The organism is Nocardioides sp. SR21, from assembly GCF_022761125.1.
Taxonomy (GTDB): domain Bacteria; phylum Actinomycetota; class Actinomycetes; order Propionibacteriales; family Nocardioidaceae; genus Nocardioides.
Map to the genome: position 1 here is coordinate 1 of NZ_JAKWJR010000008.1, position 224,336 is coordinate 224,336.

A 224,336-nucleotide genomic window follows, 5' to 3' on the forward strand; every position below is an offset into this window, starting at 1 on the left:
CCGGAGGTTCTCTTCACGTCAACGGCCAGAACCGCTACCAACGTCCTGGCCGGGTACAACTAGGACTGCTTGGACGGGCACTTCGGGTTCGGGCAGTGGTCGGTCGCCACCGGGACGTCCAGCTGCTCGTCGCCGCCCGGGAAGACGTCCATCACGACGGACACGAGCTCGTGCCCGCAGTGCTCGCAGCGTCGTTGCCAGACCGGCTCGTCCATCGGTTCGTCGCTCATGTACGGGACGGTACTCGCCGGCCGGCGCTCCGGACTCGGCCTCAGTGGGCCGACACCTCCCGGTCACGGTCGGCGGCCAGCCAGTCGCGGTTCATACGAAGGGCGTCGTTCATGCCACAGCGCACGGCCAGACGGATGACCCAGAACACTGCCCAGACGGACAGCAGGGCGAAGACAGCGAAGAACGCGATGGCAAGCACGTCGAAAATCGTAGGTCGACAACGTCGACATCTCTTCATCGGCACGAGCGCACGGGCGTCGCCGCGAGCGGCACGACGGCGGATGTGATGATCGGAGAGTGGCCGACTTCGACGCCGAGACAGCGATGGCCCTGGGCGGCTGGGACCGCCGGTATGCCCGAGTGCTGGACGTGGGGGTCCAGGGCGACGTCGCCGCCGCGTTGGTCGATGTCCAGGGGGACGGCCGTGAGCTCAACGTAGACGTCTACACGCGCCAGCTGGACGGAGGGTGGGAGTGCTTCGCGAGCGGCAACGGTTCCATGGGCATTCCTGGAGGGTTCGCCGTTCACACCGCCGACGACCGGATCCACTTCTCACGCGATCCTGACGACGAGCACGAGAGCACCGGCAGGCCCGACGCGCGCTGATCGGCAGATCCGGCCGGGCACGGCTAGACCTCGATCCGGAGCCGCACCCCCACGACCATCCCGAGCTCGATGCCCTCGGCCCGCCGCACCGTGTCCTTGAGCGGCACGAGGTAGCTGCCGTCCTTCGGCCACAGCGACGTCGTCCAGGTGGTGTCGCCGATGGCGACGGTGACCGGGACCATCCCCCAGCCGTAGGTCACCGCGGCCGCGGTCTCCTGGATCTGCTCGGCCTCGTCCTCGGGCACCCGGACGAAGTGGTACGGCGCGGGCCCGCGCCACTCCCGGACCTCGCCGCTGAACTCGAGCTCCACGACCGCGACGTTAGTGCCGGGTGAGGAACCCACGCACCCGCGGAGCGCCGTGGCGCCAGTGCAGGTGCATCGCGTACATGACCCGCCGGCCGCCGGCCCAGCCGTGGAAGAACACCAGCGGGTGCTTCAGCCCGCCGCGCACGACGTCCGCGCCGCCCGGGCCGCAGATCCCGGTGTTCGCGCGCCGCAGCAGCGAGTGCGCGTGCGCCGTCCGCAGGTGGTGCAGGGTGCGGGACCGGCGCCAGGTCGTGCGGTACTGGCAGTCGCCGAAGTGACCCTCGGACGTCAGCAGCACCAGGCTCTTGCCGCGCTGGAGGAGCACCGGGTTCTCGACCACGTGCCGGCTCCGCAGCAGCATCCGAGACCGGGCGTGGCGCGCCCGGTGCCGGCCGTCGCGGGTGAGGGGGAGGAGCCGGATCGTGCTCGGCAGCCCCTGCGTCTTGAACAGCAGGTAGTGCCTCCCGCGCCGGCTCGTGAACGCCGACGGGTCGATCGCGCCGCGCGGCGGGCAGACCAGCGGCCGCCGGCCGAGCGGGCGGAACTGGTCGAGCGCCGTGGGCGCGGTCGCGACGCCGATGCAGCGCCGCAGCCCGTGGCCGACCAGGGCGGAGTAGTACAGCCGCCAGCCGCCGGCGCGGGTCTGCACCAGGTCGGCCGCCCAGATCGCCTGGTCCTTCGACCGGGCCCAGCGCGGCAGGTGCGGCAGCGCCGGACGGATCCGGTGCCACGGTCCCTGCGGGGTCCGGGAGATCGCACGCTGGACGTGGCGACCCGTCGAGATCGCCAGGTAGCCGCCGTCGTACCGCACCACCGACGGGTCGGCGAACCCGCCGGTGCGGAACACCGGGGCCGCCTTGGCCGCCGACTCCGCCTGCTGGGCCTGGGCCGGAGCCCCGCCCAGCTCGATCACCAACGCCACCATCAGGGCAGCGACCAGCGCCACCCGAGATCCCCACCGCATTGCCACGCCCCACTGCTCGCACCCGAATGTGAGGCGTCAGGATCACCCGGCGACGGGGCCTACGGCGGGTAAACGCGCCAACCGTTCCGAATTGCAACAATGGCCCCATGGGCCACGACCACTCCCACGCGTCGGGCCGGGCCGAGGACCGATCCCGGCTGCGGCTGGTCCTCGCCGTGACCGCCGCGGTGCTGGTGCTCGAGCTGGTCGGTGCCTGGCTCACCGGATCGCTGGCGCTGCTCGCCGACGCGGGCCACATGGCCACCGACGTCGCCGCGATCGTGCTCGCGCTCGGGGCGTCGTACGTCGCCGCGCGCGGAGGCGGGCCGCGCTCGACGTTCGGCCTCCACCGGGCCGAGATCCTCGCCGCGCTGCTCAACGCCGTGGTGCTGCTGGTCGTGTGCGGCTACCTCGCGTACGCCGGGGTCACCCGGCTGGTCGACCCGCAGCCGGTCGAGTCCGGCCCGATGGTGCTGTTCGCGCTGGTCGGCCTGCTCGCGAACGCGGTCTCGCTGTGGATCCTCAACCGCTCGCACACCGACTCGCTGAACATGCGCGGCGCCGTCAACGAGGTGCTCGCCGACCTGCTCGGCTCGGTGCTCGCCGTGGTCGCCGGCCTGGTCATGCTGCTCTGGGGCTTCGAGCGCGCGGACTCCCTGGCGTCGCTGCTGATCGCGGCGCTGATCCTGCCGCGGTCGCTGGTGCTGCTGCGCGACTCCGCCGCGGTGCTGCTCGAGGTGGCGCCGAAGGGCCTCGACCTCGACGACGTGCGTGAGCACCTGCTCGAGATGCCCGGCGTCGTGGACGTCCACGACCTGCACGCGTGGACGATCACCAGCGGGATGCCCAGCCTGTCCGCGCACGTGACCGTCACCCAGGAGGCGCTGGACGCCGAGGGTGTCGGGCGGATCCTGGACCGGCTCAGCGAGTGCACCGCCGAGCACTTCGACGTACGCCACTCGACGTTCCAGGTCGAGCCGGTCACCCACCAGGACCACGAGGACCTGGGGGAGGTCCACTGACCTGGCGCGACGTCAGCCGAGCGTGCTCGACTCGAGGCGGAGCCGGATGCCGGCGGCGAACCGGGACTTCACGCCCAGCTGGGTGAGGACGGACGCGATGTCGCTGCGGACCGTGCGGACGCTGACGCCCAGCGCCTCCGCGATCGCCTCGTCCCCGAGGTCGTCGGCGAGCATCACGACCACCTGACGCTGCCGTGCGGTCAGCGCGCCGAGACCCGGCTCGACCTCGGCGGCCGGGAGTGCGGTGGCGAGCACGGCGTCCCAGTACTGCCACGCGGCCTCGAAGCAGGGCCCGGCCGTGACCCCCATGATCGACGGGGCGCCGTCGACCTCCGGGCCCGGGAGCAGCACCACCCGCCGGTCCACGATCTTCAGCTGCAGCGGGGCGAAGCCGAAGCGGTAGTCGCTGTCCGTCTCGTTGGCGAGCAGCATCCGGGCGTCGAGGTCCATGCCCTCGTAGTTGAAGACGCTGATCATGGTCTTCCGCGGCGGACCGGCCAGGAAGTCGCGGTTGAGCCGCAGGTTGACCCGCAGCTCCTGCGCCGTCACGGACGGGCGGATCGAGAGCAGGTCGGCCCATTCGTGCGCCCACTGGTGCAGGAACGGGTTCATCCCGTCGCCCACGGCCAGCACCTCCGCGTCCGGGGAGGCGGCGAGCTCGCTGCGGCGCAGCTGCAGCACGGCGGCTGCGTCCAGCACCGGCTGCTTGACCAGCTCCGGGGTGGCGATCCGGCCGCCGTCGCCGTCGGGCAGCAGCCAGTGGTCCTCACTCGTCACGGGGCTCGTCCTCCAGGCTCGAGCGAGGAGACTACGACAGCGCACCTGTCCGCGGAGCCAGTTTCGGGAGGACCGGATTGGCGGGTCCGACGATGCCCCCGGTAGGTTGTGGAGGCACGATTGTGTTCCGGGTCACAGGGCCGCACCACCCCCGCGAGCCCGCGTCCGGTTCTCGATCACATGGCAGAACTCGGCATGCGGAGACCCCGTCCAGCCGGCGACCTCGAAGGAGTGCACGTGACCCAGCAGCAAGCGGGTGAGACACCCGGCTTCGGCCCCGACCTGGTGGAGGTCTTCGGTCCTTCCCAGCAGGACGGCGGCCCCGAGCTCGTCCAGCTCCTGACGCCCGAGGGTGAGCGCGTCCACCACCCCGAGTTCGACCTCGACTTCTCCGAGGACCAGCTGCGCGGCTTCTACCGCGACATGGTCCTGACGCGGCGCATCGACACCGAGGCCACCGCGCTCCAGCGCCACGGCGAGCTCGGCATCTGGGCCCAGCTGCTCGGCCAGGAGGCCGCTCAGATCGGCGCCGGCCGCGCCCTGCGCCCGCAGGACTACGTCTTCCCGACCTACCGCGAGCACGGCGTGGCCTACTGCCGCGGCGTCAACCCGCTCGACCTGCTCGGCCTGTTCCGCGGCGTCGACCAGGGCTCGTGGGACCCGTCGGAGAACAACTTCGGCCTCTACACGATCGTCATCGGCGCGCAGACGCTGCACGCGACCGGCTACGCGATGGGCATGCAGCGCGACGGCGTCGTCGGCACCGGCGACCCCGACCGCGACGCGGCCGTGATCGCGCACTTCGGTGACGGCGCCTCGTCGCAGGGCGACGTGAACGAGTCGTTCATCTTCGCCGCGTCGTACAACGCCCCGGTCGTGTTCTTCTGCCAGAACAACCAGTGGGCGATCTCCGAGCCGATCGAGCGCCAGACCCGGATCCCGCTCTACCAGCGGGCTCTCGGCTTCGGCTTCCCCGGCGTCCGCGTCGACGGCAACGACGTCCTGGCGACGTACGCCGTCACGCAGGCCGCGCTGCAGCGGGCCCGTGAGGGCCAGGGCCCGACGTTCGTCGAGGCGTACACCTACCGCATGGGCGCGCACACCACGACCGACGACCCGACCCGCTACCGGCTCTCCGACGACCTCGAGCGCTGGAAGCTCAAGGACCCGATCGCGCGCGTGGAGGTCTACCTGCGCCGCAACGGTCTCGCCGACGACGACTTCTTCGAGGCCGTCCAGCAGGAGGCCAACGATCTCGGCCACACGCTGCGCGAGGGCTGCAAGGCGCTGCCCGACCCGCAGCCGCTGAGCATCTTCGACCACGTCTTCACCGAGATGACCGAGGAGCTCGAGCAGCAGCGCGAGGGCTTCGATGCCTACCTCGCCAGCTTCGAGGGGGCGCACCGATGAGCAAGATCACGCTGGCCAAGGGCCTGAACATGGGCCTGCGCAAGGCCATGGAGGACGACCCCAAGGTCCTGCTCATGGGCGAGGACGTCGGCAAGCTCGGCGGCGTCTTCCGGATCACCGACGGCCTGCAGAAGGACTTCGGCGAGGACCGTGTCATCGACAGCCCGCTCGCGGAGTCCGGCATCGTCGGCACCGCGGTCGGCCTCGCGCTGCGCGGCTACCGCCCGGTGGTCGAGATCCAGTTCGACGGCTTCGTCTACCCGGCGTACGACCAGATCGTCTGCCAGGTCGCGAAGATGACGTTCCGAAGCCAGGGCAAGATCAAGATGCCGATGGTCATCCGGATCCCGTTCGGTGGCGGCATCGGCGCGGTCGAGCACCACAGCGAGTCGCCGGAGGCGCAGTTCGCGCACACCCCTGGCCTCAAGGTGGTCGCCTGCTCGAACCCGGTCGACGGCTACTGGATGATCCAGCAGGCGATCGCGTGCGATGACCCGGTGATCTTCCTCGAGCCCAAGCGGCAGTACCACGCCGACAAGGCCGAGCTCGACGAGAGCGCGACCCCGGCGCCGCTGTTCACCTCGCGCGTGGTCCGCGGCGGCACCGACGTCACGGTGCTGGCCTACGGCCCGACGGTGAAGACCGCGCTGTCCGCCGCCGAGGCGGCCGCCGGCGAGGGCAAGTCGATCGAGGTCATCGACCTGCGCACGCTGTCGCCGCTCGACATGGCGCCGGTCTACGACTCCGTACGCCGCACCGGCCGCGTGGTCGTCACGCACGAGGCGCACGTGAACCTCGGCATGGGCGCCGAGCTGGCCGCCCGGATCACCGAGAACTGCTTCTACTCGCTCGAGGCCCCGGTGCTGCGGGTCGGCGCGTTCGACACGCCCTACCCGCCGTCGCGGATCGAGGAGGACTACCTCCCCGACCTGGACCGGGTGCTGGACGCCGTCGACCGCTCGCTGGAGTTCTGATGCCTGAGTACAAGCTGCCCGACGTGGGCGAGGGCCTCGTCGAGGCCGAGATCGTCAGCTGGAAGGTCAAGGTCGGCGACGTCGTCCAGATCAACGACATCGTCGTCGAGATCGAGACCGCGAAGTCGATCGTGGAGCTCCCGACGCCGTACGCCGGCGCGGTGACCGCGATCCACGTCGCCGAGGGCGAGATGGTCTCCGTCGGCACGCCGATCATCGCGATCGGTGAGTCGGTCGACGAGCCCGTCGAGACCCCGGCGGCGCCTGCGGACCTCGGCGAGATGGACCTCTCGAACCCGGCCGCCTCCGGCGGTGGCGAGGGCGAGTCCCTCGTCGGCCGCAACAAGGCCGACCGTGGCCCGGTCCGCCGCGCCCGCAAGGTCGCGACCGGTGCCGCTGCCGCGCACTGGCAGACCCAGGCGGCGTTCGAGTCCGGGGCGTCCCCGATGGTCGAGGCCGAGGAGGCGCCGGAGCCGGTGCCGTCCGCCCCGGCCGCCGTCGGCGCCGCGCCTGCCGTGCACGTGCTGGCGAAGCCGCCGGTGCGCAAGCTGGCCAAGGACCTCGGCGTCGACATCACCACGTGCCGCGCGTCGGGCCCGAACGGCACGGTGTCGCGAGAGGACGTCGAGGCCGCTGCCGGTGCGCCGGCTGCCGCGGTCTCGACGGTCTCGGCGAGCTCGACCAGCGGTGAGCGCGAGCGTCGAGAGCCGATCAAGGGCGTGCGCAAGATGATGGCGCAGGCGATGAGCCAGTCGGCCTTCACCAGCCCGCACGTCACCGAGTGGATCACCGTCGACGCCACCCGCACGATGGAGCTCGTCGAGCGGCTCAAGGCGCGCCGCGAGTTCCGCGACGTCAAGGTCAGCCCGATGCTGGTGCTGGCGCGGGCGTGCATCCTCGCGATGCGTCGCACGCCCGAGATCAACTCGTGGTGGGACGAGGCCGCCCAGGAGGTCGTCTACAAGAGCTACGTGAACCTCGGCATCGCCGCGGCCACGCCGCGAGGCCTCGTCGTCCCGAACATCAAGGACGCCGAGTGCCTGTCGCTGCTCGAGCTCGCCGACGCGCTCGGCGCCCTGGTCGACACGGCGCGGTCGGGCAAGACGCAGCCGGCCGAGATGAGCGGCGGCACGTTCACGATCACCAACGTCGGCGTGTTCGGCGTCGACGCCGGTACGCCCATCATCAACCCGGGCGAGTCCGCGATCCTGTGCTTCGGTGCGATCAACAAGCGGCCGTGGGTCGACGAGGTCACCGGCGAGATCGTCGTCCGAGACGTCACCACGCTGGCGCTGTCGTTCGACCACCGCCACATCGACGGCGAGAAGGGCTCGCGGTTCCTCGCCGACGTGGCCGGGATCCTCGAGGACCCGGCTTCGGCGCTGTTGTTCTGACGGTGGCGACGGTGGTGAGGGGGTCCGGGCGTGCCTGCTGACCAGCCCACCATCGTCGCGACCAGCATCGGGTTCTCCTCGATGGACCTCGGGGAGTGGGACTGGCGCCTCGGGCCGGTCTACCGCTATGCGGCGGACCTTGCCCAGGCCGGCCCGTCCCCCAAGGTCTGCATCCTGGCCACCGCTCTCGGCGACGACCCGACCTGGTTGACCGCCTGCTACGCGGCGTTCGGACGCGCCGGCTTCCGGGTCACGCACCTCGCGCTGTTCCCGCGGCCGAACACGGACGACGTCCGGCGCCTGCTGCTGGAGCAGGACCTGATCTGGGTCGCCGGAGGCAGCGTCGCGAACCTGCTCGCCCTGTGGCGGACGCACGGGCTCGAGCCGATCCTGCGCGAGTGCTGGGAGAAGGGCGTCGTGCTCACCGGTGTCTCGGCCGGGTCGGTGTGCTGGTTCACGGGTGGAACGACGGACTCGTTCGGCCTGCCGTTGCGGCCCGTGACCGACGGGCTCGGGTTCCTTCCGTACAGCAACAGCCCGCACCACGACGCCGAGGAGCAGCGCCGCCCCGCCATCACCCGGCTCCTGGCAGAGGAGCGGCTGCCGGAGTGCTACGCCACCGACAACGGCGCCGCACTGACGTTCTTCGGGACCGACCTGCACGAGGCCGTCAGCGACACCGACGGTGCCCACGCCTGGCACCTGGTCAGGTCGGCCGACGGCGCTGTCGTCGAGCGGCAGCTGCCCACGCGGCGCCTGTAGCGGCAACCAGCCGAGCCCTCGGTGAGAATGCCTCCGTGCGTGAGCTGACCTCTCCGATCGACCTCTGCCTGCCGGACGGCCGTCTCCATGAAGCAGCCGTCGGCTGGTCGCGCCGACCGTTGGTGCGTCCCAACCTCCGCGGCTGGGGCCGCGCGAAGCGCTGGGAGTACTGGGGCGTCGTCACCGAGCGCTTCTGCCTCGGCCTGGTCGTGTCATCGCTCGACTACGCGGGCGTCTGCTCGCTGTGGCTGCTCGACCGCGAGACCGGGCAGACCTGGGAGAGCGAGGCGGTGCCGCCGCTCGGTCGCGGCGTGACGATGCCGGCGTACGGCGAGGTCGCGTCGGTCGTGTCGAAGGACCTCCGCATCGAGGTGTCCGACCGGGCGCTGCGGGCGGCGGCGCCCGGGGTGTCCGTGGACCTCGCGGTCGCGCCGGGCGCCGAGGTGCTCGGCGCGGTGGTGCCGTGGAGCGCCCGCCGGTTCCAGTACACGGTCAAGGACGTCTCGCGGCCGGTCTCCGGGTCGATCGCTGTCGACGGCACGTCGTACGACGTCGAGGGCTGGGGCGTGCTCGACCACGGTCGCGGCAAGTGGCCGTACTCGATCACGTGGAACTGGGCGGCCGGCTCGGGCCCCGGTCGCGGCCTCACGCTCGGCGGGAAGTGGACCGACGGCACCGGCGTCACCGAGAACGGGCTGTTCGTCGACGGGCGACTGCACAAGATCCAGGCGGACCTGGTGTGGGAGTACGACACCGCGGACTGGATGCGACCGTGGCGGATCCACGGCGAGGGCGTCGACGCGACGTTCACGCCGTTCCACGAGAAGGTCTCGCGCACCGACCTCGTCGTGCTCTCGAACGAGACGCACCAGTGCTTCGGGCACTGGTCGGGCTGGGCCGCGACGGACGACGGCGAGCGGGTCGACCTCGACGGCCTGGTCGGCTGGGCCGAAGAGGCGCGCAACCGCTGGTGATCAGCGCCGTTCGTAGGCGCCGACGTCGACCCGGCCGACCACTGGCCGGCGATCCTTCCCGGAGGGGTGGGCGTACTCCCACCGCGGGCGCCACTGCTTCGGCACGGTTGCGCCGCGGTTGATCGCCGACGACGCGGCGCGCAGGCGGTAGTCGTCGTGCGCCGGGTCGACGAACGAGCGCAGGCCGACGCGGAGGTTCGCCCGCGCCGACACGTCGTCGCGCGAGGCGAGGTCCCCGGGCCCGACGAGCAGGTTGTTGCGCAGGGTGGCGTCGCTGCCGGTGGTGAGGTTGACGAAGGTGCCCGACGATCGCTGGTTCACGAACGTGTTGCCGACGACCCAGAGCCGGCTTGACCCGGTGAGCCCCTCGGCGCCGTACGAGACCAACGCGGAGTTCTCCGAGCTCGGCCCCTGGACGACCACGTTGCCCGCGACGAGCGAGCGGCCGCCGTTCGGCAGGTCGATGGAGTAGCTCGCGGTGGCGTCGCGGTCGGTGATCAGGTTGGCGACGACGGTGTTGCGCGCGGCGCGGGACTTCAGCTCGTGGCCGGTGTCGGCGCCCCAGAGGTAGCTGCCGGTGACGGTCAGCGAGCGGACGGCGCCGACGTAGATGTTGTGCGTCTGGCCGTCGCCCGCGCCGTTGCGGAAGAACCGCGAGCCCGTGATGACGATGTCGCTTGCGGAGTCCGCGCCGGTGAGGATGCCGTTCTGGTTGTGGTGGAACCAGCTCCGCGTGATCGTGAGGTCGGTGCCCTCCTGACGGATGCCGGCCCCGTTGCCGTCCGGGACGGTCGTCCCGCTGAACTCGATCCGGTCGACGGTCGTGCGATCGCCGGCGATCACCCAGATCGCCTTGCCCTGAGCGTGCTCGCCGTCCGCGCGCAGGTGCGCCCGGCCGCCGACGCCGCGCAGCGTCAGGTCGTCCTGGGTCCACGTCGCGACGTCACCGGCGTAGCTGCCGGCGTCGATCAGCACCGTGTCGCCGTCGCCCGCGACCGCTGCGGCGGCGCTGGGCGTGCGGAGCTCGCGGTCCGGGCCGACCCGCCAGGTGCGTGGTCCGCCGGCGTCGGCCGGGACGAGGGCTGCGGTGCTGAGGAGGCACCCGAGGATCACCGAGAGGGTTCGCCGCATGCCTTCATTCTGCGGGTCAGCGACAGGTGCGCAGGAGTGCGAGCACCAGGCTCTCGGTGACCGCGACGAGCTCGTCGACCGGGACGGCCTCCTCGGGCCCGTGCGCGAGCCGCACGTCGCCAGGTCCGTAGTGCAGCGTCGGCATCCCGGCACCGGCGTACAACCGCAGGTCGCTGCCGTACGGCGCTCCGCGCTCGCGCGGGCGCGGTCCCTGGGTGACGTCGGCATGGGCGGCGGCGACCAGGTCGTAGAGCGCGCGGTCGGCCTGGGCGTACTCACCGCTGGCGAACTGCCCGCCGGTCCAGGCGACGGTCGGCGCGTGGTCGCGCAGCCACGGGTCGGCGGCCGCGGCGTCCGCGATCGCCTCCTCGAGCTCGGTCCGGGCCGCGGCCGGGTCCTCGCCGAGCGCGACGCCGTAGCGGCCCTCGGCGACGAGCAGGTCGGGGACGCTGCTCGCCCAGTCGCCGCACGAGACCTTGCCGATCGAGAGCGGGTAGGCGACGGGGTACTCCGCCATCAGCGGGTGCACGTCGCGGTTGCGGCGCTCCTCGAGGGCGGCCAGCGCGGCGTGCAGCGGGAGGAACTTCTCGAGCGCGCTGACCCCGGCGTACGACGTGCTCCCGTGGCTGGCCACGCCGGGCACCCGCAGCTCGAACGTGAGCGCGCCGGCGTTGGCGGTCGTGATCGTGCCGCTGGTCGGCTCGGTGATGATGCAGGCCTTGCCGCGGTGGCCGCGGTCGAGGGTGGCGAACGCGCCGAGGCCACCGTCCTCCTCGCCGACGACGAGCTGGACGGCGTACGGCTTCGAGAGCTGGATGCCGGAGGAGCGGATCGCGCGGACGGCGGCGAGGTTGGCGACCACGCCGGCCTTCATGTCGCAGGTGCCGCGGCCGCGGACGTCGCGCCCGTCGACGGTCGCGGTGAACGGGTCGGTGCGCCACTGGCCGAGGTCGCCGCTGGGGACGACATCGACGTGCCCCTGCAGGACCAGCTCGGGCTCGCCCTCGCCGCTGCTCGCGACCAGGCCCCACGCCTCGCTGCGGGTGGCCTCCCAGCCGGGGAACGCCGGGTCGCTGGTCAGGCGGGGCAGGTCGAGCGACCAGAGGTCGGTGTCGAGGTCGAGCTCGGTGAGCTGCTTGGCGAGCACGTGCTGGACGTCGGACTCCGCGTCGGAGCCGCTCACGGACGGGATCGCGATCAGGTTGACGAGGTCGCGCACGAGCTCGCGCTCGTCGACGAAGGCGAGAGCGCGCAGCTCGAGGTCGGACAGATCACGGTGGGACACACAGAAAACGGTAAGGGGCGTCAGGGGGTTATGTCCGTGACTTCCCAACCTTGGGGCGAGATCGGGTGGAGCATCGCGTCGGTGCCGCCGTCGACGAAGAGAACGGCGCCCACGATGTTCTCGGCCGACAGCAGGAACCCGATCGCCGAGGCGATCTCGTCGGGTCGCGTGGTCCGGCCGGTCGCGGTCGGGTACGAGTCGATCGCCGGCCCGAACACCGGGTCCGCGCGCATCCGCTCGACCATCGGCGTCTCGGTGGCGCCGGGCGCCACGGAGTTGAGCCGGATGCCGGCGCCGGCCCACTCCGCCTTCACGCCTTCACGCCGCGCCCACCAGGCCAGCGCCGCCTTGGTCGACGGGTAGACCATCACCGACTCGACCTTCGCCGCCTCGGCCCGCGCGGTCGCCTCGTCGTCGCGCAGGCAGGCCTGGGCCACCGGCGCGTTCCAGCCGGGCATGCCGGTGATCGAGTTCGAGGCGAGCAGGACCACGCCCGCGCCGTTCGCGTTCGTCAGCTCCGCCTGCAGGCCGGTGACCAGCGCGATCGCGCCGAAGTAGTTGACCGACACCACCAGCTGCGAGTCCACGCCGGTCTGCCCGGCGATCCCCGCGGCCGGCACCAGGCCGTGCACCACGTCGGTCAGTCGTCGTACGCCGGCGACGGCCTCGGCCCGCCCCTCGGCCGTCCCGAGGTCGGCGGTGACGTCCGCGTCCCGCAGGTCCACGCCGATCACCCGGTGCCCCTGCTCCCGCAGCAGCCCGGCCGTCGCCGCCCCGATCCCCGACGCGGCCCCACTCACGACGTACGTCTTCACGCCCGCGACTGTAACGCGTTCTAGTTCCTACCGCTCCCGCCGGTTGTAACGCGGGGTTATGGGCTCTGGTGACCTCGAAATAACGGGGTGCCTAGTTGCCATAACCCCGCGTTACAAGTAGCGGCGGGCGCGGTCGGCGGGACTGCCTGGCCCGGCATCGAGCAGCGCGGCGAGCTCGTGCTCGAGCACCGCGCCGACGCGCTGGCAGAACTGCTCGGGCTCGTCGGCGGCGTCGGGCAGCTCGGCGACGACGCGGTCGACGATGCCGCGCTCCAGGAGGTCGAGGGCGCGCACCTGCTGCGCGCGGGCCATCTCAGGAGCATGGTCGAGGTCGCGGTGCACGATCGCGCTGGCGCCCTCGGGAGGCAGCGGAGAGAGCCAGGCGTGCTGGGCCGCGATCACCCGGTCGGCGGGCAGGAACGCGAGCGCCCCGCCGCCGTTGCCCTCGCCGAGCATCAGGCACAGCGTCGGCGCGTCCAGCGTCACCAGGTCCGACAGGCAGCGCGCGATCTCGCCGGCCAGCCCGCCGTTCTCGGCCTCCGCCGACAGCGCGGCGCCCTGGGTGTCGATCACGGTGACGAGCGGCAGCCCGAGCTCGGACGCCAGCCGCATCCCGCGCCGCGCCTCGCGCAGCGCCTCGGGCCCCATCGGGTGCTCGGTCGTCTGCCCGCGCCGGTCTTGGCCGAGGAACACGCACGGCGCGTTGCCGAAGCTCACCAGCGCCAGCAGCAGCCCGGGGTCGTGCTCGCCCTGCCCGGTCCCGTTCAGGGGTACGACGTCGCTGGCGGCGTACTTGAGCAGCCGGCGGACGCCGGGCCGGTCCGGACGCCGCGAGCGCGTGACGGCGTCCCAGGTGTCGACCTCGGGGAGCGGGGTGAGCGGGATCGGCGCGGGCACCGGCCGGACGCCGTGCCTCGGCGCGAGCAGGATCGTCAGCGCCCGGTCGAGGATCTCGGCGATCTCCTCGGGCGGCATCACCGCGTCGATGATCCCGCGGGTGTAGAGGTTCTCGGCCGTCTGCACGTCCGGCGGGAACGGCTTGCCGTACAGCGCCTCGTAGACGCGCGGCCCGAGGAACCCGACCAGCGCGCCGGTCTCGGCGACGGTCATGTGCCCCAGCGAGCCCCACGACGCCATCACGCCGCCGGTCGTGGGGTGGCGCAGGTAGACGAGGTACGGCAGGCCCGCGGCCTTGTGCGCCGCGACGGCCTCGGTGATCCGCACCATCTGCACGAACGCCGGTGTCCCCTCCTGCATCCGCGTCCCGCCGCTGACCGGGCCCGCGAGCAGCGGCAGTCCCTCGGCGGTGGCGCGGTTGATCGCCGCGATCAGGCGGTCCGCGGAGGCGCGGCCGATCGACCCGGCGAGGAACGCGAACTCGCCCATCACCACCGCCACCCGGCGGCCCTTCATCAGGCCCTCGCCGGTGAGCACCGACTCGTCGCAGCCGCTCTTCTCCTGGGCGGCGACGAGCTCGGCGAGGTACTCCGGGGACACACCGGTGCGGTCCGGCGCGACGTCCCAGGACGTCCAGGAGCCCTCGTCGAGGACGAGGTCGATGAGCTCGGCGGCGGAGAGTCGCGTCACTCCCGCAGGCTATGCCAGGCCGCGAGCACCGCGGCCTCCCGATCGCGTGACATTCCGCTCACGACCGCGTCCGGCGCGGCCCGCTGCCACGCCAGCGTGTCCCGCGCGGTGTCCGCGATCGAGCGCAGCACCAGCCCCGCGTCGTACGACGGTGCAGGGTCGTGCGACCCGAGCCCGTCGTACTCCGGGCGCGGCAGCCACAGCGGCAGCGCCTCCGGACCCATCCACGGCTCGACGCCCTGCTCGGCGAGGAACTCCTGCGGGACCCACGTGAACGTCGCGGACGACCCGACGCCGTCGGCGACCTCGGCGAGCATCCGCGAGATCGGCATGACCTCGCCGACGCCGTCGTAGTCGCCGCCGGTGCGCTGCTCCGCGCACGTCACGATCCACGCCGCCAGGTCGCGCGCGTCGATCACCTGCATCAGGTCCTCGGGCTTCCCACCGGCCAGCGCCTCGCCGCCGTCGGCCAGCCGCACCGGCCAGTACGTGAACCGACCGGTCGGGTCCTCGGGGCCGACGATCAGCCCCGGCCGGATCACCGTCCACGAGGCCGCGCCGTCGCGCACGATCTGCTCACACGCGACCTTCATCGGCCCGTACGTCTCGGGGTCGGTCTTCAGGTCGGCGTCCTCGGGGTGCGGGTCGCGCAGCGGCACCGTTCCTGGCCGGCCGTTCGGGATCGAGTCGTCGGCATAGACGTTGACCGTCGACACGAACACCCAGTGCGCGTCCGGCCACGCCGCGACGCCCTTGCGCACCCAGGACGGGATCCGGCCGACGTCCACCACCGCGTCGTACGTCGCGTCCGCGAGCTCGGCCGGGACGTCGTCGTACCGGTCCCACTGGGCGAACGCCGCTCCGTCGGGCACGGCGCCGGAGGTGCCGCGCGTCGCGCAGGTCACCTCGTGCCCGCGCGCGAGGGCGTCGACCGCGACCGCCTTGGACAGGAACACCGAACCGCCGAGCACCAGGATCTTCACGAGCTCCACGCTGTCGCGATCAGCCGCGTCGGGCAAGTGATTCAGCTGTCAGCAGCAGGTGTCGTCTCCGACAGCAGCCACGTGTCGAAGAACGCTGAGAGGTCTTCGCCGGTCTGCTCCGACCACCACGCGGTGATGTCGTCGTACCCCGCGTTGCCGTACGCGTTCGCCTGCGGCCACTCGCGCACCAGTCGCCAGAACTCGTCGTCGCCGATGCGCTGGCGCAGCTCGTCCCACATCACGGCAGGGATGTAGTAGACGTTCGCGGCGCCGAAGTCCTCGGGGTCGTAGTCGGCCGGCGGTCCGGAGTCGCCGCGCAGCGTCGAGTCGTACGTCGCCCACTCGTCCATGAGGGCCTCGAGGGACGGCCCGCGGTGCTCGGCGGTCCAGACGCCCTGGAGGTACATCGCCATGCCCTCGTTCATCCACACGTCACGCCAGTCGCGCGGCGTCACCAGGTCGCCGTACCACTGGTGCGCGGCCTCGTGGACGAGCACCTCCGGCGACGTGGCGTACCTGGTGTCGCCGAGCGTGATCATCGTCTGCGTCTCCATGCCGCTGGAGGAGTCGACGACGAGGTAGCCGAGGCTGTCGAACGGGAACGGCCCGAGCCTCTCCTCCAGCCAGTCGACCGCGGCCGGCGCCTCGCGCATCCGGTCGATCAGCTCGGGCCGGTCGGCGGGCGTCCAGTACGACATCGGCAGCCCGGAGGCCGACTCGTCCTCGGTCATCGTGAACTCGCCGATGGCGACGGTGACGAGGTACGACGACGCCGGCGAGTCCAGCTCCCAGGCCGTGATGGTCCGCCCGTCGCGCTCACGCCGCGAGACCAGCTCGCCGTTGGCCACGCCGACCGCCGGGGACGGGGCGCTGATGCGGAAGGAGTACGTCGCCTTGTCGGACGGCTGGTCGTTGACGGCGTACCACGTGTAGGCGCCGAACGGCTCCTGCATCGTCCACACCTGGCCGGAGGGCGCGACCGTCCAGCCGACGCTGGCGATGTCGGTGCGCTCGGTCGGCGACGGCACCGCAGCGGGCGTGCCGGAGTAGTCGATGTGCACCAGGTAGCGCCGGTTCGGCAGCACCCGCTGGTGGATGACCAGGTCCTTGCCGTCATGGTCGAACGTCGCGCGCACCCCGCCGACGTCCACGTCGGTGACCTCGAGCGGCTCGCCGAGGTCGAGCTGGATCTGCGACGCCCGCGCCGTCGCGCGGATCCGCAGCGTCTCGGCCCCGGTCAGGGTCTGCGTCGCGGGGTCCCAGTCCAGGTCGAGGTGGTAGCTGAGCACGTCGACGCCGGGGTCGCCGACGTCGGGGTAGACGCGGTCCTCGACCGGCTCGTCGACCCGCGCGGCGGCCGCCTCGGTCGGCGACGTCTCCTCGGTGGGCTCGGTGCCGCCGTCGCCCGAGGTGCAGCCGGTGAGCAGCAGCGCCGCGGCCGCGAGGCCGGCGGCGGCTCTCCTCACTCCGTGCTCCGGAGCAGGGGCCGGGCGAGCTTCCGCCCGTGGTGGATCTGGGCCTTGACCGTGCCGAGCGGAGCGCCGACCAGCTGGGCGATCTCCTCGTACGGCAACCCGTAGACGTCGCGCAGCAGCAGCGGCTCCACGAACTGCGGGTGGTCGCGCTCGATGATCTCCATCGCCTCGAGCAGGTCGAGGCGGGTGCCGGCGATGACGCTGGTGGTGCGCGGGTCGGGGCGGTCCAGCGGCCCGAAGTCCTGCGGGTCCGCGGAGATCGCCTGGTTCTTCATCCGGCGGTACGTCGTCCGCGCGCTGTTGACCGCGACGACGTGCATCCAGGTCGTGAACCGGCCGCGGCCGCCCCAGCTGCCGATCTTGTTCGCGATGTTGATCAACGCCTCCTGGCAGGCGTCCTCCGCGTCGGGCAGGTGCGGCAGCACCCCCCGGCACACGTTGAGCGCGCGCGGACGGATCGCCGCGAGCAGCGCCTCCAGCGCGTCCCGATCACCTGCCCGAGCCCGCCGTGCGAGCTCGTCGAGCTCGTCCGGACTCAGCGCTTCCTCCGACATGCATGCACCCTTCCCCGTCGTCCTGACAGTAGTCCGACGACGGGGAAGGGAGATGGTTCCGTTACTTGACCTCGGACCTCAGGACCGACCAGACGCCGATGGTCAGCGGGATCACCAGCCAGAACAGGCCGGTCACCCCGAGCTGGGCCCACTGCTCCCCGGAGACGTCGCCGTCGAAGAGCGCGCCCTGGGCGTAGTTGAAGTCCACCCACGGCTGCTTGTCGGCGAACCACTGCTGGGTCTCGGCGAGCACCGTGGTGATCGTCGGCAGCAGCAGGCTGTAGACGAAGTACCCGACGATCGCGCCGGGGGAGTTGCGGATCAGCACGCCGAGCATGAAGCCGACCGCCATGCCGAGGATGTTCGCCAGGATGATGTAGGAGAACTCGACGACCGACACGTTCCAGACGGCGTCCACGCCGAGGATCGCGGAGCCGAGCAGGTTGCCGACCGCGCCGATCGCGGCGGCCGCGAGCATCGACGTCACGCCGACGATGAGCGCCACGATCGCCTTGCCGGTGATGACCCGGCCCCGGTGCGGCACCAGCGTGAACGACGTCAGGCCGGTGCGCTGGCTCCACTCGCTGGTGACCGACAGGATCGCGATCATCGGCAGGATCACCGCCATCGGGAACCCGAACGCCGTCGCGAAGGTCTCGTACGTGATCTCGCTGTCGGGCGCGAACAGGATCACCGCGCCGGTGGCGATGACCGACACGATCCCGATGCTGGCCAGCAGCCAGAAGCCCGAGCGGGTGTCGAACGACTTGCGCAGCTCGACGCCGACGATCCGCGACATCGGGATCCGACGGGGTGCGGGCTTCGTGGCCCGGACGACCTCACGGTCCAGTACGGCGGTGCTCATGCTGCTGCTCCTTCACGCTGGGTCTCTGCGGTGAGCTCGAGGAACATCTCCTCGAGGCCGGCGCCGTCGGCGGCGCGCAGCTCGGTGAGCGCAACACCCGCGGTGAGCGCCACCTGGCCGACCACGTCCGGGTCGGCGTCGACGCGCAGGGCGTCGGTGATCTCGCTGAAGTGCAGGCCGGCCGTGACCAGCGCCTGCGAGAGCGCGGGTACGTCGCGGGTGCGGACCAGGGTGCCCGCCGCGGCGAGCAGCTCGGCCTTGGTGCCCTGCGCCACGATCCGGCCCTGCCCGATGACGACCAGGTCGTCGGCGATGACCTCGATCTCGTGCAGCAGGTGGCTGCTGAGCAGCACGGTGCCGCCCTGGTCGGCGTACCCGCGGAGCAGGTCGCGCATCCAGCGGATGCCCGCCGGGTCGAGACCGTTCGCGGGCTCGTCGAGGATCAGCACGCCCGGGTCGCCGAGCAGTGCGGTCGCGATGCCGAGCCGCTGGCGCATGCCGAGCGAGTAGTTGCGGACCCGCCGGCCGGCCTCGGTCGGGGTCAGGCTGACCCGCTCGAGCATCTCGTCGACGCGGCCCTTCGGCAGGCCCATCGTCTGCGCGGCGATCGTGAGGATCTCGCGGCCGGTGCGGCCCGCGTGCTGGGCGGAGGCGTCGAGGAGGACGCCGACCTCGAGGCCGGGGTTCGGGAGGTCGGCGTACCGCCGGCCGTCGATCGTGGCGACGCCTGACCCGGCCGGCGTGAGGCCGACCATGATCCGCATCGTCGTGGACTTGCCTGCGCCGTTGGGTCCGAGGAATCCGGTGACCCGGCCCGGACGCGCGGCGAAGCTGACGTCGTCGACGGCCTTGAAGCCGCCGTAGCTCTTGGAGAGGGACTCGACCTTGATCATGTCCCCTACCCTCGCGGCGGCGGGGTGCCGCGCACATCGGGGAAGGACGGCGTCGCTCCCCTGACCCGACCCCGAGGGTTCTCAGGGTCGGACCCCTGCCCTGACATGATGCAGGCGTGTCCATGCCCTCTCGCCTCGGTCGCTACGCCGTGCGCCGGAGGATCGGCTCGGGCGCGTTCGCGACCGTCTGGCTCGCGTACGACGAGCAGCTGGACTCGCCGGTCGCGATCAAGGTGCTGGCCGAGAACTGGACCGAGGACCAGCAGGTGCGGCAGCGGTTCCTCGAGGAGGGCCGGTTCCTGCGCAAGGTCGAGTCGCCGTACGTCGTCTCGGTGTACGACGCGGGCGAGCTCGACGACGGGCGGCCGTACCTCGTGATGTCGTACGCCGACCAGGGCACCCTCGCCGACCGGCTCGAGGTCGAGGGGCTGACCCAGGCGCAGGCGCTCGAGGTGGTGCGTCAGATCGGCGCGGGCCTGCAGGCGCTGCACGAGCGCGGCGTGCTGCACCGTGACGTGAAGCCGGCCAACGTGCTGTTCCGCACCGTCGACGACCCGGTCAACGGCACCGTGCGCGCGATGGTCGCGGACCTCGGGCTCGGCAAGGCGCTGGACGTGTCGTCGCGGCTGACGATGATCGCGGGGACGCCGTCGTTCGTGGCCCCCGAGCAGGCGCAGGGCGAGCCGCTCGACCCGCGCGCCGACCAGTACTCCCTCGCCGCGCTCTCGTTCCTGCTGCTGAACGGCCGAGCGCCGTACGCCCACGCCTCGCTGTCCGCCGCCGCCGCCCCCGGACCGCCGCCGGCTCTGGGGCTCTCGGACGAGATCGAGGCGGTCGTGCACCGGGGCCTCGCCGTGGACCGCGAGGACCGGTGGCCGGACGTCGCGACGTACGTCGACGCGCTCGCCGACGCTCTCGGTCCGGGCGCCGCCACCGGCGCCGGGCCGTGGCTGCCGCGCGACCCGCAGCTCACCCAGCCGGGGGCGCGGCCGACCGCGCTGCCGTCCGAGGACCCGTTGCCGCCGGTGGGGCGGCCGCGCCGGAGCCGGAAGCGGATCGCCGCCGCGGTGGCCGGTCTGCTCGTGCTCGCGGCCGCCGCGGTCACGGTGGGCTACGCCGTCTCGGACCGCGATCCCAGCGAGCTCACCCTCGACGACGAGACCGGCACGCTGAGCGTGACCGTTCCGTACGACTGGGGGCGGACGGTCGCCGACGGCTGGCGACCGCCGAACCAGGAGAGCGACGTGCCCGCGATCGCGGTCGGCACGTCGGAGGACTGGCAGAGCGACGAGGACGGGGAGGGGGTGTTCGTCGGGCTGCTGACCGCCACCGACCTGCCCGACCAGGTGCCGCAGCACCCCGAGTGCGCGCGGGCCGACGAGCCGATCACCAGCACCGACGCCGAGACCGTGATCTTCCGCGACTGCCCGGTGGGCGTGATCGTCGAGCGCGTCGTCCAGCTCACCACGAACCGGTTGCTCTGGGTGCAGGTGCGCAGCGCCGACACCGCGACGGCCAACCGGGTCCTCGACGACGTCGAGGCGCACGGGTTCAGCTGAGGCTGACGCCGTTCGTGATCCGGGGGAACAGCTCGGCCATCCCCTCACGGTCGGACATCCGGCCGATCAGCGCGATCCAGACCATGGCGGTGCCGTCGGGTGCGGGCAGGACGCGTTCCATGTTCAGGCGGCGGTGCTTGTCCGACACGTACGTCGCGGTGAACGAGTCGGCGGTCTGCGACTCGATGTCGAGGTCCTTGACCGACTCGGCGCCCTCGAGGGCGGCGATCCGCTGCGAGAGCACCGTCGGGATCGGTTGGTGGGGTCCGATCGATCCCACCCGCAGGAAGTAGGTGTTGTACTCGAAGTCGTCGGCGGGGTACCACTTCCACTCGTTGAGGGCCGAGTTGCTGCGGACCCAGTGGTTGGGGATCGGGACCCGCAGCGCGAACGGCTCGCTGCCGACCGTCTCCAGGTGGGTCTTGACCCCGGTCGCGAGTGCCGGGAACGGCGAGTCCGGGAGCACCTCCGCCGGCTCCGCCGGCCAGGACGGGTCGACGGCCGCGATCGGGTGCGCGGCGCCGACGTCGCGCGGGCCCTCGTCCGACTCGTGCCCGTACGCGTAGCCGGCCGCTGATCCGAGCAGCACGAGGGCGAGCGCCAGCCCGATCCAACGCACCCTCACGGGGCGAGGGTAGCCCGCCTGACCATGTGACAGTTCTGTGCAAGAGTGTCGTGCACTGTCACAATCTGGGAGCCGAGCCGATGACCGAGACCCTGCTGGACCGCCACCGCGACCGACTCGACGCCGCCGTCGCCGCGTGCGCGAGCCGTGAGTACTACTCCGCGTTCGACGAGTCGCCGTCGCCGCGCGTGTACGGCGAGAGCGCCGCGGCCGACGGCAAGGCGGCCTACGAGGCCTGGCTGGGCGGTGCCTTCCCGCTGACGACCCCGGGCGCCGAGGGCACCGTGTCGACCGAGCGGTCGCCGTACGGCTTCGACCTGGACGTGTCCTACCCGCGGGCTGTGGATGCCGACGCGCTGCTGTCGGCGGCGGGTGCCGGCATGAAGGCGTGGCGGGATGCCGGACCCGACGGACGAACGGGGGTGTGCCTGGAGATCCTGTCCCAGCTCCACGCGCGCATCTTCGAGCTGGCCAACGCGGTCCAGCACACGAGCGGGCAGGCGTTCGTGATGGCGTTCCAGGCGGGCGGCGCGCACGCGCTGGACCGCGCGCTGGAGGCGATCGCCTATGCGTGGACCGAGATGACCCGGACGCCGGCGACGGCGCTCTGGGAGAAGCCGGCCCGCGGTGAGCCGCTCCGGATGGAGAAGACCTTCACGGTCGTGCCGCGCGGCGTCGCGCTGGTGATCGGCTGCAACACCTTCCCGACCTGGAACTCGTGGCCGGGGCTGTTCGCGTCGCTGGTGACCGGCAACCCGGTCGTGGTGAAGCCGCACCCGGCCGCGGTGCTGCCGCTCGCGATCACCGTGCAGGTCTGCCAGCAGGTGCTGAGCGAGGCCGGCTTCGACCCGAACCTGGTCACGCTCGCGGCCGAGGAGGCCGACGACCACCTGGCGGCGACCCTCGCGGTCCGGCCCGAGGTGCGGCTGATCGACTTCACCGGCGGCAACGCGTTCGGCGACTGGCTCGAGGAGCACGCGCGCCAGGCCGTGGTGTTCACCGAGAAGGCCGGGGTGAACACGGTCGTGATCGACTCGACGTCGGACTTCGGCGCGATGTGCCAGAACCTCGCGTTCTCGTTCTCGCTGTACTCCGGTCAGATGTGCACCGCGCCGCAGAACGTCTACCTGCCGGCCGCCGGCGTGGCGACCGAGGACGGCGTGAGGTCGCCGGCCGAGGTCGCGGCCGGGATCGACGCAGCGCTGAGCCGGCTGCTCGGCGACGACGCCCGCGCGGTCGAGCTGCTCGGCGGCATCGTCAGCGACGGCGTGCTGACCCGGCTCGAGGACGCGACCGCCCGTGGTGACGTGCTGGTCGCCTCGCGCACGGTGACGCACCCGGCGTACGCCGCCGCGACGGTCCGCACGCCCACCCTGCTGCGGCTGACCGCGGAGGACTCCGACGTCTACGAGTCGGAGTGCTTCGGCCCGGTCGGCTACCTCATCGAGACGTCCGGCACCGACGAGTCGATCGCACTGTTCCGCGACACGGTGCAGGCGCACGGCGCGATGACCGCCGCCGTGTACTCGACGTCCGACGACGTCGTCGGCGACATGCGCGAGGCCGCACTCGACGCGGGCGTCGCGCTGTCGGAGAACCTGCTGGGCGGCGTCTTCGTCAACCAGTCGGCGGCGTACTCCGACTTCCACGGCACCGGCGCCAACCCGGCCGCGAACGCGTCGTACACCGACGGCGCGTACGTCGCCTCGCGCTTCCGGGTGGTGCAGTCGCGTCGCCACGTCTAGCGGAGACGCGTCAGCGGATCCGCTGATGGTGGTCGAGCGTGTCGAGACCCGGAGAGCTGAGCGAGGTGGTCGAGCGGGACACCGGGCCGCGGTCGTCCTTCGGTGTCTCGACAAGCTCGACCAGCGCTGAGCGATGAATCAGAAAGTTTCGGCAGGTCTGTCGAAATCGTAGGTCCCCATTCGTGGAGGTGGTGAGACCACTTCCACTCGAGGAGACGACGATGACCGACCTGAAGAGCCGCTGGCTCGCGTTGTACGTGCTCTGCCTCGGCGATCTGATGATCGTCCTCGACCAGAGCATCGTGAACGTCGCGCTGCCGTCGATCCAGGAGGATCTGGGCTTCTCCCAGTCCGCCCTGGCGTGGGTGGTGAACGCGTACCTCCTGACCTTCGGCGGCTTCCTGCTGCTGTCGGGCCGCCTCGGCGACCTGCTCGGCAACCGCCGGGTCTTCCTCGGCGGCGTCACGTTCTTCACGATCGCGTCGGTCGCGTGCGGCCTGGCGCCGACCGCGGAGTTCCTCGTGGTCGGCCGCGCGGTCCAGGGCCTCGGCGGCGCCGCGGTCTCGGCGGTCGCGCTCGCGCTGATCATGGGGCTGTTCTCGGACCCGGGGGAGCGGGCCAAGGCGATGGGCGTCTTCGGCTTCGTGATGTCCGGCGGCGGGGCCGTCGGCGTGCTGCTCGGCGGCGTGCTGACCGGCCTGTTCTCGTGGCACTGGATCTTCCTGGTGAACGTCCCGATCGGTCTGGCCGTCTGGTTCGCCGCCCGCCGGGCGCTGCCCGAGGACGCTGCGATCGAGCAGCGCGGCCGCATCGACGTCCTCGGCGCCGTGCTCGTGACCGGTGCGCTGATGCTGTCGGTGTACGGCATCGTCTCCAGCACCTGGTGGCTGCTCGCCGTCAGCGCCGTCCTGGTCGCCGCGTTCGTCCTCTGGGAGTCGCGCACCGCCGAGCCGCTCGTCCCGCTGCGGCTGTTCCGTCTCCGCAACCTCGTCGTCGCCCAGGGTGTCGGCGTCCTCTGGGCTGCCGCGATGTTCGCGTGGTTCTTCCTCGCCGCGCTCTACCTCCAGCAGGTCCTGGGGTACGGCGCCCTCGAGGTCGGGCTCGCGTTCCTGCCGACCAGCGTGGTCATGGCCTACTGCTCCCTGCAGGTCTCCGACCGCCTGGTGATGCGCTTCGGCATCCGCCCGCCGCTCGTGGTCGGCCTCGGCCTCGCCGCCGCCAGCCTCGCGCTGTTCTCCCGCGCTCCCGTCGACGGCAACTTCTGGCTCGACGTACTGCCCTCGATGCTGCTGCTCGGCGTCGGCGCGGGCATCGCGTTCAACCCGGTCCTGCTCGCGGCCATGGGTGACGTCGAGCCGCACGAGGCCGGTCTCGCCTCCGGCGTCGTGAACACGTCGTTCATGATGGGCGGTGCCCTCGGCCTGGCCGTCCTGGTCAGCCTCTCGACCTGGCGCACCGAGTCCCTCGCCGACTCCGGCAGCTCCACCCTCGAGGCGCTCAACGGCGGCTTCCAGCTCGCCTTCGCCGCCGGCGCGATCGCCGCCCTGCTCGCCGCGGTCGCCGGCGGCGTGCTGCTCCGCCCCAAGCCCATGGTCGCTCCCGAGCCGGTCGCGGCCGAGGAGTCCTGCGCGGCCTGATCTCCCGTTTCCGGTGCCTCGACGATCCCGGCGCAGCCGGGCCCGGTTAACCTGCGCGGCGTGAGGAGCATGCTGATCCGCAACGCCCGGCTGGTCCCGATCAGCGCCGGCGAGCAGGCGCCGGACCACCCCGTCGACGTGACCGTCGAGCACGGCGCGGTCACAGCCGTCGGCGAGGGACTGGAGCGGCCGGCGAACGCCGACGAGGTGGACGCGGGCGGGCGCTGGCTGATCCCCGGGCTCTGGGACCAGCACACGCACCTCGCGCAGTGGACGCTCACCTCGCAGCGGCTCGACCTCGCCGGCGCGCGGTCCGTGCAGGACGCGACCCGCGCGGTCGCCGCGAGGCTGGCCGAGACGCCCGGCGTACCGGTCGTCGGCTGGGGCCACCGCTCCTCGACCTGGGACCCGCAGCCGACGGTGTCGGAGCTGGACGCGCTCTCCGGCGACACCCCGGTCGTGCTGATCAGCGGGGACGGGCACCACGCCTGGCTGAACACGACCGCGCTGCTGCACTTCGCGATGCCGGTGCGCGACTCGGTGGTGAGCGAGAACGAGTGGTTCGCGGCGTACCCCCGCCTGGTCACGCTCGCCGGCAACGACGGCACCTCGCCGGACGCCTACCGCCGGATGCTCGAGACCGCCGCGGCCCAGGGCGTCACCGGCCTGGTCGACCTCGAGTTCGGCGGCGGCCGCGAGGGCTGGATCGAGCGGTGGTCGGCGGGCTGCGACCTGCTGCGCATCCGCTGGGGCGTGTACGCCGACGGCCTCGACGACGTGATCGCCGCGGGTCTGCGCACCGGGGACTCGCTCCCGGGCTGCGACCACCGCGCCACGATGGGCCCGCTGAAGATCATCAGCGACGGCTCGCTCAACACCCGCACCGCCTGGTGCTGCGAGCCGTACGCCGACGCGCACCTGCTCGACCACCCCGCGGGGCTGCCGAACCTCTCCGGCGCCGAGCTCCGCGACCTGCACGCCCGCGCGCACGCGGCCGGGCTCGAGATCGCCACCCACGCGATCGGCGACGCCGCCGTGCAGGAAGCCTTGGACGCGTACGCCGCCACCGGCGCACGCGGCTCCATCGAGCACGCCCAGATGTGCCGGCGCGAGGACATCCGGCGGATGGCCGAGCTCGGGATCCGCGCCAGCGTGCAGCCCGCGCACCTCCTCGACGACCGCGACCTCAGCGAGCTGGTCTGGCCGGGGCGTGGTGACCGCGCGTTCGCGATGCGCTGGATGCTGGACGACGGCGTCGAGCTGGTCCTCGGCTCGGACGCGCCGGTCTCCCCGCTCGACCCGTGGCTGGCGATGGCCGCCGCGGTGCACCGCAGCGACGACGACCGCGGCCCGTGGCACGGCGAGCAGGCGATCACCGTGGGTGAGGCGCTGGCCGCCTCCGTCGACGGCCAGCCGATGGTCCGGCCCGGCTCCCGCGCCGACCTGGTGCTGCTGGACCGGGACCCGCTGCTGCGCGAGCTCGACCAGGCCGACACCGCCGGTCTCGGTACGGCGCTGCGCGCGATGTCGTCGGCGTACACGATGGTCGCCGGACGAGCGGTGCACGACCAGACGGGGTAGGAAGAGGCCATGGCGGAGGAGAGCGGCAGCGAGTCCCTGTTCACCGTCGTGGTCGCGCTCGTCGCGAACGGGCTGCTCGCGATCGCCAAGTCCGTGGCGGCCACCGCCACCGGCTCCGCCGCGATGGTCGCCGAGGCGGCGCACTCGTGGGCGGACACCGGCAACGAGGTCTTCCTGCTGATCGCCGAGCGCAAGGGCAGCCGCCCGCGCGACGACGCGCACCCGCGCGGCTACGGTCGAGCGACGTACGCCTGGTCGATGATCGCCGCGTTCGGCCTCTTCACCGCGGGTGCCGTGGTGTCGATCTGGCACGGGATCTCGCAGCTCTCCAGCGAGTCCGAGGAGACCGACTACCTCGTCAACTACATCGTGCTGGGCATCGCGTTCGTCCTCGAAGGCACCTCGTTCCTGCAGGCGAGCCGCCAGGTGCACGGGGCGTCGCAGCGCATCGGCATGCACCCGCTGCGCTACGTCACCCAGACCTCGAGCCCGACCCTGCGCGCGGTGTTCTTCGAGGACTTCGCCGCCCTGCTCGGCATCCTCATCGCGGCCGCCGGCATCGGGCTGCACCAGCTGACCGGCGACGCGATCTTCGACGCCCTCGGCTCGATCGCGATCGGCATCCTGCTCGCGTTCGTCGCGGTCTTCCTGATCCGCCGCAACATGGACTACCTGCTCGGGGAGGCCCCGACCGCGGCGTCCCGGTCACGGGTGATCGCCGGGATCCTCGAGCACCCGCAGGTCGAGCGGCTGACCTACCTGCACCTCGAGTTCGTCGGTCCGCAGCGGCTGTTCGTGGTCGCCGCGGTCGACCTGGTCGGCGACGACACCGAGTCCAGCCTCGCCGTCCGGCTGCGCGCGGTCGAGCACGACATCGAGAAGCACCCGCTGGTCGAGGACGCCGTGCTCACGCTGTCGCAGCCCGGCGATGCGGGCCTGGGCCCCTGACCTCGACAGCCAAATCTCGGGGAAACGCTTGACGAGGAATAAGTAAGTGCGCTGAACTAACAAACGTGACCACGACCTCACCGGTGGGCCGACCGCTCCGGCCCCGCGGCAAGCGCCTCCAGGAGGACACCCGCCGCCACCACCGGTCGCTGCTGCTCCAGCAGCTGTTCCGGGAGGGCCCGGCCAGCCGCGCGGACCTGGCCCGGACCACCGGCCTGACCCGGGTCACGGTCTCGGACCTGGTCGGTGAGCTGGTCGGCGACGGCCTCGTCGAGGAGCTCGGCGCCCCGGCCGAGACCCGCGTCGGGAAGCCGCCGACGCTGGTCGGCCTGGCCGCGGACTCCGCCCACATCGTCGGCATCGACCTGTCGGCCGAGGACCGGATGACCGGGGCGGTCCTCAACCTGCTCGGCCAGGTCCAGCACCGCCACGAGGTCGAGATCGCCGGCGCCAAGGGTGCCGACGCGGTCGCGCTCGTCCACCGCCTCGCCGCCGAGCTGATCGCGATGACGGACCGGCCGGTGCTGGGCATCGGCGTCGGCAGCCCCGGTGTCGTGGACGCCGGCGGCACCGTGATCGACGCGCCCAACCTCGGCTGGACCGACACCCCGTTGTCGGCGAGCCTCGCCGAGAAGTTCGAGCTCCCCGTCGTGGTCGCGAACGACGCCAACACCGCGGTCCTCGGTGAGCACACGTTCGGCGAGACCGGCGACGGCGGCCTGATGGTGCTCCGGGTCGGGACCGGTGTCGGTGCGGGCCTGGTGCTCGAGGGCGCGCTGCTGCACGGCCACCTCGGCGCCGCGGGCGAGATCGGCCACGTCGTCGTCGACCCCGACGGCGAGCGCTGCGCCTGCTCGCGCACCGGCTGCCTGGAGACGGTCCTCGCCGTCCCGCACCTGCGCCGCCGCCTCGCGGACGCCGAGAACGCGCCGAGCCGGACCGCCGTCCTCACCACCGCCGGCGAGCAGCTGGGCGTCACGCTGGCGCCCGTCGTCGGCACCCTGAACATCCACGAGCTGGTGCTCAGCGGCCCCAACGAGCTCCTGGACGGCCCGCTGCGCGAGGCCGTCGACCGGACCATCCGCGACCGGACCATGCCGGTCAGCTCCGCGGGCCTGGTGGTCCGCACCTCCAACCTCGGCGAGGACGTGGTCCTCGTGGGCGCCTCGGTGCTCGTTCTCGCCGGTCAGCTGGGCGTCTCATGACGGCCCGGCCCAGTCGTACGACGAGCCGCCGGGGCGCGTCGTCAGCCTGTACCCACCCGGGTACGCAAGAGAGGAACACTGCGGTGCGTATCAAGAAGACACTCGCCGGCGCGGCCCTGGCCACCCTGGCCCTCACGTCACTCGCCGCCTGCGGCAGCGACAGCGACAGCGACGGTGACAACTCGGGCGACGCCCCCAAGGCCGCGGACATCCGCGTCTGGCTCAACGGCACGGACACGCCGCAGGAGGCGCGGGACTGGCTGAAGACGACCTTCGAGGAGCAGAACCCCGGCTCCACGCTCACGATCGAGGAGCAGGAGTGGGACGGCCTCGTGGAGCGCCTGACCACCGCCCTGTCCAGCGACTCGGAGACGCCCGACGTCGTCGAGATCGGCAACACGCAGGCCCCGACGTTCACCTCGGCCGGCGCGTTCTCGCCGCTGACCGACGAGCTCGAGGCCCTCGGCGGCGACGACCTGCTCCAGGGCTTCGTCGACGGCGCGACCGTCGACGGCGAGACCTACGCGGTGCCCTACTACGCGGGCTCGAAGTACATCTTCTACCGCAAGGACCTGCTCGAGAAGGCCGGCCTCGAGGTGCCGACCACGATGGACGAGTTCGTCGACGCGGCCGTCGCCCTCAAGCAGGACAACCCGAAGCCGGCGAACTTCTCCGGCTTCTGGTTCCCGGGCCAGGACTGGCGCAACGGCGCCACGTTCATCTGGGACGCGGGCGGCGACCTGGCCGTCGAGTCCGACGGTGAGTGGAGCGGCTCGCTCTCCTCGGCGGAGTCGGTGGCGGGCCTCGAGCGCGCGCAGCAGCTGTTCGTCGAGGCGTCGGGTGCGCCGAAGGACGGCAACGAGGCCGACCCGTGGACCCCGTTCTGCGCCGGTGAGGTCGGCATGATGTCGACCCCGGGCTGGGTCAAGGGCCTGATCGAGGACCCGGAGACCGGCTGCCCCGACACCTTCGCCAAGGAGATCGGCGTCTTCGCGCTGCCGGGCTCGGACGGCTCGCCCGCCCCGGTGCTGCTCGGTGGCTCGGACATCGCGATCGCCGCGAAGTCGGCCAACCAGGAGCTCGCCCAGAAGGCGGTCGCGCTGATGCTGAGCGAGGACTACCAGACGATCCTCGCCGAGAACGGCCTCACCCCGGCCCTCAACTCGCTCGCCCCGCTCCTCGGTGACGACGAGTACGCCCAGGCCACGATCGCCGCCGCGTCGAACGCCAAGCTCACCCCGGCCGCGCCGGGCTGGGCGACCGTCGAGGGCTCCCGCGTCCTCGAGGACCTGTTCAGCGCCCTCGCCCAGGGCGGCGACCCGGCCGACCTGGCCGCCGACGCCGACGAGCAGATGAACGGTCAGCTCAACGGCTGATCCGAGCACCAGCAGGGACATCACGGCCGGGGCGGTGTGATCCGCCGCCCCGGCCGTGCCATGCCCACCATCATCATGAGATCCGGAAGGAGGACCCCCCATGAGTGACCCCGTGGCCAGCACCTCGACCGGCGCCCAGACCGGCGCCCAGACCGGCACCCAGACCGGCACCGCCCCGCGCCCGCGACGTTCGCCGCTGCCGTACGCGCTCCTCGTGCCGGCGGTCGCCGCCCTCCTCCTCGCGCTCGGCTACCCGCTCGTGCGCCAGGTGGTCCTGTCCTTCCAGGACTTCGGCCTCGCCCAGCAGTTCGGGAAGCCGCCGGAGTGGGTCGGCCTCGACAACTACACGTCCCTCATCACCGACGACTACCTGTGGCTCGTCACGCTGCGGTCGATCGTCTTCTGCCTCGTCAACGCCGTCCTCACGATGGTGATCGGCGTCGGGCTCGCGCTGCTGATGCGGCACATGTCCCGCGGCATCCGGATCCTCCTGCAGACCGGTCTGCTGCTCGCCTGGGCGATGCCGATCGTCGCCTCGCTCACCGTGTGGCAGTGGCTCTTCGACACCAACTACGGCGTCATCAACTACCTGCTGACGCAGATCGGCTTCGACTTCGAGGGCCACTCCTGGCTGCTCCGGCCGCTCTCGTTCTTCTTCGTCGCCACCGTGATCATCGTCTGGATGAGCGTCCCGTTCGTGGCGTTCACCGTGTACGCCGCGCTCACGCAGGTCTCCGAGGAGCTGATCGAGGCCGCGGAGATCGACGGGGCCGGACCGGCCGCGCGGCTGCGCCACATCATCTTCCCGACGATCAAGCCGGTGCTGATGGTCGTCGGCATCCTGCAGGTGATCTGGGACCTCCGCGTCTTCAGCCAGATCTACATCCTCCAGAAGGCAGGCGGGTCGACGCACGACACGAACCTGCTCGGCACCTACATCTACCGGCTCGGCATCGGCACCGGTGAGTTCGGCATGGCCGCTGCGGTCGCGATCTTCATGCTCGTGCTGACGGTCGCCCTCACCTCGCCGTACCTCCGCGTGATGCTCAAGCAGGAGAAGGAGGCCTGATGTCTCGCCCGGCCGCGCGCCCGCTCCGGATCACCGCGAACGTCATCGGCGTCCTCGCCTTCGTCGTCGCGATCTTCCCGGTCTACTGGATGGTCAACAGCTCGTTCCTGCCGCGGAACAAGATCCGCAACCCCGTGCCCACCTGGGTGCCCTTCGGGGGCGACCTCGACAACTACCGCACGGTGTTCGAGGGCGACCAGTTCCTCAACGCGATGAAGATGAGCCTGATCGTCACGCTCTGCACCGTGCTGGTCGCGCTGGTGTTCGCGTTCGTCGCGGCGGTGGCGCTGTCGCGCTTCCGCTTCCGCGGCCGGATGTCGTTCATCGTGACGCTGCTGGTGATCCAGATGATCCCGGTCGAGGGACTGTTCATCTCCCAGTACAAGATGCTCGAGGCGATGGACCTGCTCAACACCGTGATCGGCCTGACCCTGCTGTACGTCGCGCTGGTCCTGCCCTTCACGGTCTGGACCCTGCGCGGGTTCGTCTCCGGCGTGCCGTACGAGCTGGAGGAGGCCGCGATGATGGACGGCTGCTCCCGCATGCAGGCGTTCTTCCGGGTGACGTTCCCCCTGCTCGCGCCCGGCCTCGTGGCCACCGGTGTCTTCGGGTTCATCCAGGCCTGGAACGAGTTCACGCTCGCGCTGGTCGTGATGACCAAGGAGGACAAGGAGACGCTGCCGCTCTGGCTGACGACCTTCGCCGACGTCAACCGCGGCACCGACTGGGGCGGGATCATGGCCGGCTCGACCCTCATCGCGGTCCCGGTGATCATCTTCTTCCTCGTCGTCCAGGGCCGGATGGTCGGCGGTCTCACCTCCGGGGCGGTGAAGGGATGAGCGACCTCGATCGGCTCGCACTGCAGGTGCTGCTGCCCGCGTTCCCCGGCACGACGCTGCCCGACGACTGGGCCGAGCTGTTCGCCGAGGGCCTCGGCGGCGTCTGCCTCTTCGGCAGCAACACCGCCGACGGTCCTGCCGCGATCGCAGACCTCACCGCGTCGATCCGCGCCATCGCGCCGGACGCCGTCATCGCCGTCGACGAGGAGGGGGGCGACGTCACCCGCCTGCACGCGCTGACCGGCAGCCCGGTGCTCGGCCCGGCCGCGCTCGGTGCCGCCGACGACCTCGCCCTCACCCGCGAGACCGGCCGCGTGATCGGCTCCGAGCTCGCCGCGGTCGGCATCGACCTGGACCTCGGTCCGATCGCCGACGTGAACAGCAACCCCGACAACCCGGTCATCGGCACCCGCAGCTTCGGCCCGGACGCCGACCACGTCGCCCGGCACGTCGTGGCCTGGACGACCGGCCTCCAGGAGGCGGGGGTCGCCGCGTGCGCCAAGCACTTCCCGGGCCACGGCGACACCGCTCAGGACAGCCACCTCGAGCTGCCGACCGTCGACGCCGACCTCGAGACCCTGACGGCGCGCGAGCTCGCGCCGTTCGCAGCGGCCGTCGAGGCCGGGGTCGCGTCGATCATGACCTCGCACATCGTCGTACCGGCCCTCGACCCCGACCTGCCCGCGACCCTGAGCCCCACGGTGCTCGGGCTGCTGCGCGACCGGATGGGGTACGACGGCGTCATCGTCAGCGACGCCCTCGACATGGCCGGGGCGAGCGCGGGCCGCGGCATCCCCGAGGCCGCGGTGCTGTCGTTGGACGCCGGCGCCGACCTGCTCTGCATCGGCGCCGACCTGGAGTCGTCGCTGGTGCGCGACATCCAGGAGGCGATCGTCGCCGCCGTCCGCTCCGGCCGGCTGGCCGAGTCGCGCCTGGTCGACGCCGCTGCGCGGCTCGCGCAGTTGCGCCGGAACCGCGACGTGGAGGCCCCAGTGGCTGCGGAAACGGCGCAGTTGCGCGGGGCGCGCGCCGCCGTCTACGTCGAGGGCGAGCTGCCCGACCTGTGCGGCGCCGAGGTCGTCAGCGTCGCGACCGCCGCGAACATCGCGATCGGCGAGGTGCCGTGGGGACTGACTCCCGACCGGTCCATCGCGCCGGGTGGGAGCGTGACCGGCGACCGGCCTGTCATCCTGCAGGTGCGGGACGCGCACCGCCGGCCGGAGATCGTGGTCGACGGGGCCGCGGTCGTGGTCGAGTGGGGCTGGCCGGGACCGTACGACGGTGCCGCGCCGAGGATCTGCACACGTGGGTACTCCCGCCCGGCTCGGGCCGCCGTGGAAGAGCTGCTGAGGAAGGCGGGATGGGACCGGTGAACGTCGGGCTGGACATCGGCGCGACCAAGACCCTCGGGTTGGTCGTCGACGACGCGGGCGTGATCCAGGCGGAGGTGCGCGAAGCCACCGAGCCCGGCGCCGAGGGCGTGATCGGCACCGCGGCGCGGGTGTTCGAAGCGCTGCGCGCCGCGACCGGGGCGGAGCTGACCGGCACCGTCGGCGTCGGCATCCCGGGCCTCGTCGACCCCGAGCGCGGCGCGGTCAAGCACGCGGTGAACCTCGGGGTGAACGGCGACTGGCTGCACCTCGGTGACCACCTCGCCGAGCGTCTCGGCGTGCCGGTCGTGGTCGAGAACGACGTCAACGCCGCCACCCGTGGCGCGGTCGCGATGAGCGGCGAGGACGACCTCGTCTACCTGAGCATCGGCACCGGCCTGGCCGCCGGCCTGGTGCTCGAGGGCCGGCTGCGGCGCGGCGACCACGGCGCGGCCGGCGAGGTCGGCCACATCCCGGTCGACCCGAACGGCGTGCAGTGCGAGTGCGGCCAGCGTGGCTGCCTCGAGACGATCGCGTCCGGCTCCGCGCTCGCCGCCGCCTGGCCCTCGGGCGACGTACCGCCCGCGCAGGCGCTGTTCGCCGCGGCCCAGTCCGGTGACGTGAATGCGATCGCCGCGCGCGACCGGTTCGCCGCCGGCGTCGCGAGCGCGGTGCGGGTGCTGGCGCTGGCCGTCGACCCGCGCACGATCGTGCTCGGCGGCGGGGTCGCCCACCTGGGCGAGCCGCTGCGGGTCGTCGTCGCCGACGCGCTGCTGCAGCAGGCCGCCTCCTCGCCGTTCCTCGCGTCGCTGGACCTCGCGGGCCGGCTGCGCGTGGTGCCCTCGGACTACCCGGTCGCCGCCGTCGGCGCGGCCATGCTCGGTCGATGATGGGGAGTCGATGATCGTCTCGGGCCTGGTCGACGCGCAGGTCAACGGCGCTGCCGGCATCGACCTCACCGCGGAGCCGACCCGGCTCTGGGAGGTCGCGTCGGCGCTGCCGGCGTACGGCGTCGTCGCGTTCGTCCCCACCGTCATCACCTCCGACCCGGAGGCGCGCGCAGCGGCGCTGGCGACCCTCGCAGCCGGACCGCCCTCCGGCTGGGAGGGCGCCGAGCCGCTCGGTCTGCACTTCGAGGGGCCGATGATCGCGCCGGCCCGCAAGGGTGCGCACCCGGAGCACTGGCTGCGGCCGCCGTCGCTCGACCTGGTCGACGGCTGGTCGCGCGAGAACGGCGTCGTCATGGCGACGATCGCCCCCGAGCTGCCCGGCGCACTCGAGGTCATCGAGACCCTGGTGTCGCGCGGCGTGGTCGTCTCGGTCGGCCACACGGCGGCCTCGACGGCGGACGTCGCCGCGGCGGTCGAGGCCGGCGCCCGCCTCGTCACGCACCTCGGCAACGCGATGCCGCCGATGCTGCCGCGCGACCCGGGCCCGGTCGGTACGGCGCTCGGCGGCTCGGACCTCGTCGCCGGGGTCATCGTCGACGGCCACCACCTCGACCCGCACTTCGTGCGCGCCGCCTGGCGGGCACTCGGCCCGTCGCGCTTCCTCTCCGTCTCCGACACCACCGCCGCGCTCGGGCTGCCCGACGGACCGACCCGCCTGGGCGACCAGGACGTCGTGGTCTCGGCCGGGACGGTCCGGTTGCACGACGGCACGCTCGCCGGCTCGGCCGCGTCGCTGCTCGACTGCCTGCGCGTCCTCATCGCCCAGACCGGTTGCTCGGTCGAGGACGCCGTCGCCACGGCGACCACGGTGCCGCTCACCCTCCTCGGCCTGCCGCCGCGCGAGGAGACCATCGAGGTCGATCTCTGATGGAGGTCGTGATCACCCCGTCGGCCGCGGTCCTCGCGGCCGACGCCGTCGAGGCACTGGTCCGCGCGAACCCGGCGGCGGTCCTCGGGCTGGCGACCGGCTCCAGCCCGCTGCCGACGTACCAGGAGCTGATCCGGCGGCACGAGTCCGGCACCGGTCCGTCGTACGACGGCGTCCGCTGCTTCACGCTGGACGAGTACATCGGGCTCCCGGCCGGCCACCCGGAGACCTACCGGGAGACGATCTTCCGTGAGCTGACCGACGGCCTCGGCATCGCGCGGGAGCGGGTGGCGAGCCCCGACGCGTCGGACCCGCGGACTGCGGGCGCGCGGTACGAGGAGGCGATCGTCGCCGCCGGCGGCGTCGACCTGCAGGTGCTCGGCATCGGCTCTGACGGGCACCTCGCGTTCAACGAGCCCGGCTCGTCGCTGGCGTCGACCACGCGGATCAAGACGCTGACCGCGCGGACCCGCGAGGACAACGCCCGCTTCTTCGGCTCGGCCGACGAGGTGCCGCAGCACGTGCTGACCCAGGGGCTCGGCACGATCCTCCGCGCCCGGCACCTGGTGCTGCTCGCGTCCGGCGCCGGCAAGGCGGCTGCGATCGCCGCCGCCGTCGAGGGGCCGCTCTCCGCGACCTGCCCGGCGTCGGTGCTGCAGCTCCACCCGCACGCGACCGTGCTGATCGACGACGCGGCCGCCGCCGAGCTCGCACGGGCGGACTACTACCGCGAGGTGTACGCCGGGAAGCCGGACTGGCAGAGCATCTAGCGGTGCAGGTTTCCCCGGCCCACCGGGGAAACCTGACGTTCTCGGCCGAAACTTCCCCCGATAACGACAGGGATTCGCCGAGAAGTCCGTCAGCGGCCGGTCGTCTCGTCGATCTGCTCGCGCAGGATGTCCAGGTGCCCCAGGTGGCGGGCGGTCTCGGCGGTCATGTGCGCGAGCACCCAGCGCAGCGTCTTCGGCCCGTCGTCGCCCACCGGCAGTTGGGTCTTCGTGTCCGGCGAGCCGGCCGCGGCGATGTGCCGGTCCGACTCCGCGATCGCCGCCCGGTAGTCGGCTACGACCTCGTCGGCCGACACCTCGTCGGGCACGACCAGCGAGAAGTCGGTGTCGGCGTACGCCGGGTCCCCGCCCACGTGGTGCGCGAACCACCACCGCTCTCCGTCCGCGAGGTGCTTCACCAGACCCAGCAGCGTCGTGTCGGACACGACCAGCCGGCGCCGCAGCTGCTCCTCGTCGAGGCCCTCGATCTTCTTGAACACGCACGCCCGCTGGAAGCCCAGGAACGCCAGCGCGGTGTCCAGCTCGCCGCCGTCGTTGCCGGGGACGCGCTCCCGCTGTGTCTCGAGCATGGGCCCGACGCTAGCCTCGGGCCGGTGACCGACGACTTCCGCACCGACCGCGTCGGCAGCGCCCTGGCCGGCACCAACCCCACGGTCCTGCGACGGATGCGCGCCTCGTTCGCGGTGATCGGCGACGTGCAGCACCTGCCCGGCTACTGCGTGCTGCTCACCGACGACCCGAACGCCGACCAGCTCACCGACCTCACGCCCGAGCAGCAGCTGGTGTACCTGGAGGACGCCGCGATGCTGGCCCGCGCGGTGTCGACCGTCTGCGCGCGACGCGACCCGGAGTTCCGCCGGATCAACCTGGAGATCCAGGGCAACACCGACCACTTCCTGCACGCGCACGTCACGCCGCGCTACGAGTGGGAGCCGGAGGACATCGTCGGCTGGCCGGCCGCCTTCCACCACTGGACGAAGCGGGTCACCCCGGAGCACGCGCTCGGCCCGCAGCACGACGACCTGCGCGCGGAGATCCTCGCCGAGCTCGACCTACAGCTCGGCTAGCCGCTTCCCCAGGGCGCGTACGGCGGCGAGCAGCTCGGGCGAGTCGACGACCCGGAACGTCACCGGGATCGCGGCGAGCTGCCGGGCGTACCAGTCCGGGTCCTCGGTCGAGGCGAGCATCCGGGTGCGGTCGCCGGGCAGCTCCTCCAGCCGCGCCAGGCTCGGTGCCACCCAGCGCCGCACCCACTGCGGCGGCGCGTCGACGTGCACCTCGACGGCGTACCGCCACCCCTGCGAGAAGTGCTCCTCGATCACCGCCGGCGCGTCGAGGTCCGAGGGCGGCGCGAACGTCTCCGGGAGTACGACGAGGTCGGCGACGCGGTCGACGCGCAGCACCCGCTGGGCGGACCGGCTGCGCGACCAGCACAGCAGGTACCAGTGGCTGTGCCGGAGCACGACGGCCCACGGCTCGACCTCCATCTCGGAGAGTCGGGGCCCGTACGCCAGCCGCAGCACGCGCGCGTCGGCGCACGCGGCGAGCAGCCGGTCGAGGTGCTCGTGGCGAGCGACGTCCCCGGACGCAGCGGGCACCGCCGGCACCACCCGCTCCGGCAGCGAGCGGAGGATCTTCGCCAGCGCGCCACCCACGACGTCGGCCGGGTCGGCGGCGCCGCGGTGCCCCTCGAGCGTCGCCATCACCAGGCCGGCCGCCTCGGCGGCGGTGAACATCAGCGGCGGCAGCCGCAGGCCGCGCCCGACGCGGTAGCCGCCGTACGGCCCGCTCACCGACTCGATCGGCAGCTCGGCCTCGCGCAGGATCGCGACGTACCGGCGCGCCGCCCGCCCGGTGACGCCGAGCGCGGCGCCGAGGTCGTCGGCGGTGATGCCCGGGCGCGCGGAGATCAGCTCGAGGGCCTGCAGGGCTCGAGAAGTCGGGGAAGTAGATCGTCCGGGAATGCCTCTAGTGTGCCGGACATGGACGTCACCATCGGATCCGAACCCCCACTCGCCGGCACGGAGGTCGAGGCGCTGCTCGGCGAGCTCGAACGGCTGCGCGGCTACCTGCTGTGGAAGTGCGGCGGCCTCGACGGCGACGGCATCCGCGCCACGCTCGGCCCCTCGACGCTCACCCTCGGCGGCCTGCTCAAGCACCTCGCCGCCGTCGAGGCGACGACGTTCGCCTGGAAGCTGCACGGTCGCCGGCCGTTCCCGCCGTTCGACACGTGGAACTGGGACGACCCGGAGTCGCACCTGCGGGTCGAGGACGACGACACCCCGGAGTCGCTCGAGCGGCTCTTCACGGAGTCCGCCGCCCGGGGCCGCGAGCTGGTCGCCGAGGCGATCGCCGCCGGTGGGCTCGGGGGCGAGGCCGACCTCAGCGACGACGACGGCAACCACGCGAACGTACGGCGCCTCGTGCTCGACATGATCGAGGAGTACGGCCGTCACGTCGGCCACGCGGACCTGATCCGCGAGTCCGTCGACGGCTTGGTGGGGGAGGACCCGCCCCGTTAGGCAGGCCCTCCGCCACCACTCAGCCGGTCAGACGTCGAGCGGGAGCAAGACCCGGTCGATGACGTGCCCGATCTGCGGGTTGCCCTTGTTGATGTCGACCTTGACGACCCGCGGGTCGCGGAGGTCGGGGTCGGCGTCGACGAGGGCGATGAACTTCTTGGTCACGTTGACCGTGACCGTCCCGCCCTGGGCGGTCGTCAGCTCGGCGCCGTCGGACTTGGCCACCTTGCCGCTGTTGAGCGTCGCGCCCGGGACCACGTGGTAGAGCAGGACGGTCTCGATGACGTCGATGCCGGCGGCCTTGGCGAGCGCGTTGAACGTCGCCTTCTCGCTCCTCGGCGCGGAGCCGGTCAGGTCCTTCGCGAGCTGGCGGAACGCGCGGTCGGTGGGCAGGAACGCCGTGAGCTTCGCCTTCTTCTTGGCCAGGATGCCGACCGCGCTGTCCGGCTTCGCGTCGAGCACCGCCATCACGGCGGCGTCGAGGATGTCGAGGTCGCCCCACTTCTTGTCGAACTTGTGGCCGTCGGCCGCGAGCACCTGAGCCAGGCTGGTCGTGCGGCCGCGGTCCTCCGCCTGGGCGGCCGGGGCGGCAGCGAGCGCACCGGTCAAGGCAACGGCGGACGTGGCGATGGTGGCGGTGAGGCCACGCATGGAGATGGTCATGAGACTTTCCCTCCGAGGTCGTCTCTCGCGCACACGCGAGAGTCGTCTGTCATGGACGACAGTGCTTCGGAGCGGCGCCGGGATCGGATGGGGGTGCTATCCGAGAGCGACCGTGAGAGCGAGCACGGTCTCCGGGTCGTCGAGCCGGTCGCCGTACCTCTCGCGCAGCTGGCCCATGCGGTAACGCACCGTCTGCGGGTGCACGAACAGCGCCGCGGCCACGTCGTCGCGCCGACCCTGGTGCAGCAGCCAGGCGCGCAGCGTGTCGGCGAGCTTCTCGGCGGTGCCGGGGCGCAGGTCGGCAAGCGGCGCGAGCAGCTTCGCGCGCAGGTCGTCGCGCGCGGCCCGGTCCGCGTCGAGGACCAGCTCGACCAGGTGCGCCTCGGTGTCGGTCTCGAGCCCGGCGGCGCGCGCCCGCAGCGCCCGTTCGTACGACGCCTGCACCTCCAGCCAGGGTCGCGCGGGGCCGGCGAGGGCGTCGTGGTCGGCGAGCACCCGCAGCAGCGCGGCCCGGCGGTGGCCGTGCGCGTCGGGCACCAGCAGCAGCACGCCCTCGTCGAGCTCGGGCGGGTCGACGACCGTGAGCGTGGCCGGGGAGATCGCGGCGAGCACCTGTCGCGCCTGCGACTCCGGGAGCAGCACGGCGGTCAGGGTCGTCGGTGGGGTCCACGCAGCGCGCTCGGCGGCGGCGACGACCTGGTCGACCGGCGCGTCCCGGAGCAGGTGGTGGGCGACCCGCTCGAGCAGCCGCTGCCGCACGCGCCCGGTGGTGGCGAGCTCGTCGGTGTGGCCCGCGACCGCGGCCGCGGACTGCTCGTCGATGTAGGCGAAGACCAGCTCGGCGAAGTCGGCGAGCACCTCGGCTCCGAGCCCGTGCGCCACCGCCGTGGTGGAGAGCTCGCGCCACGCCACGCGGGCGCCGATGCGGTACGCCGACAGCAGCGCGTCGGTCGTGCGCCCGCTGCGGGCCTCACCACGGCCGAGCTGGTAGGACCCCTCGACCGCCGGTGCGGCGCTCAGGTCCGCGGTCCGGCCGCGGCCGGCCAGCGTGAGGAAGCCGCCGAGGGCGAGCTCCACGGCGGACGAGATCGTCTCGCCCATCGGGCCGGAGAACGCGTCGCGGTAGCTCGGCACCTCGTCGACGATCGCGGCCACCACGTCGTCGGCCAGGGTCGGGAGCTGGGCGCGCATCGCCTCCAGCGCGGCCGACAGATCTACCGCCATTTTGTCTCCTGAGAACAAATGTGACCTGAGTCTTCACATCGGGCGGTCATGATATTACGCGCTGAGAGCAGCACACTGGGTCTATGAGCATCACCGTTCCGTCTGGCGCCACCCGGTCCGCATCCGGCTGGTCGCTACGGACGAGCCTGCGGAAGGTCGCCGAGGCCGCGGTCACCCCGCTCACGCTCGACGACGTGCTGGACCACTTCCACCCGCTGCGTGGCGGCACCGACCTGCGCGGCCGGATCGTCGAGGTCCGCCCCGAGACCACCGAGTCCGCCACGCTGATCATCAAGCCGGGCCGCGACTGGAACGGTCACCTCCCGGGGCAGTACGTCCGCGTCGGCGCCGAGGTCGACGGGGTCCGCCTGTGGCGCACCTACTCCCTCACCCACGGCCCGCGGGCCGACAAGTGCATCAGCATCACCGTGAAGGCGATCCCGGACGGCGTGGTCTCCAACCACCTGGTCCACCACGCCAAGCCCGGCGACATGCTGCAGCTCGCGCAGGCGCAGGGCGAGTTCGTCCTCCCGCTCCCGATCCCGCCGAAGCTGCTGCTGGTCACCGCCGGCTCCGGCATCACCCCGGTCATCGGGATGCTCCGCAACCTCTTCTCGCGCACCGAGCCGTACGCCGGCGACATCGTGCTGCTGCACTCCGCGCTGACCCGCGACGCGGTGATCTTCGGTCCCGAGCTCCGGGGGTACGCCGCCCGCGGGCTGATCCACCTCGTCGAGCTGCACACCGACGTCGACGGCATGCTCGACGTCGCCGACCTCGACACGATCGTGCCCGACCTGGCCGAGCGGACGTCGTACGCCTGCGGTCCCGCCGGCCTGCTCGACGCGCTCGAGGAGCACTACGACGCGCGCGACCTGACGCTGAACGTCGAGCGCTTCCGCCCGACCACCGTCGTCGCCGGCGAGGGTGGCACCGTGTCGTTCGCGAGCGGCGTCACCATCGAGGCCGATGGCGCGACCCCGATCCTCGACGCCGCGGAGAACGCCGGCGTCATCATGCCCAGCGGCTGCCGGATGGGCATCTGCATGGGCTGCGTCATCCCGTTGAAGGAGGGTGCCGTGCGCGACCTGCGCAACGGCGCGCTCACCGTCGCCGTCCCCGGGGAGACCGGGCCGGGCGGCGTACCGATCCAGACCTGCATCAGCGCGGCCGCTGGTGCCTGCCACATCGACGAAGGAGCCCGCTCCCGATGACTGCCATCACGAAGAAGCCCGTGAACCCGACCGCGCACCTCACCCCCGAGGACTTCGAGCAGATCGGCATCGAGCTCGACGCGATCCGCCAGGACGTCCTCGACGCCCGTGGCGCGACGGATGCGGCGTACATCCACAAGGTCGTCGACGTGCAGCGCCGCCTCGAGCTGGCCTCGCGCGCCGTGCTGCTGTTCTCGTCGCTGCCGCCGGCGTGGATCGTCGGCACCATCGGTCTCTCGGTCGCCAAGATCCTGGAGAACATGGAGATCGGCCACAACGTCATGCACGGCCAGTGGGACTGGATGCGTGACCCGAAGATCCACTCGACCACCTGGGAGTGGGACAACGCGTCGACCGCCGACGGGTGGAAGCACGCGCACAACGAGATCCACCACAACTTCACCAACATCGTCGGCAAGGACAACGACCTCGGCTACGGCATCATGCGCGTCGACGAGGACCAGCGCTGGCACCCGATGTACCTCGCGCAGCCGCTGTGGAACTTCATCAACGCCTGCTTCTTCGAGTACGGCATCGCGGCGTACGACCTCGAGCTCGGCCGCAACCTGCGGATCCCGAAGGAGAAGCGCAGCGAGCAGTTCAAGACGAACCTCTCGAAGACGCTGAAGAAGATCCGCAAGCAGGCCACCAAGGACTACGTCGTGCACCCGGCGCTGTCGATCCCGACCGGCTCGTTCCTCCCGACGCTGGCCGCGAACTTCACCGCGAACCTCGTGCGCAACATCTGGTCGCACTCGGTGATCATGTGCGGCCACTTCCCCGAGGGCGTCGAGACCTTCGAGAAGAAGGCGATCCCGGCGAACGAGACCCGCGGCGAGTGGTACGTCCGGCAGATGCTCGGCTCCGCCAACATCTCCGGCTCCAAGGCCATGCACATCATGACCGGCAACCTGTCGCACCAGATCGAGCACCACCTGTTCCCGGACCTACCGTCGAACCGGTACGCCGAGGTCGCGCCCAGGGTGCAGGCGCTGTTCGAGAAGTACGACCTGAACTACCACGAGGCGCCGCTGCCGCAGCAGGTCTACAGCGCCTGGCACAAGGTCGTCCGGCTCTCGCTGCCCAACGGCTGGCTGGCCACCACCAACCTCAAGAACCTCCCCGAGCAGACCAAGCTGCTCTGGGCGATGACGACCAAGGGCCCGAAGATCCGCCGTGCTGCGGCCGCCCGGCTGCAGCAGCAGGCGCGCCGCGTCGAGCAGGCCAAGGCCGCCTGAGTCCGCACCGCGGTGGTTGAGGAAGGCGCGCTGGCGCCTGTCTCGAAACCACCCGGCATGCTTGCCCCATGAGGTTCACCGAGCACGAGCTGACGCTCGCCCTGACGGGCGTCGCCAAGAACGTGCTGGCCGTGCAGGACAAGCAGGTCCGCAAGGGCCGGCGTACGGCGGACGAGCTGTGGGAGTCCCTCGGGCGCTACGAGCGGTTCAAGGTGCTGGACGGGCTCGGCGACCAGCTGCTGCCGGTGCTCGTCGCGCTGCCCGACGTGGAGGTCGAGGCCGGGACCCGGCCGTCGTTCACCGATGAGCAGATCACGGCGACCGTCGAGGAGAAGCTCGGTGGCGAGAAGGGGCTGCGCCGCAAGGCGCTGCTCACCGCCCGGGTCGCGCTGGTGAAGCTGGCGCTCGAGTGCCTGCCGCCGCGGCAGGACCCGGACGCGCTGATCGTGCCCGACCATCTCTGACCCGGTGTAACGCCGGCGCGGCCTCGCGACAGGTGGGTGATGTCTGCATCCCCATGTACTCGGGAGGAACCATGAACATCGTCCGCACCACCGCTGCCGGCTTCGCCGCCACCCTGATGATCGGTGGCCTCGGCGCTGTCGCTCCGGCGCACGCCGACGAGACCGCGCCGGAGCCGTGCTCGCACCAGCAGGCGCAGTACGACCGGGCCAGCGCCAAGCTCGCCAAGCTCACGGAGAAGTGGCAGGCCAACCCCTCGTCGGAGACCAAGAAGGCCAAGAAGGCCCAGGTCCAGCGGGTCGCCAAGGCGCAGGCGCGTCTGGAGAAGTGCCAGGCCGCTCAGGCCTGATGGTCGGATAGTCCCTGACGTTTCCGGGCCAATCGGGCGCGCTCGACCCCGGAAACGTCAGGGACTACCGCCCACGACGACCTGTCAGTCGACGTTCCGGAACAGGTAGACCCCGACCGTCACGCCGGAGACCGCGGTCTCCTGGCCGGTGAGGAACATCCGCTCGGTGCTGCTCTGCCCGGTCACCATGAAGAAGTAGCTGGCGTGCTCGAGCCGCCAGCCGACCTTCTCGATCTGGCCGAGGATGGCCGCGGAGCTGGCGGTCTTCCGCTCGCCGGTCGTCATCCCCCACGACGCCTGGCCGAGGTGGCCGCCGACCTGCAGCTGGATCTCGAGGAACCGCTCCTCGGCCTCCTTGGCCGCGGTCGCCGCGCCGACCGGGGAGCGCAGCCACGCCTCGTGCTTGCGCGCCTCCTCCGCCTGGCGGGCGTCCTCGGCCGCGCGCGCCTCCTCGGCCTCGCGCTCGCGGCGCTCGGCCTCCTTCTCCTCCGCGCTCTTGAACATCGTCACCTAGCTTCCGAGGGCCGAGCCGACGACGGCCCGCGCCTCCTCCTGCACCTGAGCCAGGTGCTCGGGGCCGCGGAACGACTCGGCGTAGATCTTGTAGACGTCCTCTGTCCCGGACGGCCGCGCCGCAAACCACGCGGACTCGGTGACCACCTTGAGCCCGCCGATCTTCGCGCCGTTGCCGGGCGCCTCGGTGAGCTTCGCGGTGATCTCCTCACCGGCCAGCGACGTGGCGCTCACGTCGGACGGCGACAGCGCCGCGAGGGCCGCCTTCTGCTCGCGGTTCGCCGGCGCGTCGATCCGGGCGTACGCCGGCTCGCCGTGAGCCGCGACGAGCGCGGCGTACTGGGCCGACGGCGACGTACCCGTGGCCGCGAGGATCTCGGAGGCCAGCAGCGCCAGGATGAGGCCGTCCTTGTCGGTCGTCCACGCGGAGCCGTCGCGGCGCAGGAACGACGCGCCCGCCGACTCCTCGCCGCCGAAGCCGAACGACCCGTCGATCAGCCCGGGCACGAACCACTTGAAGCCGACCGGCACCTCGACCAGCTCCTTGCCGATCGCCGCCGCGACCCGGTCGATCATCGACGACGACACCAGCGTCTTCCCGATCCGCGCGCCGGCCGGCCAGTCGGGCCGCGCCCCGCCGAACAGGTAGCCGATCGCCACCGCCAGGAAGTGGTTCGGGTTCATCAGCCCGGCGTCCGGCGTCACGATGCCGTGCCGGTCGGAGTCCGCGTCGTTGCCGGTCGCGATGTCGTACTCCGACCTCCGCGAGATCAGCGACGCCATCGCCGACGGGGATGAGCAGTCCATCCGGATCTTGCCGTCCCAGTCGAGCGTCATGAACCGCCACGTCGGGTCGACCAGCGGGTTCACCACGGTCAGGTCGAGCTTGTGCCGCTCGGCGATCTCGCCCCAGTACGCCACCGACGCCCCACCGAGCGGGTCCGCGCCGATCCGCACGCCCGCCGACCGGATCGCGTCGAGGTCGACGACGTTCGGCAGGTCGTCGACGTACGTCCCCAGGAAGTCGTACGGCGCCGCCGCCGCGCGGGCCCGTGCGAAGGGCACTCTCCGCACATCACGGAGCCCGCCCCGGATCAGCTCGTTCGCGCGCGCCGCGATCACCGACGTGGCGTCGGTGTCGGCGGGTCCGCCGTGCGGCGGGTTGTACTTGAAGCCGCCGTCCGACGGCGGGTTGTGCGACGGCGTGACCACGATCCCGTCGGCGGTGCCGCCACCGAGGTTGGCGCGGATGATCGCGTGCGAGACCGCCGGCGTCGGCGTGTACCCGTCGCGGTCGTCGACCAGCACGGTCACGTCGTTCGCGACCAGCACCTCGAGCGCGGAGGCCCACGCCGGCTCGGACAGCCCGTGGGTGTCGCGGCCGATGAACAGCGGGCCGTCGTACCCCTGCGACTTGCGGTAGTCGCAGATCGCCTGCGTGGTCGCGAGGATGTGCGTCTCGTTGAACGCGGTCCGCAGCGACGACCCCCGGTGCCCGCTGGTGCCGAACGCGACCTGCTGGTCGACGTCGTCCGGGTCGGGGACGCCGGTGTAGTACGACGTCACGAGGTGCGCGACGTCGACCAGGTCCGAAGGGGCGGCGAGCTGTCCTGCGCGAGGGTCGGCCATGCGCCCCAGTATTCCCCCCAGAATCCGGGGAGGGCTGTGCCAGACTCGCGCCATGAGCGAGGCGATCGAGCTGCGGAAGGGCCAGGCGCTCGCCCTGGTCCGGCCCAACGGCGGCCCCCTGACCCGGATCACGATCGGCCTCGGCTGGGACCGCGAGCGCACGGCCGGCTTCATCGGCACCGGGGCGCCGGACATCGACCTCGACGCCTCGGCGGTGCAGTTCACCGGCACCGAGCTGTTCGACCTGGCGTTCTACAACAACCTGGCCACCCGCGACGGGTCCGTCGCCCACCAGGGCGACAACCTCACGGGCGCCGGCGAGGGCGACGACGAGGTCATCGCGGTCGACCTGAGCAAGGTCTACGCGAAGGTCGACACCATCGCGATCCTGATCTCGAGCTACCAGGGCCACTCGCTCGAGTGGGTGGGCAACGCCTACTGCCGGGTGCTCGACGACGAGGACCACGAGCTCGGCCGGTTCGTCCTGCTCGGCGGCGCGCCCGAGACCGGCCTCGTGATGGCCACGCTGACCCGCTCCGGGGACGGCTGGCAGCTCAACCCCATCGGGGACGGCATCGCGGTGAAGATGCCGACCGAGTCGGTGAAGGCACTGCAGAAGTACCTCTGACGCGCTCAGGTCCTCCGGGGCCGCGCCGATGTGACCCCTACGTCATTCAAACGTTGGGTCCTCGATGTCTGTCACCGCGCTCGCCCTCCCGGCACCGATCGCACCGGTCGCTCGCCCGCACCTGTGCCTGGGCACCGTCGCACGCCGCGCCGGGGTGAACCTCAGCATCGGCTGCCTGGTGCCCGCGGCGGTCTTCTACACGCTGTTCGCCGTCGCCGGCGTGTGGTTCGCGATCCTGACCACCCTCGCCTGGTCGTACGGCACCCTCGCGTGGCGCGCGCTCACCGGACGTCGTACGTCGGCGCTGCTGGTGCTCACCACCGCGGTGCTGACCGGACGCACCGCCGTCGCGGTGGCGACCGCCAACCCGTTCGTGTACTTCCTGCAGCCGATCATCTCCGACGGCGTCCTCGCGGCCGCCTTCCTGGCCTCGCTCGCCCTCGGCCGCCCGCTGGCCGGCAAGATCGCGGGCGACTTCTACCCGGTCGACGACGAGCTCGCCGCGCGCGCCCGGATCGCCCGGCTGTTCCGCGGCCTCACCCTCCTGTGGGCCACGCTGTGGCTGCTCAAGGCCACACTCGGGCTCTGGCTGCTGCTCACGCTGCCGCTCGAGACCTACGTCCCGCTCAAGGCCGGGCTCGCCCTCGGCATCAACATCGCCTCCGGTGTGATCACCCTCGCCGCGGTCGCGTATGTCGCGCGCCGGGAACGCCTGCTCGCCGCTTAGGCTTCTCCCCGAGATGAGGTTCGCGCGCACGATCGCCCTGGTGGGCGTGGGTCTCCTGTGGCTGGCGTTCGGCCCGTTGGTGCTGCTGCTCGCCGCCGGCTCCCTCTACTTCCGCCGGGTCCGCACCTGGCTGCGGCCCACCCGCCGCGCCGTGGCCGGTTGGGTGCTCGCGGTGCTCGCGGTCGCCGGCCTCGCGGTCGTCGTGCCGGACGGCTGGGTGCCGATCCCGCCGGGCGCCGGCGTCCTCGCCAGCCCCGCGTACGTCGGCCGGCCGGTCAGCGGCTTCGACGGTGTGCCCGGTGGCCCGCTCGGCGAGTCACCGCAGGTGCGGACGCGCTCGTACGGCCTCGACGGGTGCCGTCGGATCGAGCTCGACTCGCACGACCGGCTGGTGTCGCTCTGCGGCACCGACGACGCCCCGGTCCTCCGGCTCATCGACCGCGGGAACCTGCACCAGCTCGCCTCGAAGGAGCTGCCGACCAGCAAGGACGCCGCCTGCTCGGGCGCCTTCTACGTGGACCGCGATCGCGCGGTCGTCGCGACGCACGACCAGCGGCTGCTGGTGGTCACCACCGCCGACGCCGACGACGACCCTGACCTCACCACCCGCGACACCGTCGCCCTCGACATCCCCGCCGACGACTGCGTCCTCGGCCTCGCCCAGGACGCCCGGGGCCGCAGCTGGTTCGTCACCGACGGCGGCCGGGTCGGCGTCGTCGACGGTGACAGGTCCCAGGTGCTCGACCTCGCCGAGGAGGTCAGCCACCCGCTGGCCGTCGTCGGCGAGGCGGCGTACGTCGTCACCGCGGAGTCGGCGTACAAGATCGGCCCGGGGCCGCGCGTCGTCTGGCGCACCGACCAGGAGAACAGCGCCACCCCGGCCGCGCTCCCCGGTGACCTCGTCGCGACCACCGACGACGCCGCGTCGCGGCTCGACGTCGTGGTCCGCTCGGGCACGGACGGTGCCGAGGTGTGCCGGGCGGCCGTCTTCGACGAGAACGAAGGCGCCGCCGAACGGCTGGTCGCCGACGGCGTCGGCGTCGTGGTGCAGAACGTCCACGGGTACGGCGGCACCCGCTCCACCACCCTCGGTCGCACGACCGCCGGTGGCGTGGCCCGCGTCGTCGCCCGCGACGGTGAGTGCGAGGTCGCCTGGACCGCCGACGTCGACGCCCCGAGCGGTGCGCCCGCCGTCGCCGCCGAGCCCGGTCTCGTCTACGCCTACACCAAGCGGCACAGCTGGCTCGGCGTGAACGCGTGGTACCTCACCGCGCTCGACCTGGAGACCGGACGCGCCGTCTACTCCGTCCGCACCGGCCTCGGTGTCCTCCGCGACAACCACCACGGCGAGGTCGCGATCGGCCCCGAGGCCACGGCGTACGTCCCGGTCCTCGGCGGCGTGGTCCGGGTTCACGACCGCGACTGATCGTCGCCCTCGCGCCTCTCGTCCTGCCGGCGCCGCCGGTTGATCTCCGCCCGCGCCAGCACGAACGCGAGCACGACCGGCCAGACGTACTTCGAGTGCTCGAGCACCCAGCGCACCTGCTCCGGGAGGCTGACGTCCGGCAGGTCCGGCAGGGGTGGTGACGGCAGGTCCGGCACGGGCAGCGACGGCAGGTCGGGCCGGGGCAGGTCGAGGTCCAGGCGGAGGTGCGGCAGCGTGAACCGGGCGAGCAGCACGGTGGCGACGATCGGGACCACGACCTTCGCCACCCCGACGACGGTCGCGATCGCGGCGTACCGGGTCGGGTGGGCGCGGACCTTCTCCTCGTGCACGGCGGCCGACGACCCGGGTTCGGGCACGAGGTCGAGGTCGTCGTCGAGCAGCGTCGCCCGCCGCGGCTGGCCGAGGGCGGAGAACCGCACTTCCAGGTGACCGGCCTCGGCCTCGAGCCGGATCTTCTCGTCGGCGGAGGTCCGCTCCGCGACCAGCTCGTCGTCGACGAACCACCGGATGGTGCGCCGGAACCCGAGGTCGGCCTCGACGCGGTGACCGGGTGATCGCCAGACCTGCATGACCGCCATGCAACCGGACGCGCGGCGGCCCCACATCGGCCCCGGGTCTGCGCTGCCGAGACTTAGGTCTACGGGTAGGTGATACCCGTGACGTCCTGGCTGAGCTGCCACAGCCGCCGCTGCGCGGTCTCGTCGTACGACAGCTTGTTGCTGGTCGTCACCTGCGGCGGCCCGCTCCACTCCGCGATCCCGCGCGGCCCGCAGTACGTCGCCCCGGGCAGGTCGGCGGTCGCGGCCATCAGCGTCGGCCACGCGCCCTGGGCCGCGGTGTTGGGCGAGAACGCCTTGATCGCGGCGTCCAGGATCGAGGCGCGGCCGCCGGTGGAGCGGCCGTACTGCCCGTTCGCCGCGAGATGCGTCGACGCGAAGCCCGGGTGGGCGGCGAGAGCCTTCACCGGCAGCTCGGCGCGCCGCAGCCGCCGGTCGAGCTCGTAGGTGAACAGCAGGTTGGCGAGCTTGCTGCCGCCGTACACGGGCCAGCGCTGGTAGCGGCCCTCCTGCACGTGCGGGTCGCCGAGCGGCGCGGTGCGGGCGATCCGGTGCATCTGGGACGACACGGTCACGACCCGCGCGGCGGCGCTCGCGGCGAGCTGCGGCAGCAGCAGCCCGGTGAGGAGGAACGGGCCGAAGTGGTTGGTCGCCATCTGGAGCTCGAGGCCGTCGGCGGTGCGGTGGTACGGCGTCCCCATCACGCCCGCGTTGTTGACCAGCACGTCGATCGCGCCGAGGCCGGCGACCTCGGCGGCTGCGCGGCGGACCGACGACAGGGCGGACAGGTCGAGCTCCACGGTCTCGAGGGATGCCGACGGCGCCTCGGCACCGATCACGCGCACGGTCTCGTCGAGCTTGGCCCGGGATCGTCCCGCCAGCACGATGCGCGCACCGCGCCGGGCCAGCTCGAGCGCCGTGAAGTGCCCGAGCCCGCCGACGGTCGGTCCGGTGACCAGGACGGTGCGGCCCGACTGGTCGGGGATGTCGGCCGGCGTCCAGGTGTCGACAGCCGTCACGGAGTCGTCGCCATGGCGTCGAGGATCCGCTGCCCGAGGTCCTGGTCCCCGTCGACCGCGAGGGTGCCGGGCTCGGCCTCGCAGCGCCCGCCGGCCAGCCGGATGAACGCCTCCCGGGTCATCCGCAACCGCACGGTCGGCTCGGCCGGCAGGTCGGCGAGCCGCTCACCGCGGCCCGCGTCGTTGACCGTGAACGCGTACGGCGCGCTGCCCTCCATCTCCAGCACGGCGGTGGTGCCCGGCGCGGCCCCGACCCGCTTGGCGAGCACGTAGCCGAGGCTCTCGGCGAGGTACTCCGCGGTGTGCCGGGCGGCGGGGGAGTCCATGCCTCCGGGGCGGCCGACCGCGCGGCGCACGTCCTGCTCGTGCATCCACACGTCGAGCGGCCGGTTGCGCAGCAGCGTGCGCCAGTCCCACGGGACGCCGCCGAAGATCGGTGACGGCTTGGCGCTGCCGTCGGTCGGCGGGTCGGCGAGCAGCGCGGTGTGCCGGGTGGTCGCGGCCGACCGGATCTCGTTGATGATCGCGTCGGGGCTGGCCTCGCGGCGGTTCACGACGCCGATCTCGGTGTACATGCCCATCAGTCCGGTGACGTGGGCGGGCTCGCCGAGCTCGGCGGTCTCCTCCGGGCTGCCCGCGAGGATGCCTTCCAGGTGGGCGATGTGCGCGGCGACGGCCCGCACGTCCCAGCCGGCCAGGTCGGTCGGCGTCGACCACTCCTCCTCCGGGAGCTCCTCGAGGAGGCCGGTGAAGTCGTTGATCGCCTGCCACCACACGTCGACGTACCCGGCCAGCACCTGTTGGTCGCTCATGCCTCGACCCTAGGACACCGCCAGGCTCACGGCGATCGCCAGCATGGTCAGGCCGATCAGCACGTCCAGCACCTGCCACGCGCGCGGCTTCGACAACCACCGGCTCGCGTACCGCGCGCCGAAGCCGAGCCCCGAGAACCACACGACGCTGGCCACGCACGCGCCGACAGCGAACCACCAGCGCCCGGGAGACCCGTGCTGGTTGGCGATCGTGCCGAGCAGCAGCACGGTGTCGAGGTACACGTGCGGGTTGAGCCAGGTCAGCGCCAGCGCCCGTACGGCGACACCGCGGCGCCGTCCGTTGGCCGAGCCGGTCGAGCCCGCGGCGGCGTGCAGCGACTCCGGCTTGCGGGCGCGCAGCAACGAGCTCACGCCGTACCAGGTCAGGAACGCGACGCCGAGCCAGCGCACCACGTCGATCGCCCACGGCGCCTGCTCGACGACCCGGCCGATGCCGGCCACTCCGGCGGCGATCAGGACGACGTCGGAGAGCGCGCAGATCGCCACCACCAGGCCGACGTGCTCGCGCGCCAGGCCCTGTCGCAGCACATAGGCGTTCTGCGCGCCGATGGCGACGATCAGGGAGAGGCCGGTCAGCATTCCGGCGACGGTGGAGTCGAGCACACGGCAACGCTAGGCGCGGGGTCGGTCTGTAGGCCAGCGAATGATTCTGCAGGTACATTAGGGTTGCTTCATGGAGCTCGTGCCCGCCCAGCTGGAGGCGCTGGCCGCGATCGCCGACCACGGGACGTTCGACGCAGCGGCGCGTCACCTGAACGTCACGCCGTCGGCGATCAGCCAGCGGATCCGGGCGCTCGAGTCGGAGGTCGGCCAGGTCGTGGTGCAGCGGACCACGCCCTGCCGGCCCACTCCGGCGGGTGAGGTGCTGGTGCGGCTGGCACGGCAGACCCGGCTGCTGCACGACGAGGTCCGCGATGCGCTCGCGCACAGCCATCTCGGCATCGTCGACCTGCCGGTCGCGATCAACGCGGACTCGCTGGCCACGTGGTTCCGCGACGTGCTGGAGGAGGTCGGGACCTGGTCGGACGTGTCGTTGCGCCTGCACGTGGAGGACCAGGCGTACTCCGCCGACCAGCTGCGCAGCGGCGGCGTCCTGGCCGCGGTGACGTCGGAACCGGTTGCCGTGCAGGGCTGCTCGGTCGAGCCGCTCGGTCTGCTGCGCTACGTGCCGTCCGCCAGCGCCGACTTCGCCGAGCGCTGGCGCCGCGGTCGCGGCCCGGACTGGGCGGCGATGCCGGTGGTGGTGTTCAACGAGAAGGACACGCTCCAGCACGACCTGCTCGCGGCCCGCGGCATCGGCGAGCCACCGGTCGTGCACCGGGTGCCGACCTCGGCCGACTTCCGGGAGGCGGTCGCGCGCGGCCTGGGCTGGGGGATGATCCCGGTGCCGCAGCTCGACGACCGGTTCGTCCCGCTGGGCAGCCGGCTGCACGTGGACGTGCCGCTGTACTGGCAGCGCTGGCGGCTGGACTCCCCGACGCTCGACCGGTTCAGCGACGTCGTACGACGCACCGCCGGCGCCGCGCTCAGGAGATGAGCGGCAGCTCGAGGAATGCCTCCTGCTGCGGCCCCCACGCGAGCGTGCAGCGGCCGCGCGGCCCGGGCGGGTACCACGCCGGGAACTGGCCGGTCAGCGGGTTGCGCGGCCACAGCCAGCGCCCGGCGACCACGAGCCGCAGGTGGTCTCCGGCACGAAGCCGGGTCGCCGACGGGCCGAGCTCGACGTCCACCTCGCGAGCGCCGGACGGGACCCGGAGCCACCCGGTCGTGACCCGGTCGCGCCCGAAGCCGTACGACCCCTCGAACGGCACGTAGCGCCCGTCGCGCCACAGCTCGACGCCGGCGAACAGCGTCAGGTCGCGGGTCGTCTCGAGCGGGAGGTGCAGGAGCATCGGCCCGACCACCTCGACGTCCTCGGGCACCGTCCAGCCGATCCGGAAGCCGCCGCGCCGGGTGTCGAACGCGTGCGCGCCCGGCTCCGTGGCCGGCTCGGGCGAGAGGCCGGTGCCGGTCAGGTGCAGCCGGGTCGGTACGGCGTCCGCCGGCGGCCACTGCGCCTCGGAGCGGACGCCGGCCCCGGCCACCTCGAGCCGCACCGCCGGCAGCGGCGGGTCGTCACTGTCGTCGAGATGGCGGCGCAGGAACGCGCGCTGGTCGCGCCGTGCCTCCGCGCCGTAGAACGTCGCCCACTTGCCGCCCCGGTGGGTCCAGAGGTGCCGCTCGGTCGAGCCGAGCCGCTCGAAGCCGCGGATCGACCCGCGTGAGTGCAGGTTGTTGTCGGAGAAGCTGCCGCACACCAGCGCGGGCACCTCGATCCGCTCGACCGCCGGCACGAGCGCGGCCCAGAAGTCGTCGTACTCGGGCCGGGAGCGGTTCTCCTCGGCGAGGTCGTAGGTGAGCCGGGTGCCGCGCAGCCCCGCGGACCAGATCTTGAGGAAGCCGTCCTCGCGGACGCCGCCCGGTCGCAGCAGGTCCCGGTAGGCGTCGGTGAACCCCTCCCACACGACGATCGCGCGCAGCCCGCGCGGCCGCAGCGCGGCGGCGCGCCACTGGGTGATCGCGAGGTAGGAGACGCCCATCATCGCAACACGCCCGTTGCACCACGGCTGCTGCGCGGCCCACTCGACCAGGTCCGCGACGTCCTCGCCCTCCTGCGCGGAGAGCAGGCTGCCGGTGCCGTCGGAGGTGCCGGCGCCGCGCAGGTCGGCGTTGACCGCGACCCAGCCGTTCTCGACGCACCAGGCCGGATCCGGCGCCTCCCAGCTCGTCAGGTTCGAGAAACGCCACCGGCGCCGGCTGTCGCAGCATCCGGTAGGTGCGCGGGACGCCGTCCGGCAGGTTGTCCTTGCCGTACGGGTGGGCGCAGAGCACCACCGGTCGCGGCACGCCGTCCGTCGGCCGGTGCACGTTGGCGCGGAGCACCGTGCCGTCACGCGTGGGACGGGCACGTCGCGGTCGACGACCAGCAGCCCGTCCGGCACGGCGGTGACGGTGACGGGTGGCCGCCGGATCCCGCGCAGCCGCCGCTTCGCGTAGGCCCGGGCGCCGGGCCGCTTCCAGGGCCGGTCGTCGCCCGGGGCGTCGTTCATGCCCCGAGGCTAGAGCCTCGGCGCGTCAGCGGAGCGGGTCGACGCGACGCTCCTGGACGTAGGTCGCCTTCTGTCGCAGCTGGTTCATGATCAGCGCGAGCGCGATCGCCACGATGCCCACGATGAGGAAGATCCAGCCGAGCGTGTCGGTCGCGATGTTGTCCTGGATCGCGGCAGGAAGAGTGACGGCTCCGGTGACACCGATGAGACCGAGAACGATGAGGAAGATGCCGATTCCGATTCCCATGCCGGCAGCGTTCCCAGCGTCCGACGGACGAAAACGCCATCACATGAGGAGGACCCGCCCGGACGACTCCGGGCGGGTCCTGGTGTTCCCCAAGGAAACCGGTTGCGAGACGTGTCGCGCGTCCCCGCATCGCGGGTTCGCGCCGACGCTCCTCGACCTTCGCGCCTGATCCTGGCGCGCTCGATCAGAAGGCAGCCTCGTCGAGGTCCATCAGTGCGAGGTCCGTGGACTCGGCGATGGCCCGCTCGGACGCGATCTTCGGCAGCACCTCGCGAGCGAAGAACTGCGCGGCAGCGACCTTGCCTTCGTAGAAGGCCTGGTCCTTGCTCCCCACAGATCCGGCGTCGGTGCCGCCCAGCTTCTCCAGGGCGACCTCGGCCTGGCGCAGCAGCAGCCACGAGCAGACGACGTCCCCGAGCACCATCAGCAGGCGGGTGGTGTTGAGCCCGACCTTGTAGATGTTGCGGTTGTCCTCCTGCGAGGACATCAGGTCGTTGATCATGTGGCCGACGATCGCCTGGGCGTCGTCGAGGGCGGTGGCGAGCAGCTCGCGCTCGACCTTCAGGCGGCCGTTGCCGGCCTCGCTCGCGAGGAACGCCTGGATCTCGTTGGCGATGTGGCCCAGCGCCGTGCCCTGGTCCTTGACGATCTTGCGGAAGAAGAAGTCCTGGCCCTGGATCGCGGTGGTGCCCTCGTAGAGGGTGTCGATCTTCGCGTCGCGGACGTACTGCTCGATCGGGTACTCGGTGAGGAAGCCCGACCCACCGAACGTCTGCAGCGACTCGGTGCCGAGCAGCGTCCACGAGCGCTCCGAGCCGTAGCCCTTCACGATCGGGAGCAGCAGGTCGTTGATCTTCTCGGCCAGCTCGTTCCGCTCGCCGTTGTGCTCGGCGATCATCACGTCGTCCTGGAACGACGCGGTGTAGAGCACGAGGGCGCGCATCGCCTCGGCGTACGCCTTCTGCGTCATCAGCGAGCGACGGACGTCCGGGTGGTGCGTGATGGTCACGCGCGGCGCGGTCTTGTCGGCGGACTGGGCCAGGTCGGCGCCCTGGACGCGCTCCTTGGCGAACTCCAGTGCGTTGAGGTAGCCGGTCGACAGCGTCGCGATGGCCTTGGTGCCGACCATCATGCGAGCGTTCTCGATGACCTGGAACATCTGCGCGATGCCGTTGTGGACCTCGCCGAGCAGGTAGCCGACGGCCGGCTCGCCGCCGCCGACGCCCGGGTCGCCGAACGTGAGCTCGCAGGTGTTGGACACCTTGATGCCCATCTTGTGCTCGACGTTGGTGACGTACGCGCCGTTGCGGGCGCCGAGCTCACCGGTCTCGAGGTCGAAGTGGTACTTCGGCACGATGAAGAGGCTGAGGCCCTTGGTGCCGGGGCCGCCGGCGCCCTCGACGCCGACCGGGCGGGCCAGCACCATGTGGATGACCTGCTCGGTGAGGTCGCTCTCGGCGGAGGTGATGAAGCGCTTGACGCCCTCGATGTTCCAGGTGCCGTCGTCGTTCTGCGTCGCCTTGGCGCGACCGGCGCCGACGTCGGAGCCGGCGTCCGGCTCGGTCAGCACCATGGTGGTGATCCAGCCCTGGTCGACGACGTGCTGGGCGATCTTGCGGTCGCGGTCGTTGCCGTTGCGGTGGAGGACACCCGCGAACATCGGGCCGGCGCCGTACATCCAGATCGCGGGGTTCGCACCGAGCACGAGCTCGCCCATCGCCCAGTTGATCGTGGACGGGGCCGGGGTGCCGCCGAGCTCGGCGAACGCGGTGAGGCGCCAGTACTCGGCGTCCATCCACGCGTGGTAGCTCTTCTTGAACGACTCCGGCAGCGGCGCGGTGTTGGTCTTGGGGTCGAAGACCGGCGGGTTGCGGTCCGCGTCGACGAAGGACGCGGCGAGGTCCTCACGGGCCAGCCGGTCGACCTCGGCGAGGATCGAGCGGGCGGTCTCGGTGTCCACGTCCGCGAACGGACCGGTGCCGAGGACCTTGTCGCGGCCCAGGACCTCGAAGAGGTTGAACTCGATGTCGCGGATGTTGCTCTTGTAGTGGCTCACGTGCCCCCACCTTCGTGTTGATACTCGTCGGTAACTTCATCATACGTACCCACCGGTAACACGGCAAACATCGGCCGAGCATCGGGGAATCTGAGCCGTGGCGAGTTGACATCAGTTATCCACTAATCTGTACTGAACCGGTCAAATAACGTTATGCAGTGTCTTTGACTGGGCAACCGGTCGACGGCGGTGGTGCAGCCGCCGGTGGTGAACGCAAGGGTGCAAACATGCGGAAGCTCATCGTCCTGGCCGTGGTCGGCCTGGTGGCGCAGTTGATCGACGGCTCGCTCGGGATGGCGTACGGCGTCACCTCCTCGACGCTGCTGCTCGCTGCGGGAGTGGCCCCGGCGGCCGCGTCCGCGGCGGTCCACTTCTCCGAGATCGGGACCTCGCTGGTCTCCGGCTTCTCGCACCACAAGCTCGGCAACGTCGACTGGCGGACCGTCTCGATCCTCGCGGTGCCCGGCTTCCTCGGCGCGTTCGCGGGTGCGACGTTCCTCGCCAACATCGACGGGGCGACCGCCAAGCCCTGGGTGGCCGGCATCCTGCTCGGGCTCGGCGTCTACGTGATCTGGCGCTTCCTGGTCCTCGGCGGTCGGCGCCCGACCTTCAAGGCGCGCCCGTCGGCCGCCTTCCTCGCGCCGATGGGCGTCGTCGGTGGCGCGCTCGACGCGATCGGCGGCGGCGGCTGGGGACCGGTCGGCACCACCACGCTGCTGTCGTCGGGCCGGCTCGAGCCGCGCAAGGTGATCGGCTCGATCGACACCTCGGAGTTCGTGGTCGCCGTCGGTGGCTCGCTCGGCTTCATCCTCGCGCTCGGTTCGCAGGGCATCGAGTGGGGGTACGCCGCGGCGCTGCTCGCCGGTGGCGTGATCGCCGCGCCGATCGCCGCGTGGCTGGTCAAGAAGCTCGCGGCCCGGGTGCTCGGTGTCGCGGCCGGTGGCCTGATCGTGCTCACCAACACCAAGACCATCGCGGAGGCGCTCGGCGCCTCCGGCGCACAGGTCATCGCCCTCGCGTCGGTGCTGTTCGTGCTCTGGGTGACCGGCATCGTCTGGGCGGTCAAGCAGGAGCGTCGCTCCCGCGCCGCCGAGGCGACCACCCCCGTCGACGACGGCGACCTGGTCGCGATCTAGGCCATGCGCAAGCTCATCCTGCTCGCCCTCGTCGGACTGGCTGCCCAGCTGGTCGACGGGTCGCTCGGGATGGGCTACGGCGTCACCTCCGCCACGCTGCTGGTGGCCGGCGGGCTCGGCCCCGCCGCCGCCTCGGCCGCCGTGCACTTCTCGGAGATCGGGACCTCGCTGGTCTCGGGGATCTCCCACCAGGCGCTCGGCAACGTCGACTGGCGCACGGTCGGCATCCTGGCCGCGCCCGGCTTCGTCGGCGCGTTCGCGGGGGCGACGTTCCTGGTCAGCCTCGACGGCGAGATCGCGCGCGTGCTGGTGGCGTCGATCCTGCTGGTGCTGGGTGGCTACGTCACCTGGCGCTTCCTCGTCCCGCAGCGGCTGCAGTTCAAGGGCCGTCCGTCCGCCCGGTTCCTCGCTCCGGTGGGCCTCCTCGGTGGCGCGCTCGACGCGGTCGGCGGTGGCGGCTGGGGCCCGATCGGCACCACCTCGATGCTCTCGTCGGGGCGGCTCGAGCCGCGCAAGGTCGTCGGCTCGGTCGACACCGCGGAGTTCGTGGTGACCGTCGGCGCGTCCCTCGGCTTCCTCGCCGCGCTCGGCAGCCAGGGCATCGACTGGCGCGTCGCGGGCGCCCTGCTCGTCGGCGGCGTCATCGCCGCCCCGATCGCCGCGGTGCTGGTCCGGCTGCTCCCGGCCCGGATCCTCGGCGTCACCGCCGGCGGCCTGATCGTGCTCACGAACATGCGGACGCTGGGGCTCGAGCTCGGCGTACCGGGCCTCACGATCGCCCTCCTCGCCTCGGTGGTGTTCACCGTCTGGGTGCTCTGGATCTCGTGGGCGATCAAGCTCGACCGGGCCGAGCGCGAGGGGGGCACCGACCGACCCGGCGACGTCGTAGCCGCCAAGGTCAACTGAACAAGTCAACACATCTGACACACTTGACCCATGCGAGTTTCCGCCAAGTCCGACTACGCCCTGCGTGCGCTGATCGAGATGGCGTCGCGGCAGGACGGCCGCGCCATCAGCGCGGAGGAGCTCGGCCGACTGCAGGAGATCCCGCACGGCTTCCTGCAGGCGATCCTCGCCGACCTCCGCCGCGCCGGCATCGTGATGTCGCAGCGCGGCCAGTCCGGGGGTTGGCGGATGGGTCGCGAGGCCGCCGCGGTGTCGGTGGCCGACGTGATCCGCGCCGTCGACGGCCCGCTGGTCTCCGTCTACGGTCTGCGCCCGGAGGCGGTCACCTACAACGACACCGCCGACGTGCTCCAGCACGTGTGGATCGCCGCCCGCCGCTCGCTGCGCGACGTGTTCGAGTCCGTCTCGATCCAGCAGCTCGCCGACGGCAAGCTCCCCGACGCCGTCACGTCGCGGACCAACGACGAGGACGCCTGGCAGCCGCACTAGCGAGAACGCGTCAGCGGATCCGCTGATGGTGGTGAGCGAGCCGCGCGACTGCGGGACGACGTCGCGACCGGCGTGTCGAGACCCACTGAGCGCTGGGGATCATCCGACGGCCGCGAGCTTCTTCTTCAGCTTCTTCCTCTTGCGCTCGAGCTTCGCGTTGCGCTCGGCCAGTGCCTGGTTGTGCGCGCGTAGCCGGGTGACCTCGGCGACCACGTCGGCCACCGCCCCGGCGCTGATCACCTCGAGCAGCTCGGCCTGAGGGCGGCCGGTCATCGGTCGGGTGGCCCTCCAGCCCGCGTCCAGCGGGAGCTCGGTCGCGTCGAAGCCGACGAGTTCGCCGAAGGCCGTCCACACCGCCTGCTCCGCGTCGACGTCGGGAACGACGACCGCGTGCCAGCGCTCCGGGCCGATCGCGTGCTTCCACGCGTCGAGCACGTCGCCCCGCTCGCGCGCGGTGACGACGACGTGCACCTCGAAGCCGGCCAGCCCGTCGAGCAGCAGGTCGACCTGCGCCGCCGTACACGTGGCGAGCAGCTCCTGGCTGAACACCACGTCGGCCGCGCCCTTGCGGGCGCGGCGGCAGATCTCCGCCCAGGCGCCCTCGACCTCGCGGCGCTGGTAGCCCCATGCCCGGTGGTCGCGGGTCATCTCGATCGCGGCGCGGAACATCTCCTCCGCCGAGATCGCCGGGTGCCGCACGCCGGTGGCCGCCTCGATCTCGTCGGCGTGCTCGGTCAGGGCGGAGTCGAGGAAGCCGCCGCCGGTCCGGGGCGGTCCGATGTGCAGGTACGCCTTGCGCTTGGCCATGCCCGAACCGTGGCAGGCGCGTGCGGACGGACGGTGAAATCGGGGTGACCCCCGCTCATCGGTTGTCGACGTGCTCTTCGGTCGTCGAGCCTGTCGAGACATAGAACCTGTTCTAGAATGCGGCGCATGATCACGTCGGACGCCATCACCTGGACCGCCCCCAACGACGACCACCCGGCACGCGCCGCGTCCCAGCGCTCCTACTCGGCGGTGGCGAAGGGCGACCTGGCCGAGTGGCTGACGGTGTACGCCGAGGACGCCGTGCTCGAGGACCCGGTCGGCCCGTCGATGTTCGACCCCGAGGGCAAGGGGCACCGCGGCCACGAGGGGATCGCGGCGTTCTGGGAGAAGGCGATCGCGCCGATCGCGACGTTCGAGTTCGAGATCTACGAGTCGTTCGCGAACCCGGGCAGCAACACCTGCGCGAACATCGGCCGGATCAAGACGTCGTTCCCCGACGGCAGCCACACCACGACCGAGCTGATCATGGTCTACGTCGTCCACGACGACGGCCGGGTCGCCTCGATGAAGGCGTTCTGGGAGCCGGAGCGGACGATGGCGAGCTTCACGCCCGCCTCCTGACGCCTAGGTGCGGACGTGGTCGGCGACCCAGTCGACCAGCGGGCGCAGCGCGCGCCAGTCGTCGCGCACCAGGTCGAGCAGCTCGGGGGTGTGGATCACCGGCTCGAAGCCGAGCGGGTGACCGACGGTCAGTGACCGGTGCCGGAGCAGCTCGATGCGCGGGTGTCCGGCGTCGTAGCCGCGCGGCGTGGTCTTGAGCCGGTCGCCGCCGATCTCGAAGCCCTTCTTCTCCAGCGTGCGCAGGATCCTCTCCAGCTCGGGGCCGAACCGGTCGTGCGCGACCGACTCACGGAACGCCGCGAGCCGCGGAGCGCTGGCCTCGTAGAACCCGGCACCCGTCCGCACGCCGCGGGGCGAGACCTCGACGTACCACCCGGTGGCCTCGCCGACGCGCACGAACGCGCCCTGGTGGGTCTTGTACGGCGTCTTGTCCTTCGCGAACCGGACGTCGCGGTACGGGCGGAAGATCTTCGCGGTGCCGAACTCCGGCTCGAGCGCGGCGCACAGTGCGGTCATCGGCGCCTTGACGCTCGCGTCGTAGACCGCCTTGTTCTTCTCCCAGAACGCCTTGGTGTTGTCGACCTCGAGGTCGTCGTAGAAGTCGAGCGCGGCGCTCGGGAAGCCTTCGAACTCACTCACCGCGCCAGCGTAGGACCCGGCCGGTGGCTCGGACGTGACGAGGTGGCGACGCCCGCTGCAGCACCGCCACCTCGCGTTGCGTGTCGCGCCCCCGCAACCGACACACCAGGTCCAACGTGAGGACCGGCGGGAGGTGACGGGTGCAGCGGAATCTCACCCTCTGGGGTGGGCTCTGCGTCGTCGAGACACCTGAATCGGCCCTTATCCGGGCGGAAACGGGGCCATCTCGGGTGTCTCGACGGCAAATGGCCGGGTTGAGCAGGGTGTCGCGACCGGGGGGGCGCGATCGGGGGGCGCGACCGGGGGGCGGTGAGGAGCGGATGACGAGACTCGAACTCACGACGTCGACGTCGAGCGGAGTGTCGCGCTCGTGGGCGCGACCTCGGACCGGTGTTGGAGCGGTGTTGCGTGCGGTGAGGAGCGGATGACGAGACTCGAACTCGCGTCGTCGACGTTGAGCAGAGTGTCGCGCTCGTGGGCGCGACCTTGGGGCGCGACCTTGGGGCGGTGTTGGAGCGGATGACGAGACTCGAACTCGCGACATCGACCTTGGGAAGGTCGCGCTCTACCAACTGAGCTACATCCGCCTGACCCCGGAGGGTCGCGGGAATCCTAGTCGATCGGCAGGAGGGTGGAGCGCTTCGGGTCGAGGCCGTCGCCCGACGAGCGCCCGGTGAGCCGGCGGTGCACCCACGGGATCGCCATGGTGCGCATCCAGTCGAGGTTCTCGCGGCGCTGCTCGGCGCGGGTGAGGGCCGGCGCGTCGACGAGGGGGAGCGCCTCGAGGGCGTGGGGTACGTCGAGGGTGTCGAGCACCTCGATCGCCATCCGCTGGTGGCCGGCCGGCCCCAGGTGCATCCGGTCGGCGTCCCAGTAGCGCCAGTCGCGGTACTCGCGCATCCGCCAGAAGTCGACGAGGTCGGCGCCGACGCGGCGGGCGCTGTCGCGCACGAACTCGTTGTACAGCGCGAACCGCCCGCGCAGCGGCCGGTAGATCGCGGAGCCGCCGGGGTCGAACGCGGTGAACACCACGAGCCGGGCACCGGTCGCGGCGAGCCGGCCGAGCGCGTCGTCGTACCGCTCCGCCAGGGCGTCGATGTCGACCTTGGGCCGGAGGATGTCGTTGGCGCCGGCGTAGATCGTGACCAGGTCGGGGCCGAGGGCGATGGCGGGCTCGAGCTGCTCGTCGAGGATCGCGGGGAGCTTGCGGCCGCGGATCGCGAGGTTGGCGTACCCGAAGTCGGGGTTCTCGCGGGACAGGACCTCGGCGACGCGGTCGGCCCAGCCGCGCAGCCCGTTGGGCCGGGTCGGGTCGGGATCGCCGACACCCTCGGTGAACGAGTCGCCGAGGGCGACGTAGCGCTGGAAGCTCACCGTCCCATTGTCGGACTCGGCGGGCACGACCACCGAAGCGGGGTCCGCCGGTAGGGTGCGACCGTGCTGCTGTCTGACCGCGACATCCTGGCCCAGATCGACCAAGGCCGGATCGCCATGGATCCGTGGGATCCCGCCATGCTGCAACCGTCGTCGATCGACGTCCGGCTGGACCGGTTCTTCCGGGTGTTCGAGAACCACCGGTACCCGCACATCGACCCGGCCGCCGACCAGTCGGACCTGACCCGCGAGGTCGAGCCCGAGGGCGACGAGCCGTTCATCCTGCACCCGGGCGAGTTCGTGCTGGGGTCGACGTACGAGGTCGTGTCGCTGCCCGACGACATCGCGGCCCGCGTCGAGGGCAAGTCCTCGCTCGGCCGCCTGGGGCTGCTGACCCACGCGACCGCCGGCTTCGTGGACCCGGGCTTCTCCGGCCACGTGACGCTGGAGCTGGCGAACGTCGCAACGCTGCCGATCAAGCTCTACCCGGGCATGAAGATCGGCCAGTTCTGCTTCTTCCAGCTCACCTCGGCGTCCGACCACCCGTACGGCTCGGCGAAGTACGGGTCGCGCTATCAGGGCCAGCGGGGCCCGACGCCGTCGCGGTCGTTCCAGAACTTCCACCGGACCCAGATCTGAGAACCCGTGAGGTTAGGCTACCCTAACCTCATGACCACGACCCAGGACCGGCTGCCGATGATCCTCGACGAGGTCGAGGTGGTCCGCGTGGAGCGGCTGTCTCCCGCGTTCGTCCGCGTCGAGCTGGGCGGCGCCTGCCTCGCCGAGTTCGGTGTCGACGGACCGCTCTACGACCAGCGGATCAAGCTCGTGTTCCCGGGGGTGCCCGGCGGGCCGCCCCCGTCGTTCGAGGGCGCCGACGACTCGTGGTGGGACACCTGGCTGTCGCGCCCCGAGGAGGAGCGCGGCCACATGCGCACCTACACCGTGCGCGACGTGCGCGGCGAGGGCGAGGACACCCGCCTGGTCGTCGACATCGTCGTGCACGCCGACGCCCACGGCGACGTGGGCCCGGGCTGCGCGTGGGCCGAGCGAGCCGCGGTCGGCGACCGCCTCGTGGTGATCTGCCCGCGCCGCGGCGAGCAGTACGGCGGCATCGAATTCGTGCCGGGTACGGCGGCGCGGCTGCTGCTGGTCGGCGACGAGACCGCGGTCCCCGCGGTGTGCGCGATCCTGAGTCAGCTGCCGTGGGACGCGAAGGGCGCGGCGTTCCTCGAGGTCCCCACCGAGGCCGACATCCAGACCGTCCAGCACCCCGAGGGGGTCGAGGTGGTCTGGCTGGCTCGCGAGGACGGCGCCCACGGTGCCGGCCTGCACGCCGCGGTGCTGGAGCACCTCGGCGCCGGCGGCGCGGTGGTCGAGGTGGAGCCCGAGGACGTGGACCCCGACCTGTGGGAGACCCCGACGTACTCCTCGTCCGGCGAGGACGTCGAGGCGGTGCTGACCCCGGTCGGCCACGACCTCGGCGACCTCTACGCCTGGATCGCCGGCGAGTCCGCGCTGGTCACCGGCCTGCGCCGCGCGCTGGTCAAGGACCTCGGCATGGACCGGCGCCAGGTCGCCTTCATGGGCTACTGGCGCCGCGGCGTGAGCATGAAGTCCTAGCGCACCGATCGCACGCGCCTGGCGGCGTTGTCGTCGCTCGACGTCCCGTTTCGCTTGAAGGGCGCTTCGCCAGGAGGACGCCTTCGCTCCTCCGCCGTGCCCGGCACGCGCGCTCGGCGCGCTGGTGGTGGTCAGTTGTCGATCTTGTCGGCGATCCGGTGCAGCCGCTGGGCGAGCAGGTGCCGGTGTGCGGTGGCGGGCAGCTTCGGGGTGCCCGCGCGGGCGATGCGCTCGGCGAGCTGGTGGCGGTTCGCCTCGGCTTCGAGGGCGATGTTCGTGTGCTCCATGACGTTCTCCTCTGTTCCTGATGGCGGGTGGGACGGGGTGCTCAGACCTCGGTCAGGACGATGTCGCCACTGACGGTCCGGGCGCGCAGCTCGAGGTGCTCGGCGCCGTCGGCGGGCTCACCGGCGCCCTGCAGGCTGGAGCGGATCTCGCCGCTGACGGTGGAGATCTCGGTCCAGACGGGGATGCCGGCCGTGACGCCGATGTGGACGTCCCCGGAGGCGCACTTGGCGGAGAGCTTGCCGCGTCGGGCGGTCTTCACGACCAGGTCGCCCGAGCCGGTGCTGAAGCTCAGGTCGTTGCCGGCGTCGCTGACCTTCAGGTCGCCTGAGCCGGTCTTCACGACCGCCGGGCCGTGGAGGGTCCACAGCTGGACGTCGCCGGAGCCGGTGGAGACCATCGTCGAGCCCGAGGCCTCGACGACGAGGACGTCGCCCGAGCCGCTCTTGGCCTTGAGGCCGGAGCTCGCCTGCTCGACGCGGACGTCGCCCGAGCCGGTCTCCACGACCAGGGGCCCGTCCGCGGCGTCGACCTCCACGTCGCCGGAGCCGCTCTTGAGCTGGCCGGTCGAGACGCTGCCGGTCACGGTGATGTCGGCGCTGCCGGTGCGGACCGCGACCTCGCTGGACGTCGGCAGCGTGATCAGCACGTCGAGCCGGTCGCTGTTGCCGAAGCTCACCAGGGAGCGCTGCTTGGGCCCGACCACGCTGATCTGGCTGCCCTCCTGGCGCACCAGCACCTGGTCGGCGTCACGGCCGGTGATCTGCACGTGGGTCTCGGCGGTCTCGGTCGCCACGACCTTCACCGAGCCCTTGCCGATCTCGGTGAACAGGCGGACGGGCTGGGGGGTCTCGAAGTGGTGCTCGGTCATCAGAGTCTCCTGAGGGTGTGTTCGTCCACGGGGCCGGCGTACGCCGGTCCCGGAGGGTGGTTGGTCTGGTGGGCCTACGTGCTGGGTCTCGACACGTCGGCCGCGACGTCATGCCTCAGTCGCGGGCCTCGCTCGACCATCGGCGGATCCGCTGGCGCGTCTCCGCTAGACCCAGCCCGACATGCGCTTGTTGCTGCCGCGCTTGCCGGTGAAGGGGTCGTTGCCGCTGAGGAACGGGATGCTGGACAGGTCGATGTCGACGTTGATCGCGTTGTCGCGGTTGGTGGCGGCGCGGACGACGTTCACCAGCCAGGTGTTGAGCGAGTGGCCGGAGCGGTTCGCCATCTCCTCGGCCTTGGCCTTGACCGACTCGGGGATGCGGAGCGTGACGCGGGCGACCGCGCCCTCGTCCTCGAGGTCGTCCTCCACGGCCGGCGCGGGGGCGCTGGTCGGGGCGGACGGCGCCTGGTGGACGAGGAAGGCGAGGTCGCGGCCGTCGAGGCGGACGTCGACGCCGCCCTCGGGCATCTCCGCGGTGATCTCGGCGGCGGCCTGGGAGACCGCCTCCATGAGCGCGAGGCGGGCCGCGGGGTCGAGCGCGAAGCTCAGCCGCTCGGCCGCCGCCCGGGCGTCGGGCCCGGCCGCCTCGGCCGCCGCGAGCAGGTCGCGGCGGAGGTTCTCGACGTACGGCGTGATGTCCATGTGCACCACCATGACATCACCATGACGTCACGTCAACCCCTGAGTGACGTCATCCTGGTGCGAACCTGGTGTCGTGTTTGGCGCACCGCCGCTCCGGGAACCCAGCCGGGGTGATTGTCATGGCGAGCGACACGATCATCTCCGCGGCTCCCGTCGACTACCTGATCGTGCTGCTGTACTTCGCGGTCGTCCTCGGCATCGGTGCGCTGGCCCGTCGGCAGGTCTCCGACTCCATCGACTTCTTCCTCTCGGGCCGTTCGCTGCCCGCGTGGGTGACCGGGCTGGCGTTCATCTCCGCCAACCTCGGTGCGGTCGAGATCATGGGCATGTCGGCCTCGGGCGCACAGTTCGGGCTGCCGACGGTGCACTACTTCTGGGTCGGCGCGATCCCCGCGATGCTGTTCCTCGGCGTCGTGATGATGCCGTTCTACTACGGCTCGAAGGTCCGCTCGGTGCCGGAGTTCATGCGCCGCCGGTTCGGTACCGGAGCCCACCTGGTCAACGCGATCTCGTTCGCGGTCGCCCAGCTGCTCATCGCCGGCATCAACCTGTTCCTGCTCGGCACGATCATCCGCGCGATGCTCGGCTGGAACCTGTACGTCGCCCTGATCGTCGCCGCCGTGATCGTGCTGTCGTACATCACGCTCGGCGGGCTGAGCGCGGCGATCTACAACGAGGTGCTGCAGTTCTTCGTGATCGTCGCGTCGCTGCTGCCGCTCACCCTGCTCGGCCTGCACCGCGTCGGTGGCTGGGACGGCCTCACGGACGGCATCACCAAGGCCGCCGAGGCGAACCCGGACACCATCCCGCCCGCCGACCAGCAGCTGAACTCGTGGCCCGGGCTGCCGCTGACCGGCTTCGACTCCGAGCTGTGGTCGGTCGTCGGCATCGTGTTCGGCCTCGGCTTCGTGCTCTCCTTCGGCTACTGGACGACGAACTTCGTCGAGGTGCAGCGTGCGCTGGCCTCCGACTCGATCTCCTCGGCGCGCAAGACGCCGATCATCGGGTCGTTCCCGAAGATGTTCATCCCGTTCATCACGATCCTGCCCGGCATGATCGCCGCGGTGCTCGTCACCCAGATCTCCGACCTGAAGGCGGGCGAGACGCCACCTGGCGGAGCGTCGGGGGAGGGCGTCAGCTACAACGACTCGCTGCTCTACCTGATGCGCGAGGTGCTGCCGAACGGCCTGCTGGGCCTGGCGATCGCGGGCCTGCTCGCGGCGTTCATGGCCGGCATGGCGGCGAACATCTCGGCGTTCAACACCGTGCTCAGCTACGACCTCTGGCAGCAGTACGTCGTCAAGGACCGCTCGGACGGCTACTACCTGACGGTCGGCCGCGTGGCGACGGTCGCGGCCACCGCGATCGCGATCTTCACCGCCACCCTGGCCAGCAACTTCTCGAACATCATGGACTACCTGCAGGTGCTGTTCGGGTTCTTCAACGCTCCGCTGTTCGCCACGTTCATCCTCGGCATGTTCTGGAAGCGGATGACCCCGACGGCCGGATGGGTCGGCCTCGTCGCCGGCACCGTCTCGGCGGTCGCGATCGCTTTCCTCAGCGAGGACGCCTTCGGGTCCTGGAGCACCGGGGTCATCCCGCTCGGCGGTCAGGGCGCGGCGTTCGTCGCCGCGGGCGTCGCGTTCGCGGTCGACATCGTGCTGTCGATCGTGGTCTCGCTGGTCACCAAGCCGAAGGCGGACTCCGAGCTGCGCGGACTGGTCTACTCGGAGACACCTCGGGCCGACCTGGTCGACCCCAAGGAGGCGTCGTACCCGTGGTACCGCCGCACGTTGCCGCTGGCCGGCATCTCGCTCGTCCTCGTCGTCATCCTGAACATCATCTTCTGAGGAGCCCGCCATGTCCGACTCGACCACGGCGCCCAAGCGGCACGCTGCTGGACTGCTCGACATCCGCAACATCATCGGCGGGCTGCTGTTCGTGTACGGCGTGATCCTCACGCTGATGGGGATCTTCGGCGACAAGGAGCTCGAGAAGACCGGCGACGTGAACGCGAACCTGTGGGCCGGGCTCGCCCTCCTCGTCGCGGGTGCCGGCTTCATGCTCTGGGCGCGGCTGCGCCCGCTGCAGGTGCCCGAGCATCACGAGGACGACGGCGAGGCGTAGAGCCTCACATCCCCGATCTCGCCGTCCTCGCGGACGACCTCGACCTCGACGCCCCGGCCGATGCCGCCCGCCGGCCGGACCAGCAGGTGGAACGAGTCGGCGTGGCCGGTGTCGGTGGGGGTGACCCGGATGGCCGGCAGCGAGTAGGTCAGTGGTCGCTCGTCGACCAGCGCGACCTGTGCCGAGGCGTCGCGCAGCGCCTCGAGCACGTCGGGGGCGACCGCGGACGTCGGGTCGGCGAGCTCCGGCGCGGGGCCGCGTCCGTTGGCGAAGTCGAGCAGTCGCCAGGCGGTCTCGCGGTCCGTGTAGTTGCTCAAGCAGTCTACGTCTGCGGGTAGAGAGGTGTAGACGACGATATCGTCGCCCGATTCGTACGGCGCTCCCGCGGGCGGGATGCTCCCGAGCACCCGGTCGAGCACCTCGCAGGCACGTCGCGGCTTCAGCGTCACCCGGAGGCCTCGGTCCTCGAGGAGCTGCTGGGCCGTGGCGCCGTCGTACCCGAACAGGGACGGCACCTGGTCGTCGTGGAGCCGGTCGTCGGGCGGCGGGTCGGGCCGGGTGAGCGCGACCCCGGCTCCGACCGCGACCAGGGAGGCCGCGAGGGCCAGCGCGCGGGGGAGGCGACGGCCGTGAGGCGCGGCGGGCGGCGCTCCGAGGACCTCGTCGCGCAGCGCCTCGTGGACGAGCGGGTCGGGGTCCTCGGCGCGCCGGATCCGGCGCTCGTTGCGGGCGAGCACCCGCTGCACGAGGGCCGGCGCGTCCTCCTCGGGCACGCTCAGGTCGACCGCGGCGCGGACCAGCGCGTGCCAGCGGGCGTCGAGGTACTCCCGGGGGTCCACGGACCTACCCTGCGCCTAGGAGGGTGGAGACGGCTACCAGCTGGCCCTCGTCGTTCGCGAACAGCTGGACCGCGAAGTCGTCGGCGCAACCGCCGACCGAGCGCTTCGCCGGGACGACGACGACCCGGTCGAGCGTGCGCAGGGGCTTCGGGATCGGGCCGTAGGTCTGCAGGCAGTCGCTCTCCACGGCCTCGGTGTAGTCGAGCTTGCGGTGCTGCTTCAGCACCCGGACCGGCGAGATCGGGCACGACCGCCCGGCGTACTCGCCGACCTCGGTGCACGTGGCCCAGGCCGGCAGGTCGGCCGCCAGTCCGGGCGTGACGACCCCGGTGAGCGCGTTGCCCAGGTAGAGGGCGACCTGGCGCTCCATCGGCGGGACGGGGCCGCCCCGGACGAAGTCCACGAACGAGGTGCCGACGTCGGGGGTGGGCTCGGGCTCGGGTTCGGGCTCGGGTTCATGCTCGGGCTCCGCTGGGGTGGCGGACTCCGTCGGCTCCGATGCCTCTGGCGCCGTCTCCCCACCGCATCCGGTGAGGAGGGCCGCGCTGAGTGCGAGGGCGAGGATCGATCGGATCGGCATGAGGATCCCCTACCCCGTTGGCGAGCCCCCGACGCGTTCACGCAGTCCGACCGCCTCGATGAGCCAGTCGGCGTTGCGGTGCACGCTGACGACGAACTCCTGCGTGCAGAAGACGCCGTCGGTCGGCAGCTGTACCCCGATCTGTGCATCGGGAGCGCCGAATCCGCGGACGCCGGTCTCGAACGTGCACGCCGGGTCGGGTACGGCCGTCAGCATCGGAGACTGGTGGTGGGTAGTGCCTGCCGCCCCGATCGGGTAGGGCCGGTGGGCCGCTGCGACGAGCTCGTCGAGGATCGAGATGCAGGATTCGTCGGCCGCGCACACCCGCCACCGGTTCGCATCCGCAGCCTGGTCGGCCGTGAGGGCCACCTGGTTGCCGGATCCGTCGTACAACGTGACGATCTGCGCGAGCCGGGGCACGGGACCGCGGCCGTCGGCGAACGCCAGCAGTCCCAGCATCGCGTCCTCGTCAGCGATGCAGAAGCCAGGCCCGGGCGTTGCGTGCCGGACCACGACCTCGCTCCCCGGGGCGACGGGCGTGCCGGCGGCGGGCTCGGTGCCCAGGACGTAGTTCCGCTTGCACATCGGGGTGCTCTCCACGCGCGTCGTAACGCCGGCGTCGAGCAGCGCTCGCTCCGCCGCATCGAGGCCGTAGCCGAGGACGGACGGGATCGACACCTTCTCGGGCGCCGGCGCCGGCTCCGGGTTGCTGCTCGCTCGGTCGGCGACCACGGCGAGCGCGGCAATCAGCACGACTGCGGCCGCCGCGGCCAGTGCGGGCCACGCGTGCCGACGGGGCGGTACGTCGATGAGCGGGGGCGCCGGGTCGACCTCGATGGACTGGCCGGCACGGTGCAGGAGAAGCCGCGCGTCGTCGTCGGTCAGCATCGGCTGCCCCTCACGTTCTGGTCGGCGGCCAGCGCGGCGAGCGCGCGGGCGGTCCGGCTCTTGACGGTGCCGGGTGGGAGGCCGAGCACGTCGGCGATGTCGCGCTCGGGGAGGTCGGCGTAGTAGCGGAGCACCAGCACCTCGCGGTGCTCCGGGCTCATCGCGGCCAGAGCTCGTCGGACAGCGAGCCCGGTGGCGAGGTCGGCGTCGTCGGCGGGACGCTCGGGCAGGGTGTCGGTCGGGAGCTCGCCGTTCCACCGGCGGGCGCGGGCGTCGTGGAGGACGTTCACCAGGACCCGGTAGACGTACGCCTCGGGCTGGCCAGCGCTCACCACGCGACGCCAGGACCGGAAGCAGCGCAGGAGCGTGATCTGCACGACGTCCTCGGCCTCAGCCTGCGGGCAGCCGAGCAGCACCGCGGTGCGTACCAGCGTCGGTCGCCGCGCGGCGACGTACTCGCTGAACTCCATGGGTCCTCCCGGCTCTGTCCACCGTATGACCGGTGAGGGGTGCGGTTCGGTTCCCGGAAATGACGATCGGGCCGTGCGCCCGGAGGCACACGACCCGATCGGTCGCGACTCAGAGGTCGAAGAGCGAACCCGTCTCGTTGATGTCGACGTCGGTCTTCGGCTGGTGGGCCTCGCCGCTGGCCTTCGGCTTCGTCTTCTCCTCGGCCTTCGCCGGCTCGGGCTCCGGCTCGGGCTCCGGCTCTGCCGCCTTGGTGGGCGCGGGCGCCGCCGGCTCCGGTGCCGCGATGTCGAAGAGCGACCCACTCTCGGGGATCGTCGACGTCGGCTCGGGCGCTGCCTCGGCTGCGGGGGTCTCGACGGTCTCGGCCTGCGGGGCCTTGTCGGCCTTGGGGGCCTCGTCCTTCGGCTCCGGCGCCTTCTCGGGCTCGGGGGCCGCGATGTCGAACAGCGAACCGCTGGAGGGGATCTCCGCAGCCGGCTCGGCCTTGGGTGCCTCGGCCTTGGGTGCCTCGGCCTTGGGCGCCTCCGCCTTGGCGGCCGGTGCGGGGGTCTCGACAGGCTCGACCGCCGGGGTGGCCGCGGGCTCGGGAGCCGCGATGTCGAAGAGCGAGCCACCCGAGGGGACCTCGGCCGCGGGCTCCGCGGCCTTCGCCGGCTCGGCCTTCGGGGCCTCGGCCTTCGGAGCCTCCGGCTCGTCGGCGGCGATGTCGAACAGTGAGCCACCGCTCGGCGCGGCCGGCTTCTCGGCCGGCTTCTCGGCAGCCTTCTCGGCGGGCGCCGCCGGCTCGTCGTCGCCACCGAGGTCGAACAGCGAGCCACCCCCGGAGGCCTTGGCGGCGGGCGCCTCGGGCTCGGGGTCGGCCGGGGTGTCGAACAGGGAGCCGCCGCTGGCCGGGGTCTCGACAGGCTCGACCTCCGCCGGTGCAGCCTTCGCCTCGGCCTGGGTCTTCGCCTCGGCCGGAGCAGCGGCGGCGGCCTCGCCGCCGGAGCCCGGGAGGTACCGGGTGGCCTGCTCGCCCTTGACCGACGCGAGCAGCATCTGCGCCACGTCGAGGACCTCGACCTCCGGGCGGGCGTCACCGCTGGCCTGCTGGGCGGTGAGACCGTCGGAGAGCATCACGCGGCAGAACGGGCAGCCGACCGCGATCTGGTCCGCGCCGGTGCCGACGGCCTCGGCGGTGCGGTTCTCGTTGATCCGCGAGCCGATCGTCTCCTCCATCCACATGCGGGCGCCGCCGGCGCCGCAGCAGAAGGACCGCTCGTTGGCGCGCTCCATCTCGACGTACTCGGCGCCCGGGAGCACCTGGAGCAGCTCGCGCGGCGGCGTGTAGACGCCGTTGTGGCGACCGATGTAGCAGGGGTCGTGGTAGGTGATCGAGCGCTTGTGGGCGCCGGCGCCCTCCTTGACCGGGGTCAGCTTGCCCTCGCGCACGAGCCGGTTCAGCAGCTGCGTGTGGTGCGTGACCTCGAGCTCGATCCCGAACTCCTTGTACTCGTTCTTGAGCGTGTTGAAGCAGTGCGCACAGGTCGAGACGACCTTCTTGACCTTGTACTCCTTGAAGGTCTCGATGTTCTGCTGCGCGAGGCCCTGGAACACGAACTCGTTGCCGGCCCGGCGCGCGGAGTCACCGGTGCAGGTCTCGCCGTTGCCGAGGACGCCGAAGCTCACGCCGGCGATGTCGAGCAGCTCGGCGACCGCGCGGGTGGTCTTCTTGGCGCGGTCCTCGTACGCACCGGCGCAGCCGACCCAGAACAGCCACTCGACCTCGTCGAGCGACTCGATGTCGTCGCCGACGACCTTGACGTCGAAGGGGAGGTCCTTGGCCCAGTCCATGCGCGCCGTCGGCGACATGTTCCACGGGTTGCCCTTGTTCTCCATGCCCTTGAAGAGCTGGTTGAGCTCGGCCGGGAAGTTCGACTCGACGAGGACCTGGTAGCGGCGCATGTCGACGATGTGGTCGACGTGCTCGATGTCGACCGGGCACTGGTTCACGCACGCGCCACAGGTGACGCAGGACCACAGGACGTCGGGGTCGATGACCCCGGAGCCGTCCTCCGGCATGTAGAACCAGTCGTCGCCGGTGTCGCCGACCATCGGGCGCTCGGCCTCGCGGGTGAGGGTGTCCGAGCCCTCCAGGAGCTTCGCGCGCTTCTCGTCCGTGTCGGCCAGCATCAGCGGGCCCTTGGCCATGGCGTGGTCGCGCATCGCCATGATCAGCAGCTTCGGCGACAGCGGCTTCTCGGTGTTCCAGGCGGGGCACTGGGACTGGCAGCGGCCGCACTCGGTGCAGGTCGAGAAGTCCAGCAGGCCCTTCCAGCTGTAGTCCTCGATCTTCCCCACGCCGAGCACGGTGTCCTCGTCGAGGTCGTCGACGTCGTCGAGCGTGATCGGCTTGCCCTGGCTGATGAGCGGCTTGACGGCGCCGAGCGCGACCGGCTGACGCTTGAACAGCACGTTGAGCGGCGCCAGGAAGATGTGCAGGTGCTTCGAGTGCACGACGTCGATGAGGAAGACCAGCATCACGCCGATGTGCAGGATCAGGCCGAGGCCCTCGAGCACCTCGAGCGTGTCGTGCGACAGGCCGTCGAGCAGGTCGCCGATCCAGATCGAGACGAAGGCGCCGTTGTCGTACGGCAGGTTCCCGGTCGCGGCGGACGCGCCGCGGAACAGGAACATCGTCCAGAGGACGTTGAAGATCATGAACAGCACGAGCCAGGCGCCACCGGTGTGGGAGCCGTCGAACCGGGACTGGCGGCCGAGCTTCAGCGGCGACTGCTTCAGCCGGATCATCGCGAACGTGATGATGCCGAGCAGGCACATGACCGCGATGAAGTCCTGGAGGAACCCGAGGATCTCCCAGTGCCCGATGATCGGGATCGCCCAGCCCTCGGGGAACGTGAAGAGCGAGCCGTACGCCTCGACGTACACGCTGCCCAGGATGATGAATGCCCACATGACGAAGGCGTGGGCGGCGCCGGGGATCGTCCACTTCAGCAGCTTGCGCTGGGCGAGGACCTCGACGATGAGCGTCGAGATGGCCTTGCCGATCCGGCCGGTCACGCCGACGACGCGGTCCGGCGCCGGCTGACCGGCGGTGATCACCCGGTACAGGTAGGCCACCCGTCGGGCCACGATCGGCAGGGCGATCACATTGATCAAGATCCCCACGATGAGCACTGCACTCACTGGTAACTCCCTGTTCGGCTGCTGGACGGCGCGGCTACGAAGCCTATTGCCCGGCGGCAGGCGCGTCAGTCCTCGGAGACGTGAGAAGGATCCTACCCGCTGGTAACTTCTGCGGCCTTCCCGGCCCGGGAGAACCGCACCGTGACCATGACCTTCGGCTTCGACGCCGAGCGGGCGCAGAACCGGTACGTCGAGCCGAGCCGCTCGTAGGGCTGTCCGACGGCCCGCATCACCGCGCGCGTGGTCAGGCCGGGCCGCACGAGCGACGTCACGGCGCGGATGCTCCGGCGGAGCTCCGGGTTGCGGCACGAGTCCGGGGCGATGCCCTCGGCGCGCTCCCACATCTGGAGGTACGCCTCGGCGCCCCGGGCCATGTCGTCCTGGATCTTCGCGCCGTCGCCGGACCTCTGGGAGTCCGCGACCTTGCCGAGGTCCTCGATCCAGTCGGGGTAGAGGCCGTACTGCGCGACGCCGTCGACGTTGATGTCATAGACCCGCTCGCCGGCGTGCTGCTGCTCGACGGTCACGCCGGCGAGGCCCTCGAAGGGGTAGGTGACCGGGTTCGGGACGTCGGCGCCGCGCGGGTCGCCCTGCGCGCCGAGACCGTTCATGTCGGCGCCGTAGCCGAGGCCCCAGTAGTAGCGCGGGTCCGCCCAGCCGACGTGGGTGCGCCACTTCTCGACGAAGCCGGTGGAGTCGCCGGCGTACGGCGCGATGAAGCCGCCCTGCTCGTAGATCCGCGGGTACGCGTCCGGGGTCGACCACGAGTGGCTCGAGAGCACGCCGTGGTAGCCGAGCTCGTCGATGGTGTCGAGCGCCGCGACGCGCGCCTTCACGCTCATGTGGTCGGGGTCGAAGAGCATGTGCTCCTCGGCCATCCGCCTGATCGTGTACTCACCGAGCGTGGTGAGCCCGCGGCTGTTGCAGTGGTCGGGACGCGGATAGAGCGGCAGCGCGGGCAGGCCGCCGGGGCCGAACAGCCCGGCGATGGCGCCGAACAGTGCGTCCTGCTGCTCCGGCACGATGTCCGGCAGGCCGGTCTGGTTGTGGTCGTGCGCCCCCGGGTGCTCGGGCTCGCAGTGCTCCATGTCCCAGAACGAGCCGGTCTCCAGGAAGTTCGCGGTGTTGACCAGCACGCCCACGGCGCCGTTGTCGCCGGCGATCCCGGACAGCGCGTTGTCGAACTTGTTGACCAGCTCCATCTGGCGCACGCCGAGCTTCTTCACCTCGGCGAGCTGGGCGTCGATGTCGTCGATGTCGCAGGCAGGTACGTCGCCGCCGGGCAGCGCCTTGAACGTGCAGCCGAACGGCACGCTGGTCTCGATGCCCATCACCACGGCCATCTTCCCGGCGTTGATCACCGTGCGCGCCTGCCAGGGCGACGTCACGATCCGGTAGAAGCCGCGGCCCGGGCCGCCGAACTGCGCGTCGATGTAGTCCTGCATGTCGTACATGTCCTGCGCCTGCAGGCGGATGGAGTCCATGTCGTCGCAGGAGTTGTGCTTGATCGGGTAGAGCTGGCAGAGCTGGTTGTTCTCGACCAGCAGGTTCACGAAGATCCGCTGCCCGCCGCGCCACGATCGCTCGAGCCAGCGGTAGTAGGTGCCCTCGTGCGTCAGCGACTCGGGCGCCGGCCAGTCCTTGAACGTCGGCCAGCCGACCGGGTCGTGGTGCGGCTCCCCGGACAGCGCCGACTCGAGGACGCCGCCGTACCCGCCGGTGGCGGTGTGGTCGAGGCAGTCGACCAGCGCGTACGGCGCGCCGTACTGGTCCCACGGCTTGCCGCAGTGCGCGTCGCCGCCGAGGAACTCGAACGCCATGCCGTGGGTGTGCGCGTCGACGTACCCGCGCACCTCCTGGTACGCCGTCACGCCCGCGTGCGGGTCGCCCGAGACGTCGATCTGCGACTCGGGGTACGCCGCGCACCCGCCGGTCCGCGTCAGGGTGAACGACTGCTCGCCGTCGATCTCCAGGGCGCCGCCCTCGTTGGTGAACGCGAACCGCGAGCCCTTCCTGGTCGCGGTCCACACCGTCGCGGCGCTCGGGGCACCCGCACGCTCGCCGCCAGCGGTGACGAACCGCCGGTCGGCGTCGTAGAGCAGGTAGTCGCCGAGGTCGGTCGGCTTGAAGTAGACCGGGTCGCCGGCGAGGTCGTAGCAGCCGTTGGCCATCGCGTAGCGGTCCTGCGGGTGGAGCGCGCGCGGACGCATCACGGGTGCCGTGGTCAGCGGCGGGTCGGGAAGGCTGCGCTCGCGGGCGACGTACGACGCGCTCGCGGCCCGCTCGGCCGCGGTCGTCGGGTCCTGGGTCTCCTTGCCGAGCTCGCCGGCGCGGGAGATCGCGTTCTTGTCGTGCTGCATCGCCTGGCCGGCGTTCTGGGCGGCGGTGTACCGCTCGCCGAGGCCTCCCGGGCGCAGCCCGGCTGCACCCCCCAGCGTCAGGGCGGTGGCGACCACGGTCACCCCGGCGGCGATGGCCCAGCCGAGGCGGCGGGCGGAGCTCTTCTCGATCACGGGTTTCCAACGACACGCCGCGACGGAAGTCACCGAAACTGGAACACGTTCCAGAAATCTGATCCAGACTGCGAGCACCATCACCGAATCACGGAGGTCTCGCAGTGCCCCGTCGCTCCCGCCTCGTCGCGGTGGCCATCGCCGCCGTCGCCGCTCTCGTCGCCACCCTGCTGGTCAGCACCGCTGGCTCCAGCTCGGCCAAGCCGCCCGCCAACGTCGCGGGCCTCAAGATCATGCTGACCAACGACGACTCGGTGCAGGGGGTGAAGGCCGACGGCTCCGACGGCGCGGGCCTCTACGAGCTGCGCAAGGCGCTCTGCGCCGCCGGCGCCGACGTGATCGTCGTCGGTCCGTGGGGCCAGCAGAGCGGTCAGGGCGGCCGGATCACCACCGACCGGGCCACCGGCCTGACGGTGTCCCCGGTGACCCCGCCGGAGGCGTACGCCGGTGACTGCGCCGAGGCCGCGTCCGGTGGCCACGTGTACGGCGTCTGCAACAGCAACACCGCCTGCGAGGCGGGCTCGCCGAGCGCGTCGCCCGCGGACACCGTGCGGATCGGCACCCAGAACTTCCTGCCCGCGACCTTCTGGCCCGAGGGCCCGGACCTCGTGCTCGCCGGCATCAACTGGGGCCAGAACGTCGGCACGGTCGTCTCCCACAGCGGTACGACGAACGCCGCGGTCACCGCGCACGAGCTCGGCTACCCGGCGATCGCGCTGAGCGAGGAGTTCGACCTCATCCCCTGCGCGGTCCAGGGCGTCAACTGCCCGACGTACGCCCCGGGCGCGGCCTTCACCGTGAAGCTGATCGGCAAGCTGCGGGCCGCGAGCCTGCTGAAGCCGGCCACGCTGCTCAACGTGAACTTCCCGTTCATCGGTGCCGGCGAGAAGCTCGGCAAGGCCTCGCTCAACGTCCTGGGCAACGGCGACATGGTCGAGATCGCGTGGGCCGGCGCCGCGACCGAGGCCGGTGGCACCTACAAGCTCGGCTACCCGGCCGACCGGAAGTCGACGAACAAGAACGCCGACACCGAGGCGCTCCGGGCGAACAAGATCTCGATCGTCCCGATGGACGGCGACTGGAGCATCAAGTCGCCCTCCAAGCAGCTGACCGCCCTGGTCAAGGCGCTGGGCTGACGTCCAACGTGGTGGCCGGCTTCCTCCCGAGGCCGGCCACCGCGGCCAGGATCAGCGCGCCGCCGAGCAGCCCGGCGAGCCCGAGCCGCTCGTCGAGCAGCACGGCCGCCAGCACGGCGGCGGTCAGCGGCTCGAGCAGGGTCGCGATCGCCGCGGAGCTCCCGGGCGCCGTCCGCAGCCCGGCGTAGAACAGCAGGTAGGCGAGCCCCATCGTGAGCACGCCCAGGTAGACCAGCGTCAGGCCGACTGTCGGGTCACCGAGCGCGTCGGTCCCGACGCCGGTGACGAGCGCCAGCGGCGCCAGCGCGATCGCGCCGACCGTGGTGCTCGCGGTCGCCAGGCTCAGCGGCGGCGTCTCCTGCGCGAGGCTGTGGCCGACGATCGTCGTGAGGGCGTACGCCGTGCCCGAGCCGACCGAGGCGAGCACGCCGAGCATCGGGTGCGGACCGCCGGCCGACCCGGCCGAGACGCTCACCAGGACCAGCCCGACCAGGGCGGCCGCGAGCACCAGCAGGTCGACCGATCCGGGGGCGCGGCGCCGCCGTACGCTCTCGACGACTGTCACGATCACCGGCGCGAGGCCGAGGCTCACCACGGTCGAGACGGTCACGCCGACCGCGACCACGGCCGCGAAGTACAGCGCCTGGTACGTCGCCGTCGCGACGCCGACGAACGCCACCCGCCACGGGTGCCGGCGGGCCAGCGACCGCAGCTCGCCGAGCTGGCGCACGGCAGCGACGGCGACGAGCAGGAACAGCGCGCCGATCAGCATCCGCCACGCGCTGATCGTCACGACCGACAGGGGCTCGACGTCGCGGATGACGTGCACCGCGAGCCCACCGGTGCCCCAGAGGACACCGGCCAGGCAGATCTGGGCCAGGCCGACGCGAGGGCTCACCGGATGCCGCTGATCCTGCTGGTGAGCTGGGTGGCCGTGGCGGTGACCGCCTCGGCGAGCGTCGCGTCGGCGGCGTCCTCGGGATAGGTCACCGCGACCGCGGCGACCGGGTGCTGGTTGTGGTCGAGCACCGCGACCGCGACGCTCGCGAGCCCGTCGGTGACCTCGCCGTCCTCGGTGGCGTAGCCGCGCTGGCGGGTGTCGGAGAGGACGGTGCGCAGCGCGCTCAGGCTGCGCGGCCCGCGCCCGGTGCGGTCCACGAAGTCGCCGGCGGTGGAGTACAGCGCGCGCACCTGGCTGCTCGGCAGCCCGGCCAGGATCGCGCGTCCGCTCGCGGTCAGGTGGGCGGGCAGCCGCACGCCCACGTCGGTCACCAGCGGCGGCCGGCCGGAGGCGCGGTCCTCCAGGACGTAGAGCACCTCGCGGCCGTGGAGGACCGCGAGGTGCGCGGAGTGGCCCACCGTGTCGACGAGGGTGGCGAGCGGCCGGCGAGCGAGCCGCTGGAGCGGCTCCTGGCGCGCGTAGCCGCTGCCGATCTCGAACGCCGCGAGCCCGAGCCCGTAGCGGTGCTCGTCGGTCAGGTGGACGACGAAGCCCTCCTCGATCATCGCGTTCAGGAGGTGGTACGTCGTGCTCCGCGGCAGCTCGCACGCGCGCATGATCCGGTCGAGCGGCACCGGGTCGGGCTGGCCGGCCAGGAACCGCAGGACCCGCAGCGTGCGGGTCGCTGCGGGCACCTGGCTCATGCCGGAAGGTTAGTGCGCGGTGCTCCCCGGTGCGCCCGGTCGGTAGCCGTCAGCGCGGTGGTCGACATCGGGGTCGACGGTGTCGGCGGTGCGCAGGACGTCCTCCTGCCGGGCCTCCTCGACGTGCAGGTCGCGCTCGGCCTCGGCCGCACGCATCTCGGCCTGCTCGGCCTCGGCGCGGGCTGCATCGGCGCGGGCCTGCTCGGCGGCGGCCTCGCGCTGCGCCGCGTCGATGGCGCCGGCCTGGGCGCTCGCCTTGGACCGGATCTGGTCGGCGCGGTGGCGGCGCTGCTCGTTGCGGCGGCGCGCGGCTGCCAGGGCGACCGCGGCCACCACGGCGATCACCACGAGCACGATGACGATGATGACCACTGTCTTCATCTGTTCCTCCCCTTGCTGAGTCGTCCCCGCACGGGACGTACCCAGTGCGGGCGCGACCTATGAGAGCTCGCGCTCCTCGCGCACGGGCACCAGCGGAGCGGCGATCGCCGGGAGCGCCGCCGCGAGCGCGAAGGTGGCGGCGTACCCGACGTGGGTCACCGCGAGACCGGCGAGCGGTACGACGGCCGAGCCGGAGAGGAACTGCGCCGTGTTCTGCGCTCCGAGGGCCCTGCCGGACCAGAACGGGCCGGCCCGCTCGGCGATCGCGGTGAACGCCAGGCCGTTGTCGGCGACGGTCACGACGGTCGCGGCCACGACCAGGAGCCCGGCCAGCGCGAGGTCGAAGGCGGCGGTCAGCGCGAGCAGCGCCAGCGTCGCGGTCGCGGCCGCCGCGACCCAGCGCAGCGGCCGCAGCCGCGAGCCGACCAGGTCCGAGAGGTGACCGACGCCCAACCGGCCCAGGGCGCCGGCGATCTGGGCGGAGGCGATCAGGGTGCCCGCGGCGGCCGGGGACCAGTCGCGCTCCTGGACCAGCCAGACCAGCGCGAACGACCACACCAGGAACTGCGGGGCGACCAGCAGCACCGAGACGCCGTGGATCCGGGCGAGGTAGGAGTCCTGGCGGTACGGGTTCGCCGTGGCCTCGGGGGTCCGCGCATCGGGGCGCGGCGGGTCGATCACCACGGCCGCGACCAGGAGGGCGGCGAGGACGCACGCGACGACCGGGACCCACAGTGCGGCGTGCGCGCCGGCGGAGTCGGCCACGACGGCGACCGAGACCGCGGCGACCCCGACGCCGATCGGCTGCGACATCTGCCGGATCCCCATGGCCAGCCCGCGCCGCGCGGGCGGGAACCAGCCGACGACCACGCGACCGCTCGCGGCGTTGGTGCTGGCCGCGGCGGCGCCCGCGAGGAACAGCGTGACCACCAGCAGCGGCGTACCTCCGGAGACGGCGCCGGCGACGCCGGCCACGACGGTGGCGGACAGGCCGGTGAGCAGCACGAATCGCTCACCGCGCCGGTCGGTGACCCATCCCCACGCGACGAGCGCGACCATGACCCCGACCGTCGACGCGGCGGCGACCACCCCGGCCTCGCCGAGGCTCATGCCCTGCGCGTGCAGGGCCGGGATGAGGAACGCCGGCCCGTGGATCATCACGGCCGCGGCGGCCTGGGCGAGCGTGCTCGCGGCGAGCATCGCCCACCGCCGAGCGGCGCCGACGTCGTACGCCGGGGCGAGGGTCTGGGTCACAGCTCCCAGTCAAGGCCCCGGGGTACGACGTACGGCGCCGCGTCTCGTCCCGTGGTGTGTGAGAAACCAGTCAGGTCAGCCGCGGATGGCCGCCTGGGCGATGCCCAGGTCGATGACCGCGCCTGTGCCGTCGAGCAGGGTGATCCGCAGGGCGACCACGGAGATGCCCCACCTGGTCTTCTCGATGACCTTCGGCTCGATCTTCGCGAGGCCCGGGATCTCGATCGGGTCGTTCAGCGGGAGCTCCTGCGGCTCGCCGTTGACGGTGATCGAGCCGACCGTCGTGCCCTTGGCGTTGGACGTGACCTTGCCGCGGGCGGTCCGGGTGACGTTCGCCTGGCCGGCGACCGCGTCGACCACGAGGGCGCCGCCACCGAGGTTCAGGCTGGCGATCGAGCCGCGCTCCATCGCGACGCTCTTCTTCGCGAGCTGGGTGCCCTGCTGCGAGCTGCGCAGGCCCTCGACCACGATCTGCCCGGCGAGGTCGACGCCGGCGAGCTCCTTGGTCTGCACCTCGCCGTCGGTGCCCTGGCAGGGCATCAGGCTCAGCGGGTTGCGGTTGCTCGAGAGGTTGTCGTCGAGCGCCTTGACCTGGGTCCCGGCCGACGAGCCGCGGAAGGTGCCGTGCTTGATGCCGTCGAGGACGCGGGCGGTGGTGTGGCCGACGGTGACGACGGTGCCGCTCGGGATCAGCTTGACGTGCAGGACGTTCGCGTTGGCGATACCCGCGTGGTCGTTGACGATCTTCGAGGTGCCGCCGATGGAGATCACGGCGACGCCGGGGATCTCGATCGGCTGGCCCGGGGTCGGGATGTCGAGCTCCTGCGGCGCACCCACGGGCGGCACGAAGAGGAGCTTCGCGACGCTCACGGACGTCTCCGCGTGGAAGCCCTTCTCGTCGTGCCACGCGTGCGACAGCGACTTGAGCGCGGAGATCTCGATGCTGCCGAGCGGGCTCTCGGAGAGCACGACGTTGGCCGTGGTGTTCTGTGCGTACGAGTGGATCGCGCCGCCGGTCTTCGTGGTCCAGAGCTTGGTGGTGATGCCCGAGACCGTGCCGGCACCGGGGAGCTGGGCGCCGGCGACGTGGTTCTCGCGCTGCTGGCCGGTGCGCGTCGCGCAGCTCAGGGAGATGTACGCCGTCTCGTCGGACCCGCCGGGGATCTGTCCGCCCTTGACCTGCGTGCCGAAGCCGCCGGCCTTGAGGGCGAGGCCGGCGTCGGCCTTCGTGGTGGTGCCGCGCTCGAGGGCACCGGTCTGGGCGTGCGCGGTCCCGGGCGCGAGGCCCAGGAGCCCGATGGTGAGGACGGAGGCGCCGGCTGCGGCCAGCGCGCGAGTGACTGCACTTCTCATGACGTTTGCTCCCTGGTGTTGCGTCCCCACGATGTCTGTCGCGGTGTTTCCCGGATCGAACGGCGGATAAACGACCTGGCGCGACGGCGGGTTACGTCGGTGTGGCGCGTGTCTCGGATGTCAGACGTCTGCGAACCCTCGGCACTGGTCGAGACCGCCGTGCCCCAGGAGGATGGCGAGCATGAGTGACGTAGTGGTGGTGGGCACCGGGCCGGTGTCGTTCGAGGAGCTCGTGTCGGTCGCGCGGGGCGGTGCTCCGGTCGTGCTCGGCGACGACGCGGTCGACGCGATCGGCCGGGCCCGCGCGGTCGTCGAGGACCTGGCCGCGGCGGCGACCCCGTCGTACGGCATCTCGACGGGGTTCGGCGCTCTCGCCACCCGGCACATCCCGACCGAGATGCGCGCGCAGCTGCAACGCTCGCTGGTCCGCTCGCACGCGGCGGGGTCCGGGCCCGAGGTCGAGCGCGAGGTGGTGCGTGCGCTGATGCTGCTGCGGCTGTCGACGCTCGCGACCGGCCACACCGGCATCCGGGTCGAGACCGCCCAGCTGCTCGCCGGCCTGCTCGCGCACGGGATCACCCCGGTGGTGCGGGAGTACGGCTCGCTCGGCTGCTCCGGCGACCTCGCGCCGCTCTCGCACTGCGCGCTCGCGCTGATGGGCGAGGGCGAGGTCCGCGACGCCGCCGGCACCCTGGTGCCGGCCGCCGAGGCACTCGCCGCGGCCGGCCTGACGCCGGTCGAGCTCGCCGCCAAGGAGGGCCTCGCGCTCATCAACGGCACCGACGGCATGCTCGGCATGCTGGTGATGGCGATCGCCGACCTGCGGATGCTGCTGCGCACCGCCGACGTCGCGGCCGCGATGTCGGTCGAGGGCCAGCTCGGCACCGACCGGGTCTTCGCCCCCGAGCTCCAGGCGATCCGGCCGCACCCCGGCCAGGCGCTGTCGGCCGCCAACCTGATCGCGCTGCTCGCCGACTCCGGCGTCGTCGCCTCGCACCGCGGCCCGGACTGCAACCGGGTGCAGGACGCGTACTCGCTGCGCTGCTCGCCGCAGGTGCACGGCGCGGCCCGCGACACCGTCGAGTACGCCGCCACCGTGGCCGGCCGCGAGCTCGCGTCGGCTGTCGACAACCCCGTCGTCCTGCCCGCGGAGGGCCGGGTGGAGTCGAACGGCAACTTCCACGGCGCGCCGGTGGCCTACGTGCTCGACTTCCTCGCGATCGTCGCGGCGGACGTCGCCTCCATCTCGGAGCGGCGTACCGACCGGTTCCTGGACAAGGCGCGCAGCCACGGGCTGCCGCCGTTCCTCGCCGACGACCCGGGCGTCGACAGCGGCCACATGATCGCGCAGTACACGCAGGCCGCGATCGTCTCCGAGCTGAAGCGACTCGCGGTCCCCGCGTCGGTCGACTCGATCCCGTCGAGCGCGATGCAGGAGGACCACGTGTCGATGGGCTGGTCCGCCGCGCGCAAGCTGCGCCGGGCCGTCGACGGGCTCACCCGCGTCATCGCGATCGAGGTGCTCACGGCCGCACGGGCGCTGGACCTCCGAGCTCCGCTCGAGCCGTCGCCGGCGACCGGCGCGGTCGTCGCGCTGCTCCGCTCGTCGGGCATCGAGGGCCCCGGACCCGACCGGCACCTCTCGCCCGAGATCGAGGCCGCCGTCGCGCTGGTCGCGTCGGGCGCGGTGCTGGCCTCATCCGAAGGGGTGGTCGGCCCCCTGGGCTGAGGAAACTCGCTCAGGTCGCGCTGGGAGCGGCCGAACCTAAGACCACGCGGACCGAGGGTCGGTCCGGTGTGGAGGTTCTCGTCTTGTCCAGGTCGTCCCTGTCTTCGCTGTCCTTGCGGACGCGGCTGCTCGCCGCCTTCCTGCTGGTCTCGCTGTTCGGTGTCGCCGTCGCCGGCTTCGCCCTGACGCGGATGAGCACGATCAGCGACCGCGCCGAGGCCGTCTACGACGAGGGCACCGTCAACCTCGACGCCACGCGCAACCTGCAGGTGCTGTGGTGGGAGTACGAGACCCACGACGCGCGCCTCGCGATCACGGACCTGCCTCCCGAGACGCTCGCGGCCGAGTCGAAGGCGCAGGCCGAGACGCTCGAGAAGCTCAACGCCAGCCTCGAAGAGATCTCCGGGGACCTCACCGGTGAGGCCGCGACCCAGGTCGCTGCCTTCGGCCAGGCCATCCAGAGCACCATCGCCGCCGTGGACGAGCTGAAGTCCGGCGAGCTCTCCGACGCCGAGTTCGGTGGCGTCCTCCAGGAGATGAGCGCCCTCGCCCTCGACGCCCAGAAGGCGATCGACGCCGCCAACGCCGCCGAGCAGACGGCGGCCGCGGCGCAGGCGCAGTCGGCGCGCGACGCCTTCGAGTCCGCCCGCGTCCTCACGATCGGGATCATCGTCGTCGGCCTCGCCGCCAGCGTCGGTCTCGGCTTCCTCTGTGCGCGCAGCGTCTCCCGGCCGATCGCCGCGACCCGCGACGTGCTCGCCCGGGTCGCCGACGGCGACCTGACCGTGCGCGTCGACGAGACCGGCGCGCGTGAGATCAGCGCGATGAACAAGTCGCTCAACGCCACCCTCGAGGCCTTCGGCAGCGTGATGGTGATGGTGCGCGACTCCGCCCAGCGCCTCGCCGGCTCGTCCGCCGACCTCAACGGCACCGCCGGTGCCATCGCGGTCAACGTCGAGGGTGTCGCCCAGCAGGCCGAGCTCGTGTCCGCCTCGGCGTCCGACGTCTCGTCCAACGTCGGCACCGTCGCCTCCGGCTCCGAGCAGATGCAGTCGGCGATCCGCGAGATCGCCCAGAGTGCCAACGCCGCCGCGCAGGTGGCCGGCAACGCCGTCGGTGTCGCCGCGAGCACCACCGAGACCGTCGGCAAGCTCGGCGCGTCGTCGCAGGAGATCGCCTCGGTGGTCAAGGTGATCACCTCGATCGCCGAGCAGACCAACCTGCTGGCGCTCAACGCGACCATCGAGGCCGCGCGTGCCGGTGAGGCCGGCAAGGGCTTCGCGGTCGTCGCCGGCGAGGTCAAGGAGCTCGCCCAGGAGACCGCGCGTGCGACCGAGGACATCGCCCGCCGCGTCGAGATGATCCAGGCCGACACCAACGGCGCGGTCGAGGCCATCGGCCAGATCAGCGCCGTCATCGCGGAGATCAACGACTTCCAGATGACGATCGCCTCGGCGGTGGAGGAGCAGACCGCCACCACCAACGAGATGAACCGCAACGTGCTCGAGGCCGCCAACGGCTCCGAGGGCATCGCGTCCAACGTGTCCGGCATCGCCGACGCCGCCGCCCAGACGCTGGCCGGGGTCACCGACGCCCAGCGCTCGGCCGGCGAGCTCGCCGACATGGGCGCGCAGCTCGAGGAGGCGGTCGGCCGCTTCCGCGTCTAGCGAGGTCGCGACCGGCGTGTCGAGACCCAGTAAGCCTGAGCAGGGCGGCGATCGGACTGATCACCGCCCTGCTTCGTGTCGGGGTCTCGACAAGCTCGACCACCGGTGACGTCGCTCCAGGTCGTCTCGCATCCGAGACGGACGGCCCGGTCCCGCTCTGGCGGGTACCGGGCCGTTCGCCGTTCACTGGAGGCATGACCAACCCTCGCCTGCCGATCCATGCCGCCACCGGCACCGAGCTGACCGCGAAGTCGTGGCAGACCGAGGCGCCGCTGCGGATGCTGATGAACAACCTCGACCCCGAGAACGCCGAGCGTCCCGAGGACCTCGTCGTGTACGGCGGCACCGGCAAGGCCGCGCGGAACTGGGAGTCGTACGACGCCCTCGTGCGCACGCTCACGACGCTCGAGGACGACGAGACGATGCTCGTGCAGTCCGGCAAGCCGGTCGGTGTGATGCGGACCCACACCTGGGCGCCGCGGGTGCTGATCGCGAACTCCAACCTGGTCGGCGACTGGGCGAACTGGGAGGAGTTCCGTCGGCTCGAGGACCTCGGCCTCACGATGTACGGCCAGATGACCGCGGGCTCGTGGATCTACATCGGCACCCAGGGGATCCTGCAGGGCACGTTCGAGACGTTCGCCGCCGTCGCCGACAAGAAGTTCTCGGGAACCCTGGCCGGGACCATCACCGTGACCGCGGGCCTCGGCGGCATGGGTGGCGCGCAGCCGCTTGCGGTCACCATGAACGACGGCGTCGTGATCTGCATCGAGTGCGACCAGTCGCGCATCCAGCGCCGGATCGACCACCGCTACCTCGACGTGCAGGCGTCGTCGCTGGCGGAGGCCGTCGAGATGGCCGTGCAGGCGCGCGACGAGCGCCGGCCGCTGTCGATCGGCGTGCTCGGCAACGCCGCCGCGATGCTGCCGGAGCTGCTGGAGACGGACGCCCCGATCGACATCGTCACCGACCAGACCTCGGCCCACGACCCGCTGTTCTACCTGCCGGTCGGCGTGCCGTTCGAGGAGTGGGAGTCGCGCCGGACCGCCGCCCCGGAGGGCTTCACCAAGGAGGCCCAGGCGTCGATGGCCGCCCACGTCCGCGCGATGGTGGAGTTCCAGGACCGCGGCGCCGAGGTCTTCGACTACGGCAACTCGATCCGCGACGAGGCCCGCAAGGGCGGCTACGACCGGGCGTTCGAGTTCTCGGGCTTCGTGCCGGCGTACATCCGACCGCTGTTCTGCGAGGGCAAGGGCCCCTTCCGCTGGGCCGCGCTGTCCGGCGACCCGGCCGACATCGCCGCGACCGACAAGGCGATCCTCGAGCTGTTCCCCGAGAACGAGCGGCTGCGGAAGTGGATCACGATGGCCGGCGAGCGCGTGCACTTCCAGGGCCTGCCGGCGCGGATCTGCTGGCTCGGGTACGGCGAGCGCCACCTGGCGGGGCTGAAGTTCAACGAGATGGTGGCGTCCGGCGAGCTCAAGGCGCCGGTCGTGATCGGTCGCGACCACCTCGACTGCGGCTCGGTCGCCTCGCCGTACCGCGAGACCGAGGCGATGCTCGACGGCTCGGACGCCATCGCCGACTGGGCGCTGCTCAACGCGCTGGTCAACACCGCGTCGGGCGCCACCTGGGTGTCGATCCACCACGGTGGCGGCGTCGGCATGGGGCGGTCCATCCACGCCGGCCAGGTCTGCGTCGCGGACGGCACCGCGCTCGCGGCCGAGAAGATCGAGCGGGTGCTGACCAACGACCCCGGCATGGGCGTGATCCGGCACGTCGACGCAGGCTACGACCGCGCCGCCGAGGTCGCGGCCGAGCGCGGCGTCCTGGTGCCCATGCTCGAAGGCTGAGACACGGCGAGCCGCTGTCTTAATGCTCATAGTCGAGTGACATACTCGACTATGTGAAGACCTTCCCCTCTTCCGTCGGCCCCGTCGTCGACTGCCACCAGCACCTGTGGCCCGCCGCGTTCGTCGACGCGCTGCGACGACGCACTCACGGCCCACGGCTGGAGGGCTGGACGCTGCACCTCGACGGCGAGCCGCCGTACGACGTCGACCCGGCCGACCACGACCTGGTCCTGCGGCGGAAGACCGACGTGGCCGACGGCATCGACCTCGCGCTGCTGTCGCTCTCCAGCCCGCTCGGCATCGAGACCCTGGATGCCGACGAGTCCGCGCCGTTGCTGGACGCCTGGCACTCGCTGGCCGACGACCTCGAGCGTGACGCCGTCGACGGCTACGGCATCTGGGCGTCGGTCAACGTCGCCGAGCCGGGCCTCGACGACCTCGCGGCGCTGCTGCGGCACCCGCGCGTGCACGGCCTCCAGGTGCCGGCGACCGCGCTGGCCGACCCGGCCGCGCTCGAGCGGCTCGCCCCCGTCCTCGCCGTCGTCGAGGCCGCCGACCTGCCCGTCCTCGTCCATCCCGGGCCGGCCGACGCGAGCCCGGGCGTGCCCGGCTGGTGGCCCGCGCTGACGTCGTACACCGCCCAGCTGACCGCCGCGTGGTTCGCCTGGCACGTCGCCGGCCGCCCGCTGCTGCCCCGCCTGCGCATCGCCTTCGTCGGGCTGGCCGGCCTGGCGCCGCTGCACCACGAGCGGCTGGCCCAGCGCGGCGGCACGCTCGGCGCGATCGACCCGCTCGTGCACTACGAGACGTCGTCGTACGGCATGCGCGCGATCGACGCGATGGTCCGCGTGGTCGGCATCGATCCCCTCGTGCACGGCTCGGACCGTCCGTACGCCCAGCCCACCGACCCCGGTCTCGGTGACGCCTTCACCCAGTCCCTCTTCGTCACCAACCCCGCGCACCTGCTGAACGGAGCACCCCGATGACCATCGCCCCCGAGAAGCCGGCCGCCCCGTCCGCGGGCGCGCTGACCGCCGACCAGCTGCCGCCCCTCCCGGGCCGGGTGCTGGAGCCCGCCGAGCTGCTCGCCTGGGTGCGCGAGCTGGCCGCCGACCCCGAGCGCTGGGCGGCGCACGTCCGGCACGACACCGACGGGCGGCACTTCGTCTCGCTCTACCGTGACGCCGACATCGACGTCTGGCTGCTGTGCTGGAACACCGTCGACGACACCGGCTGGCACGACCACGACACCTCCGCGGGCGCGGTCGCGGTCACGCGCGGCGCGGTCGTCGAGAACCGGCCGCGCCTCGGCGGTGAGCCGGTCACCACGACCGTCGAGGCCGGGCGGGCGTTCGCCTTCGGTCCCGACCACATCCACCGGATGGCCGGCGCCGTCGACGGATCGGTGTCCATCCACGCCTACTCGCCCCCGCTGTGGCGGATGGGGCAGTACTCCATCAGCTCCTCGGGGGTCATGCGGCGCTACTCCGTGTCGTACGCCGACGAGCTGCGCCCCCTGGTCGGCGACTAGGGGCGCGCCCTCTCGCGAGTGCGGCGCCGTAGCAGGCCATCGACTTGCGAGACACACCCTGGGGGCTCCTGTCACAGTTGCCGGGTGACCAACGAGCCGATTCGTTCTCGCGCCACTCTCACCGGCATCAGCTCCCGCGCCTGGGAGCACCCCGCCGACCGGGGCGCCCTCGTCGCGCTGCGCAAGCTCAAGGGCTTCGACACCCTGCTCAAGGCGCTGTCGGGCCTGTTCAACGAGCGCGCCGTACGCCTGGTGTTCCTGGGCTCCGCGGTGCGTGTCGACGACCGCCAGTTCGCGCGGCTGAACCGGCTGCTCGGCGAGGTCGGGCGCACGCTCGACGCACCGGAGCTGCCCGAGATGTACGTCGTCACGAACCCGATGCCCGGCGCGCTGACGATCGGTATGAACAAGCCGTTCATCGTGCTCAACTCCGCTCTCGTCGACCTGCTCGACGAGGAGGAGCTGCGCTTCGTGATCGCCCACGAGCTCGGGCACGCGATGAGCGGGCACGCGGTCTACCAGACGATGCTGCAGCGGATGATCATGCTGACCGGCGTGCTCTCGCACGTTCCCGGCGGCGCGCTCGGCGCTCGCGCGATCATGGCCGCGCTCTACGAGTGGTCGCGCAAGTCCGAGCTGTCCGCCGACCGCGCCGGCCTGCTCGCGACCCAGGACCCGGCGACGGCGTTCCGCGTGCACATGAAGCTCGCCAGCGGCGGCCACATCGACGACCTCGACCCGACGTCGTTCTTCGCGCAGGGGCAGGAGTACGACGACGCCGACCTGCGCGACTCGGTGCTCAAGCTGCTGCTCATCGAGAACCGCACGCACCCGTTCCTCGTCGTACGCGCGACCGAGCTGCGGCGCTGGGTCGACTCCGGCGACTACACCGCGGTGCTCGGTGGCGACTACCCGCGCCGCGAGGACGACGACTCCGCGAAGGTGTCCGCGGCCGCGGCCGAGGCGGCGCGCAGCTACAGCGAGACCTTCAAGCAGAGCCAGGACGCGCTGGGCAAGATGGTCCACGACGTGGCGGGCGTGCTCGGCAGCATGAAGCTCTGGCTGGACGAGCAGCTGCGCCGCGACTGAGTACCCGCGCTCATGACCGGCGGTGTCTCCGCCGCCACGCTCGGAGCATGAGAGATCTCCGCAGGCTGGTCGCCGCCGTCGTCATCGTCTCCTTCTCCCTCGCCGCTCTCCTCGGCATCGCCGTGCTCGTCGGCGCCGGCGAGTTCGGCGACACCGAGGCTCAGGTCCTCCTCACGACCGTCATCGTCGGCTTCGAGTCGGTCGCCGCGCTCTGCTACCTCGCGCTGGCCGGCCACCGTCTCGCCCTCGTCGGGGTCGCCGGCGGCGTGGTCTCGCTGGTCGCCACCGCGCTCGCGCTCTGGCTGACCTGGATCGAGGGGTACGGCGACGCACAGGTGTGGCAGGCGTTCGGGGTGGCCGTCACGATCGCCGCGTCGCTGGCGCAGGTCTCGCTGCTGCTCGCCCTCGTCGGCCGTCGTACCAGTCCGGTGCTGCTCGGCGGCACCCTGCTCGCCGTCACCGTGGTCGCCGGCATGGTCGTGCTGCCGATCGTCACCGAGGACGTGTTCAGCAGCGGCTACTGGCGGGTCTTCGGGGTCGTCGCGATCCTCGACGTCCTCGGCACGGTGGTCCTCATGGCGCTGGGCGTCTTCGGAGGCCGGGCGGAACAGCGCGAGGCGCGCCCCGAGTCGCGGCTCCTGTCAGCCGCGGTCGAGGCGCGCCTCGTCGAGACCGCACACCAGCGGGGTACGTCGCCGAGCCAGCTGGTCAGCGACGCGCTGGACGCGTACGTCGTTCGCTAGAACACCCGGCGGCGGGTGCCTCCGATCGGCACCAGGTTCAGGATCAGGCCGACGATGGCGAGGATCGCGCCGATCGCGGTCAGGATCGGGATGTCCGCGAGCAGGCCGATGAGCAGCAGGATGACGCCGAGAATGATCATTGCCGTGTTTCCTCCCTGTGGTGTCCCCGCGAAGCGGTACCCCCAGGCGGACCTGCCGCAAACCTTCCGGCTCAGGCCTGCAACGACCGGATGGCCTCGTCGATCGACAGCGTGCGGCGGGCGGACTCCACGTGGAGGTTCTCCACCATCCGGCCGTTGTAGGTGACCACGCCCGAGCCCTGGCCGTCCTCGAACGCCTGGATCAGCCCGCGGGCGTCCGCGACCGCCTGCTCGGACGGCGCGAACGCGGCGTTCGCCCCCTCGACCTGGCCGGGGTGGATCAAGGTCTTGCCGTCGAAGCCCATCTCGCGGCCCTGCTGGCACTCGGCCAGGAAGCCCTCGGTGTTCTTCACGTCGTTGTAGACGCCGTCGAGGATCGCGATGCCGGCCGCGCGGGCGGCGAGCAGCGCGGTGTGCAGGGACGGCAGGATCGGGGCGCGGCCGGGCACGTGCTCGGCGTACAGCTCCTTGACCAGGTCATTGGTGCCCATCACGAAGCAGCTCAGCCGCTCGCTCGCGCGGGCGATGCTCAGCACGTCGAGGATCGCGATCGGCGTCTCGATCATCGCCCACAGCCTGGTGTGGTCCGGGGCGCCGGCCTTCTCGAGCGCGGCCACCAGCTGCTGCACCTCGGCGGCGCTGTTGACCTTGGGCACGACGACCGCGTCCGGGCCCGCCGCGGCCGCGGCCGCGATGTCGGCGTCGTGCCACTCGGTGCCGAGCCCGTTGACCCGGATCGTCAGCGTGCGCCGGCCGTACTCGCCGGAGCCCACGGCCGCGGCAGCGGCCTCGCGAGCGTCGGGCTTGGCGTCGGGGGCGACGGCGTCCTCGAGGTCGAAGATGACGGCGTCGATCGGCAGGGTCTTGGCCTTCTCCAGCGCCTTGGCGTTGGAGCTGGGCATGTAGAGGACGCTGCGCAGCGGGGTGAACTCGCTCATGCCCCGACCTCGATCGCGTCGTACTGCGCCTTGAGCTCCGGGTCGATCGCGGCCAGCTGCTCCGCGAGCTCGACCATCACCAGGCACTGCTTGAGGGAGGCGTCGTCCTCCATCTTGCCGTCGAGCATCACCGCGCCGGTGCCGTCGCCCATGGCCGCGGCGACCCGGCGGGCGTGCGCGACGTCCTCGACGCTCGGGCTGAAGACCCGGTTGGCGATCGCGATCTGCTTGGGGTGCAGGCTCCAGGTGCCCACGCAGCCGAGCAGGAACGCGTTGCGGAACTGGTCCTCGCACGCGACCTCGTCGGCGATGTCGCCGAACGGGCCGTAGTAGGGGTAGATGCCGTTCATCGCACAGGCGTCGACCATCCGCGCGATCGTGTAGTGCCAGAGGTCCTGCTGGTACGTCGTACGCGTCGCGTTGATGTCGGCGACGCCGAGCTCGTTCTTCGGCGGGTCCTGGCGGACCAGGTAGCCGGGGTGACCGCCACCGACCCGCGTGGTCTTCATCCGGCGGTCGGCGGCGAGGTCGGCCGGGCCGAGCGAGAGGCCCTGCATGCGCGGGCTCGCGGCGCAGATCTCCTCGACGTTGGCGACGCCGCGCGCGGTCTCGAGGATCGCGTGGATGAGGATCGGGCGGCCCAGCCCGGCCTTCGCCTCGAGCTGGGCGAGCAGCCGGTCGACGTAGTGGATGTCCTCGGCGCCCTGGACCTTCGGCACCATGATCACGTCGAGCTTGTCGCCGATCGCGGGGACCAGCGTGGTCAGGTCGTCGAGCACCCAGGGGCTGTCGAGGGAGTTGATCCGGGTCCACAGCTGCGTGGGGCCGAAGTCCGTCTCCTGGGCGATCGTCACCAGGCCCTCGCGGGCGGCCGTCTTGTTGTCGGCCTTGATCGCGTCCTCGAGGTTGCCGAGCAGCACGTCGACCTTGCCGACCATGTCGGGGATCTTCGCCGCCATCTTCGGGTTGCTCGGGTCGAAGAAGTGGATCGCCCGGCTGGGCCGGGCCGGGATCTCCGTCAGGGGAGCCGGCGCCCCCACGGCGAGGGGTCGGAAGAAGTCCTTGGCGCTGCGCGATCCGCTCATGCGGCGGAACGTAGCAGCGGATGCTTACTCGCGGGTATGACCGATCTGACATCTGTCGGAATCACCGGTGCACCGGTGAAACTGGCACTTCTCGGCCGTTGCAACGCCTGAGAAGTGCCGGAATCACCGGTGCACCGGTGAAACCGCGGGCTCGCCAGCTCAGCTGTACGTGTAGAACCCGCGGCCGGTCTTGCGACCGAGGAGACCCGCGTCGACCATCCGCTGCAGCAGCGGCGGGGCGGCGTACAGCGGCTCCTTGAACTCCTCGTAGAGCGACTCGGCCACGGCCTTGGTGGTGTCCAGGCCGATCAGGTCGGCCAGCGCCAGCGGGCCCTGCGGGTGGGCGGCGCCGAGCACCAGGCCGCGGTCGATGTCCTCGGCCGAGGCGAAGCCCGACTCGTACATGCGGATCGCCGACAGGATGAACGGGATCAGCAGCGAGTTCACGACGAACCCGGCGCGGTCCTGGCAGTCGATCGCCTGCTTGCTCAGGCCCTCCTCGACCCAGGCGCGCGAGCGCGAGGTGGTCTCGGGCGAGGTGAGCAGCGACGGCACGAGCTCGACGAGCTGCAGCACCGGCACCGGGTTGAAGAAGTGGATGCCGATCACCTGGGTCGGGCGCGAGGTGACCACGCCGAGCTTCATGATCGGGATCGACGACGTGTTCGACGCGAGGATCGCGTCGGGGGCGGTCACGATCGTGTCGAGCCGCTTGAACAGGTCGACCTTCGCGGACTCGTCCTCGACGATCGCCTCGACGACGACCTCGCGGTCGGCGAGCGCGCCGAGGTCGGTGACGACCTGGATCCGCGCGAGCACGGCGTCCGCCGAGTCGATCTTGCCCTTGCTCTCGGCGCGCTGCAGCGACTTCTCCAGCCGACCGAGCGCCGCCTTGGCGGCGTCGTCGCTCGACTCGACGACGATGACGTCCTGTCCGGCTCGCGCGCTGACCTCGGCGATGCCCGAGCCCATCAGGCCGCCGCCGACCACTCCCACGTTCAACATGTGCTCCCCATCGACCTAGCGTCTGTTACGACGATTCCACCAGTGTCGCCGCGGGGTCTTCGCACCGGGCTCGATCCGTGGGACGGCGCGGAAGGCGGCGTACCGCTCCCGCCAGGCCGCGACGGTCGCCTCGACGTCGCGCGGCATCGTCGTCAGCGGCGGTCCCTGCGGGAGGGAGTAGCGGGCCTGGATGACCCGCTCGTTGAAGTCCTCGATGTGCTCGCGCACCTCGGACTCGACGGTCATCGTGTCGAGTACGTCGTCGAGCTCGTCGTTCTCCCTGCGCAGCGCGAGGCTCGGCGGCAGGATCGCGATCTGCTCGCGGTCGACCAGCTTCTTGACCCACCAGTCGGGGTCGTGCGTCTCGCCGAGACCCTCGATCGGCTTGCCCGCGCCGGGGAGGTTGTCGAACTCGCCGCGGCGCATCGCGCGGGCGATCTGGAGGTCGACCCACGTCGACTGCTGGGCCATCCGGGCCGCGGCCGCCGCCTTCTCCGCGGCCTCGCGGCTCAGCTTCTGCTCCTCCGGGGAATCGGGCACCTCCCGAGAATACGTCTAGGGCAACACCGGGACGGCTTCGTCGGCGACGTGACGCGGGAGCATCAGCAGCGCCACGGCGGCCAGCAGCGCCGCCACCGCGCAGACCGCCCACACGGTCAGGTAGCCGGACAGCGCGGCGTGCCCTTCCTCGGGTACGTCGAGCGAGCCGGTGGACGACAGCGCGATCGCGAAGACCGCGGAGGCGATCGCGCCGCCGATCGTCTTGGTGCCGTTGGTCATGCCGGTGGCGAAGCCGGTCCGCTCGGGCGGTGCGGCCGCGGCGGCGGTGGCCGGCAGCGCGGCGACCAGGGCGCCCGAGCCGAGCCCGGCGACCGCCATGTTCAGCAGCGCCTGCCAGGTCTCGTCGTGGAACACCAGCCACATGCCGTACCCGACCGCGACCAGGACCGCGGACGCGACGAGGGCACCGCGCGGGCCGAGCGCGCGGGTCGTGAGCGGCAGCGTGAACGCTCCGATCGCCAGGAAGATCACGTAGACGCCGATCAGCGTCGAGACGAAACCGGCGTCCGCGCCGAGGCCGTAGCCCGCGACGTCGGGGTCGGTGCGGGCGAACGTCGACAGCGGGATCTGCGCTCCGAGCACGGACATGCCGAACAGGAACGCGGTCAGCTGCACCGGCCACTGCCCGGGTGCGCTCAGCAGGCGGACGTCGACGATCGGCTCGTCCTGCGCCAGCTCGTACTTCGTGAACGGCAGCAGCACGGCCAGGCCGATCACGATCAACGCCCAGGCGGCCACGCTGCCGACGCCGTCGAGGCGGATCACGACGAGGCCGGCCATCACCAAGGTGAGCGCGGCAGTGAGGAGGCCGAGCCCGACCAGGTCGAAGCCGCCCCCGGACGTGCCCGGCGCGTCCTCGACGCCGAACCAGATCACGAAGAACACGGCGGTCACGACGATCGCCGGGAGCGCGAGCAGGAACGTCATCGAGGTCGCCTCGACGAGCGCGCCACTGGTCAGCGCGCCGATGATCACGGCCAGCTCGAGCGCGCCGACGAGCACGCCGGCGGCGCGGCGGGTCAGCAGGTTCTGCCGGCCGGTGCCGGCCGTACGCCGATAGATGATCGCGACCTCGAGCGGCAGCCAGACGACGTACGCGCCCTGGAGCGCGGCGCCGATGAGGAACGTCGTGAAGCCCGGCGCGAACGCCATGACCCACGAGCCGAGAGCCGTGACCGCGGTCGAGAGCAGCAGCACCTTCTTGTGGCCGACCATGTCGCCGAGCCGGGCGAGCGGCGGGATCACCAGCGCCGAGACGATCAGCTGGGCGGCCTCGAACCAGTTGACGTCGGCGTCACTGATGCCGAGGTGGTCGGCGATGTCGCTGAAGATCGGCGTGTAGTAGCCCTGCAGGACACCGCTGGCGAGCTCGACGCAGACCAGGAACCCGACGACGGCGGCGAGGCCGCGCACCCGCGGGTCGCTGGTGACTGTCATGCGGGGAGCCTCTCGATCAGGCGCTGGTACCAGCGCACGCCGTCGACCAGCGCGTCCACCCCGAGGTGCTCGTCGTACGTGTGGATCGACCCACGCTGCTCCTTCGTCATCCGGAACGGCGCGAACCGGTAGACGCGGGGGCAGATCTTCGTGAAGTGCCGCGAGTCGGTGGCGGCCATCATGACGTACGGCGCGGGCACGGCGTCGGGGAACACGTCGACGATCGTGGCCTCGATCAGCTCGAACGCCTCGTCCATCGGCGACACCGGGCACGGGTCGTTGCCCTCGAGCAGGGTCACCTGTACCTGGTCGTCGTCCACGGTCCTGCGGACGTGCTCGAGGACCGAGGCGACCGTGTCGCCGACGGTGATCCGGATGTTCACGCCGGCCTTGGCGGTGCTCGCGATGACGTTGAGGGCCGGGGACCCGGAGAGGGTGGTCATCGCGAACGTCGTCCGTGCGGTCGCCGCGGTCTCGGGTCCGAGCGCGACCAGGGCCTTGGTGACCAGGGGCTTGATCCGGCCGGCGTTCTGCATCACCGGGCGCAGCGCCGCGGGCGCGTGCGGGGCGAGCCGGCGGAACAGCTCGAGTGTCGGCTCGGGGACGTGAGCAGGCATCTGGTGGCGGTCGAGGCGCTGGAGGGCGCGGGCGATGCGCACTGTGGGGGCGTTGCGGGCCGGGGTGGAGGCGTGGCCGCCGGCGCCGTCGACGCGCAGCTCGAGCGACGTCACGCCCTTCTCGGTGACGCCGACGACGCCGATCGGCACGTCGATGCCGGGGAACGCCTCGGTCGCGACGGCGCCGCCCTCGTCGATCACCATCCAGGGGCGTACGCCGCGGCGGGTCAGCTCCTCGACCGCCAGCCGGGCCGCCGAGCCCGAGACCTCCTCGTTGCACCCGAACGACAGCCACACGTCCTGCGCCGGGGTGAAGTCCTCCGCGAGCAGGGTCTCCACTGCTTCGCAGATCGCGACGAGCTCGCCCTTGTCGTCGAGGGTGCCGCGGCCCCAGATCGCGCCGTCGTGGATCTCGGCGCCGAACGGCGGGTGCTGCCAGACGGCGTCACCGTCCACCGGGACGACGTCGAGGTGCGCCATCAGCACGAGCGGACGCTCGGCGCTGCGGCCGGCCCAGTGGAACAGCAGGCCGTGGGTGTCGACGCGGGTCAGGCCGAGCCGCTCGTGCACCAGCGGGAACTGGGCGGCGAGCTCCACGAGGAACGCGTCGAACGCCGCGACGTCGACCCGGTCCCAGTCGGGGTACGAGACCGTGGGGATACGGACCAGGGTCTGGAGCTTGCCGACGACGCGATGGTTGCTGCTCACGGGCCGAGGCTAAGCGTCTCGGATGTGAGACTCGGACCGGACGGCGGTCGTTGACCCGGCCCGTCCGTGCCGATGGACTGGGCTAGTGCCCCCAACGCCCGCGATGCACCAGGTCCTCCACGGGCTTCCGGGCGCGCCGGCTCGGCGAGCCGGCGGCGCCCTCGTCCTGGACCGGGTGACCGATCGTCACGACGCCGACCGGGTCGAAGTCCTCGTGGATCCCGAACGCCTCGCGCACCGCGTCCTGCCGCGGCGTCGGCACGCCGATGAAGCACGACGCCAGGCCGTGGTCGGTCGCGGTCTGCAGGATCAGCAGCGCGGCCATCGCGGTGTCCATGTCCCAGAACGGCTTCGGCCAGCGCGCCTCGTCCTGGTCGGTCCAGCCCTTGTCGGACTCCGCGTACCGGCGGAGGTACGCCGCCTTGCTGGAGCACGGCAGGATCACCACCGGCGCCTTCATCATGCCGGCGAGCCACTCGTCCGGCTCGTCGACGTTCTCGGCTGTCGCCTCCCAGTAGCGACGTACGTCCTCGGGGGTGTCGAGGACCAGGAACGCCCACCCCTGGCTGAAGCCCGCGTTGGGTGCGCGGGTGGCATTGCGCAGCGCGAGGTCGACGATCGCCGGGTCCACCGGGTCGGTCGAGTAGTTGCGGACCATCTTGCGGTGACGTACGACGTCCTGGAACTCCATGGGGGGAATGGTGCCTGACGACTTCGAACGGATGTGGGCCGACCTGGCCCCGGTCGGGCGATCGGCCCGGTCGGGTGGCTACTTCCGGCAGCCGTTCACGACCCCCGAGCGCGAGCTGAGCGCGTGGTTCGTCGAGCAGCTCGAGGCACGCCGGCTGCGCATCGAGACCGACGTCTTCGGCAACGTCGTGGGCTGGTGGGACGCCGGCGAGGGCCCGGCCGTGCTGACCGGCTCCCACCTGGACTCCGTGCTCGACGGCGGTGCGTACGACGGCCCGCTCGGAGTGGTCTCGGCGCTGGCCGCGATCGACCTGATGCGCGCGCGGGGCGTCGTACCGGCGCGGCCCATCGGGGTCTCGGTGTTCGTCGAGGAGGAGGGCTCACGCTTCGGGCTGGCCTGCCTCGGCTCGCGGCTGGCCACCGGCGCGACGTCGTGGGAGACCGCGCGGGCGCTGCAGGACCGCGACGGCGTCGCGCTGGGCGACGTCGTGGAGGGCGGCACCTCCTCGCTGCTCCAGGACGTCGGGACGTTCGTGGAGCTGCACGTCGAGCAGGGCCGCGACCTCGTCGACCGGGGTGCCGCGGTGGGGGTGGCGAGCGAGATCTGGCCGCACGGGAGGTACCGCTTCGACTTCACCGGCTCGGCGAACCATGCCGGGACGACCCGCATGGAGGACCGGCAGGACCCGATGCTGACCTATGCGATGACCGCGCTCGCGGCGAACAAGCAGGCGCGGCTCGCGGGCCAGCGCGCGACGTTCGGCCGGGTCTCGGTCGAGCCGAACGGGACCAACGCGGTGCCGTCGAAGGTCACCGCCTGGCTGGACGCGCGGTGCTCGTCCGACGACGCGCTCGCCGACCTCGTCGAGGTCGTGTCGCGGCAGGCGGCCGACCGGGCCGACCGGGACGGGACCGCCGTCGAGGTGACCGCGGAGTCGGTCTCGGGCTCGGTCGCGTTCGACCCCGACCTCGCCGCTCGCGTGGCCGTCGACCACGAGGGACCGGACTGGCCGGTCATCCCGACGCAGGCCGGCCACGACGCCGGGATCCTCTCTGCTGCTGGGATCCCGACCGCGATGCTGTTCGTCCGCAACCCGACCGGCGTCTCGCACTCACCCGACGAGCACGCCGAGGTCGCGGACTGCCTGGTCGGCGTCTCGGCGCTCGCCGACACCCTCGAGAGGCTGACCAGGTGACGTCGTACCTCCTGGAGCGGGCCTGGGTCGACGGCGCCGTCCGCGACGACGTGCTGGTGGAGATCGAGGACGGACGCTTCACTGCTGTTACTCCAGGCTCAGGAGTAGACAAGTTTCCCCGGTCGACCGGGGAAACTGTCCTCCCCGGCCTCACCATCCCCGGCCTCGTCAACGACCACAGCCACGCGTTCCACCGCGCCCTGCGCGGCCGCACCCAGCGCGAGCGGGGGACGTTCTGGACCTGGCGCGAGCAGATGTACGCAGTCGCCGAGCGGCTCACGCCCGACACGTACTTCGACCTCGCGCGGGCGACGTACCGCGAGATGGTGGCGGCGGGGTACACGTCGGTCACCGAGTTCCACTACCTCCACGAGCCCGAGCCCGCGATGAGTGACGCCCTGCGGTCGGCCGCCGCCGAGGCCGGGATCGGGATCACGCTGCTCGACACCTGCTACGTCAGCAGCGGCTTCGGCGCACCGCCCGAGGGAGTGCAGCGGAGGTACAGCGACGGCACCGCGCAGCGGTGGGCCGAGCGCGTCGGCGACGGCCCGGCCGCGATCCACTCGGTGCGCGCGGTGCCGCGCGACCAGCTGCACGTGTTCCGTGGCCGCGCGCCGCTGCACGTCCACCTCTCGGAGCAGGTCGCGGAGAACGAGGCCTGCCTGGCGGCGTACGGCGTCACCCCGACCCGGCTGCTCCACGACGAGGGGCTGCTCGGTCCCGGCACGACCGCCGTCCACGCCACGCACCTGACCGACGAGGACATCGCGCTCCTGGGGACGACGAGGACCAACGTCTGCATCACCCCGACCACCGAGCGCGACCTCGCCGACGGCATCGGGCCCGCGCGCCGGCTGGCCGAGGCCGGCTGCCGGCTCACGATCGGCAGCGACAGCCACGCCGTGATCGACCCGTTCGAGGAGCTGCGCGGGCTCGAGATGGACGAGCGCTTGGCGACGCAGGTGCGCGGGCACTGGTCCGCCGTGGAGCTGCTGGAGATCGGGACCGCGACCCGGATCGCGGTGGGTGAGCGCGCTGACCTGGTCACGATCGACACCGCCAGCCCGCGCACCGGCGGCACCGGCGCCGACGAGAACACCGCGGTCTTCGCGGCGACCGGGGCCGACGTCACCGACGTGGTCATCGGCGGCGCACACGTCTACACGAGCGCGGACGACGAGGCGATCGGGCGCGAGCTCGAGGCCGCGATGGGAGACCTGTGGCGACGACCTTGATCACCAACATCGGGGAGCTCTTCACGAGCGACCCCGAGGGAGCGTCGACCGTCGAGGACGCCGCCCTCGTCATCGAGGGCAGCACGATCGCGTGGGTCGGCTCCGCCGCAGGGGCGCCGGCCGCCGACGAGATGGTCGACGCGGGCGGTCGCGCGGTGATCCCCGGGTTCGTCGACAGCCACTCGCACCTGGTGTTCGCCGGCGACCGGGCCCAGGAGTTCGCGGCGCGGATGACCGGGACGCCGTACGCCGCCGGCGGCATCCGCACCACCGTCGCCGCCACCCGCGCGGCCACCGACGAGCAGCTCACCAGCCACGTCGCCCGGCTGGTCGCCGAGATGCGCCGCCAGGGGACGACGACCATCGAGATCAAGAGTGGGTACGGCCTCACCGTGCACGACGAGGCGCGCAGCCTGGCGGTGGCCCGGCAGTTCACCGAGGAGACGACGTTCCTCGGTGCCCACGTCGTGCCCGAGGGCGACCCGGGGGAGTACGTCGACCTCGTCACCGGCCCCATGCTCGACGCCGCGAAGGAGCACGCCCGCTGGATCGATGTGTTCTGCGAGCGCGGCGCGTTCGACGTCGACCAGGCGCGCGCGATCCTCGACGCCGGTGCCGCCGCCGGTCTGCGCGGCCGGCTGCACGCCAACCAGCTCACGTACGGCGGCGGCGTCCGGCTCGCCGCGGAGCTGGGCCTGGTCGCCGTCGACCACTGCACCTACCTCGCCGACGAGGACGTCGCCGCCCTGCGCGACAGCGGCACCATCGCCACGCTGCTGCCCGGCGTCGAGTTCTCGACGAAGCAGCCGTACCCCGACGCGCGCCGCCTCCTCGACGCCGGCGTCCGGGTCGCGCTGGCGTCCGACTGCAACCCCGGCTCGTGCTTCACCAGCAGCGTCCCGCTCTGCATCGCCCTCGCCGTGCGCGAGATGGGGATGTCGCCGGCCGAGGCACTGCACGCCGCGACGTACGTCGGTGCCGCCGCACTCGACCATGACGACGTCGGCGTGCTCGCGCCCGGGAAGCGGGCCGACCTGGTGCTGCTCGACGCGCCCAGCCACGTGCACCTCGCGTACCGCCCCGGCGTGCCGCTGGTGCTCGGCACCTGGGTCGGCGGCCGGCCGACGTGAGCGAACCCCGCCTCGTCGAGATCCAGCGCCCGCGGGAGCCCCGCGGCCAGGTGCTGGTACTGCACGGGGGTGCCAGCCGGCCGGGGAGCACCTCGGTCAGCCCGGCCCAGCTGTCGGTGCTGCGGATGGTGCCGATCGCGCAACGGATCGCCCGGGCGGACCGGAGCCTGGCCGTCGTGCGCGTGCTGAACTCCCGTCGCGGCTGGGACACCGAGCGCACGCCGGTCACCGACGTCGACTGGGCGCTGGACGAGCTGCGCGAGCGCAACGGCTCGCTGCCGACCTGCCTGGTCGGGCACTCGCTCGGCGGTCGCGCCGCGATCCTGGCGGGTGACGCCGACGGCGTCCGCGGCGTGGTGGCGCTGAACCCGTGGGTCTACCCGCACGACGACGCCGACCTGTCCGGCCGTCGGGTCCTGATCGTGCACGGCACCGAGGACCGAGTGGCGCCGATCGAGCGGGCCCGGGCGGTCGCGCGCAACCTCTCCCGTCGTACCGACGTCGAGCTCGTGGAGGTCCCCGGCGGCAAGCACGCGATGCTGCGCCACGGCCGGACGTTCGAGGTTGCCGCAAGCCGCTTCGCGACCGACGTGCTCTGACCTAGGGTCGGCGGATGCGGACTCGGCTGCTCGCCCTCCTCTCCGCCGCCGCGCTCGCGATCGGGCTCACGCCGGCGGCCGTCGCCGCGCCGGCGGACTGGCACGACCTCGGGCTGGCGCACGCGGACCGGCGGCAGGTGCACTTCCGGGGCGCAGCGCTTCCGCGGCCCGGGTCCCTCGCCGCCATCGCCGTCACAGCCGACAGCGCCGTGGTCATGTCCGGCATGCCGAACGAGCCGGCCAACCGGCTGGTCCTGCTGCCGGGCGGCACCACCATCGGCCGCCACGTGCGCGGCATCCCGATGGCCGAGGTCGCGGGTCACCGGGTGTTCTGGACGAGCAAGCACGGCCACGGCGACTTCCGGCTGCACGCCTACGACACCTCGACCGGTACGTCGTACGAGCACCCCCTCGGGCGGGTCCGGTGGATCGTGGCCGCCGTCGACGGCGACACGGCGTACGGCTCTCGGATCGAGAGCAACCGCTGGAGCGCCTGGACCCCGGGCACCGGCTTCCAGCGCCTGGAGCTCCCGGCGGACGCCATCCTCACGGACGTGTCCGGGGGGATGGTCAGCCTGCTCGCCGAGGACGACGCTCCGTCGATCGTGGCCCCGGACGGCGCCGTGCTCGCCTCCGGTGTCACCGGGTGGCTGACCTTCGACCCGTCCGGCGCCTACGCGGCGCAGCTCGGGGAGTGGGGCGTCGGCGTCTGGGACGTCGCGCACGCCCGCTCGATCAAGCTCGTGAATCTCGACGGCCGGCGCTGGTTCGACCCGGTCTGGGCGGCGAACGGCGAGCTCGTGGTCACGACGTACACCAGCCGGCGCGACGAGCGCCACTGGGACGACGCGAACCCGGTCGTGCACCACCGGTGCCCGATGGCCGTCGACGCCGTGGTGGCGGCGTGCACCGTGGTGCCGACCCGGCAGCCCCACCCGACCGGCCTGGACCCGATCTTCGGGGTGACGGCGCTCGACCAGCTGATCGCGCTGGACCTGTTCGCCTAAGGCGGCAGCTACCTCAGATAAGGCACCTTCCCGATGTGCGGGCCTACCTCAGGCGACGAACCTCGTGCTCACCACCACAGCACTGAGGAGCACATCATGGACAACAGCATCATCCTCCGGGACTTCGCCAGGAGCGAGCTCGAGTACCGGTCGCGCCGGATCCAGTCCGACCTGGCCGGCCGCCGCAAGCGCCGCGCGCTCACCCGCGGCACCGACATCGACGGACTCACCTGGACCAAGGTGCGCTGACGGGCACGCGGAGATGGGTGAGCGCAGCCTGAAGCTGGTCCCCGGAGGCCTCCGGGACGGTATTCAGGAGCAACCGACAACAGAACACGAGATCATGGGCGGCGTGGCAGCACAGACAAGCCGGACTCTGATCGGGCGCGACGCCGAGCTGACGGAGATTGCTTCGCTGCTCGGCGTTCGCTCGTCCGACGGTCCGGGCGTGGTGCTGCTGTCCGGCGACGCCGGGGTCGGCAAGACCCGGCTGCTCGTCGAGCTGCGCGACCTCGCCTTCACCGAGGGCTGGCAGGTCTGCGCGGGGCACTGCCTCGACTTCGGCGACAGCGCCCTGCCGTACCTCCCGTTCTCCGAGGTGCTGGGTCGCCTCGGCACCGACCTCCCGCAGATCGTGGAGGAGGTCGCCGCGCAGCACCCGGCGCTGGCCCGGCTGCAGCCCGGACGACGCGTGATGGGCTCCGCCGAGCGGGGCGACGACGCCGCGGCGCTCGACCGCGCCGACCTGTTCGAGGCCGTCCACGCGCTCCTCGAGGCGGCCGCCGCCAAGGCCCCGCTGCTCCTCGTCATCGAGGACACCCACTGGGCCGACCAGTCGACCCGCGACATGCTGAGCTTCCTGTTCTCCCGTGGCTTCGAGGGTCCGGTGGCCCTGGTGGTGTCGTACCGCTCCGACGACCTCCACCGCCGCCACCCGCTGCGCCGCCAGGTCGCGGAGTGGTCCCGCGTCCGGGGTGTGCAGCGCGTGGCGCTGTCCCCGCTGCCCGACGACGCGGTGCGCGCCCTCATCGCCGAGCTGGTGCCCGAGGGCCTGGCCGAGAAGGAGCTCGGCGACATCGTCGACCGCGCGGAGGGCAACGCGTTCTTCGTCGAGGAGCTCACCAGCGCCGCCTCCGGGCCCGGCAGCTGGGTCCCCGCCGACCTCGCCGACGTGCTCCTGGTGCGGCTCGACCGGCTCGACGACACCGCGCGGCAGGTGGTCCGCGCGGCGAGCGTCGCCGGTCGCAAGGTCTCCCACGAGATGCTCGCCGGCGCCTCCGGCCTCGACCTCGGCGCGCTCGACGAGGGCCTGCGCAAGGCCGTCGAGATGAACGTCCTGGTCGCCAGCCCGGGCAGCTACTCCTTCCGCCACGCGCTCCTCGGTGAGGCGGTCTACGACGACCTGCTGCCCGGTGAGCGGGTCCGCCTGCACACGCAGTACGTCGCGGCGCTCCAGGCCGGCGAGGTGCGCGGCACCGCCGCCGAGCTCGCCCGGCACGCCCGCCTGGCCAACGACCTCGACACCGCCCTGTCGGCGAGCATCCAGGCCGGCAACGAGGCCATGCGCGTCGGCGGTCCGGACGAGGCGGCGTACCACTACCAGCAGGCGCTCGAGCTGCTCTCCGACCCGCGCCGCTGCGCCCAGGTCGACCTCGACCTGTCCAAGCTCGTCGTCAGCGCCGCGGAGGCGCTGTCGGCCAGTGGCGACCCCGAGCGCTCGGTCAAGGTGCTCGCCGAGCAGATCGAGCGGCTGCCCGTGAACGCGCCGAGCTCGTGGCGCGCCCGGATGATGTCCACCCAGGCGATCATGATCATGAACACCGAGATCCTCGACGACCCGGTGCAGCTCTCGACCGAGGCCCTGGCGCTGGTGCCCGACGGCGACAGCGGGCTGCGGACGCGCGTGCTGGCCGACCACGCACGCGTGCTGGCCGCGATGGGCCACTACGACGAGGCACAGGCCGTCGGCATGGACGCCCTCACCCTCGCCGAGAAGCTCGACCTGCACGAGCTCGCCTCCGAGGTGATCACCACGCTCAGCGGGCTCAAGAAGTCCGGGCCGAAGGAAGGACTGCGCGCCGCGCTGGCGGACGCCGTCGTCCGCGCAGAGGAGTCGGGCGCGCTCGGCTCCGAGCTGCGGGCGCGCTACCTGCTCGGCCGCTCGTACGAGGACTTCGCGGAGTTCGACGAGACCGAGAAGTGGTTCCGCAGCGCCATCGACCGCGCGGTCCGCGCCGGCCAGCCGTTCGCGCCGTACGGCTTCGAGGCGCGCTGGCAGCTGGCCTGGGTGTACGAGGTCCAGGGCAGGTGGGACGAGATGCTGGTCCTCACCGACGACCTCTCGGGCAACCCGCCGCCGATCCCGCGTGCGCTGCTGGCCTCGCTCCGCTTGCGTGTGCAGCAGGCGCGCGGCCTCGACGCGGACGCCCGCAAGCTGCGCAAGTTCTGGGCGCGCGAGGGTGGCGTCGCCATCAACGCCGCCTCGATCGAGATGGATGCCGCCGGCCTGCGCGGCGACGCGGCCGGGGCGATCGAGGTGTACGACGAGGTCGTCTCCGTGCTCAGTCGCATCTGGCACGAGTGGTTCAGCGCCCGGATCCGGCTCGGTGCGGTCACGATCGGAGCGGTCGCGCAGGCGATGCCCAGCCTGTCCGCGGCCGAGCGGGCGTCGTACGTCGAGCGGATCGACCGGATCCACGCCGACGGCCACGTCGTGCTCGACCGGTACTCCGACCCCTCCGGGCACTGGGGTCCCGAGGGCCGGGCCTGGATGAAACGCCTCGACGCCGAGACGCTGCGTGCCCGCTGGCTCGCCGGCGTCGACGCGCCACCGCTCGACGCGCTGGTCGACACCTGGCGCGACGCGGTCGCGCTCTACGAGGACTTCGGGCACGTCTACGAGCTGGCCCGGGTCCGCGCGACGCTGGCCGGGATCCTGCGCGCCTCCGGCGATCTCGCGGGTGCCCGCGAGCTCGCCGACCGGGCCCGCGAGGCCGCCCACCGGCTCGGTGCCCAGCCCCTGCTCGACGAGCTCCGGTCGATCGGCACCACGCCGGTCCGCGAGGAGCAGGCGCCCGACGCGCTCACCCCGCGCGAGAGCGAGATCCTCGCGCTGGTCGCCGAGGGCCGGAGCAACGGCGAGATCGGCAAGCAGCTGTTCATCAGCACCAAGACCGTCTCGGTGCACGTCTCGAACATCCTCGGGAAGCTCGACGCCTCGGGTCGGACCGAGGCCGCGGCGATCGCGCGTCGCCGAGGTCTGATCGGCTAGGGCGGGTCCCCGACGTCGGTGACCTGCTGCGCGCCGCTCGCGACGGCCACGCGTGAGAGACACGCCCGAGCGGTATACGCGGTTGGGTGATGGGTACATGATCGACACACCCAGCACCTCGACCCTTGGAGGACGCATGACCGACGAGCTCAACGACGACGACATGACCACCACCCCTCCGGGTGGCGACCCGGTGACCGGCGGCGACGCCGACGGCACCGACGGTGACGGCAGCGACGGCGACTCGCACGACAGCGACGGCACCGACGGTGACAGCACCGATGGCGACGGCAGCGACAGCGACGGCACCGACGGCTAGATGAGTAAGCCCGAGGGGTCGCGCACGCGAGCGGCGCGCAGCGCCGCGCTGGCAAGGCGCGGGAGCGATGTCGTACTTGCTCGTCCTGCGAGCGACCGCAACGTAGCCAGCGTGGATGTTGCGTGCCGCGCAGCGTGCGAGCCCTTGGGCTTGGTCATCTGGTGACTGCTCTCGACCTGCTCAGCGGTGACGCCCAGACCTTCCTCAGCAAGGTCTGGGCGTCCCGCGTCCACCTGCACCGGACCGACCCGGACTCCCTGGTCGGCCTGCTCTCGCTCGACGACGCCGACCACCTGCTGACGTCCACGGCGATCCGTACGCCGGCCGTCCGGGTGGCCAAGGACGGCGCGGTGCTGCCGGAGTCGTCGTACACCCGCAGCGCGACGCTCGCGGGCAAGCAGCTCAGCGGGCTGGTGGACTCCCGCAAGGCCCTGGACCTCTTCGCCGACGGCGCGACCGTGGTGTTCCAGGGGCTGCAGCGGTACTGGCCGCCGCTGACCCGGCTGGCCGCGGAGCTCGAGCTCGAGCTCGGCCACCCGGTGCAGGCCAACGCCTACCTCACGCCTCCCGGCTCGCAGGGCTTCGCGGTGCACTCGGACACCCACGACGTGTTCGTGTTCCAGACCGCCGGCTCGAAGCTGTGGGAGGTGCACGGCCAGGACGGACCCGAGGAGGTGCTCCTCGAGCCCGGCCTCGCGATGTACCTGCCGACCGGCACGCCGCACGCCGCCCGCGCGCAGGAGACCGTGTCGCTGCACGTCACCATCGGCATCAACCAGCTCACCTGGCGCGGGCTCCTGGAGCGGACCGTGCTGCCGCTGCTGTCCGGTGAGCACCTGCCCGCCGGCTACCTCGAGGACCCCGCCGCGCTCACCAGCGAGCTGGCCGACCGGCTCGAGCGGCTCGCCGCGGACCTGCGCGCCGTCGACACCGACGCTGCGGTCGAGGCCGAGATCCGCCGCTTCCTGACCTCGCGGCCGCCGCGACTGGCCGGGGGGCTGCACGACGTACTGACCGAGATCACCGGGACCACGACGCTGCGCCGCCGGCCCGGCCACCCCTGCGTGCTGCTCGACCGCGGCGAGCAGGTGGAGGTGCTGCTCGGGGACCGCGCGATCACCGTCCCCGCGTGGATCCGCCCGGCGCTCGACGCGATCCGCGTCGGCGGCGACTTCACGCCGGCCGACCTGCCGCTCGACGCGAGGAGCAACGTGGTGCTGTGCCGGCGCCTGGTCCGCGAAGGGCTGCTGGAGACCGCGTGACGTTCCGGTGTGCGGCTGAGAGCGTGCTGCGGGACGAGTCGCTCGCCGGCACCGCGACCCACGTGCGGACCTGGCTGCTCATCGAGCACGTCGGACCGTGGGGCAACAAGGCGCTGCTCGACGCCCGCCTTCCCGAGGGACTCGGCGCGGCGCTCACCCAGCAGGCCAAGGCGTACCGCGCCAAGATCCTGCTGATCCGCCGGTTCAGCTCGAAGCCCGACGGTGGCGGAACCCGGGTGTTCGCGGCCCACACCGGCCCGACCGGGGCACGGATGGAGAGCGGCGTGCTCACCGACGTGCGCGGGGTGCTCGACCTCGACCTGACCGCGTTCCGCGACGGCGGCAGCAGTGGGCTCGCGCCGTACGACCGCTCGGTCTTCTGCGTCTGCACCAACGGCCGCCACGACGTCTGCTGCGCCGAAAAGGGCCGCCCGGTCGCGCAGGCGCTCGACCGCGCGCACCCCGAGGAGACCTGGGAGGTCTCGCACATCGGCGGCGACCGGTTCGCGGCGAACATGGTCGTGCTCCCGCACGGTCTCTACTACGGGCGCCTGGACCCGGCGTCGGCGATCGCGGTCGCGGGGTCGCACCTGTCGGGGGAGCTCGTCCTCGACCACCTGCGCGGCAGCGCCGCGCAGCCGATGGCGGTGCAGGCGGCCGAGATCCACCTGCGCCGCGAGCTCGGAGCGACGCGGATCGAGGACGTCGTGCTCCGCGAGCGGGTGCTCGACGGTGACTTCACGTCGGCGTCGTTCTCGGTCGCCGGAGGGATGTACGCCGTCGTCGTACGCACCATCCACGACGCGCGGACGGCGTCCCGGCTCACGTGCAAGGCGACGCGTGACAACCCGATCCCCGGGCACGAGGTCGTCAAGGTCGTACGCCGGTCGTAGAGAATGTCGGCCGTGGCCGACGAGATCGCGTTCTTCACCCACCAGGGCGACACCCTGGTCCCCACCCCGCTTGCGTGCAGCATGTGGAGCGACGACCAGATGCACGGCGTCGCCCTGTCGGGCGCGTTGGCCCGGGCGGCCGAGCTGTGCCTGGCGACCGCGGGGCGGACCGACCTGAGGCCAGCGCGGTGGACGGTCGACCTGTTCAAGCCGGCCCGGATGATCCCGTGCACGTTCGCGACGGAGGTCGTGCGCGAGGGCTCGCGGATCTGCCTGGTCGACGTGACGATGACGCAGGAGGGCCGCCGGGTCGCCCGCGCGTCCGCGACGTTCCTCAAGCCGACCGAGTCCGCGCCTGGTGGCGTCTGGACGCCCGAGGAGCACCCGGAGCCGCCGCCGCTCGATGTCGCACCGGTGACCACCGAGCCGCGGGTGCCGTTCTTCCACTCGTCGGCCGGGTGGTCGCAGAACTTCACCGAGCACCAGAACGCCGACCGCAAGGCGTCGTGGAACAGCGGCATCCCGGTCGTCGCCGACGAGGTCTTCACCGGCTTCCAGGCCGCCGCTGCCATCGCCGACGGCGGCAGCATGGTGACCAACTGGGGCACCAACGGCGTGGAGTACATCAACACCGACATCGCCATGACGCTCGCCCGCGAGCCCGTCAGCGTCGAGATCGGCCTGGTCGCCACCGACCGCGTCGAGCGCGACGGCATCGCCGTCGGCACGGCCACGATGTTCGACCGCCAGGGCGCCCTCGGCACCGTGATCATCGCGGCGCTGGCCAACGCCCGCCGCACGGTGAACTTCGCCCACGTCGAGTACACCGACGACGGCGAGCGCCGTCAGGTCGACAGGTAGGCCAGCACGCCCTCGCCGCCGTCCCAGCGGCCGGTCAGGGTGGCGCCGGCGGGCACGGCGGCGCCGACCACGTGGACGACGACCAGCTCGCCCGGCTCGCCGCCGCTGCCGACCACGTGCACCGACGGGTCGCGGGTGACCTTCCGACCGTCGACCTCGAAGAACTCCTCGGCCTGGGTGCCGGCCGCGGTGATGGTGTCCGTCATCGCCGCCCGGAAGACCGGGTCGGCGGCGGCGTCGTACACCCAACGGGTGCCGAGCACGGAGTGCTCCATGGTGCCGACCAGCGCGTCCTCGGCACCCTCGAGCGGAGCGCCGCGGTAGGTCAGCGGCACGTGGACGGTGACCGCGCCGTCCTCGCTGCGCAACAGGATCCCCTCGATCCCGACCTCACCCTCCGGGTCGTCGATCCGGTAGCCGCCGACGCGGTCGAGCGCCGGCAGTCCTTCCGCCCAGGCCCGGCCGGGCAGCCAGGCCTCGATCAGCTCGACCTTGCCGGGGGTGAGGGTCGCGTCGTGGAGAAGAGCCATGGCCCGAGCCTAGGGGCGTCCGTGGTCGAGCAGCGAGCGCCAGCGAGCGTCGTCGAGACCCCGCGCCTGGACGCCTGCCTCGGCCCGCGGGGTCTCGACAAGCTCGACCACCGGCGACCGTCAGCCGAACGCCGCCATCACGTGCTGGTGGAGGTCCGGGTAGCGCATCAGGTGGGCGCCGCCGTTGATGTCGAGCACCTCGCCGGTCACCCACTGCGCCTTGGCCAGGTAGACCGCGGCCTCCGCGATCTCCTCGGGCGTGCCCGAGCGGCCCAGGGGAGTGTTCTCGAGGTAGTCGGCCTCGATGCCGGGGATGTCCATCGCGGGCTGCGTCAACGGCGTGACGACCAGGCCGGGCGCGATCGCGTTGACCCGGATGCCCGTCGGCCCGAGCTCGAGCGCCCCCACCTCGGTGAGCATCGAGAGTCCGGCCTTCGAGGCGCAGTACGGCGCCAGCCCGCCGCCGGGCTGCCGCCCGTTGAGTGACGACAGCGAGATGATCGAGCCGCCGGCGGACAGCCGCCGGCCGGCGTGCTTCATCACGATGAAGGCGCCCGTCAGGCAGACGTCGACGACCCGGCGCCACTCCGCCACGTCGAGCTCGGTGATCTGGCCGAGCGTGGAGACGCCGGCGCTGTTGACCACGCAGTCGAGCCGCCCGTGGGACGCGAGCACACCGTCGAGCATCGCCGCGACCGAGTCCTCGTCGGTCACGTCGGTCGCCGGCAGGTCGGCCACGACCACCCGCCAGCCGTCGTTCTCGAACGCCGTCGCGATCGCGGCGCCGATCCCCGACGCCCCACCGACCACGACCGCTACTGCCTCACCCATCCGGAACCTCCCTGGATTCAGTTGACGCGTGTCAACTTAGGGCCTACGGTCACGAAATAGAACAGGTTCCAGGTCTCGAAAACACCGCCGCTCGTTCCTCGCGGGGGCACTCGACCACCGACCACAAGGAGGACTGGTGGCGCGACCGACCACCGCCGTCATCGGGGCGGGCATCAGCGGGCTCACGTCCAGCAAGATGCTCAACGACTACGGCATCCCGTACACCACGTTCGAGTCCTCCGACCGGATCGGCGGCAACTGGGCGTTCGGCAACCCGAACGGGCACAGCAGTGCCTATCGATCGCTGCACATCGACACCTCGAAGCACCGGCTGTCGTTCCGCGACTACCCGATGCCGGAGGAGTACCCCGACTTCCCGCACCACACCCAGATCAAGGACTACCTCGACGGGTACGCCGACGCGTTCGACCTGCGGGAGAACATCGAGTTCGAGAACGGCGTCGTCCACGCCGAGCGGCTTCCCGGCGGCGGCTGGGAGATCCTCGACCAGGCCGGCGACACGCGCCGCTTCGACCTGCTGGTCGTCGGCAACGGGCACCACTGGGACCCGCGGTTCGCGGACTTCCCCGGCGAGTTCACCGGCGTCTCGATCCACTCGCACCACTACATCGACCCCAAGGACCCGCTGGACTTCACCGGCAAGCGGATCCTGATCGTCGGCCTCGGCAACAGCGCCGCCGACATCGCGGTCGAGCTGTCGTCGAAGTCGCTGCAGAACCAGGTCACGCTCTCGACCCGCTCGAGCGCGTGGATCGTGCCGAAGTACACCTACGGCCTCCCGGCCGACAAGTACTTCGTGACCTCGCCGCACATCCCGCTGAAGTGGCAGCGCTGGATGATCCAGAAGATGCAGTTCATGACCGGCTCGAACCCCGAGCTGTACGGCCTGCCCAAGCCCAACCACAAGTTCTTCGAGGCGCACCCGACGCAGTCGGTCGAGCTCCCGCTCCGACTCGGCTCCGGCGACATCACGCCGAAGGGCAACGTCGCGCGGCTGGACGGCGAGACCGTGCACTTCGAGGACGGCACCAGCTCCGACTTCGACGTGATCGTCTACGCCACCGGCTACAACATCACGTTCCCGTTCTTCGACCCTGAGTTCATCAGCGCCCCGGACAACCGGATCGGCCTGTACAAGCGGATGTTCAAGCCCGGCATCGACGACCTGGTCTTCGTCGGGTTCGCGCAGGCGACGCCGACGCTGTTCCCGTTCGTCGAGTCGCAGGCGCGCCTGGTCGGGGCCTACGCCGCCGGCCACTACCGGCTGCCGTCCGTCGCCGAGATGGAGCAGACGATCATCGCCGACCAGCAGCTCTACACCGGCCACGTGCTCGACCGGCCCCGGCACACGCAGCAGCTCGACTACTTCATCTACGAGCACGACATGCGCACCCGCGAGATCCCGAGCGGCCGTGCCCGCGCGCAGGCAGACGGCGCTCCGGTCCTGGCGGGCCGGGCCTGATGGCGGCGGGCGCGACCAAGGGCGACGAGCGGCGTACGGCGCTGCTCGCCGCCCTCGACCACCAGCTCCGCGACAACACGCTCGACCAGATCAACATCGCCGACATCTCGAAGCGCGCGGGCGTCACCCGGTCGGCGTTCTACTTCTACTTCGAGAACAAGGCCGCGGCCGTCGGCGCGCTGATGACCGACATGTACGACGAGAGCTTCGACGCGGCCGAGCTGCTCGGTGGCGCCGACTCGATGCACGACCGCATCGAGGCCGCGATCCGCACGATCGTCCTGGGCTGGGGGCAGCGCACGCACCTCTGGCGCGCGCTGCTCGACGCGCGGGCCTCGAGCACGGCGGTGCGCGACCAGTTCGACTCGTTCCAGGACTCGTTCGTCGGCGTCGTCGCCGATCTGATCGAGGGCGAGCGCGAGGCCGGACTGGCGCCGGCCGGCGTCGACGCGCGGGCGATCGCGCGAGCGCTGCTCGACCTCAACGACCGCACGCTCGAGCGGATCGTCCGCGCGCCGGCGGGACTCGACCTGACGCCGCACGTCGATGCGGTGGTGCACATCTGGCTGACCGCGATCTACGGGAGCGACACGTGAAGTACGACGAGATCACCTTCATCTCCGGCGGGACCGAGTGCCACGCCTGGCACTTCACCGGCGAGGGCGACGCGCTCGCCACCGACGCCGGCCGCCCGGTCGTCGTGATGGCGCACGGGCTCGCCGGCACCAAGGACTCCGGGCTCGAGCCGTTCGCCGAGGCGCTGGCCGCGGCCGGGCTCGACGTGTTCGCGTTCGACTACCGCGGCTTCGGCCTCAGTGGCGGCGTACCCCGTCAGACCGTGACGCTGGCCGACCAGCTCGACGACTACCGCGCCGCGATGGCGGCCGCGGCCCGGCTCCCCGGCGTCGACCCGCAGCGCCTCGTGCTCTGGGGCGTCTCGCTCGCGGGCGGCCACGTGCTCGCCGCCGGCGCCCACCGCGACGACGTCGCCGCCGTGGTCTCGGTGACCCCGCTCGTCGACGGCATGGCCGCGGGCAAGCACGCTCTCGCGCACCACAAGCCGTCCGCCATCGCGAGGTCCACGGCCCTCGGCATTCGCTCCAAGGTCGGGAAGGCGAAGATGATGCCGGTCGTCGCCCGCCCCGGCGAGCTCGGCGCGCTCACCCTCGACGGCTGCCTGGAGTCGTACCTCGCGATCGCCGGCCCCTCCTGGCGCAACGAGATCGACGCCGCCGTCGGCCTCGAGCTCGGCAACCACCGCCCGGGCAAGCAGGCCAAGCACCTGCGCGCGCCGCTCCTCGTGCAGATCGCCGACTTCGACCGGAGCGCACCGCCGCAGGCCGCCGCCAAAGCAGCCTTCGCCGGCCGCGCCGAGGTGCGTCACTACCCGTGCGACCACTTCGACGTGTACGCCGGGGCCGAGTGGCACGACGCCGTCGTACGTCACCAGGTGCAGTTCCTGACCCGCCAGCTGGCGCCGCGTTGATCGCTATTGACGCGTTTTCAATAGGGGGCGTAGCGTCGGCGGGGTGACGACCCTGGACGACGTCGACCAGCTGACCGCGCAACGCTTCAAGCGGATGAGCCCGGGCAACCAGGGCAAGCTGCCGCCGGTCGACACGTCCGGTCTGCCGGACGGCCCGAAGTGGCCGGTGCTCCTCCAGACCGCGGGGCTGCTGCGGTTCCGCCACCGGTTCCACCCGTACATGCACCGCACGTACGGCGACATCTTCACCGTGCGCGTCGCGCCGGGCGGCCGGCCGCTGGTCTTCTTCACGCGGCCCGAGCACGCGAAGGAGATCTTCGCCGGCGACCCCGAGATCTTCCACGCGGGCAAGGCCAACGGCATCCTCGGGCCGATCATGGGGGAGCACTCGCTGCTGCTCCAGGACTCCAGCCAGCACAAGCGGGCCCGCAAGCTGCTGATGCCGGCGTTCAACGGGCACGCGCTGCGCGAGTACCAGTCGCTGGTCACCGAGGTCGCCGAGGCCGAGGTCGCGACGTGGCGGCCGGGCGAGGAGTTCCGCTCGCTCGACCGGATGAACCGGCTGACGCTCGAGGTGATCCTCCGCGTCGTCTTCGGCGTCACCGACGAGCGGCGGCTCGCCGAGCTGCGCCCGCGCGTCAACAAGACCGTCAACATCAGCCCCGCGATCCTGCTCGGCTGGGGCTACCCGAAGCTGCAGAAGTACGGCCCCTGGAAGAGGACCGTCGACAACCAGCACGAGCTGGACCGGCTCATGTACGCCGAGATCCGCGAGCGTCGTACGGCCCCCGACCTGGCCGACCGCACCGACGTGCTCTCCCGGCTGATCGTGCAGGGGGAGGACGGCGACGCCCTGGACGACACCGAGCTGCGCGACCAGCTCGTCACCCTGCTGCTCGCCGGGCACGAGACCACCGCGACCGCGCTGGCGTGGGCGCTCCACGAGGCGGGCAAGGACCCGGAGCTGCTGGCCCGCTGCCGTCGCGCGGCGACCGAGGGCGATGACGACTACCTCGACGCGGTGATGAAGGAGTCGATGCGGCTGCACCCGGTGATCCCGATGGTGGTGCGGACGCTGATGAAGCCCGCCACGATCGCCGGCTACGACCTGCCGGCCGGCACCACGGTCGGGCCGTCGATCATCATCACGCACAGCCGTGAGGACAACCACGAGGACCCGGACGTGTTCCGGCCCGAGCGGTTCCTCGGCCAGAACCCGCCCACGAACACGTGGATCCCCTTCGGGGGCGGCGTACGCCGCTGCATCGGCGCGGGCTTCGCGCTGATGGAGGGGGTGGCGGTGCTGCGCGAGGTGTTCGCGGCGTACGACGTCACCGCGGTCGGCGACGACGAGCCGAAGGTCCGCAACATCACGAGCGTGCCGCGCAACGGCGCTCGGATCCGGGTCACCGCACCGTAAAACTCGATTTCGTGGGGCCGGGTCGCCCTGTCACCATCGCTCCTTGTGATCGATCGGCTCCGCGCGTTGCGCATGGACACCACCCCCTTGCGCACGTCCGCGGACTTCCGCCTGCTGTTCCTCGCGGGCACGGTCTTCTACTTCGGCGCGATGGTCAGCTACGTCGCGATCCCGTACCAGATCTACACGCTCACCGACTCCAACTTCGCGGTCGGTGCGATCGGTCTGGTCGAGCTGGCGCCGATCCTGGTCTTCGGCCTGTACGGCGGCGCGCTCGCCGACCACGTCGACCGGCGCAAGCTGCTGATCTACACCGGCCTCGGGCAGGCGGTGTTCACCGCGGTCCTCGCGGTCAACGCGTTCCGCGACGACCCGGACGTCTGGGTGATCTTCGTGGTCGCCGTCGCGCTCACATCGTGCTCGGCGCTGCAGCGTCCGTCACGCGAGGCGCTGCTCCCGCGCACGGTGAAGCACGACGAGCTGCCGGCCGCGAACGCGCTCTCCAGCTTCGGCATCCAGATCGGCCTGTTCCTCGGTCCCGCCGTCGGTGGTCTGCTGGTCGCGTACGTCGGCATCGGCTGGTGCTTCCTCGTCGACGTCGTCGGTCTGATCGTGGCATCGCTGCTCTACGTGCGGATGCGGTCGTACCCGCACCGCGAGGCGACCACCCCGCCCAGCCTGGCCGGCATCAAGGAGGGCATGGTCTACGCCTTCCGCCGCCGCGACCTGCTCGGCACCTACTTCGTCGACATCGCCGCGATGCTGATGGCGATGCCCGTGGTGCTCTTCCCGGCGCTGGTCGAGGACGTCTTCGAGCGCCCCGAGCTCCTCGGCCTGCTCTACACCGCCGAGGTCGTCGGCGCGATGGTCGCGACCGCGCTCAGCGGCTGGACCAGGCGGGTCCACCACCACGGCCGCGCGATCGTGATCGCGGCGGCGGTCTACGGCGCGATGATCGCCTGCGCCGGCCTGATGCCCTCGATCTGGCTGGTCGCGCTCTTCCTCGCGTTCGCCGGCGCGGCCGACATGATCTCGGGCATCTTCCGCGGCACGGTCTGGAGCCAGACCATCCCCGAGTCGATGCGCGGCCGCCTGGCCGGCATCGAGATGCTGTCGTACTCCGTCGGCCCGCTCGGCGGCCAGGTCCGTGCGGGCGTCACCGCCGACCTCTGGTCGGTCCGCGGCGCCTTCGTCTCCGGCGGCCTCGCCTGCGTCGCGGCGGTCGGTGCGACCGCCGCGATCCTCCACGACTTCTGGTCGTACGACGCCCGCACCGACGAGCACGCCGTCGCGGAGCGTGCCGTGCGCGAGGCGGCCGGCGAGAGCTGACGCTGGGCGATGATGGGCCTGTGAGCGAGACAGTGGAGTCGGTCTGGGACTACCCGCGGCCGCCGATCGTGGTCCCGTCGTCCGAGCACGTGGTCATCGAGCTGGACGGCGTCGTCATCGTGGACACCGAACGGTCGCTGCGGGTGCTGGAGACCAGCCATCCCCCGGTCTACTACGTCCCTGCTGACGCCATCGCGCCCGGCGTGCTCCGTCCTGTCGCCGGGACGACGTGGTGCGAGTTCAAGGGGGCGGCGTCGTACGTCGACGTCGTCGGTGTGGACGGTCGTGTGGTGCCCCGAGCGGCGTGGCACTACCCGGAACCCGCCGCGGGCTTCGAGGCGCTCGTCGGACACGTCGCGTTCTACCCCGGTCGGATGGATCGGTGCTCCGTCGACGGCGAGACGGTGACCGCGCAGCCCGGGGACTTCTACGGGGGCTGGATCACCAGCAAGGTGACCGGCCCCTTCAAGGGGACGCCCGGCACCGATCGCTGGTAGTTCAGCGACTCACGCGGGCGACGCGCCCGTTGCCTCCCGCGGCCCAGCAGGAGCCGTCGCGCGTGCAGTCGAGGGTGTGGAAGCCGGTGTCGCTGACCCGCTTCCAGGTGCGACCGCCGTCGGTGCTGACGCTCGTCCCCATCACGGTCCCGCCGTCCTCGGTGACGCCCTCGCCGGTCACGACGAGCGAGTGTCCGCGGCTCGGGAGGTAGGCGACGTCCTCGGCCAGGTGGGTGAGGTCGCCGGCGTTCCGCCAGGTGGTGCCGTCGCGGGTCACCGCGACGGCATCCGCCCCGTCGGCAGGCGCTGAGAAGTCGCCTCCGACGGCGATGCCCTGGTGCGGCGTCCTGAACGCGAGGGCGAAGACGCCCGCGGCCTCGCCGGCCGGGATCGTCGAGTCGGTGGCCGTCCAGGTCAGGCCGTAGTCGTCGGAGCGGAAGATCCGCGCGGCGCCGCCGCCCGAGCCGAAGTACGCCGTGCGCCCGGCCGTGACCAGGCAGTCGCCGCTGGCGGCGAACCCGGCCTCCGTCGGCGCCTCCGGCATGCCGTCGGACGGGAGCACGGCCCAGGTGCGGCCGGCGTCCTTCGTCGAGAGGATCCGGAACTTGCCGTCGACCGGGTCGCTCAGCGCGAGGCCGCGACGGCCGTCGGGGTAGAACGCCAGGCAGTCGTAGAACGCTGCCGGGTCGTCGTTGACGAACACCGAGTCCCAGCTCTTCCCGCCGTCCGCGGTGCGGTAGATCCGCGACGCGTCCCCCTCCCCGATGGTCAGGACCACGGCCACCTTCGCGCTGCGGGCCTCCACGTCACGGAACAGCAGGCCGGTGGCGTCAGGAGGGGTGACGTCCGCCCAGCTCCGCCCGCCGTCGGTCGTGCGGAACACCTTGCCCGACCCGCTGCCGCCGGTCACCCAGGCGGTACGCCGGTCCACCGCGTCGAGGCCGCGGAAGTTCTGGCCGGGGTCGATGACGCTCTCCTGCCACGAGATCACGTGCCCATGATGGTGGCCGGGGCCCCCACCTCCGGCGTACGCCGGGCTCCCCAGGACGGAGCCGAGGAGCAGGGTGGACAGGATGAGCGCGCCGAGTCGAGCCATGTCAGCACCCTGCCTCGCCGATACCGTCCTGTCCAGGACGAGGTCTACCCTCGCGAGATGGATCCCGGACGACCGTCCGTCGCCGAGACCCTGGACCGCGCCCGCGATCGAGGGTTCGTGGGTCGTCGTGCGGAGCTCGATGCCGTGACCGCCTCGCTCGACGGCACCTCCGCCGTACGGGTCCACCTGGTGCACGGGCCGGGCGGGATCGGGAAGTCGACGCTGCTCGACGCGTGCGCCCGCGCCGCGGCTCGGCGCGGTCTGACGGCCGTGTACGTCGACGCGCGGGAGATCGAGCCGACGGCCGCGGCGCTGCTGGTGGCGGTCGGGGAGCGCGCTGCGCGGACGGGCGTGGCCGAGCCGGACCTGCTGCTCCTGGACGGCTTCGAGCTGGTCGCCCACCTGGACGCGTGGTTCCGCGGCGAGCTCGTCCCGTCCCGTCCGGGAGGGTCCGTCACGGTCCTGGCCGGGCGGACGATGCCGGCGTCCGAGTGGCGGCACGACGCCGGCTGGCGCGAGCTGACGCAGGTGCACGAGCTGGGCATCCTCGACGAGGAGGAGAGCCGCGCGCTGCTGGACCGGTACGGCGTCGCCCCGGAGGACGGCGGCGACCTGGCTCGCGTCGGCAGGGGCCACCCGCTGGCCCTGGCCATGCTGGCCGAGGCCAGCGCCGACGCCCCCTCGGACGCGCCCGCCATCGCGCGCCTGGCCGATGCCCCTGCCGTGGTCGCGGCGCTCTGTGCCCGCATCGTCGACGACATCCCGGACGAGGCGCACCGCACCGGTCTCGCCACGTGCGCCCACGCCACCCGGATGACCCAGGACCTGCTGAGCCGGATCGTCGGCGCCCGCGCGGCCGAGGTCTGGGCGTGGCTGGAGTCGCGCTCCTACGTCCGGCGCGGCGAGATCGGGCTCTTCCTCCACGACGTGGTGAGGGAAGCCTTCGAGGCCGAGTTCGCGCAGCGCTCGCCCGATGCCTACGCCGCGCTGCACGTGGCGATCCGCAACTACTTCCTCGAGCGGCTCTTCGACCCGGCCGATCCTCGTCCCGACCGGGCGGCCGCCGAGATCCTGCTGACCCACCGCGCCGGCCCGCTCGCCGACCAGACCGCGGCGCTGCGTGATGCCGGGCAGCTCTCCATCGCCAGGGCCGATGCGGCCGACGTCGCCGGCATCGTCGACCTGATCCGGCACGCGGAGGGGGACCGGGTGGCCGACCTCGCCCGGCGCTACGCCGAGGAGCAGCCGCACGGGATCTACCGGGTTCGCAGCGACACCGGGGTCGAGGCGTTCGCGACACAGTTCTACCTGCCCACCGACGGTCCGCTCGACACCGACGACCCCGGGGCCCGGGCCGTGCTGGCAGCCGTCGCGGAGCACGGTCCGCTGCGCCCGGGCGAGCGGATCAACGTCAACCGGTTCGCCGGCGCCTCGGGCCGCTACATGGGTGACCCGGCGGTCCTGCTGGTCAACGGCGTCGCCTGCATCCTCGAGTGGGCGCGTGAGCCGGCGGCCTGGACGTTCATCTTCACCGTCGAGGACGAGCGGTACGGCCGCTACTTCGAGTACCTCGGCCTGCGCCGGATGATCGAGGTCTCGATGGGCCACGGACGGCACGTCGGCTACGGCTGGGACCGGCGGCGGTTCCCGGCTCCGTTGCTCTTCGAGCTGATGGCCCGCCGCGAGCTCACCGGTGAGATCGGGCCACCGCCCGCGGACCTCGTGCGTCCGGCGCCGTTGTCGCGCGACGAGTTCACCCGGGCGGTCCGTGCGGCTCTCTCCGATCTCGCCTACCCCGACCGACTGGCCGGCTCGCCGCTCACGGCGAGCGCCCTCACAGACCCGACCCAGCCGATCCCGGGTGAGGCGCTCCAGGCGACGCTCCGCCAGGCGATCGTCGCCCTCGACCGGGCACCCGGCGGCGATGAGCACCGTCGGGTGCTCGAGCGCACGTACCTCCACGGAACCGCCTCCCAGGAGGCGGCGGCCGAGATCCTCGGCCTGCCGTTCAGCACCTACCGCCGGCATCTCGCCCGCGCGCACGACCGGCTGGTCGAGTCGCTCTGGGCGGTCGAGGTGGGGCAGGTGACGATGGCGGCCGGTGAGCGCGAAGTGGGCACCGGATGACCTGGTAGGTGAGCACCGGTGCGGCGGACCGTGGCGTCCATGGACCACCACACCGACCAGGACTCCCGCCGCCCCGTCGTCGTCATCGGCTCCGGGCTCACCGGTCTGACCACCGCTCTCCTGCTCGCCCGCGCCGGACGCCGCGTCACGGTCCTCGAGCGCGACGCAGGAGCTCCACCCGGCCCCGGCGAGGATGCGTGGGCGGGCTGGCTGCGCCCGGGCGTGAACCAGTTCCGGCACCCGCACCTGATGCTCCCGCGCTGGTATCGCACCGTCTGCGACGAGCTGCCCGAGCTGCCGGCGATGCTCCTCGAGGCGGGCGGTCGGCCGATGAACCTGCTGCACCTGCAGGGCACCGCCGTCACCCACGGATGGCAGCCCGGCGACGAGGAGCTCGACACCGTCGCCGTACGTCGTCCGGTGCTGGAGGCCTGTCTCGCCCGGCTCGCGGAGTCCGAGCCGAGGGTGACGGTCCGTCGCGGTTCCCGGGTCGACGGCCTGGTGCTGGACGGCGGCGAGGTGCCGCACGTGCGCGGCCTCCGGCTCGGCGACGAGGCGGTCATGGCCGGCCTGGTGGTCGACTGCGCCGGCCGCCGTACGCCGGTGCCCGGCCTTCTCACGACGGTCGGGGCGGCTCCCGTGGAGCTCCACGAGCCGGCCGGCCTCGTCTACTGGAGTCGCCACTTCCGGACGCGGGACGGCAGGACGCCGAGCGGGCTCGGTGCCGCGCTGACCCACCACGGCTCGCTGTCCGCGTTGACGCTGCCGGGTGACGACGGCACCTTCAGCGTCGCCCTGGCGACGCGGGCCGACGACGCGCAGCTGCGCTCCCTCCGGCACGTAGCCGTCTGGGACCGGGTCGCCGCGCACACCGCCGCGGCGCCCTGGATCGACCGGGGAGAGCCGACCTCCGACGTGGTGCCGATCGCCGGGATCGAGGACGTGAGCCGCCGCTACGTCGTCGACGGCATCCCGGTCGTCACCGGGCTGGTCGCCGTCGGCGACTCGGCCGTCGCCACCAACCCCAGCCTCGGTCGTGGTGCGTCGCTCGGGGCCCTCCAGGCCGTGGCCCTCCGCGACGTCCTGGCCGGAGCGACCGGCGACGTCGTCGCGGCGTTCGCGGCCGCCTGGACCGACCGCGTGCAGCCGTGGGTCGATGCGACGACCTGGTTCGACCGGCACCGGCTGGCCGAGATGGGAGCAGCGGCACGCGGCGAGCCGTACCGCACCGACGACATCGGCTGGGCGATGTCGGGTGCCCTCCGCCGGGGTGCGGCCGTCGACCCCGTCCTGGCCCGAGCCTCCTCGCGGATCGGGGGCCTGCTCGCGCTGCCCCCGGACGCGCTCGCCGATCCCGCGACCGGTCGCCGGCTGGAGCCGTGGCTGGCCGACCGGCTCTCGTCGGGACCGAGTCGCGCCGACCTCGTCGCCGCCGCCTCGCCCGCCCCGGTCCGGACCTGACCATGGCTCTCGGGGTCGCCCGGCCGGCGTCGTGGACGGCGTGGGCGGTCAGCGCGGTCGCGACCGTCCTGTCGACGTACGCACTCGACCTCGTCGCCACCGCCGCCGGCCTCCTGGCCGTCACCGCCGGCGTCCTCGACGGTCTCGCGGCCACCTGGTTGGTCGCCGTCCTCGTGGCCAGCTACCTCGCGTGGTACCTCGGCCTCCGCACGAACCTGGTCGCGAACCTCCGGCTGCTCGAGGTCACCGGCGCCAGCACGAACGTCCTCTCGAAGGCGGCGTTCGAGCTCACCCGCCGGCGCCGGCCGCGCGTCCGCCGGTGGGCGGCCACCTCCGGCTACCTGCTCACCGAGCTCGCCAAGGAGGTGCCCTACTACGCCGGGGCGTTCGGTGCTGCGCTGGTCGCCGACCCCGTCGATGCGACGGACGCGATCACGTTCCTGGCCGGTGCCAACCTCGGCGCCGCGGCGTACGAGTACGCCCTCGGCCGCGGCACCACCGCGTACGTCGCTCACCGCGCCGCGAGCTTCGACACCGACTGGGTGCCGGCCGACTACCTGCGCGACTACTACCGCGAGGTCGAGCCGGACGAGGTGGCGACGATCGGCTTCTTCGTCCGGGAGATCGCCGGCGCCTGCCGCGCCCGCCCGGTGCTGTACTTCGGCACCGGCCCGACGCTGCACCACGTGTTCCTCGCTGCGCCCGTCGCGTCCGAGATCCACCTGGGCGACTACCTCGACGCCAACCTCGCGGAGGTCCGGCGCTGGCTGGACCGCGACCCGGGCGCGCACGACTGGCGTCCGTTCGTGCGGCACACGCTGGCGTGCGAAGGCGTCGCGGCGCCCACGCCCGACGACGTACGGCACCGCGAGGAGCTCACGCGCGCCCGGGTCACCCGACTCGTCCACGTCGACGGCCGGTGCCCGTCCTCCGAGCCGCGCTGGGCGACGGTCGTCAGCGCCTACTGTGCCGACTCGGCGACCGGAGACCCGCGCGCCTGGGCGACGTTCATGGGCCACGTCCTCGACCGCGTCGAGCCCGGCGGCCTGCTGCTCACCGCGATGCTCCGCCGGTCGCACGGCTACCGCGTCGGTGACGTCACCTTCGCGAGCGCCGGCGTCGACGAGGGCGACCTGCGACGCCTGGTGCGTGCCCGCTGGGGAGCCGTCGACGGCGCGGTCGAGGTCCACGAGCTGCGCGACCAGCCGGACCACGGGTACGCCGGCATCGTGCTCGCCGCTCTGCGGCGCCCGGCCGGACATGGGTGAGGGCCTCCGGGTGGATCGGCGACCGCAGTCGGCCGATCCCCGCCGGAGGCCCTCTCTGTCGGGTCAGATGACCTCGACGACAGCGCGCGCCTTGTACCGGGCGTCGTTGCTGGACAGCACGAGGTCACGCGTCTGGTCCTCGCAGCGGATCCCGCGGGTGTCGATGGGCAGCCAGACGCCCCCGAGGACCTCGACCTGGAGGGATACCTGGGTGGATCCGGTGAAGGTCTCCCTGCCGTCGGACAGCGTGTTGCGGCGCTGCCCGACCGTGTAGGTCCGGGTCCTGCTGGTCGTGTTGCCCAGCTGGGCCCGCACCTCGTCGGTGCCCTTGACGTCGTGCTGGAGGTCGACCGCCTTCGTCGTCAGCAGCCGCAGGGTGCAGGTCTCTGCGCCACGGGCCGGTTGAGCCGCCGCTGCCGACACCGGGGTCACGCCCAGTCCGACGAGTGCCGTCACCGCCAGGGATGTCCTGAGATGTGTTCTGTTCACGTGCTTCCTCCGTCCTCGAGCCGGGGTCTTCTCCCCGTTTCGTTGCGGAGGCGACCGTGCCTCGGACCGGTGCTCAGATCCCAGGTCATCGACTGCTCACCTGCTGCCCACCCACGTGCGTCTCCCGGGATCGCTCGCACCAGCGACGTCCCTGGGTGGTGCGGCGAGCGGGCGTGGGGCTACTGGCCGCTGTCACCCGGAGTCGCGTCGATCCGTCCGAGCATGTCGGTCAGGTGGCGCCGCAGCTGCTCGCGGTGCTCGGTGGCCGTCGCCTGGAGCTGGGCGATCTCCTCGTCCTGGCGCCTGCGGGAGTCCGTCGTCTCCTGTCGGACCCGGTACGCCTCGACGCGCGCGTCGTTCGTGGTCCGCTCCGCCTCCTCCCGGGCCGCGGTCACGAGGCGTTCGGCCTCGTCCCGTGCTGCTCGGACGATCTCGGCCGCCTCGCTCTTGGCGTCGGCGCGCCACTGGTCGGTCTCGCGCGCTGTCATCTCGAGCAGGCGAGCCGCCGCGAGTGAGCTGTCCGCCCCGTCGTCGCTCCTCACGTCGCTCGCGCGTGGGTTGGACTCGTCGTGCCTGTCTGCGTTGATGCTCATGACCACCCTCCCGAGGTTGGCACCTGGGCCAACCATTGTGTCGCGTCCCCTTGGCTGAGTCAGCCGCAGCCCGGCGGCGCCCGCCTCATCGCGCGTCCAGCACTCGCGCCAGGAACCGGCGCGTCCGCTCCTCGCGCGGATCGGTGAGCACCTCGGCGCCGCCGCGTTCGGCCACGACGCCCTCGTCGAGGAACAGCACCTCGTCGGCGACGTCGCGGGCGAACCGGACCTCGTGGGTGACGATGACGAGGGTCCAGTTCTCGGCGGCCAGGTCGCGGATGACCGCGAGGACCTCGCCGACGAGCTCGGGGTCGAGAGCGGACGTCGGTTCGTCCAGCAGCAGCACCTCGGGGCGCAGCGCCAGGGCGCGGGCGATGCCGACGCGCTGCTGCTGACCGCCGGAGAGCTGCGAGGGGTAGGAGTCCTCGCGGCCGGCGAGGCCGACCTGCTCGAGGAGGGCGCGGGCGTCGGCGACCGCCTCGTCGACCGGGCGCTTCTGCACCTGCACCGGCCCCTCGATGAGGTTGCCGAGGACGGTCTTGTGGGGGAACAGGTTGTGCGCCTGGAACACCATGCCGCTCTTGGAGCGCAGCGCCTTCACCGCGCGCCGATCGGGGGAGAAGGCGAAGTCGACCGACGCGTCCCCGATCCGGACGATCCCGGCCTCCGGCGTCTCCAGGACGTTGAGGGAGCGCAGCACCGTGGTCTTGCCCGAGCCCGACGGGCCGAGCAGCACGGTGACGGTGCCGGACTCGGCGCTGAAGTCCACGCCGCGCAGGACGTGGTGGTCACCGAAGGACTTCGTGAGTCCACGGACCTCGATCAGGTCGGTCATGTCGCGTACCTGCCCAGTCGTCGTTCGAGCGGACCCTGCGCCAGGCTGACGAGGTAGCAGACCACCCAGAAGTACAGCGCCGCCATGATGTAGAGCGGCAGGTACTCCGTCGTCGCCGCCGCGGTCACCTGCGCCTCGCGGAACAGCTCCGGCACCAGCACCAGCGACGCGAGCGCGGTGTCCTTGATCAGCGAGAGCAGCGTGTTCCCCAGGGGCGGTACGGCGATCCGCGCGGCCTGGGGCAGCACGATGCGACGCATCGACTGCCCGTAGTCCATGCCGATGACCGTCGCGGCTTCGTACTGCCCGCGCGGCACCGACAGGATCGCGGCCCGGACCACCTCGGCGGCGTACCCACCCACGTTGAGGCTGAGCGCCGCGATCGCGGCGGGGTACGGATCCAGGTCGACGCCGATCTGCGGCAGCCCGTAGAACACGATGAACAGCTGCACCAGCAGCGGCGTACCGCGGATGATCGAGATGTAGGCGCGGGCGATCCAGTCGAGCACCCTCACCGAGGACAGCCGCGCGAGCGCCGCCGCCACGGCGAGCACCATGCCGATGGCGAAGCTGAAGATCGTCAGCGGGATGTTGCCCTTGACCAGCCCCACGAACATCGGCCACGCGGTGTCCTTCACGACCTCCCACGTGGTGCGCGAGTCGGAGGCGCCGACCTCGACGTCCTCCGCGCCGCCCTGCACGGTCACGTCGGCGCCGAAGTACCTCTCGGAGATCTCGGCGAGCGTCCCGTCCTCGGTGAGGGTGGCGATCGCCTCGTCGGCCTCCTGCTGCAGCTCCGGGTCGCCCTGGCGGAACGTCAGCGCCTGCTCGAGGACCTCATCGCCGGCGTCGCCCGCGATCTTCACCTGGTCGTTGCCGGACGTCGCGAGGTAGTCGAGCACGGCGATGTTGTCGTTGACGATCGCGTCGACCCGACCCTGCACGACGAGCTCGACGCCGGGCCCGAAGTCCTGGACGTACTCCACCTTCGCGCCGGCGTCCTTGGCGACCTGCGCCCAGTTGCTGCTGGCGGTCTGCGCCGTCGTTCGCCCCTTCAGGTCCTCGAGCGACGTGATGTCGTCGGTGTCCTTCGCGGTGACGATGACGCCGTGCGAGTACGTGTACGGCGTGCTGAACAGGTAGCGCGCCTCGCGCTCACCGGTGATCGTCACCTGGTTGGCGATGACGTCGATCCGGTTCGAGTCGAGCGCCGGGAACAGGGAGTCGAACGGCGCCTCGACGAACTCCAGGTCCCAGCCCGCCTCCTCGCCGATCGCCTCCACCACCTCGACGTCGAAGCCGGTGAGCTCGTTGGTCTCCGGGTCGCGGTAGGTGAACGGCGGGTACACGCCCTCGGTCCCGACCCGCACGACGCGCGGCGCGGTCTCCTCGTCGGCGCTCGCCGCCGCCCCGATCGAGAGGAGCCCGCAGAGCACTGCGAGCAGCACGAGCAGACGTGGCGGGGGCACGGCCCACGGTACCGCCGAGACTCCCCGTCGAAACCCTTCGACCACGCCCTAGGAGCGGATGGCCGACCACGCCAGGCAGGCGAGCGCTCCGGTCGAGGTGAGGGTGCGTACGACGTTCCAGCGGACCCACGCTGCCTCGAAGTCGGCGCGCGACCCGCCGCGCTCGGCGAGCGCGTCGTTCAGCGGGACGTTGCCGGCCCCGGTGACGACGACCGTGCCGATGGCGAGGACCAGCCCGGCGATCGCCCATCCGCGGGCCGAGCCGGTGGTGGTCGCCACGGCCGCCGCCGCGAGCGCGGGAGCGCCCAGGAAGGTCGCGATGAAGGCCGGGTTCACGATCGCCACGTTCACGTTGGTCATCGTCGACACGAAGGTCCGGTCGTCGACCCGGGCCAGGCCGGGCATCACGCCCGACGCCCAGGCGTAGTACGTACCGGCCTGCAGGCCGGCGGCCAGGGTCGCGGCGAGGAGGACGGGCGCCCGGAGGTTCTCGAGGATCTCGTTCATGTGACCATGACACCGGGCGGCGACGAGACGATCCATCGCGGAAACACGCACTTCCATACGTGATCGTCCACCCCTAGCCTGAGCAGATGGACGGACTCGCCGGACTGCTCGACGGCCCCCGCGCCCGTGGCGCGTTCCTGCTGCGCTGCCAGATGGACCCGCCCTGGTCGGTCCACCTCCAGGACGAGTCGCCGCTGACCGTCACCGCGATGGTGCGCGGCCACGCCTGGGCCGTGCCCGACGACGGCGAGCCGTTCCTCATCAGGGCCGGCGACGTCGTGGTCTCGCTCGGACCCGACCACTGGACCGTCGCCGACGAACGTACGACGCCGCCGCAGGCGGTGATCCACCCCGGCCAGGTCTGCACCACGCCCGACGGCCGCCCGCTCGCCGAGGAGATGCACCAGGGCGTGCGGAGCTGGGGCAACAGCGCGGTCGGCGAGACGCTGATGCTGGTCGGTGCCTACAGCCTGGAGGGCGAGGTCAGCCGCCGGCTGCTGCGGGCGCTGCCGCGGTTCGTCGTCCTCACCCAGGACGAGCTCGGCTCCCCGCTCGTGCCGCTGCTCGCGGACGAGATCGCCAAGGACGCGCCCGGTCAGGAGGCCGTGCTCGACCGGCTCCTCGACCTGCTGCTGATCGCGGTGCTGCGCGCCTGGTTCGCCCGGCCGGAGGCGGACCCGCCGGCGTGGTACCTCGGCCAGTCCGACCCGGTCGTCGGCCCCGCGCTCCGGCTGCTCCAGCACCACCCCGAGCACCCGTGGACCGTCGCCGAACTCGCGGCCGCCGGCGGCGTCTCCCGCGCGGCGTTCGCCCGCCGCTTCACCGACGTCGTTGGCGAGCCGCCGATGACCTTCCTCACCGGGTGGCGCCTCGCACTCGCCGCCGACCTCCTCCGCGAGCCCGGCGCCACGCTCTCCGCCGTCGCGCGCCAGGTCGGCTACTCCACCCCCTTCGCGCTCAGCACCGCCTTCAAGCGGGCGTACGGCATCAGCCCCAAAGAACATCGGAACCAACTCCTCGACCCGGCCCGTCGTACGGGTGAGGAGGTCGGATGAAGGACGACGAGTTCGGCGAGTACGTCGCCGCGCGCTGGCCACGGCTGGTGCGCGCGGCGGTGCTGCTCGGGTGCACGCCGCACGAGGCGGAGGACGTCGTGCAGACGGCGCTCACCCGCTGCCTGGTGAAGTGGTCGAAGGTGCAGCGCGCCGACGACCGCGACGCCTACGTGCACCGGATCGTGGTCAACACGTTCATCGACCAGCGCCGCCGGATGTGGCGCCGGGAGGTGCCGACCGAGCAGCTGCCCGACACCGCGCTCGCGGACGTCGCCACGACCACCGTGGACGCCGTCGGTCTCGACCGGGCGCTGGCCGCGCTGGGGAACGACCAACGGATCGCGGTCGTCCTGCGCTACTACCTCGACCTCACCGAGGCGCAGATGGCCTCCGTCCTCGGCGTCGCGCCCGGCACCGTGAAGAGCCGGCTCTCGCGCGCCCTCACCGCCCTCGGTGCCGACCCCAACCTGACCCCACAGGAGATCCCGTGGACGACCTGAACACCCTGCTCGAGGAGCGGGTCGCCGACATCCCGGTCGGCGCCCCTCCGATCGACGCGATGCGGTCGGCGGTACGCCGGCGCCGCAGCCGGATGACGGCCCTCGGGGCCGCGGCCGCGGTGGCCGTGATCGCCGCGGGCGGGGTCGCGTGGCAGCAGCTCGACGAGCCCGCCGCGCGACCGCCGGTCGCGTCCGACCCGCCGGCCGACCCGGATGCCCCGCCGGAGGGCTCTCGCTACGTCGGGTACGGTCCCGCGGTGATCGCGGTCCCCGAGGCGTGGGGCACCAACGACACCGAGTGCGGGACCCCGCAGGAGGACACCGTGGTCATCGATCAGGGTGCGATCTGCCTGGCGCTGATCCCGCGGCCGGCGGACGTCGAGAGCGTCGAGGTCCGGCCCGGCGAGACCTTCGAGGACACCAGTGCCTGGACCTCCGCCGAGATCGACGGCGAGGAGGCCTTGCGCTCACCGGTCGAGACCGCGGACGGTCTGACCTCCGGCTCGGTCTACCTCCCGGAGCTCGGGGTCACGTTCGTCGCGCAGTCGTCGTCGGCCGACGGGGAGGCGATCGTCGAGAACCTCCTCGCCGGGGTCACCATCCTGGAGGAGCACACCACCGTCCCCGGCTTCGCGTTGCTCGAAGTGGACGCCTACGCCGCCGAGCTGCAGGAGCTCGGTCTTGCGGTCGAGATCGTCACGGACGAAGGTCGCACCAAGGGCGGCTGGGTGCTGTCGACCGACCCGGCGGTCGGATCGGTCGTGGCGCCCGGCGACACGATCACGGTGACGGTGGCTCGCTAGGGGACCAGCACCACCTTGCCCAGCGCCCGCCGGCCCTCCAGGTCGGCGTGGGCGCGGGCCGCGTCGGCCAGCGGATACGTGGTGACCAGGGGTCTCCAGGCTCCTTCCGCGACCCGGTCGAGGGCGCGGGCGGCCAGGCCGGGGATGCCGCCGGTCAGCCCGTTCATCCGGGCGCCGAGGCTTCACCCGGCGGTGATGCCCAGCCGGATCAGGTCGCCGGTGTCGAAGGCCGTCGGGGAGCCGGCGGAGTACCCGAACATCACCAGGCGGCCGCCGGGTCGGAGGAGCTCCATCGACCGGCGACCGACCTCGCCGCCGACGCCGTCGTACACGAGCGTGACGCCGTCGAGCGCCTCGTCCCAGCCGTCCTCGCCGTAGTCGACGACCTGGGCGGCGCCGAGCTCGGCGAGACGAGCGGTGCGCTCCGGGCCACGGGCCGCCGCGACCACGGACGCTCCCCGGGACAGTGCATCTTGGACGAGCAGCCAGCCCAGTCCGCCGGCGGCCGACGGCACCAGGACGACGTCACCGGGGCCGGCCGGCTCCAGCTCGACGATCCCCTGGGCGGTGCGGCCGGTCCCGACCGCTGCGACCGCGTCGGAGAAGGACACGTGGTCGGGCACCGGGAAGAGCCTGGCGACGTCGGTGACGGCCTGCTCGGCGTACCCGCCCGGGACCATGCCGAGGTGCGCGACCACCCGGCGCCCGAGCCACGTGGTGTCGGCTCCCTCGCCGACGACGTCGACCACCCCGGCCACCTCGCGCCCCGGGATGGTCGGCAGGTCCGGGCGCGGCATCGGCCCGGGCTCACCCTTGCGCAAGGTCGTGTCGAGGAGGTGGACGCCGCTGGCCTCGACCGCGATCCGGACCTCGCCCGTTCCCGGGGCCAGGTCCGGGACCTCGTCGAGACGGAGATGGTCGGCCGGGCCGAACTCATGAAGTCGTATGGCTCGCATGAGCCCATCCGACAATCTCAAGTTCGCTTGAGGTCAAGGTCAGCGGCCAGCGAGCCACTCGTCCCAGCTCGGGCCGCGCAGCAGCGCGCCCGGGCCGGGCAGCATCGCGCCGGCGGCCAGGCTGGCGGGCGCGTCCACGGGCTCGACCTTCACGCCGGAGCCGGCGCGCTCGACGAGGCGGCGTACCTGCTCGACGAGGTTCACCTGCTGCGGCCCGCCGAGGTCGACGTCGCCGGCGTCCTCGCTGGTGGCGAGGGTCAGCAGCAGCTTCACGATCTCCGGGTGTCGACCGGCTGGGTCGGCACGTCGATGATGTGGGCGACGCCGTCTTGGGTGTTCCACTCGAGCATCTGGCTCGCGAAGTCGTGGAACTGCGTCGCCCGCAGGACGACCGTGCCCGGCGCGACCTCGCGGTAGGTGTTCTCCTGCGCGAGCTTGGCGACGTAGTAGTCGTAGTCGGGGCTCTTGTCGACGCCCACGATGGAGAGCACGACCGTGCGGCGTACGCCGGCCTCCGCGGCGGCGGTGCCGAGGTTGCGCGCCACGGCCGGGAAGAACTCGCCCGCGGTCTCGAGCGGGCCGGCCGTCACGTCGACCACGGTGTCGACGCCGGCGAGCGCGTCGCCGAGGCCGCCGGGGGCGAGCAGGTCGAAGCCGGTCTCCCGGGCGATCTCGACGACGTCGTGACCCTGCGCAAGGGCGAGGGTGGCCAGCTGCGAACCGATCCGGCCGGTGGCGCCGGCGATGGCGATCTTCATGGTGAGCTCCTGTCATAAACGCGGATAAGTTATGTCCACGATTAGATCACGAACGCGGACACTTGTCATCCACGTATTCGCGTACGATGGGCGACATGAAGATGTCCGGCGGTGTCGAGTGGGCCGTGCACTGCTGCGTCGTGCTCAGCCAGGCCGAGGGTCCGGTGCCGACGCAGCGGCTGGCGGAGTTCCACGGCATCTCGCGGACCTATCTCGCCAAGCACCTGCAGCAGCTGTCCCGCGCCGGGCTCGTCTCGTCCACGGAGGGACGCGTCGGCGGCTACCGGCTGACCCGGCCGGCCGACGAGATCACGGTGCTCGACGTGGTCCTCGCCATCGAGGGCCTGGAGCCGGCGTTCCGCTGCACCGAGATCCGGCAGAACGGCCCGCTCCCCGCGAGCCCGACGGCCTGCAAGCGACCGTGCGGCGTCAACCGCGTGATGCAGGCGGCCGAGCAGGCGTGGCGCGCAGCGCTGCGCGAGGTGACGATCGCCGACCTCGCGGTGACCGTCACGAAGGACGCCGGACCCCAGACGTTCGTCCGGGTCCGGGAGTGGCTGGCTACCTAGCCGAGATCAACGAATCGTGCCCACGCCGGGGATCAGCGGCAGGTCGAGGGCGGTCACCCAACCTGCGGGCAGGTCGTTGACGTAGGGCACGGCGTTCAGCGCGCGCAGTCCGGTCGCGAGACAGCCGGCGACCGCCGGCGCGCGGCCCGAGCCGTCGGTGAAGCGGAACGCCGTCTCCTGGCTGATCGACGGCGAGCCGATGATGTCGACGCGGTACACGTCGTCACCGGTGCCGGCCGGCCACTCCGGAGCGGCGTCCAGCCCGATCCGGTTGACGTGCTCGAGCGAGATCACCTCACGGCCTTGGAAGACGCCGTTGATCGTGAAGCGGATGGCCGCGACGTTCCCGGCCTCGATGACGCCCTTCGCGGTCTTGCGGTCGGTCGGCGTCACCCACTTCTCCCACGTGGTGGTGATGTCGTCGAGCTCGATGCCCGCGGCGTGCGCGATCATCGGCACGGTCGCGCCCCACGCCATGATCAGCAGATCCGGGATCTCGAGGAGGGGCGTGTACGACGGCGGGCGGCCGATGCCCATCTCGTCCTCGTAGTCGCCCTCGTAGTCGGTGTAGTCGAGCAGCTCCGACGCGCGCACCGAGTCGACGCGACCGCAGAGACCCATCAGGGTCAGGGGGAACAGGTCGTTGGCGAAGCCCGGGTCGATGCCGGTGGTGAAGCAGGACGCGCCACCCTCCTCGCACGCCTGGGTGATCGGGTCGATCCAGTTGCCGGGGTTCTGCTTCATGCCCGGCCAGACCCACGGCGTCATCGCGGTCGAGCAGACGTCGATGCCCGCGCGGAGGAACGCCGACATCACCTTGATGTTCTCGTCGGCGTACTGCGCGGTCGGGCCGTAGTGCACCAGGGCATCCGGCTTCAGCGCGATCAGCTCGTCGACCGACGTCGTCGTGACGATGCCCGTCTCCCCGAGCCCCACCAGGGTTCCGACGTCCTGGCCGGCCCGCTCGGAGCGGGTGACACCGACGCCGACCAGCTCGAACACCGGGTGGTCGAGGATCTCCGCGATCACCATCGACCCGACGACGCCGGTGCCCCAGACGACAACGCGCTTCTTCTCCATGACGTCCCTATCGATCGAAGGCTTCTCGGACCCGGTCCTCGGTGAGGCCGTAGTCCTTGAGCGTGTAGGTGTGCGACGGCTTCGCCTTGCCCTGCTTGGACTCCTGGTCGATCGCCTCGACCGCCGCCTGCACGGCGGGGGTCCAGTCGAGGCCGAACTGGTCGTAGATCCGCCGCGTCACCGCGAGCGGGTCGGAGACCAGGTCCTTGAAGGCGATGTCGATGAACTGGTCCTGGTCGTACGTCGGCCGCGCGTCGTGGAACGCGTGGAACGCCCGCGACCACAGGTCCAGCTGGGTGTGGCCGATGACGCCGCCGACGTACGTGTCGCTGTGCCCGACCGTGGTCTCGGCCGACAGCGAGCACGACGACGCGATGCAGGTGACCGGGTCGCGGTGCGTGTAGACGATCAGCGCGTCCGGGTAGACCGTCATCAGCGCGTCGAGCGCGGTCATGTGCGACGGGTTCTTGAGGATCCAGCGCTTCTCGGGGTCGTTGAGCCCGACGAGCTGGAGGTTCTGCTTGTGCCGCGCGTACGCGTCGGTCCAGTCCTGCTGCTGGAGCCACTCGGTGTAGCGCGGCAGGTTGGCCAGCGACTCGTAGGAGTTCGACTTGCCGGTCTGCCGGAGCAGCCGCCAGCACTCCTCGACGGTCGTGGCATCCATGTAGTGGATCCCCATGAACTCAGGCGACTCCACGTGGTGCGCGGTGAACGCCTGCTGCATGGCGGTGAAGATCGGGTCGGACTCCCACGTCTCGCGCGGCGGTCGCGGCTGCGGGTACTGCGTCAGCCACATCTCCAGACCCTGCGCGTTCGGGTCCGCGTGCAGGTAGCGGTGCAGCGCGGTCGTGCCCGTGCGCGGCAGCCCCATCAGGAAGATCGGCCGCTCGATCGGCACGTCCCGGTGCTCCGGGTGCGCGGTGAACTGCGCCTGCGTCAGCAGGACGCCGACCAGCGCGGACTTCACCTCGCTGCGCTGGAAGTAGTTGCCCCGCGGCGTCAGCCCGGCCTCGGGCGACGACAGGTCCTCGGTGAGGACCCGCAGCCCCTCCTCGTGCACGCCGTCCCCGAAGTCCGACATGCCGGTGGTGCGGACGGCGGCAGCGACGATGTCCTCGTAGCTGCCGACGTCCGCCCGCTCCCGGGTCATGATGTTGTCGCTCATGCGTTTCTTTCGGTGGTCGAGTGCCGTCGCGAGGAACGAGCGACGGTGTAGCGAGACTCAGTCGTGGAACTCGCCGCAGTCGACGGTCAGCATCTGCCCCGTGACCGCGGACGCCAGGTCGGAGGCGAGGAACAGCGTCGCCCGCGCGACCTCCTGCGGGGAGGCGAGCCGCTTCAGGTCGGTCGGGCCGGCCTTCTCGGCGTACACCTCCTCGTGCGTCTTGTTCTCCACCGCGCCGAGGAAGTCGAAGTAGCCGCGGTTGACGTCCTCGTAGATGTACGACGGCGCCACGCTGTTGACGCGGATGCCGCGCGGGCCGAGCTCGGTCGCCAGCGACGACGCGAGGTGCTCGAGCGCGCCCTTCGACAGCTTGTAGCCGGCGTACTCCGGCTGCGACGAGAACACCACGCAGGAGTTCAGCATGATGATCGAGCCCTTGGACTCCGACAGCGCGTCGGCGAACAGCGCCGAGAGCCGCAGCGGGGCGAACACGTTGGTCTCGTTGACCTTGGCGAGCTTGCGCGGCTCGATCTGCGTGATCGGGTCCATCGGCGGGATCGTGAACGCGTTGTTGATGACGCAGTCCACGCGGCCGAACGCCTCGAGCGTCTTGTCGCGCAGGTTGGCGCGCGAGTCCTCGTCGGTCACGTCGGCCACGACGCTGACCACCTTGGTGCCGTGACCCTCGAGGTCGGCCTGGAGCTCGAGCAGCCGCGACTCGGTGCGGCTGGCGATCACCAGGTCCGCGCCCATCTTCGCGGCCTCCTCGGCCAGCGCCCGACCGAGGCCGGGGCCGATGCCGGAGACGACCACGACCTTCCCCTTCAGCAGGGGTACGGCGCTGTAGCGGTCCTCGATCGAGGTGTCGTGGGCCTGGGCGTAGCCAAGGTCGCTCATCAGCTGATCATCCTTCGGGCAACGGAGCGCTGCCGGGCGGCGATCCGCGCGGCGTACTCCTCGGTGGTGAGGGGAGTGAAGTGCGGGACCCGAGAAGGTACGTCGGCGAGCGGCATCACCTCGGCGACCGGGCCGTCGTCGGCTCCCAGGTCGCGCTCGAGGCGCTGCCAGCGCAGCATGATCGCGCCGGTGCGGTGGCCGGTGGTCTCCAACCAGTTCGCGATCGGGGTGCCGCCGGGCGGCGTCTCCGAGATCACGAACCGCATCTTGCCGTCGGGGTCGACCTGCGCCTGTGCCTTGGTGAGCGAGGTCTGGTGCGTCTCGTAGTCGGTCGAGGCGTACCAGTCGGAGCCGATCTGGATCGCCTGGTAGGCGCAGTCGGTGCACTCCGGCACGGTGATGACGAGCGCCTGGTCCTCGGCGAGGTCGTAGTGACCGATCGAGGACCGCTGCGACGACAGCCCGCCGGGCGTCGACTGCGGCGCGGTCGGCACGTTGGCCGGCTCCTTGTACTGGAAGAAGTGCGGGAAGGCGATCCAGGTCTGGATCGACCCGACCAGGCTCTTCGCCGCGACCTCGTAGCGCTGCGCCAGCCGCTCCTTGCGCAGCGGCTTCGCCGGTTGGCCCAGGGTGTCGACCCGCTCGATGGTGAGCGTGCCGCGCTCCTCGGTGTCCCAGTCGTTGAAGACCTCGCGCACGATCATCGTCTTCGCGCCGGGCTCGGCGACGTAGCGGAACTCGAAGCCACCGTCGGCGTCCTTCTCCAGCTCGCGGTCGTCGAACGCGAGCATCGACCCGGCCGCCGAGTCGGCGGAGTAGGAGCCGGACATCACCTGGAACGACAGGTCCGCGCTGGTGCCGCGACGCCCGCGGATGACGTACTCCACGCCCTCCTTGAGGTAGGCGTTGAAGTAGATCGCGTCCGGGTTGTCCAGGCCCTGCCGGGAGAACTGGTGGGTGGGGTTGATGAACAGCGGCCGGTCGAGGTCGTGGTCGAACGCCATCTGCATGGCCATCCGGATCCGCCCGGAGAGGTAGTCGTAGCCCTCCAGCCGGTCCTGCTCGGTCTTGATGAACGGCGCGTTCGCGACCAGCTCCTCGGCCTCGGCGATCGCGTCCTGGAGGACCTGGGTCAGGCCGTACGACTCGCTCATCCGTTGACCTTGTGGATGACCTGCTCGGCGTACCGCTCGAGGTGCTCGATCTTCTTGTCGAGCGGCTCGGTGTCGGGACCCATGATGTACGGCACCCGGAAGCCGACGATGCAGTCGGTCACGCCCTTGTCCTCGAGGCGCTTGATGCCGTCGGGGGTGTAGGCGTCGAACGAGATCACGTGGACCTCGAAGTCGTCGCGGGTGTCACCCTCCTCCTTGCGGATCTCCTGGAGCCGGGTGAGCATCCGGTCGAGCTCCTCGCCGTCACCGCCGGCGTGCATCCAGCCGTCGCCCTTCACCACGGCGCGGCGCAGCGCGGCGTCGACGTGCCCGCCGACCAGCAGCGGGATCTTCTCGCTCGCGCCGGGGCACTGCTTGAGCTCGTCGACCTCGTAGAACTCACCGGAGTACGAGAAGAACTCGCCGGTCGTGAGGCCGCGCAGGATGTCCATGCACTCGTCCATCCGCTTGCCGCGCTTCTCCCACGAGACGCCGAGGTTCGCGAAGTCCTCGGGCCACGGCGAGATGCCGACGCCGAGGCCGAGCCGGTTGTTCGAGAGGAACGCCAGCGACGAGGCCTGCTTGGCGACCAGCACCGGCGGGCGCACCGGCAGCTTCAGCACGAACGGCGTCAGCCGCAGCGTGGTCGTGTGCGCGAACAGGTGCGCGCACAGCACCATCGTCTCGATGAACTCCTTGCCGTCCAGGAACGCGCGGTCCCCGGTGTCGGTGTAGGGGTACTTCGAGTCGGAGTCCTTGGGGTAGATCAGGCTGTCGGCGACCGTCATCGACGTGTAGCCGGCGGCCTCGGCGGCCTGGGCGAGCGGCGCGTAGTACTGCGCCTGGGTCATCGCCTCGGCGTAGGTGAATCGCATCTCTGGCCTTTCGGTTATCGAGCCTGTCGAGATACTAGAACGTGTTTCAGTTTCATGCCACAGTTCTCCTGTGGACCTTCAGGAGATCAGCGATCGCCTCGAGATCGAGGGCGTCATCATCCGCTACACGCGCGGCATCGACACCGGCGAGTGGGACCTGCTCGACACGGTCTTCACGCCCGGCGCCGAGATCGACTACACCGAGTCCGGCGGGATCGCCGACACCTACCCCACGGTGAAGACCTGGCTGGCCGAGGTGCTGCCGGCGTTCTTCCCCAAGCGGATGCACTCGCTGGCCCAGATCGCGATCACCCTCGAAGGGGACGAGGCGATGGCGACGGCGTACTTCCACAACCCCATGCCGATGGACGACGGCAAGGGTGGTGAGAAGGTCGTCGAGTTCGGCGGGCTCTACCACCACACGATGACCCGGACGCCGGACGGATGGCGCAGCAGGAAGCTGCACGAGGAGATCGTCTGGAAGCGGGGGATGTGACGTGGCGGTCAAGGACAAGCCCGAGGGGCTCGACTCCCCGCTGACCGCCAAGATCATCAAGTACGGCGCCAAGGCGCAGGTCCGGGTCTTCAAGCTCACCAACGGCCGGATCGGCTCGAAGTGGCGGATCGGCGCGGGCTGGAAGAAGCCGGTCCCGACGCTCCTGCTCGACCACGTCGGTCGCAAGTCCGGCACGACCTTCACCACGCCGCTGCTCTACCTCGAGGACGGCCGGGACCTGGTCATCGTCGCCTCGCAGGGCGGCCTGCCGAAGAACCCGCAGTGGTACCCGAACCTCCTCGCGAACCCCGACACCACGGTCCGGATCAAGAAGGAGGGCGTACGCCGCGTGCGGGCGCGGACCGCCGATCCGGAGGAGAAGGCCGCGCTCTGGCCGAGGCTCGTCGAGCTCTACGCCGACTTCGAGAGCTACGCCTCGTGGACCGACCGGGAGATCCCGGTGGTCGTGCTCGAACCCCGCTGACCGCGGGGCTTGCGCCGTCACCGACAATGGTGGGGACGACCGCACCAGAATCCCGGGGAGTGACCACACCGTGTCCGAGCAGCTGCCGGAGCCCCCTGACGACGGTCACCCGATCCTCGCGGGCGTCGGGGCCCTCGTGGGCGTCACGCTCGCCGTCGGTCTGATCCTCGGCGGCGTGGCGGTCGCCGGCGCCAAGGTCGTCGGCATCGGCGACGACGGCGACTCCAGCGGTGCCACGTCCGAGCGCTCGCTGTACGTCCCGCGCCCGGAGCGGACGCCGAAGGAGACCTCGCCGCAGATCACGCTCGCGCCGGGTGACTCCACGGCCTCCTCCTCGCCCACCCAGAGGCCGACCCGCAGCGAGTCGCCGCGCACGCAGATCACGCTGTCGGCGGGCTCCACCTCGGTCGGCTCGATGGACCGGCTGGACCTCACCGGCGTCTACGCCGGCGGCGAGGGCGCGATCCTCCGCGTGGAGCGCTACGCCGGCGGCTCGTGGCAGGACTTCGGCGTCACGTTCTCGGTCAGCGACGAGATGTTCCAGACCTACGTCCAGACCGGCGTGCTGGGCGTGAACAAGTTCCGCGTCGTCGACACCGACTCCGGCCTGGAGTCGAACGAGGTCCGAGTCACCGTCGGCTGACCGCCGGATGGCTAGGCTGCGGCCATGACCGCCAGCCGCACCGTCCTCGTCGGCCACGATGGTTCGCCGTCCGCACGCTCCGCCCTCGTCTGGGCCCTGCAGTACGCCGGCGAGACCGGCGCGCGCGTGCGGGTGCTGCGCGGGTGGTCGATGTCCACCGCCCCGCGGCCCGCGTCGATGACCGGCGGCTACGTCCCGCCGATCGAGGACTTCGAGGCGGCCGTCGTCGAGGATCTCCGGTCGGACATCGCCCCGGTGGTCGCCGGGTCGAGCGTCGAGGTCGAGTACGTCGCCCACCACGGCTCGGTCGCCGAGGAGCTGGTCCGCGAGGCCGGGCCGTCCGACCTGATCGTGGTCGGCTCCCGCGGTTCGGTCACCGACCACTGCGTGAAGCACGCGGCCTGCCCGGTCACCGTCGTCCGCGGCGACTGAGCGCCGCTTCCCGACCAGATTGGTCCGGAATTCTTAGGCATTCCTCATCCGGATGCTTTCCGCGGAAAGTAGATTACCTTCCGTGCAAGATATATTCCCCGTCGTGAACGCTGAGCCGGACCTCGTCGGCCGAGTCATCGCTCAGTGGGAGGGGCTGCGCCCGGAGACGGACGTCTCGCCGATCGGCATCATCGGCCGCATCCACAGCATCGCGGACTGGCTGACGGAGCAGCGTGTCGCGCTCTACGCGCGCTACGGACTGGGTGCCGGTGAGTTCGACGTCCTGGTCGCGCTGCTGCGCTCGGGAGCGCCGTACGAGATGTCTCCGACGGCGATCGCCGACTGGACCCTGGTCTCCAGCGGCGCGGTCACCAAGCGGGTCGACCGCTGCGTCGAGCAGGGCTGGGTGACCCGCCGGTCTGGACCAGGTGACGGCCGCAGCCGGGTGGTCACGCTGACCCCCGCCGGCAAGGAGCTGATCGACATGGTGTGGGCCGCGTCGCTCTCCCGGGTGCACGAGCTGGTCGGCGGCCTCGCCGTCGAGGAGCGCGACCAGCTGGCCGCACTCCTCGACAAGTGGGGGCGCTCGCTCGACATCTGAGCCTCGATACGCCGTCCCTCGTTCCTCGTGATGACTGCTCGACCACCGGAGGTCGTGGTGGTCGAGCAGCGAGCGCCAGCGTGCGTATCGAGACCCTCAGTCGGGGATCCAGTCGAACGCGTCCGGGTTCGGGCCGCGACGGCCGTCCTCGCCGCGGTCGAGGGCGGTGATCGCCGCGACCTCGTCCTCGGTGAGCGCGAAGTCGAAGATCTCGAAGTTCTCGCGCATCCGCGCCTCGTGCATGGACTTCGGGAACACGATGTCGCCGCGCTCGACGTGCCAGCGCAGGGTCACCTGCGACGGGGTCCTGCCGTGGGCCGCGGCGACCTTGCCGACGACCTCGTCGTCGAGGACGGCGCCCTGGGCGATCGGGGACCACGCCTCCACGACGACGCCGTGGCGGTGCGACGCGGCCCGGGCCTCCTCGTTGCCGAAGTACGGGTGCACCTCGATCTGGTTCACCACCGGCACGACGCCGGTCTCCTCGACGATCCGGTCGAGGTGCGCCGGCTGGAAGTTCGAGACGCCGACGGACGTGGCCCGGCCGTCCGCCACGAACTCGGCCAGCGTCCTCCACGTCGAGACGAAGTCGCCGTCGTACCGCGTGGGCAGCGGCCAGTGGATGAGGAACAGGTCGATCCGGTCGAGGCCGAGCTTCGTCAGCGTCTCGTCGAACGTACGGCGCGCGTCGTCGGGCCGGTGGAACGCGTTGTTCAGCTTGCTGGTGACGTAGAGCTCGTCGCGGGGCAGCCCGGACGCCGCGATGGCGGCGCCGACGCCGGCCTCGTTCTGGTACATCTGCGCGGTGTCGATGTGGCGGTAGCCGACGCCGAACGCGCTCTCCACCGTCGCCTGCGTCTGGTCCGGCGGCACCTGGAAGACGCCGAAGCCGAGCTGGGGGATCGTGGTCTGGTCGTTCAGGGTGATCGTGGGAACGGTCATACCTCTCTCAGTTCCCACCGGCCGTGGATCATTCCCCCATGGAGCTCAACCCGATGGAATTCACCGACTACGACACCCGGCTCGGCGCGTACGCCGTCGTCGTCCGCGACGACCAGGTCCTGCTGGCGCTGTGGGACGAGCCCGAGATCTCGATCCTGATGTGGGCGCTGCCCGGCGGCGGCGTGGAGCTGGACGAGTCGCCGGAGGAGGGCGTGATCCGGGAGGTCCGCGAGGAGACCGGGTACGACGTCGAGCTCACCGGGCTGCTGGGTGTGCACACCTCCGTCGTGCCACCGGAGAAGCGGTTCGTGCCGGTCGGCGACCGTCCGCAGAAGCACGTCCAGGTCGTCTACGCGGCGCGGGTGACCGGTGGCGAGCTGACCCACGAGGTGGGGGGCTCGACCAGTGAGGCGCGCTGGATCCCGCTGGCCGAGGTGCCGGGGCTGAGCCGGGTCTCGCTGATCAGGAAGTTCGTCGGCTGATCCGGGAACAACCGTCGCGCGGTCGTGCGTTGGATCGAGTGAGCAAAGTTGAGTTGATTCGACTCAAGTAATTTGTCAGACTCGCAGCGGGCGGCGCAGGATGGGCCGCAGCAACAACCCAGACTCACCGGAGGTACACAGACATGGCACGAGCGGTCGGCATCGACCTCGGCACGACGAACAGCGTCGTCGCCGTCCTGGAGGGCGGCGAGCCCACCGTCATCGCGAACGCCGAGGGCGCTCGCACGACCCCGTCGGTGGTGGCCTTCGCCAAGTCCGGCGAGGTCCTCGTCGGCGAGGTCGCCAAGCGACAGGCCGTCACGAACGTCGACCGGACGATCCGGTCCGTGAAGCGCCACATGGGCACGGACTGGAAGCAGAAGATCGACGACAAGGACTTCACCCCGCAGCAGATCAGCGCGTTCGTGCTGCAGAAGCTGAAGCGCGACGCGGAGGCCTACCTCGGCGAGCCGGTCACCGACGCGGTGATCACGGTCCCGGCGTACTTCTCCGACGCGCAGCGCCAGGCCACCAAGGAGGCGGGCGAGATCGCCGGCCTCAACGTGAGCCGCATCGTCAACGAGCCGACCGCTGCCGCGCTGGCCTACGGCCTCGACAAGGGCGACGACCAGACGATCCTCGTCTTCGACCTCGGTGGCGGCACGTTCGACGTGTCCCTCCTCGAGATCGGCGAGGGCGTCGTCGAGGTCAAGGCGACCTCCGGCGACAACCACCTCGGTGGTGACGACTGGGACGCCCGCGTCGTCGAGTGGATGGTCAAGAAGTTCAAGGACAACAACGGTGTCGACCTCGGCGCCGACAAGATCGCCAAGCAGCGCCTCCAGGAGGCCGCGGAGAAGGCGAAGATCGAGCTGTCCTCGTCCGCCGAGACCACGATCCACCTGCCGTACATCACCCACGGCGAGTCCGGCCCGCTGCACTTCGAGGAGAAGCTGACCCGCAGCGAGTTCCAGAAGCTCACCGCGGACCTCCTCGACCGGACCAAGAAGCCGTTCCAGCAGGTCCTCAAGGACGGCGGCGTCGCCGTCGCCAACATCGACCACGTCGTGCTCGTCGGCGGCTCCACCCGGATGCCGGCCGTCACCGAGGTCGTCAAGGAGCTGCTCGGCGGCAAGGAGCCCAACAAGGGCGTGAACCCGGACGAGGTCGTCGCCGTCGGCGCCGCGCTCCAGGCCGGTGTCCTCAAGGGCGAGGTCAAGGACGTCCTGCTCCTCGACGTCACCCCGCTGTCCCTCGGCATCGAGACCAAGGGCGGCGTGATGACCACGCTGATCGAGCGCAACACCACGATCCCGACCAAGCGCTCCGAGATCTTCACGACCGCCGACGACAACCAGCCGTCGGTCGAGATCAAGGTCGCCCAGGGCGAGCGCCAGATGTGGGGCCAGAACCAGCCGCTCGGCAACTTCGAGCTCACCGGCCTGCCGCCGGCGCCGCGGGGGATCCCGAAGATCGAGGTCACCTTCGACATCGACGCCAACGGCATCGTGCACGTGACCGCCAAGGACCAGGCCTCCGGCAAGGAGCAGTCGATGACGATCTCCGGCGGCTCCGCGCTGTCGAAGGACGACATCGACCGGATGGTCCGCGAGGCCGAGCAGTACGCCGAGGAGGACGCCAAGCGTCGCGAGGCCGTCGAGGTCCGCAACCAGGCCGAGCAGCTCGTCTACACGACCGAGAAGTTCCTCGACGAGAACGACGAGAAGCTGCCCGAGGACGTGAAGACCGAGGTCCGCACCGACGTCGACGCGCTCAAGGTCATCCTCGAGAAGGAGGACGCCTCGGCCGAGGACCTGCAGGCCGGCGTCTCCAAGCTCGGTGAGTCCAGCCAGAAGATGGGCGCGGCCATGTACGCCGCGGCCGAGGCCGACGCCGCCGCTGCCGGCGGCTCGGACGGCTCGACGGGCGAGGCCGACGACGACGTCGTCGACGCCGAGATCGTCGACGAGGGTCCCGCCGAGGACGACAAGTGACCGACTCGAACTCGTTCGAGCACGGCACCGGTGCGGGTGAGGAGCAGGAGACCCCTGCTCCTCACCCCGCCCCGGGGTCCTTCGGTGAGCAGGCCGCCGAGATGGCGAACGAGACCGAGGTCGAGGAGACCACGCCGGCCGACGACGAGCTGACCGTCACCAAGATGGAGCTCGCCGAGCGGACCGGTGACCTGCAGCGACTGCAGGCCGAGTTCATGAACTACAAGCGCCGCGTCGAGCGGGACCGCGAGCTGATCAAGGAGAACGCGACGTACGCCGCGCTCGCCCCGATCACCGAGGTCCTCGACACGATCGACCGGGCTCGCGAGCACAACGACATGGACCCCGGGTTCGCCGCGGTCGCCGACCAGCTCGAGCGCACCGTCGCCGCCCTGGGCCTGGCCAAGTTCGGCATGCCCGGCGACGCGTTCGACCCGACCGTCCACGAGGCCCTGTCCCACATCGGCGAGGACCCCGAGGTCCAGGTGACCACCTGCAAGGTGATCGCCAAGGCCGGCTACCGGATCGGCGAGCGCGTGGTCCGCGCCGCACAGGTGCTGGTGGTCGACCCGCCGTCGGGTCCGACCGAGTAGCGATCGACCAGCTCAACCGACGAACGAGGAAGGGGGTGCGCGCGTGAGCAGCAGCACGGAGGGGTTCCGGGCCGACTGGGCCAACAAGGACTTCTACAACCAGCTGGGGGTCAAGAAGGACGCCTCGGCCGAGGAGATCAAGAAGGCCTACCGCCGGCTGGCGCGGGCGAACCACCCCGACTCCAACCCCGGCGACGCCGCCAAGCACGACAAGTTCAAGTCGGTCGCCGAGGCGTACGACGTCCTCGGTGACGCCGACAAGCGCGCCAAGTACGACGAGATGCGCAAGCTGTACGCCGGTGGTGGCTTCCGCGGCGGGTTCCCCGGTGGCTACACCAACACCGGCACCGCCGGCGGCGGCGGCAACGTCGGCTTCGACCTCAACGACCTGCTGCGCGACCAGGCCAGCCGGGGCGGTGGCTTCGGCGACCTCTTCGGCGACCTGTTCCGCGGCGGCCGGCAGCAGCAGCAGCGCCGGTCGCAGAAGGGCAGCGACGTCGAGACGACCGCGACCATCGGGTTCAACGACGCCATCGAGGGCGTCACGATCTCGCTGCGGCTGACCGCCGACTCGGCCTGCGCCGACTGCAAGGGCACCGGTGGCAAGCCCGGCACCAAGCCCAAGGTCTGCCCGCAGTGCGAGGGGGCCGGCTTCGTGACCGGCTCGGCCGGCGGCGCGTTCGCGATCAACGAGACCTGCCCCGGCTGCGGTGGTCGCCAGCTCGTCTACGACGAGCCCTGCCCGACCTGCCACGGCAACGGCCGCGGCCTCTCGGCGCGCACCATCCAGGCCCGCATCCCCGCGGGTGTGAAGGACGGCCAGAAGATCCGGCTGCGCGGCAAGGGCGCGGCCGGCGAGAACGGCGGACCCGCCGGCGACCTGTTCGTCACGGTCAAGGTCTCGCCGCACCGGCTGTTCGGTCGCAAGGGCGACAACCTCACCATCGACGTCCCCGTCTCCTTCGACGAGCTCGCCCTCGGCGCGGACATCAAGGTGCCGACCCTCGGCGGCGCGCCGGTGACCCTCAAGGTCCCGGCCGGCACGCCGAACGGCCGCACCTTCCGGGTGCGCGGCAAGGGCGCCACCAAAGCCGACGGCACGAAGGGCGACCTGCTCGCCACCCTCGAGGTGCAGGTGCCGGCGGTGCTCGACGCGAAGGCACGCGCCGCGGTCGAGGCCTACAAGTCGGCGACGTCCGCGAAGCCGCTGCGCTCGAAGCTCTTCGAGGAGGCATGACGTGCCCGGCCCGCGACCGCCGTTCGAGCCTCCCAGCCCCGACGCTGCCGTGCAGTGCACCCCACGACGTTCTTCGTCTCCCCCGCTTCGCTCCTCCGCCGAACAACGTCGCAGGGACCCCGCGCGATGAGAACAACACCTCCGCCGCAACCCGATCCTGATGCCGCCCTGTTCGTCATCAGCGTCGCGGCCGAGCTGAGCGGCCTGCACCCGCAGACCCTGCGCACCTACGAGCGGATGGGGCTGATCAGCCCCAACCGCACCGGCGGCGGTGGTCGCCGCTACTCCTTCCGCGACATCGAGCTGCTCCGCGAGATCTCCGAGCTGACGTCCTCGGGCATCGGCATCGAGGGGGTCCGCCAGATCCTGGAGCTGCAGAACCGCATCGCCGCACTGGTGCAGCGCAACCAGGAGCTCGCCGCCGAGCTCGAGGCGACCCGCGACGCCCTGCGCCGGACCCTGCGGTCCCGCGAGAGCGTCGCCGCACCCAACAAGCTTCCAGTGCTGCGCGAGCCAGAGCCCGGCCAGTCGGTCGTGGTCTGGCGGCGCGGTCGCTGATCCACTGACAGGAGAGACGACATGAGTCAGTTCGGGGCCGACAAGTTCACGACCCGCAGCCGGCAGGCGATCGAGTCCGCCCAGGTCTCCGCCACCACCGCCGGCAACACCCACACCGAGCCCATCCACCTGCTGGTCGCGCTGCTGCGCCAGGACGACGGCACCGCCGGCAACCTGGTCGCCAAGGCCGGGGTCGACGTGGGCACCCTGCTGCCGCGCGCCGAGACCGCGCTGCACGCGCTGCCGACCGCCACCGGGGCGACCGTCCAGCAGCCGTCCGGCTCGGCCGCGCTGACCCGCGTGCTCGCCAGCGCGCTCGACCTCGCCGCGAGCATGCAGGACGAGTACGTCGCCGCCGAGCACCTGCTGATCGCGCTGGCGACCGTCGAGAGCAGCGCCCAGCGGGTCCTCACCGAGGCGGGCCTCACCGAGGCCGGGCTGCGCGAGAGCCTCACGGCCGTGCGCGGCAACCGGCGCGTCACGAGCCAGGACGCGGAGTCGACGTACAAGGCACTGGAGAAGTACTCCGTCGACCTCACCCAGGCCGCCGAGGAGGGCCGGCTCGACCCGGTCATCGGACGCGACACGGAGATCCGGCGCGTGGTGCAGGTGCTGTCGCGGCGTACCAAGAACAACCCGGTCCTGATCGGCGAGCCGGGCGTCGGCAAGACCGCCGTCGTCGAGGGGCTCGCGCAGCGCGTGGTCGCCGGCGACGTGCCCGACTCGCTCAAGGGCCGGCGCGTGCTCAGCCTCGACCTCGCGGCGATGGTCGCAGGGGCGAAGTTCCGCGGCGAGTTCGAGGAGCGGCTCAAGGCCGTGCTCGAGGAGATCAAGGACGCCGGCGGGCAGGTCATCACGTTCATCGACGAGCTGCACACGGTCGTCGGCGCGGGTGCGGGCAGCGACTCCGCGATGGACGCGGGCAACATGCTCAAGCCGATGCTCGCGCGCGGCGAGCTGCACCTCGTGGGGGCGACCACGCTCGACGAGTACCGCCAGCGGATCGAGAAGGACCCCGCGCTGGAGCGCCGCTTCCAGACGATCTTCGTGGGCGAGCCCTCCGTCGAGGACACCGTGCAGATCCTGCGCGGCATCCAGGAGAAGTACGAAGCGCACCACGGCGTCCGCATCACCGACGCCGCGCTGGTCGCCGCGGCCACCCTGTCCGACCGCTACATCAGCGGCCGCCAGCTGCCCGACAAGGCGATCGACCTGATCGACGAGGCGGCGTCCCGGCTGCGGATGGAGATCGAGTCCTCCCCGGAGGAGATCGACAAGCTCCGGCGGCTCGTGGAGCGGCTCAAGATGGAGGAGTTCGCGCTCGAGAAGGACGCCGGGGAGGCCTCCAAGGAGCGGCTCGAGACCCTCCGCGGCGAGCTCGCCGACCGGCAGGAGGAGCTGCGCGCTCTGGAGGCCCGCTGGGAGAAGGAGAAGTCCTCCCTGGAGGGCGAGGGCGAGCTGCGCCGCCGCCTCGACGCCGTCCGGGTCCAGGCCGAGAAGCTGATGCGCGAGGGCGGCGAGGAGAACCTCCGCCGCGCCTCCGAGATCCTCTACGTCCAGATCCCGCAGCTCGAGAAGTCGCTGACCGCCTCGGTCGCCGCCGAGGACACCTCGACCCTGGAGCCGCTGGTCGGGGAGCAGGTCGGCGCCGAGCAGATCGCCGACGTCGTCGAGGCGTGGACCGGGATCCCCACCGGGCGGATGCTCGAGGGCGAGACCGCGAAGCTGCTCCGGATGGAGGACGTCATCGGCGAGCGCCTGGTCGGCCAGCGCGCCGCGGTGGCCGCCGTCAGTGACGCCGTACGCCGCTCGCGGGCCGGCATCAGCGACCCCAACCGGCCGACCGGCTCGTTCCTGTTCCTCGGCCCGACCGGCACCGGCAAGACCGAGCTGGCCCGGGCGCTCGCGGACTTCCTGTTCGACGACGAGCGCGCGATCGTGCGCATCGACATGAGCGAGTACTCCGAGAAGCACTCGGTGGCCCGCCTGGTCGGTGCCCCTCCGGGCTACGTCGGGTACGACGAGGGCGGCCAGCTCACCGAGGCCGTACGCCGGCGCCCCTACTCCGTCGTCCTGCTCGACGAGGTCGAGAAGGCGCACCCGGAGGTCTTCGACATCCTGCTGCAGGTCCTCGACGACGGCCGGCTGACCGACGGCCAGGGCCGCACCGTGGACTTCCGCAACACGCTGCTGATCCTGACCAGCAACCTCGGCTCCAGCTACCTGGTCGACCCGACCCTCGACCCGGACAAGAAGCGCGAGGCGGTGCTCGCCGTCGTGCGGTCGTCGTTCAAGCCGGAGTTCCTGAACCGGCTCGACGAGATCGTGCAGTTCGACGCCCTGAGCAAGGACGAGCTGAGCCACATCGTGGACCTGCAGCTGGCGCTGCTGGAGAAGCGGCTGGCGGTCCGCCGGATCACGATCGCGGTGACCGACGCCGCGCGCACCTGGCTGGCCGACACCGGGTACGACCCGGCGTACGGCGCCCGTCCGCTGCGCCGGCTGGTCCAGAGTGCGATCGGCGACCCGCTGGCGCGGCTGCTGATCGCCGGTGACGTCGTCGACGGCACCCGGGTGAGCGTCGACGTCACACCGGACGGCGACGGACTGTCGCTGGGGGTCGCGTGATGGAATGGGCCGCGTGAGCGAGCCCAGCCCGGCGCGACCGCGGCAGGTGACCCTGGCCGCGTGGTTGATCATGGTCGGCTCCGTCATCGTCGTCGCGATGGTGTTCGACCAGGTCGCCGGTCTGCACACGCTGGAGACCCGCGCGTCGGTCGAGAAGTTCCTGTCGGAGCCCCCGGGCAACGACCTCGGCATCAGCGCCGACGCCGTGCTCACGCTGCTGCGCACCGTCGCGATGGTCGCCGCCGGCTGTGCGACCGCCGCCGCGATCCTCGGCTACCAGGTGCTGCGGCGCAGCCGCAGCGCCCGGATGGCGCTCTCGGTGATCGCGGTGCCGCTGTTCCTGACCGGCCTGGTCACCGGCGGCTTCGTGTCGTCGGTGGTCGCCGCCTCCGCGGTGATGCTGTGGCTGCAGCCGGCCCGCGACTGGTTCGACGGGATCACCCGGCAGCCGGCCCCGGCCGCCGGCGCGGCGCCGGCGCCGGTGGGTCCCCCGCCGGCCGGTCAGCCGGCGCGGCCCGCGCCGTACGCCGCGCCGTACCCCGCGCCGTACCCCACGCCGTACACCGTCCCGGCGACGCGCCCTCGGGCCGTGGTGTGGGCGTGCGTGCTGACCTGGGTCTTCTCGTCCATCGCGATCCTCGGGATGGTCGGCGCCGGGGTCGCGCTCGCGCTCGAGCCGCAGCCGCTGATCGACCGGGCCCGCGAGCAGAACCCCGAGCTCAGCGCGCAGGGCGTCACCGACAACCTGCTGCTCGGGGTGACGTTCGCGATGGTGGTGGCGCTGGTGCTGTGGTGCATCTCCGCGATCGTGCTGGCGGTCTTCACGTTCCGCCGCGCCGAGTGGGCGCGGATCATGCTGGTGATCTGCGCCGGCACCGCCGCCGCGCTCAGCCTCGCCGGGCTGGTGTTCGGCGCGTTCCTGCTGGCGTTCTCGCTGGTCGGCTCCGTCGCCGTGGCGGCGTTGCTGATCCGGCCGGACGTCCGGCCGTGGTTCGCCAAGCAGCGCTAGTCAGGGTGTGCGGGACAGGGCGGTGAGGTCGGCCGCCGCGAGGCGGCGGATGCCCTCCTCGATGACGTCCATGTCCTTGCAGAACGCCCAGCGCACCAGGTGCCTCCCGGCGTCGGAGTCGTAGAACCCCTCCGTCGGGATCGCGACCACGCCGGCCCGCTCGGGCAGCGCCAGGCAGAACTCGGTGCTGTTGGCCCAGCCGAGCGACGAGATGTCGGTCGTCGCGAAGTAGGTGCCCTCCGGGACCTTGACGTCGAAGCCGACCAGCGCCAGCCCGGTGCAGAGCCGGTCCCGCTTGGCGCGCAGCTCGGCGGCGAGCCCGGCCGGGAAGTCCGGTGCCTCGTCGAGCGCGTGCGCGACCGCCGGCTGCAGCGGCGAGCCGGACGTGAAGGTCAGCCACTGCTTGGCGGCCAGCACCGCGCCGACCAGCTCGGCCGGGCCGGTGGCCCAGCCGACCTTCCAGCCCGTGAACGAGTACGACTTCCCGGCGCTCGACAGCGTGAGCGTCCGCTCGAACATCCCGGGCAGGGTCGCGATCGGGACGTGCTCGCTCTCGTCGTACACGAGGTGCTCGTAGACCTCGTCGGTGATCACGACCAGGTCGTGCAGGATCGCCACGTCGGCGATCTCCTGGAGCTCGCCGCGGTTGAGGACCGTGCCGGTCGGGTTGTGGGGGGAGTTGAGCAGGATGAACCGGGTCTTCGGCGTGACCGCCGCCCGCAGGTCGTCGCCGTCGAGCCGGAAGTCCGGGCCCTCCAGGGTGATCGGGCGCCGGACGCCGCCGGCCATCTGGATCATCGCGACGTAGGAGTCGTAGTAGGGCTCGAGCACGATGACCTCGTCGCCCGGGTTCACCAGCCCGAGCAGCGCGGCGGCGATGCCCTCGGTGCAGCCGGTGGTGACCACCACCTGCGAGTCGGGGTCGAGCTCGATGCCGTAGTGCCGCAGCTGGTGCGCCGCGACCGCCTGCCGCAGCGCCGGGATGCCCGGACCGGGTGCGTACTGGTTGGCGCCGCTCTCGAGCGCGTGCACCGCTCGGGCGATCACCTCCGGCGGGCCGTCGACGTCCGGGAAGCCCTGGCCCAGGTTCACCGACTGGGTGCGCGCGGCGAGCGCGGACATGGTGGTGAAGATCGTCGGCGGGATCCCGTCGAGCCGATGCGACAACATGAGGTCGACCCTAGCCTCGCCGTCCCGGCACGGCGGTCGAGCGGGGCCGCGGCCGCGCCCCCGATACCCTCAGCCCCGTGGACGAGACGCTGGCTGCCGACATCGACGCGATCTGCCGACTGACCGGGGAGTTCACGCTCCGCTCCGGTCAGCAGGCGACGGAGTACTTCGACAAGTACCTCTTCGAGGCCGACCCCGGCCTCCTCGCGCGGGTCGCCCGCGAGATGGTCGGGCTGCTGCCCGACGACACCGAGCTGCTCGGCGGCCTCGAGCTCGGCGGCGTGCCGATCGCGACCATGGTCAGCAGCCTCACCGGGACGCCCGCGCTGTTCGTGCGCAAGAAGGCCAAGGAGTACGGCACCTGCAAGCTGGCCGAGGGGCAGGACGTCGCCGGCCGCCGGGTCACCCTCATCGAGGACGTGATCACGACCGGCGGCGCCGTACGCGACGCGACGCGGGCGCTGCGCGAGGCCGGCGCCGTCGTCGAGGTCGTGGTCTGCGCGATCGACCGCAGTCCCGAGGGTGAGAACCCGCTCGCCGACGTCGGCCTCGAGGTGCGCCCGGTGCTCACCAAGGCGCAGCTGGACGCCGCCCGGGGATAGTCCGGCGCGACTCAGTCGTGCTGGGTGGTGTCCATGCCCATGATGTCGCGATCCGGCAGGCCGTCACCGTCGTTGTCGTCGGCCAGGTGGCTCGACGTACGCCGGTGGCGTCGCCACTCCCACGCGATCGGGACCACCGTGAAGGCCAGGATCACCAGGATCGCGTAGTCGATGTTCTCCGACAGGAACGGGCCGACGCGGGGCACGTTGCCGAGGAAGTAGCCCAGCAGCAGGATGCTGCCGACCCACAGCACGGCGCCGATGAAGCTCCAGACGAAGAAGCGCCGGCGATCCATGCGGGTCACGCCGGCCACGACAGTGATGAAGGTCCGCACGAACGGCACGAACCGGCCGATGACCAGCGCCTTGCTGCCGTGCAGCTCGAAGAACGCGTGGGTCTGGTCGAAGTACTTCTTCTTGAGGAACCGGCCCTCGCGCTCGTACAGGGGCGGCCCGATGGCCCGGCCTATCTCGTAGCCCACGACGTTGCCGAGGAAGGCGGCGCCGGTGAGCAGCACGAAGGCGATCACCAGCTCCGCGAGCGGCGTCCCCGGGAACAGGTCGATCTGCTCGCCGGCGATGAAGAGGCCGAGGGCGAACAGCAGGGTGTCGCCGGGGAGGAACGGGAAGAACAGCCCGCACTCGATGAAGATGATGACGAGGCTGATCCAGAAGAGCTCGGCGCCGAACCGGTCCAGGAGCCACTCCGGATCCATCCAGTCCATGCCCAACAGCAGCGGCTGCTGCGCGAGGACGTCGATCACGCCCTAACGGTACCTGCCGGTACCCAGCCTGTCGGGAGCCATCCCCTACCGTTTCGGGGGTGGGCGAGGAACGGGACCGGGTGGAGGACGCACGCGCGCCGTACGACCCCATGCCGCACGGGCGGGACGAGGTCGGTGTCGGCCCCTGGGAGGGCCCGCTGCCCGAGGGCGAGCAGTACGACGCGGTGCTGCTGGCCGAGGGCGACCGGCGCAACGTGGTCGACCGCTACCGGTACTGGACGGTCGAGGCGATCGTCGCCGACCTCGACACCCGCCGGCACGACTTCCACGTCGCGATCGAGAACTGGCAGCACGACTTCAACATCGGGACGATCGTGCGCTCGGCGAACGCGTTCCTCGCCGCGGAGGTGCACATCGTCGGCAACCGGCGCTGGAACCGGCGCGGCGCGATGGTGACCGACCGCTACCAGCACGTCCGGCACCACCCGACGGTCGCGGAGCTCGCGGCGTACCTCCACGAGCGGGACGTCGTGCTGCTCGGCATCGACAACCTGCCCGGTTCGCTGCACCTCGAGACGGCCACCGTGCCGAGGAAGGTGTGCTTCCTGTTCGGACAGGAGGGTCCGGGCCTGTCCGAGGGCGCCCGGGAGGCGTGCGACGGGACGTTCTCGATCGCGCAGTTCGGCTCGACGCGCTCCATCAACGCCTCCGCTGCCGCCGCGATCGCGATGCACTCCTGGGTGCGGGAGCACGCCGACCTCTCCGGCGGGGATGCGTGGCGTGGCTAACCCCGAGCGGCCCGAGGTCGTCTGCATCTGCGGCTCGATCCGGTTCGCGGCCGAGATGAGTGCGGCGAACCGCGAGCTGACCCTCGCCGGCGTCGTCGTCCTCGCGCCCAGCGCCTTCGCGCCGGCCACCGACGAGGAGAGAGCCGCGCTCGGCGCCCTCCACCTGCGCAGGATCGACCTGGCCGACCGGGTCCTGGTCGTCAACCCCGGCGGGTACGTCGGCGAGTCCACGACCAGGGAGATCGCCTACGCCCGCGCGGCCGGCAAGCCGGTCTCGTTCACCGATCCGGTCTGAGCGGTCGTCACTCGGCCAGGGAGAGCGCGTCGTGCAGCTTCTCCAGTCCGCGCGACGAGTGGCTCTTCACCGTGCCCTGGCTGATCCGCAGCTCCTGGGCGGTCTCCGCGACCGAGAGCCCGAGCCAGTGCCGCAGCACCACGACCTTGCGCTGCATGGTCGGCAGCGCCTGCAGCGCCTCGAAGAGCGCGGAGCGCTCCTCGACGGGCAGCGGGTCCGGGGCCTGCTGGTCCCGATCCGGGAGCCCCAGCTGCTCGCGGCGCCACGGCCGCCGGTGCTCGTCGATGTTGGCGCGCACGATGATCGTGCGGACGTAGGCCTCCTCGTGGCCGTCGCGGTGGATCCGCGGCCAGGCGACGTACAGCTTCACCAGCGCGGTCTGCACCAGGTCGTCGGCGCGGTGCCAGTCGCCGCAGATCGCGTAGGCGACCCGTCGCAGGTGGGTACGGCGAGCGCCGACGAACTCCGAGAACGCGAGGTCCCGAGACTCGCGGTTCATCGCAGGCCTTCGCCCGAGGAGTACTGCCCGCGGGCGTACGTGAGCAGCTCGTCGAACGTCGCGCCGACGGTGTCCCGGGGCGGGGTGGTGATCACGTCCAGCTCGCCGTCGATGACGCGCCACACCACGAAGTAGGACTTGTCGTCGTCCGAGACCGTGACGACCGCGGCGCCCGTGGGGGTGCCGGCCTCCGCGAAGCTCGCGCCGAGGTCCGGGTCGTCCGTGCGTTGCAGGATCCGAGCTCCGGGCGCCGCCACGACCTCGCCCCGGGCGTCGAGCCGGACCGTCGCCGGCCAGCCGTCGGCACCTGGCTGGGCCGAGCCGACCTGGGCCGCGACCCAGTCGGCGAAGCTCGCCCACCCGTTGCTCGGGGCGGTCGCGCTGTAGCCGCTGCCGCCGTCGCGGTACTCGGCGAGCACCCACATCCGCTGACCCTCGTAGGTCAGGTCCAGCGCGTCCGACAGCGACGGCCGGTCGTAGTCGAACGGGTTGACCAGGTGGCGGTGCACGACGACGCCCTCCCGGATCTGGAGTGCCCCGTCGTGGTAGCGGACCGGGGTGTCGTCCTCCCACGCCGGCCCGGTCGCCGTCACGTCGGGCGCCACGTCGGGCACGACCGGCGGCGACGACGGCGTCACCGACGTGGTCGGCTCGCTGGCGGGGCCGACCGAGCCGCCGCCCCCCGACGGACCGGACGTCGCGAACGCGATGCCGGCGACGGCGCCCACGACCAGCAGCAGGCCGGCGCCCTCGGTGAGCCGGCGGCGCCGCACGGCGTCGCGGCCGCGGGTGAGGATCAGGTCGAGGTCGTCGATCGGCGGGCCGTCGTCGAAGGCCCGGTCGAGCTCGTCGCGGATGTCGGTGTCCATACGTGGGATACGCAGCTCGTCGGCGATCGGTTGTCAGGTCAGGAGATCCAGGATCGCGGCGAGCGCGGTCTCGGCGTCCGCGACGACCGGGCCGACGTCCTCGGGCAGGTCCCACGGGTCGACGAGCACCAGGGGTACGCCGGTGCGGCGGGCCAGGGCGATCTCGCTGAGCGTGCCCCAGCTGCAGCCGACCGCGACCACGGCGTCCGCCGCCCGCACGACCAGCCCGTTGCGCAGCTCGCCCAGGCCGGTGGGCAGCAGGTAGGTGTGCTCCGGGGTGCCGGTCGACCGGTCGTCGCCGGGCATCAGGCCGATCGAGACGCCGCCGGCCCGGCTCGCGCCGCGGGCGGCGGCCTGCATGACGCCGTGGTGGCCGCCGGTGAGCAGCACCGCCCTGGCCGCGGCGAGCGCGGTGCCGACCGCCTCGGCGGTGGCGAGGTCGGACGCCCGCGCGCCGTCGGCCGGGCCGACGACGGCGACGTACCGACCGGCAAGGACCTGGGTCACGATCCCGAGGCTAGACGCCCCCTCGGTCGACCGACGGGTAGCCACTAGGGTGGAAATCGCCGTTCCGGACGTCACTGAGGAGCTCTGCCATGCCGATCGCAACCCCCGAGAAGTACGCCGAGATGCTGGACGCCGCGAAGGCGGGCGAGTTCGCGTTCCCGGCCATCAACGTGTCTTCGTCGCAGACGCTGAACGCTGCGTTGCAGGGCTTCGCCGAGGCCGGCGCGGACGGCATCATCCAGGTCTCCACGGGCGGCGCGGAGTACCTCTCCGGTCCGACGGTCAAGGACATGGTCAGCGGCTCGGTCGCATTCGCGGCGTACGCCGCCGAGGTCGCGAAGAGCTACCCGGTGAACATCGCGCTGCACACCGACCACTGCCCCCAGGACAAGCTGGACGGCTTCGTGCGGCCGCTGCTCGACATCTCCGCCGAGCGCGTGAAGCGCGGCGAGGCCCCGCTGTTCCAGTCGCACATGTGGGACGGCTCGGCCGTCCCGCTCGAGGAGAACCTGTCGATCGCCGAGGACCTCCTCGAGCGCTGCATCGCGGCGAAGATCATCCTCGAGATCGAGGTCGGCGTCGTCGGCGGCGAGGAGGACGGCGTCGAGAACGCCATCAACGACAAGCTCTACTCGACCCCGGAGGACGCCATCGCCACCGCGAAGGCGCTCGGGTACGGCGACCGCGGCTACTACATGACCGCGCTGACGTTCGGGAACGTGCACGGCGTCTACAAGCCGGGCAACGTGAAGCTCCGCCCCGAGGTCCTCAAGGAGGCCCAGGAGGCCGTCGTGAAGGAGTTCGGCCTCGACGCCGGCTCCAAGCCGTTCCACCTGGTCTTCCACGGCGGCTCGGGCTCGCTGCCCGAGGAGATCGCCGCCGCGGTCAGCTACGGCGTCGTCAAGATGAACGTCGACACCGACACCCAGTACGCCTTCACCCGCCCGGTCGCCGCGCACATGTTCACCAACTACGACGGCGTCCTCAAGGTCGACGGCGAGGTCGGCAACAAGAAGCAGTACGACCCGCGCGCCTGGGGCAAGGCCGCCGAGGCCGGCATGGCCGCCCGCGTCGTCGAAGCCTGCGAGCACCTCAACTCCGCCGGCAAGTCGATCGGCTGAGGAACGAGGTCGCGACCGGCGTGTCGAGACCCAGCGAGACGAAGTAGGGCGGTGACCACTGGGTCGCCGCCCTACGTCCGTCACGGGGTCTCGACAGGCTCGACCGCCGGAGCCGCCCCGCCCGCGGCCGGGAAGCCGGTGTGCCGCGGCCGCTCGAAGCAGAGCGCGGCGACCAGGCCGAGCAGCAGCACGCAGGCGGGCAGCAGCAGCGACTGCGCCATCGCCTTCGAGAACTCGTCGGCGACGACGGCCGGCATCGTGCTCGAGCCACCGGCCTCGGGACTGGTCGCCCCGCTGAGGCCGAAGTGCGCGAGCCGGGCGTCCATGAGCACGGCGATCGCGGCCGAGCCGAGGACGCCGCCGACCTGGCGCGACGCGTTGTAGACGCCCGAGCCGGCGCCGGCCGACTGCAGCGGCAGGTTGCGCATCGCGGTCGCGGAGACCGGCGCCCAGATGCAGGCGTTGCCGACGCCCATCAGGCTCATCGGCAGCACCAGCTGCCAGACCGCGGAGTCGGGCGTCATCTGGCTCGACAGCCAGAAGAACGAGGTGGCGATCACCGCGAAGCCGAAGCCGACGATGATCCGCGGGTGGATCGAGTCGGTGAGCCTGCCGACCGGGCGGGACAGCACGATGACCATCACCGCCATCGGGACCAGCAGCAGCGCCGCCTCCGTGGGGGAGTACCCGCGCACCGCCTGGGCGTAGATCATCAGCGGGAAGCCGATCGCGGTGAGCGAGAAGCCCATCACGCCGATCGCGGTGTTGCCGAGCGAGAAGTTGCGGTCGCGGAACAGCGAGAGCGGCACCAGCGGCTCGCGGGTGTTCTTCCACTGCCAGAACACGAACAGCGCGAGCACCACGGCGCCGGTGACGATCATCGCGATGATCCAGCCGGCCCAGTCCTCCTGCTGGCCCTCCTGGATGCCGAACACGAGCAGGAACATGCCGACGCCGGAGAGCACGACGCCGAGCCAGTCGAAGGAGTGCTGGTGCGTCTCGAGCACCGGCACCAGCCGCATCGCCAGGACGAAGGCCACGATGCCGACCGGGACGTTGACGAAGAAGATCCACTCCCAGCCGAGCCCGTCGACCAGGACGCCGCCGAGAACCGGGCCGATCACCATCGACACACCGGACGTCGCGCCCCACAGGGCCATCGCCTTGCCGCGCTCGGCGGCGGGGAAGATCCGCGTGATGATCGCCATCGTCTGCGGGGTCATCAGCGCCGCGCCCAGGCCCTGCACCACCCGGGCGACGATCAGCATCTCGATGCTGCCGACCAGCCCGCACCACAGCGAGGCGAGCGTGAAGACCGACAGTCCGGTGAGGTAGAGACGGCGCGGCCCGAACCGGTCGCCGAGCCGCCCGGTGATCAGGATCGGGACGGCGTACGCCAGGAGGTAGGCGCTGCTCACCCAGACGACGGAGTTGACGTCCGTGTCGAGGTCCTCGATGAGCGCAGGGGCCGCGACCTGCACGATCGTCATGTCCACGAGGAGCATGAAGAAGCCGAGGCAGAGGGCGAACAGCGCCGGCCAGGGCCGCTTGTCGCCGACGGCCGGGGGCGCGTGCGTGGTGTCGGTGTCGGTCACAAACACCACTCAACACCCGACCATGGACAATGCTTCCCATGACTTCTTTCGGCAACGACCTGATGGCCGGCCCGCCGCCGACCCACCTGCCCGAGGACCCCGCGGCCGCCGAGCTGGTGCCGGGGGCCGACGCGATGGACGTCGTACGCCGCCACCCCGAGTCGCCGCTGGCCTGGGCCACGCTGGCCACCCTGGCCGCCGACGAGGAGGACGACCCGGTCACGATCTACGCGTACGCACGCGTCGGCTACCACCGCAGCCTGGACCTGCTGCGCCGCAACGGCTGGAAGGGCCACGGCCCGGTGCCGTGGGAGCACGAGCCGAACCGCGGCTTCCTCACCTGCCTGGCGCTGCTCGCGCTGGCGGCCGAGGCGATCGGCGAGACCGCGGAGGCCGAGCGGTGCTTCGGGTTCCTGCGCGACTCCAGCCAGACCGGGTACGACGCGCTGCTCAGCGAGGACTGATCAGCGACCGCACCTTGTCGGCGCCGAGCGCGAGGAACAGCGTCGGGAGACGCGGCCCGCGGTCGGCGTCGACCAGCAGGTTGTAGAGCAGCTTGAAGAAGTCCTTCTGGTCCTGCTTCACCTGGTCGGTCGGCGCGTCGTCGAGCCCGAGCCCGCGAGCGAGCTTCGGCACGCCGTAGATCAGCGTGGTCGTGTCGTCGAGCTCGAGCTCGTCGGGCAGCCGGTCGAGCAGCTGGGCCAGCCAGAGCTCCTCGTCCTCGGACAGCGCCGCGAGACGCTCGGTGTCCGCGGACTCCCGCACGGTGGTGCGGTCCTCGGCGGGCACGTACTCCGCCACCCAGGCCATCGCCTTGCCGAGCCGCGGCTGGAGGTCCTCCGCGGGCGCGCCGACGATCCGGTTGATCTGGGAGACCTCGCCGTTGGTCACGTCGGCGACCGACGACAGCACGCGGAACGACGCGATCACCGAGGGCGTCGGAAGCGTCCCGGCCGCCGCGGTCGACGACGCGCGCTCGTACGCCAGCACCTGGGCGTCGCGCTTCTCCGGGTTGGCGGCCTTCTTGCCGAGCGCGTCCCACTCGTCGTACAGCCGCACGACCTCGGCGCCGAAGTCGATGTTGAACGCCTGCTTGGGCGCGCGGCGCGCGTAGAGCCAGCGCAGGATCGGCGCCTCGAGGATCTTGAGCGCGTCCGCGGCGGTGGGCACGCCACCGGCGGACGACGACATCTTCTGCACGCCGGCGAAGCCGACGAACGCGTAGGCGACGTACGACGGCGCGCGGAACCCGAAGACCCGCTTCACCAGCTCCTTGCCGACCGTGTACGACGAGCCGGGGGTCGAGTGGTCGAGGCCGCCCGGCTCGAAGTCGACGCCCTCGAAGGCCCAGCGCATCGGCCAGTCGACCTTCCACACGAGCTTGCCCTCGTGCTGGGTCGCGACGTTGGTGACGCCGGTGAACCCACACGACGAGCAGGTGTAGGACAGGTCGGTCGACGCGTCGTCGTACGCCGTGACCTCGACGGTGTCGCGGCCGCACTGGCGGCAGTAGGGCTTGTAGGGGAAGCGGGCCAGCGCGCCGCTGCCGGCGGGCTCGTCGTCCTCGTCGGCGACGGAGTCCTCGAGCGCGGCGGCCTCCTGGTCGTTCTCCGGCTCCGGCTCGGCCTTCTTGGTGCGGTGCTTGGCCAGCACCTCCTCGATGACGTCGCGGTTCTTGATCGCGTGGAGGACCTGCTCGGTGTACGCGCCGGCGCGGTACTGCTCGGTCTGCGACACCTCCTCCATCTCGATGCCCATCTCGGCGAGGGCGGCGCGCAGCGGGGCCTTGAAGTGCTCGGCCCAGTTCTCGTGGCACTCCCACGGGTCCGGTACGGCGGTCAGCGGCCGGCCGATGTGCTCGGCGAACGACGGGTCGACGCCGGCGGGCACCTTGCGGAAGCGGTCGTAGTCGTCCCAGCTGTGCAGGTGGCGCACGGCGATGCCGCGACGGCGGATCTCCTCGGCGACGAAGTGCGGGGTGATGAACTCGCGCAGGTTGCCCAGGTGGATCGGGCCCGACGGGCTCGCGCCGGAGGCGCAGGTGATGACGTGGTCGTCGCCGAACTCGCTGTGGGCGTGGCGGATCGCCTCGTCAGCGGCCCGGGTCACCCAGTCGTGGGGCTCGCCGGACGGTGCGCCTCGTGCCATGTCTGTTGCTCCTGCTGCGGTGGGGTGCGTGCAGCAGGCAACGCTACCGGGCGACCGCGTCGCCCGGCCGGGGCAGGGCAGAAGGGCCGGAGCCTCCGTGGGGCCCCGGACCTTCGCCGTGCGTCCCGCAGCACGATCGATCCCCCGATGCTGGTCGTGCCGGGTGTGCCGCGACCCCGAGAGAACCCGCGGCCGGATGACGCGCCGGAATCCTTTCACTGACCGCTCCGTGCCACCGGGCGAGAAGCGGACGCTGTCACCAAGTTGCCAGTTCGCCTATCCTGCGGTGCATGGCCCGCTCCGCGCCGACGTCGGTGCTGACCGCGCTCGGCTTCACGCCGGCGGTCGACCGGCTCTACCAGCAGGTGCGCACGCACTCCGGCCGCCAGCTCCCGCGGGTCGCCGCCGCGACCTTGCGGACGCCGGGCGAGCTGCTCGAGGACCTCGACCCGCTGGTGCGCGCCGGGATCGTGCGGCTCGACGGCGACGAGCTCGTGGTGGAGCCGCCGGCCGAGGCGCTGCGGATCATGGTGGCGGCCCAGGCCGTGCATGCCGAGCGGACCCTGCACCGGCTCGAGGGACTCGCCGAGGCGGTCGCGCTGCTCGCCGACGAGGCCCACGTCGGGCTCGATGACCACGACGAGACGATGCCGATCGACGGCGAGGTCGTCACCGCGTCCGACCCGACCCGCATCTACGCGATGGTCCGCGACCTGGTCCGGCACAGCCGCGGCGACCTGCTCTGGCTGCGCCCCGACCAGTGGCGCAGCCCGAACGAGTCCAAGATGGCCGCGCTCGTCGAGGACGCGCTGCGCCAGGGCGGGCGCACCTCCCGCGCGATCTACCCGCTGCACGTGACCCGCGAGGCGCCCGGGGTGCTCGCCGCCCGGGCCGCGGCCGGGGAGGAGGTCCGGCTGCTGCCCGTGGTGCCCAGCCGGATGCTCGTGATCGGCGACACCCACGTGCTGCTGCCCGACCGGCTCGGGTACGCCGACATCCCGCTCGTCGTGGTCCGCCAGACCGCGGTCGTCGAGGCGGCCGCACAGTGGTTCGAGCTGCTCTGGGAGCGGGCCGCGACGCCGGCCGCCGGTCGCCCGGAGGCGCGGCGCGACCTGCGCCGGTTCCTGCTGCAGCAGCTGGCCGACGGCGCCCACGACGAGCAGATCGCCCGCAACCTCGGCATCAGCCTGCGGACGGTACGCCGCCGCGTCGCCGACCTGATGCTCGAGCTCGGGGCCGACACCCGCTTCCAGGCGGGCGTCGAGGCGACGCGCCGCGGGTGGCTCTAGCCGGGCAGGACCATCTGGTACGCCTCCGGTACGACCCGCCAGGTCCGGTGCGTCTCCGGTCCGTAGATCTCACCGTCCGCGCTGCAGTGGAACGGGCCGCCGGAGACGAAGACCTCGCGGCCGCGGAGGTAGGTCACGTCGTCGCGCTTGTGATGGGTCGCGAAGCCCAGCCGGCCGGCGTACAGGAACCGCGCCAGCGGGCCGGTGGACCGCGAGATCATCACGTCCAGCATCCCGTCGTTCGGGACCGCCTCGGGCGTCAGCTCCGCGCCGCCACCGACCGAGGATCCGTTGCCCACCGCGACCTGCAGCACCGGGTCGTCGAGGTCGCGGACGACCTTGCCGTCGACCTCGACCCGGACGCGGACCGTCGCCGGCCGGAGCGCGGTCCGGAGGGCGCCGATCGGGTAGCCGATCCGGCCGAGGCGCTTCTTCAGGCCGGCGGCGCGCACGCTGGCCTCCGCGCCGGCGCCGACGTGCACGCCGTTCACCACGATGCCGCCGACCTCGTCGAGGATCAGGTCCATCGGCTGGGGCCTGCCGCTCAGCAGCGCCCGGGCAGCCTCCTCCGGGTCGAGCGGGATCCCGACCGCGCGGGCGAGGTCGTTGCCGGTCCCCAGCGGGATCAGCCCGATCACCGCGTCGCGGAGCTGGTTGCGCCGGTGCAGCGCGGAGAGCACCGCGTGCAGGCTGCCGTCACCGCCCGCGACCACGATCCGCCGCGACCCGGCGCGGTGCAGGACGCCGTCCAGCTCGTCGGGCCGGGAGGTCTTGCACAGCTCCACGGACGCCTGCTGGCGCAGCGTGTCGAGCGCGGCCGCCAGGTTCTCCTCGTCCGTGGAGCCCGCCGAGCGGTTGGCGATGACGAGGAGTGGGTCCACGACGCCGACCGTAACCGACGACGAGTCAGGGGACCCCGGCGCGCCTTTGGTAACGTATCGCCGCAAGAGCTCCGGTGCTGTTGTGCCGGGGCTTCTCTCATTCCAGGAGGCAGAGCATGCCCGCCATCGCGATCATCGGTGCCCAGTGGGGCGACGAGGGCAAGGGCAAGGCGACCGACCTGCTCGGCAGCCGCGTCGACTACGTGGTGAAGTTCAACGGCGGCAACAACGCGGGCCACACCGTGGTCATCGGTGACGAGAAGTACGCCCTGCACCTGCTGCCCAGCGGCATCCTCAGCCCCGGCGTCACGCCGGTCATCGGCAACGGCGTGGTCGTCGACCTCGCGGTGCTGTTCGAGGAGCTCGACGCCCTGATCGCCCGCGGTGTCGACGTGAGCCTGCTCAAGGTCAGCGCCAACGCGCACGTGATCGCGGACTACAACCGCACGATCGACAAGGTCACCGAGCGGTTCCTCGGCAGCCGCCGGATCGGCACGACCGGCCGCGGCATCGGGCCGACGTACGCCGACAAGATGAACCGGATCGGCATCCGCATCCAGGACATCTTCGACGAGAAGATCCTGGCGCAGAAGGTCGAGGGCGCCCTCGACCTCAAGGGCCAGATCCTCACCAAGATCTACAACCGCCGTCCGCAGACCGTCGAGGAGACCGTCGAGGAGCTGCTCGCGTACGCCGAGCGGCTGCGGCCGATGGTGTGCGACACCGGCCTGCTGCTCAACCAGGCGCTCGACCGAGGCGAGACCGTGCTGCTCGAGGCCGGTCAGGCCACGCTGCTCGACGTCGACCACGGCACCTACCCGTTCGTCACGTCGTCGTCGGCGACCTCCGGCGGCGCCTGCACCGGCTCCGGCATCCCGCCGACGCGGCTCGACCAGGTCATCGCGATCGTCAAGGCGTACACGACCCGCGTCGGCGAGGGCCCGTTCCCGACCGAGCTCCACGACGACAACGGCGAGCACCTGCGCAAGGTCGGCGCGGAGTACGGCACCACCACCGGCCGGCCGCGCCGCTGCGGCTGGTACGACGCGGTGATCGCCCGCTACGCCGCGCGCGTCAACGGCGTCACGGACTTCGTGCTCACCAAGCTCGACGTGCTCACCGGCCTCGAGAAGGTCCCGGTCTGCGTGGCCTACGACGTCGACGGCGTCCGTCACGACGAGATGCCGGTCAACCAGAGCGACTTCCACCACGCCGTGCCGATCTACGAGTACCTCGACGGCTGGTGGGAGGACATCTCCGACGCCCGCGAGTTCTCGGACCTGCCGGTCAACGCGCAGCGGTACGTCGAGGCCGTCGAGGCGATGTCGGGCGCGCGGATCTCCGCGGTCGGTGTCGGCCCGTCGCGGGCCGCCACGGTCGTGAGACACGAGCTGATCTGAACCGCTAACGTCCGGGCATGATCGAGCCGAAGGCAGCCGTCGATCGGCTGCGTGCGGCCTTCGGGGGCCCGGACCACCATCGCACCCTGCACGCGAAGGGCCGGTTCTACGCCGGCACCTTCACGGCCACCCCTGAGGCGGCCGAGCTCGGTCGCGCCCTGCACCTGAACGGCGAGCCCGTGCCGGTCGTGGTGCGTTGGTCGAACGCCGGTGGCAACGCCGACGTACCGGACAAGAAGCCGGACATCCGCGGCATGGCCGTGAAGTTCCGGCTGCCCGACGGCTCGTCGACCGACCTGCTCGGGCAGACGGCGCGGCGGTTCCCGACCGACAGTCCCGAGGACTTCATCGCGATGACCGAGGCCTCGCGCAAGCCGGCGCTGGTCCCGCTCTTCATGCTGCGGCACCCGGGCATGGCCGGTGCGATGCTCGACGGGCTGCGGAGCAAGGCGGTGGCACCGCATCGCAGCTTCGCCGAGCCGACGTACTACCCGATCCACGCGTACGGCTGGCGGGACGTCGGCGACCGGCTCAGCTGGGTCCGCTACTCGTTCGTCCCGCAGGGCGTCGCGTCGCCGGCGCGGGCCTTCGACGGGCCGGACCGGCTGTTCGACGAGATGGCGGCGCGGCTCGCGCAGGGGCCGGTGCGCTTCGACGTACGCCTCCAGGTCGCGGGAGCCGGCGACGACCCGCACCGGGCGACGTCGGTCTGGAAGCAGGCGCGCGAGGTCCTCGGCGGCACCATCGAGGTCACCGACGAGCTGCCCGACCAGGACCCGATGATCTTCGACCCGACCCGGGTCGTCGACGGCATCGAGCTGTCCGACGACCCGATCCTGCGGTATCGCCCCTTGGCCTATGGGGAGTCGATCAACCGCCGCACCTAGGCTTGGGGTCCGTGAAGACCCTCGTCGTTGGCACCGGTGGTCGTGAGCACGCGCTCGCGCTGGCCCTCTCGCTCGACCCCGCGGTGACGGAGGTGCACGCGGCGCCCGGGAACCCGGGCATCGCCGCGGTCGCGACGCTGCACGACGTCGACCCGATGTCGGGACCGGCCGTGGCCGAGCTGGCCGTGTCGCTCGGCGCCGACCTCGTGGTCGTCGGCCCGGAGGCGCCGCTGGTCGCGGGGGTCGCGGACGTCGTGCGGGAGCGCGGGATCGCGGTGTTCGGACCGTCCGGTGCCGCTGCGCAGCTCGAGGGATCGAAGGCGTTCTCCAAGGACGTGATGGCCGTCGCCGGCGTGCCGACCGCGCGGTCGTTCACCTGCGACACCGAGGCCGAGGTGGAGGCGGCGTTCGACGAGCTCGGTGCGCCGTACGTCGTGAAGGACGACGCGCTCGCCGCGGGCAAGGGCGTCGTCGTCACCCGCGACCGTGACGAGGCGCTCGCGCACGCGCGTGCGTGCGGGCGCGTGGTGGTGGAGGAGTTCCTCGACGGCCCGGAGGTCTCGCTGTTCGCGATCTGCGACGGGACCACGGCGTACGCGCTGCAGCCCGCGCAGGACTTCAAGCGGATCTTCGACGGCGGTCGCGGTCCCAACACCGGCGGCATGGGCTCCTACACGCCGCTCACCTGGGCGCAGCCCGACCTCGCCTCGGTGGTGCTCGACCAGGTCGTGCACCCGACGCTGGCCGAGATGAACCGACGCGGAACGCCGTTCGTCGGCTGCCTGTACGTCGGCCTCGCGCTGACCGCGGCCGGGCCGCGGGTCATCGAGTTCAACGTGCGCTTCGGCGACCCGGACATCCAGCCGGTGCTGGCCGTCCTGGACTCACCGCTCGGTGTGCTGCTGGCGGCTGCGGCCGGCGGCCGCCTGGCCGACGTCCCCGCGCCGGAGTTCCGCGGCGGCGCCGCGGTCACCGTCGTGCTCGCCTCCGCCGGGTACCCGGAGTCCTCCTCGAAGGGCGACGTCATCACCGGCGTCGAGGCCGCCGGCGAGACCGCGGACGTCATCCACGCCGGCACCGCGGTCGTCGACGGCTCGCTCGTCACCGCCGGCGGCCGGGTGCTCGCCGTCCGCGCTCTCGGCGCCGACGTCGCCTCCGCCCGCGCCGCGGCGTACGCCGCCGCCGACCACATCTCCTTCGACGGCCTGCAGCGCCGCACCGACATCGCCTCCGAGCCCCTCGGCGTCGTCGAGGGCGCCTCCCTACGTTGAATCGGGACTTTCCGTCCGTCGAGTCGTGACCTTCCGTCCGTTGAGTCGGGAGTTCTCGTCAGCGGACGCAGAAACTCCCGATTCAACGGACCGGAACTCCCGATTCGACCGACAGAAAGTCCCGACTCAACGTCGTGGGAGAATGAGGGACGTGACCGTGCCGAACGTCCTCGCCACCCGCTACGCCTCCGCCGAGCTCGCTCGCATCTGGTCGCCCGAGCACAAGATCGTGCTGGAGCGGCAGCTGTGGATCGCGGTGCTGGAGGCCCAGCGCGACCTGGGGATCGACGTCCCGGACGGCGTGATCGAGGCGTACCGCGACGTCGTCGACAAGGTCGACCTCGAGTCGATCGCGGCCCGGGAGCGGGTCACCCGGCACGACGTGAAGGCGCGGATCGAGGAGTTCTCCGCCCTCGCCGGTCACGAGCACATCCACAAGGGCATGACCTCGCGCGACCTGACCGAGAACGTCGAGCAGCTCCAGGTCCGTGACTCGCTGGCACTGGTGCGCAACCGCGCGGTCGCGACGCTGGCCCGGCTCGCGCGGCTGGCCGCCGAGCACGAGGCGACCGTGATGGCCGGCCGGTCGCACAACGTCGCCGCGCAGGCGACCACGCTCGGCAAGCGGTTCGCGACGGTCGCTGACGAGATGCTGATCTCGGTGGACCGGGTCGAGGACCTGCTGTCCCGCTACCCGCTGCGCGGCATCAAGGGCCCGATGGGCACCGCCCAGGACATGCTCGACCTGCTCGACGGCGACGCCGCCAAGCTGCAGCAGCTCGAGGAGCGGGTCGCCCACCACCTCGCCTTCCGCAACGTGCTGACCAGCGTCGGCCAGGTCTACCCGCGCAGCCTCGACTTCGACGTGGTCTCATCGCTCGTCCAGCTCGCGGCCGGACCCTCGAACCTCGCGACCACGATCCGGCTGATGGCCGGCAACGAGCTGGTCACCGAAGGCTTCCAGGAGGGCCAGGTCGGCTCCTCGGCAATGCCGCACAAGATGAACAGCCGCTCCTGCGAGCGGGTCAACGGCCTCGCGGTCGTGCTCCGCGGCTATCTCGCGATGATCGGCGAGCTCGCCGGCGACCAGTGGAACGAGGGGGACGTCTCCGACTCCGTCGTACGCCGCGTCGCGCTGCCCGACGCGTTCTTCGCGATCGACGGGCTGTTCCAGACGTTCCTGACCGTGCTCGACGAGTTCGGCGCGTTCCCGGCCGTGATCCAGCGCGAGCTGGACCGCTACCTGCCGTTCCTCGCCACCACCAAGGTGCTGATGGCCGCGGTCCGCAACGGCGTCGGCCGCGAGTCCGCGCACGAGGCGATCAAGGAGGCCGCGGTCGGCACCGCGCTCGACATGCGCAAGGGGCGGGCCGAGAACGACGTGTTCGTGCGGCTCGCCGCCGACGAGCGGCTCGGGCTCACCGCCGACCAGCTCGCGACCCTGGTGGCCGAGCCGATCACGTTCACCGGCGCCGCGGTCGACCAGGTCCAGACGGTCGTACGACGCGTCGCCGACGTCACCGCGAAGCACCCCGAGGCGGCGGCGTACTCACCGGGCGCGATCCTCTAGAAGCTCGCCTGCAACGCTCGTGGCCCATCCGGACATGAACGTCGTATGAGCGAGAGCCGCGAGGAGACGTTCCGTCGTCTGTACGCGGACCACTTCGACGCCGTCCTCGGCTTCGCGCTGCGCCGGACGGACCGTCCGGAGGACGCTGCCGACGTCACCGCGGACACGTTCCTGGTGGCGTGGCGACGCCTCGCTCACGTGCCGGGCGGCGTCGAGACCAGACCGTGGTTGTACGGCGTCGCCCGGCGAGTCCTCGCCAACCACCGCCGCGGCGACCACCGGCGCAGTGCGCTCGGCGACCGGCTGCGCAAGGAGCTGGCCGCCGCGGTGCCCGACTGCAGCGACGAGGTCGTGCAGCGCGCCGACGTGACCGTGGCGATGCACCGGCTCAGCGCCCGCGACCAGGAGGTGCTCGAGCTGCACCTGTGGGAGGGCCTCGAGCCGCGCGAGATCGCGGAGGTCCTGGGGCTCACCACGGTGGTCGTGAGGCCCCGGCTCTCGCGGGCCAGGGCCCGGTTGAGGGAACTCCTCGGCAACGATCCCGAGCCACCCGGACATCTCCCCTCCAGACACCCCCAGCTCACCCGGAAGGAGCAGCCGTGAACGCGAAGCTGACCGACGACGCCGTCGCCGGCCTGCCCCTCTCCCTCGGGCGAGCCGAGCTCCTGGAGGAGATCATGAGCACTCCCGTCCTCGACGACCGACCGATCCGCAGCCGGGAACCGCGCCGCCGTACCCGCTGGCTGGTCCCTGCCGCGGCCGCGGTCGTGGTCGCCGCGCTCGCCCTCGGCACCGCCCGGTGGGCCGGCGACGACCCCGCCCCCGCAGCCGACCGGTCCGCCCCGGTCATGTCGATGCCGGCCGTCGCCAACGGGTACGTCGTCCTCGACGCCCCGGGCTGGACCATGGTCGCCCGGCACGCCGACGAGGGCAGGGGCGAGATGAGCTACGAGAACGGCGACCAGTACCTCGAGCTCATGTGGGGCCTACCCGAGGACTACGACGGGTACGTCGAGGACCGGCGCCACATCGTGCGGCCGGCCGCCGACGGTGCGCCGATCCAGATCCTCGGCCTCGGCGCCCAGATGTGGGCCTACAGCCCCGACGACCACACCGCGATCCGCGAGGTCGACGCCGGACAGTGGATCGAGTTCCGCGGTGAGGGGATGGACGAGGCCGGCTACCTCGCGCTGCTCGGCCAGCTCCGGGCCGTGGACGAGGCCGAGTTCGACGCGATGCTGCCGGAGGAGTTCGTCACCGGCGCCGAGCGCAACGACACCGTCGACACGATCCTCGACGAGATCGACGCCGCCTCCGACGGTCCGCTGCTGCCCGAGGGCGTCGACCGCGCCTCGATCACGTCCGACCAGGTCGACGACTACCAGCTCGGCAGCGAGATCTCGGGTCAGGTCGCGTGCGCCTGGCTCGGCGAGTACGCCGCCGCCGAGGAGGCCGGTGACCAGGGCCGCATGGACGCGGCGGCCGCCGCGCTGAACAGCTCGCACGACTGGCCGGTGCTGCACCGGATGGACGACCGGGGCTACTTCCCCGAGGTGCTGTGGATGTACGCCCAGCAGGTCGCTGACGCCGGCACGCTCCCGGAGGACTACCAGAACGGACTCGGCTGCTAGGGCCTGACGTTGAAGTTCCGGCGGAAGACGTTGTCCGGATCCCACGCCCGCTTGACCTCGCGCAGCCGCGCGTAGGTGTCCGCGGGCCAGAGTGCGGCGATGTCCTCGTCGCTGTCCGACCCGAGGAAACCGGCGTACGCGCCGATGCCCTGGTCGCCGATCGTGCGCCACACGCCTCGCGCCTCGGCGACCTGGTTATCGGTGGCGTCGATCGGCAGGAAGGCCGCGGAGACGACCAGGGCCTCGGCGTCGCGGTGGGCGAAGGCGGTCGCGGTGCGGTCGACCCGGGCGACCGCACCGCCGAGGCTGCGGAGGAACACCACGCGCCCACCACCGGCGTACGCCGTCGCGATCGCGTCGATCAGCGGCTCGTCGACCGACCCGACGAGCGCGTTGCCGATGACCGGCAGCACGCCCTCCGGAGGGTGGGCCTCCTCGAGTGTGTCGGCGTAGCGCAGCTCGCGGACGTCCTCCGTGAGCACGGTGCCGATCGTGCGCAGCGCGTCGATCGGGGACGGGTCGTCGGAGTCGAGGCAGACGTAGAGGAGGGCGGTCCGGCCGCTGCCGAAGTCCGGCATCAGCACCAGCATCGTGGTCAGGTCGTCCGAGGCGTTCGTGATGGCTGCTGCCGTCCACCCCTTCAGCAGCTGGGCGACGTCGTCTGCTGCGAACGTGATCGTGCCGAAGTGCACCGTCGTGACCGGGTGCGCCTGGAACTCGAACGCCGTCACCACGCCGAAGTTCCCGGCGCCGCCCCGCACCGCCCAGAAGAGGTCGGCGTTGTCGGTCGCCGATGCCCGCACGACCTGGCCCGCTGCGGTGACCACCTCGGCGGCCAGGAGGTGGTCGACGGTCAACCCGTGCTTGCGGACCAGCCAGCCGATCCCGCCGGCCTGGCTGAGTCCGCCGACCCCGACCGACGTCGTGTCGCCCGAGCTGACCGCGAGGCCGTGCGGCGCCAGGGCCGCGGCGGCCGCGCCCCAGGTCGCGCCGGCACCGATCCGCACCCGTCCCTCACCCAGGAGCTCGACCGCGTCGAGGCGGGAGAGGTCGAGCACGACGCCGTCGTCGACGGCCCCGAGACCGAGCACGTTGTGGCCGCCGCTGCGGACGGCGAGGGGGAGCCCGGCGGAGCGGGCGTGGTCGAGCGCGGCCACGACGTCGGCCGCCGACGTGGGTCGCAGGACGAGGGCGGGCGTCGCGGTGCCGGCGAAGGTGGTGCGGGCGGCGTCGTACTCGGGGGTCCCGGGGCGGAACGTGACGTGGTCGATGGTCATGCGCTCGACCGTAGAACTTCAACCGAACTTGAGATCAAGGGCTGAATCCAGGTTCACTAAGCTGGCTCAGCATGTGAGATATATCAGCGAGGATATATGTTCGCGCGCCCGCGGATCCCTAGGTTGAGCGACGGATGTGGGAGTCCGTACTACTCGAGGGAATCCGCATGAAGAAGCTCCAGAGAGCCGTGCTCGCCACGCTGCTCGCCGCCGGTACCGCCCTGGTCAGCGTGGTCGCGATCTCGCCCAGCGCCAGCGCGGCCGAGGTCGCCTGCTCCAGCTACTCGTCGTCGACGAGCAGCTGCGTCAACACCCAGCTCGTGGTCGCCGGCACCAGCCACAGCGTCGACTGGTACCTCCCCAACGGCACCGCCTCGGCGCTCATGGTGCTCCAGCACGGCTTCAGCCGCGGCTGCGGGAACCTGCGCGGCACCAGCAAGGCGATCGCCGAGAAGGGCGTGATGGTGCTGTGCGTCAACGGCGACATGACCGCCGGCAACCCGGCGCTCGCCGACGCGCTGGGCGCCCTCCTCGTCGCGCGGACGATCACGCCGCCGCAGGGCAAGGCGCTGCCGCAGCGCTACCTCGTCGGCGGCCACTCCGCCGGCGGTCACTTCGCGAGCGAGCTCGGGGCCTACCTCGATGCCGCCGGCTACCCGAGCTTCGCCGGTGCGATCCTCTTCGACCCGGTCGCGGCCGCGGGCTTCAGCGCGAACGTCGCCGCGATCTCGGACGGCGGTGCCCGCCCGGTGCTCGCCGTGACCGCCCGGCCGAGCGTGATCAACCTCTTCAACAACTCCGCCGAGGCGCTGGTCGATCTCGCCAACCCGTACGTCGGCATCCAGCTGGTGTGGAGCAGCTTCTTCCTGGGCATGCCGACCGGCGGCAGCTGCCACATCGATGTCGAGGGTGAGAACACCGACGCGATCGGCGTCGCCGGTGCCCTCTGCTCGCCGAACGCGACCCAGACCGCGCGCCTGCGCGACTTCGGCTCGGCGTGGGCGAAGGACCTGGCGACGGGCAGCCACACGGCGGCGTACTACTGCGCCGACGCGAACGTCGTCTCGACGTGCGGCAGCAAGGTCCGCGACCTCGTGGACCGGTCGCTGCCGCTGGCCTCGCCGATCCGCTGACCGATCCTGGCGCCCGGATATTCACCGGGCGCCAGGAGCCCGGTCTCACTAGGCTGCTCGTCCATGGAGCTCTGGGAGCGCTCCGCAGCCCTGGGTCAGCTGGACCGGTACCTCCAGGACAGTGCCAACTCCGGGCGCGTGGTGCTGGTGGCAGGCGAGGCCGGGATCGGCAAGACGGCCTTCGTCACCGAGTTCGTACGCCGTGCCGGTGGGTCGGTCCGCGTCCTCTGGGGTGGCTGCGACCAGCTCGTCACGCCGCGAGCCCTCGGACCGCTCCACGACATGGCCCGGCGCTCGGGCGGTGTGCTCGCCTCGCGGATGCGCGCCGACGCCGGCCAGGAGGAGGTGTTCGCGGCCTTCCTCGAGGAGCTGTCCGGCCCCCGCCAGCGGGCACGCCCGGTGGTCGTCGTCGAGGACGCGCACTGGGCCGACGAGGGCACGCTCGACTGGCTCGTCTTCCTCGGGCGCCGGATGCACCAGCTCTCCGCGCTCCTGGTCGTCACCTACCGTGACGACGAGGTCGGGGCCGAGCACCCGCTGCGGCGCGCCCTCGCCGCCGTTCCCGTGGACACGGTGCGGCGGATCAACCTCGAGCCGCTCTCCGCGGCGTGCGTCGCCGAGCGTGCCGAGAACGCCGGCCACGACCCGGAGGTGGTGTACCACGCAGCAGGCGGCAACCCGCTCCTGGTGACCGAGGTGCTCAAGTCCGACGGCGGCGACGGCGTGACGGGGGCCGTGCAGGACCTCGTGCTCGAGCGGCTGCGGCGCCTCTCGGACCCGGCTCGGGAGCTGGCACACCTGGTCTCCGTGGTCCCGACCCGAGCGGGCGCGGCCTTCGTCGCGGGCGAGGAGGACCACGCCGAGCTGTGCCTCGCGGCCGGCGTGCTGGTCGCGTCCGGTGACGGGATCGGCTACCGCCACGAACTGCTGCGCTCCGCCGTCGAGCAATCGCTCTCGCCACTTCGCCGGCAGGCCCTGCACCGCAAGGCGTTCGAGGTGCTGGCCACTGATCCGGACATCGACCCCGAGGCGCTGGTCCACCACGCCAATGGCGCGGGTGACGACGCATCGGTGCTCCGGTACGCGCCGGTCGCAGGTGCGCGGGCCGCCCGGCAGGGGGCGCACCGCGAGGCGGCCGGCCACTACGCGCTCGCGGTCGCCCTGTCCGACCGGCTCGACGTGCCCGAGCGCGCCGATCTGCTCGACGCGTTCGCGGAGGAGTGCTTCATCGCGGGCCGCCACCCCGAGGCGCTCGACGCCCGGAAGCGCGCGCTGCCGCTGCGTCTCGAGCTCGGTGAGCCGGAGCGGGCCGCCGACGACCTCCGCTGGATCTCGCGGCTGTCGTGGTGGACCGGCCAGGTCGCCGAGGCACGCCACGCGGCACTGCGCGCGATCGACCTGCTCCAGCAGCTGCCCGAGAGCCCGGCACTCGCCGACGCCTACGCGAACCAGGCGCTCGTCCACCTGACGACCCACGAGCTCGACGACGCCCGGATGTGGGGTGAGCGGGCCCGCGACGTCGGCGCCCGGCACGGCAACCTGGCCGCCGAGCTCCAAGGCGCGAACACCCTCGAGGCGGTCCGGCTGACCGAGGGCGCCGTGGACGCACCCGAGCGGCTGGTCGAGATCCATCACCGCGCCCACCGGCACGGCCTGCTCGACCAGGCGGCCCGCGCGTTCGCGAACCTGGCGATGGTCACCGGCGACGAGGTCGCGGAGTTCGCCGACGCCGAGCCGCTCTGCGACCAGGCGATGGAGTACGCCACCCAGCACGACTTCTGGCCGGTGTTCGACATCGTCCTCGCGGCCCGCTCGAAGGTCCGGCTCGAGCGTGGCGACTGGGCCGGCGCGATCGTCGACGCCGAGCTCGCGCTCGCCCGGAACGGACGTCGGGGTGCGGTGGCGATCCTCCCGCTCGTCGTGCTCGGCCGGATCGCCGCGGCGCGAGGCGAGCCCGGCGCGCTCGACCTCCTCGACGACGCCGAGCGGGCCGCGGCCGGGGTGGGGGACGTGCCGATGGTCGCCCCGGTGGCCGACGCCCGGGCCGAGCTGTTCGCCTGGCAGGGCGACTCAGCCCGTGCCATCGAGGAGATCGAGCGGGCGCTCGAGCTCGCGGGAGGCGCGGACGGCGTGCCGTTCATCGTCGGCCGGCTGGCGTGGCGGCGGTGGCGGTCCGGAGGGCCGGTGGCGGACTTCGGTGCCGACCCCTTCCGCGCCATGATGGGCGGTCGCTGGGCGGAGGCAGCGGCCGACTGGAAGCGGCGCGACGGCGTCTACCTGCGCGTCGACGCGCTCGCCGAGGGCGACGCGGACGCCGCCGCCGAGGCGCTGTCGACCCTGGACGGCTGGGGTGCGACCGTGGCGGCCGCCGACGTCCGGTCCAGGCTGCGGGCGCGCGGCTTCACCCGGATCCCCCGCGGTCCCCGGCAGTCGACGACGGCGAACGCCGCCGGCCTCACGAACCGGCAGGTCGAGGTCGTGGCCCTGCTCGTCGAGGGCCTCACGAACGCCGAGATCGCCGAGCGGCTGACGGTGTCACCCAAGACGGTCGACCATCACGTCTCCGCCGTGCTCGGCAAGCTCGGGGTGTCACGACGCGGTCAGGTGGCGGGTGTCGCAAGGCAGATGGGTCTCCTGCCCAACATGGGTTGATCTCCCCATGAAGTGGGTGCCCGGACCCTCCTAGCGTCCGCGGCATGCACACGAACCCTGACGTCATCGTGGTCGGCGCCCGCGCCGCCGGCGCCTCGACGGCGATGCTGCTGGCCCGACGCGGACACCGCGTGGCGCTTCTCGACCGCGCCGAGTTCCCGTCCGACACGATCTCCACGCACCAGATCGCGCGGTCCGGGGTGGTCCAGCTCGCTCGGTGGGGACTGCTGGACGCCGTCCTCGCCAGTGGCGCACCCGCACTGCGCTCGGTGACCTTCACCGCGGCGGGCATGAGCATCACCCGCCCGATCAAGGACAAGGCGGGTGTCGACCTGCTCGTCGCTCCGCGCCGCTACGTCCTCGACTCCCTCCTCGTCGACGCCGCCCGGGAGGCCGGTGCCGACGTGCGCACCGGCGTCCGGGTCACCGAGGTGATCCGCGAGGACGACCGGGTGTGCGGCGTACGTGGTCCCGACCTCGAGCTCCGCGCACCGCTGGTGATCGGCGCCGACGGCCTCGGCTCCACGATCGCCCGGGCGGTCGGGGCCGAGACCATCGAGCAGCGCGCTGCGAACGGCGCCGGCGTCTACGCCTACTACGGCGGCATCCCGTGGGACGGCATCGAGCTGATCGCCTCCGCGGGCGCCCTGGCCGGCGTCTTCCCCACGCACCACGGCGAGGCCTGCGTCTGGGTCTGCATGCCCGCCGACGACTTCCGTCGCCTGCGGCGGCACCACCCGAGCCGCGAGGCGGCGCTCGAGGCGGCGCTGCTGCACCACGCACCCGAGCTCTCTGCCCGGCTGCTCGCCGGCCACCGGCGCAGCCCGGCCACCGGGATGTCGCGCCTCCCCAACTACATCCGGCGCGCGCACGGGCCCGGGTGGGCGCTGGTCGGCGACGCCGGCTACCACCGCGACCCGGTGACCGGGCACGGCATCAGCGACGCGTTCCGCGACGCCGAGCTGCTGGCCGACGCCGTCGATGCGGGCGGCTCCGACGAGGATCTCGCGGCGTACCAGCGCCGCCGCGACGCCGCCCTGCGTGAGGTCTTCGAGATCACCTGCGCCCTCGCGGACTACCCGCCCGTCCCCGAGTTCGTCGCGCTCCAGAAGCGCCTCAGCGTCGCCCTCGACGTCGAGGCCGAGGCGCTCGGCACCACCACCCACTGAGTAGCAACCAACCATCCGAGGAGATCCACCATGTCCAGCACCACCGCTACCCGTCAGCCGATCAACGGGGTCGACGTCCCGACGTTCTTCGCGACCCTCGATGCCGTCAAGCAGCACCCGGAGGCCGCGAAGTTCCAGTTCCGCGCCCACAACAGCTGGGTCGAGGGCACGCACAGCCGCAGCGTCGTCGAGGACTACTTCGGTGTCGGCGAGCGCAAGCACGAGCGGACGTTCGTGTTCGACGCCGACCACCCGGCCGTCCTGGTCGGCCGCGACGCGGGCGCGACGCCTCTCGAGTTCGTGCTGCACGCGCTCGCGGCCTGCCTGACCGCCGGCCTGGCGAACATCGCGTCCGCCCGGGGCATCCGGCTGACCGAGGTCCGCTCGACGGTCTCGGGCGACATCGACCTGACCGGCATCCTCGGCATCGACCCCGACGTCCGCAACGGCTTCTCGGGCATCTCGGTCGAGCTCCACGTCTGCGGGGACGCCCCCGCGGACGAGCTGCGCGCCCTGGTCGAGCAGTCCCGCGCCCGCTCCGCGGTGTACGACGTCCTGACCCACCACGTCCCGGTCCACGTCGACGTGGTCACGGACTGATGGCCTACCTGTCCACGCCCGAGGTCGACGGCACGAACTACGCACGGCTGTTCGCGCTCGCGCCGGCGGCGTACGACGGCTGGGCCACGCTCAACGTCGCGATCCGCTCAGCCATGGACCTGCGGCGCTACGAGCTGGTGACGCTCGCCGCCGCCCGGCGGCTCGGGTCGTCGTACTGCTCGATGGCGCACGGCTCGCTGCTCCGCGACCGGTTCTTCACGGCGGACCAGGTGCGCCGGATCGCCGCCGACCACCACGACGCCGGGCTCGACCCGGCGGACGTGGCGCCGATGGACCTCGCCGAGCGGGTCGTCACCGACCCGCGCGGCATCACCGACGGGGACGTCGCGGCGCTCCGGGAGCTCGGGCTCTCGGAGCGGGACGTCCTCGACGTGGTCCTGACCGCGGCCGCCCGGTGCTTCTTCGCCACCGTGCTCGACGCGCTCGGGGTCGAGCCGGACGCGTCGTACCGTGCCGACCTCGACCCGCGGCTCCTCGACCTGCTCACGGTCGGGCGGTCGGCCGCGGTGGCGTGAGGGGGCTACGCCCGGGCCGACCCGCCCCAGTTCGCGAGCTTGGTCGCGACGGCGTGCAGGTCGGCCCGGCGTACGGCGTCGGGCACCGGCGGCAGGATCGCGTCCCACTCGACCGCGAACGACCCGCGGATGTCGGGGAGCCCCTCGGGGCGGGCGAAGAACCAGACGTGCGCGTGGGCGCAGCCGTCACCCCAGCGGTTGACGTGCACCCGGCCGATGCCCGGCATGCCCTCCATGATCCGGACCAGCCGGTTCGCGATCCGGCCGAGCTCGGCGGCCTCGTCGTCGCCGAAGTTGCCGATGTCGAGGTGCTCGCGGGTCCACAGCGTCAGCACCAGCGGCAGCCCGCTCGGCTCCGCGGTCGGGGTGACGAGCCACCAGCGCTCGTCCTCCCAGACGATCTGCTCCGGCGCGAAGCCCGCGCACGCCGGGCACGGCCCGCCGCCCTCGGCGCCCTCGCGCGGTGCCTCCGGCTCGGGTGCGCGCAGCACGCGCGGCGCGACCTGCCCGTCCACGGCGTCCCACGGGAAGATGTCCCAGTCGGCGATCGGCGGGGACGGCAGTCGGCCGTCCGGTCCGGCGGCGGCGGTGACCCTGGCGTAGAGCTCGTCGGCAGACTCCGGCATGACCACACTCTGCCACGATCTGTTTCATGAGCGCTCCCGTCACGGTCTCGATCACCCGCACCATCGCGCCCGGCCACGACGACGAGATGATCGCCTGGATGCAGGCCGGATCGGCCCTCGCCGCCCGCTTCGACGGCTTCCTGGGGTCGGGCTGGATCCGGCCGCAGCTGGACTCGGAGGAGTGGCACATGCTCTACCGGTTCGCCGACGACGACTCCCTGGCGACCTGGGAGGCCTCCGAGCAGCGCCGGTGGTGGCGCAGCGCCGCGGAGGGACTCATCGGCGATGCGCGGGTCGAGCGTCTGACCGGCATCGAGGGCTGGTTCGACCCACCGGCGACGTACGACGTGAAGGACCTGCGGCCGGCCCCGCCGCCTCCGCCCCGGTGGAAGCAGGCGTGCGTGATCTTCCTGGTGTTCTTCCCGCTGAGCCTGCTCGTGAACTGGGCCGGCGGCCACCTGCTCGCCGACGTCTGGCTGCCCGCGCGGGTGCTGATCAGCGTCGTCGTGATGACGCCGGTGATGACCTACTTCGCGCTGCCCTGGATCACTCGCCGGATGGAGTGGTGGCTGCATCCCGCCGGCGCCACGGCAAAAGTCGAGTGACGTAGTCAACTATGGTGGGCGGCATGTCAGTGGAGACGGCGCCGCCCCTTCCGTCGTACGACGACGTCCAGGTCGTCGTCCCTGCTCCTGGTGGCGGCCCCGGCAACTGGTCCGGCGCCGCGAGCGCGGTCCTCGTCGACGGCACGTTCTGGCTCACCTACCGGGTGCGTCGGCCGCTGGCGGAGGGCCGAGGTGTCGCTGTCGTGGTGGCCCGTTCTGCCGACGGCATCGCGTTCGAACCGGTCGCGGAGGTCCATCGCGAGGCGTTCGGCTGTGAGTCGTTCGAGCGGCCGGTCCTGGTGCCGCTGCCCGAGGGCGGCTGGCGGCTCTACCTCTCGTGTGCGACGCCGCACTCCAAGCACTGGTGGGTCGACAGCCTGACGGCCGCGACGCCGGAGGAGCTGCCGACCGGCCATCGCCGGGTCGTGCTGCCGGGTGATGACACGGTGGCGGTCAAGGATCCCGTCGTCGAGCGCACGGATGGTGGCTGGCGGATGTGGCTGTGCTGCCACCCGTTGACCGAGGCGGGGCACGAGGACCGGATGACCACGCGGCTCCTGACCGGACCCGACGGCCTCGAGTGGGCCGACCAGGGCGAGGTCCTCGCCGGTCGCCCGGGTCGGTGGGACGCGCGCGGGGCGCGGGTCACGACGGTCGTCGCCGACCATCCCCTGACGGTGCTGTACGACGGGCGCCCGGATGCCGAGTCCAACTGGCACGAGACCACCGGTGTCGCCCGCTGGGACGGCACCCGGCTGGTCGCTGACGACGAGGAACCGCTGGTCTCGCCGTACTCCGACGGCGCCTGGCGCTACGCCTCCGCGGTGCCGCTGCCGGACGGCCGGACCCGCTTCTACGTCGAGGCCGCCCGCCCCGACGGTGCGCACGACCTGGTCACGGTCGTCCGCTAGGCCGGCTGCCGCCGCTGGTCGAACGAGCCCCGGCTCTCGGTCGACAGCCAATCCGAGAAGTCCTCGCCGGTGAGCGACGAGAGCAGGCCGATGTCCTCGGCGAACTGGGAGATCAGCTCCTCGCGCAGCGCCGCGGACAGCAGGGGGCGGTGCGCGGTGCCGGGGCCGACGAGGCCGGCCACCAGCGGGCCGCTGGCCCGGCGCCACACGTGGGGTGGTGCGAACTGGCCGAGGCGCGCCCCGGCGCGCACCACCGGTCCCAGGACGGCCGGCCGCCAACCGGGTGCGACGAAGCTGCGCGCGTTGTCGCGCGGGATCGTCGCCACGCGCCCGGTCTCGATGCCGAGGAAGCGGCAGGCGCGGTCGACTGCCGCGGGTGGGTCGTCGACGATGTCGCGGTAGCGCAGGACGAGGATCCGCCCGGGGTCGACGTGATCGCGGAGGTGCTCGAGCTGCTGGCCGTACATGCCGAGCTCGCGGTAGCGCCAGAACGGCGCCCAGCCCGCCCGGGCCCGCTCGTCCTGCAGCGCGAACGCGGTCGCGAAGTCCGACTCCGGCTCGAGGCCGTCGGACCACAGGTGCATCCAGTTCGAGTAGGCGCGATCGATCGGGTCCCGCACGACCGCGATCAGCCGGACCTCCGGCAGCGCCTCCCCGATCCGCCGGTGCGCGCCGCGGCTCCAGAGGTAGAAGGGGGTGCTCTCGCCGCGGGTCGAGCCCGCGGGAGCATCGGCGAACAGCGCGTCGTACCGGTCGGCACGCCAGATCCACTCCTGCTGGGAGTGCTTGTCACCCGGACCGCACCACCCCGGCGGAGGGGCGCCGTCGCACAGCCAGTACTTCGGCTCCTTGGGCGTGGTCATGAAGACCTCGGGATGCTGTGCGAGCGCGGCGTGGAGTGCCGTGGTCCCTGCCTTGGGCGCGCCGACGATGAGGAAGTCCGGCTGCGGTGTCCTGGTCATGTGCCCTCCCGCATAAGTCTTGTAAGTCACTCTACAAAGGACATGTAAGTGGGAGAAGAGGGCTGCTTCTAGAGTTAGCACCGTGGCCGACCTGAACATCCCGACCGCGCCCGCCATCGAGGGGGCCACCCACCTGCACAGCGGCAAGGTGCGCGACCTCTACGAGCTGCCGAGCGGCGAGCTGCTGATGGTCGCCAGCGACCGGATCTCGGTCTTCGACTTCGTGCTCGACACGACGATCCCCGACAAGGGCGAGATCCTGACCCGGATGTCGCTGTGGTGGTTCGACCAGCTCGCCGACCTGGTGCCCAACCACGTCATCTCCACGGACGTGCCGGACGCGGTCAAGGGCCGCGCGGTCGTCTGCGAGCGGCTCGCGATGTACCCCGTCGAGTGCGTCGCCCGCGGCTACCTCACCGGGTCCGGCCTGCTCGACTACCGCGCGTCCGGCGAGGTCTGCGGCATCGCGCTGCCGGCGGGGCTCGAGGACGGCAGCCGGCTGCCCGAGGCGATCTTCACGCCCGCCACCAAGGCCGAGCTCGGTGACCACGATGAGAACGTCTCGTACGACGCCGTCGTGACCACCATCGGCGCCGAGCGCGCCGCGGAGCTGCGCGCCCTGACGCTCGCCGTCTACTCCCGGGCCGAGTCGGTCGCCCGCGAGCGCGGCATCGTCCTGGCCGACACGAAGCTCGAGTTCGGCGCCCGCCCCGACGGCACGACCGTGCTCGGCGACGAGGTGCTCACGCCCGACTCCTCGCGCTTCTGGCCGGCCGCCGAGTGGCAGCCCGGCCGCACGCAGCCGTCGTACGACAAGCAGATCGTGCGCAACTGGGCGCTGTCGCCGGAGTCCGGCTGGGACAAGGCGTCCGGCGAGGCCCCGCCGCCGGTGCCGGCCGAGGTCGTCGAGCGCACCCGCAGTCGCTACATCGAGGCCTACGAGCTGCTCACCGGAGAGCGTTGGTAACCGTCTCGTTCCCGGTGTCCTGCGAGGTGGCCTTCGACTACCTCGCGGACCCGCACCACCGCGCCGACTGGCAGTCCAGCCTCGCGCGCGTCGAGGACGTCGACGGCGAGCCGCGCGTCGGCCAGACCTGGACCGACGTCACGAAGCCCGGCCTGCGTCCGCGCATGGAGACCACCGAGCTCGACCGGCCCCGCCGCTGGACCGAGCGCGGCACCTGGCGCCGCATCACCGCCACGCTGACGCTCGAGTTCCGGCCGACCCCGACCGGGTGCGACGTGGTCGCCGACTTCGCGATCAACCCGCTGCTGCGGCTGCCGGCCCTCTGGGCCGTGCGAGGTGACCTCCGCCACGCGGCGAGTAGGTTGCAGCCATGACGACGTACAACCTGGCGACCCTGCTCGAGGACGGCGCGACGACCTACCCCGACCGCACCGCGGTGGTCCTGGGCGACACCCGGCTGTCGTACGCCGAGGTCGACTCGTTCGCCAACATGGTCGCGAACCTGCTGGTCTCGCGCGGCATCCGGCCCGGCGACAAGGTCGCGCTCACCTGCCCGAACCTGCCGTACTTCACGGTCGTCTACTACGGCATCCTGAAGGCCGGCGCGACCGTCGTCCCGCTGAACGTCCTGCTCAAGGGCCGCGAGGTCGCCTACCACCTCGGTGACTCCGACGCGAAGGCCTACTTCTGCTTCCAGGGCACGCCCGAGCTGCCGATGGGCGAGGCCGGGTACGCCGGCTTCCAGGAGGCCGAGGGCTGCGAGCACTTCTTCATCATCACCGCCGGGCTCGGCGACGCCTCGCCGATCGAGGGCACCGAGACGATGGCCCAGGCGATGGGTGGGCAGCCCGCGACGTTCGACACCGTGGCGACCGACGAGGACGACACCGCGGTCATCCTCTACACGTCCGGCACGACCGGGCAGCCCAAGGGCGCGGAGCTGCGGCACCGCAACATGCGCGACAACGCGAAGGCCGGCGCGGCGCTCTTCGGTGCCGATCCCGCCAGCCCGGACACCTACCTCTGCGTGCTGCCGCTGTTCCACTCGTTCGGCCAGACCGTGTGCCAGAACGGCGCGTTCGCGTACGGCGGCACCGTCGTCCTGCAGCCGCGCTTCGAGGCGCACGACGCGCTGAAGCTGATGCTGAAGGAGAGGATCACGTTCTTCGCCGGCGTCCCGACGATGTACTGGGGCCTGCTCGGCGCGCTCGCCGACGATCCCGACACCGACGTCGCCACGCTGGCCGAGAACCTCCGGGTCGCCGTCGCCGGTGGATCGGCGCTGCCGGTCGAGGTGCACCGCGAGTTCGAGAAGAGGTTCGGCGTCACGATCCTCGAGGGCTACGGCCTCAGCGAGACCTCGCCGGTGGCGTCGTTCTCGCGCTTCGGCGAGCCGGTGCGGGTCGGCTCCATCGGTACGCCGATCCCCGGCGTCGAGATGAAGCTGATCGACCCCGCGAGTGACGGAGGCTGGGGCGAGGTCGAGGGCAGCGACGTCGTCGGCGAGATCGCGATCAAGGGCCACAACATCATGAAGGGCTACTACGGCCGCCCGGAGGCGACCGCCGAGTCCATCCAGGACGGCTGGTTCCGCTCCGGCGACCTGGCCCGACGCGACGAGGACGGCTGGTACTACATCGTCGACCGGTCGAAGGACATGATCATCCGCGGCGGGTACAACGTGTACCCGCGCGAGATCGAGGAGGTCCTGATGACCCACCCGGCGGTCTCGCTGGCCGCGGTCATCGGCGTACCCCACGAGAGCCACGGCGAGGAGATCAAGGCGTTCGTCATCAGGAACGCCGGCGTCGAGATCACCGAGGACGAGCTGGTCGCGTGGGGCAAGGAGCAGATGGCGGGCTACAAGTACCCGCGCATCGTCGCCTTCGTCGACTCCCTGCCGATGACCTCGACCGGCAAGATCCTCAAGCGTGAGCTGAGCTGAGGCGCGAACCGAGACCCGGTGAGCCGAGGGGCGGCGTCAGCCGACGCGGTAGCGCACGTGCGTCGCGAGCGCTGACTGCTCGCCCTCGATGATCTCGAGCGTCGGCGTGATCGAGCCGTCGAACAGCCGCTCGCCGGACCCGAGCGCGATCGGGGAGTAGCCGAGGGTCAGCTCGTCGAGCTCGCCCGCCGCGATCGCCTGGCGTACGGCGGAGGCGCCGCCGGCGATGTCGACGTCGCCGCCCGAGGCCTCACGGGCCAGCCGCAGCGCGTCGGCGAAGCCGGTGGTGACGAAGTGGAACGTCGTGCCGCCCGCCATCTCGATCGGTTCGTGCTCGTGGTGGGTGAGCACGAACACCGGGGCGTGGTACGGCGGCTCCTCGCCCCACCAGCCGCGCCACTCCTCGGACCACGAGTCCCACGACCCGCGCACGGGGCCGAACATGTTGCGGCCCATGACGTAGGCGACACCGGGGCGCAGGATCCTGTCCTGCCAGCGGGCGTCGACCTCGTGGGCGGGGTCGTTGAACATCCAGCGGTGGAGGCTCTCGCCGCCACGGCCGAGCGGGTTCTCGAGGGTCTGGTCAGGACCTGCCACGAACCCGTCGACGGAGACGGTCAGGGTCGCTGTCGTGAACGTCATGCTCCATCAGACCAGGCCGCCCCGCCAGAGTCATCGGCCGTCATCGCGACTACTCGAACGCGTTCGGCAGCGCGCCGGGCAGGCCGGCGAGGAGCTCGCGCGCCTGGGCCGCGACCTTGTGCTCGACCAGCACCTCGTACTTCGTCGCGACCACCTGGGCGACCGACGAGAAGTCGCGCTGCCCGCGGGTGAACGCGTACCCGATCAGAGCCCACACGAGGCCGAACACCGCGCCGAGGAGCACGGTCGAGAGGATCATCGAGAACACGTCCTCGTCGACGAAGAACGAGAAGATCAGGCCGACGAAGAGGCCGAGCCAGATCCCGGAGAAGATGCCGCCGACGGCCACCCGTCCCCACGTGAGGCGACCGGTGATCCGCTCGACCCGCTTGAGGTCGGTGCCGACGATCAGCAGGTTCTGGACCGGGAACTCCTTGTCGGACAGGAAGTCGACGGCCTTCTGCGCCGCGGCGTAGTCGTCGTACACCGCCAGGGACTGGGGGAACTCGAGTCGAAGGGGGTTCGCGCCCGGCATTCCAGTGGGGAGGCTCATACCGCTCAGTCTGCCCGACGCATCTAGACTGAGCCCGTGCCTCGCGTAGTCGTAGACGTCATGCCCAAGCCCGAGATCCTCGACCCGCAGGGCAAGGCGGTGCACGGCGCGCTGCCGCGCCTCGGCTTCACCGGCGTGACCGACGTCCGCCAGGGCAAGCGCTTCGAGCTCGAGTTCACCGGTGAGGTCACCGCCGAGGTGCTGGCCGAGGTCGAGAAGATGGCGGAGACGCTGCTCTCCAACCCGGTCATCGAGAACTACGCGGTCCGGGTGGAGCAGTGAAGGTCGGCGTCGTCACCTTCCCGGGCTCGCTCGACGACGTCGACGCGCAGCGCGCGGTCGTCATCGGCGGCCACGAGGCGGTCGCCCTGTGGCACGGCGACCACGACCTGAAGGGCGTCGACGCGGTCGTCCTGCCCGGCGGCTTCTCGTACGGCGACTACCTGCGCTGCGGCGCGATCTCGCGCTTCTCCCCGGTGATGACCGAGGTGATCGAGGCGGCGGGCAAGGGCATGCCGGTGCTCGGCATCTGCAACGGCTTCCAGATCCTCTGCGAGTCGCACCTGCTGCCCGGTGCGCTGATCCGCAACGACCACCGCAAGTTCGTGTGCCGGGACCAGAAGCTGCGCATCGAGAACAACCGCACCCCGTGGACGTCGGCGTACGCCGAGGGTGACGAGGTCACCATCGTCCTCAAGAACGGCGAGGGCGGCTTCGTCGCCGACGAGGCCACGCTCGACCGGCTCGAGGGCGAGGGCCAGGTCGTCGCGCGCTACCTCGGCGGCAACCCCAACGGCTCGCTGCGCGACATCGCCGGCATCACCAACGAGCGCGGCAACGTCGTCGGCCTGATGCCGCACCCCGAGCACGCCGTCGAGGACCTCACCGGTGCCGGCACCCAGGGCCTCGGCTTCTTCACCAGCCTCGCGGCGCACGCGTTCGCATGATCGCCCCACGAAATCGCATGACTCCTCGGCTGCTCTTCCGCCGGGTCGCGATCGCCGAGGCGATCACCTGGGCGCTCCTGCTCACCGGCATGTTCCTCAAGTACGTCACCGAGACCACCGAGCTCGGCGTCCAGGTGTTCGGCATGGTCCACGGCGTCGTGTTCGTCGCCTACTGCCTGACCACGGTGCTCGTCGCCGTCGACCAGCGCTGGTCGTTCGGCCGCACGCTGCTCGGCCTGGCCGCAGCGGTGCCGCCGTTCTTCACCGTGCTGTTCGACTGGTACGCCGAGCGCCGCAGCGCGATCGCCGACACCTGGCGCCTGCGTCACGCGGAGCCGTCCGGCCCGCTCCAGAAGCCCGCGGCCTGGCTGATCCGCAACCCCGCGCGCGGCGCCGTCACCGGCGTGATCGCGGTCGTCGCGCTCACCGGCCTCGCGCTGCTGGTCGGTCCGCCGGCCTAGCTCCACCAGGCGCCGGTTGCGCGGACTCGGGAGCCTCCGAGCCCGCCTAGGACGTTCCGGCGGACAGTGCCTTCCACGACTCACGGGAGGCGACGCCGGAGACCTCGACCCGCGCAGCCGTCTGCCACGCGCGGAGCGCGGCACCGGTGTCGGACCGGAACCGGCCGGTCGCCGGGATCGGGTCGGACACGCCCGCGGCGTTGAGGGTGCGCTGCAGCCGGCGTACCTCCGGACCCGTCGAGCCGATCTTCAGCACCGGCTGCTCGCCGTACGACAGCAGCGACATCCAGTTCTTCTGCCACCAGACCTCGCTGACCGGCATGCCGACCTTCGTCTTCCAGGCCTGGATCGCCTTCACGGTCGCCTTGTTCCACTTGCCGTTGACCTTGCCCTGGTAGATCTCCTGCTCGGTGAGCAGGCACTGGAGGGCCATCACGCGACCGGCGGGCGGCACCGTGGTCTCGGTCGGCGGGCGCAGCGTCTCGTACGTCGGGTAGCTGATCCGCACGTCGCCGCAGTGCTTCTCGGGCTCGACGTACAGGCCCCGCCCGACGTCGAGGAAGTTGCGGTCGATGTTGATCGTCACGCCGCCCCACGTCTCGTCGTGGCCGCCCTGGTACTGCTTGATCCGGGCGTGCGGGCGCCAGCCGTCCTCACGGAGGTACGACGTGGACGTGTTCGCGACGCCGTCCCAGCGGGCGACCCAGATCATGTCGGGGAGCACGACCTTGTCGGGCCGGTTGACCCGCGCGTCGTCGAGCATCTTGATGCCGGACCCGGCGCTGGAGTAGACACCCGAGACGAAGCCGAGCTCGTGGAGCTGCGTGGTCCACGCGCTGAGGAACGCCAGCGCGGACTCGCGGCAGCGGACGTTCGAGAGCTCGAAGCCCTCGAGGTCGTACCAGAGCGTGCTCCCGAGGGCGATGCCGAGCTCGGTGGCCGTGGCCGCCGCCCTGCCGGCCTCCGACCGCGCCTGGGCGCGCGCCTTGTCGTACCGCTTGTTCTTGCCCGGCTTGGGGTTGATCGTCTCGTCGTCGCCGTAGCGCGGGAAGCGCGGCTGGCAGGAGGCCTGGGGGCCGAGCGTGATCGGCAGCAGCCTCCACCCGCGAGTCAGCTGGCGGTACACCCAGCGCGGCGTGAGGTTCGGCTGGTCGCGGCACGCCCGGGAGTCGCCGGAGATGTAGATGCCGACCGCCAGGAACGGTGAGCTCTGCAGCCAGCGGTCCATCTTCTTCTGCTCGGGCGTGTGGCACTGGTCGAACCCGAAGCCGACGAAGTCGCCGGGGGTGACGATGCCGCTCGGCGTGACCGGCGCCAACTTGTCGCGTACGGCGGACGCGGCCGGGTCGGCGTCTGCGGGGCCGCTGGCGGTGACGGCCGCCAGCAGGGTGACCAGCAGGGCGCCGCCGGCGGTCGCGGCGAGCGCGCGGCGCAGCGCGGCCTGGGCGGTCCGAGAAACCGGGCGTGACATGGCGGGACTCCTGGGGAAGTAGGAAGGGCCGCGCCTACCATAACCTCACAAGTCACACCAGTAACAGCGAACGGGCGAACTGCAGCGTGTGCAGCTCGCCCGCCCGCGGGGTGAGGTGGGGTGGTGCTGGAGGTCAGGCGGCCTCGGCGGCCACCGCCTCCACGAGCTCGTCGGACGGTGCCCCAGTCGCCTGCCCCGGCCGGCCGACGTGGATCAGCGCGGCGGTGACGGCGAGGGCGAGGGCGGCGAAGGTCGCCGAGGTGAGGAACGCGGCGGACATGCCCGGCACGATCTCGCCGGTCACCGCGCCGGCGGCGTACACCGACACGATCACGGCCACGCCGACCGCACCGCCGAGCTGCTGCGTGGTCTGCAGCAGGCCGGAGGCGGAGCCGGCGTGCTCCGGCTCCACGCCGGACAGCGTGATCACCGTGACCGGCATGAAGAGCAGCGCGGACGCGACGCCGGCCAGCGCCATCGGCCCGAAGACCGCCGCCAGGTAGGTGTCGGCCGTGCCGATCGTGCTGAGCCACGCATAGGCGATCGTCAGCGTCGCGCCGCCGACCAGCATCATCCGCCGCGGCCCGAACCGGCCGAGCAGCGCGGGGGTCACCCGCGACGTCGCGAAGATGCTGAGGCTGAACGGCAGGAACGCGATGCCGGCGAGCAGCGGGCCGAATCCGAGCACGCCCTGGACGTACTGCACGACCAGGAAGAACATCGACAGGTTCGCGCCCATCAGCAGGGCCATCACCGCGAGGGCGCCGACCCGGCTGCGGTCACGGACCAGCTTCGGCTGCACCAGTGGGTGCGGGTGCCGCAGCTCGGTGCGGGCCAGCAGGGCGAGCAGCGCGACGCCGACCGCGAACCCCACGAACGTGCGGGCGGTGAGCCAGCCGTGCTCGGGGGTGTTGATCAGCGTCCAGACGAGGGCGACCGCGCCACCGGTGGCGGCCAGCGCGCCGACGACGTCGAAGCGGCCCGAGCGCCGCGGGGTCTCGGTGACGAAGCGCGGAGCGAGCAGGATGACGACGAGACCGATCGGCACGTTGATGAACAGCGTCCAGCGCCAGGAGCCGACGTCCGTCAGCAGTCCGCCGAGGATCAGGCCGATCGACGCACCGCCGGACGAGACGGCGCCGAACAGGGCGAGCGCCCGGTTCCGTGCGGCCTCGTCGGGAGCGCTCGTCGTGAGCAGGGCCAGCACGCTCGGGGCCGCGAGCGCGGCGCCGACGCCCTGGAAGGTGCGGGCCGCGACCAGCTGGCCGGGCGTCTGGGCCAGGCCGCCGAGTGCGGAGCCCAGGGTGAACACGGCCAGGCCGATCTCGAAGACCTTGAGGCGGCCGAAGACGTCGCCGAGCCGGCCGCCGAGGAGCAGCAGGCCGCCGAAGGCGAGCGTGTAGGCGTTGAGGACCCACGACAAGGACGCCGGGCCGAAGCCCAGGTCGGCGTCGATGCGGGGGAGGGCGACGTTCACGACGGTGGCGTCGAGGACGATCATCAGCTGCGCGACCAGGACGATCGCGACTCCGGCGGCTGCGCGGCCGGCGTTCGGCGGGAGCTCGCTGGGAAGCTCTCGCGGGCGAGAGGCGTTCAGGAGGGACATGGGGTGAGGTCCTGTTCTGGCCTGGTGGGCCGAGGTACAGTAGATCCGGAGGATGACTCCGCTTCCCGATGAACGATACGGAGACTGTCTCCGGTTATCAAGTACTTTTCGAGGTGAGTTCGTGCGAGCCGATGCGCAGCGCAACTACGACCGCATCGTCGAGGTCGCGCGTGAGGTGTTCCGCGAGAAGGGGTACGACGCCTCGCTCGACGAGGTGGCCAAGCGGGCCGGGGTCGGCCCGGGCACGCTCTACCGGCACTTCCCGAAGCGCGAGAACCTCATCGACGCGATCCTGCAGTCGTGGGTCGACAAGGTCACCGAGACCGCCGACAAGGCGCTCGCCTTCGAGGGCGGCGACCGCGACCTGCTGCTCAACTGGTTCGAGCGCTACGTCGAGCTGATCAGCCAGCACAAGGGCGGTCCCGCGAAGATCACCTCTGCGATGGGCGACCCCGAGTCGCCGATCATGACCAAGTGCCAGGTGCTCGCCACCGCGAACGCCCGCGTGATCGACCGCCTCCGCGACGACGGCGCGCTTCGCGATCAGGTCGACACCATCCAGGTCTGCCGCCTCGTCGGCGGGATCGCGACGGTGGCGGACCAGAGCGACCTCGACGTCGCCGCCGTACGTCCCCTGCTCGAGGTCGTCGCGGACGGCCTGCTGAAGTAGGTCACCCGCCGGCTCGCTGCCCGACCGGCGAGTCGCAAGGTTTCCTCAACCCGCTGCGCTCTCCTGCCGATCGGGAACACCCTGGCAGCGATCGGCGGCGACGCTGCCGTCATGGGGGGAGATCATCATGAGCGACTCATGGACCGACCAGCCGTTCCTCGGGCTGGTCCCGCACTTCCACGCCGACCCGGCCGAGGGCGGCGCACCGCTCGTCAGCGCCGACGGCCACTGGTGGTGGGACGGCCACCGCTGGCAACGGGTCGCCGAAGCCGTCTGACCGCTCAGTCCTCGTCGAGGCCCAGCTCGATCGCGAAGCGGGTCAGCTCAACGCGGTTGTGCATCTGCAGCTTGCGCAGCGTGTTCTGCACGTGGTTCTGCACGGTGCGGTGCGAGAGCACCAGCCGCTCGGCGATCTGCCGGTACGACAGGCCCTTGGCGACCATCTTCAGCACCTCGGTCTCACGCTCCGTCAGCCCGGTCTCGGGCCGGGCGGGCTCGGGCTCCTCGGAGATCCGCTGGAACTCGCCGAGCACCAGACCGGCCAGGCCCGGCGTGAAGACCGGGTCGCCCTCCGCGGTGCGGCGTACGGCGTCGAGCAGCTCGTCGCGGGACGCGGACTTCACCAGGTAGCCGGTCGCGCCCGCCTTCACCGCCGCCAGCACGTCCGCCTGCTCGCCGGACGCGGACAGGATCAGCACCCGCACCGACGGGTCCTTCGCCACCATCTCGGCGGTGACCTGCACGCCGTCGGGCTCGGGGATCTGCAGGTCGAGGACCACCACCTGCGGGCGGGCCGCCGGGAACCGTGCGAGCGCCTCGCGCCCGTTGGCCGCGACCCCGACCACCTCGTGCCCGGCAGCGGCCAGGTCGCGCTCGACGGCGTCTCGCCACATCGGGTGGTCGTCGACGACCATCACGCGCAGGCTCATGCGGGCACCCTAGGTCACCTCGGGACGACGAACTCCCACTCGGTCCCGAAGGATCCCGTGGTCAGCTCGGCCGTGCCGCCGAGGTCGGTGATCCTGCCCCGGATCGACTCCGCGACGCCGAGCCGGCCCTGCGCCGCGGCCTCCTCGAGCCGGCCGGCCGCGATGCCCGGCCCCTCGTCGCGCACGGTCAGCTCGACGCGGTCCGGGAACGCCTGCAGCAGCACCCAGGCGGGAGCGTCCTCGCCGACGTGCGCGCGGATGTTGTCGAGGCAGGCGCCGGCGACGGCCACCAGCTCCTGCGCGGTCGCGGCCGGCAGCTCGACCGGGGTCGCCGGTGTCGAGACGGTGACGCCCGTACGCCGCTCGAGCGAGGTCAGCTCGGCCACCAGGTCGACGGCGCCCTCCGCCACCGGCGCCAGCGTGTCCTGGGCGCGGATCAGCGCGCGGAGCCGGCGCTCCTGCTCGCCCGCCAGCTGACCCAGGTCGCCGCCGCGCCGCTGGACCAGGGCGAGCACCTGGAGCACGCCGTCGTGGACCGCGCGGGCCAGCCGGGTCCGCTCGTCGGCCACCGCCGCTGCCCGCTCGGCCACCTCGCGCTCGGTGGCCATCCGCTCGAGCGACCCGCACATGAAGCCGACGACGGTGCCGCCCAGCACCAGCAGGAACGCGTTGTCGTAGTCGGACCAGTCGATGTCCTGGCGCAGCAGGTCGGCGGCCGCGAGCAGGGCGCCGGCCGCCAGTCCGCCGACCCAGCGGTAGTGGATCGCCCACGCGAACAGCGCGCCCATCACCCAGAAGCCCGGGAGGCTGGCGGTCACGTCGTCGCCCTGCACCGCCGGCGTCAGGAGCAGCAGCCCCGCCGCGAGCGCCAGGTCCGCGACCAGCAGGGGGAGCGTGCGGCGCCGGCGCTCGTCGTACGCCCAGGTGGCGAAGCCGGTCCACAGCACCATCGCGACCACCGCCGCGGCGGTCAGGCCGGGCCGGTCGAAGTCGTCGCGCCGCCAGATCGTCACGGCGACCGCGTTCACGAGCACGACGGCCCGCAGCACCGCGAGCGCTCGGAACAGCCGGTCCTCGACGGCGACCGCGGCAGGAGAGCTCACGGGCGCAGTGTCGCAGGACCTCGGCCCACACCCGAGTATCCGTACCGATGCTCGTGGGTACCTCGCGCGCCGAGACTCGGGGCATGGACAAGCCCACGCCCGCCGCCAAGACCACCACCGCCTTCTACGCCCAGTCGGCCGCCGCCTTCGCGATCTCGCTCATGACGATGCTGATCGCCATCTACTACCTCCCCTACGAGCCGTGGCCCAAGGCCTTCCTCGCGCTCGGGACCCTCTTCCTCGTCACCTCCTCCTTCTCGCTCGCCAAGTGCGTGCGCGACGCCCAGGAGAACCAGTACGTCGTCTCCCGCCTCGACCAGGCCCGCGTCGACCGGATCCTCGCCGAGCACGACCCCTGGAAGGACACCGCCGCCTGAGCCGGCCACCCCTCGACCGCGATGTCGGCCGCACCGCCTGCCGCCGGTAGATTTGGCGCCGTGCTGGACACCGTCGCCGTCGCCGCCCAGGATCCCGACCACGAGCAGCCCTGGGCCGACCTCGGCCTCAAGGCCGACGAGTACCAGCGGATCCGCGAGATCCTCGGCCGCCGGCCCACCAGCTCCGAGCTCGCGATGTACTCCGTGATGTGGAGCGAGCACTGCTCGTACAAGAGCTCCAAGGTCCACCTCAAGCAGTTCTCCGAGATCCCGCAGGAGACCCCGGTCGGCAAGATGCTCGCCGGCATCGGCGAGAACGCCGGCGTCATCGACATCGGCCAGGGGTACGCCGTCACCTTCAAGGTCGAGTCGCACAACCACCCGTCGTACGTCGAGCCCTACCAGGGCGCCGCGACCGGCGTCGGCGGCATCGTCCGCGACATCCTCGCGATGGGCGCCCGCCCGGTCGCGGTCATGGACCCGCTCCGCTTCGGCCCGCTCGACGCCGACGACACCCACCGGGTGCTGCCCGGGATCGTGGCCGGCGTCGGCGGCTACGGCAACTGCCTCGGCCTGCCGAACATCGGCGGCGAGGCCGTCTTCGACGAGACCTACCTCGGCAACCCGCTCGTCAACGCGCTCTGCGTCGGCGTCCTGCGGCACGAGGACCTCCACCTCGCCAAGGCCTCCGGCGTCGGCAACCAGGTGATCCTGTACGGCGCCCGCACCGGCGGCGACGGCATCGGAGGTGTCTCGGTGCTGGCCTCCGAGACGTTCGACGCCGACGGCCCGGCCAAGCGGCCGAGCGTCCAGGTCGGCGACCCGTTCATGGAGAAGCTCCTCATCGAGTGCACGCTCGAGATCTTCGCGGCCGGCCTGGTCGCGGGCATCCAGGACCTCGGCGGCGCGGGTCTGTCCTGCGCCACCTCCGAGCTCGCGTCCGCCGGCGACGGCGGCATGCACGTCGAGCTCGACCGGGTGCCGCTGCGCGACTCCACGCTCGCTCCCGAGGAGATCCTCATGAGCGAGTCGCAGGAGCGGATGATGGCGGTCGTCGAGCCCGGCGACGTCGAGGCGTTCATGACGATCTGCGCCAAGTGGGACGTCGAGGCCGTCGTGATCGGCGAGGTCACCGACACCGGCCGGCTCGAGATCGACTGGCACGGCGACCGCGTCGTCGACGTCCCGCCGCGGTCGGTCGCGCACGACGGGCCGACGTACAACCGCCCGTTCGCCCGCCCGGACTGGCAGGACGACCTGCAGGCCGACGCGGCCGAGGCGCTGGCGCGACCGAGCACCGGCGACGAGCTGCGCTCGACGCTGCTGACGCTCGTCGCGAGCCCGAACCTCTGCGACAAGTCGTGGATCACCGACCAGTACGACCGCTACGTGCGCGGCAACACCGTGCTGGCGCAGCCGTCGGACAGCGGCATGATCCGCGTCGACGAGGAGACCAACCTCGGCGTCGCCGTCTCGACCGACTGCAACGGCCGCTACGCGAAGCTCGACCCGTACGCCGGCGCGCAGCTCGCGCTCGCCGAGTCCTACCGCAACGTCGCGACCGGCGGCGCCACCCCGCTGGCGATCTCCGACTGCCTGAACTTCGGCTCGCCCGAGGACCCGGCGGTCATGTGGCAGTTCGCCGAGGCCTGCCGCGGGCTCAAGGACGGGTGCGTCGAGCTCGGCATCCCGGTGACCGGCGGCAACGTGAGCCTCTACAACCAGACCGGCGAGACCGCGATCCTGCCGACCCCGGTGGTCGCGGTGCTCGGCGTGATCGAGGACGTCACCCGGCGTACGCCGTCGGCCTGGTCGGCCGCCGGCGAGCGGGTGTTCCTCATCGGCGAGACCCGAGAGGAGCTGTCCGGCTCCGAGTGGGCGCACGTCGTGCACCAGCACCTCGGTGGGCTGCCGCCGAAGGTCGACCTCGAGGCCGAGAGGACGCTGGCCGAGCTGCTGCGCGACGCGGTCGGCCTGGTCACCTCGGCGCACGACCTCTCCGAGGGCGGCCTGGCGCAGGCGCTCGCCGAGGGCGCGCTGCGCCACGGCGTCGGCGTCTCGGTGTCGGTCGACGACGACGCGTTCGTGGCGCTGTTCAGCGAGTCCACCGGGCGGGTGCTGGTCACCGTGGCCGACGGCGACGCCGAGCGCCTGGTCGAGCTGGTGCAGGGACACGGCGTGCCTCTCACCGCGCTGGGCGTGACCGGCGGCGACGCGCTCGCCGTCGACGGCCAGTTCGACATCCCGCTCGACGAGCTGCGGTCGGCCTGGCAGGACACCCTGCCGACCGCGCTCGCCTGACGGCTACCTGACGACGAACCCCTTCGACGCCGTCGGGCCGTAGCGACCGGGCAGGTCCGTCGCCCGGACCTTCACGGTGTGCTTGCCGGCGCTGAGCCTCGGCGTGGTGAACCTGCCGTTCGTGCAGGCCTTCCAGGGCTTGCCGTCCACGCGGCACTGCGTGCGGGCGCCGGTCACGTCGGTCTGGAACACGAAGGTCGGGGTGCGGTCCGACGCCTTGCCGGTGCGGGCCAGGCCGGTCACGGCCGGACGGGAGTCGAGCCACCGCACGCCGCCCGAGTACAAGCTCTTCGTGCCTGCCGAGCTCTCCTCGAAGCCGGCGACCACGAGCCGGCCGTCGCGACCGAGTGCGGACGCGTAGCCGCGCTGGTTGCCGAGGCCACCCACGGGGATCGCCCACCGGAGGACGTCGCCGGTGCGGTCGACCTCGGCGACGTACACGTCGCCGGCCATGGCGAGGCCGGAGGCATGGGCCGTCGGTGCGTCGGTCGCGTAGGTGAACCCGGCGACGAACGCGTTGCCGTGCTCGTCCACGCTGACCGAGTGCAGCTGGGTGACACCGGTGGTGCCGCCGAGGACGGTCGAGCGGCGCAGGGTGTCGCCGGCCGGGCTGATCGCCAGGGCGAATCCGGCCTCGTAGTCGCTGGCAGGTCGCGGGATGTCGCTGGTCCTCGGGAACGTCATGCTCCGGGTCCGACCGACGACCACGGCGTTGCCGGCCGGGTCGAGCGCCACGTCGTACGGCGTGTCGGTGCCGCCGCCACCGAACAGCGACGCCCAGGAGACCGCGCCGCTGCGGGTCATCCGGGCCGCCCATGCGTCGGCCATGCCCTGGTAGGCGTTGACGCCGCCGAGGCCGGCGCCGACGGTCGGGAAGTCGGCGCTGGAGGTCTCACCGACGACGACGGCGCCACCGCGCGGCAGGCCGACGACCGCCATGCCCTGGTCGAGGCTCGTGCCGCCCAGGACCCGGGTGACCGGACGGGTGGTGAGGTCGGGACCGAACGCTGCGACGAACGCGTCGCCGTCGCCGCCGAGCGCCGGGCCGTCGGTGACCGGCAGGTCGGGGGAGTCGGTGCGGCCGGTGAGCCACAGCCAGCCCTTGCCGTCGATGGCCAGGCCCTCGGCGGAGTCGGGGTTGACGCCCCCGACGATCGTCGAGGTGACGACCGACGACAGGTCCGGCTTCAGCACGGTCACGAAGGCGTCGGCGTTGCCCTTGCGGCCGGTGCCCGCGGTCCCGGCGGTGGTCGGGAAGTCGTCGGAGTAGGTCTGGCCGGCCACGACGACCCTGCCGTCCGCCCGGACCGCCACGGACGTCCCACCGTCCGCGGCCGAGCCGCCCAGGAATCGCGAGTCGCGCACCGAGCCGTTGGGACGGACGGCGACGACGAACGCGTCGTCGCCGAGGCCACTCCCGTCGTGCTCGAGCGACTCGTCGTTCAGCGCGGTGCCGACGACGTACACGGTGCCGTCGCGGGCGACCGCCACGTCGGCGACCGCCGCGGGGACCAGGCGCGTCTCGCTGACGCTGATCGGGCTGCCGGGTTCGGCGGCGGTCGCCGACACCGGCAGGGAGGTGACGGCGGTCAGGACGGCGGCCGCGACGACAGTGGCGCGGGTGCGGTGGTTCATCGGTGTGCTCCTCGGGTGATACGGAAGGACTTCTGGGAGGTCTGTGCGGTGCGGCCGGGGCCCGTGAGGGCGCGCACCCGCACGATGTGCTTGCCGGGCGTGAGCCGGCTGGTCGTGAACCCCATGCCGATGCAGGCGCGCCACGAGCCGGAGTCGACCTGGCACTGCGTGCGGGTGCCGTCCAGGTCGACCTCGAACTGGAACGTCGGCGTCCGGTCCCTCGTGCGCCGCGGACCCTGCACCTCACTCACGTGGGCGGCCTCGGCCAGGTGACCGACGATGATCGCGGCACCGAACCCGGGCAGGTCGTCGATCGTGGGGAAGGTCGTGCTGGTGGTGCTCGCGAAGACGTCGACCCCGGTGCTGTCGAGGCGGAGGCCGTCCACGCTGTCGGCGCTGGTGCCTCCGAGGTACGTCGAGAACACCAGGTCCCCGTCTGAGGCGAACTTCACGACGAAGCCCTCCCAGCCGCCGCCGGCGCCGGACTGCACGTGGTGCAGCTGCTGTCCGTTCGTGGCTGCGGACATGCCGGCGACGTACGTCGCGCCCCACGCGTCGCTCACGATCGCGCGCGGCTGCATCGGGCCGCTGCCTCCGTAGTACGTGCCCCACGTGATCTCGTCGCCGGACGGGGCGATCTCCAGGAGGTACGCCGCGCCGTTCGGGCCGGGCGTCGCCTGGACGGGGAACCCGGCCAGGGTCAGGTCGGTGCTGTGCGTGTGGCCCGCCAGGAGCAGGGCGCCGTCGGGCCGGAACGAGATCGCGTTCGGCGGGTCGGACTCGACCCCACCGATCATCGTGACCTTCTCGAGGACCGGCGCCGCGCTGTTCCCCTTCCAGCGCAGCAGCGCGGGGCGGTCGGTGTTGGACGGACCGAGCTCGGTCACGGGGGCCGAGGGGTCCGTGCCGGTCACGAAGCCGGACGTGACGACGTCACCGTCCGGTGCCACGGCGATCCGGCCGAGGTAGTCGTCGTACTGACCGCCGACGACCTCGGACCAGTGCAGCGTGCCCTGGGGAGTGAGCACGGTCAGAGTGGCGTCGCCGTCACCGACGATCGGTCCGCCGCCGGGGAAGTCGGTCGACCGGGTGGTGCCGGCCAGCCAGATCCGGTTCTTCGGTCCGACCGCGACGTCCCACAGGAGGTCCCGGGTCGCGCCGCCCACCAGCGTCGACCAGTCGACCGCCCCGGTGCCGGCGTCCAGACGGACGACGAAGCCGTCGATGCCGGCCGCGGTGGACCGCAGCGCACCGGGTGTCGTGGGGAAGTCCGTCGAGGTCGTGTTCCCGGTGATCACCACGTGGCCGTCCTTGCCGACCGCGATGCCCTGCACCTCGTCGGAGCCGGTTCCCCCGATGGTGGTCGCCCACGCGAACGACGTCTGCCCGGCGGGGATCTTCGCGACGACCGCGTCGCCGCCGCCCTGGAAGCTGCCCTCCTCGTCCCAGTAGAAGTCGCTCCCCTCGAGGTCGATCGCGAGGTACGTCGCGCCGTCGGGCCCGGTGGCGGTGTCGGTCACGGAGTGGCTGGCCTGGCTGTAGAAGGCCTCGGCCGTGAAGGCGATCGGCTCCGGGACCACCGCCTGGGCGGGTGTGGTGGTGAGGGCGGATGCGATCAGGGTGGTGGCCGCGACGACGGTGGCGCGGAGGGATCGGGACACGGGGTGCTCCTGGTGGTCGGTCTGGTGGTGTGAGAAGAGTCGGGCCGTGGGCTTGCAAGGTCCTTTCAGGACGCCGACCCCGTCACGCGGAAGGACCGCTTGGCGATCGGGGCGACGCGGTGCGGGCCGCTGAGCGCGCGGACCCGCAGCACGTGCTTGCCGGGCGCCAGCTCGGTGCTCGTGAACCGCGTGGCGTCGACGCGCTTGCCGCAGGGCTTCCAGGCAGCGCGGTCGACCTTGCACTGGGTGTGCGCGGCGACCAGGTCGACCTCGAAGCGGAAGGTCGGCGTGCGGTCCTTCGGGCGCGCCGCGCCCTTCAGGCCGGTCACGCGGGCGACCTCGGCGAGGTGGCCGATGACGCCGTCACCGGCGCCGGAGACGGTGCCGAGGCCCGCGAAGTCGGGACCCTGCGCACCGCCGGCGAACCGCACACCGGTGCGGTCGAGGGCCAGCGCCCCGACGGTGTCGGTGTCGGGCCCGCCCAGGTAGGTCGAGAACACCAGGCGCCCGTCGGCCGCGATCTTCGCGACGAACCCGTCCGTCTTGCCGGCGTTGCCCTCCTGCACCGCGTGGACCTGCTGGCCGGCCGTGCCGGCCGACATGCCCGAGACGTAGGTCGCGCCCCAGGCGTCGGTGCGGATCGCCATCGGGTAGATCCAGGGGCTCGAGCCGCCGTAGTAGGTGGACCAGACGATCGCCTGGCCGGTCCGGTCGAGCTTCACGAGGTAGGCGCTGTCGTCGGCGCCGAGCTGGTCCTGGAACGCGTGGACCAGCGGCATCCCGCCGGTCCCGGTGTAGCCCGCGATCACGAGCGAGCCGGTGGGGCCGACCGCCATGGTGCCGACGTGGTCCGGCCCCTGCCCGCCGACGAACGTGGCGCGCTCGAGCACCGGGCTCGGACCGCCCATCGAGAAGCGGAGCACCGCGGCGTCGTCGCCGTCGGTGTCGCCGAGGGTGGTGCTCGGCTTCGCGGTCGTCCAGCCGGGCATGTCGCCGAGCGCGTAGAGGTCGCCGGCGGCGTCGAAGCCGAGAGACGCGAACACGTCCCACGACCCACCGCCGTACATCGTCGAGTAGCGCAGCGTGCCGTTCGGGTTGAAGCCGGTCAGCACCGCCTCGGCGGCGCCCTGGAACGCGCCGTCGGCCAGCTGCGACACCGGGTAGTCGTCCGACTGGGTGTCGCCGACGGTCCAGATCCGGTTGTCGGCGTCGATCGCCACGTCGAGCAGCTCCTCGACCTGGCTGCCGCCGATCAGCGTCGACCAGTCGATGTCGCCGGTCGTGCCGTCGAGGCGGACGACGTACCCGTCGTCGACGGTGTTGGCCGACTTGTACGCTCCGGGCGTCGTCGGGAAGTCCATCGAGCTGGTCGAGCCGACGATCGCGACATGGCCGTCCGGTCCGAGCGCGATGGCCCGGACCTCCTCGTTGTCGGAGCCGCCGATCGTGGTCGCCCACACGACGTCCGTCCCGTTCGGCGCCAGCTTGGCCACGACCACGTCCCAGCCGCCCTGGTGGCCGCCGGGGTCGTGGGCGAAGTCGCCGCCGACGAGCGACATCGCGACGTACGTCGACCCGTCGGCTCCGGTCACGGCATCGGCGACGCCCTCGTTGGCCGACCCGCCGAGCAGGTGGCCGCTGAGGGCCACCGGCTCGGGCTTGGCCGCGTGGGCGGGCGCCAGGGTCAGGAGGCCGACGGTCAGGGCGGTGGCCGCGACGACAGTGGCGCGGAGGGATCGAGACATCGTGGACTGCTCCTCGGTAGGGGTGCTTCGGTACCGAGGAGCGTGGTGGCGCAGGCTTTCAGGGCTCTTGCAGGATCCTGACCGGTCCGCCCGCAGCGAGCGTCGCGCGGGCGGCGACGTCGTCGAGGCGTGCCCGCCACGAGTAGTCCGGCGCCCCGGGGCGTACGGCGGCGACGCGGGCCAGGGCCTCGGTCGGGTACCCGCACTCGAGCTCGGCCTCCGCCGCGAGGGTGGCGACCACGACGTCGAGCACCACGATGCCGACCGCCGACCAGCGGTGGGTGGCGGCGCGGAGCGCGACCAGCGACTCCTGGCGGCCGGCGGGGTCGATCGGGATGCGCGTCCGGCGTACGTCCGCCCAGCCGAGCACCGTCTCGGCGAGCACGACGACGAGGTCGAGCCCGCGCTCGAGACCCCGGACCCGAGCGTCCTCGGCGTACCGCGCGGCGGCTTCGTGGTCGCCGCGGGCGGCGGCGAGCAGGGCGACGGAGATCGTGGCGCTCAGGCCCTCGGCCACCGGCAACCGCGCCGCACGGGCGATGGTGTCCTCGGCCGTGACCAGCGAGCGCTCCGGCTGGCGCAGGTGCAGCAGCGAGTGGGCGAGCGAGCCCGCCGCGATCGTGGTGATGTCGGCCCACGACGGCCCCTGCGCCAGGCCGCTGCCGAGCAGGTCGAGCGCGCCGGTCAGGTGCCGGTGCGCGACCTCCGGCCGGTCCCGTCCGCTGACGACCAGGCCGAGCGAGACGCGGGCGAGCACCTCGCCCTCGTGGCCGGCGCCGGGCTCGGAGCGCAGCAGCGGCTCGATCTCGGCGTCGATGCGGTCCAGGTCGGCGAGCGCGAGCAGGATCGCGACCCGGCGGAACAGCAGGTCGACGGTCTCCTGGTCCGGCGCCCGCCGGCGGCACAGCTCGACGATGTCGGCGACGTACGGGCCGACCTCGGCGGCGGCCCAGCCGTGCAGCACCGCCGCGCGCGTGGCCTCGCGGCGCAGCACCGCGAGCCGGGCGACGTCGGCCGCCTCGCCGGGCGGCAGCTGGGCGGCGAGCTCGCGGGCCTGGGCGAGCCAGGCGTCGGCCTGCCGCGAGGCGCGGTCGGTGATCGTGCGGTCGGCGGCCTCGAGCAGCACGGGTACGGCGACCTCGGCGCCGACGTTGTCGACCGCCTCGAGCAGGTGCCCGGCGAGCCGCTCCGGGTCATGGACGCCCGCGGCGACCAGCGCCCGGGCGATCTCGCCGTGCCAACGGGACCGGGCGCGCGGGCGGAGCTCGGCGTACGCCACGTCGCGGACCAGCGCGTGCGGGAACCGGAGCACCGGACGACTGCCGCCGTCCTCGACGAGCACCCCCGCGGCCGCGGTCTCGAGCAGCGCGTCGTCGAAGGCGTCGGGGTCCTGCGCGGTCACGGCGGCGACCACGGCGAGCGGCGCCTCGCGGCCGGCGACGGCGGCGACGTCGACCACGGCACGCGCCTCGGGGGAGAGCGTCTGGAGCCGGGCGAGCAGCAGGTCGCGGACGCTCGCGGGGACCTCCGGCGGCACGTCGGTGTCCTCCGGCGCCTGGTCGAGCAGCCGAGCGAGCTCGACGAGGAACAGCGGGTTGCCGTCGGCGCGCTCGGCCACGGCCGCGCAGGTCTCCTCCGCGCGATCGCGGGTCAGCAGCGACCGCACCAGCTCGGCCGCGTCGGCGTCGGGCAGCGGCGCGAGGTCGACCCGGCGCGCGTGCGGCAGCCGGGCCAGCTTCGCGGCGATCTCGGTCCACTCGGGCTCGGCCTCGGGGCGGCGGGTCACGACCACCATCAGCGGCCGGTCCCCGCACTCCGGGGCCAGCGCCGAGAGCACCGCGAGCGTCGCGGCGTCGGCCCAGGTGACGTCCTCCAGCACGACCAGCAGCGGCTGCGCGTCGGCGGTGGTGAGCAGCTCGTCGACCCAGGCGCGGACGGTACGGCGCCGCTCGGCCGCGCCGGCGTCGAGGTCGGCGCCGGTGCCGATGTCGCGGGAGCGCAGCGCGCGCCGGGCGGGGGAGTCGGGCAGCGTCGCGAGCGCGTCGTGCCAGGGCTCGAGCGCACCTGCGGTCGCGTCCTCGGGCGTGGTGCCCCAGGCGACCAGCATCCCGTCGGCCGCGCACCGGTCGGCGAGCTCGCGGACCAGCCGGGTCTTGCCGATCCCGGCCTCGCCCACCAGGCCGACCACCGCGCCGTGGCCCCGGCGGGCAGCGGCGGCGGACTCCAGGAGGTCGGCGAGCTCGGCCTCCCGGCCCACGAGCGACGTCCGGGCGGGCTGCTGGACGGCCGTCGGCTCCGCCGGCCCGGCCAGCGCGGGGTCGTGCCGGAGCAGCTGGCCGTGGAGGTGGCGCAGGTCCGGCGCCGGGTCGACGCCGAGCTCGTCGGCGAGCCGCTCGCGCAGCCGGTCGTAGCAGGCCAGCGCCTCGGCCTGCCGGCCCGCGCGGTAGAGCGCGAGCATCAGCGTGCCGTGCACCCGCTCGCGCAGCGGCTGCTCGGCGGCCAGCGCCGCCGCCTCGGTCGCTGCGGCCGCGGTCTCGCCGCACGCGAGGAGCAGGTCCAGGCGCAGCTCGCGCGCGGTCAGCACCCGCTCGTCGAGCCGGGTGGCCTCGGTGCGAGCGGTGTCGCCGAGTCGATCAGCGACGTCGGCGAGCGCCGGCCCGCGGACCAGGCCGAGCGCCTCGTCGACCAGGGCCAGCGCCGCGCGCGGGTCGCGCGCGGCGCGCTCGGACGCGGATGTCAGCAGCCGCTCGAGGACCTGGGTGTCCACGGCGTCGCCGGGCAGGTCGAGCAGGTACCCCGGCGCCCGGCGTACGACGACCGGGTCGGCGCCGTCGGTCTCGAGGACGCGACGCAGCCGGGAGACGTACACCTGGAGGGTGGACACGGCGGTGTCGCTGGCCGCGTCGCCCCACAGCTCGGCCACCAGCCGCTCGGTCGAGACCACCCGGCCCGCCTCGAGCGCGAGCAGCGCGAACAGTCCCCGTTGCTTGGGGGATCCGAGATCGACCGGGTGACCGCGGAGATCCGCTTCGACCGGGCCCAGAAGGCGCGCGCCGACCGGTGCGGGTCGCGGCATCGGCACCTCGCTGTCGTCGGCGGTCAGGCGTTCCCGAGGTCTCGGCCGACGGTCCCGATCGGGGTGACGACCTGGTCGCGCAGGGCGGCCAGGCGGACCACCACCTCGTCGGTGACATCGGGTTCGCAGCCGAGCGCGCCCAGCGTATCGACAAGGTGGCTCACCGTGCGGTCGAACATGTCGTCGGTGATGTGAACCGATGCGTGCGCGGTCCGCAGGTCGCGGCCGTCGTACTCGACCTCGCCGCCCAGCGACCCCGCCAGGAACGCCTGCATGTGGCCGCGCAGCCGGCGCAGGTCCACGTCGACGAACGCGCCCGCCACGACGGGGTCCGTCAGCATCCGGTCGTAGAGGCGCCGGACCGCTTCCGCGACGACGTCGCGGCCCCCCACGGCGGCGTACAGACTCTGGTCCATGGCGTGATCATGCCTGCTGGCCTTGCAGGATCCTTGCAGGGTCGGCCACGCTGGCGCGGTGCGACGGATCCACTACGGCGACCACCCGTCGCAGTTCGGTCTCCTCGCCCGGGCTCCGGGCGAGGTCCGCGGCGTCGTGGTGCTGGTGCACGGCGGGTTCTGGAAGCCGGAGTACGGCGTCGAGTACGCGCTGCCGCTGGTCGACTCGCTCGTCGAGCGTGGCTGGACGACGTGGGTCGTCGAGTACCGCCGCGGCTCCGGCGCCGCCGACACGCTCGCCGACGTGCGGGCGGCGATCGACGCCGCGCCAGGGGGCCCGCTCGTCGTGGGGATCGGCCACTCGGCCGGCGGCCACCTCGCCACCTGGGCCGCCGCGGGCGGCGGGCTGACCCACGTGGTGTCGCAGGCCGGTGTGCTCGACCTGCGCACCGCCCATGCGGCTGGGCTCGGCGGCGGTGCGGTGGAGCGGTTCCTCGGTCACCCGCCCGGCGACGCGGACGATGCCGTCGACCCGATCCGGATGCTGCCGATCGGCGTACCGGTCTGGTGCGTGCACGGCCGCGACGACGACATCGTGCCGATCGGGCAGTCCCAGGCGTACGTCGCCGCCGGGGACGCGACCCTGGTCGAGGTGGCCGGCGACCACTTCGCGGTCGTCGACCCGGACTCCGAGGCGTGGGCGGCGACGCTGGCGATCCTCGACTCGCTCTAGCGCTCGGTGACCTGCGGGCCGCCTGTGTCCGGGTGCGCCGGACGAGCTGCCGTCCGGGCCAGCCCTAGAAGCGCTCGGCGAGCCGCTCGGCCGCGATCCGGACCAGCTCCGGGTCGGTGGTGGCCAGCTGCTCCGGCGCCTGGCCGAGGGTGAGGGCGGCCGGCTGCGTCAGCCAGACCCACGCGCGCCAGGGATCCATCCGGCCCGCGAGCAGCGGGGCGAGGACCGGCGCGAGCTCGGGTCGCAGCTCGCCGTCGGCGCCGAGCTGGAAGGCGGGGACGATGCTCCGCTCCTCGAGGGGCACGACGAGCAGCCGGTGCTCCGAGGCCGCCTTGTGCACCGCGAAGCGGGTCGCCTCGGTCGACGCGCCGCGCACCTCGGCGAGGGTCTCGTAGGTGTGCCAAGGACTGGCCTGCAGCTCGGTCCGCAGTCGCGCCTGGCGGGCCAGCACGACCAGGCCGACCGGGACGGCGTGCTCGGGGTCGTCGCCCACGGAGTGCAGGAGGGTGTCGAGCTCCTCGAGCCGGTCCGGCTCGGACCAGACGGCGTGCCCGTCGGCGTCGCGGGTGAACGTCGGCAGCCCCGCCTCGGCGAGCTGGTCGGCGAGGCCGAGTCCGTCGAGCCAGGAGGCGAGCCGGTCGCCGTCGTACTGCGTCACGGCCCGATTCTCTCAGCGCACGTGCATCCGCTCCCCCTGGGGCCCGAACAGCGCGAGCACCTCGCAGGGGACCGCGCCGGTGTTGCCGAGCCAGTGCGGCACGCGGGTGTCGAACTCGACGGTCTCGCCCGGCCCGAGGTCGAGGTCCCGGTCGCCGAGGACCAGCCGGAGCCGGCCGGACAGCACGTGGGTCCACTCGTAGCCCTCGTGGGTCGAGAGCGTCGGCAGGTCGTCGGGTCTCGACGGGAACACGATCTTGTAGGCCTGGATCCCGCCGGGGCGGCGGGTGAGGGGGAGGTAGGTGCGACCGTGCCGCCGGATCGGGCGCATCTGGACCCGCGGGTCCCCGGTCGCGGGCGCGTCGACGAGCTCGTCGAGCGAGACCTGGTGCGCCCGGGCGAGCGGCAGCAGCTGCTCGAGCGTCGGGCGGCGCTGGCCGGACTCGAGCCGCGACAGGGTGCTGACGGAGATGCCGGTCTCGTCGGCGAGGTCGCGCAGGGTGACGCCGCGCTCCTGCCGCAGCGCGCGGAGCCGCGGGCCTACCTGGGCGAGCTCGTCGGTCATGGGTCGAGTTTGCCAGATCAGCAACGGATGTTGTCGATCGGCGACAAGCCTTCCCATACTCGGAGCATGAGCCACCACGAGATCACCCGCGAGCACTTCGAGCAGTCGTCCTGGGACGAGCGGTACGCCGGCGACGGGCGCACCTGGAGCGGCCGGCCGAACGCGGTCCTGGTCGCCGAGGCGAGCGACCTCGAGCCCGGAAGGGCCGTCGACCTGGGCTGCGGCGAGGGCGGGGACGCGATCTGGCTGGCCGAGCGCGGCTGGCAGGTGACCGCGATCGACTTCTCCGAGGCGGGCTTGCGCAAGGCGGCCGAGCACGCCGCCGAGCGCGGCGTCGCCGACCGGATCGAGTTCCGCCAGGCCGACCTGCGGACCTGGACCCCGGAGGGGGAGCAGTGGGACCTGGTCACCTCCTGCTTCCTGCATCTGCTCGACCACGGGATGCTCGACGCCACGCGCCAGATGGCCGGGGCGGTCGCCCCCGGCGGCACCCTGCTCGTGGCCGGCCACCACCCCGACGACGAGCACACCGGCCTGCGCTGGTCGATGCCGGGCGTCATGTTCACCGCCGAGGAGCTCGCCCCCGCGGTCGACCCGGAGCGGTTCGACGTACGCGCCGAGGCGCCGCAGCGGACCGAGTCGCGCCACGACGAGACCCACACGGTGACCGACGCGGTCCTGGTGGCTCGCCGGTGTGCCGCTGCTGCCGGCTGAGCCGCGTCGCAGTTTCACCATGTGAAGGTGATGAACCTGCACTTCCCACGGTCTGCACGCCATGGGAAGTGCAGGTTCGCCTGCATCACATGGTGAAACTGCGACGACGCAACGCAGCTCCGACGACGCAACGCAGCCCCGACGACGCAACGCAGCCCCGGCGCCGCAACCTCAGCTGCTGAGCACCGAGATCTTCTGCCAGATCTTGCGCGACATCCCGAGCGTCAGCTCCTCGATGGAGCGCACGGTCTCGAGCACGACCGAGTCGCGCGACTCCTCGGCGCACAGCGCGGCGGCCTTGCCGACCAGGCTGAGCAGCTCGGAGCAGTAGTTGAGGTAGCGCTCCATCTGGTCGCGGTTCAGCTCGACCACCTTGCTCGCCTCGGTCGGCTGGAAGCCGGGGCGCAGCCGCTCGGGGTCCTTCGAGAACTGGTGCATGTCGATGATGTGCGCGAGCGAGCGTAGCCGGTGCAGCAGCGTGAGCAGGTCGCCGCGCAGCAGCCGCTCGGGGAACGTGTAGAGGAAGAACACCGCGATCGCCGCGAACACCAGGTCGTTGATCGTGGTCTCGATCAGCGGCAGCCAGTCCAGGCCGTCCGGCCCCGCGTCGCCGCGCGCCGCGTCCACGGCGAGCCACAGCGCTACGGCGGTGCCGACCGCGATCGCCGCGATCAGCACGCGCGAGACCACGCGGGCGGTGTGGATCCGGCCGCGGACGGTCGACGCGTCGTCCTTGACCCGCCCCACCAGGTCGAGCAGCTCGTCGGCGACCCGCACCAGGCCGCGCTCGGGGAAGCGCTCCGCGATCCGGTCGCGCAGCCGGCGGACCGTCTCGGCGACGGCCTCCGCCTGCAGCGTGTCGAGCGAGTGGGCCACGGCGGCAATCTAGTGGTTCGGCATTGAGGTCACATCCTGACCGCTGGGACCACTACCGTCGTACGGCATGAACACCAGCGCCCGGATGTTGCGGCTGCTCTCGCTGCTGCAGACCCACCGCTACTGGCCCGGCGGCGAGCTGTCGGAGCGGCTCGACGTCAGCCCGCGCACGCTGCGCCGCGACATCGACCGGCTCCGCGAGCTCGGGTACGCCGTCGACGCGGTGCGGGGCGTGTCGGGCGGCTACCAGCTGCGCGCCGGGGCGGCGCTGCCGCCGCTGCTGCTCGAGGACGAGGAGGCGGTCGCGATCGCGACCGCGCTGCGCGCCTCGGCCTCGGGCGGTGAGGACACCTCGCTGCAGGCGCTGACCAAGGTCATCGCGCTGATGCCCCCGCGGCTGCGCCGGCAGATGGACGCGCTGCGCTCGCAGACCGAGAGCCTGCCCTGGAGCGGCGGGCCGACCATCGACGCCGGCACGCTGACCATGCTCGCGCAGGCCTGCCGCGACGACGAGCCGGTCACGTTCGACTACACGGCTCGCGACGCGACGGCCTCGAGCCGCCGGGTCGAGCCGCACCGCCTGGTCTCGGCAGGCCGCCGCTGGTACCTCGTCGGCTACGACCGGGACCGCCAGGACTGGCGCTCGTTCCGCGTCGACCGGGTCACCGACGTGCGCACCACCGGCCAGCGGGTCCGGCCCCGCGACCTCCCGGGCGGCGACGCCGCGGCGTTCGTGGCGGCGGGGATCCGCTCGATGGCGCAGCGGTACGACGTACGCCTGCGCATCGCGCTGCCCGCCGACGTCGTCGAGGCGGACATCGGCCGCTGGGCGACCGTGACCGCGGACGGCGACGGCTGCCGGGTGCACATGCCGACCGACTCGCTGGACTGGCCGGTGATGGTGCTGGCCCGGCTGGACGCGGACTTCACCGTCGAGGGTCCGCCCGAGCTGCGGGACGTGCTCGCGGCGGCGGCCGAGCGCTTCAGCAGGAGCTGACTAGTCCTCGGTGGTCGCGAGCTGGGCGACCTCGGCGGTCATCTGCTCGGTCGTGCGGGCCACGTCGCGGATCGCCTCGCGGGCGGTGTCGGCGGCGCTCATCTGCGCCGCGGCGGACTCCGAGATGCTGGTCTGCGCGCGGGCGACCTCGGCCACCACGGCCTCGATCTTCTCGGCGCTGGCGAGCACGTCGCGGGTGCCGGTGCGGACCTCGGTGACCACGCCTTCGATCATCAGCGTGGCGCGCGCGGTCTCGCCCGCGAGCTCCTTGACCTCGCCGGCGACGACGGCGAAGCCGCGACCGGCCTCCCCGGCGCGGGCGGCCTCGATGGTCGCGTTCAGGGCGAGCAGGTTGGTCTGCTCGGCGATGCCGGTGATGGTGCGCGCGATGTCCGCGATCTGCGCGGCCGAGCCCTCGAGCCGACGCATCATCTCGTTGGAGTCGGCGACGTTGACCGAGGCGGCCGCGACGGACACGGTCGCGCCGGCGGCCGTCGTACCGATCTCGGCGGCGGCGTTGACCAGGGTGGCCATGACGGTCTCGGACTCCTCGACCGCGATCCGCAGGGTCTCGCCGGCGGTGTTGAGGGCGTCGAGACGGCGGTTGACGTCGGCGGCCCGCTCCTCGCGGGCAACCAGCTCGGCCTGCGCGCGGTCGGCAGCGGCACGCTGCTCCTCGGCGAGCGCCTCCTGCGCCTCGAGGCGCTGCACGCGGATCAGCTCGGCCTCGGCCTGCTCGGCCTGCCGGGCCCGCTCGGCGGACTCGGTGAACTTCCAGCTGACCGCGAGCGCGCCGCACTCGGCGAGCAGCAGCACGGCGTGCAGGAGCGCCCACGGGATCGGGTTCTCCTGGGCGCGGGGGTCGGAGAAGACCATGGTGGGGTCGACCAGGCTCATCCCGATGTGGTGCACGGCGACGATGACGATGGCCAGCAGGAACGGCGTCCACATCTGGTACAGCGCGACCAGGGCGACGGTGACGAAGAAGTGCAGGTGCAGGTCGGTCATGCCACCGGAGATGTGCACGAGCACGCACGACGTCAGGATCAGGCCGGCGCTCACCGCAGCGGCCCGCACGACCTGGCTCTTGGCGACCCAGCCCACGACGAGCAGGCCGACGATCGCGGCCATCCCGGCGATCGGCACCCAGCCGCAGCCGCAGCCGTCGGCGGCGGACAGGCCACCCTCCGGCTGCCACCACAGCGCGAGCGCGCCGAGCAGCGGCAGGTGCGCCATCAGCACCAGGCTGAGCGCCCAGTGCCGGGTGCGGAACTCGGCTTCGGAGAGCTGCGCGCCTCGCGGCAGCCAGGAGGCAGTCGTGGGCGTGGCAGTCGTCATGAGGTCACCATCGGCGCGTCGTCCCTCACCCTGAGGGGTGTGGCCGAAGTCGCGTGCCACAGCGCGGGCTTCGGCACCGAGCGGACGGAGCGGGAGAACGTCGGGATGCAGGCGACCATCGCGGTCAGCCCGCCCAGCACCAGGATCGCGGCGCTGCCGCCCAGCTCGGAGAGCAGCAGTCCCGCGATGACCGGCGACAGGGGCAGCACGCTCATCGAGGCGAACTGCGAGGTCGACTGCACCCGGCCGATCAGCTCGGGCGGGGTGACCGCGATCCGGTAGGAGCTGATGCCGGCGTTGCCGGCCGGGTTGAGCAGCATCCCGAGTCCGAGGGCGGCGGCGACCACGAGCGGCTCGTTCCAGAACGCCATCGGGACCACCAGCGGCACGAAGCTCCACGCGATCGCGACCGTGAGGTGCCCGGTGGCGGTCCGCTCGATGATCCACGGCGCGAGCACCGCGCCGATGATGCCGGCGAGACCGGCGACCGCCTCCACCAGGCCGATGTGCAGGGCGTCGAAGCCGCCCTCGATCAGCCGCAGCACCGCGACGAAGAACAGTGCGTTCACGGTGAGGTTGGTCAGCGCGCCCCACACGGTGAGCACCCGGAAGAACGGGCGCGACCACACGAACCGCACGCCCTCGGCGAGCTCGTGCGCGGGGCGTCGCCGAGTCCCGTCGTACGGCGTGGGGGACAGGTCGGTGCGGATCCGGCCGAGCATCACCCAGGACACCGCGAACGACACCGCGTCGGCGGCGAACGGCAGCCACTTGGTGATGCTGAACAGCACGCCGCCGAGCGGGGCGCTGATCAGCGAGGCGACGTGCAGGCGGGCCTGGTTCTGGCTCAGCGCCGTGGGCAGCTCGTCGGCGGGTACGACGGTGCGCACGGCCGAGATCTCGGCCGGGGCGAACATCCCGGCGCCCACGCCGGTCAGCAGCGCGACGACGAAGAGGTGCGGGATCGTGAGCTCGCCCGCGATGCCCGCGATCGCGAGCGACGCGTAGAGCAGCACGCCGCTGCCGCTGGCGAGCCGCATGATCCGGCGCCGGTCGAACCGGTCCGCCAGCACGCCCGCCGGGAGCAGCGCCCCGGCCAGCCCGAGCAGGTGCAGCGCCTCGGACGCCGCGGCGAGCATGGCCGAACCGGTCAACGCGTAGGTCACCAGCGGGAAGACGAACATCGTCATCCGGCTGCCGATCTCGCTGATCGTCTGGCCGATCCAGAGCGCGGTGAAGTCGTGGTTCTTGGCGAGCGACCGGTACGAGGGCATATCCGCAACTTATAGTGCGCAAGCAATGGTGCGCAATAGTTCGTGCGCAACTTCCGCTAGCATCGGGGCATGCCCTACCCGAGCCGGAGCCAGGCGGTCCACGACCCCAAGATGCTGCGCGCGATCGCCCACCCGGTCCGCAACCGGATCCTCACCGAGCTCACCGCCACCGGCCCGATGCGCGCCGCCGACCTGGCCCGCGAGCTGGACCTGCCGGCCAACCAGATGAGCTTCCACCTGCGCCAGCTGGCGAAGTACGGCCTGGTCGAGGAGGACCCCGACGCCGCGCGCGACAAGCGCGACCGGGTCTGGCGCCCCGTCTCCCCGGACGGCGTCTCGGTGAACCTCTCCGACCTCGAGAAGGAGCCGGGCGGGAAGGCCGCGTCGGCGGTCTTCCGGCAGCACGCCGCGAGCTGGGGGCACCTCGTGGTCGACGCGGCGTACGGCGACGACCGCGAGCCCGACATCCTGCGCACCGTCAACGAGACCGCGATCCGGCTGACCAGGGACGAGGCGATCGAGATGGCCGGCGAGCTCGACGAGGTCCTCACCCGCTGGAACGAGCGGACCCGCGGCAGCGACGACGGCCGGCGCACCTACCTGCTCTTCTCGGTGCTGCAGCCCTATCCGGACACGGGCCTCGGGCCGAAGGCGGGGGACGACGACTGATGCCCGCCCGGCTGCGGATCGCCACGCCCGAGCAGGTGGCGGCGGCGACCGGGAGCGGCGACGTCCGCTTCCTCACCAAGCACTACCTCGCGGTCCTCGAGGACCGCGCCCCCGGCCACTCCGTCGAGGTGCGCGTCCCGCCGTACGCCGCCGTCCAGGTGATCCCCGGGGTCCGGCACACCCGCGGCACCCCGCCCGCGGTCGTCGAGATGGACGCCGCCACCTGGATCGCCCTCGCCACCGGCGAGCTCGCCTGGGCGGACGCCGAGTCGTCGGGCCGGGTCCGCGCGAGCGGCGAACGGGCCGATCTCTCGCCCCACCTGCCGCTCCTCTCGGATACTCCCTGACGGTTCGGGGGTCTCGGGTGCTCGTCGAGCCCGGAATCGTCAGGGACTACCCCCTCCCCACGACAGTCCCTGACGAACCAGGCCTTCTCCGGCCGGGGACGGCCCCCATTCGTCAGGGACGATCGCCACGACTTAGGTTGTCCGCATGACGGACATCCGCGCCCAGGTCCAGGCAGTCCTCCCCGGCATCCGCACGGATCTCGAGGACCTCGTCCGCATCCAGTCCGTCAGCGCGGACCCGGAGCGGCTCAGCGAGGTCGAGGTCAGCGCCCAGCGCACCGCCGACCTGTTCGCCGCCGAGGGCGTCGAGGTCGAGATCGTCCGTGCGTACGACGGCGCCCCGCCGGCGGTCATCGGCGAGAAGAAGGGCCCGGAGGGCGCTCCGACCGTGCTGCTCTACGCCCACCACGACGTGCAGCCCGAGAACGACCACGCCGACTGGGACTCCCCGCCGTGGGAGCCCACCGAGCGCGACGGCCGCCTCTACGGCCGCGGCGCCGCCGACGACAAGGCCGGGATCATGGCGCACGTCGGCGCGCTGCGCGTGTACGGCGACGACCTGCCCGTCACGGTCCGGCTGTTCATCGAGGGCGAGGAGGAGGTCGGCTCCGACACGCTGGTCGAGCTCCTCGAGAAGTACCAGCAGCGCCTCGAGGCCGACGTGATCGTGATCGCCGACTCCGGCAACTGGGACATCGGCGTCCCCGCGCTCACCACGAGCCTGCGCGGCCTGGTCCGCGTCGACGTCGAGGTCCGCACGCTGACCCACGCCGTGCACTCCGGCATGTGGGGCGGCCTGGTCCCCGACGCGCTGATGACGCTCGCCCGGGTGATCTCGACGCTGCACGACGACAACGGCGACGTCGCCGTCGCCGGGCTGCACTCCGGCCCGGCCGCCGACGTCGAGTACCCCGAGGAGCGGCTGCGCGCCGAGTCCGGCGCCGCGCCCGGCATCGAGTGGATCGGCACCGGCTCCAGCGTCGAGCGCCTCTGGACCAAGCCGTCGCTGAGCATCACCGGCCTCGACGCCCCGAAGGTCGCCGGCGCGAGCAACACGCTGGTCCCGGCCGCCAAGGCCCGCATCTCGATGCGCATCGCCCCCGGCGACACGACCGAGAACGCGCTCGCCTGCCTGCTCCGCCACCTCGAGGCCAACGTCCCGTGGGGTGCGACCCTCACGCACACCGTGGTCGACACCGGCGAGGCCACCCAGATCGACGCGACGGGTCCGGCGTACGACGCCGCGCGCGCCGCGTTCACCGAGGCCTGGGACGGCACCGAGCCGGTCGACATGGGCGTCGGCGGCTCGATCCCGTTCATCGCCGAGTTCCTCGAGGCGTTCCCGCAGGCGAGCGTGCTGGTCACCGGCGTCGAGGACCCGGACACCCGCGCGCACGGCGCCAACGAGGGCCTGCACCTCGCCGAGTTCGAGAAGGTCGTGCTCGCCGAGGCGCTGCTCCTCCGCAACCTCGGCTGAGGCCGTGAAGGTGTCACACCGGCTCGTCGAGCCGGTGTGACGGTGTCTCTCGGTTAGGCGCACCGGACCGAGGTGCGGCTGCGGCATCAACGTCGGCAAGGCCTGCGCCTCGCACCGCAACGGGACCGGGTTCAACCCCTGCTCGGTGTGCGTCGGCGAACCGCGCCCCGACGACGAGGTCACCACCGCCGAGGGCGAGCGCCGGATGTAGGTCAGGCCAGCGGCAGGAACACGCGGAACGTGCTGCCCCGACCCGGTTCGGACTCGACCTCGATCCGGCCGTCGTGGCGGTGCACGACGCGCAGCACGATGGCCAGGCCCAGCCCGGTGCCCGGCTGCGCGGTGGCCAGCGGGTCGGCGGAGCGGAAGAACTCGTCGAAGACCTTGGCCTGGTCCTCGGCGGAGATCCCGATGCCGTCGTCGGTCACGGTCAGCACGACCTCGTCGCCCACCGCGGCGACCCGCACGGCCACGCTGCCGCCCGTCTCGGTGTACTTCACGGCGTTGCTCACCAGGTTCGTGACCAGGTGGTCGAGCTCTCCGGCGTCCCCGCGGGCGACGACCGGTTCGCCGGGCTGGTCCATCCGCAACGTGACGCCCCGGGCGGTCGCGGCCGGCTCGTTGAGCTCGACGAGCTCGCCCGCCAGCCGGCCGAGGTCGACCGGCCCGGGGTCGAGGAGCGGATCGGAGTCGGTGGCGCTGTGCAGCGCGAGCAGGTCGTCGACGACCCGCGCGAGCCGCTCACCGCCGCGCTCGATCGCGGCCACGGCCGTCCGGGCCTTGTCGCTGAGGTCGGGGTCGCCGGCCAGGATCTCGGCGTACCCGAGGACCGCGCTGACCGGGTTCTTCAGGTCGTGCGCGACGGTCGCGACCATCCGCTCGCGGTACTCCGCGACCTCGCGCAGCTCGCGCACCAGCTGGTGCTCGCGCATCGACCGGCCCAGGTCGCGGGCGATGTCGAGCGCCGCGGCGGCTTCGTACTCGCTCCACTCCGCGCCGAGCGGGCCCCGGGTCAGCCCCATCACGCCGACGCAGTCGGCGCCGGAGCCGATCGGCACGAACAGCAACGACTCCACCTCGACGCTCGCGAGGAACTCCAGCACGGTCTCGGCCTGGTCGGCGGCCAGGGCGCCGGGCATCGGCCGCTCCGGCGCCAGCACGGCGACGCACTGCCGCTCCCACGCGCGCTGGGCGTGGGCGGTCACCAGCGCCCGGACGCCGAACGGGAGCCGGACGGTCGCGCCGCCGTCGACGTACAGCGGCCCGTCGCAGCGCTTGTCGGGGCCGAGGAACTGGACCCACAGGGAGTCCGCGCGGAAGCCCTTCGCGACCTCGTGGCCGCAGTTGATCAGGACCTCGTCGGCCGACTCGCTGCCGGCGGCCATCCGGACGATCTCGGCGGCAGCGCTCGCGAGCCGCACCTGGTCGGCGAGCCGCTCGCGCTCGAGCGTGACCCGGATGGCGTTGGTCGCCTGGCGTGCGTACGCCGCGAGCAGGGTGCGCTTCTCGGGGCTCGGCACCCTCCCGTCGCGCGGCAGCTCCATGCCGAGGACTCCGATGAAGGTCCCGGCGTCGTCGTACAACGGTGCGACCAGGAGGTTGTCCGGGTGCCAGGCTTCCGGGTCGACGTCGTCGCCGGGGGCGTCGGACCGCCAGCCCCACTTGTCGATGTCGAGGACCATCCGGTCGTGGGGCACGAACTTCAGCGGGCCCCAGTCGTCGGCGACCTCGAGCTGGTCGAGCAGCGGCTGGGCCGGCGCCAGGCTGTCGAGCAGGGCCGCGCGGGCGTCCTCGGGGCCGACGACCACGAGCTGGTGCAGGTAGCCGTCGTCGCGCACCGCCGCGATCCCGACGACGTCGAAGCCGGCGATCTCCGCCACGCCCTCGGCGATCGCCTGGAGGGCCGCCCGCGACTGGCTGTCCGACCACCGTGACCCGCGGACCGGGCGCTCGAAGTCGGCGTCGTCGGTCACCCCACGAAGTCTAGGGGCCGCCGCCGGGCGTCCGTCGGATCTCCCGCCCGGCGGCAGTCCTGGGTCCGACCTCAGGCGGCCGGCAGGAACACGCGGAAGGTGCTGCCCTTGCCGAGCTCGGACGAGATCTCGAGCCGGCCGTGGTGCCGGTCGACGATGCGGCGCACGATCGCGAGGCCGAGACCGGTCCCGGGCTGCGCGACCGCGGCCGGGTTCGAGGAGCGGAAGAACTCCGTGCCGAGGTGGGCGAGGTCGGCCTGCGAGATCCCGATGCCGGCGTCCGCGACCGTCAGCACGACCTGGTCGGGGTGCTCCCCGCCGGCCACCTCGACGCTGATCGAGACCGAGCCGTCGGCCGGGGTGTACTTCACGGCGTTGCTCACGAGGTTCGCGCAGACCCGGTCGATCTCCTCGGCGTCGCCGAGGGCGAGGATCGCGTGGTCGGGTACGTCGATCTTGAGGTCGAGCCGCTTCTGCTGCGCCGCGACCATGGTCAGGTCGATGACGTCGTCGACCACGCGGTGCAGGTCGACCGGGGCCGCGATGATCCGGTTCTCCGGGTCGCCGACCTTGGACAGCAGCAGCAGGTCGTCGATCACGCGCACCATCCGCTTGGCGCCGCGGTCCATCACCTGCAGCGAGCCCTTGGTGGTGCCGCTGAGGTCGGGCGACGACTCGAGCATCTCGAGGTGCCCCATCACCGAGGTGAGGGGGTTCTTCAGCTCGTGGGCGACGGTCGCGATCAGCTGGCTCTTGTAGGCGTCGAGCTCCTGGAGCTCCTCGACCAGCTGGTGCTCGCGCTCGAACGTGCGGGCGTTGAGGATCGCGCGACCGAGGTCGTGGCCGATGTCGAGCGCCATCGTGGCCTCGGCCTCGGACCAGTCGGGAGCGCCGAAGGCCCGGGTCAGCACCAGGTTGCCCAGGCACTGCGGACCGGCGCCGAGCGGCGTGAACAGGATCGACTCGATCCCGATGCCGCCGAGGTAGGCCAGGATCATCTCGCCCTGCTCGTCGGTGAGCCACTCGCCGAACGGGACGTTCGGCGCCACGACGGACGCCTCCTGGAACTCCCAGGCCCGGCGGGCCGCGGTCTCCGCGATCGAGACCAGCTCCGGAGTGAGCTCGATGACCGAGCCGTCGGCGGAGTAGATCGCGCCGCGGCCCCCGACGTCGTCGAACGTCTGCAGCCACATGCCCGCGGCGCGGAAGCCCTCGATCAGCGCCTCGCGGCTGTCGGCCACGATCCGCTCCAGGCTGAGCTGGGCGGTCGCCTTGCGCACGATCCGGCGGGCCGCCTCGGCCATCCGCACCTGGTCGGCGAGGGCCTGGCGCTCCAGCGCGACGATCACGGCCTGGCGGGCCTGCTCGGCGTACGCGTCGAGCACCGCGCGCTGCGCTTCGCCGGGACGGCGGCCGTCGACCGGCAGGTCCATGGCCAGGGTGCCGCGCATCCGGCCGGAGTCGTCGTACAGCGGCGCGATGAGCAGGTCCATCGGGTGCCACGCGTCGGGGGCATCGTCGATCGGGTCGACGTCGGGGACCCAGCCCCACGTCTCGCCGAGCCCGGGCTCGAGGCGCTCGTGGGGGACGAACCGGAGCAGGCCCCAGTCGTCGGCCTTCTCGATCTCCTGGGCGAGCTGCTCGATCGGGGTGTGCCGGCCCTTGAGCTCCTCGCGGGCGGCGTCGCTGCCCGCGACCGCCATCACCTCGAGGTAGCCGGGGTCGCCCCGGACGACGCTGATCGCGGCGATCCCGAAGCCGGCGACGCGGGTGACGCCGTCGGCGATCAGCTGGAGGGCGTCACGGGACGCGGCATCGGACCACGTCGCTTGCGCGCTGGTCTCCAGAGGCGCCGGAGCAATCTCCCGATCCATCTGTCCTCGTCTGTCGTGTCCCGTCGATCAATGCTACGGGGATCGATCGATGGTCTTAGCATCCCCGGTACCCCTCTGGGTGGGACGGCAAGTAGGACACGCCGGAGTCCGCATCTAGACTGGGGGTCGTGCCCTTTCAGAGCAGCCCCCGCAAGGGTGGCGACGGCCGGTTGACGGCCGCCCTCGACCCGCACGAGCAAGGACCCCAGGACGCCTGCGGCGTCTTCGGAGTCTGGGCGCCCGGGGAGGACGTCGCCAAGCTCACCTACTTCGGTCTCTACGCGCTGCAGCACCGCGGCCAGGAGTCGGCGGGCATCGCGGTCAGCAACGGCCGCCAGATCCTCGTCTACAAGGACATGGGCCTGGTCTCGCAGGTCTTCGACGAGACCACGCTGGCCTCGCTGAAGGGCCACCTCGCGATCGGCCACACGCGCTACTCCACCACCGGGGCGAGCACCTGGCAGAACGCGCAGCCGACGTTCCGCCCGACCGCGGACGGCTCGATCGCCCTCGGCCACAACGGCAACCTGATCAACACCCACCAGCTGTCCCAGATGGTGACGGACCTGCCGGGCCCCGACGACGAGCTCGAGCTGCACACCCGGCCCGTCGAGCAGTCCACGAACGACACCAGCCTGGTCACCGCGCTGCTCGCCCACCACCCCGACACGTCGCTGGAGCAGCGCGCGCTCGAGGTGCTGCCGCAGCTGCAGGGCGCGTTCAGCTTCGTCTGGATGAACGAGGACACGCTGTACGCCGCCCGCGACCCGCAGGGCATCCGCCCGCTGGTGCTCGGCCGCCTCGACCGCGGCTGGGTCGTCGCCAGCGAGGACGCCGCGCTCGCCACGATCGGCGCGAGCGTCGTCCGCGAGGTCGAGCCCGGCGAGATGATCGTCATCGACGAGAACGGCCTGCGCTCGCACCGCTTCGCCGACGCCCAGCCGAAGGGCTGCGTGTTCGAGTACGTCTACCTCGCCCGCCCCGACGCCACCATCAGCGCCCGCAACGTCCACGAGGCGCGCGTCGAGATGGGCCGCCGGCTGGCCCGCGAGTTCCCCGTCGACGCCGACCTGGTCATGCCGGTCCCGGAGTCGGGCACGCCGGCCGCGTCCGGGTACGCCGCCGAGAGCGGCATCCCGTTCGGCCAGGGCTTCGTGAAGAACGCCTACGTCGGCCGCACGTTCATCCAGCCCAGCCAGACCCTGCGCCAGCTCGGCATCCGGTTGAAGCTCAACGCGCTCGAGCACATGATCCGCGGCAAGCGGATCGTCGTCGTCGACGACTCGATCGTGCGCGGCAACACCCAGCGCGCCCAGGTGCGGATGCTGCGCGAGGCCGGTGCGGTCGAGGTGCACGTCCGCATCTCGAGCCCGCCGGTGAAGTGGCCGTGCTTCTACGGCATCGACTTCGCGACCCGCGCCGAGCTGATCGCGAACGGTCTCGACGTCGACGAGATCGCCGCCAGCGTGGGCGCCGACAGCCTCGGCTACATCTCGCTGGACGGCATGATCGAGGCCACCGGCCAGTCGTCCGAGCGGCTCTGCAAGGCCTGCTTCACGGGCGAGTACCCGATCTCGCTGCCCGACGAGAGCCTGCTGGGCAAGCACCTGCTCGAGTCGTCGATCCAGGCGCCGTCGTACGGCGAAGCGCTGCCCGTCCTCAACAACCCCTAGGAGCGTCGTGTCCGACGAGTCCCCCGCCGGCAACGCGTACGCCGAGGCCGGCGTCAACATCCAGGCGGCCGACACCGCGATCGAGCTGATGAAGGGCTGGATCGACAAGGCCCGCCGGCCCGAGATGATCGGCGGGCTGGGCGGCTTCGCCGGCCTCTTCGACGCCTCGGCGCTCACGAAGTACACCCGCCCGCTGCTGGCGACCTCGACCGACGGCGTCGGCACCAAGGTCGCGATCGCGCAGGCGATGGACGTCCACGACACGATCGGGTTCGACCTGGTCGGCATGGTCGTCGACGACCTGGTGGTCTGCGGCGCGGAGCCGCTGTTCATGACCGACTACATCGCGACCGGCCGGGTCGACCCCGAGAAGATCGCCGCGATCGTCAAGGGCATCGCCGAGGGCTGCGTGCTCGCCGGCTGCGCGCTGATCGGCGGCGAGACCGCCGAGCACCCCGGCCTGCTCGGCCCGGACGACTACGACGTCGCGGGCGCGACCACCGGCGTGGTCGAGGCCGACAAGCTGCTCGGCCCGGGCCGGGTCCGCCCCGGTGACGTCGTGATCGCCATGGAGGCCTCCGGCCTCCACTCCAACGGCTACTCCCTGGTGCGCCACGTGCTGCTCGAGAAGGCCGGCCTGTCGCTGGAGGCGCACGTCGACGAGCTCGGCCGCACCCTCGGCGAGGAGCTCCTGGAGCCGACCCGGATCTACGCCAAGGCCTGCCTGGCGCTCGCCGACCGCACCCGCACCCACGCGATGTCCCACGTGACCGGTGGCGGCCTCGCGGCGAACCTCGAGCGGGTGATGCCGGTCGAGCTGGCCGCGACCATCGACCGCGGCACCTGGACCCCGCAGCCGGTCTTCGACCTCGTCCGTCGTACCGGGAGCATCTCGCAGCCCGACCTGGAGGCCACGCTGAACTGCGGCGTCGGCATGGTCGCGCTGACCGACCCGGAGGACGTCGACACCGCGATCGGGGTGCTCGGGGAGCACGGGATCCGGGCCTGGGTGGCCGGCGAGGTGGCCGCCGACCCGGAGCAGAAGGGCCGCGTCGAGCTCGTCGGACAACACCCCGGGTGGTGATCTCGGGCTCGTTTCGGGCCGGATGGCGGATCTGATGTGCGGGAACAGCCAGGCAACAGGTAGCGTTGCCTCCACGAGAACTCTTTGAGACAGCCCGGGAGCCACAGTGCCCCGGCCGAGCGTGCGAGGGGGCTGACCCTATGGGGCGCGGCCGAGCGAAAGCCAAGCAGACCAAGGTCGCCCGCGACCTGAAGTACCGCACTCACGAGACGGACTTCGGGGCGTTGGCCAACGAGCTGCACGGGCAGAGCCCGAGCGATGACACCGACCAGCTCGAGCCGGAAGAGCTCGAGAAGTGGTCGGACTACACCGACTCCCGGCGCGACTGACCCCTCGTCACTCCCGTCACAGGAATCACCGGTTGACCGGTGAAACCGACGCGACACGCCGTGCTCGATCGGCGTGTCGTGCGGGTTTCACCGGCTGACCGGTGAAACCCGCACGCCCGGATCACCCCCGGTCGAGCCACATCCCGCGCAGCCGCCCGACCTCACGCATCCGCCTCTCGGCGAGCCGGTCGGCGGCGATGGCGGGCGGTACGCCGTCCGACGCGGCGAGCTCGAACACGCCCAGCGTCGTGTCGTAGATGCCGGTCGCGCGCTGCTGCGCGCGGTCGAACGAGAAGCCCTCGAGCTCGTCGGCGACCTGGATCAGCCCGCCGGCGTTCACGCAGTAGTCCGGCGCGTACCGGATGCCGCGCTCCTCGAGCGCCTTCTCGACGCCCGGGTGCGCGAGCTGGTTGTTCGCCGCGCCGCAGATGATCTTCGCGCTCAGCACCTCGACGACCTCGTCGGTGATCGCGCCACCGAGCGCGCACGGCGCGTAGACGTCGAGCGGCGAGGCGACCAGCTCCTCGGTCGACCCCACGACCCGGACCGACGGGAACTCCTCGCGCACCATCTCGACGGCGGCCGAGTTCACGTCCGTGATGATCACCGTCGCGCCGACCTCGACCAGGTGCTTCACGAGGTGGTGGCCGACCTTGCCCACGCCGGCCACGCCCACGGTGCGGCCCTCGAGCGACGGGCTGCCCCACTCGACGGTCGCGGCCGCGCGCATGCCCTGGAACACGCCGTACGCCGTCAGCACCGAGCTGTCGCCGGCACCGCCGTGCGCCACGGTGCGGCCGGTGACGAACGAGCACTCGCGCGCGATGTCGTCCATGTCGACCGAGAAGGTCCCCACGTCGCAGGCGGTGTAGTAGCGACCGCCGAGCGACTGCACGTGGCGGCCGTAGGCGCGCAGCAGCGGCTCGGACTTCGCGGTGGTCGGGTCGCCGATGATCACGGCCTTGCCGCCGCCGAGGTCGAGCCCGGCGAGCGCGGCCTTGTAGGACATCCCGCGGGAGAGGTTGAGGACGTCGCGCAGCGCGTCGTCCGTCGAGGCGTACGGGTGGAAGCGGGTCCCGCCGAGCGCCGGGCCGAGGGCGGTGGAGTGGATCGCGATGATCGCCTTGAGGCCGGTGGCGGGGTCGTTGGCGAAGACGACCTGCTCGTGCTCGGCGCCAAGGTCGAATACGTCGGACATGGATGGTCCTGCTTTCGTGTTGTCGGCCACGGGTAGTGGCGCTGCGGGGACACGGCAGGGGTGGCGCCGTGTCCTGCATCACACGGTAGACGCCGACGCGGGGCGGAGGAACACCAGGTCGCCGTGGGTCCCGTACCCCGGCAGCCGACCACCGCGGGGGCTGCCGTTGAACGTCACCCACAGCCACGAGTCGCCGACCGGCACGAGCGTCGGCCACGGGATGTTCGTGGGGTACGGCGCATCGAGCGCGCCGGTCTCGTGCAGGTCGAGGTCGAGCACCGGGAAGCGCTGCGCCACCTTGTCGCTGACCAGCACCCGCCAGGCACCGTCGAGGTGCGCCAGCGTGGTGCCCTCGGTCTCGGTCCCGCTCCCGGAGGCGCGCAGGGTCAGCGCGTCGAGGGCCGGCCCGGCCGCGAGCGCGGGGTGGAAGCGGAAGTACCGGGTCGCGCTCACGAACCCGACCAGCCAGCCGTCCTCGGTGCGTGCCAGGTGCGGGTCCCAGACGCCCACGGACCTCAAGGTGTCGGTCGGGAGCGCGAGCGGCTCGGTGTCGAGCACGTGGACGCCGCTGAGCAGGTCGGCGGTCGTGGACGCCAGCGTCACCCGGACCGGCCGCTGCTTCTTCTCGAAGTCGCCCCAGGTGCTGGTCGCCACCAGCCACCGGTCGCCGTCGCGCAGCACGTGGGTCGCGTGGTCGCCGTACACGCCGGGCTTGTCGGGCCGCCGGAAGAACACGTCGGACAGGTGGGTCGGGGTCAGCGTGTCCGGCTCGACCTCCCACAGCGACGTGTGCGCGGTGTCGAAGAACCCCGGGCCGGCGCTGGTCGCGGACAGGACGATCCGCCCGTCCGGAGCTCCGTCGACCACGCGCACGTCCCGGAGACCGAGCTGTCCGAACCGCCCGGCGACCGGCGCGTCGGCGACCAGCCCGGCGAGCCAGTCCTCGGCGTGGGTGTCGATCCGGCCGCGCAGGTCGTAGCGACCTCGCGCGGTCCACGGACCCGGGCCGCGGGTCAGCACCGTGAGGTGCGTCCCGGTCAGCGTCAGCCCGACCTCGCGGACCGGGCCGGAGGTCGCGAACCGGCGCGAGCGGTGCCGGGTCGTCCGCCCGCCCGCGGTCACCTCGAGCCACGCCGCGCTGCCGTCGTACCGCGCGACCAGCCGGTCGCTCCCCGACGTCAGCGCGAGGTCGCCGGGCCCGGTGGCGGCGGCGTACGGCGCGACCACCTCGGCGAGGCCCGACCCCGGTACGACGAGGTGCACCGGCCGGCGTCGCGCGACGATCTCGAAGCGCCGCCCGAGCACCTCAGCGGTTCCTGGTCGCGCGGTTCAGCGCGACGATCGCTCGGTCCACGTCGCCGGTCAGCGCCGCCAGCAGTGGCCCGGCACCCTCGGTGCTGCCGGAGATGCCGAGCTCCTCGAGGTCCAGCGCGGCCGCGGAGACCCGGGGGAGCCCGAGGTTCAGCGCGGCGCCCTTGAGCTGGTGGGCGGCGGTCCGCAGCGCGCCGGCGTCGCCGGCGTCGATGGCGGCGCGGATCGACTCGAGCTGCAGGCCGGCCTGGGAGGAGAACGCGGCGACGGTCCGCTCGAAGAAGCTGACGCCGTCCTTGACCAGCGAGCTGAGCATCTCGATCCGCTCGAGGTCGAGCACGCCGTCCTCGTTCGAGGTCGGCCCGGGGACCGGACGCTCCTTCACCTGCGCCGGCCCGCCCGCAGGCCGCACCCACTCCCGGATCACCCGCTCCAGCGCGGCCGCGTCGACGGGCTTGGTGAGGAAGTCGTCCATGCCGACGTCGAGGCAGCGCTCCCGCTCGCCCTCGAGCGCGGACGCCGTCATCGCGATGATCGGCACCCGGGGGCCGTCGGCCTCCAGCCGGCGGATCTCGCGGGTCGCGTCGTACCCGTCCATCCGCGGCATCCGGCAGTCCATCAGCACCGCGGCGTACCCGTGCGCCCCGGTGAGCCGCTCGACGCCCTCGATGCCGTCGGAGGCGACGTCGACGAGGCAGCCGAGGTTCTCCAGCAGCCCGGTCGCGACCAGCTGGTTGACCGGGTTGTCCTCGACGATCAGCACCCGTGCGCCGAGCCGCGGCCGGTCCGCCTCGACGGGGGCGGGTACGGCGGCGGGCGCGCCGACGACCGCCATGAGGGCGTTGCGGAGTTCGTTGTGGCGGACCGGCTTGCTCAGCCAGGCCCGGATGCCCGCGGCGTCGACGTCGCGCCGGGTGATCGACTGCTCGGACGACAGCAGCACCATCGCCACCCCGGCGAGCGTCGGGTCCTGCTGGACCTGGCGGGCCAGCCCGAGGCCGTCGGTGTCGGGCATGACCTGGTCGAGCAGCGCGGCGTCGAAGGGGTGCCCGGCCTCGGCGGCCTCGCGCAGCGCGTCCAACGCGTCTCCGGCCGAGGCGACCGACACCGGCCGGGTCTGCCAGGCGGCGAGCTGCTCCTCCAGGATGAACCGGTTGGTCGCGTTGTCGTCGACGACCAGCACGCGTCGCCCGGCGAGGTCGTGCACCGGGTCCGGGTCGCGCCCGCCGGCGTCCGCGACGATGCCGAACCGGGCCGTGAACGAGAACGTGCTGCCGCGTCCCGGCTCGCTGGTCAGCCAGATCTCGCCGCCGAGCGCCTCGACGAGCTGCTTGGAGATCGCCAGGCCGAGCCCGGTCCCGCCGTGGCGTCGCGTGGTCGACGGGTCGGCCTGGGTGAACGCGTCGAAGAGGTGGTCCCACGAGCCGCGCTCGACGCCGACGCCGGTGTCGGAGACGTCCACGCGGAGCACGACCTCGGTCGGCGTGACCTCCTGCACGGCGGCCTGCACGACCACCTCGCCGCTGTCGGTGAACTTCACCGCGTTGGACCCGAGGTTCGTGATGATCTGGCCGAACCGCCCGGGGTCGCCGCTCAGCTGCACGGGTACGTCGGGGTGGCACGCGACGACGAGCTCGAGGCCCTTCTCGTGCGCCGGCCCGCTGAACACCGAGGCCGCCACCTCGAACACCGAGCGCACGTCGAAGTCGACGGCCTCCAGCTCGAGCTTGCCGGCCTCGATCTTCGACAGGTCGAGGATGTCGTTGATCAGGCTGAGCAGGGTCAGCCCGGCGCCCTGGAGGTTCTCGGTCAGGCGGCGCTGGTGGTCGTCGAGGTGGGTGCGCAGCAGCAGGTCGGTCAGCCCGATCACGCCGTTCATCGGCGTCCGGATCTCGTGGCTCATCGTCGCGAGGAACTCCGACTTCAGCCGCGAGGCCTCCATCGCGTCGTCGCGGGCCTCGGCCAGCTCGATGTCGCGACGCTCGCGCTCGGCCACGGCGCTGAGCTGGTGCGAGATCTGGCTGAGCAGCTGGTAGGCGTTCTCGTCCGGGGGCGCCTCGTCCGCGAGCAGCTCGACCACGGCGACGACCGACTGGTCGACCACCACGGGAACGGCCACGACGCTGTGGGTCGACTCCATGCCGGGCGCGGCCCGGACCGCGATCTCGCCGGTCTCTCGCGCCTTCTCCGCGAGCGCGGCGTCCCAGCTGGCCGGGGCGGCGCCGGAGATGTCGATGAGCTCCGGGGTGGCGTCGAAGAACTCCGCTCCCAGCGGCACCCAGCTGGCGAACTGCGGGACACCGTCACTCGCGATGATCACGGCGTCGCGCAGCGTCGCCGCCCGGTTGGCCACGGTCGCGATCTGCTGGAGCAGGCCCAGGCGCCGGTTGGTCTCCTCGGCGTTCAGCTCGGCCGCGACGACGTCGGTCACGTCCTGGGCGGTGCCGCTGATCCGGACGATCTTGCCGTCCGGCCCGCGATGGGTGAGCCCGTGCCCGCGCACCCAGCGCACCGAGTCGTCCACCGTCATCACCCGGTGGTCGAACACGAACTCCTCGCCGTCGCCGACCGCACGGATCGACTCCTCGACGCTGAGCCGGTCGTCGGGATGGATCCGCTCGCGGTAGCTCCCCGGGCTCACGGGCGAGCCGGGCTCGACGCCGATGATCCGGTACATCTCCTGCGACCAGGTCACCGTGCCCTCGGCGACGTCCCAGTCCCAGCTGCCCACCTTCGCGATCCGCTGCGCGTCGGCGAGCTGGTCCATCAGCTCCTTGCGATCGGTGTACGGCGTCACCCGGTGCAGCCAGCCGGTACGCCGGCCCGCGTCGTCGAGCAGCGGCACGTAGCTGACCAGGCCCCAGAACGTCGTACCGTCCGCGCGTACGAAGTGGGCGTCGAGGTTGTCGCGCGGTGCCCCCGTCTCGAGCATCGTCGGCAGGTGGCGGCTGAAGTCCGTGCGGCCCTGCTCGTCGAGCACGTCGAAGACCGGCATCCCGACCATCGCGCTGCGCTCGAGCCCGAGGAAGCGGGCCATGTTCTCGTTGGCGTAGGTCGTGACGCCCTGGTCGTCGATGATCCAGAGGCCGTCGGGGTTGGCGGACAGCAGGCGCAGCGCCAGCGCGGCGTCGTCCATGCCGTCCTCCGACACTCCCGTCATACCTCTATTCCTACTCCGCATCCCGTTGAGGACACACCACGTCCGATCATGGCGCAGCCGGGCCGATTCGCCTCGCACCTCGTGACGGGTGAGACCGTGTGTCGTTGACCCGGCATGCGCACGCGATTCGCCCTCGTCCTGCTCGCCCTGGTGGCGCCGCTCCTCGTCGCCGCGCCGGGCACCGGCAGCGCCGTACCGAAGCCGGGGCGGCTCACCATCGAGGTCCTCTCCAACCGTGCCGACCTGGTCTCGGCCGGCGACGTGCTGCTCGCGGTCCGGCTGCCCCAGGGCGTCCGGGCCGGCCAGGTCCGGGTCACCGCGGACGGCCGCGACGTCACCCGCCGCTTCGCGGTGCGCGACGACGGCCGCTTCCTCGGGCTGGTGACCGGGCTCGACCTCGGCCGCACCGTGCTGCGCGCGACCGCTCCCGGTGCCCGCGCCGACCGCGCGGTGGTGGTCAACCACCCGAACGCCGGTCCGGTGTTCTCCGGCCCGCAGACCGAGCACTACGTCTGCGACGGCTGCGACGCCGCACCGACCTACGACCTCCTCTATCGCTCGACGAACCCGCTCTCCACCGAGCTGCAGCCGTACGACCGGCTGGACCCGCCGTCGGACGTCGCGACCACGACCACCGACGAGGGCGTCGAGGTGCCGTTCGTCGTCCGGCGCGAGCAGGGCTTCCAGGACCGCGACCGGTACACGATCCTCACCCTGTTCCAGCCCGGCCGGCCGTGGAGGGCGTGGTCGCCGCAGGAGCAGTGGAACCACAAGCTGCTGGTCACCCACGGCGGCGGCTGCGGTGCGTCGTACGCGCCCGGCAACCCGCCGCTCGCCGACTACTCCGGCACGCTCGAGGGCGTCCCGGGTGTCACGCCCAGCTACGTCACCGCGCTCGGGCTGGGCTTCGCGGTGCTGTCGACGGCACTCGACAACACCGGCCACAACTGCAGCGTCGCGTTGAACGCCGAGTCGGTGATGATGGCCAAGGAGCGGATCGTCGAGCGGTACGGCGAGCTGCGGTACACGATCGGCACCGGCTGCTCCGGCGGCTCGATCGCCCAGCACACCGTCGCGAACGCGTACCCGGGGATCTACCAGGGCCTGATCACGAGCTGCTCGTACCCCGACACGTTCACCGCCGGTGCGCAGTTCGCCGACTACCACCTGCTCCGGCTCTACTTCGAGGACCCGTCGCGCTGGGGGCCCGGCG

222 protein-coding genes, 1 tRNA gene and 1 pseudogene (1 of these 224 running past the window's edge) are annotated in these 224,336 nt (G+C 72.1%); 121 read left to right on the top strand and 103 right to left on the bottom strand.

Annotation, left to right across the window (positions count from 1 at the left end; all coding sequences use genetic code 11):
• Window positions 1-59 precede the first annotated feature (59 nt).
• Together MJ604_RS15875 and MJ604_RS15880 are read right to left on the bottom strand one after the other, a co-directional pair.
• On the bottom strand, window positions 60-230 hold the full coding sequence (locus MJ604_RS15875) for a hypothetical protein (RefSeq protein ID WP_243059477.1): 171 nt from the start codon (window positions 228-230) through the stop codon (window positions 60-62).
• 41 nt (window positions 231-271) lie between these two features.
• Window positions 272-430: a hypothetical protein gene (locus MJ604_RS15880; RefSeq protein WP_243059478.1), complete on the bottom strand. Its 159-nt coding sequence runs from the start codon at window positions 428-430 to the stop codon at window positions 272-274.
• A 98-nt stretch (window positions 431-528) separates the two neighbouring features.
• Between MJ604_RS15880 and MJ604_RS15885 the strand changes: the two genes are divergently transcribed.
• Complete coding sequence (locus tag MJ604_RS15885) at window positions 529-837, top strand: hypothetical protein (RefSeq protein WP_243059479.1); 309 nt, start codon at window positions 529-531, stop codon at window positions 835-837.
• A gap of 23 nt (window positions 838-860) precedes the next feature.
• Here the strand turns inward: MJ604_RS15885 and MJ604_RS15890 are convergent, their stop codons facing one another.
• Window positions 861-1,148, bottom strand: a complete 288-nt coding sequence (locus MJ604_RS15890) for a DUF1905 domain-containing protein (RefSeq protein ID WP_243059480.1) — start codon at window positions 1,146-1,148, stop codon at window positions 861-863.
• A gap of 10 nt (window positions 1,149-1,158) precedes the next feature.
• Complete coding sequence (locus MJ604_RS15895; protein WP_243059481.1) at window positions 1,159-2,091, bottom strand: family 43 glycosylhydrolase; 933 nt, start codon at window positions 2,089-2,091, stop codon at window positions 1,159-1,161.
• 125 nt (window positions 2,092-2,216) lie between these two features.
• On the opposite strand from MJ604_RS15895, the gene MJ604_RS15900 reads away from it, so the two are divergent.
• Window positions 2,217-3,131 (top strand): cation diffusion facilitator family transporter, encoded by a 915-nt coding sequence (locus MJ604_RS15900; RefSeq protein WP_243059482.1) that lies wholly within the window; start codon window positions 2,217-2,219, stop codon window positions 3,129-3,131.
• A gap of 12 nt (window positions 3,132-3,143) precedes the next feature.
• On the opposite strand, the gene MJ604_RS24325 is transcribed toward MJ604_RS15900, so the two are convergent.
• Complete coding sequence (locus tag MJ604_RS24325; protein ID WP_243059483.1) at window positions 3,144-3,908, bottom strand: helix-turn-helix transcriptional regulator; 765 nt, start codon at window positions 3,906-3,908, stop codon at window positions 3,144-3,146.
• 195 nt (window positions 3,909-4,103) lie between these two features.
• Between MJ604_RS24325 and pdhA the strand changes: the two genes are divergently transcribed.
• The 5 genes from pdhA to MJ604_RS15930 are packed head-to-tail and all read left to right on the top strand — an operon-like array spanning window position 4,104 to window position 9,422.
• Window positions 4,104-5,318, top strand: coding sequence for a pyruvate dehydrogenase (acetyl-transferring) E1 component subunit alpha (pdhA, locus tag MJ604_RS15910; RefSeq protein WP_374458355.1), 1,215 nt, complete (start codon window positions 4,104-4,106; stop codon window positions 5,316-5,318).
• Window positions 5,315-6,292, top strand: coding sequence for an alpha-ketoacid dehydrogenase subunit beta (locus tag MJ604_RS15915; RefSeq protein ID WP_243059484.1), 978 nt, complete (start codon window positions 5,315-5,317; stop codon window positions 6,290-6,292). Before pdhA ends, MJ604_RS15915 begins: the two co-directional genes overlap by 4 nt.
• A complete protein-coding gene (locus tag MJ604_RS15920; protein WP_243059485.1) occupies window positions 6,292-7,686 on the top strand; it encodes a dihydrolipoamide acetyltransferase family protein in 1,395 nt (464 codons plus the stop codon). The genes MJ604_RS15915 and MJ604_RS15920 overlap by 1 nt, the downstream gene beginning before the upstream one ends.
• 30 nt (window positions 7,687-7,716) lie before the next feature.
• Window positions 7,717-8,448, top strand: coding sequence for a peptidase E (locus MJ604_RS15925; protein ID WP_243059486.1), 732 nt, complete (start codon window positions 7,717-7,719; stop codon window positions 8,446-8,448).
• Between the two features lie 35 nt (window positions 8,449-8,483).
• On the top strand, window positions 8,484-9,422 hold the full coding sequence (locus MJ604_RS15930) for a DUF2804 domain-containing protein (RefSeq protein ID WP_243059487.1): 939 nt from the start codon (window positions 8,484-8,486) through the stop codon (window positions 9,420-9,422).
• On the opposite strand, the gene MJ604_RS15935 is transcribed toward MJ604_RS15930, so the two are convergent.
• From MJ604_RS15935 to MJ604_RS15975, 9 genes are all read right to left on the bottom strand, one after another.
• A complete protein-coding gene (locus tag MJ604_RS15935) occupies window positions 9,423-10,553 on the bottom strand; it encodes a NosD domain-containing protein (RefSeq protein WP_243059488.1) in 1,131 nt (376 codons plus the stop codon).
• A gap of 16 nt (window positions 10,554-10,569) precedes the next feature.
• The gene (locus MJ604_RS15940) at window positions 10,570-11,838 is read right to left on the bottom strand and encodes an ArgE/DapE family deacylase (RefSeq protein ID WP_243059489.1); all 1,269 of its coding nucleotides are present in this window, start codon (window positions 11,836-11,838) and stop codon (window positions 10,570-10,572) included.
• Window positions 11,839-11,858: 20 nt separating this feature from the next.
• Window positions 11,859-12,653 carry an SDR family oxidoreductase gene (locus MJ604_RS15945; RefSeq protein WP_243059490.1) on the bottom strand — a complete coding sequence of 265 codons (795 nt, stop codon included), beginning with the start codon at window positions 12,651-12,653 and terminating at the stop codon, window positions 11,859-11,861.
• Between the two features lie 111 nt (window positions 12,654-12,764).
• Window positions 12,765-14,240, bottom strand: a complete 1,476-nt coding sequence (locus MJ604_RS15950) for an acetyl-CoA carboxylase carboxyltransferase subunit alpha/beta (RefSeq protein WP_243059491.1) — start codon at window positions 14,238-14,240, stop codon at window positions 12,765-12,767.
• Window positions 14,237-15,223, bottom strand: a complete 987-nt coding sequence (locus MJ604_RS15955) for an NAD-dependent epimerase/dehydratase family protein (protein ID WP_243059492.1) — start codon at window positions 15,221-15,223, stop codon at window positions 14,237-14,239. The genes MJ604_RS15950 and MJ604_RS15955 overlap by 4 nt, the downstream gene beginning before the upstream one ends.
• Before the next feature lie 41 nt (window positions 15,224-15,264).
• Window positions 15,265-16,689 (bottom strand): M1 family metallopeptidase, encoded by a 1,425-nt coding sequence (locus MJ604_RS15960; protein WP_243059493.1) that lies wholly within the window; start codon window positions 16,687-16,689, stop codon window positions 15,265-15,267.
• Window positions 16,686-17,252, bottom strand: coding sequence for an RNA polymerase sigma factor (locus MJ604_RS15965; RefSeq protein WP_243059494.1), 567 nt, complete (start codon window positions 17,250-17,252; stop codon window positions 16,686-16,688). Before MJ604_RS15965 ends, MJ604_RS15960 begins: the two co-directional genes overlap by 4 nt.
• 61 nt (window positions 17,253-17,313) lie before the next feature.
• Window positions 17,314-18,117 carry an ABC transporter permease gene (locus MJ604_RS15970; protein WP_243059495.1) on the bottom strand — a complete coding sequence of 268 codons (804 nt, stop codon included), beginning with the start codon at window positions 18,115-18,117 and terminating at the stop codon, window positions 17,314-17,316.
• Complete coding sequence (locus MJ604_RS15975; protein ID WP_243059496.1) at window positions 18,114-19,010, bottom strand: ABC transporter ATP-binding protein; 897 nt, start codon at window positions 19,008-19,010, stop codon at window positions 18,114-18,116. Before MJ604_RS15975 ends, MJ604_RS15970 begins: the two co-directional genes overlap by 4 nt.
• A 122-nt stretch (window positions 19,011-19,132) precedes the next feature.
• On the opposite strand from MJ604_RS15975, the gene MJ604_RS15980 reads away from it, so the two are divergent.
• On the top strand, window positions 19,133-20,569 hold the full coding sequence (locus tag MJ604_RS15980) for a serine/threonine-protein kinase (protein ID WP_243059497.1): 1,437 nt from the start codon (window positions 19,133-19,135) through the stop codon (window positions 20,567-20,569).
• Here the strand turns inward: MJ604_RS15980 and MJ604_RS15985 are convergent.
• Window positions 20,562-21,194: a hypothetical protein gene (locus tag MJ604_RS15985; protein ID WP_243059498.1), complete on the bottom strand. Its 633-nt coding sequence runs from the start codon at window positions 21,192-21,194 to the stop codon at window positions 20,562-20,564. The genes MJ604_RS15980 and MJ604_RS15985 overlap by 8 nt on opposite strands.
• An 80-nt stretch (window positions 21,195-21,274) precedes the next feature.
• On the opposite strand from MJ604_RS15985, the gene paaN reads away from it, so the two are divergent.
• From paaN to MJ604_RS16045, 12 genes are all read left to right on the top strand, one after another.
• On the top strand, window positions 21,275-22,939 hold the full coding sequence (paaN, locus tag MJ604_RS15990; protein WP_243059499.1) for a phenylacetic acid degradation protein PaaN: 1,665 nt from the start codon (window positions 21,275-21,277) through the stop codon (window positions 22,937-22,939).
• A 221-nt stretch (window positions 22,940-23,160) separates the two neighbouring features.
• Complete coding sequence (locus MJ604_RS15995) at window positions 23,161-24,576, top strand: DHA2 family efflux MFS transporter permease subunit (RefSeq protein WP_243059500.1); 1,416 nt, start codon at window positions 23,161-23,163, stop codon at window positions 24,574-24,576.
• Window positions 24,577-24,645: 69 nt separating this feature from the next.
• Window positions 24,646-26,157 (top strand): amidohydrolase, encoded by a 1,512-nt coding sequence (locus tag MJ604_RS16000; RefSeq protein WP_243059708.1) that lies wholly within the window; start codon window positions 24,646-24,648, stop codon window positions 26,155-26,157.
• A gap of 9 nt (window positions 26,158-26,166) precedes the next feature.
• On the top strand, window positions 26,167-27,105 hold the full coding sequence (locus MJ604_RS16005; RefSeq protein ID WP_243059501.1) for a cation diffusion facilitator family transporter: 939 nt from the start codon (window positions 26,167-26,169) through the stop codon (window positions 27,103-27,105).
• A 65-nt stretch (window positions 27,106-27,170) separates the two neighbouring features.
• Window positions 27,171-28,310, top strand: coding sequence for an ROK family transcriptional regulator (locus MJ604_RS16010; RefSeq protein ID WP_243059502.1), 1,140 nt, complete (start codon window positions 27,171-27,173; stop codon window positions 28,308-28,310).
• Window positions 28,311-28,393: 83 nt separating this feature from the next.
• Window positions 28,394-29,686, top strand: a complete 1,293-nt coding sequence (locus tag MJ604_RS16015; RefSeq protein WP_243059503.1) for an extracellular solute-binding protein — start codon at window positions 28,394-28,396, stop codon at window positions 29,684-29,686.
• 100 nt (window positions 29,687-29,786) lie between these two features.
• Window positions 29,787-30,755, top strand: coding sequence for a carbohydrate ABC transporter permease (locus MJ604_RS16020; protein ID WP_243059504.1), 969 nt, complete (start codon window positions 29,787-29,789; stop codon window positions 30,753-30,755).
• On the top strand, window positions 30,755-31,594 hold the full coding sequence (locus MJ604_RS16025) for a carbohydrate ABC transporter permease (RefSeq protein WP_243059505.1): 840 nt from the start codon (window positions 30,755-30,757) through the stop codon (window positions 31,592-31,594). Before MJ604_RS16020 ends, MJ604_RS16025 begins: the two co-directional genes overlap by 1 nt.
• Window positions 31,591-32,967, top strand: coding sequence for a glycoside hydrolase family 3 N-terminal domain-containing protein (locus MJ604_RS16030; protein WP_243059506.1), 1,377 nt, complete (start codon window positions 31,591-31,593; stop codon window positions 32,965-32,967). The genes MJ604_RS16025 and MJ604_RS16030 overlap by 4 nt, the downstream gene beginning before the upstream one ends.
• Window positions 32,955-33,854: an ROK family protein gene (locus tag MJ604_RS16035; RefSeq protein ID WP_243059507.1), complete on the top strand. Its 900-nt coding sequence runs from the start codon at window positions 32,955-32,957 to the stop codon at window positions 33,852-33,854. The genes MJ604_RS16030 and MJ604_RS16035 overlap by 13 nt, the downstream gene beginning before the upstream one ends.
• A gap of 10 nt (window positions 33,855-33,864) precedes the next feature.
• Window positions 33,865-34,782: an N-acetylglucosamine-6-phosphate deacetylase gene (locus MJ604_RS16040; RefSeq protein ID WP_243059508.1), complete on the top strand. Its 918-nt coding sequence runs from the start codon at window positions 33,865-33,867 to the stop codon at window positions 34,780-34,782.
• Window positions 34,782-35,552, top strand: coding sequence for a glucosamine-6-phosphate deaminase (locus MJ604_RS16045; protein WP_243059509.1), 771 nt, complete (start codon window positions 34,782-34,784; stop codon window positions 35,550-35,552). The genes MJ604_RS16040 and MJ604_RS16045 overlap by 1 nt, the downstream gene beginning before the upstream one ends.
• 89 nt (window positions 35,553-35,641) lie before the next feature.
• On the opposite strand, the gene MJ604_RS16050 is transcribed toward MJ604_RS16045, so the two are convergent.
• Window positions 35,642-36,139: a DinB family protein gene (locus MJ604_RS16050; RefSeq protein ID WP_243059510.1), complete on the bottom strand. Its 498-nt coding sequence runs from the start codon at window positions 36,137-36,139 to the stop codon at window positions 35,642-35,644.
• Between the two features lie 24 nt (window positions 36,140-36,163).
• Here MJ604_RS16050 and MJ604_RS16055 point away from each other — a divergent pair, with 24 nt between their 5' ends.
• Window positions 36,164-36,637: a diadenosine tetraphosphate hydrolase gene (locus MJ604_RS16055; RefSeq protein ID WP_243059511.1), complete on the top strand. Its 474-nt coding sequence runs from the start codon at window positions 36,164-36,166 to the stop codon at window positions 36,635-36,637.
• On the opposite strand, the gene MJ604_RS16060 is transcribed toward MJ604_RS16055, so the two are convergent.
• Window positions 36,623-37,534, bottom strand: coding sequence for a YafY family protein (locus tag MJ604_RS16060; RefSeq protein ID WP_243059709.1), 912 nt, complete (start codon window positions 37,532-37,534; stop codon window positions 36,623-36,625). The two genes, MJ604_RS16055 and MJ604_RS16060, sit on opposite strands and share 15 nt — an antisense overlap.
• 18 nt (window positions 37,535-37,552) lie before the next feature.
• Between MJ604_RS16060 and MJ604_RS16065 the strand changes: the two genes are divergently transcribed.
• A complete protein-coding gene (locus tag MJ604_RS16065) occupies window positions 37,553-38,092 on the top strand; it encodes a DUF664 domain-containing protein (RefSeq protein ID WP_243059512.1) in 540 nt (179 codons plus the stop codon).
• A 27-nt stretch (window positions 38,093-38,119) separates the two neighbouring features.
• Here MJ604_RS16065 and MJ604_RS16070 read toward each other — a convergent pair whose 3' ends face one another.
• Together MJ604_RS16070 and MJ604_RS16075 are read right to left on the bottom strand one after the other, a co-directional pair.
• Complete coding sequence (locus tag MJ604_RS16070) at window positions 38,120-38,755, bottom strand: fasciclin domain-containing protein (protein ID WP_243059513.1); 636 nt, start codon at window positions 38,753-38,755, stop codon at window positions 38,120-38,122.
• A gap of 96 nt (window positions 38,756-38,851) precedes the next feature.
• On the bottom strand, window positions 38,852-39,979 hold the full coding sequence (locus MJ604_RS16075; RefSeq protein WP_243059514.1) for a CdaR family transcriptional regulator: 1,128 nt from the start codon (window positions 39,977-39,979) through the stop codon (window positions 38,852-38,854).
• 83 nt (window positions 39,980-40,062) lie between these two features.
• Between MJ604_RS16075 and MJ604_RS16080 the strand changes: the two genes are divergently transcribed.
• The 4 genes from MJ604_RS16080 (at window position 40,063) to MJ604_RS16095 (ending at window position 43,242) form a co-directional block, all read left to right on the top strand.
• Window positions 40,063-41,193 carry a ferredoxin reductase gene (locus tag MJ604_RS16080; RefSeq protein ID WP_243059515.1) on the top strand — a complete coding sequence of 377 codons (1,131 nt, stop codon included), beginning with the start codon at window positions 40,063-40,065 and terminating at the stop codon, window positions 41,191-41,193.
• Window positions 41,190-42,431, top strand: coding sequence for an acyl-CoA desaturase (locus tag MJ604_RS16085; protein WP_243059516.1), 1,242 nt, complete (start codon window positions 41,190-41,192; stop codon window positions 42,429-42,431). Before MJ604_RS16080 ends, MJ604_RS16085 begins: the two co-directional genes overlap by 4 nt.
• A gap of 68 nt (window positions 42,432-42,499) precedes the next feature.
• Complete coding sequence (locus MJ604_RS16090) at window positions 42,500-42,895, top strand: hypothetical protein (protein ID WP_243059517.1); 396 nt, start codon at window positions 42,500-42,502, stop codon at window positions 42,893-42,895.
• 71 nt (window positions 42,896-42,966) lie between these two features.
• Complete coding sequence (locus tag MJ604_RS16095) at window positions 42,967-43,242, top strand: hypothetical protein (RefSeq protein WP_243059518.1); 276 nt, start codon at window positions 42,967-42,969, stop codon at window positions 43,240-43,242.
• A gap of 84 nt (window positions 43,243-43,326) precedes the next feature.
• On the opposite strand, the gene MJ604_RS16100 is transcribed toward MJ604_RS16095, so the two are convergent.
• Entirely contained in the window at window positions 43,327-43,746 is a 420-nt protein-coding gene (locus tag MJ604_RS16100) for a hypothetical protein (protein WP_243059519.1), read from the bottom strand.
• A gap of 6 nt (window positions 43,747-43,752) precedes the next feature.
• A complete protein-coding gene (gene pgm / locus MJ604_RS16105; RefSeq protein WP_243059520.1) occupies window positions 43,753-45,384 on the bottom strand; it encodes a phosphoglucomutase (alpha-D-glucose-1,6-bisphosphate-dependent) in 1,632 nt (543 codons plus the stop codon).
• Window positions 45,385-45,436: 52 nt separating this feature from the next.
• Here pgm and MJ604_RS16110 point away from each other — a divergent pair, with 52 nt between their 5' ends.
• The 3 genes from MJ604_RS16110 to MJ604_RS16120 all read left to right on the top strand — a co-directional run bounded on the left by MJ604_RS16110 (window position 45,437) and on the right by MJ604_RS16120 (window position 48,165).
• Window positions 45,437-46,012 (top strand): TerD family protein, encoded by a 576-nt coding sequence (locus MJ604_RS16110; RefSeq protein WP_243059521.1) that lies wholly within the window; start codon window positions 45,437-45,439, stop codon window positions 46,010-46,012.
• Window positions 46,013-46,076: 64 nt separating this feature from the next.
• Window positions 46,077-46,739, top strand: a complete 663-nt coding sequence (locus MJ604_RS16115) for a VC0807 family protein (protein ID WP_243059522.1) — start codon at window positions 46,077-46,079, stop codon at window positions 46,737-46,739.
• A gap of 13 nt (window positions 46,740-46,752) precedes the next feature.
• Window positions 46,753-48,165, top strand: coding sequence for a hypothetical protein (locus MJ604_RS16120; RefSeq protein ID WP_243059523.1), 1,413 nt, complete (start codon window positions 46,753-46,755; stop codon window positions 48,163-48,165).
• On the opposite strand, the gene MJ604_RS16125 is transcribed toward MJ604_RS16120, so the two are convergent.
• The 4 genes from MJ604_RS16125 to MJ604_RS16140 all read right to left on the bottom strand — a co-directional run bounded on the left by MJ604_RS16125 (window position 48,150) and on the right by MJ604_RS16140 (window position 51,198).
• Window positions 48,150-48,755, bottom strand: a complete 606-nt coding sequence (locus tag MJ604_RS16125; protein ID WP_243059524.1) for a hypothetical protein — start codon at window positions 48,753-48,755, stop codon at window positions 48,150-48,152. The genes MJ604_RS16120 and MJ604_RS16125 overlap by 16 nt on opposite strands.
• A 68-nt stretch (window positions 48,756-48,823) precedes the next feature.
• Window positions 48,824-49,762 carry an oxidoreductase gene (locus MJ604_RS16130; protein WP_243059525.1) on the bottom strand — a complete coding sequence of 313 codons (939 nt, stop codon included), beginning with the start codon at window positions 49,760-49,762 and terminating at the stop codon, window positions 48,824-48,826.
• Window positions 49,759-50,574 (bottom strand): maleylpyruvate isomerase family mycothiol-dependent enzyme, encoded by an 816-nt coding sequence (locus MJ604_RS16135; RefSeq protein ID WP_243059526.1) that lies wholly within the window; start codon window positions 50,572-50,574, stop codon window positions 49,759-49,761. The genes MJ604_RS16130 and MJ604_RS16135 overlap by 4 nt, the downstream gene beginning before the upstream one ends.
• A gap of 9 nt (window positions 50,575-50,583) precedes the next feature.
• Window positions 50,584-51,198: a LysE/ArgO family amino acid transporter gene (locus MJ604_RS16140; RefSeq protein ID WP_243059527.1), complete on the bottom strand. Its 615-nt coding sequence runs from the start codon at window positions 51,196-51,198 to the stop codon at window positions 50,584-50,586.
• Between the two features lie 70 nt (window positions 51,199-51,268).
• Between MJ604_RS16140 and MJ604_RS16145 the strand changes: the two genes are divergently transcribed.
• A complete protein-coding gene (locus tag MJ604_RS16145; RefSeq protein ID WP_243059528.1) occupies window positions 51,269-52,132 on the top strand; it encodes a LysR family transcriptional regulator ArgP in 864 nt (287 codons plus the stop codon).
• Here the strand turns inward: MJ604_RS16145 and MJ604_RS16150 are convergent.
• The 3 genes from MJ604_RS16150 to MJ604_RS16160 form a co-directional block, all read right to left on the bottom strand.
• A complete protein-coding gene (locus MJ604_RS16150) occupies window positions 52,122-53,684 on the bottom strand; it encodes a CocE/NonD family hydrolase (protein ID WP_243059529.1) in 1,563 nt (520 codons plus the stop codon). The genes MJ604_RS16145 and MJ604_RS16150 overlap by 11 nt on opposite strands.
• 25 nt (window positions 53,685-53,709) lie before the next feature.
• Window positions 53,710-53,931 (bottom strand): DUF6458 family protein, encoded by a 222-nt coding sequence (locus MJ604_RS16155; protein ID WP_243059530.1) that lies wholly within the window; start codon window positions 53,929-53,931, stop codon window positions 53,710-53,712.
• A 184-nt stretch (window positions 53,932-54,115) separates the two neighbouring features.
• On the bottom strand, window positions 54,116-55,987 hold the full coding sequence (locus MJ604_RS16160) for an acyl-CoA dehydrogenase (protein ID WP_243059531.1): 1,872 nt from the start codon (window positions 55,985-55,987) through the stop codon (window positions 54,116-54,118).
• A 227-nt stretch (window positions 55,988-56,214) separates the two neighbouring features.
• On the opposite strand from MJ604_RS16160, the gene MJ604_RS16165 reads away from it, so the two are divergent.
• From MJ604_RS16165 to MJ604_RS16175, 3 genes are read left to right on the top strand one after another with little or no spacing between them, the layout of a single operon-like run.
• Complete coding sequence (locus MJ604_RS16165; protein WP_243059532.1) at window positions 56,215-57,123, top strand: sulfite exporter TauE/SafE family protein; 909 nt, start codon at window positions 56,215-56,217, stop codon at window positions 57,121-57,123.
• 3 nt (window positions 57,124-57,126) lie between these two features.
• Window positions 57,127-58,029: a sulfite exporter TauE/SafE family protein gene (locus tag MJ604_RS16170; RefSeq protein ID WP_243059533.1), complete on the top strand. Its 903-nt coding sequence runs from the start codon at window positions 57,127-57,129 to the stop codon at window positions 58,027-58,029.
• 30 nt (window positions 58,030-58,059) lie between these two features.
• Entirely contained in the window at window positions 58,060-58,518 is a 459-nt protein-coding gene (locus MJ604_RS16175) for an Rrf2 family transcriptional regulator (protein ID WP_243059534.1), read from the top strand.
• 99 nt (window positions 58,519-58,617) lie between these two features.
• Here MJ604_RS16175 and MJ604_RS16180 read toward each other — a convergent pair whose 3' ends face one another.
• Window positions 58,618-59,325: a hypothetical protein gene (locus tag MJ604_RS16180; RefSeq protein ID WP_243059535.1), complete on the bottom strand. Its 708-nt coding sequence runs from the start codon at window positions 59,323-59,325 to the stop codon at window positions 58,618-58,620.
• Window positions 59,326-59,451: 126 nt separating this feature from the next.
• Here MJ604_RS16180 and MJ604_RS16185 point away from each other — a divergent pair, with 126 nt between their 5' ends.
• Window positions 59,452-59,907 (top strand): nuclear transport factor 2 family protein, encoded by a 456-nt coding sequence (locus tag MJ604_RS16185; RefSeq protein WP_243059536.1) that lies wholly within the window; start codon window positions 59,452-59,454, stop codon window positions 59,905-59,907.
• A 3-nt stretch (window positions 59,908-59,910) separates the two neighbouring features.
• Here MJ604_RS16185 and MJ604_RS16190 read toward each other — a convergent pair whose 3' ends face one another.
• The 3 genes from MJ604_RS16190 to MJ604_RS16200 form a co-directional block, all read right to left on the bottom strand.
• Window positions 59,911-60,546 carry a DUF2461 domain-containing protein gene (locus tag MJ604_RS16190; protein WP_243059537.1) on the bottom strand — a complete coding sequence of 212 codons (636 nt, stop codon included), beginning with the start codon at window positions 60,544-60,546 and terminating at the stop codon, window positions 59,911-59,913.
• 511 nt (window positions 60,547-61,057) lie between these two features.
• Window positions 61,058-61,133, bottom strand: a tRNA-Gly gene (locus MJ604_RS16195).
• A gap of 25 nt (window positions 61,134-61,158) precedes the next feature.
• Window positions 61,159-61,920: an SGNH/GDSL hydrolase family protein gene (locus tag MJ604_RS16200; RefSeq protein WP_243059538.1), complete on the bottom strand. Its 762-nt coding sequence runs from the start codon at window positions 61,918-61,920 to the stop codon at window positions 61,159-61,161.
• Window positions 61,921-61,983: 63 nt separating this feature from the next.
• Here MJ604_RS16200 and dcd point away from each other — a divergent pair, with 63 nt between their 5' ends.
• On the top strand, window positions 61,984-62,559 hold the full coding sequence (dcd, locus tag MJ604_RS16205; RefSeq protein WP_243059539.1) for a dCTP deaminase: 576 nt from the start codon (window positions 61,984-61,986) through the stop codon (window positions 62,557-62,559).
• A 30-nt stretch (window positions 62,560-62,589) separates the two neighbouring features.
• Complete coding sequence (locus MJ604_RS16210) at window positions 62,590-63,543, top strand: siderophore-interacting protein (protein ID WP_243059540.1); 954 nt, start codon at window positions 62,590-62,592, stop codon at window positions 63,541-63,543.
• 131 nt (window positions 63,544-63,674) lie between these two features.
• Here MJ604_RS16210 and MJ604_RS16215 read toward each other — a convergent pair whose 3' ends face one another.
• From MJ604_RS16215 to MJ604_RS16225, 3 genes are all read right to left on the bottom strand, one after another.
• A complete protein-coding gene (locus tag MJ604_RS16215; RefSeq protein WP_243059541.1) occupies window positions 63,675-63,830 on the bottom strand; it encodes a hypothetical protein in 156 nt (51 codons plus the stop codon).
• 41 nt (window positions 63,831-63,871) lie between these two features.
• Window positions 63,872-64,699: a DUF4097 family beta strand repeat-containing protein gene (locus tag MJ604_RS16220; RefSeq protein WP_243059542.1), complete on the bottom strand. Its 828-nt coding sequence runs from the start codon at window positions 64,697-64,699 to the stop codon at window positions 63,872-63,874.
• 165 nt (window positions 64,700-64,864) lie between these two features.
• On the bottom strand, window positions 64,865-65,413 hold the full coding sequence (locus tag MJ604_RS16225; RefSeq protein WP_243059543.1) for a pilus assembly protein HicB: 549 nt from the start codon (window positions 65,411-65,413) through the stop codon (window positions 64,865-64,867).
• 107 nt (window positions 65,414-65,520) lie between these two features.
• Here MJ604_RS16225 and MJ604_RS16230 point away from each other — a divergent pair, with 107 nt between their 5' ends.
• Window positions 65,521-67,251 (top strand): sodium:solute symporter family protein, encoded by a 1,731-nt coding sequence (locus tag MJ604_RS16230; protein ID WP_243059544.1) that lies wholly within the window; start codon window positions 65,521-65,523, stop codon window positions 67,249-67,251.
• 10 nt (window positions 67,252-67,261) lie between these two features.
• Window positions 67,262-67,528: a hypothetical protein gene (locus MJ604_RS16235; RefSeq protein ID WP_243059545.1), complete on the top strand. Its 267-nt coding sequence runs from the start codon at window positions 67,262-67,264 to the stop codon at window positions 67,526-67,528.
• Here the strand turns inward: MJ604_RS16235 and MJ604_RS24330 are convergent.
• From MJ604_RS24330 to MJ604_RS16265, 6 genes are all read right to left on the bottom strand, one after another.
• Window positions 67,504-68,367 (bottom strand): PASTA domain-containing protein, encoded by an 864-nt coding sequence (locus tag MJ604_RS24330; protein WP_243059546.1) that lies wholly within the window; start codon window positions 68,365-68,367, stop codon window positions 67,504-67,506. The two genes, MJ604_RS16235 and MJ604_RS24330, sit on opposite strands and share 25 nt — an antisense overlap.
• Window positions 68,368-68,371: 4 nt before the next feature.
• Entirely contained in the window at window positions 68,372-68,947 is a 576-nt protein-coding gene (locus MJ604_RS16245) for a hypothetical protein (protein WP_243059547.1), read from the bottom strand.
• A 9-nt stretch (window positions 68,948-68,956) separates the two neighbouring features.
• Window positions 68,957-69,835, bottom strand: coding sequence for a PASTA domain-containing protein (locus MJ604_RS16250; protein ID WP_243059548.1), 879 nt, complete (start codon window positions 69,833-69,835; stop codon window positions 68,957-68,959).
• Window positions 69,829-70,305, bottom strand: coding sequence for a SigE family RNA polymerase sigma factor (locus MJ604_RS16255; protein WP_243059549.1), 477 nt, complete (start codon window positions 70,303-70,305; stop codon window positions 69,829-69,831). Before MJ604_RS16255 ends, MJ604_RS16250 begins: the two co-directional genes overlap by 7 nt.
• A gap of 109 nt (window positions 70,306-70,414) precedes the next feature.
• Window positions 70,415-73,492, bottom strand: coding sequence for a heterodisulfide reductase-related iron-sulfur binding cluster (locus MJ604_RS16260; protein WP_243059550.1), 3,078 nt, complete (start codon window positions 73,490-73,492; stop codon window positions 70,415-70,417).
• A 92-nt stretch (window positions 73,493-73,584) separates the two neighbouring features.
• A complete protein-coding gene (locus MJ604_RS16265; RefSeq protein ID WP_243059551.1) occupies window positions 73,585-76,005 on the bottom strand; it encodes a hypothetical protein in 2,421 nt (806 codons plus the stop codon).
• Between the two features lie 104 nt (window positions 76,006-76,109).
• On the opposite strand from MJ604_RS16265, the gene surE reads away from it, so the two are divergent.
• Entirely contained in the window at window positions 76,110-77,141 is a 1,032-nt protein-coding gene (gene surE, locus MJ604_RS16270) for a 5'/3'-nucleotidase SurE (RefSeq protein WP_243059552.1), read from the top strand.
• On the opposite strand, the gene MJ604_RS16275 is transcribed toward surE, so the two are convergent.
• The 5 genes from MJ604_RS16275 to MJ604_RS16295 all read right to left on the bottom strand — a co-directional run bounded on the left by MJ604_RS16275 (window position 77,125) and on the right by MJ604_RS16295 (window position 81,773).
• Window positions 77,125-78,039: a DMT family transporter gene (locus tag MJ604_RS16275; protein WP_243059553.1), complete on the bottom strand. Its 915-nt coding sequence runs from the start codon at window positions 78,037-78,039 to the stop codon at window positions 77,125-77,127. The two genes, surE and MJ604_RS16275, sit on opposite strands and share 17 nt — an antisense overlap.
• A complete protein-coding gene (locus tag MJ604_RS16280; RefSeq protein WP_243059554.1) occupies window positions 78,036-78,785 on the bottom strand; it encodes an IclR family transcriptional regulator in 750 nt (249 codons plus the stop codon). Before MJ604_RS16280 ends, MJ604_RS16275 begins: the two co-directional genes overlap by 4 nt.
• A 9-nt stretch (window positions 78,786-78,794) precedes the next feature.
• Entirely contained in the window at window positions 78,795-79,166 is a 372-nt protein-coding gene (locus MJ604_RS23980) for a hypothetical protein (protein ID WP_279236126.1), read from the bottom strand.
• A gap of 57 nt (window positions 79,167-79,223) precedes the next feature.
• Window positions 79,224-80,420 (bottom strand): MFS transporter, encoded by a 1,197-nt coding sequence (locus MJ604_RS16290; RefSeq protein ID WP_243059555.1) that lies wholly within the window; start codon window positions 80,418-80,420, stop codon window positions 79,224-79,226.
• Between the two features lie 75 nt (window positions 80,421-80,495).
• Window positions 80,496-81,773 carry a choice-of-anchor P family protein gene (locus tag MJ604_RS16295; protein ID WP_243059556.1) on the bottom strand — a complete coding sequence of 426 codons (1,278 nt, stop codon included), beginning with the start codon at window positions 81,771-81,773 and terminating at the stop codon, window positions 80,496-80,498.
• Window positions 81,774-81,954: 181 nt separating this feature from the next.
• Here MJ604_RS16295 and hutH point away from each other — a divergent pair, with 181 nt between their 5' ends.
• The 7 genes from hutH (at window position 81,955) to MJ604_RS16330 (ending at window position 90,385) form a co-directional block, all read left to right on the top strand.
• Window positions 81,955-83,502: a histidine ammonia-lyase gene (gene hutH / locus MJ604_RS16300; RefSeq protein ID WP_243059557.1), complete on the top strand. Its 1,548-nt coding sequence runs from the start codon at window positions 81,955-81,957 to the stop codon at window positions 83,500-83,502.
• Between the two features lie 83 nt (window positions 83,503-83,585).
• Window positions 83,586-85,169, top strand: a complete 1,584-nt coding sequence (locus MJ604_RS16305) for a methyl-accepting chemotaxis protein (RefSeq protein WP_243059558.1) — start codon at window positions 83,586-83,588, stop codon at window positions 85,167-85,169.
• Between the two features lie 194 nt (window positions 85,170-85,363).
• Window positions 85,364-87,022, top strand: a complete 1,659-nt coding sequence (gene hutU, locus MJ604_RS16310) for a urocanate hydratase (RefSeq protein WP_243059559.1) — start codon at window positions 85,364-85,366, stop codon at window positions 87,020-87,022.
• A 53-nt stretch (window positions 87,023-87,075) separates the two neighbouring features.
• Window positions 87,076-88,008: an amidohydrolase family protein gene (locus MJ604_RS16315; protein WP_243059560.1), complete on the top strand. Its 933-nt coding sequence runs from the start codon at window positions 87,076-87,078 to the stop codon at window positions 88,006-88,008.
• Window positions 88,005-88,553, top strand: coding sequence for a cysteine dioxygenase family protein (locus MJ604_RS16320; RefSeq protein ID WP_243059561.1), 549 nt, complete (start codon window positions 88,005-88,007; stop codon window positions 88,551-88,553). Before MJ604_RS16315 ends, MJ604_RS16320 begins: the two co-directional genes overlap by 4 nt.
• 84 nt (window positions 88,554-88,637) lie before the next feature.
• Window positions 88,638-89,642 carry a M48 family metallopeptidase gene (locus MJ604_RS16325; RefSeq protein WP_243059562.1) on the top strand — a complete coding sequence of 335 codons (1,005 nt, stop codon included), beginning with the start codon at window positions 88,638-88,640 and terminating at the stop codon, window positions 89,640-89,642.
• A 47-nt stretch (window positions 89,643-89,689) separates the two neighbouring features.
• Window positions 89,690-90,385: a CopG family transcriptional regulator gene (locus MJ604_RS16330; RefSeq protein WP_243059563.1), complete on the top strand. Its 696-nt coding sequence runs from the start codon at window positions 89,690-89,692 to the stop codon at window positions 90,383-90,385.
• Here MJ604_RS16330 and MJ604_RS16335 read toward each other — a convergent pair.
• From MJ604_RS16335 to MJ604_RS16370, 8 genes are all read right to left on the bottom strand, one after another.
• Entirely contained in the window at window positions 90,382-90,525 is a 144-nt protein-coding gene (locus MJ604_RS16335; RefSeq protein ID WP_243059564.1) for a hypothetical protein, read from the bottom strand. The two genes, MJ604_RS16330 and MJ604_RS16335, sit on opposite strands and share 4 nt — an antisense overlap.
• Before the next feature lie 71 nt (window positions 90,526-90,596).
• Window positions 90,597-91,463, bottom strand: a complete 867-nt coding sequence (locus MJ604_RS16340; protein ID WP_243059565.1) for a CoA ester lyase — start codon at window positions 91,461-91,463, stop codon at window positions 90,597-90,599.
• Complete coding sequence (locus MJ604_RS16345) at window positions 91,460-92,548, bottom strand: CoA ester lyase (protein WP_243059566.1); 1,089 nt, start codon at window positions 92,546-92,548, stop codon at window positions 91,460-91,462. The genes MJ604_RS16340 and MJ604_RS16345 overlap by 4 nt, the downstream gene beginning before the upstream one ends.
• A 159-nt stretch (window positions 92,549-92,707) precedes the next feature.
• Window positions 92,708-93,553: a 3-hydroxybutyryl-CoA dehydrogenase gene (locus tag MJ604_RS16350; protein WP_243059567.1), complete on the bottom strand. Its 846-nt coding sequence runs from the start codon at window positions 93,551-93,553 to the stop codon at window positions 92,708-92,710.
• 15 nt (window positions 93,554-93,568) lie between these two features.
• Window positions 93,569-94,093: a DUF1992 domain-containing protein gene (locus tag MJ604_RS16355; RefSeq protein ID WP_243059568.1), complete on the bottom strand. Its 525-nt coding sequence runs from the start codon at window positions 94,091-94,093 to the stop codon at window positions 93,569-93,571.
• Window positions 94,094-94,108: 15 nt separating this feature from the next.
• Window positions 94,109-95,551 (bottom strand): MFS transporter, encoded by a 1,443-nt coding sequence (locus MJ604_RS16360; protein WP_243059569.1) that lies wholly within the window; start codon window positions 95,549-95,551, stop codon window positions 94,109-94,111.
• On the bottom strand, window positions 95,548-96,876 hold the full coding sequence (locus MJ604_RS16365; RefSeq protein WP_243059570.1) for a M20/M25/M40 family metallo-hydrolase: 1,329 nt from the start codon (window positions 96,874-96,876) through the stop codon (window positions 95,548-95,550). Before MJ604_RS16365 ends, MJ604_RS16360 begins: the two co-directional genes overlap by 4 nt.
• An 82-nt stretch (window positions 96,877-96,958) precedes the next feature.
• On the bottom strand, window positions 96,959-97,567 hold the full coding sequence (locus MJ604_RS16370) for a nitroreductase family protein (protein ID WP_243059571.1): 609 nt from the start codon (window positions 97,565-97,567) through the stop codon (window positions 96,959-96,961).
• A gap of 7 nt (window positions 97,568-97,574) precedes the next feature.
• Here MJ604_RS16370 and MJ604_RS16375 point away from each other — a divergent pair, with 7 nt between their 5' ends.
• From MJ604_RS16375 to MJ604_RS16430, 11 genes are all read left to right on the top strand, one after another.
• On the top strand, window positions 97,575-98,762 hold the full coding sequence (locus MJ604_RS16375) for an allantoate amidohydrolase (protein WP_243059572.1): 1,188 nt from the start codon (window positions 97,575-97,577) through the stop codon (window positions 98,760-98,762).
• Window positions 98,759-99,997, top strand: a complete 1,239-nt coding sequence (locus tag MJ604_RS16380) for a formimidoylglutamate deiminase (protein ID WP_243059573.1) — start codon at window positions 98,759-98,761, stop codon at window positions 99,995-99,997. Before MJ604_RS16375 ends, MJ604_RS16380 begins: the two co-directional genes overlap by 4 nt.
• Window positions 99,982-101,127 carry an imidazolonepropionase gene (gene hutI / locus MJ604_RS16385; RefSeq protein WP_243059574.1) on the top strand — a complete coding sequence of 382 codons (1,146 nt, stop codon included), beginning with the start codon at window positions 99,982-99,984 and terminating at the stop codon, window positions 101,125-101,127. The genes MJ604_RS16380 and hutI overlap by 16 nt, the downstream gene beginning before the upstream one ends.
• On the top strand, window positions 101,124-101,726 hold the full coding sequence (locus MJ604_RS16390; protein ID WP_243059575.1) for an alpha/beta hydrolase: 603 nt from the start codon (window positions 101,124-101,126) through the stop codon (window positions 101,724-101,726). Before hutI ends, MJ604_RS16390 begins: the two co-directional genes overlap by 4 nt.
• A gap of 14 nt (window positions 101,727-101,740) precedes the next feature.
• A complete protein-coding gene (locus tag MJ604_RS16395) occupies window positions 101,741-102,733 on the top strand; it encodes a hypothetical protein (RefSeq protein WP_243059576.1) in 993 nt (330 codons plus the stop codon).
• 96 nt (window positions 102,734-102,829) lie between these two features.
• Window positions 102,830-102,982, top strand: coding sequence for a hypothetical protein (locus MJ604_RS16400; RefSeq protein WP_243059577.1), 153 nt, complete (start codon window positions 102,830-102,832; stop codon window positions 102,980-102,982).
• Window positions 102,983-103,085: 103 nt separating this feature from the next.
• On the top strand, window positions 103,086-106,004 hold the full coding sequence (locus MJ604_RS23985; RefSeq protein WP_308194150.1) for an AAA family ATPase: 2,919 nt from the start codon (window positions 103,086-103,088) through the stop codon (window positions 106,002-106,004).
• Window positions 106,005-106,140: 136 nt separating this feature from the next.
• Entirely contained in the window at window positions 106,141-106,323 is a 183-nt protein-coding gene (locus tag MJ604_RS16415) for a hypothetical protein (RefSeq protein WP_243059578.1), read from the top strand.
• Between the two features lie 161 nt (window positions 106,324-106,484).
• Window positions 106,485-107,585 (top strand): cupin domain-containing protein, encoded by a 1,101-nt coding sequence (locus MJ604_RS16420; RefSeq protein ID WP_243059579.1) that lies wholly within the window; start codon window positions 106,485-106,487, stop codon window positions 107,583-107,585.
• Between the two features lie 23 nt (window positions 107,586-107,608).
• A complete protein-coding gene (locus MJ604_RS16425; RefSeq protein WP_243059580.1) occupies window positions 107,609-108,478 on the top strand; it encodes a sucrase ferredoxin in 870 nt (289 codons plus the stop codon).
• Between the two features lie 12 nt (window positions 108,479-108,490).
• Complete coding sequence (locus MJ604_RS16430; RefSeq protein ID WP_374458356.1) at window positions 108,491-109,339, top strand: acyl-CoA thioesterase domain-containing protein; 849 nt, start codon at window positions 108,491-108,493, stop codon at window positions 109,337-109,339.
• Here MJ604_RS16430 and MJ604_RS16435 read toward each other — a convergent pair.
• A complete protein-coding gene (locus MJ604_RS16435) occupies window positions 109,324-109,869 on the bottom strand; it encodes a hypothetical protein (RefSeq protein WP_243059582.1) in 546 nt (181 codons plus the stop codon). The genes MJ604_RS16430 and MJ604_RS16435 overlap by 16 nt on opposite strands.
• 120 nt (window positions 109,870-109,989) lie before the next feature.
• The gene (locus MJ604_RS16440; RefSeq protein ID WP_243059583.1) at window positions 109,990-110,700 is read right to left on the bottom strand and encodes an SDR family NAD(P)-dependent oxidoreductase; all 711 of its coding nucleotides are present in this window, start codon (window positions 110,698-110,700) and stop codon (window positions 109,990-109,992) included.
• A 136-nt stretch (window positions 110,701-110,836) separates the two neighbouring features.
• Between MJ604_RS16440 and MJ604_RS16445 the strand changes: the two genes are divergently transcribed.
• The 6 genes from MJ604_RS16445 to MJ604_RS16470 all read left to right on the top strand — a co-directional run bounded on the left by MJ604_RS16445 (window position 110,837) and on the right by MJ604_RS16470 (window position 116,915).
• Window positions 110,837-112,183, top strand: coding sequence for an NAD(P)/FAD-dependent oxidoreductase (locus tag MJ604_RS16445; protein ID WP_243059584.1), 1,347 nt, complete (start codon window positions 110,837-110,839; stop codon window positions 112,181-112,183).
• Window positions 112,183-112,779: a TetR/AcrR family transcriptional regulator gene (locus MJ604_RS16450; protein ID WP_243059585.1), complete on the top strand. Its 597-nt coding sequence runs from the start codon at window positions 112,183-112,185 to the stop codon at window positions 112,777-112,779. The genes MJ604_RS16445 and MJ604_RS16450 overlap by 1 nt, the downstream gene beginning before the upstream one ends.
• A complete protein-coding gene (locus MJ604_RS16455) occupies window positions 112,776-113,669 on the top strand; it encodes an alpha/beta hydrolase (protein WP_243059586.1) in 894 nt (297 codons plus the stop codon). Before MJ604_RS16450 ends, MJ604_RS16455 begins: the two co-directional genes overlap by 4 nt.
• A 43-nt stretch (window positions 113,670-113,712) precedes the next feature.
• On the top strand, window positions 113,713-115,089 hold the full coding sequence (locus MJ604_RS16460) for a cytochrome P450 (protein WP_243059587.1): 1,377 nt from the start codon (window positions 113,713-113,715) through the stop codon (window positions 115,087-115,089).
• 72 nt (window positions 115,090-115,161) lie between these two features.
• The gene (locus MJ604_RS16465; RefSeq protein WP_243059588.1) at window positions 115,162-116,418 is read left to right on the top strand and encodes an MFS transporter; all 1,257 of its coding nucleotides are present in this window, start codon (window positions 115,162-115,164) and stop codon (window positions 116,416-116,418) included.
• 20 nt (window positions 116,419-116,438) lie between these two features.
• The gene (locus MJ604_RS16470; protein WP_243059589.1) at window positions 116,439-116,915 is read left to right on the top strand and encodes a DUF427 domain-containing protein; all 477 of its coding nucleotides are present in this window, start codon (window positions 116,439-116,441) and stop codon (window positions 116,913-116,915) included.
• A 1-nt stretch (window position 116,916) separates the two neighbouring features.
• On the opposite strand, the gene MJ604_RS16475 is transcribed toward MJ604_RS16470, so the two are convergent.
• Window positions 116,917-118,011 carry an oxidoreductase gene (locus tag MJ604_RS16475; RefSeq protein WP_243059590.1) on the bottom strand — a complete coding sequence of 365 codons (1,095 nt, stop codon included), beginning with the start codon at window positions 118,009-118,011 and terminating at the stop codon, window positions 116,917-116,919.
• A gap of 57 nt (window positions 118,012-118,068) precedes the next feature.
• Between MJ604_RS16475 and MJ604_RS16480 the strand changes: the two genes are divergently transcribed.
• Genes MJ604_RS16480 through gntF form a run of 3 tightly spaced genes read left to right on the top strand, consistent with a single transcriptional unit; the run spans window position 118,069 to window position 122,867 of the window.
• The gene (locus MJ604_RS16480) at window positions 118,069-120,138 is read left to right on the top strand and encodes an AAA family ATPase (RefSeq protein ID WP_243059591.1); all 2,070 of its coding nucleotides are present in this window, start codon (window positions 118,069-118,071) and stop codon (window positions 120,136-120,138) included.
• A gap of 39 nt (window positions 120,139-120,177) precedes the next feature.
• A complete protein-coding gene (locus MJ604_RS16485) occupies window positions 120,178-121,599 on the top strand; it encodes an NAD(P)/FAD-dependent oxidoreductase (RefSeq protein ID WP_243059592.1) in 1,422 nt (473 codons plus the stop codon).
• A gap of 2 nt (window positions 121,600-121,601) precedes the next feature.
• A complete protein-coding gene (gntF, locus tag MJ604_RS16490; RefSeq protein WP_243059593.1) occupies window positions 121,602-122,867 on the top strand; it encodes a guanitoxin biosynthesis pre-guanitoxin forming N-methyltransferase GntF in 1,266 nt (421 codons plus the stop codon).
• 63 nt (window positions 122,868-122,930) lie between these two features.
• Here gntF and MJ604_RS16495 read toward each other — a convergent pair whose 3' ends face one another.
• From MJ604_RS16495 to MJ604_RS16515, 5 genes are all read right to left on the bottom strand, one after another.
• Entirely contained in the window at window positions 122,931-123,323 is a 393-nt protein-coding gene (locus tag MJ604_RS16495; RefSeq protein WP_243059594.1) for a hypothetical protein, read from the bottom strand.
• Window positions 123,324-123,535: 212 nt separating this feature from the next.
• A complete protein-coding gene (locus tag MJ604_RS16500; RefSeq protein ID WP_243059595.1) occupies window positions 123,536-123,949 on the bottom strand; it encodes a hypothetical protein in 414 nt (137 codons plus the stop codon).
• An 85-nt stretch (window positions 123,950-124,034) separates the two neighbouring features.
• Entirely contained in the window at window positions 124,035-124,784 is a 750-nt protein-coding gene (locus MJ604_RS16505) for an amino acid ABC transporter ATP-binding protein (RefSeq protein WP_243059596.1), read from the bottom strand.
• Window positions 124,781-126,253, bottom strand: coding sequence for an ABC transporter substrate-binding protein/permease (locus MJ604_RS16510; RefSeq protein ID WP_243059597.1), 1,473 nt, complete (start codon window positions 126,251-126,253; stop codon window positions 124,781-124,783). The genes MJ604_RS16505 and MJ604_RS16510 overlap by 4 nt, the downstream gene beginning before the upstream one ends.
• 48 nt (window positions 126,254-126,301) lie before the next feature.
• A complete protein-coding gene (locus MJ604_RS16515) occupies window positions 126,302-126,760 on the bottom strand; it encodes a DUF1772 domain-containing protein (protein WP_243059598.1) in 459 nt (152 codons plus the stop codon).
• Window positions 126,761-126,846: 86 nt separating this feature from the next.
• Here MJ604_RS16515 and MJ604_RS16520 point away from each other — a divergent pair, with 86 nt between their 5' ends.
• From MJ604_RS16520 to MJ604_RS16530, 3 genes are read left to right on the top strand one after another with little or no spacing between them, the layout of a single operon-like run.
• Window positions 126,847-127,815, top strand: a complete 969-nt coding sequence (locus tag MJ604_RS16520; RefSeq protein WP_243059599.1) for an AraC family transcriptional regulator — start codon at window positions 126,847-126,849, stop codon at window positions 127,813-127,815.
• Entirely contained in the window at window positions 127,812-128,315 is a 504-nt protein-coding gene (locus tag MJ604_RS16525; RefSeq protein WP_243059600.1) for a SigE family RNA polymerase sigma factor, read from the top strand. The genes MJ604_RS16520 and MJ604_RS16525 overlap by 4 nt, the downstream gene beginning before the upstream one ends.
• Entirely contained in the window at window positions 128,303-129,118 is an 816-nt protein-coding gene (locus tag MJ604_RS16530) for a PASTA domain-containing protein (RefSeq protein ID WP_243059601.1), read from the top strand. The genes MJ604_RS16525 and MJ604_RS16530 overlap by 13 nt, the downstream gene beginning before the upstream one ends.
• Here MJ604_RS16530 and MJ604_RS16535 read toward each other — a convergent pair.
• The 3 genes and pseudogenes from MJ604_RS16535 to MJ604_RS16545 all read right to left on the bottom strand — a co-directional run bounded on the left by MJ604_RS16535 (window position 129,115) and on the right by MJ604_RS16545 (window position 130,832).
• A pseudogene (locus MJ604_RS16535) lies at window positions 129,115-130,074 on the bottom strand (zinc-binding dehydrogenase). The gene MJ604_RS16530 and the pseudogene MJ604_RS16535 sit on opposite strands and share 4 nt — an antisense overlap.
• Window positions 130,075-130,113: 39 nt before the next feature.
• On the bottom strand, window positions 130,114-130,347 hold the full coding sequence (locus MJ604_RS16540) for a hypothetical protein (protein WP_243059602.1): 234 nt from the start codon (window positions 130,345-130,347) through the stop codon (window positions 130,114-130,116).
• Window positions 130,344-130,832: an SDR family oxidoreductase gene (locus MJ604_RS16545; RefSeq protein ID WP_243059603.1), complete on the bottom strand. Its 489-nt coding sequence runs from the start codon at window positions 130,830-130,832 to the stop codon at window positions 130,344-130,346. The genes MJ604_RS16540 and MJ604_RS16545 overlap by 4 nt, the downstream gene beginning before the upstream one ends.
• A 95-nt stretch (window positions 130,833-130,927) precedes the next feature.
• On the opposite strand from MJ604_RS16545, the gene MJ604_RS16550 reads away from it, so the two are divergent.
• Window positions 130,928-131,401 carry an Rrf2 family transcriptional regulator gene (locus MJ604_RS16550; RefSeq protein WP_243059604.1) on the top strand — a complete coding sequence of 158 codons (474 nt, stop codon included), beginning with the start codon at window positions 130,928-130,930 and terminating at the stop codon, window positions 131,399-131,401.
• 6 nt (window positions 131,402-131,407) lie between these two features.
• Here the strand turns inward: MJ604_RS16550 and MJ604_RS16555 are convergent, their stop codons facing one another.
• Genes MJ604_RS16555 through MJ604_RS16575 form a run of 5 tightly spaced genes read right to left on the bottom strand, consistent with a single transcriptional unit; the run spans window position 131,408 to window position 136,572 of the window.
• Window positions 131,408-132,481, bottom strand: coding sequence for a diacylglycerol kinase (locus tag MJ604_RS16555; protein ID WP_243059605.1), 1,074 nt, complete (start codon window positions 132,479-132,481; stop codon window positions 131,408-131,410).
• A gap of 7 nt (window positions 132,482-132,488) precedes the next feature.
• The gene (locus tag MJ604_RS16560; protein ID WP_243059606.1) at window positions 132,489-133,646 is read right to left on the bottom strand and encodes a sulfotransferase; all 1,158 of its coding nucleotides are present in this window, start codon (window positions 133,644-133,646) and stop codon (window positions 132,489-132,491) included.
• A 57-nt stretch (window positions 133,647-133,703) separates the two neighbouring features.
• On the bottom strand, window positions 133,704-134,543 hold the full coding sequence (locus MJ604_RS16565; RefSeq protein ID WP_243059607.1) for an SDR family oxidoreductase: 840 nt from the start codon (window positions 134,541-134,543) through the stop codon (window positions 133,704-133,706).
• On the bottom strand, window positions 134,543-135,697 hold the full coding sequence (locus MJ604_RS16570; protein WP_243059608.1) for a hypothetical protein: 1,155 nt from the start codon (window positions 135,695-135,697) through the stop codon (window positions 134,543-134,545). The genes MJ604_RS16565 and MJ604_RS16570 overlap by 1 nt, the downstream gene beginning before the upstream one ends.
• Window positions 135,694-136,572, bottom strand: coding sequence for a TIGR03619 family F420-dependent LLM class oxidoreductase (locus MJ604_RS16575; RefSeq protein ID WP_243059609.1), 879 nt, complete (start codon window positions 136,570-136,572; stop codon window positions 135,694-135,696). The genes MJ604_RS16570 and MJ604_RS16575 overlap by 4 nt, the downstream gene beginning before the upstream one ends.
• A gap of 70 nt (window positions 136,573-136,642) precedes the next feature.
• Between MJ604_RS16575 and MJ604_RS16580 the strand changes: the two genes are divergently transcribed.
• The 5 genes from MJ604_RS16580 (at window position 136,643) to MJ604_RS16600 (ending at window position 139,228) form a co-directional block, all read left to right on the top strand.
• The gene (locus tag MJ604_RS16580; protein ID WP_243059610.1) at window positions 136,643-137,068 is read left to right on the top strand and encodes a nuclear transport factor 2 family protein; all 426 of its coding nucleotides are present in this window, start codon (window positions 136,643-136,645) and stop codon (window positions 137,066-137,068) included.
• A 1-nt stretch (window position 137,069) separates the two neighbouring features.
• Window positions 137,070-137,552: a nitroreductase family deazaflavin-dependent oxidoreductase gene (locus tag MJ604_RS16585; RefSeq protein ID WP_243059611.1), complete on the top strand. Its 483-nt coding sequence runs from the start codon at window positions 137,070-137,072 to the stop codon at window positions 137,550-137,552.
• Window positions 137,553-137,622: 70 nt separating this feature from the next.
• A complete protein-coding gene (locus MJ604_RS16590; protein WP_243059612.1) occupies window positions 137,623-138,195 on the top strand; it encodes a hypothetical protein in 573 nt (190 codons plus the stop codon).
• Window positions 138,196-138,219: 24 nt separating this feature from the next.
• On the top strand, window positions 138,220-138,627 hold the full coding sequence (locus MJ604_RS16595; protein ID WP_243059613.1) for a universal stress protein: 408 nt from the start codon (window positions 138,220-138,222) through the stop codon (window positions 138,625-138,627).
• Window positions 138,628-138,730: 103 nt separating this feature from the next.
• On the top strand, window positions 138,731-139,228 hold the full coding sequence (locus MJ604_RS16600; RefSeq protein WP_243059614.1) for a MarR family winged helix-turn-helix transcriptional regulator: 498 nt from the start codon (window positions 138,731-138,733) through the stop codon (window positions 139,226-139,228).
• A 96-nt stretch (window positions 139,229-139,324) separates the two neighbouring features.
• Here the strand turns inward: MJ604_RS16600 and MJ604_RS16605 are convergent, their stop codons facing one another.
• The gene (locus MJ604_RS16605; RefSeq protein WP_243059615.1) at window positions 139,325-140,170 is read right to left on the bottom strand and encodes an aldo/keto reductase; all 846 of its coding nucleotides are present in this window, start codon (window positions 140,168-140,170) and stop codon (window positions 139,325-139,327) included.
• Window positions 140,171-140,208: 38 nt separating this feature from the next.
• On the opposite strand from MJ604_RS16605, the gene MJ604_RS16610 reads away from it, so the two are divergent.
• The 7 genes from MJ604_RS16610 (at window position 140,209) to MJ604_RS16640 (ending at window position 148,671) form a co-directional block, all read left to right on the top strand.
• Window positions 140,209-140,652: an NUDIX hydrolase gene (locus MJ604_RS16610; RefSeq protein ID WP_243059616.1), complete on the top strand. Its 444-nt coding sequence runs from the start codon at window positions 140,209-140,211 to the stop codon at window positions 140,650-140,652.
• Window positions 140,653-140,795: 143 nt separating this feature from the next.
• Complete coding sequence (gene dnaK, locus MJ604_RS16615; RefSeq protein WP_243059617.1) at window positions 140,796-142,646, top strand: molecular chaperone DnaK; 1,851 nt, start codon at window positions 140,796-140,798, stop codon at window positions 142,644-142,646.
• Window positions 142,643-143,239: a nucleotide exchange factor GrpE gene (gene grpE / locus MJ604_RS16620; RefSeq protein WP_243059618.1), complete on the top strand. Its 597-nt coding sequence runs from the start codon at window positions 142,643-142,645 to the stop codon at window positions 143,237-143,239. Before dnaK ends, grpE begins: the two co-directional genes overlap by 4 nt.
• Window positions 143,240-143,282: 43 nt before the next feature.
• Window positions 143,283-144,476 carry a molecular chaperone DnaJ gene (gene dnaJ / locus MJ604_RS16625; RefSeq protein ID WP_243059619.1) on the top strand — a complete coding sequence of 398 codons (1,194 nt, stop codon included), beginning with the start codon at window positions 143,283-143,285 and terminating at the stop codon, window positions 144,474-144,476.
• Window positions 144,477-144,602: 126 nt separating this feature from the next.
• Window positions 144,603-145,034, top strand: a complete 432-nt coding sequence (locus MJ604_RS16630; protein ID WP_243059620.1) for a heat shock protein transcriptional repressor HspR — start codon at window positions 144,603-144,605, stop codon at window positions 145,032-145,034.
• 21 nt (window positions 145,035-145,055) lie between these two features.
• Window positions 145,056-147,662, top strand: coding sequence for an ATP-dependent chaperone ClpB (gene clpB, locus MJ604_RS16635; RefSeq protein WP_243059621.1), 2,607 nt, complete (start codon window positions 145,056-145,058; stop codon window positions 147,660-147,662).
• Between the two features lie 13 nt (window positions 147,663-147,675).
• Window positions 147,676-148,671 carry a hypothetical protein gene (locus tag MJ604_RS16640; RefSeq protein ID WP_243059622.1) on the top strand — a complete coding sequence of 332 codons (996 nt, stop codon included), beginning with the start codon at window positions 147,676-147,678 and terminating at the stop codon, window positions 148,669-148,671.
• On the opposite strand, the gene MJ604_RS16645 is transcribed toward MJ604_RS16640, so the two are convergent.
• The gene (locus MJ604_RS16645; protein WP_243059623.1) at window positions 148,672-149,841 is read right to left on the bottom strand and encodes a pyridoxal phosphate-dependent aminotransferase; all 1,170 of its coding nucleotides are present in this window, start codon (window positions 149,839-149,841) and stop codon (window positions 148,672-148,674) included.
• Between the two features lie 77 nt (window positions 149,842-149,918).
• On the opposite strand from MJ604_RS16645, the gene pyrE reads away from it, so the two are divergent.
• The gene (gene pyrE / locus MJ604_RS16650) at window positions 149,919-150,443 is read left to right on the top strand and encodes an orotate phosphoribosyltransferase (protein WP_243059624.1); all 525 of its coding nucleotides are present in this window, start codon (window positions 149,919-149,921) and stop codon (window positions 150,441-150,443) included.
• Window positions 150,444-150,454: 11 nt separating this feature from the next.
• Here the strand turns inward: pyrE and MJ604_RS16655 are convergent, their stop codons facing one another.
• Entirely contained in the window at window positions 150,455-151,207 is a 753-nt protein-coding gene (locus tag MJ604_RS16655; RefSeq protein ID WP_243059625.1) for a DedA family protein, read from the bottom strand.
• A gap of 110 nt (window positions 151,208-151,317) precedes the next feature.
• On the opposite strand from MJ604_RS16655, the gene MJ604_RS16660 reads away from it, so the two are divergent.
• Both MJ604_RS16660 and MJ604_RS16665 read left to right on the top strand, forming a co-directional pair.
• Window positions 151,318-151,956 (top strand): TrmH family RNA methyltransferase, encoded by a 639-nt coding sequence (locus MJ604_RS16660; protein WP_243059710.1) that lies wholly within the window; start codon window positions 151,318-151,320, stop codon window positions 151,954-151,956.
• Window positions 151,949-152,251 (top strand): hypothetical protein, encoded by a 303-nt coding sequence (locus MJ604_RS16665; RefSeq protein WP_243059626.1) that lies wholly within the window; start codon window positions 151,949-151,951, stop codon window positions 152,249-152,251. The genes MJ604_RS16660 and MJ604_RS16665 overlap by 8 nt, the downstream gene beginning before the upstream one ends.
• 7 nt (window positions 152,252-152,258) lie before the next feature.
• Here MJ604_RS16665 and MJ604_RS16670 read toward each other — a convergent pair whose 3' ends face one another.
• From MJ604_RS16670 to MJ604_RS16680, 3 genes are read right to left on the bottom strand one after another with little or no spacing between them, the layout of a single operon-like run.
• A complete protein-coding gene (locus MJ604_RS16670) occupies window positions 152,259-152,750 on the bottom strand; it encodes a SigE family RNA polymerase sigma factor (protein ID WP_243059627.1) in 492 nt (163 codons plus the stop codon).
• The gene (locus tag MJ604_RS16675; protein WP_243059628.1) at window positions 152,747-153,619 is read right to left on the bottom strand and encodes a hypothetical protein; all 873 of its coding nucleotides are present in this window, start codon (window positions 153,617-153,619) and stop codon (window positions 152,747-152,749) included. The genes MJ604_RS16670 and MJ604_RS16675 overlap by 4 nt, the downstream gene beginning before the upstream one ends.
• A 33-nt stretch (window positions 153,620-153,652) precedes the next feature.
• Entirely contained in the window at window positions 153,653-154,126 is a 474-nt protein-coding gene (locus MJ604_RS16680; RefSeq protein WP_243059629.1) for a TIGR00725 family protein, read from the bottom strand.
• A gap of 89 nt (window positions 154,127-154,215) precedes the next feature.
• Between MJ604_RS16680 and fbaA the strand changes: the two genes are divergently transcribed.
• A complete protein-coding gene (fbaA, locus tag MJ604_RS16685) occupies window positions 154,216-155,247 on the top strand; it encodes a class II fructose-bisphosphate aldolase (RefSeq protein WP_243059630.1) in 1,032 nt (343 codons plus the stop codon).
• Window positions 155,248-155,327: 80 nt separating this feature from the next.
• Here the strand turns inward: fbaA and MJ604_RS16690 are convergent, their stop codons facing one another.
• Entirely contained in the window at window positions 155,328-156,842 is a 1,515-nt protein-coding gene (locus MJ604_RS16690) for a DHA2 family efflux MFS transporter permease subunit (RefSeq protein WP_308194152.1), read from the bottom strand.
• Window positions 156,843-156,880: 38 nt separating this feature from the next.
• Here MJ604_RS16690 and MJ604_RS16695 point away from each other — a divergent pair, with 38 nt between their 5' ends.
• Window positions 156,881-157,306 carry a DUF3151 domain-containing protein gene (locus MJ604_RS16695; RefSeq protein WP_243059631.1) on the top strand — a complete coding sequence of 142 codons (426 nt, stop codon included), beginning with the start codon at window positions 156,881-156,883 and terminating at the stop codon, window positions 157,304-157,306.
• Here MJ604_RS16695 and lysS read toward each other — a convergent pair.
• Entirely contained in the window at window positions 157,293-158,990 is a 1,698-nt protein-coding gene (lysS, locus tag MJ604_RS16700; protein ID WP_243059632.1) for a lysine--tRNA ligase, read from the bottom strand. The genes MJ604_RS16695 and lysS overlap by 14 nt on opposite strands.
• Before the next feature lie 290 nt (window positions 158,991-159,280).
• On the opposite strand from lysS, the gene MJ604_RS16705 reads away from it, so the two are divergent.
• Window positions 159,281-160,279, top strand: coding sequence for a helix-turn-helix domain-containing protein (locus MJ604_RS16705; RefSeq protein ID WP_243059633.1), 999 nt, complete (start codon window positions 159,281-159,283; stop codon window positions 160,277-160,279).
• Here the strand turns inward: MJ604_RS16705 and MJ604_RS16710 are convergent.
• Window positions 160,276-161,160 (bottom strand): diacylglycerol kinase family protein, encoded by an 885-nt coding sequence (locus MJ604_RS16710; protein ID WP_243059634.1) that lies wholly within the window; start codon window positions 161,158-161,160, stop codon window positions 160,276-160,278. The genes MJ604_RS16705 and MJ604_RS16710 overlap by 4 nt on opposite strands.
• Before the next feature lie 116 nt (window positions 161,161-161,276).
• Between MJ604_RS16710 and MJ604_RS16715 the strand changes: the two genes are divergently transcribed.
• The 6 genes from MJ604_RS16715 to MJ604_RS16740 all read left to right on the top strand — a co-directional run bounded on the left by MJ604_RS16715 (window position 161,277) and on the right by MJ604_RS16740 (window position 167,919).
• Window positions 161,277-162,560, top strand: a complete 1,284-nt coding sequence (locus MJ604_RS16715) for an adenylosuccinate synthase (RefSeq protein WP_243059635.1) — start codon at window positions 161,277-161,279, stop codon at window positions 162,558-162,560.
• A 17-nt stretch (window positions 162,561-162,577) separates the two neighbouring features.
• Entirely contained in the window at window positions 162,578-163,447 is an 870-nt protein-coding gene (locus tag MJ604_RS16720) for a catalase (protein ID WP_243059636.1), read from the top strand.
• 11 nt (window positions 163,448-163,458) lie between these two features.
• Complete coding sequence (purD, locus tag MJ604_RS16725; protein ID WP_243059637.1) at window positions 163,459-164,718, top strand: phosphoribosylamine--glycine ligase; 1,260 nt, start codon at window positions 163,459-163,461, stop codon at window positions 164,716-164,718.
• Between the two features lie 142 nt (window positions 164,719-164,860).
• A complete protein-coding gene (purB, locus tag MJ604_RS16730) occupies window positions 164,861-166,288 on the top strand; it encodes an adenylosuccinate lyase (protein ID WP_243059638.1) in 1,428 nt (475 codons plus the stop codon).
• A 45-nt stretch (window positions 166,289-166,333) separates the two neighbouring features.
• The gene (locus MJ604_RS16735) at window positions 166,334-166,891 is read left to right on the top strand and encodes an RNA polymerase sigma factor (RefSeq protein ID WP_243059639.1); all 558 of its coding nucleotides are present in this window, start codon (window positions 166,334-166,336) and stop codon (window positions 166,889-166,891) included.
• A complete protein-coding gene (locus MJ604_RS16740) occupies window positions 166,888-167,919 on the top strand; it encodes a hypothetical protein (RefSeq protein ID WP_243059640.1) in 1,032 nt (343 codons plus the stop codon). The genes MJ604_RS16735 and MJ604_RS16740 overlap by 4 nt, the downstream gene beginning before the upstream one ends.
• On the opposite strand, the gene MJ604_RS16745 is transcribed toward MJ604_RS16740, so the two are convergent.
• Window positions 167,916-169,196, bottom strand: a complete 1,281-nt coding sequence (locus MJ604_RS16745) for an FAD-binding oxidoreductase (RefSeq protein ID WP_243059641.1) — start codon at window positions 169,194-169,196, stop codon at window positions 167,916-167,918. The genes MJ604_RS16740 and MJ604_RS16745 overlap by 4 nt on opposite strands.
• A gap of 167 nt (window positions 169,197-169,363) precedes the next feature.
• Here MJ604_RS16745 and MJ604_RS16750 point away from each other — a divergent pair, with 167 nt between their 5' ends.
• The 5 genes from MJ604_RS16750 to MJ604_RS16770 all read left to right on the top strand — a co-directional run bounded on the left by MJ604_RS16750 (window position 169,364) and on the right by MJ604_RS16770 (window position 175,286).
• Window positions 169,364-170,329, top strand: a complete 966-nt coding sequence (locus MJ604_RS16750) for an alpha/beta hydrolase fold domain-containing protein (protein ID WP_243059642.1) — start codon at window positions 169,364-169,366, stop codon at window positions 170,327-170,329.
• A gap of 63 nt (window positions 170,330-170,392) precedes the next feature.
• The gene (locus tag MJ604_RS16755) at window positions 170,393-172,981 is read left to right on the top strand and encodes a helix-turn-helix transcriptional regulator (RefSeq protein ID WP_243059643.1); all 2,589 of its coding nucleotides are present in this window, start codon (window positions 170,393-170,395) and stop codon (window positions 172,979-172,981) included.
• Between the two features lie 44 nt (window positions 172,982-173,025).
• Window positions 173,026-174,150, top strand: coding sequence for an NAD(P)/FAD-dependent oxidoreductase (locus tag MJ604_RS16760; protein ID WP_243059644.1), 1,125 nt, complete (start codon window positions 173,026-173,028; stop codon window positions 174,148-174,150).
• A gap of 30 nt (window positions 174,151-174,180) precedes the next feature.
• A complete protein-coding gene (locus MJ604_RS16765) occupies window positions 174,181-174,750 on the top strand; it encodes an OsmC family protein (RefSeq protein WP_243059645.1) in 570 nt (189 codons plus the stop codon).
• Window positions 174,750-175,286, top strand: a complete 537-nt coding sequence (locus tag MJ604_RS16770; RefSeq protein WP_243059646.1) for a carboxymuconolactone decarboxylase family protein — start codon at window positions 174,750-174,752, stop codon at window positions 175,284-175,286. Before MJ604_RS16765 ends, MJ604_RS16770 begins: the two co-directional genes overlap by 1 nt.
• Before the next feature lie 5 nt (window positions 175,287-175,291).
• On the opposite strand, the gene MJ604_RS16775 is transcribed toward MJ604_RS16770, so the two are convergent.
• Window positions 175,292-175,912, bottom strand: a complete 621-nt coding sequence (locus MJ604_RS16775) for a hypothetical protein (protein WP_243059647.1) — start codon at window positions 175,910-175,912, stop codon at window positions 175,292-175,294.
• A 26-nt stretch (window positions 175,913-175,938) separates the two neighbouring features.
• Between MJ604_RS16775 and MJ604_RS16780 the strand changes: the two genes are divergently transcribed.
• The gene (locus MJ604_RS16780) at window positions 175,939-176,517 is read left to right on the top strand and encodes an antibiotic biosynthesis monooxygenase (protein ID WP_243059648.1); all 579 of its coding nucleotides are present in this window, start codon (window positions 175,939-175,941) and stop codon (window positions 176,515-176,517) included.
• A gap of 23 nt (window positions 176,518-176,540) precedes the next feature.
• Window positions 176,541-177,428 carry a hypothetical protein gene (locus tag MJ604_RS16785; protein WP_243059649.1) on the top strand — a complete coding sequence of 296 codons (888 nt, stop codon included), beginning with the start codon at window positions 176,541-176,543 and terminating at the stop codon, window positions 177,426-177,428.
• Here the strand turns inward: MJ604_RS16785 and MJ604_RS16790 are convergent.
• Window positions 177,425-178,390: a sulfotransferase gene (locus tag MJ604_RS16790; protein ID WP_243059650.1), complete on the bottom strand. Its 966-nt coding sequence runs from the start codon at window positions 178,388-178,390 to the stop codon at window positions 177,425-177,427. The two genes, MJ604_RS16785 and MJ604_RS16790, sit on opposite strands and share 4 nt — an antisense overlap.
• 82 nt (window positions 178,391-178,472) lie before the next feature.
• Between MJ604_RS16790 and MJ604_RS16795 the strand changes: the two genes are divergently transcribed.
• From MJ604_RS16795 to MJ604_RS16805, 3 genes are read left to right on the top strand one after another with little or no spacing between them, the layout of a single operon-like run.
• Window positions 178,473-179,357 (top strand): phosphoribosylaminoimidazolesuccinocarboxamide synthase, encoded by an 885-nt coding sequence (locus MJ604_RS16795; protein ID WP_243059651.1) that lies wholly within the window; start codon window positions 178,473-178,475, stop codon window positions 179,355-179,357.
• A 26-nt stretch (window positions 179,358-179,383) separates the two neighbouring features.
• Window positions 179,384-179,731 (top strand): SRPBCC family protein, encoded by a 348-nt coding sequence (locus tag MJ604_RS16800; RefSeq protein WP_243059652.1) that lies wholly within the window; start codon window positions 179,384-179,386, stop codon window positions 179,729-179,731.
• Window positions 179,728-181,302 carry a long-chain fatty acid--CoA ligase gene (locus MJ604_RS16805; protein ID WP_243059653.1) on the top strand — a complete coding sequence of 525 codons (1,575 nt, stop codon included), beginning with the start codon at window positions 179,728-179,730 and terminating at the stop codon, window positions 181,300-181,302. Before MJ604_RS16800 ends, MJ604_RS16805 begins: the two co-directional genes overlap by 4 nt.
• 36 nt (window positions 181,303-181,338) lie before the next feature.
• Here MJ604_RS16805 and MJ604_RS16810 read toward each other — a convergent pair whose 3' ends face one another.
• Complete coding sequence (locus MJ604_RS16810) at window positions 181,339-181,944, bottom strand: dihydrofolate reductase family protein (RefSeq protein ID WP_243059654.1); 606 nt, start codon at window positions 181,942-181,944, stop codon at window positions 181,339-181,341.
• A 49-nt stretch (window positions 181,945-181,993) separates the two neighbouring features.
• Complete coding sequence (locus tag MJ604_RS16815) at window positions 181,994-182,497, bottom strand: general stress protein (RefSeq protein ID WP_243059655.1); 504 nt, start codon at window positions 182,495-182,497, stop codon at window positions 181,994-181,996.
• 36 nt (window positions 182,498-182,533) lie between these two features.
• Here MJ604_RS16815 and purS point away from each other — a divergent pair, with 36 nt between their 5' ends.
• The 3 genes from purS to MJ604_RS16830 are packed head-to-tail and all read left to right on the top strand — an operon-like array spanning window position 182,534 to window position 183,905.
• On the top strand, window positions 182,534-182,779 hold the full coding sequence (purS, locus tag MJ604_RS16820; RefSeq protein WP_243059656.1) for a phosphoribosylformylglycinamidine synthase subunit PurS: 246 nt from the start codon (window positions 182,534-182,536) through the stop codon (window positions 182,777-182,779).
• Window positions 182,776-183,444, top strand: coding sequence for a phosphoribosylformylglycinamidine synthase subunit PurQ (gene purQ / locus MJ604_RS16825; RefSeq protein WP_243059657.1), 669 nt, complete (start codon window positions 182,776-182,778; stop codon window positions 183,442-183,444). Before purS ends, purQ begins: the two co-directional genes overlap by 4 nt.
• A gap of 17 nt (window positions 183,445-183,461) precedes the next feature.
• Window positions 183,462-183,905 carry a DUF3817 domain-containing protein gene (locus MJ604_RS16830; RefSeq protein WP_243059658.1) on the top strand — a complete coding sequence of 148 codons (444 nt, stop codon included), beginning with the start codon at window positions 183,462-183,464 and terminating at the stop codon, window positions 183,903-183,905.
• Between the two features lie 46 nt (window positions 183,906-183,951).
• Here the strand turns inward: MJ604_RS16830 and MJ604_RS16835 are convergent, their stop codons facing one another.
• Entirely contained in the window at window positions 183,952-185,376 is a 1,425-nt protein-coding gene (locus MJ604_RS16835; protein ID WP_243059659.1) for a glycoside hydrolase domain-containing protein, read from the bottom strand.
• 133 nt (window positions 185,377-185,509) lie between these two features.
• Complete coding sequence (locus MJ604_RS16840; RefSeq protein ID WP_243059660.1) at window positions 185,510-186,982, bottom strand: MFS transporter; 1,473 nt, start codon at window positions 186,980-186,982, stop codon at window positions 185,510-185,512.
• A 121-nt stretch (window positions 186,983-187,103) separates the two neighbouring features.
• Between MJ604_RS16840 and MJ604_RS16845 the strand changes: the two genes are divergently transcribed.
• Both MJ604_RS16845 and MJ604_RS16850 read left to right on the top strand, forming a co-directional pair.
• Window positions 187,104-187,652: a TetR/AcrR family transcriptional regulator gene (locus tag MJ604_RS16845; RefSeq protein WP_243059661.1), complete on the top strand. Its 549-nt coding sequence runs from the start codon at window positions 187,104-187,106 to the stop codon at window positions 187,650-187,652.
• A 127-nt stretch (window positions 187,653-187,779) separates the two neighbouring features.
• The gene (locus MJ604_RS16850; protein WP_243059662.1) at window positions 187,780-187,929 is read left to right on the top strand and encodes a hypothetical protein; all 150 of its coding nucleotides are present in this window, start codon (window positions 187,780-187,782) and stop codon (window positions 187,927-187,929) included.
• A gap of 4 nt (window positions 187,930-187,933) precedes the next feature.
• Here MJ604_RS16850 and MJ604_RS16855 read toward each other — a convergent pair whose 3' ends face one another.
• Together MJ604_RS16855 and macS are read right to left on the bottom strand one after the other, a co-directional pair.
• Window positions 187,934-188,581: a response regulator transcription factor gene (locus MJ604_RS16855; protein WP_243059663.1), complete on the bottom strand. Its 648-nt coding sequence runs from the start codon at window positions 188,579-188,581 to the stop codon at window positions 187,934-187,936.
• A 14-nt stretch (window positions 188,582-188,595) separates the two neighbouring features.
• Window positions 188,596-189,684 (bottom strand): MacS family sensor histidine kinase, encoded by a 1,089-nt coding sequence (gene macS, locus MJ604_RS16860; RefSeq protein WP_243059664.1) that lies wholly within the window; start codon window positions 189,682-189,684, stop codon window positions 188,596-188,598.
• An 83-nt stretch (window positions 189,685-189,767) separates the two neighbouring features.
• Between macS and MJ604_RS16865 the strand changes: the two genes are divergently transcribed.
• Together MJ604_RS16865 and purL are read left to right on the top strand one after the other, a co-directional pair.
• A complete protein-coding gene (locus MJ604_RS16865) occupies window positions 189,768-190,061 on the top strand; it encodes a YiaA/YiaB family inner membrane protein (RefSeq protein WP_243059665.1) in 294 nt (97 codons plus the stop codon).
• Window positions 190,062-190,121: 60 nt separating this feature from the next.
• Window positions 190,122-192,362, top strand: a complete 2,241-nt coding sequence (purL, locus tag MJ604_RS16870; RefSeq protein WP_243059666.1) for a phosphoribosylformylglycinamidine synthase subunit PurL — start codon at window positions 190,122-190,124, stop codon at window positions 192,360-192,362.
• A 3-nt stretch (window positions 192,363-192,365) separates the two neighbouring features.
• Here the strand turns inward: purL and MJ604_RS16875 are convergent, their stop codons facing one another.
• The 5 genes from MJ604_RS16875 to MJ604_RS16895 form a co-directional block, all read right to left on the bottom strand.
• Window positions 192,366-193,997, bottom strand: coding sequence for a hypothetical protein (locus tag MJ604_RS16875; protein ID WP_243059667.1), 1,632 nt, complete (start codon window positions 193,995-193,997; stop codon window positions 192,366-192,368).
• Entirely contained in the window at window positions 193,994-195,658 is a 1,665-nt protein-coding gene (locus MJ604_RS16880) for a hypothetical protein (RefSeq protein WP_243059668.1), read from the bottom strand. Before MJ604_RS16880 ends, MJ604_RS16875 begins: the two co-directional genes overlap by 4 nt.
• Window positions 195,659-195,723: 65 nt before the next feature.
• Window positions 195,724-197,403, bottom strand: a complete 1,680-nt coding sequence (locus MJ604_RS16885; protein ID WP_243059669.1) for a hypothetical protein — start codon at window positions 197,401-197,403, stop codon at window positions 195,724-195,726.
• A 58-nt stretch (window positions 197,404-197,461) separates the two neighbouring features.
• Window positions 197,462-200,479: a BTAD domain-containing putative transcriptional regulator gene (locus MJ604_RS16890; RefSeq protein WP_243059670.1), complete on the bottom strand. Its 3,018-nt coding sequence runs from the start codon at window positions 200,477-200,479 to the stop codon at window positions 197,462-197,464.
• A 23-nt stretch (window positions 200,480-200,502) separates the two neighbouring features.
• On the bottom strand, window positions 200,503-200,895 hold the full coding sequence (locus tag MJ604_RS16895; protein ID WP_243059671.1) for a group 1 truncated hemoglobin: 393 nt from the start codon (window positions 200,893-200,895) through the stop codon (window positions 200,503-200,505).
• A 58-nt stretch (window positions 200,896-200,953) separates the two neighbouring features.
• Here MJ604_RS16895 and MJ604_RS16900 point away from each other — a divergent pair, with 58 nt between their 5' ends.
• A complete protein-coding gene (locus MJ604_RS16900) occupies window positions 200,954-201,607 on the top strand; it encodes a S9 family peptidase (protein WP_243059672.1) in 654 nt (217 codons plus the stop codon).
• A 64-nt stretch (window positions 201,608-201,671) separates the two neighbouring features.
• On the opposite strand, the gene MJ604_RS16905 is transcribed toward MJ604_RS16900, so the two are convergent.
• Both MJ604_RS16905 and MJ604_RS16910 read right to left on the bottom strand, forming a co-directional pair.
• The gene (locus tag MJ604_RS16905) at window positions 201,672-202,265 is read right to left on the bottom strand and encodes a hypothetical protein (RefSeq protein ID WP_243059673.1); all 594 of its coding nucleotides are present in this window, start codon (window positions 202,263-202,265) and stop codon (window positions 201,672-201,674) included.
• 12 nt (window positions 202,266-202,277) lie between these two features.
• On the bottom strand, window positions 202,278-202,829 hold the full coding sequence (locus MJ604_RS16910) for a helix-turn-helix domain-containing protein (RefSeq protein ID WP_243059674.1): 552 nt from the start codon (window positions 202,827-202,829) through the stop codon (window positions 202,278-202,280).
• Between the two features lie 66 nt (window positions 202,830-202,895).
• Here MJ604_RS16910 and MJ604_RS16915 point away from each other — a divergent pair, with 66 nt between their 5' ends.
• A complete protein-coding gene (locus tag MJ604_RS16915) occupies window positions 202,896-203,543 on the top strand; it encodes a cyclopropane-fatty-acyl-phospholipid synthase family protein (RefSeq protein ID WP_243059675.1) in 648 nt (215 codons plus the stop codon).
• Window positions 203,544-203,714: 171 nt separating this feature from the next.
• Here the strand turns inward: MJ604_RS16915 and MJ604_RS16920 are convergent, their stop codons facing one another.
• The gene (locus tag MJ604_RS16920; protein ID WP_243059676.1) at window positions 203,715-204,419 is read right to left on the bottom strand and encodes a hypothetical protein; all 705 of its coding nucleotides are present in this window, start codon (window positions 204,417-204,419) and stop codon (window positions 203,715-203,717) included.
• Window positions 204,420-204,486: 67 nt separating this feature from the next.
• Here MJ604_RS16920 and MJ604_RS16925 point away from each other — a divergent pair, with 67 nt between their 5' ends.
• Window positions 204,487-205,416, top strand: coding sequence for a YafY family protein (locus MJ604_RS16925; RefSeq protein ID WP_243059677.1), 930 nt, complete (start codon window positions 204,487-204,489; stop codon window positions 205,414-205,416).
• On the opposite strand, the gene MJ604_RS16930 is transcribed toward MJ604_RS16925, so the two are convergent.
• Both MJ604_RS16930 and MJ604_RS16935 read right to left on the bottom strand, forming a co-directional pair.
• Window positions 205,417-206,754 (bottom strand): methyl-accepting chemotaxis protein, encoded by a 1,338-nt coding sequence (locus tag MJ604_RS16930; protein WP_243059678.1) that lies wholly within the window; start codon window positions 206,752-206,754, stop codon window positions 205,417-205,419. It abuts the gene before it with no gap.
• Complete coding sequence (locus MJ604_RS16935; RefSeq protein WP_243059679.1) at window positions 206,751-208,028, bottom strand: MFS transporter; 1,278 nt, start codon at window positions 208,026-208,028, stop codon at window positions 206,751-206,753. The genes MJ604_RS16930 and MJ604_RS16935 overlap by 4 nt, the downstream gene beginning before the upstream one ends.
• 69 nt (window positions 208,029-208,097) lie before the next feature.
• Here MJ604_RS16935 and MJ604_RS16940 point away from each other — a divergent pair, with 69 nt between their 5' ends.
• From MJ604_RS16940 to MJ604_RS16950, 3 genes are all read left to right on the top strand, one after another.
• Entirely contained in the window at window positions 208,098-208,697 is a 600-nt protein-coding gene (locus MJ604_RS16940; protein WP_243059680.1) for a helix-turn-helix domain-containing protein, read from the top strand.
• Window positions 208,697-209,044, top strand: coding sequence for a sterol carrier family protein (locus tag MJ604_RS16945; RefSeq protein WP_243059681.1), 348 nt, complete (start codon window positions 208,697-208,699; stop codon window positions 209,042-209,044). Before MJ604_RS16940 ends, MJ604_RS16945 begins: the two co-directional genes overlap by 1 nt.
• A gap of 145 nt (window positions 209,045-209,189) precedes the next feature.
• Entirely contained in the window at window positions 209,190-210,521 is a 1,332-nt protein-coding gene (locus MJ604_RS16950) for a dipeptidase (RefSeq protein WP_243059682.1), read from the top strand.
• A 212-nt stretch (window positions 210,522-210,733) separates the two neighbouring features.
• Here MJ604_RS16950 and MJ604_RS24335 read toward each other — a convergent pair whose 3' ends face one another.
• Both MJ604_RS24335 and MJ604_RS16960 read right to left on the bottom strand, forming a co-directional pair.
• Window positions 210,734-212,494: a cell wall metabolism sensor histidine kinase WalK gene (locus MJ604_RS24335; protein ID WP_243059683.1), complete on the bottom strand. Its 1,761-nt coding sequence runs from the start codon at window positions 212,492-212,494 to the stop codon at window positions 210,734-210,736.
• A gap of 71 nt (window positions 212,495-212,565) precedes the next feature.
• On the bottom strand, window positions 212,566-214,368 hold the full coding sequence (locus MJ604_RS16960; RefSeq protein WP_243059684.1) for a cell wall metabolism sensor histidine kinase WalK: 1,803 nt from the start codon (window positions 214,366-214,368) through the stop codon (window positions 212,566-212,568).
• Between the two features lie 128 nt (window positions 214,369-214,496).
• Here MJ604_RS16960 and purF point away from each other — a divergent pair, with 128 nt between their 5' ends.
• The 3 genes from purF to MJ604_RS16975 all read left to right on the top strand — a co-directional run bounded on the left by purF (window position 214,497) and on the right by MJ604_RS16975 (window position 217,454).
• Window positions 214,497-216,041 (top strand): amidophosphoribosyltransferase, encoded by a 1,545-nt coding sequence (gene purF, locus MJ604_RS16965; RefSeq protein ID WP_243059685.1) that lies wholly within the window; start codon window positions 214,497-214,499, stop codon window positions 216,039-216,041.
• A gap of 7 nt (window positions 216,042-216,048) precedes the next feature.
• On the top strand, window positions 216,049-217,125 hold the full coding sequence (purM, locus tag MJ604_RS16970) for a phosphoribosylformylglycinamidine cyclo-ligase (protein ID WP_243059686.1): 1,077 nt from the start codon (window positions 216,049-216,051) through the stop codon (window positions 217,123-217,125).
• Window positions 217,126-217,265: 140 nt separating this feature from the next.
• A complete protein-coding gene (locus MJ604_RS16975) occupies window positions 217,266-217,454 on the top strand; it encodes a DUF3073 domain-containing protein (RefSeq protein WP_243059687.1) in 189 nt (62 codons plus the stop codon).
• A gap of 121 nt (window positions 217,455-217,575) precedes the next feature.
• Here MJ604_RS16975 and MJ604_RS16980 read toward each other — a convergent pair whose 3' ends face one another.
• From MJ604_RS16980 to MJ604_RS16990, 3 genes are all read right to left on the bottom strand, one after another.
• Window positions 217,576-218,652: a Glu/Leu/Phe/Val dehydrogenase dimerization domain-containing protein gene (locus MJ604_RS16980; protein ID WP_243059688.1), complete on the bottom strand. Its 1,077-nt coding sequence runs from the start codon at window positions 218,650-218,652 to the stop codon at window positions 217,576-217,578.
• Window positions 218,653-218,730: 78 nt separating this feature from the next.
• Window positions 218,731-219,957, bottom strand: coding sequence for a hypothetical protein (locus tag MJ604_RS16985; protein WP_243059689.1), 1,227 nt, complete (start codon window positions 219,955-219,957; stop codon window positions 218,731-218,733).
• 1 nt (window position 219,958) lies between these two features.
• A complete protein-coding gene (locus MJ604_RS16990) occupies window positions 219,959-223,123 on the bottom strand; it encodes a response regulator (protein ID WP_243059690.1) in 3,165 nt (1,054 codons plus the stop codon).
• A 114-nt stretch (window positions 223,124-223,237) separates the two neighbouring features.
• On the opposite strand from MJ604_RS16990, the gene MJ604_RS16995 reads away from it, so the two are divergent.
• Window positions 223,238-224,336, top strand: the 5' portion of a protein-coding gene (locus MJ604_RS16995; RefSeq protein WP_243059691.1) for a DUF6351 family protein. It continues 1,154 nt past the right edge of the window; only the first 1,099 of its 2,253 coding nucleotides appear in the window; its start codon is at window positions 223,238-223,240; the stop codon falls past the right edge of the window.

Coding starts and splice junctions, on each gene's coding strand:
- MJ604_RS15875 (WP_243059477.1), bottom strand. CDS start 230: ATGAGCGACGAACCGATGGACGAGCCGGTCTGGCAACGACGCTGCGAG.
- MJ604_RS15900 (WP_243059482.1), top strand. CDS start 2,217: ATGGGCCACGACCACTCCCACGCGTCGGGCCGGGCCGAGGACCGATCC.
- pdhA (WP_374458355.1), top strand. CDS start 4,104: ATGCGGAGACCCCGTCCAGCCGGCGACCTCGAAGGAGTGCACGTGACC.
- MJ604_RS15915 (WP_243059484.1), top strand. CDS start 5,315: ATGAGCAAGATCACGCTGGCCAAGGGCCTGAACATGGGCCTGCGCAAG.
- MJ604_RS15920 (WP_243059485.1), top strand. CDS start 6,292: ATGCCTGAGTACAAGCTGCCCGACGTGGGCGAGGGCCTCGTCGAGGCC.
- MJ604_RS15935 (WP_243059488.1), bottom strand. CDS start 10,553: ATGCGGCGAACCCTCTCGGTGATCCTCGGGTGCCTCCTCAGCACCGCA.
- MJ604_RS15965 (WP_243059494.1), bottom strand. CDS start 17,252: ATGTCGGAGGAAGCGCTGAGTCCGGACGAGCTCGACGAGCTCGCACGG.
- MJ604_RS15970 (WP_243059495.1), bottom strand. CDS start 18,117: ATGAGCACCGCCGTACTGGACCGTGAGGTCGTCCGGGCCACGAAGCCC.
- MJ604_RS15975 (WP_243059496.1), bottom strand. CDS start 19,010: ATGATCAAGGTCGAGTCCCTCTCCAAGAGCTACGGCGGCTTCAAGGCC.
- MJ604_RS15980 (WP_243059497.1), top strand. CDS start 19,133: ATGCCCTCTCGCCTCGGTCGCTACGCCGTGCGCCGGAGGATCGGCTCG.
- paaN (WP_243059499.1), top strand. CDS start 21,275: ATGACCGAGACCCTGCTGGACCGCCACCGCGACCGACTCGACGCCGCC.
- MJ604_RS15995 (WP_243059500.1), top strand. CDS start 23,161: ATGACCGACCTGAAGAGCCGCTGGCTCGCGTTGTACGTGCTCTGCCTC.
- MJ604_RS16000 (WP_243059708.1), top strand. CDS start 24,646: ATGCTGATCCGCAACGCCCGGCTGGTCCCGATCAGCGCCGGCGAGCAG.
- MJ604_RS16005 (WP_243059501.1), top strand. CDS start 26,167: ATGGCGGAGGAGAGCGGCAGCGAGTCCCTGTTCACCGTCGTGGTCGCG.
- MJ604_RS16020 (WP_243059504.1), top strand. CDS start 29,787: ATGAGTGACCCCGTGGCCAGCACCTCGACCGGCGCCCAGACCGGCGCC.
- MJ604_RS16025 (WP_243059505.1), top strand. CDS start 30,755: ATGTCTCGCCCGGCCGCGCGCCCGCTCCGGATCACCGCGAACGTCATC.
- MJ604_RS16030 (WP_243059506.1), top strand. CDS start 31,591: ATGAGCGACCTCGATCGGCTCGCACTGCAGGTGCTGCTGCCCGCGTTC.
- MJ604_RS16035 (WP_243059507.1), top strand. CDS start 32,955: ATGGGACCGGTGAACGTCGGGCTGGACATCGGCGCGACCAAGACCCTC.
- MJ604_RS16040 (WP_243059508.1), top strand. CDS start 33,865: ATGATCGTCTCGGGCCTGGTCGACGCGCAGGTCAACGGCGCTGCCGGC.
- MJ604_RS16045 (WP_243059509.1), top strand. CDS start 34,782: ATGGAGGTCGTGATCACCCCGTCGGCCGCGGTCCTCGCGGCCGACGCC.
- MJ604_RS16050 (WP_243059510.1), bottom strand. CDS start 36,139: ATGCTCGAGACACAGCGGGAGCGCGTCCCCGGCAACGACGGCGGCGAG.
- MJ604_RS16065 (WP_243059512.1), top strand. CDS start 37,553: ATGGACGTCACCATCGGATCCGAACCCCCACTCGCCGGCACGGAGGTC.
- MJ604_RS16070 (WP_243059513.1), bottom strand. CDS start 38,755: ATGACCATCTCCATGCGTGGCCTCACCGCCACCATCGCCACGTCCGCC.
- MJ604_RS16075 (WP_243059514.1), bottom strand. CDS start 39,979: ATGGCGGTAGATCTGTCGGCCGCGCTGGAGGCGATGCGCGCCCAGCTC.
- MJ604_RS16080 (WP_243059515.1), top strand. CDS start 40,063: ATGAGCATCACCGTTCCGTCTGGCGCCACCCGGTCCGCATCCGGCTGG.
- MJ604_RS16085 (WP_243059516.1), top strand. CDS start 41,190: ATGACTGCCATCACGAAGAAGCCCGTGAACCCGACCGCGCACCTCACC.
- MJ604_RS16090 (WP_243059517.1), top strand. CDS start 42,500: ATGAGGTTCACCGAGCACGAGCTGACGCTCGCCCTGACGGGCGTCGCC.
- MJ604_RS16095 (WP_243059518.1), top strand. CDS start 42,967: ATGAACATCGTCCGCACCACCGCTGCCGGCTTCGCCGCCACCCTGATG.
- MJ604_RS16100 (WP_243059519.1), bottom strand. CDS start 43,746: ATGTTCAAGAGCGCGGAGGAGAAGGAGGCCGAGCGCCGCGAGCGCGAG.
- pgm (WP_243059520.1), bottom strand. CDS start 45,384: ATGGCCGACCCTCGCGCAGGACAGCTCGCCGCCCCTTCGGACCTGGTC.
- MJ604_RS16110 (WP_243059521.1), top strand. CDS start 45,437: ATGAGCGAGGCGATCGAGCTGCGGAAGGGCCAGGCGCTCGCCCTGGTC.
- MJ604_RS16115 (WP_243059522.1), top strand. CDS start 46,077: ATGTCTGTCACCGCGCTCGCCCTCCCGGCACCGATCGCACCGGTCGCT.
- MJ604_RS16120 (WP_243059523.1), top strand. CDS start 46,753: ATGAGGTTCGCGCGCACGATCGCCCTGGTGGGCGTGGGTCTCCTGTGG.
- MJ604_RS16125 (WP_243059524.1), bottom strand. CDS start 48,755: ATGCAGGTCTGGCGATCACCCGGTCACCGCGTCGAGGCCGACCTCGGG.
- MJ604_RS16135 (WP_243059526.1), bottom strand. CDS start 50,574: ATGAGCGACCAACAGGTGCTGGCCGGGTACGTCGACGTGTGGTGGCAG.
- MJ604_RS16145 (WP_243059528.1), top strand. CDS start 51,269: ATGGAGCTCGTGCCCGCCCAGCTGGAGGCGCTGGCCGCGATCGCCGAC.
- MJ604_RS16150 (WP_243059529.1), bottom strand. CDS start 53,684: ATGAACGACGCCCCGGGCGACGACCGGCCCTGGAAGCGGCCCGGCGCC.
- MJ604_RS16155 (WP_243059530.1), bottom strand. CDS start 53,931: ATGGGAATCGGAATCGGCATCTTCCTCATCGTTCTCGGTCTCATCGGT.
- MJ604_RS16165 (WP_243059532.1), top strand. CDS start 56,215: ATGCGGAAGCTCATCGTCCTGGCCGTGGTCGGCCTGGTGGCGCAGTTG.
- MJ604_RS16170 (WP_243059533.1), top strand. CDS start 57,127: ATGCGCAAGCTCATCCTGCTCGCCCTCGTCGGACTGGCTGCCCAGCTG.
- MJ604_RS16175 (WP_243059534.1), top strand. CDS start 58,060: ATGCGAGTTTCCGCCAAGTCCGACTACGCCCTGCGTGCGCTGATCGAG.
- MJ604_RS16180 (WP_243059535.1), bottom strand. CDS start 59,325: ATGGCCAAGCGCAAGGCGTACCTGCACATCGGACCGCCCCGGACCGGC.
- MJ604_RS16185 (WP_243059536.1), top strand. CDS start 59,452: ATGATCACGTCGGACGCCATCACCTGGACCGCCCCCAACGACGACCAC.
- MJ604_RS16210 (WP_243059540.1), top strand. CDS start 62,590: ATGACCACGACCCAGGACCGGCTGCCGATGATCCTCGACGAGGTCGAG.
- MJ604_RS16215 (WP_243059541.1), bottom strand. CDS start 63,830: ATGGAGCACACGAACATCGCCCTCGAAGCCGAGGCGAACCGCCACCAG.
- MJ604_RS16220 (WP_243059542.1), bottom strand. CDS start 64,699: ATGACCGAGCACCACTTCGAGACCCCCCAGCCCGTCCGCCTGTTCACC.
- MJ604_RS16225 (WP_243059543.1), bottom strand. CDS start 65,413: ATGGTGGTGCACATGGACATCACGCCGTACGTCGAGAACCTCCGCCGC.
- MJ604_RS16230 (WP_243059544.1), top strand. CDS start 65,521: ATGGCGAGCGACACGATCATCTCCGCGGCTCCCGTCGACTACCTGATC.
- MJ604_RS16235 (WP_243059545.1), top strand. CDS start 67,262: ATGTCCGACTCGACCACGGCGCCCAAGCGGCACGCTGCTGGACTGCTC.
- MJ604_RS16245 (WP_243059547.1), bottom strand. CDS start 68,947: ATGCCGATCCGATCGATCCTCGCCCTCGCACTCAGCGCGGCCCTCCTC.
- MJ604_RS16250 (WP_243059548.1), bottom strand. CDS start 69,835: ATGCTGACCGACGACGACGCGCGGCTTCTCCTGCACCGTGCCGGCCAG.
- MJ604_RS16255 (WP_243059549.1), bottom strand. CDS start 70,305: ATGGAGTTCAGCGAGTACGTCGCCGCGCGGCGACCGACGCTGGTACGC.
- MJ604_RS16280 (WP_243059554.1), bottom strand. CDS start 78,785: ATGAGCCAGGTGCCCGCAGCGACCCGCACGCTGCGGGTCCTGCGGTTC.
- MJ604_RS23980 (WP_279236126.1), bottom strand. CDS start 79,166: ATGAAGACAGTGGTCATCATCGTCATCGTGCTCGTGGTGATCGCCGTG.
- MJ604_RS16295 (WP_243059556.1), bottom strand. CDS start 81,773: ATGAGAAGTGCAGTCACTCGCGCGCTGGCCGCAGCCGGCGCCTCCGTC.
- hutH (WP_243059557.1), top strand. CDS start 81,955: ATGAGTGACGTAGTGGTGGTGGGCACCGGGCCGGTGTCGTTCGAGGAG.
- hutU (WP_243059559.1), top strand. CDS start 85,364: ATGACCAACCCTCGCCTGCCGATCCATGCCGCCACCGGCACCGAGCTG.
- MJ604_RS16320 (WP_243059561.1), top strand. CDS start 88,005: ATGACCATCGCCCCCGAGAAGCCGGCCGCCCCGTCCGCGGGCGCGCTG.
- MJ604_RS16330 (WP_243059563.1), top strand. CDS start 89,690: ATGAGAGATCTCCGCAGGCTGGTCGCCGCCGTCGTCATCGTCTCCTTC.
- MJ604_RS16335 (WP_243059564.1), bottom strand. CDS start 90,525: ATGATCATTCTCGGCGTCATCCTGCTGCTCATCGGCCTGCTCGCGGAC.
- MJ604_RS16340 (WP_243059565.1), bottom strand. CDS start 91,463: ATGAGCGAGTTCACCCCGCTGCGCAGCGTCCTCTACATGCCCAGCTCC.
- MJ604_RS16345 (WP_243059566.1), bottom strand. CDS start 92,548: ATGAGCGGATCGCGCAGCGCCAAGGACTTCTTCCGACCCCTCGCCGTG.
- MJ604_RS16350 (WP_243059567.1), bottom strand. CDS start 93,553: ATGTTGAACGTGGGAGTGGTCGGCGGCGGCCTGATGGGCTCGGGCATC.
- MJ604_RS16360 (WP_243059569.1), bottom strand. CDS start 95,551: ATGACAGTCACCAGCGACCCGCGGGTGCGCGGCCTCGCCGCCGTCGTC.
- MJ604_RS16370 (WP_243059571.1), bottom strand. CDS start 97,567: ATGGAGTTCCAGGACGTCGTACGTCACCGCAAGATGGTCCGCAACTAC.
- MJ604_RS16375 (WP_243059572.1), top strand. CDS start 97,575: ATGGTGCCTGACGACTTCGAACGGATGTGGGCCGACCTGGCCCCGGTC.
- MJ604_RS16395 (WP_243059576.1), top strand. CDS start 101,741: ATGCGGACTCGGCTGCTCGCCCTCCTCTCCGCCGCCGCGCTCGCGATC.
- MJ604_RS16400 (WP_243059577.1), top strand. CDS start 102,830: ATGGACAACAGCATCATCCTCCGGGACTTCGCCAGGAGCGAGCTCGAG.
- MJ604_RS16415 (WP_243059578.1), top strand. CDS start 106,141: ATGACCGACGAGCTCAACGACGACGACATGACCACCACCCCTCCGGGT.
- MJ604_RS16435 (WP_243059582.1), bottom strand. CDS start 109,869: ATGGCTCTTCTCCACGACGCGACCCTCACCCCCGGCAAGGTCGAGCTG.
- MJ604_RS16440 (WP_243059583.1), bottom strand. CDS start 110,700: ATGGGTGAGGCAGTAGCGGTCGTGGTCGGTGGGGCGTCGGGGATCGGC.
- MJ604_RS16450 (WP_243059585.1), top strand. CDS start 112,183: ATGGCGGCGGGCGCGACCAAGGGCGACGAGCGGCGTACGGCGCTGCTC.
- MJ604_RS16465 (WP_243059588.1), top strand. CDS start 115,162: ATGGACACCACCCCCTTGCGCACGTCCGCGGACTTCCGCCTGCTGTTC.
- MJ604_RS16475 (WP_243059590.1), bottom strand. CDS start 118,011: ATGGCTCGACTCGGCGCGCTCATCCTGTCCACCCTGCTCCTCGGCTCC.
- MJ604_RS16480 (WP_243059591.1), top strand. CDS start 118,069: ATGGATCCCGGACGACCGTCCGTCGCCGAGACCCTGGACCGCGCCCGC.
- MJ604_RS16485 (WP_243059592.1), top strand. CDS start 120,178: ATGGACCACCACACCGACCAGGACTCCCGCCGCCCCGTCGTCGTCATC.
- gntF (WP_243059593.1), top strand. CDS start 121,602: ATGGCTCTCGGGGTCGCCCGGCCGGCGTCGTGGACGGCGTGGGCGGTC.
- MJ604_RS16500 (WP_243059595.1), bottom strand. CDS start 123,949: ATGAGCATCAACGCAGACAGGCACGACGAGTCCAACCCACGCGCGAGC.
- MJ604_RS16505 (WP_243059596.1), bottom strand. CDS start 124,784: ATGACCGACCTGATCGAGGTCCGTGGACTCACGAAGTCCTTCGGTGAC.
- MJ604_RS16515 (WP_243059598.1), bottom strand. CDS start 126,760: ATGAACGAGATCCTCGAGAACCTCCGGGCGCCCGTCCTCCTCGCCGCG.
- MJ604_RS16520 (WP_243059599.1), top strand. CDS start 126,847: ATGGACGGACTCGCCGGACTGCTCGACGGCCCCCGCGCCCGTGGCGCG.
- MJ604_RS16525 (WP_243059600.1), top strand. CDS start 127,812: ATGAAGGACGACGAGTTCGGCGAGTACGTCGCCGCGCGCTGGCCACGG.
- MJ604_RS16545 (WP_243059603.1), bottom strand. CDS start 130,832: ATGAAGATCGCCATCGCCGGCGCCACCGGCCGGATCGGTTCGCAGCTG.
- MJ604_RS16550 (WP_243059604.1), top strand. CDS start 130,928: ATGAAGATGTCCGGCGGTGTCGAGTGGGCCGTGCACTGCTGCGTCGTG.
- MJ604_RS16555 (WP_243059605.1), bottom strand. CDS start 132,481: ATGGAGAAGAAGCGCGTTGTCGTCTGGGGCACCGGCGTCGTCGGGTCG.
- MJ604_RS16560 (WP_243059606.1), bottom strand. CDS start 133,646: ATGAGCGACAACATCATGACCCGGGAGCGGGCGGACGTCGGCAGCTAC.
- MJ604_RS16565 (WP_243059607.1), bottom strand. CDS start 134,543: ATGAGCGACCTTGGCTACGCCCAGGCCCACGACACCTCGATCGAGGAC.
- MJ604_RS16570 (WP_243059608.1), bottom strand. CDS start 135,697: ATGAGCGAGTCGTACGGCCTGACCCAGGTCCTCCAGGACGCGATCGCC.
- MJ604_RS16575 (WP_243059609.1), bottom strand. CDS start 136,572: ATGCGATTCACCTACGCCGAGGCGATGACCCAGGCGCAGTACTACGCG.
- MJ604_RS16595 (WP_243059613.1), top strand. CDS start 138,220: ATGACCGCCAGCCGCACCGTCCTCGTCGGCCACGATGGTTCGCCGTCC.
- MJ604_RS16605 (WP_243059615.1), bottom strand. CDS start 140,170: ATGACCGTTCCCACGATCACCCTGAACGACCAGACCACGATCCCCCAG.
- MJ604_RS16610 (WP_243059616.1), top strand. CDS start 140,209: ATGGAGCTCAACCCGATGGAATTCACCGACTACGACACCCGGCTCGGC.
- dnaK (WP_243059617.1), top strand. CDS start 140,796: ATGGCACGAGCGGTCGGCATCGACCTCGGCACGACGAACAGCGTCGTC.
- MJ604_RS16630 (WP_243059620.1), top strand. CDS start 144,603: ATGAGAACAACACCTCCGCCGCAACCCGATCCTGATGCCGCCCTGTTC.
- clpB (WP_243059621.1), top strand. CDS start 145,056: ATGAGTCAGTTCGGGGCCGACAAGTTCACGACCCGCAGCCGGCAGGCG.
- MJ604_RS16645 (WP_243059623.1), bottom strand. CDS start 149,841: ATGTTGTCGCATCGGCTCGACGGGATCCCGCCGACGATCTTCACCACC.
- MJ604_RS16660 (WP_243059710.1), top strand. CDS start 151,318: ATGCCGCACGGGCGGGACGAGGTCGGTGTCGGCCCCTGGGAGGGCCCG.
- MJ604_RS16670 (WP_243059627.1), bottom strand. CDS start 152,750: ATGAACCGCGAGTCTCGGGACCTCGCGTTCTCGGAGTTCGTCGGCGCT.
- MJ604_RS16675 (WP_243059628.1), bottom strand. CDS start 153,619: ATGGACACCGACATCCGCGACGAGCTCGACCGGGCCTTCGACGACGGC.
- fbaA (WP_243059630.1), top strand. CDS start 154,216: ATGCCGATCGCAACCCCCGAGAAGTACGCCGAGATGCTGGACGCCGCG.
- MJ604_RS16695 (WP_243059631.1), top strand. CDS start 156,881: ATGACTTCTTTCGGCAACGACCTGATGGCCGGCCCGCCGCCGACCCAC.
- lysS (WP_243059632.1), bottom strand. CDS start 158,990: ATGGCACGAGGCGCACCGTCCGGCGAGCCCCACGACTGGGTGACCCGG.
- MJ604_RS16705 (WP_243059633.1), top strand. CDS start 159,281: ATGGCCCGCTCCGCGCCGACGTCGGTGCTGACCGCGCTCGGCTTCACG.
- MJ604_RS16715 (WP_243059635.1), top strand. CDS start 161,277: ATGCCCGCCATCGCGATCATCGGTGCCCAGTGGGGCGACGAGGGCAAG.
- MJ604_RS16720 (WP_243059636.1), top strand. CDS start 162,578: ATGATCGAGCCGAAGGCAGCCGTCGATCGGCTGCGTGCGGCCTTCGGG.
- purB (WP_243059638.1), top strand. CDS start 164,861: ATGAGGGACGTGACCGTGCCGAACGTCCTCGCCACCCGCTACGCCTCC.
- MJ604_RS16735 (WP_243059639.1), top strand. CDS start 166,334: ATGAGCGAGAGCCGCGAGGAGACGTTCCGTCGTCTGTACGCGGACCAC.
- MJ604_RS16745 (WP_243059641.1), bottom strand. CDS start 169,196: ATGACCATCGACCACGTCACGTTCCGCCCCGGGACCCCCGAGTACGAC.
- MJ604_RS16750 (WP_243059642.1), top strand. CDS start 169,364: ATGAAGAAGCTCCAGAGAGCCGTGCTCGCCACGCTGCTCGCCGCCGGT.
- MJ604_RS16755 (WP_243059643.1), top strand. CDS start 170,393: ATGGAGCTCTGGGAGCGCTCCGCAGCCCTGGGTCAGCTGGACCGGTAC.
- MJ604_RS16760 (WP_243059644.1), top strand. CDS start 173,026: ATGCACACGAACCCTGACGTCATCGTGGTCGGCGCCCGCGCCGCCGGC.
- MJ604_RS16765 (WP_243059645.1), top strand. CDS start 174,181: ATGTCCAGCACCACCGCTACCCGTCAGCCGATCAACGGGGTCGACGTC.
- MJ604_RS16770 (WP_243059646.1), top strand. CDS start 174,750: ATGGCCTACCTGTCCACGCCCGAGGTCGACGGCACGAACTACGCACGG.
- MJ604_RS16775 (WP_243059647.1), bottom strand. CDS start 175,912: ATGCCGGAGTCTGCCGACGAGCTCTACGCCAGGGTCACCGCCGCCGCC.
- MJ604_RS16780 (WP_243059648.1), top strand. CDS start 175,939: ATGAGCGCTCCCGTCACGGTCTCGATCACCCGCACCATCGCGCCCGGC.
- MJ604_RS16785 (WP_243059649.1), top strand. CDS start 176,541: ATGTCAGTGGAGACGGCGCCGCCCCTTCCGTCGTACGACGACGTCCAG.
- MJ604_RS16790 (WP_243059650.1), bottom strand. CDS start 178,390: ATGACCAGGACACCGCAGCCGGACTTCCTCATCGTCGGCGCGCCCAAG.
- MJ604_RS16805 (WP_243059653.1), top strand. CDS start 179,728: ATGACGACGTACAACCTGGCGACCCTGCTCGAGGACGGCGCGACGACC.
- MJ604_RS16810 (WP_243059654.1), bottom strand. CDS start 181,944: ATGACGTTCACGACAGCGACCCTGACCGTCTCCGTCGACGGGTTCGTG.
- MJ604_RS16815 (WP_243059655.1), bottom strand. CDS start 182,497: ATGAGCCTCCCCACTGGAATGCCGGGCGCGAACCCCCTTCGACTCGAG.
- MJ604_RS16830 (WP_243059658.1), top strand. CDS start 183,462: ATGACTCCTCGGCTGCTCTTCCGCCGGGTCGCGATCGCCGAGGCGATC.
- MJ604_RS16835 (WP_243059659.1), bottom strand. CDS start 185,376: ATGTCACGCCCGGTTTCTCGGACCGCCCAGGCCGCGCTGCGCCGCGCG.
- MJ604_RS16840 (WP_243059660.1), bottom strand. CDS start 186,982: ATGTCCCTCCTGAACGCCTCTCGCCCGCGAGAGCTTCCCAGCGAGCTC.
- MJ604_RS16850 (WP_243059662.1), top strand. CDS start 187,780: ATGAGCGACTCATGGACCGACCAGCCGTTCCTCGGGCTGGTCCCGCAC.
- MJ604_RS16855 (WP_243059663.1), bottom strand. CDS start 188,581: ATGAGCCTGCGCGTGATGGTCGTCGACGACCACCCGATGTGGCGAGAC.
- MJ604_RS16865 (WP_243059665.1), top strand. CDS start 189,768: ATGGACAAGCCCACGCCCGCCGCCAAGACCACCACCGCCTTCTACGCC.
- MJ604_RS16875 (WP_243059667.1), bottom strand. CDS start 193,997: ATGAACCACCGCACCCGCGCCACTGTCGTCGCGGCCGCCGTCCTGACC.
- MJ604_RS16885 (WP_243059669.1), bottom strand. CDS start 197,403: ATGTCTCGATCCCTCCGCGCCACTGTCGTCGCGGCCACCGCCCTGACC.
- MJ604_RS16890 (WP_243059670.1), bottom strand. CDS start 200,479: ATGCCGCGACCCGCACCGGTCGGCGCGCGCCTTCTGGGCCCGGTCGAA.
- MJ604_RS16895 (WP_243059671.1), bottom strand. CDS start 200,895: ATGGACCAGAGTCTGTACGCCGCCGTGGGGGGCCGCGACGTCGTCGCG.
- MJ604_RS16910 (WP_243059674.1), bottom strand. CDS start 202,829: ATGACCGACGAGCTCGCCCAGGTAGGCCCGCGGCTCCGCGCGCTGCGG.
- MJ604_RS16915 (WP_243059675.1), top strand. CDS start 202,896: ATGAGCCACCACGAGATCACCCGCGAGCACTTCGAGCAGTCGTCCTGG.
- MJ604_RS16925 (WP_243059677.1), top strand. CDS start 204,487: ATGAACACCAGCGCCCGGATGTTGCGGCTGCTCTCGCTGCTGCAGACC.
- MJ604_RS16930 (WP_243059678.1), bottom strand. CDS start 206,754: ATGACGACTGCCACGCCCACGACTGCCTCCTGGCTGCCGCGAGGCGCG.
- MJ604_RS16935 (WP_243059679.1), bottom strand. CDS start 208,028: ATGCCCTCGTACCGGTCGCTCGCCAAGAACCACGACTTCACCGCGCTC.
- MJ604_RS16940 (WP_243059680.1), top strand. CDS start 208,098: ATGCCCTACCCGAGCCGGAGCCAGGCGGTCCACGACCCCAAGATGCTG.
- MJ604_RS16945 (WP_243059681.1), top strand. CDS start 208,697: ATGCCCGCCCGGCTGCGGATCGCCACGCCCGAGCAGGTGGCGGCGGCG.
- MJ604_RS16950 (WP_243059682.1), top strand. CDS start 209,190: ATGACGGACATCCGCGCCCAGGTCCAGGCAGTCCTCCCCGGCATCCGC.
- MJ604_RS16960 (WP_243059684.1), bottom strand. CDS start 214,368: ATGGATCGGGAGATTGCTCCGGCGCCTCTGGAGACCAGCGCGCAAGCG.
- MJ604_RS16975 (WP_243059687.1), top strand. CDS start 217,266: ATGGGGCGCGGCCGAGCGAAAGCCAAGCAGACCAAGGTCGCCCGCGAC.
- MJ604_RS16980 (WP_243059688.1), bottom strand. CDS start 218,652: ATGTCCGACGTATTCGACCTTGGCGCCGAGCACGAGCAGGTCGTCTTC.
- MJ604_RS16990 (WP_243059690.1), bottom strand. CDS start 223,123: ATGACGGGAGTGTCGGAGGACGGCATGGACGACGCCGCGCTGGCGCTG.